This window comes from Aeromonas sp. 9A, assembly GCF_963900955.1.
GTDB classification, from domain to species: Bacteria; Pseudomonadota; Gammaproteobacteria; order Enterobacterales; family Aeromonadaceae; genus Aeromonas; species Aeromonas salmonicida.
This window is the reverse complement of the sequence record NZ_CAWRFG010000001.1, coordinates 3,613,987-3,844,672: the sequence shown is the minus strand read 5'-3', so window position 1 is coordinate 3,844,672 and position 230,686 is coordinate 3,613,987. Positions and strand designations below refer to the sequence as shown.

The 230,686-nt window shown below is 58.2% G+C and carries 192 protein-coding genes, 9 tRNA genes, 1 pseudogene and 1 riboswitch (2 of these 203 running past the window's edge); of the genes and pseudogenes, 103 read left to right on the top strand and 99 right to left on the bottom strand.

Going from position 1 to position 230,686, the window contains the following annotated elements:
* Positions 1–797, bottom strand: partial view of an AMP-dependent synthetase/ligase gene (locus tag AACX78_RS17695; protein ID WP_159166983.1) — the 5' portion only. Its footprint begins 700 nt before the window's first position; only the first 797 of its 1,497 coding nucleotides appear in the window; it begins with the start codon at positions 795–797; its stop codon lies beyond the left edge, outside the window.
* A complete protein-coding gene (locus tag AACX78_RS17690; RefSeq protein ID WP_159166982.1) occupies positions 794–1,438 on the bottom strand; it encodes a thermostable hemolysin in 645 nt (214 codons plus the stop codon). Before AACX78_RS17690 ends, AACX78_RS17695 begins: the two co-directional genes overlap by 4 nt.
* A 238-nt stretch (positions 1,439–1,676) precedes the next feature.
* Between AACX78_RS17690 and AACX78_RS17685 the strand changes: the two genes are divergently transcribed.
* The 3 genes from AACX78_RS17685 (at position 1,677) to AACX78_RS17675 (ending at position 4,445) form a co-directional block, all read left to right on the top strand.
* The gene (locus tag AACX78_RS17685) at positions 1,677–2,315 is read left to right on the top strand and encodes a class I SAM-dependent methyltransferase (protein WP_159166981.1); all 639 of its coding nucleotides are present in this window, start codon (positions 1,677–1,679) and stop codon (positions 2,313–2,315) included.
* A 74-nt stretch (positions 2,316–2,389) separates the two neighbouring features.
* Positions 2,390–3,619 (top strand): winged helix-turn-helix domain-containing protein, encoded by a 1,230-nt coding sequence (locus AACX78_RS17680; RefSeq protein WP_159166980.1) that lies wholly within the window; start codon positions 2,390–2,392, stop codon positions 3,617–3,619.
* Positions 3,620–3,668: 49 nt separating this feature from the next.
* Positions 3,669–4,445: a substrate-binding periplasmic protein gene (locus tag AACX78_RS17675; protein WP_159166979.1), complete on the top strand. Its 777-nt coding sequence runs from the start codon at positions 3,669–3,671 to the stop codon at positions 4,443–4,445.
* Positions 4,446–4,502: 57 nt separating this feature from the next.
* Here the strand turns inward: AACX78_RS17675 and frdD are convergent, their stop codons facing one another.
* The 7 genes from frdD to mscM form a co-directional block, all read right to left on the bottom strand.
* Positions 4,503–4,859: a fumarate reductase subunit FrdD gene (gene frdD / locus AACX78_RS17670; RefSeq protein WP_021138208.1), complete on the bottom strand. Its 357-nt coding sequence runs from the start codon at positions 4,857–4,859 to the stop codon at positions 4,503–4,505.
* A gap of 11 nt (positions 4,860–4,870) precedes the next feature.
* Positions 4,871–5,269: a fumarate reductase subunit C gene (locus tag AACX78_RS17665; protein ID WP_021138209.1), complete on the bottom strand. Its 399-nt coding sequence runs from the start codon at positions 5,267–5,269 to the stop codon at positions 4,871–4,873.
* 16 nt (positions 5,270–5,285) lie between these two features.
* Positions 5,286–6,020: a succinate dehydrogenase/fumarate reductase iron-sulfur subunit gene (locus AACX78_RS17660; RefSeq protein WP_021138210.1), complete on the bottom strand. Its 735-nt coding sequence runs from the start codon at positions 6,018–6,020 to the stop codon at positions 5,286–5,288.
* Positions 6,013–7,797 (bottom strand): fumarate reductase (quinol) flavoprotein subunit, encoded by a 1,785-nt coding sequence (frdA, locus tag AACX78_RS17655; RefSeq protein ID WP_059111472.1) that lies wholly within the window; start codon positions 7,795–7,797, stop codon positions 6,013–6,015. Before frdA ends, AACX78_RS17660 begins: the two co-directional genes overlap by 8 nt.
* A gap of 516 nt (positions 7,798–8,313) precedes the next feature.
* The gene (locus tag AACX78_RS17650) at positions 8,314–10,191 is read right to left on the bottom strand and encodes a methyl-accepting chemotaxis protein (RefSeq protein WP_159166978.1); all 1,878 of its coding nucleotides are present in this window, start codon (positions 10,189–10,191) and stop codon (positions 8,314–8,316) included.
* A gap of 117 nt (positions 10,192–10,308) precedes the next feature.
* Positions 10,309–11,034 carry a glycerophosphodiester phosphodiesterase gene (locus AACX78_RS17645; protein ID WP_159167558.1) on the bottom strand — a complete coding sequence of 242 codons (726 nt, stop codon included), beginning with the start codon at positions 11,032–11,034 and terminating at the stop codon, positions 10,309–10,311.
* A 24-nt stretch (positions 11,035–11,058) separates the two neighbouring features.
* Entirely contained in the window at positions 11,059–14,340 is a 3,282-nt protein-coding gene (mscM, locus tag AACX78_RS17640) for a miniconductance mechanosensitive channel MscM (protein ID WP_159166977.1), read from the bottom strand.
* Positions 14,341–14,495: 155 nt separating this feature from the next.
* On the opposite strand from mscM, the gene AACX78_RS17635 reads away from it, so the two are divergent.
* A complete protein-coding gene (locus tag AACX78_RS17635; protein WP_201302891.1) occupies positions 14,496–15,833 on the top strand; it encodes an MATE family efflux transporter in 1,338 nt (445 codons plus the stop codon).
* A 97-nt stretch (positions 15,834–15,930) separates the two neighbouring features.
* Here AACX78_RS17635 and AACX78_RS17630 read toward each other — a convergent pair whose 3' ends face one another.
* Both AACX78_RS17630 and AACX78_RS17625 read right to left on the bottom strand, forming a co-directional pair.
* Entirely contained in the window at positions 15,931–16,755 is an 825-nt protein-coding gene (locus tag AACX78_RS17630; RefSeq protein ID WP_159166975.1) for a peptidoglycan DD-metalloendopeptidase family protein, read from the bottom strand.
* Between the two features lie 47 nt (positions 16,756–16,802).
* Positions 16,803–17,657 (bottom strand): hypothetical protein, encoded by an 855-nt coding sequence (locus tag AACX78_RS17625; RefSeq protein ID WP_159166974.1) that lies wholly within the window; start codon positions 17,655–17,657, stop codon positions 16,803–16,805.
* A gap of 176 nt (positions 17,658–17,833) precedes the next feature.
* Between AACX78_RS17625 and AACX78_RS17620 the strand changes: the two genes are divergently transcribed.
* Positions 17,834–18,610: a BPSS1780 family membrane protein gene (locus AACX78_RS17620; RefSeq protein ID WP_159166973.1), complete on the top strand. Its 777-nt coding sequence runs from the start codon at positions 17,834–17,836 to the stop codon at positions 18,608–18,610.
* Positions 18,611–18,677: 67 nt separating this feature from the next.
* On the opposite strand, the gene AACX78_RS17615 is transcribed toward AACX78_RS17620, so the two are convergent.
* Positions 18,678–19,577, bottom strand: coding sequence for a LysR family transcriptional regulator (locus tag AACX78_RS17615; protein WP_059111480.1), 900 nt, complete (start codon positions 19,575–19,577; stop codon positions 18,678–18,680).
* A gap of 128 nt (positions 19,578–19,705) precedes the next feature.
* On the opposite strand from AACX78_RS17615, the gene AACX78_RS17610 reads away from it, so the two are divergent.
* From AACX78_RS17610 to oxyR, 4 genes are all read left to right on the top strand, one after another.
* Positions 19,706–20,566: a Vmh family MBL fold metallo-hydrolase gene (locus AACX78_RS17610; RefSeq protein ID WP_159166972.1), complete on the top strand. Its 861-nt coding sequence runs from the start codon at positions 19,706–19,708 to the stop codon at positions 20,564–20,566.
* Positions 20,567–20,648: 82 nt separating this feature from the next.
* Positions 20,649–21,284, top strand: coding sequence for a DsbA family protein (locus AACX78_RS17605; protein ID WP_159166971.1), 636 nt, complete (start codon positions 20,649–20,651; stop codon positions 21,282–21,284).
* A 224-nt stretch (positions 21,285–21,508) separates the two neighbouring features.
* Positions 21,509–23,149: a methyl-accepting chemotaxis protein gene (locus tag AACX78_RS17600; RefSeq protein ID WP_159166970.1), complete on the top strand. Its 1,641-nt coding sequence runs from the start codon at positions 21,509–21,511 to the stop codon at positions 23,147–23,149.
* 161 nt (positions 23,150–23,310) lie between these two features.
* The gene (gene oxyR, locus AACX78_RS17595; protein ID WP_201302890.1) at positions 23,311–24,207 is read left to right on the top strand and encodes a DNA-binding transcriptional regulator OxyR; all 897 of its coding nucleotides are present in this window, start codon (positions 23,311–23,313) and stop codon (positions 24,205–24,207) included.
* A gap of 61 nt (positions 24,208–24,268) precedes the next feature.
* On the opposite strand, the gene AACX78_RS17590 is transcribed toward oxyR, so the two are convergent.
* The gene (locus AACX78_RS17590) at positions 24,269–26,755 is read right to left on the bottom strand and encodes a penicillin-binding protein 1A (protein ID WP_159166969.1); all 2,487 of its coding nucleotides are present in this window, start codon (positions 26,753–26,755) and stop codon (positions 24,269–24,271) included.
* 285 nt (positions 26,756–27,040) lie between these two features.
* Here AACX78_RS17590 and tapM point away from each other — a divergent pair, with 285 nt between their 5' ends.
* The 18 genes from tapM to AACX78_RS17500 all read left to right on the top strand — a co-directional run bounded on the left by tapM (position 27,041) and on the right by AACX78_RS17500 (position 45,110).
* Positions 27,041–28,114: a PilM family type IVa pilus assembly protein TapM gene (tapM, locus tag AACX78_RS17585; RefSeq protein ID WP_159166968.1), complete on the top strand. Its 1,074-nt coding sequence runs from the start codon at positions 27,041–27,043 to the stop codon at positions 28,112–28,114.
* Entirely contained in the window at positions 28,102–28,680 is a 579-nt protein-coding gene (gene tapN, locus AACX78_RS17580; RefSeq protein ID WP_005317129.1) for a PilN family type IV pilus biogenesis protein TapN, read from the top strand. The genes tapM and tapN overlap by 13 nt, the downstream gene beginning before the upstream one ends.
* Positions 28,677–29,276 carry a PilO family type IV pilus biogenesis protein TapO gene (gene tapO, locus AACX78_RS17575; protein WP_059168389.1) on the top strand — a complete coding sequence of 200 codons (600 nt, stop codon included), beginning with the start codon at positions 28,677–28,679 and terminating at the stop codon, positions 29,274–29,276. The genes tapN and tapO overlap by 4 nt, the downstream gene beginning before the upstream one ends.
* Entirely contained in the window at positions 29,273–29,803 is a 531-nt protein-coding gene (locus AACX78_RS17570) for a pilus assembly protein PilP (RefSeq protein ID WP_011898454.1), read from the top strand. The genes tapO and AACX78_RS17570 overlap by 4 nt, the downstream gene beginning before the upstream one ends.
* Positions 29,804–29,819: 16 nt before the next feature.
* Positions 29,820–32,012: a type IV pilus secretin PilQ gene (locus tag AACX78_RS17565; protein ID WP_159166967.1), complete on the top strand. Its 2,193-nt coding sequence runs from the start codon at positions 29,820–29,822 to the stop codon at positions 32,010–32,012.
* A gap of 191 nt (positions 32,013–32,203) precedes the next feature.
* Complete coding sequence (aroK, locus tag AACX78_RS17560; RefSeq protein ID WP_005317117.1) at positions 32,204–32,722, top strand: shikimate kinase AroK; 519 nt, start codon at positions 32,204–32,206, stop codon at positions 32,720–32,722.
* 14 nt (positions 32,723–32,736) lie between these two features.
* A complete protein-coding gene (aroB, locus tag AACX78_RS17555) occupies positions 32,737–33,816 on the top strand; it encodes a 3-dehydroquinate synthase (RefSeq protein WP_159166966.1) in 1,080 nt (359 codons plus the stop codon).
* Entirely contained in the window at positions 33,809–35,404 is a 1,596-nt protein-coding gene (locus tag AACX78_RS17550) for an SPOR domain-containing protein (protein ID WP_159166965.1), read from the top strand. The genes aroB and AACX78_RS17550 overlap by 8 nt, the downstream gene beginning before the upstream one ends.
* Positions 35,405–35,474: 70 nt before the next feature.
* Positions 35,475–36,347, top strand: a complete 873-nt coding sequence (locus AACX78_RS17545) for a Dam family site-specific DNA-(adenine-N6)-methyltransferase (protein ID WP_017412038.1) — start codon at positions 35,475–35,477, stop codon at positions 36,345–36,347.
* A gap of 376 nt (positions 36,348–36,723) precedes the next feature.
* Complete coding sequence (rpe, locus tag AACX78_RS17540; protein ID WP_005317108.1) at positions 36,724–37,398, top strand: ribulose-phosphate 3-epimerase; 675 nt, start codon at positions 36,724–36,726, stop codon at positions 37,396–37,398.
* A complete protein-coding gene (locus AACX78_RS17535) occupies positions 37,385–38,053 on the top strand; it encodes a phosphoglycolate phosphatase (protein WP_159166964.1) in 669 nt (222 codons plus the stop codon). The genes rpe and AACX78_RS17535 overlap by 14 nt, the downstream gene beginning before the upstream one ends.
* A gap of 38 nt (positions 38,054–38,091) precedes the next feature.
* Positions 38,092–39,096, top strand: a complete 1,005-nt coding sequence (gene trpS, locus AACX78_RS17530; RefSeq protein WP_159166963.1) for a tryptophan--tRNA ligase — start codon at positions 38,092–38,094, stop codon at positions 39,094–39,096.
* Between the two features lie 123 nt (positions 39,097–39,219).
* Positions 39,220–39,435, top strand: a complete 216-nt coding sequence (locus tag AACX78_RS17525; protein ID WP_005317103.1) for a hypothetical protein — start codon at positions 39,220–39,222, stop codon at positions 39,433–39,435.
* Between the two features lie 21 nt (positions 39,436–39,456).
* Entirely contained in the window at positions 39,457–40,038 is a 582-nt protein-coding gene (locus AACX78_RS17520; protein ID WP_159166962.1) for an aminodeoxychorismate synthase component II, read from the top strand.
* A gap of 277 nt (positions 40,039–40,315) precedes the next feature.
* Positions 40,316–41,533 carry an aspartate aminotransferase family protein gene (locus tag AACX78_RS17515; RefSeq protein WP_159166961.1) on the top strand — a complete coding sequence of 406 codons (1,218 nt, stop codon included), beginning with the start codon at positions 40,316–40,318 and terminating at the stop codon, positions 41,531–41,533.
* A gap of 75 nt (positions 41,534–41,608) precedes the next feature.
* The gene (gene astA, locus AACX78_RS17510; protein WP_005317100.1) at positions 41,609–42,628 is read left to right on the top strand and encodes an arginine N-succinyltransferase; all 1,020 of its coding nucleotides are present in this window, start codon (positions 41,609–41,611) and stop codon (positions 42,626–42,628) included.
* An 84-nt stretch (positions 42,629–42,712) separates the two neighbouring features.
* A complete protein-coding gene (gene astD, locus AACX78_RS17505) occupies positions 42,713–44,182 on the top strand; it encodes a succinylglutamate-semialdehyde dehydrogenase (protein ID WP_159166960.1) in 1,470 nt (489 codons plus the stop codon).
* A 130-nt stretch (positions 44,183–44,312) separates the two neighbouring features.
* Complete coding sequence (locus tag AACX78_RS17500; RefSeq protein ID WP_005317093.1) at positions 44,313–45,110, top strand: DUF1338 domain-containing protein; 798 nt, start codon at positions 44,313–44,315, stop codon at positions 45,108–45,110.
* 177 nt (positions 45,111–45,287) lie between these two features.
* Here the strand turns inward: AACX78_RS17500 and AACX78_RS17495 are convergent, their stop codons facing one another.
* Complete coding sequence (locus AACX78_RS17495) at positions 45,288–45,884, bottom strand: HAD family hydrolase (RefSeq protein ID WP_159166959.1); 597 nt, start codon at positions 45,882–45,884, stop codon at positions 45,288–45,290.
* A gap of 185 nt (positions 45,885–46,069) precedes the next feature.
* On the opposite strand from AACX78_RS17495, the gene AACX78_RS17490 reads away from it, so the two are divergent.
* Entirely contained in the window at positions 46,070–47,434 is a 1,365-nt protein-coding gene (locus AACX78_RS17490; RefSeq protein WP_159166958.1) for an MDR family MFS transporter, read from the top strand.
* An 81-nt stretch (positions 47,435–47,515) separates the two neighbouring features.
* Here AACX78_RS17490 and nifJ read toward each other — a convergent pair whose 3' ends face one another.
* The 10 genes from nifJ to pnuC form a co-directional block, all read right to left on the bottom strand.
* Complete coding sequence (nifJ, locus tag AACX78_RS17485) at positions 47,516–51,046, bottom strand: pyruvate:ferredoxin (flavodoxin) oxidoreductase (RefSeq protein ID WP_159166957.1); 3,531 nt, start codon at positions 51,044–51,046, stop codon at positions 47,516–47,518.
* 383 nt (positions 51,047–51,429) lie between these two features.
* On the bottom strand, positions 51,430–52,584 hold the full coding sequence (locus AACX78_RS17480) for an MFS transporter (protein WP_159166956.1): 1,155 nt from the start codon (positions 52,582–52,584) through the stop codon (positions 51,430–51,432).
* A 10-nt stretch (positions 52,585–52,594) separates the two neighbouring features.
* A complete protein-coding gene (locus AACX78_RS17475) occupies positions 52,595–54,154 on the bottom strand; it encodes an ABC-F family ATP-binding cassette domain-containing protein (RefSeq protein WP_159166955.1) in 1,560 nt (519 codons plus the stop codon).
* 380 nt (positions 54,155–54,534) lie between these two features.
* Positions 54,535–56,325 (bottom strand): hypothetical protein, encoded by a 1,791-nt coding sequence (locus AACX78_RS17470; RefSeq protein ID WP_159166954.1) that lies wholly within the window; start codon positions 56,323–56,325, stop codon positions 54,535–54,537.
* Between the two features lie 483 nt (positions 56,326–56,808).
* On the bottom strand, positions 56,809–58,416 hold the full coding sequence (locus tag AACX78_RS17465; RefSeq protein WP_159166953.1) for an alpha-glucosidase: 1,608 nt from the start codon (positions 58,414–58,416) through the stop codon (positions 56,809–56,811).
* A gap of 193 nt (positions 58,417–58,609) precedes the next feature.
* Positions 58,610–58,981, bottom strand: a complete 372-nt coding sequence (locus AACX78_RS17460; protein ID WP_201302889.1) for a DUF1622 domain-containing protein — start codon at positions 58,979–58,981, stop codon at positions 58,610–58,612.
* 78 nt (positions 58,982–59,059) lie between these two features.
* Entirely contained in the window at positions 59,060–59,383 is a 324-nt protein-coding gene (gene yqfB, locus AACX78_RS17455) for a N(4)-acetylcytidine aminohydrolase (RefSeq protein WP_059168406.1), read from the bottom strand.
* A gap of 21 nt (positions 59,384–59,404) precedes the next feature.
* Positions 59,405–60,076, bottom strand: a complete 672-nt coding sequence (locus AACX78_RS17450) for a Crp/Fnr family transcriptional regulator (protein ID WP_159166952.1) — start codon at positions 60,074–60,076, stop codon at positions 59,405–59,407.
* Between the two features lie 147 nt (positions 60,077–60,223).
* Positions 60,224–60,949, bottom strand: coding sequence for a nucleoside phosphorylase (locus AACX78_RS17445; RefSeq protein WP_159166951.1), 726 nt, complete (start codon positions 60,947–60,949; stop codon positions 60,224–60,226).
* Entirely contained in the window at positions 60,946–61,668 is a 723-nt protein-coding gene (pnuC, locus tag AACX78_RS17440) for a nicotinamide riboside transporter PnuC (protein ID WP_159166950.1), read from the bottom strand. The genes AACX78_RS17445 and pnuC overlap by 4 nt, the downstream gene beginning before the upstream one ends.
* Positions 61,669–61,963: 295 nt before the next feature.
* Here pnuC and AACX78_RS17435 point away from each other — a divergent pair, with 295 nt between their 5' ends.
* Positions 61,964–63,796, top strand: a complete 1,833-nt coding sequence (locus AACX78_RS17435) for an SLC13 family permease (RefSeq protein ID WP_159166949.1) — start codon at positions 61,964–61,966, stop codon at positions 63,794–63,796.
* Positions 63,797–63,989: 193 nt separating this feature from the next.
* On the opposite strand, the gene AACX78_RS17430 is transcribed toward AACX78_RS17435, so the two are convergent.
* From AACX78_RS17430 to AACX78_RS17395, 8 genes are all read right to left on the bottom strand, one after another.
* A tRNA-Leu gene (locus tag AACX78_RS17430) sits at positions 63,990–64,074 on the bottom strand.
* Positions 64,075–64,082: 8 nt separating this feature from the next.
* Positions 64,083–64,159: transfer RNA gene (locus AACX78_RS17425), tRNA-Met, on the bottom strand.
* Positions 64,160–64,293: 134 nt separating this feature from the next.
* Positions 64,294–64,368, bottom strand: a tRNA-Gln gene (locus AACX78_RS17420).
* A gap of 13 nt (positions 64,369–64,381) precedes the next feature.
* Positions 64,382–64,458 (bottom strand) — tRNA-Met (locus AACX78_RS17415).
* Between the two features lie 134 nt (positions 64,459–64,592).
* Positions 64,593–64,667: transfer RNA gene (locus AACX78_RS17410), tRNA-Gln, on the bottom strand.
* 40 nt (positions 64,668–64,707) lie between these two features.
* A tRNA-Gln gene (locus AACX78_RS17405) sits at positions 64,708–64,782 on the bottom strand.
* A gap of 40 nt (positions 64,783–64,822) precedes the next feature.
* Positions 64,823–64,897: transfer RNA gene (locus AACX78_RS17400), tRNA-Gln, on the bottom strand.
* Positions 64,898–64,910: 13 nt separating this feature from the next.
* Positions 64,911–64,987, bottom strand: a tRNA-Met gene (locus tag AACX78_RS17395).
* Positions 64,988–65,432: 445 nt separating this feature from the next.
* On the opposite strand from AACX78_RS17395, the gene AACX78_RS17390 reads away from it, so the two are divergent.
* A complete protein-coding gene (locus tag AACX78_RS17390; RefSeq protein WP_159166948.1) occupies positions 65,433–66,707 on the top strand; it encodes a tyrosine-type recombinase/integrase in 1,275 nt (424 codons plus the stop codon).
* A gap of 352 nt (positions 66,708–67,059) precedes the next feature.
* Here the strand turns inward: AACX78_RS17390 and AACX78_RS17385 are convergent, their stop codons facing one another.
* The gene (locus AACX78_RS17385; RefSeq protein WP_159166947.1) at positions 67,060–68,034 is read right to left on the bottom strand and encodes a hypothetical protein; all 975 of its coding nucleotides are present in this window, start codon (positions 68,032–68,034) and stop codon (positions 67,060–67,062) included.
* 407 nt (positions 68,035–68,441) lie between these two features.
* Here AACX78_RS17385 and AACX78_RS17380 point away from each other — a divergent pair.
* From AACX78_RS17380 to AACX78_RS17340, 9 genes and pseudogenes are all read left to right on the top strand, one after another.
* Positions 68,442–68,628, top strand: a pseudogene (locus tag AACX78_RS17380) (IS630 family transposase); the annotation flags it as partial.
* Positions 68,629–68,732: 104 nt separating this feature from the next.
* Positions 68,733–68,909 carry a helix-turn-helix transcriptional regulator gene (locus AACX78_RS17375; protein WP_068982116.1) on the top strand — a complete coding sequence of 59 codons (177 nt, stop codon included), beginning with the start codon at positions 68,733–68,735 and terminating at the stop codon, positions 68,907–68,909.
* Positions 68,910–69,284: 375 nt separating this feature from the next.
* Positions 69,285–69,953 carry a YagK/YfjJ domain-containing protein gene (locus tag AACX78_RS17370; protein ID WP_159166946.1) on the top strand — a complete coding sequence of 223 codons (669 nt, stop codon included), beginning with the start codon at positions 69,285–69,287 and terminating at the stop codon, positions 69,951–69,953.
* Between the two features lie 371 nt (positions 69,954–70,324).
* Positions 70,325–70,843 carry a type VI secretion system effector Hcp1 gene (gene hcp1 / locus AACX78_RS17365; protein WP_021140316.1) on the top strand — a complete coding sequence of 173 codons (519 nt, stop codon included), beginning with the start codon at positions 70,325–70,327 and terminating at the stop codon, positions 70,841–70,843.
* A 197-nt stretch (positions 70,844–71,040) separates the two neighbouring features.
* On the top strand, positions 71,041–71,328 hold the full coding sequence (locus AACX78_RS17360) for a type VI secretion system PAAR protein (RefSeq protein WP_159166945.1): 288 nt from the start codon (positions 71,041–71,043) through the stop codon (positions 71,326–71,328).
* An 11-nt stretch (positions 71,329–71,339) separates the two neighbouring features.
* Positions 71,340–73,367 carry a type VI secretion system Vgr family protein gene (locus AACX78_RS17355; protein WP_159166944.1) on the top strand — a complete coding sequence of 676 codons (2,028 nt, stop codon included), beginning with the start codon at positions 71,340–71,342 and terminating at the stop codon, positions 73,365–73,367.
* Positions 73,364–74,158 carry a DUF4123 domain-containing protein gene (locus AACX78_RS17350; RefSeq protein WP_159166943.1) on the top strand — a complete coding sequence of 265 codons (795 nt, stop codon included), beginning with the start codon at positions 73,364–73,366 and terminating at the stop codon, positions 74,156–74,158. Before AACX78_RS17355 ends, AACX78_RS17350 begins: the two co-directional genes overlap by 4 nt.
* Positions 74,158–76,110: a T6SS phospholipase effector Tle1-like catalytic domain-containing protein gene (locus AACX78_RS17345; protein ID WP_159166942.1), complete on the top strand. Its 1,953-nt coding sequence runs from the start codon at positions 74,158–74,160 to the stop codon at positions 76,108–76,110. Before AACX78_RS17350 ends, AACX78_RS17345 begins: the two co-directional genes overlap by 1 nt.
* Positions 76,110–76,808: a DUF2931 family protein gene (locus AACX78_RS17340; protein WP_159166941.1), complete on the top strand. Its 699-nt coding sequence runs from the start codon at positions 76,110–76,112 to the stop codon at positions 76,806–76,808. Before AACX78_RS17345 ends, AACX78_RS17340 begins: the two co-directional genes overlap by 1 nt.
* A 245-nt stretch (positions 76,809–77,053) precedes the next feature.
* On the opposite strand, the gene gshB is transcribed toward AACX78_RS17340, so the two are convergent.
* From gshB to metK, 5 genes are all read right to left on the bottom strand, one after another.
* Positions 77,054–78,007 (bottom strand): glutathione synthase, encoded by a 954-nt coding sequence (gene gshB, locus AACX78_RS17335; RefSeq protein ID WP_159166940.1) that lies wholly within the window; start codon positions 78,005–78,007, stop codon positions 77,054–77,056.
* A 93-nt stretch (positions 78,008–78,100) separates the two neighbouring features.
* Positions 78,101–78,832: a 16S rRNA (uracil(1498)-N(3))-methyltransferase gene (gene rsmE / locus AACX78_RS17330; protein WP_159166939.1), complete on the bottom strand. Its 732-nt coding sequence runs from the start codon at positions 78,830–78,832 to the stop codon at positions 78,101–78,103.
* 130 nt (positions 78,833–78,962) lie between these two features.
* Positions 78,963–79,652: an endonuclease gene (locus AACX78_RS17325; protein ID WP_159166938.1), complete on the bottom strand. Its 690-nt coding sequence runs from the start codon at positions 79,650–79,652 to the stop codon at positions 78,963–78,965.
* Positions 79,653–79,725: 73 nt separating this feature from the next.
* Positions 79,726–80,259, bottom strand: a complete 534-nt coding sequence (locus tag AACX78_RS17320) for a SprT family zinc-dependent metalloprotease (protein WP_159166937.1) — start codon at positions 80,257–80,259, stop codon at positions 79,726–79,728.
* A gap of 68 nt (positions 80,260–80,327) precedes the next feature.
* Positions 80,328–81,479: a methionine adenosyltransferase gene (metK, locus tag AACX78_RS17315; RefSeq protein WP_021140072.1), complete on the bottom strand. Its 1,152-nt coding sequence runs from the start codon at positions 81,477–81,479 to the stop codon at positions 80,328–80,330.
* 342 nt (positions 81,480–81,821) lie between these two features.
* On the opposite strand from metK, the gene tkt reads away from it, so the two are divergent.
* Positions 81,822–83,813, top strand: coding sequence for a transketolase (gene tkt / locus AACX78_RS17310; RefSeq protein ID WP_159166936.1), 1,992 nt, complete (start codon positions 81,822–81,824; stop codon positions 83,811–83,813).
* 87 nt (positions 83,814–83,900) lie between these two features.
* A complete protein-coding gene (locus tag AACX78_RS17305; RefSeq protein WP_159166935.1) occupies positions 83,901–85,268 on the top strand; it encodes a tetratricopeptide repeat protein in 1,368 nt (455 codons plus the stop codon).
* A 425-nt stretch (positions 85,269–85,693) separates the two neighbouring features.
* Here the strand turns inward: AACX78_RS17305 and AACX78_RS17300 are convergent, their stop codons facing one another.
* A complete protein-coding gene (locus AACX78_RS17300) occupies positions 85,694–86,611 on the bottom strand; it encodes a WYL domain-containing protein (protein WP_159166934.1) in 918 nt (305 codons plus the stop codon).
* A gap of 381 nt (positions 86,612–86,992) precedes the next feature.
* On the opposite strand from AACX78_RS17300, the gene AACX78_RS17295 reads away from it, so the two are divergent.
* The 3 genes from AACX78_RS17295 to AACX78_RS17285 all read left to right on the top strand — a co-directional run bounded on the left by AACX78_RS17295 (position 86,993) and on the right by AACX78_RS17285 (position 96,208).
* The gene (locus AACX78_RS17295) at positions 86,993–88,237 is read left to right on the top strand and encodes a hypothetical protein (RefSeq protein ID WP_159166933.1); all 1,245 of its coding nucleotides are present in this window, start codon (positions 86,993–86,995) and stop codon (positions 88,235–88,237) included.
* A gap of 84 nt (positions 88,238–88,321) precedes the next feature.
* Entirely contained in the window at positions 88,322–92,803 is a 4,482-nt protein-coding gene (locus AACX78_RS17290) for an NACHT domain-containing protein (protein ID WP_201302888.1), read from the top strand.
* 723 nt (positions 92,804–93,526) lie between these two features.
* Entirely contained in the window at positions 93,527–96,208 is a 2,682-nt protein-coding gene (locus AACX78_RS17285; protein ID WP_159166932.1) for a hypothetical protein, read from the top strand.
* Positions 96,209–96,417: 209 nt separating this feature from the next.
* Here AACX78_RS17285 and AACX78_RS17280 read toward each other — a convergent pair whose 3' ends face one another.
* The 10 genes from AACX78_RS17280 to AACX78_RS17235 form a co-directional block, all read right to left on the bottom strand.
* Positions 96,418–100,221 (bottom strand): hypothetical protein, encoded by a 3,804-nt coding sequence (locus AACX78_RS17280; RefSeq protein ID WP_159166931.1) that lies wholly within the window; start codon positions 100,219–100,221, stop codon positions 96,418–96,420.
* Positions 100,222–100,835: 614 nt separating this feature from the next.
* Positions 100,836–102,725, bottom strand: coding sequence for a UvrD-helicase domain-containing protein (locus AACX78_RS17275; protein WP_159166930.1), 1,890 nt, complete (start codon positions 102,723–102,725; stop codon positions 100,836–100,838).
* On the bottom strand, positions 102,722–105,058 hold the full coding sequence (locus AACX78_RS17270; RefSeq protein WP_159166929.1) for an ATP-dependent nuclease: 2,337 nt from the start codon (positions 105,056–105,058) through the stop codon (positions 102,722–102,724). The genes AACX78_RS17275 and AACX78_RS17270 overlap by 4 nt, the downstream gene beginning before the upstream one ends.
* A 226-nt stretch (positions 105,059–105,284) precedes the next feature.
* Entirely contained in the window at positions 105,285–105,785 is a 501-nt protein-coding gene (locus AACX78_RS17265; RefSeq protein ID WP_236556353.1) for a JAB domain-containing protein, read from the bottom strand.
* A 168-nt stretch (positions 105,786–105,953) separates the two neighbouring features.
* Positions 105,954–106,127 (bottom strand): hypothetical protein, encoded by a 174-nt coding sequence (locus AACX78_RS17260; protein WP_236556352.1) that lies wholly within the window; start codon positions 106,125–106,127, stop codon positions 105,954–105,956.
* 4 nt (positions 106,128–106,131) lie between these two features.
* Positions 106,132–106,542 (bottom strand): hypothetical protein, encoded by a 411-nt coding sequence (locus AACX78_RS17255; protein WP_159166928.1) that lies wholly within the window; start codon positions 106,540–106,542, stop codon positions 106,132–106,134.
* 9 nt (positions 106,543–106,551) lie between these two features.
* On the bottom strand, positions 106,552–106,977 hold the full coding sequence (locus AACX78_RS17250; RefSeq protein WP_159166927.1) for a DUF2787 domain-containing protein: 426 nt from the start codon (positions 106,975–106,977) through the stop codon (positions 106,552–106,554).
* 61 nt (positions 106,978–107,038) lie between these two features.
* Positions 107,039–107,617, bottom strand: a complete 579-nt coding sequence (locus AACX78_RS17245; RefSeq protein WP_159166926.1) for a hypothetical protein — start codon at positions 107,615–107,617, stop codon at positions 107,039–107,041.
* A gap of 88 nt (positions 107,618–107,705) precedes the next feature.
* A complete protein-coding gene (locus tag AACX78_RS17240; RefSeq protein WP_159166925.1) occupies positions 107,706–108,161 on the bottom strand; it encodes an IrmA family protein in 456 nt (151 codons plus the stop codon).
* 3 nt (positions 108,162–108,164) lie between these two features.
* Entirely contained in the window at positions 108,165–108,998 is an 834-nt protein-coding gene (locus tag AACX78_RS17235; RefSeq protein ID WP_159166924.1) for a hypothetical protein, read from the bottom strand.
* Positions 108,999–109,159: 161 nt separating this feature from the next.
* On the opposite strand from AACX78_RS17235, the gene AACX78_RS17230 reads away from it, so the two are divergent.
* Positions 109,160–109,510, top strand: a complete 351-nt coding sequence (locus AACX78_RS17230) for a helix-turn-helix domain-containing protein (protein WP_042080705.1) — start codon at positions 109,160–109,162, stop codon at positions 109,508–109,510.
* 11 nt (positions 109,511–109,521) lie between these two features.
* Here AACX78_RS17230 and AACX78_RS17225 read toward each other — a convergent pair whose 3' ends face one another.
* From AACX78_RS17225 to lolB, 10 genes are all read right to left on the bottom strand, one after another.
* Positions 109,522–110,502 (bottom strand): recombination directionality factor, encoded by a 981-nt coding sequence (locus tag AACX78_RS17225; RefSeq protein ID WP_159166923.1) that lies wholly within the window; start codon positions 110,500–110,502, stop codon positions 109,522–109,524.
* On the bottom strand, positions 110,499–111,488 hold the full coding sequence (locus tag AACX78_RS17220) for a YqaJ viral recombinase family nuclease (protein WP_159166922.1): 990 nt from the start codon (positions 111,486–111,488) through the stop codon (positions 110,499–110,501). Before AACX78_RS17220 ends, AACX78_RS17225 begins: the two co-directional genes overlap by 4 nt.
* Before the next feature lie 94 nt (positions 111,489–111,582).
* On the bottom strand, positions 111,583–112,533 hold the full coding sequence (locus AACX78_RS17215; protein ID WP_159166921.1) for a DUF932 domain-containing protein: 951 nt from the start codon (positions 112,531–112,533) through the stop codon (positions 111,583–111,585).
* Between the two features lie 342 nt (positions 112,534–112,875).
* Positions 112,876–113,967: a redox-regulated ATPase YchF gene (ychF, locus tag AACX78_RS17210; protein WP_017412588.1), complete on the bottom strand. Its 1,092-nt coding sequence runs from the start codon at positions 113,965–113,967 to the stop codon at positions 112,876–112,878.
* Positions 113,968–114,138: 171 nt separating this feature from the next.
* Positions 114,139–114,735: an aminoacyl-tRNA hydrolase gene (gene pth, locus AACX78_RS17205; protein WP_021140052.1), complete on the bottom strand. Its 597-nt coding sequence runs from the start codon at positions 114,733–114,735 to the stop codon at positions 114,139–114,141.
* A gap of 195 nt (positions 114,736–114,930) precedes the next feature.
* On the bottom strand, positions 114,931–116,919 hold the full coding sequence (locus AACX78_RS17200; protein WP_159166920.1) for a bifunctional metallophosphatase/5'-nucleotidase: 1,989 nt from the start codon (positions 116,917–116,919) through the stop codon (positions 114,931–114,933).
* Positions 116,920–117,020: 101 nt separating this feature from the next.
* Complete coding sequence (locus AACX78_RS17195; RefSeq protein WP_005317019.1) at positions 117,021–117,968, bottom strand: ribose-phosphate pyrophosphokinase; 948 nt, start codon at positions 117,966–117,968, stop codon at positions 117,021–117,023.
* Between the two features lie 310 nt (positions 117,969–118,278).
* Positions 118,279–118,353, bottom strand: a tRNA-Gln gene (locus tag AACX78_RS17190).
* On the bottom strand, positions 118,333–119,202 hold the full coding sequence (gene ispE / locus AACX78_RS17185) for a 4-(cytidine 5'-diphospho)-2-C-methyl-D-erythritol kinase (protein WP_159166919.1): 870 nt from the start codon (positions 119,200–119,202) through the stop codon (positions 118,333–118,335). The genes AACX78_RS17190 and ispE overlap by 21 nt, the downstream gene beginning before the upstream one ends.
* Positions 119,203–119,228: 26 nt before the next feature.
* Positions 119,229–119,813: a lipoprotein insertase outer membrane protein LolB gene (gene lolB, locus AACX78_RS17180; RefSeq protein ID WP_159166918.1), complete on the bottom strand. Its 585-nt coding sequence runs from the start codon at positions 119,811–119,813 to the stop codon at positions 119,229–119,231.
* Between the two features lie 120 nt (positions 119,814–119,933).
* Here lolB and hemA point away from each other — a divergent pair, with 120 nt between their 5' ends.
* The 6 genes from hemA (at position 119,934) to kdsA (ending at position 125,502) form a co-directional block, all read left to right on the top strand.
* The gene (gene hemA / locus AACX78_RS17175) at positions 119,934–121,190 is read left to right on the top strand and encodes a glutamyl-tRNA reductase (RefSeq protein WP_005317012.1); all 1,257 of its coding nucleotides are present in this window, start codon (positions 119,934–119,936) and stop codon (positions 121,188–121,190) included.
* A 53-nt stretch (positions 121,191–121,243) separates the two neighbouring features.
* A complete protein-coding gene (gene prfA / locus AACX78_RS17170) occupies positions 121,244–122,332 on the top strand; it encodes a peptide chain release factor 1 (protein WP_005317010.1) in 1,089 nt (362 codons plus the stop codon).
* Between the two features lie 49 nt (positions 122,333–122,381).
* Positions 122,382–123,251 carry a peptide chain release factor N(5)-glutamine methyltransferase gene (prmC, locus tag AACX78_RS17165; protein WP_159166917.1) on the top strand — a complete coding sequence of 290 codons (870 nt, stop codon included), beginning with the start codon at positions 122,382–122,384 and terminating at the stop codon, positions 123,249–123,251.
* Between the two features lie 44 nt (positions 123,252–123,295).
* Complete coding sequence (locus AACX78_RS17160) at positions 123,296–123,679, top strand: SirB2 family protein (protein ID WP_021140057.1); 384 nt, start codon at positions 123,296–123,298, stop codon at positions 123,677–123,679.
* Between the two features lie 11 nt (positions 123,680–123,690).
* Positions 123,691–124,491, top strand: a complete 801-nt coding sequence (locus AACX78_RS17155; RefSeq protein ID WP_159166916.1) for a SirB1 family protein — start codon at positions 123,691–123,693, stop codon at positions 124,489–124,491.
* 156 nt (positions 124,492–124,647) lie between these two features.
* Positions 124,648–125,502, top strand: coding sequence for a 3-deoxy-8-phosphooctulonate synthase (gene kdsA / locus AACX78_RS17150; protein ID WP_005317003.1), 855 nt, complete (start codon positions 124,648–124,650; stop codon positions 125,500–125,502).
* A gap of 139 nt (positions 125,503–125,641) precedes the next feature.
* Here kdsA and grcA read toward each other — a convergent pair whose 3' ends face one another.
* Complete coding sequence (gene grcA, locus AACX78_RS17145) at positions 125,642–126,022, bottom strand: autonomous glycyl radical cofactor GrcA (RefSeq protein WP_005316999.1); 381 nt, start codon at positions 126,020–126,022, stop codon at positions 125,642–125,644.
* A 632-nt stretch (positions 126,023–126,654) separates the two neighbouring features.
* Here grcA and ung point away from each other — a divergent pair.
* Both ung and AACX78_RS17135 read left to right on the top strand, forming a co-directional pair.
* Positions 126,655–127,323, top strand: a complete 669-nt coding sequence (gene ung / locus AACX78_RS17140) for a uracil-DNA glycosylase (RefSeq protein ID WP_005316980.1) — start codon at positions 126,655–126,657, stop codon at positions 127,321–127,323.
* A 246-nt stretch (positions 127,324–127,569) separates the two neighbouring features.
* On the top strand, positions 127,570–128,118 hold the full coding sequence (locus AACX78_RS17135) for a hemerythrin domain-containing protein (protein WP_021140060.1): 549 nt from the start codon (positions 127,570–127,572) through the stop codon (positions 128,116–128,118).
* Positions 128,119–128,166: 48 nt separating this feature from the next.
* Here AACX78_RS17135 and AACX78_RS17130 read toward each other — a convergent pair whose 3' ends face one another.
* A complete protein-coding gene (locus AACX78_RS17130) occupies positions 128,167–128,349 on the bottom strand; it encodes a DUF3545 family protein (protein ID WP_005316976.1) in 183 nt (60 codons plus the stop codon).
* Positions 128,350–128,508: 159 nt separating this feature from the next.
* Complete coding sequence (gene tal, locus AACX78_RS17125; protein WP_159166915.1) at positions 128,509–129,459, bottom strand: transaldolase; 951 nt, start codon at positions 129,457–129,459, stop codon at positions 128,509–128,511.
* 742 nt (positions 129,460–130,201) lie between these two features.
* Between tal and AACX78_RS17120 the strand changes: the two genes are divergently transcribed.
* Positions 130,202–131,644 carry an alanine/glycine:cation symporter family protein gene (locus AACX78_RS17120; RefSeq protein WP_021140062.1) on the top strand — a complete coding sequence of 481 codons (1,443 nt, stop codon included), beginning with the start codon at positions 130,202–130,204 and terminating at the stop codon, positions 131,642–131,644.
* A 101-nt stretch (positions 131,645–131,745) separates the two neighbouring features.
* Here AACX78_RS17120 and AACX78_RS17115 read toward each other — a convergent pair whose 3' ends face one another.
* From AACX78_RS17115 to AACX78_RS17105, 3 genes are read right to left on the bottom strand one after another with little or no spacing between them, the layout of a single operon-like run.
* The gene (locus tag AACX78_RS17115; protein WP_159166914.1) at positions 131,746–133,719 is read right to left on the bottom strand and encodes a transglutaminase TgpA family protein; all 1,974 of its coding nucleotides are present in this window, start codon (positions 133,717–133,719) and stop codon (positions 131,746–131,748) included.
* Positions 133,706–134,710: a DUF58 domain-containing protein gene (locus tag AACX78_RS17110; RefSeq protein ID WP_159166913.1), complete on the bottom strand. Its 1,005-nt coding sequence runs from the start codon at positions 134,708–134,710 to the stop codon at positions 133,706–133,708. Before AACX78_RS17110 ends, AACX78_RS17115 begins: the two co-directional genes overlap by 14 nt.
* On the bottom strand, positions 134,710–135,630 hold the full coding sequence (locus AACX78_RS17105; protein ID WP_159166912.1) for an AAA family ATPase: 921 nt from the start codon (positions 135,628–135,630) through the stop codon (positions 134,710–134,712). Before AACX78_RS17105 ends, AACX78_RS17110 begins: the two co-directional genes overlap by 1 nt.
* Before the next feature lie 226 nt (positions 135,631–135,856).
* Between AACX78_RS17105 and ampC the strand changes: the two genes are divergently transcribed.
* Entirely contained in the window at positions 135,857–137,008 is a 1,152-nt protein-coding gene (gene ampC, locus AACX78_RS17100; protein ID WP_159166911.1) for an FOX/MOX family class C beta-lactamase, read from the top strand.
* Between the two features lie 256 nt (positions 137,009–137,264).
* Here the strand turns inward: ampC and ruvX are convergent, their stop codons facing one another.
* The gene (gene ruvX, locus AACX78_RS17095; protein ID WP_021140066.1) at positions 137,265–137,687 is read right to left on the bottom strand and encodes a Holliday junction resolvase RuvX; all 423 of its coding nucleotides are present in this window, start codon (positions 137,685–137,687) and stop codon (positions 137,265–137,267) included.
* 46 nt (positions 137,688–137,733) lie between these two features.
* Positions 137,734–138,288, bottom strand: a complete 555-nt coding sequence (locus tag AACX78_RS17090; protein ID WP_005316953.1) for a YqgE/AlgH family protein — start codon at positions 138,286–138,288, stop codon at positions 137,734–137,736.
* A gap of 117 nt (positions 138,289–138,405) precedes the next feature.
* Here AACX78_RS17090 and AACX78_RS17085 point away from each other — a divergent pair, with 117 nt between their 5' ends.
* Entirely contained in the window at positions 138,406–140,031 is a 1,626-nt protein-coding gene (locus AACX78_RS17085; protein WP_131729690.1) for a methyl-accepting chemotaxis protein, read from the top strand.
* Positions 140,032–140,272: 241 nt separating this feature from the next.
* Positions 140,273–140,803, top strand: a complete 531-nt coding sequence (locus AACX78_RS17080) for a hypothetical protein (protein WP_159166910.1) — start codon at positions 140,273–140,275, stop codon at positions 140,801–140,803.
* Positions 140,804–140,939: 136 nt separating this feature from the next.
* On the opposite strand, the gene AACX78_RS17075 is transcribed toward AACX78_RS17080, so the two are convergent.
* From AACX78_RS17075 to AACX78_RS17065, 3 genes are all read right to left on the bottom strand, one after another.
* Complete coding sequence (locus AACX78_RS17075) at positions 140,940–142,205, bottom strand: RidA family protein (protein ID WP_159166909.1); 1,266 nt, start codon at positions 142,203–142,205, stop codon at positions 140,940–140,942.
* A gap of 822 nt (positions 142,206–143,027) precedes the next feature.
* On the bottom strand, positions 143,028–144,140 hold the full coding sequence (locus tag AACX78_RS17070) for an anhydro-N-acetylmuramic acid kinase (protein WP_159166908.1): 1,113 nt from the start codon (positions 144,138–144,140) through the stop codon (positions 143,028–143,030).
* Between the two features lie 88 nt (positions 144,141–144,228).
* Positions 144,229–145,551: a peptidoglycan DD-metalloendopeptidase family protein gene (locus AACX78_RS17065; RefSeq protein WP_159166907.1), complete on the bottom strand. Its 1,323-nt coding sequence runs from the start codon at positions 145,549–145,551 to the stop codon at positions 144,229–144,231.
* A gap of 110 nt (positions 145,552–145,661) precedes the next feature.
* Here AACX78_RS17065 and tyrS point away from each other — a divergent pair, with 110 nt between their 5' ends.
* On the top strand, positions 145,662–146,861 hold the full coding sequence (gene tyrS, locus AACX78_RS17060) for a tyrosine--tRNA ligase (protein ID WP_159166906.1): 1,200 nt from the start codon (positions 145,662–145,664) through the stop codon (positions 146,859–146,861).
* A 351-nt stretch (positions 146,862–147,212) separates the two neighbouring features.
* Here the strand turns inward: tyrS and AACX78_RS17055 are convergent, their stop codons facing one another.
* Genes AACX78_RS17055 through AACX78_RS17040 form a run of 4 tightly spaced genes read right to left on the bottom strand, consistent with a single transcriptional unit; the run spans position 147,213 to position 150,391 of the window.
* Positions 147,213–148,388: a hypothetical protein gene (locus AACX78_RS17055; protein WP_159166905.1), complete on the bottom strand. Its 1,176-nt coding sequence runs from the start codon at positions 148,386–148,388 to the stop codon at positions 147,213–147,215.
* The gene (locus AACX78_RS17050; protein ID WP_005316930.1) at positions 148,388–148,759 is read right to left on the bottom strand and encodes a GtrA family protein; all 372 of its coding nucleotides are present in this window, start codon (positions 148,757–148,759) and stop codon (positions 148,388–148,390) included. Before AACX78_RS17050 ends, AACX78_RS17055 begins: the two co-directional genes overlap by 1 nt.
* Positions 148,756–149,790, bottom strand: coding sequence for a glycosyltransferase family 2 protein (locus AACX78_RS17045; protein ID WP_159166904.1), 1,035 nt, complete (start codon positions 149,788–149,790; stop codon positions 148,756–148,758). Before AACX78_RS17045 ends, AACX78_RS17050 begins: the two co-directional genes overlap by 4 nt.
* Positions 149,791–149,845: 55 nt before the next feature.
* Positions 149,846–150,391 carry a hypothetical protein gene (locus AACX78_RS17040; protein ID WP_021141071.1) on the bottom strand — a complete coding sequence of 182 codons (546 nt, stop codon included), beginning with the start codon at positions 150,389–150,391 and terminating at the stop codon, positions 149,846–149,848.
* 326 nt (positions 150,392–150,717) lie between these two features.
* Between AACX78_RS17040 and AACX78_RS17035 the strand changes: the two genes are divergently transcribed.
* The 4 genes from AACX78_RS17035 to AACX78_RS17020 all read left to right on the top strand — a co-directional run bounded on the left by AACX78_RS17035 (position 150,718) and on the right by AACX78_RS17020 (position 154,117).
* Positions 150,718–151,488 carry a substrate-binding periplasmic protein gene (locus AACX78_RS17035; RefSeq protein ID WP_021141070.1) on the top strand — a complete coding sequence of 257 codons (771 nt, stop codon included), beginning with the start codon at positions 150,718–150,720 and terminating at the stop codon, positions 151,486–151,488.
* 80 nt (positions 151,489–151,568) lie between these two features.
* Positions 151,569–153,053, top strand: coding sequence for a L,D-transpeptidase family protein (locus AACX78_RS17030; protein ID WP_159166903.1), 1,485 nt, complete (start codon positions 151,569–151,571; stop codon positions 153,051–153,053).
* A gap of 149 nt (positions 153,054–153,202) precedes the next feature.
* On the top strand, positions 153,203–153,748 hold the full coding sequence (locus AACX78_RS17025) for a DUF882 domain-containing protein (protein WP_159166902.1): 546 nt from the start codon (positions 153,203–153,205) through the stop codon (positions 153,746–153,748).
* A gap of 117 nt (positions 153,749–153,865) precedes the next feature.
* Positions 153,866–154,117 (top strand): DUF3862 domain-containing protein, encoded by a 252-nt coding sequence (locus tag AACX78_RS17020; RefSeq protein WP_096118078.1) that lies wholly within the window; start codon positions 153,866–153,868, stop codon positions 154,115–154,117.
* Between the two features lie 96 nt (positions 154,118–154,213).
* Here AACX78_RS17020 and AACX78_RS17015 read toward each other — a convergent pair whose 3' ends face one another.
* Both AACX78_RS17015 and cysZ read right to left on the bottom strand, forming a co-directional pair.
* Entirely contained in the window at positions 154,214–154,828 is a 615-nt protein-coding gene (locus tag AACX78_RS17015; protein ID WP_005316916.1) for a trimeric intracellular cation channel family protein, read from the bottom strand.
* Positions 154,829–154,968: 140 nt separating this feature from the next.
* Positions 154,969–155,733 carry a sulfate transporter CysZ gene (gene cysZ / locus AACX78_RS17010; RefSeq protein ID WP_059111529.1) on the bottom strand — a complete coding sequence of 255 codons (765 nt, stop codon included), beginning with the start codon at positions 155,731–155,733 and terminating at the stop codon, positions 154,969–154,971.
* Positions 155,734–155,841: 108 nt separating this feature from the next.
* Here cysZ and AACX78_RS17005 point away from each other — a divergent pair, with 108 nt between their 5' ends.
* The 3 genes from AACX78_RS17005 to ligA all read left to right on the top strand — a co-directional run bounded on the left by AACX78_RS17005 (position 155,842) and on the right by ligA (position 162,466).
* Positions 155,842–159,216, top strand: a complete 3,375-nt coding sequence (locus tag AACX78_RS17005) for an AAA family ATPase (protein ID WP_159166901.1) — start codon at positions 155,842–155,844, stop codon at positions 159,214–159,216.
* Positions 159,217–159,231: 15 nt separating this feature from the next.
* Positions 159,232–160,359 carry a cell division protein ZipA gene (gene zipA / locus AACX78_RS17000; protein WP_159166900.1) on the top strand — a complete coding sequence of 376 codons (1,128 nt, stop codon included), beginning with the start codon at positions 159,232–159,234 and terminating at the stop codon, positions 160,357–160,359.
* A 100-nt stretch (positions 160,360–160,459) separates the two neighbouring features.
* Entirely contained in the window at positions 160,460–162,466 is a 2,007-nt protein-coding gene (gene ligA, locus AACX78_RS16995) for an NAD-dependent DNA ligase LigA (RefSeq protein WP_159166899.1), read from the top strand.
* Between the two features lie 67 nt (positions 162,467–162,533).
* Here ligA and AACX78_RS16990 read toward each other — a convergent pair whose 3' ends face one another.
* Positions 162,534–163,505, bottom strand: coding sequence for an ABC transporter substrate-binding protein (locus tag AACX78_RS16990; protein ID WP_201302887.1), 972 nt, complete (start codon positions 163,503–163,505; stop codon positions 162,534–162,536).
* Positions 163,506–163,948: 443 nt separating this feature from the next.
* Between AACX78_RS16990 and nrdD the strand changes: the two genes are divergently transcribed.
* From nrdD to AACX78_RS16975, 3 genes are all read left to right on the top strand, one after another.
* The gene (gene nrdD, locus AACX78_RS16985; protein ID WP_159166897.1) at positions 163,949–166,066 is read left to right on the top strand and encodes an anaerobic ribonucleoside-triphosphate reductase; all 2,118 of its coding nucleotides are present in this window, start codon (positions 163,949–163,951) and stop codon (positions 166,064–166,066) included.
* A gap of 91 nt (positions 166,067–166,157) precedes the next feature.
* Complete coding sequence (gene nrdG / locus AACX78_RS16980) at positions 166,158–166,670, top strand: anaerobic ribonucleoside-triphosphate reductase-activating protein (RefSeq protein WP_021138765.1); 513 nt, start codon at positions 166,158–166,160, stop codon at positions 166,668–166,670.
* A 100-nt stretch (positions 166,671–166,770) separates the two neighbouring features.
* Positions 166,771–166,941 carry a YqaE/Pmp3 family membrane protein gene (locus AACX78_RS16975; protein ID WP_010673454.1) on the top strand — a complete coding sequence of 57 codons (171 nt, stop codon included), beginning with the start codon at positions 166,771–166,773 and terminating at the stop codon, positions 166,939–166,941.
* A gap of 103 nt (positions 166,942–167,044) precedes the next feature.
* Here the strand turns inward: AACX78_RS16975 and AACX78_RS16970 are convergent, their stop codons facing one another.
* The 5 genes from AACX78_RS16970 to slyA form a co-directional block, all read right to left on the bottom strand.
* Complete coding sequence (locus AACX78_RS16970) at positions 167,045–167,404, bottom strand: MliC family protein (RefSeq protein ID WP_005316896.1); 360 nt, start codon at positions 167,402–167,404, stop codon at positions 167,045–167,047.
* A 123-nt stretch (positions 167,405–167,527) separates the two neighbouring features.
* Positions 167,528–168,286, bottom strand: coding sequence for a substrate-binding periplasmic protein (locus AACX78_RS16965; RefSeq protein WP_159166896.1), 759 nt, complete (start codon positions 168,284–168,286; stop codon positions 167,528–167,530).
* Positions 168,287–168,441: 155 nt separating this feature from the next.
* Complete coding sequence (locus AACX78_RS16960; protein ID WP_087755158.1) at positions 168,442–169,470, bottom strand: DUF2955 domain-containing protein; 1,029 nt, start codon at positions 169,468–169,470, stop codon at positions 168,442–168,444.
* Between the two features lie 10 nt (positions 169,471–169,480).
* Complete coding sequence (locus AACX78_RS16955) at positions 169,481–170,536, bottom strand: HlyD family secretion protein (protein WP_021138770.1); 1,056 nt, start codon at positions 170,534–170,536, stop codon at positions 169,481–169,483.
* Position 170,537: 1 nt separating this feature from the next.
* Positions 170,538–171,011, bottom strand: coding sequence for a transcriptional regulator SlyA (gene slyA, locus AACX78_RS16950; protein WP_021138771.1), 474 nt, complete (start codon positions 171,009–171,011; stop codon positions 170,538–170,540).
* Positions 171,012–171,331: 320 nt separating this feature from the next.
* Between slyA and AACX78_RS16945 the strand changes: the two genes are divergently transcribed.
* The 5 genes from AACX78_RS16945 to AACX78_RS16925 all read left to right on the top strand — a co-directional run bounded on the left by AACX78_RS16945 (position 171,332) and on the right by AACX78_RS16925 (position 177,222).
* Positions 171,332–171,523, top strand: coding sequence for a hypothetical protein (locus AACX78_RS16945; protein ID WP_155603147.1), 192 nt, complete (start codon positions 171,332–171,334; stop codon positions 171,521–171,523).
* 554 nt (positions 171,524–172,077) lie between these two features.
* Positions 172,078–173,379 (top strand): 2-hydroxycarboxylate transporter family protein, encoded by a 1,302-nt coding sequence (locus AACX78_RS16940; protein ID WP_159166895.1) that lies wholly within the window; start codon positions 172,078–172,080, stop codon positions 173,377–173,379.
* Positions 173,380–173,389: 10 nt separating this feature from the next.
* Complete coding sequence (locus AACX78_RS16935; protein WP_111587420.1) at positions 173,390–174,940, top strand: NAD-dependent malic enzyme; 1,551 nt, start codon at positions 173,390–173,392, stop codon at positions 174,938–174,940.
* A 17-nt stretch (positions 174,941–174,957) separates the two neighbouring features.
* Positions 174,958–176,526, top strand: a complete 1,569-nt coding sequence (locus AACX78_RS16930) for an ATP-binding protein (protein ID WP_159166894.1) — start codon at positions 174,958–174,960, stop codon at positions 176,524–176,526.
* Between the two features lie 3 nt (positions 176,527–176,529).
* On the top strand, positions 176,530–177,222 hold the full coding sequence (locus tag AACX78_RS16925; RefSeq protein ID WP_159166893.1) for a response regulator: 693 nt from the start codon (positions 176,530–176,532) through the stop codon (positions 177,220–177,222).
* A gap of 105 nt (positions 177,223–177,327) precedes the next feature.
* On the opposite strand, the gene AACX78_RS16920 is transcribed toward AACX78_RS16925, so the two are convergent.
* Positions 177,328–178,236, bottom strand: a complete 909-nt coding sequence (locus tag AACX78_RS16920) for a LysR family transcriptional regulator (RefSeq protein ID WP_159166892.1) — start codon at positions 178,234–178,236, stop codon at positions 177,328–177,330.
* A 96-nt stretch (positions 178,237–178,332) separates the two neighbouring features.
* On the opposite strand from AACX78_RS16920, the gene AACX78_RS16915 reads away from it, so the two are divergent.
* Together AACX78_RS16915 and AACX78_RS16910 are read left to right on the top strand one after the other, a co-directional pair.
* Entirely contained in the window at positions 178,333–179,316 is a 984-nt protein-coding gene (locus AACX78_RS16915) for an aldo/keto reductase (protein ID WP_159166891.1), read from the top strand.
* Positions 179,313–179,738, top strand: coding sequence for a carboxymuconolactone decarboxylase family protein (locus tag AACX78_RS16910; protein WP_059111542.1), 426 nt, complete (start codon positions 179,313–179,315; stop codon positions 179,736–179,738). Before AACX78_RS16915 ends, AACX78_RS16910 begins: the two co-directional genes overlap by 4 nt.
* Before the next feature lie 135 nt (positions 179,739–179,873).
* Here AACX78_RS16910 and AACX78_RS16905 read toward each other — a convergent pair whose 3' ends face one another.
* Positions 179,874–180,773, bottom strand: a complete 900-nt coding sequence (locus AACX78_RS16905) for a DMT family transporter (RefSeq protein ID WP_159166890.1) — start codon at positions 180,771–180,773, stop codon at positions 179,874–179,876.
* A gap of 104 nt (positions 180,774–180,877) precedes the next feature.
* Between AACX78_RS16905 and AACX78_RS16900 the strand changes: the two genes are divergently transcribed.
* Positions 180,878–181,699 carry an AraC family transcriptional regulator gene (locus tag AACX78_RS16900; protein WP_159166889.1) on the top strand — a complete coding sequence of 274 codons (822 nt, stop codon included), beginning with the start codon at positions 180,878–180,880 and terminating at the stop codon, positions 181,697–181,699.
* A gap of 44 nt (positions 181,700–181,743) precedes the next feature.
* On the opposite strand, the gene exaC is transcribed toward AACX78_RS16900, so the two are convergent.
* Complete coding sequence (gene exaC / locus AACX78_RS16895) at positions 181,744–183,261, bottom strand: acetaldehyde dehydrogenase ExaC (protein ID WP_159166888.1); 1,518 nt, start codon at positions 183,259–183,261, stop codon at positions 181,744–181,746.
* 247 nt (positions 183,262–183,508) lie between these two features.
* On the opposite strand from exaC, the gene AACX78_RS16890 reads away from it, so the two are divergent.
* From AACX78_RS16890 to AACX78_RS16815, 14 genes are all read left to right on the top strand, one after another.
* Complete coding sequence (locus AACX78_RS16890) at positions 183,509–185,167, top strand: sigma-54-dependent Fis family transcriptional regulator (RefSeq protein ID WP_159166887.1); 1,659 nt, start codon at positions 183,509–183,511, stop codon at positions 185,165–185,167.
* A gap of 329 nt (positions 185,168–185,496) precedes the next feature.
* Positions 185,497–186,807 carry a GGDEF domain-containing protein gene (locus AACX78_RS16885; protein WP_201302886.1) on the top strand — a complete coding sequence of 437 codons (1,311 nt, stop codon included), beginning with the start codon at positions 185,497–185,499 and terminating at the stop codon, positions 186,805–186,807.
* Between the two features lie 147 nt (positions 186,808–186,954).
* On the top strand, positions 186,955–187,365 hold the full coding sequence (locus tag AACX78_RS16880; protein ID WP_201302885.1) for a VOC family protein: 411 nt from the start codon (positions 186,955–186,957) through the stop codon (positions 187,363–187,365).
* A 102-nt stretch (positions 187,366–187,467) separates the two neighbouring features.
* On the top strand, positions 187,468–188,157 hold the full coding sequence (gene phoB, locus AACX78_RS16875) for a phosphate regulon transcriptional regulator PhoB (protein ID WP_005316860.1): 690 nt from the start codon (positions 187,468–187,470) through the stop codon (positions 188,155–188,157).
* A gap of 8 nt (positions 188,158–188,165) precedes the next feature.
* Positions 188,166–189,461 carry a phosphate regulon sensor histidine kinase PhoR gene (gene phoR / locus AACX78_RS16870; protein ID WP_021138784.1) on the top strand — a complete coding sequence of 432 codons (1,296 nt, stop codon included), beginning with the start codon at positions 188,166–188,168 and terminating at the stop codon, positions 189,459–189,461.
* Between the two features lie 176 nt (positions 189,462–189,637).
* Entirely contained in the window at positions 189,638–190,612 is a 975-nt protein-coding gene (locus tag AACX78_RS16865; protein WP_159166885.1) for a PstS family phosphate ABC transporter substrate-binding protein, read from the top strand.
* A 168-nt stretch (positions 190,613–190,780) separates the two neighbouring features.
* Positions 190,781–191,587, top strand: coding sequence for a M48 family metallopeptidase (locus tag AACX78_RS16860; RefSeq protein ID WP_011898477.1), 807 nt, complete (start codon positions 190,781–190,783; stop codon positions 191,585–191,587).
* Positions 191,575–192,081, top strand: coding sequence for a GNAT family N-acetyltransferase (locus AACX78_RS16855; protein WP_059111548.1), 507 nt, complete (start codon positions 191,575–191,577; stop codon positions 192,079–192,081). Before AACX78_RS16860 ends, AACX78_RS16855 begins: the two co-directional genes overlap by 13 nt.
* Before the next feature lie 110 nt (positions 192,082–192,191).
* The gene (locus tag AACX78_RS16850) at positions 192,192–193,094 is read left to right on the top strand and encodes an ROK family protein (RefSeq protein ID WP_017411339.1); all 903 of its coding nucleotides are present in this window, start codon (positions 192,192–192,194) and stop codon (positions 193,092–193,094) included.
* A gap of 41 nt (positions 193,095–193,135) precedes the next feature.
* Positions 193,136–193,861, top strand: a complete 726-nt coding sequence (locus tag AACX78_RS16845; protein ID WP_159166884.1) for a copper homeostasis protein CutC — start codon at positions 193,136–193,138, stop codon at positions 193,859–193,861.
* 460 nt (positions 193,862–194,321) lie between these two features.
* Positions 194,322–194,933: an FKBP-type peptidyl-prolyl cis-trans isomerase gene (locus AACX78_RS16830; RefSeq protein WP_021138790.1), complete on the top strand. Its 612-nt coding sequence runs from the start codon at positions 194,322–194,324 to the stop codon at positions 194,931–194,933.
* Positions 194,934–195,074: 141 nt separating this feature from the next.
* A complete protein-coding gene (locus AACX78_RS16825; protein ID WP_096118102.1) occupies positions 195,075–195,956 on the top strand; it encodes an ABC transporter ATP-binding protein in 882 nt (293 codons plus the stop codon).
* Positions 195,957–196,050: 94 nt separating this feature from the next.
* Positions 196,051–197,064, top strand: coding sequence for an ABC transporter permease (locus tag AACX78_RS16820; protein ID WP_159166883.1), 1,014 nt, complete (start codon positions 196,051–196,053; stop codon positions 197,062–197,064).
* Positions 197,061–197,375, top strand: coding sequence for a DUF2845 domain-containing protein (locus tag AACX78_RS16815; protein WP_159166882.1), 315 nt, complete (start codon positions 197,061–197,063; stop codon positions 197,373–197,375). The genes AACX78_RS16820 and AACX78_RS16815 overlap by 4 nt, the downstream gene beginning before the upstream one ends.
* Before the next feature lie 55 nt (positions 197,376–197,430).
* Here AACX78_RS16815 and AACX78_RS16810 read toward each other — a convergent pair whose 3' ends face one another.
* Positions 197,431–197,646: a DUF1107 domain-containing protein gene (locus tag AACX78_RS16810; RefSeq protein WP_159166881.1), complete on the bottom strand. Its 216-nt coding sequence runs from the start codon at positions 197,644–197,646 to the stop codon at positions 197,431–197,433.
* 208 nt (positions 197,647–197,854) lie between these two features.
* Here AACX78_RS16810 and yfcD point away from each other — a divergent pair, with 208 nt between their 5' ends.
* Entirely contained in the window at positions 197,855–198,337 is a 483-nt protein-coding gene (yfcD, locus tag AACX78_RS16805) for an NUDIX hydrolase YfcD (protein ID WP_159166880.1), read from the top strand.
* Positions 198,338–198,416: 79 nt separating this feature from the next.
* On the opposite strand, the gene AACX78_RS16800 is transcribed toward yfcD, so the two are convergent.
* Complete coding sequence (locus tag AACX78_RS16800) at positions 198,417–199,343, bottom strand: phenylacetate--CoA ligase family protein (RefSeq protein WP_159166879.1); 927 nt, start codon at positions 199,341–199,343, stop codon at positions 198,417–198,419.
* Positions 199,344–199,468: 125 nt separating this feature from the next.
* On the opposite strand from AACX78_RS16800, the gene AACX78_RS16795 reads away from it, so the two are divergent.
* Both AACX78_RS16795 and AACX78_RS16790 read left to right on the top strand, forming a co-directional pair.
* Positions 199,469–199,942: a peroxiredoxin gene (locus AACX78_RS16795; RefSeq protein ID WP_159166878.1), complete on the top strand. Its 474-nt coding sequence runs from the start codon at positions 199,469–199,471 to the stop codon at positions 199,940–199,942.
* Positions 199,943–200,068: 126 nt separating this feature from the next.
* Positions 200,069–201,037: a calcium/sodium antiporter gene (locus AACX78_RS16790; protein WP_159166877.1), complete on the top strand. Its 969-nt coding sequence runs from the start codon at positions 200,069–200,071 to the stop codon at positions 201,035–201,037.
* A 113-nt stretch (positions 201,038–201,150) separates the two neighbouring features.
* Here the strand turns inward: AACX78_RS16790 and AACX78_RS16785 are convergent, their stop codons facing one another.
* Entirely contained in the window at positions 201,151–202,302 is a 1,152-nt protein-coding gene (locus AACX78_RS16785) for a type III PLP-dependent enzyme (protein WP_159166876.1), read from the bottom strand.
* Between the two features lie 507 nt (positions 202,303–202,809).
* Positions 202,810–202,925: riboswitch (glycine riboswitch) on the top strand.
* A gap of 106 nt (positions 202,926–203,031) precedes the next feature.
* On the opposite strand from AACX78_RS16785, the gene AACX78_RS16780 reads away from it, so the two are divergent.
* Positions 203,032–204,408, top strand: a complete 1,377-nt coding sequence (locus tag AACX78_RS16780; RefSeq protein ID WP_159166875.1) for an alanine/glycine:cation symporter family protein — start codon at positions 203,032–203,034, stop codon at positions 204,406–204,408.
* A gap of 191 nt (positions 204,409–204,599) precedes the next feature.
* Here the strand turns inward: AACX78_RS16780 and AACX78_RS16775 are convergent, their stop codons facing one another.
* Both AACX78_RS16775 and AACX78_RS16770 read right to left on the bottom strand, forming a co-directional pair.
* Positions 204,600–205,301, bottom strand: coding sequence for a lipoyl protein ligase domain-containing protein (locus AACX78_RS16775; protein ID WP_159166874.1), 702 nt, complete (start codon positions 205,299–205,301; stop codon positions 204,600–204,602).
* A 129-nt stretch (positions 205,302–205,430) separates the two neighbouring features.
* The gene (locus AACX78_RS16770) at positions 205,431–206,828 is read right to left on the bottom strand and encodes a nucleobase:cation symporter-2 family protein (RefSeq protein ID WP_159166873.1); all 1,398 of its coding nucleotides are present in this window, start codon (positions 206,826–206,828) and stop codon (positions 205,431–205,433) included.
* 246 nt (positions 206,829–207,074) lie between these two features.
* Here AACX78_RS16770 and AACX78_RS16765 point away from each other — a divergent pair, with 246 nt between their 5' ends.
* Positions 207,075–208,214: a GGDEF domain-containing protein gene (locus AACX78_RS16765; RefSeq protein ID WP_159166872.1), complete on the top strand. Its 1,140-nt coding sequence runs from the start codon at positions 207,075–207,077 to the stop codon at positions 208,212–208,214.
* A gap of 30 nt (positions 208,215–208,244) precedes the next feature.
* Here AACX78_RS16765 and AACX78_RS16760 read toward each other — a convergent pair whose 3' ends face one another.
* Both AACX78_RS16760 and AACX78_RS16755 read right to left on the bottom strand, forming a co-directional pair.
* Positions 208,245–208,493 (bottom strand): YciN family protein, encoded by a 249-nt coding sequence (locus tag AACX78_RS16760; protein ID WP_005316818.1) that lies wholly within the window; start codon positions 208,491–208,493, stop codon positions 208,245–208,247.
* A 144-nt stretch (positions 208,494–208,637) separates the two neighbouring features.
* A complete protein-coding gene (locus AACX78_RS16755; RefSeq protein ID WP_159166871.1) occupies positions 208,638–210,017 on the bottom strand; it encodes an MATE family efflux transporter in 1,380 nt (459 codons plus the stop codon).
* Positions 210,018–210,137: 120 nt separating this feature from the next.
* On the opposite strand from AACX78_RS16755, the gene AACX78_RS16750 reads away from it, so the two are divergent.
* The gene (locus AACX78_RS16750) at positions 210,138–210,995 is read left to right on the top strand and encodes a helix-turn-helix transcriptional regulator (protein WP_201302884.1); all 858 of its coding nucleotides are present in this window, start codon (positions 210,138–210,140) and stop codon (positions 210,993–210,995) included.
* 68 nt (positions 210,996–211,063) lie between these two features.
* Positions 211,064–212,758, top strand: coding sequence for an NAD-dependent malic enzyme (locus AACX78_RS16745; RefSeq protein ID WP_058393415.1), 1,695 nt, complete (start codon positions 211,064–211,066; stop codon positions 212,756–212,758).
* Positions 212,759–212,842: 84 nt separating this feature from the next.
* Here AACX78_RS16745 and AACX78_RS16740 read toward each other — a convergent pair whose 3' ends face one another.
* From AACX78_RS16740 to AACX78_RS16725, 4 genes are all read right to left on the bottom strand, one after another.
* Positions 212,843–213,901 carry an OmpA family protein gene (locus AACX78_RS16740; RefSeq protein ID WP_159166870.1) on the bottom strand — a complete coding sequence of 353 codons (1,059 nt, stop codon included), beginning with the start codon at positions 213,899–213,901 and terminating at the stop codon, positions 212,843–212,845.
* 197 nt (positions 213,902–214,098) lie between these two features.
* The gene (ompAII, locus tag AACX78_RS16735; protein WP_021138807.1) at positions 214,099–215,100 is read right to left on the bottom strand and encodes a porin OmpAII; all 1,002 of its coding nucleotides are present in this window, start codon (positions 215,098–215,100) and stop codon (positions 214,099–214,101) included.
* A 430-nt stretch (positions 215,101–215,530) separates the two neighbouring features.
* Complete coding sequence (gene ompAI, locus AACX78_RS16730) at positions 215,531–216,550, bottom strand: porin OmpAI (protein ID WP_159166869.1); 1,020 nt, start codon at positions 216,548–216,550, stop codon at positions 215,531–215,533.
* 308 nt (positions 216,551–216,858) lie between these two features.
* The gene (locus AACX78_RS16725; protein ID WP_159166868.1) at positions 216,859–217,455 is read right to left on the bottom strand and encodes a hypothetical protein; all 597 of its coding nucleotides are present in this window, start codon (positions 217,453–217,455) and stop codon (positions 216,859–216,861) included.
* A 259-nt stretch (positions 217,456–217,714) separates the two neighbouring features.
* Between AACX78_RS16725 and AACX78_RS16720 the strand changes: the two genes are divergently transcribed.
* A complete protein-coding gene (locus AACX78_RS16720; protein WP_005298604.1) occupies positions 217,715–217,981 on the top strand; it encodes a helix-turn-helix domain-containing protein in 267 nt (88 codons plus the stop codon).
* Between the two features lie 204 nt (positions 217,982–218,185).
* Positions 218,186–219,547, top strand: a complete 1,362-nt coding sequence (locus AACX78_RS16715) for a sodium-dependent transporter (protein ID WP_159166867.1) — start codon at positions 218,186–218,188, stop codon at positions 219,545–219,547.
* Positions 219,548–219,624: 77 nt separating this feature from the next.
* On the opposite strand, the gene rssA is transcribed toward AACX78_RS16715, so the two are convergent.
* Both rssA and AACX78_RS16705 read right to left on the bottom strand, forming a co-directional pair.
* The gene (gene rssA, locus AACX78_RS16710; protein ID WP_011898481.1) at positions 219,625–220,491 is read right to left on the bottom strand and encodes a patatin-like phospholipase RssA; all 867 of its coding nucleotides are present in this window, start codon (positions 220,489–220,491) and stop codon (positions 219,625–219,627) included.
* 33 nt (positions 220,492–220,524) lie between these two features.
* Entirely contained in the window at positions 220,525–222,078 is a 1,554-nt protein-coding gene (locus tag AACX78_RS16705) for a sensor domain-containing diguanylate cyclase (protein ID WP_159166866.1), read from the bottom strand.
* A gap of 209 nt (positions 222,079–222,287) precedes the next feature.
* Between AACX78_RS16705 and AACX78_RS16700 the strand changes: the two genes are divergently transcribed.
* From AACX78_RS16700 to AACX78_RS16685, 4 genes are all read left to right on the top strand, one after another.
* A complete protein-coding gene (locus AACX78_RS16700) occupies positions 222,288–223,337 on the top strand; it encodes an efflux RND transporter periplasmic adaptor subunit (RefSeq protein WP_236556351.1) in 1,050 nt (349 codons plus the stop codon).
* The gene (locus AACX78_RS16695; protein ID WP_159166864.1) at positions 223,337–226,456 is read left to right on the top strand and encodes an efflux RND transporter permease subunit; all 3,120 of its coding nucleotides are present in this window, start codon (positions 223,337–223,339) and stop codon (positions 226,454–226,456) included. Before AACX78_RS16700 ends, AACX78_RS16695 begins: the two co-directional genes overlap by 1 nt.
* 94 nt (positions 226,457–226,550) lie before the next feature.
* Positions 226,551–226,922: a hypothetical protein gene (locus tag AACX78_RS16690; protein ID WP_159166863.1), complete on the top strand. Its 372-nt coding sequence runs from the start codon at positions 226,551–226,553 to the stop codon at positions 226,920–226,922.
* A 138-nt stretch (positions 226,923–227,060) separates the two neighbouring features.
* A complete protein-coding gene (locus AACX78_RS16685) occupies positions 227,061–229,421 on the top strand; it encodes a YgiQ family radical SAM protein (protein ID WP_159166862.1) in 2,361 nt (786 codons plus the stop codon).
* A 106-nt stretch (positions 229,422–229,527) separates the two neighbouring features.
* On the opposite strand, the gene AACX78_RS16680 is transcribed toward AACX78_RS16685, so the two are convergent.
* Positions 229,528–230,686 carry the end of an NB-ARC domain-containing protein gene (locus AACX78_RS16680; protein WP_159166861.1) on the bottom strand. It continues 1,487 nt past the right edge of the window, so 1,159 of the gene's 2,646 nt are visible here — the last part of the coding sequence; the start codon falls outside the window, past its right edge; it ends in the stop codon at positions 229,528–229,530.

Here is a 230,686-nt window from a genome sequence, read left to right as displayed (position 1 = left end):
CGCAGGCTGGTGAGGCGTTCGGCCAGTGCCACATTGGCACTGCACAGGGCGATCAGCAGGCGCAGCAACTCGGGCACCAGCACCAGGCTGTGGGTAGGCCAGCGCAGCAGGGCCTGGGTCAGGGTGGCCGGATCCAGCTTGCTGGAGCCGGAAAATCCCAGCTCTCCCTGCGAGGGAATACGGCTGCAGGCGCCGGTGAGCAACGGCACGTAGAGGCCGGTCAGGTTCTCCAGCAGTGTGGTCAGCGGCAACAGGGTCAGGTGTTTCTCTACCTGCGCCGGGGCGACTCGCAGGGCCAGCGAATCACAGACCGCCATCATATGTTCAAGGGAGAGACAGACTCCCTTGGGTTGCCCCGTGCTGCCGGAGGTGTAGGTTATCTTGGCGGTACCAGCGGGCAGGGTGGGCACCCGTACCGGCTGGATGCGCCACAATGGCAATTCACCCACAGAGAGGAGCAGTGGCGCACTTGCCTGCCAGCCCTGATGATGAGGGCCGATCAGGGCATCTGCGCCGCTGCTCTCCAGTAGCCACTCCTGCTGCTCCGGGCTGAAAAAGTGCGGCACAGGAATGACCACTATGCCTGCCTTTGCACAGGCGAGATCGATCAGCGCCCAGGGCAGGCCGTTATCCAGTTGCAGTGCCAGCCGGGCAATGCCTGCCTGTTGCAGGCGATCGGCCAGGGCGGAGATCTGCAGCCACAACTGTTCGTAGCTGATCCTATGATTGCTGCCGCTCAGCGCCGTGCTGTGCGGATCACTGTGGGCGAAGTGGGCTATCCGGTCGAACAGCATCATAAGGCGCTCCGCTGCGGGCAGTTGAACAGGGATGGCATGGGGGCGAGCAAGGAGAGCAGCAAGCTGCCCTGGGCCAGGGCTTGCCGCCCCTGATTGAGGTCACCCACCATCACCTTGGGCTGGCAGTGGTAGTAGGCTCCCCAGGCATTGGCATCCTCTCCGACCTGGTCGGCCCTGGCGGGGGCCAGCTCGATCAGGTTGAGACTGAGGCGATGAAAACTGTTGCGCAGCTTGGCTGTGCTGGTGAAGACAACGTGATCGAGGGCGTTGTCGCACAGCAAACGACACAGCGCCGCAAACATCAGGCGGGCATTGCCCGGTTCGTTGCAGGCCAGATTGCCGACCTCGACGATGCGATCCCGCCGGGCACGCACACCCAGCCTGGTCTCGATAGCTGCCTCTATGGGCTGATCCAGATACTGTTCCAGATAGAGGCGCTCCTCGCTGGCCTGCTTGAGGCCACAGGCGCCGACCAGCAAGCCATCGGCCCGGTAGAGACCCAGCAAGCAGGGCAGGAAGTGGGGGATACGGGCATCGAATTCGTGGCTGTAGGCGGCCTGAATATAAGCCTGCAAGGCCATGACCTGTTCCGGTGTGTCGGCCAGGATCAGCCGGTAGGGGGCTTGAATGTCTGTGGTCATGGATGGCTCCTTCTTGTCTGTTAGGGTCAGACTAAAGGGGCAAACTTAAGAAACACTTAAGAGTGGGAAGAACAGCCTCATTTTTACCCAAAGGAACAGAAAACAGCCGCAACTAGCGGGGCTGCAGGCGGTTATTCCATGGGACAAAACCCCTTGTCAGCGGCCGCCGGGGCAGGCAAGCTGGCGCCCATTTCGAGCCCATCCCGGATTGGGCCTGTCACTCTCGTGAGGAAATCCCATGTGCCCGTCTCCTTGCCCGCTGTGCGGTGCAGTCGATTCCTATGCGCTGCCGGTGGCCGGCAAGCATTACCATCGTTGCCGGTCCTGCGAGCTGGTCTGGCTGGATGGTGCCGATCATCTGGGGCCGTCAGCGGAGAAGGCAGTGTATGACGGACACGACAATCAGGTGGACGATCCCCGCTACCGCCATTTTCTGATGCGCGCCTTCGGCGAGGTGCTGAGCCGGGTGCCGCCACCGGCCAGCGGCCTCGATTTTGGCTGTGGCCCCGGGCCTGCGCTCATCGCCATGGGGCGGGAGGCGGGCTACCAGATGGCGGGTTATGACAAGTTCTATGCCGATCTTCCCGACTTGCTCACCCGCCAGTATGACTTCATCACCAGCACTGAGGTAATCGAGCATATCGCCGACCCGCGTGCAGCACTGGACGCGCTCTGGGGCTGCCTCAAGCCCGGCGGCATCCTGGTGCTGCAGACCCAGCGGGTGCTGGACGATGACCGTTTCAAAACCTGGCGCTACCGCCACGACCCGACCCACATCGTCTTTTTTGCCGAGGCATCGTTTCGTGCTCTAGCTATTCGCTGGCAGGCCGACGTCCTGTTTCCCCATGGGGATGTGGTCGTCTTCACCAAACCCTGAGCAGGGCGTTTTCATTTGGTCATGAGTTGGGCATGCTGGTGGCCTTAAACCCCGGAACGGATGCCCCTATTTCCATGTCGATCCCTCATTTGTCACTGCAAGATGCCCGCCACCTGCAGCTCGCAGCCCAGGGGCTGCTGACCCCGCGTCGTGCCAAGGCCAAGCCTGCGGATCTGCTGGCGACCATTCGGCGTATGGCGCTGCTGCAGATAGATACCATTTCAGTGGTGGCGCGCAGCCCCTATCTGGTGCTGTTCAGCCGACTGGGGCAGTACGATCCTTGCTGGCTCGAACAACTGTTGGCCGAGGGGGACATCTTCGAGTATTGGGCCCATGAGGCCTGTTTCATTCCCCGCGAGGATTACCGGCTGCTGCGTCATCGCATGCTGGATCCTGCCGCCATGGGCTGGAAGTTTTCGGCCAACTGGCTAGCCACCCATCAGCAGGAGATAGGCCAGATTATCGAGCGTATTCGCCAGCATGGCCCGGTGCGGGCCGCCGACTTTGAGCGCAAGGGGGAGAAGGGCAACGGCTGGTGGGACTGGAAGCCGGAGAAACGCCATCTTGAGGTGCTCTTTACCGCAGGCCAGCTGATGGTGCGCGAGCGGCGCAATTTCCAGCGAGTCTATGATCTCGCCGAGCGGGTCATGCCCGACTGGTGTGACGAGCGGGATTTGCCGAGCCAGGAACAGGTCCTGCGGGAAATGGTGCAGGCAAGTTGCCGCGCCCTTGGGCTGGTCAAGACCGGCTGGGTCGCCGACTACTATCGGCTGCGCCGCGGTAAATACGATGCCCTGCTCCATCAGCTGGCGGACGAGGGGGAGCTGTTGCCGGTACGGGTGGAAGGGTGGCAGCACGGCGCCTTTGTTCATGCGTCCCTCGCCGATGAGTTGGCCATGGCCCGGGCCGGCACCCTCAAGGCGACCCACACCACGGTACTGTCGCCGTTTGATCCCCTGATCTGGGATCGCAAGCGGGTCAGCGAGCTGTTCAACTTTGACTATCGCATCGAGTGCTATACCCCGGCGCCAAAGCGCCAGTATGGCTACTTCGTGTTGCCGCTGCTGCACCGTGGCAAGCTGGTGGGGCGCATGGATGCCAAGGCCCATCGCCAGCAGGGGATCTTCGAGATCAAGAGCCTCTATCTGGAAGATGGGGTGAGAGTGACCCGTACCCTGGCGCAGGATTTGGCCAGAGCGCTGCAAAAGCTGGCCGACTGGCATCAGACGCCGGCTCTGCAATACGGCGTCATTCCCGCGCCCCTGTTGGCGCTGTGGCGTGACACAGGCAGGTCTGAGACATGAGGGGACTGGCCGACTGAACTAAGCTGCAAAGGTAGTCAAGGAGGGGGCAATGAACCGAACAATCTTGCTGTTGATGGGGCTGGGAGCCGGCAGTCTGGCTCAGGCGGCCGAACCGCAGGTGCAGATCTGCCTGGGGGAGGGGAACGAATGGGCTCCCTTTACCTATTGGGAGCGCAAGGATGGCGTACCCGATATCAGCCGACTCACTGGCTCGGCCACTACTCTGGTGCTCGAGTCCCTGAAAAAGCTGGGGATCTCATACCAGATCCGCTATCTGCCCTGGGCGCGGGTGCAGCAGGAGCTGGCGGACTATCGTCAGAACGGCCTGTGCGAGCTGACCTGGGATGCCAGCTACAAGCCGGAGCGGGCCGAATATGCCCTCTACAGCGTGCCGCTTTACTACACCCACCTCGGTTTTTTCTATCTCAAGCGCCGCTTCCCCGAGGCGCCGGATCTGCAAACGGTCAATCGCTCCCGTGTGTGCGGTGTGATTGGTTACAACTATGCCCCCTATGGCTTGACGCGGGAGCCCCATCTGGTCAAGCAGCTGCAGCAGGCGCTGGATATGCTGGGGCGGGATCGCTGTGATTTCTTGCCAAGTGAAATAGAACCGCTGGTGAGTGGAATTGGCCTTGGCATCTATCGGAGTGAGAGCGGCCTGCTCAACCTCTCCCTGCCCAGCCGCAAAGGCTTCTATCTGCTAGTGAGCAAGGGCTCCCCGCGCGGGTACGAACTGGTTACCCGCCTCAATCAGGTGCTGATCTCGTTTCAGGACAGCGGTTACAGCGACGAGGTGATGCGCAGCTTCCTGCCGCCGATGGAGTGAGATCCATAAAAAACCGGGCACTTGGCCCGGTTTGTCATTCAGTCAATCAATATGCGCTTACTGGAATACCAGCACCATCAGCAGACCGACGGTAATGGCAGACACCAGGAAGGCGAAGCCATAGAACACATAGTGGTGCAGCTTGGTTGTGTGGATCCCCAGATCATGCAGACCGTGGTAGATACGGTGCATGCCGTGCCAGATCGGCAGGGCGATGATCACCAGCAGTATGCAGGCACCCCACCAGGAGCTGGCGAATGCGTGGGCACGATCAAAGCTCATGGTCTCCACGTCCATGATGCCCATGGGCACCAGCAGACCTGTGATGAGGACAATCACCGGCAGCAGCATGGCAACCACCATGCCACCGGCACCAAACAATCCCCAGTAGATGGGCTCGTCAGAACGTCTCATTATTAATCTCCTCAAGCCACGATTATCAGGATCAGCAGGGATACCACCGCCAGCGCCACATACTGGGCGATAACGATCGGCTTCTCCGGCACCAGGTCTTCACCACGGAAGATGCGCATGGCCTTGGGCGCCAGGGCGAACCAGGTCTTGGCGTGAAACAGGCAGGCTGCCAGCGCAATGACGTGGAACAGGATGGCGATCGGGCTTTGCAGGGATTCCAACCAGCCGTTGAACGCTTCCTGACCCTGAACCAGACGCAGCAGACCCCACATCAGCACGACGGCATAGATGGAGACGAAGATGCTGGTGCCTTCGCGGATCATGTAACCGGTGTAGAAGGCATTCTTCAGCCACCAGTCTTTCTTCATTTCGCGGACGTAAGGCTTACGTTTGCTATTGGTGTTGTTCATGGTCTCATTCCTGATCTCAATCTGGCTTGAACATGGCGATCATGTAGTCCTTGGCACTCTCGACCTTGCCAAGCTGAATGGCTGCAGCCGGATCCACGCCCTTGGGGCAGACATCGGAGCAATAACCCACGAAAGTACAACCCCAGACGCCTTCGTCCTGGCTGATGATCTTCATCCGCTCTTTGGACGCGCTGTCACGGTTGTCGACGTTGTAGCGATAGGCCAGCGCCAGCGCCGCAGGACCGGTGAACTTCTTGTTGATGCCATACTGCGGGCAGGCGGCGTAGCACAGGCCACAGTTGATGCACATGGAGAACTGGTGATATTTCGCCATGTCGGCCGGGGTCTGGGTGTACTCGCCATCACACAGGCTGCGCGGTTCGCTCGGGATGATGTAGGGCTTGATGCTCTCCAGCTTCTCGATGAAATCGGACATGTCGACCACCAGATCGCGCTCGATCGGGAAGTTGTTGAGCGGCTCTATGGTCATCTTGCCTGGCAGATAATCGCGCAGGAAGGTCTTGCAACCCAGCTTGGGAATGCCGTTGACCATCATGCCGCAGGAGCCGCAGATCGCCATCCGGCAGGACCAGCGGAAGCTCAGGGTGGAGTCGAGCTGATCCTTGATGTATTGCAGGGCATCCAGCAGGGACATCTCTTTCAGGTAAGGCACCTGAAAGGTCTGCATCCAGGGCTCGTTGTCCTGCTCCGGGCGATAACGCAGGATTTCAATTTCGATCATCTCAGCCATTCTTCTTAGCCTCGTCTTGTTTCTCACCCTCGGAACCGTACACACGCTTGGCCGGTTGGGATTTAGTGATCTTCACATCGGAGTAATCGATGGTCGGGGCGCCTTCCTGGTTGTAGAAGGAGAGGGTGTGCTTGAGGAAGTTCACGTCATCACGCTCTTCGTAACCGTCCAGACGCTGGTGGGAACCGCGGGACTCTTTCCGGTTGAGAGCGGAGTGCGCCATGGCTTCGGCCACATCCAGCATGTAGCCCAGCTCGATGGCGTACAGCAGATCCGTGTTGAAGACAGAGGACTTGTCGTTGATCTTGACCTTTTTGTAGCGTGCCTTCAGCTCGTTGATCTTGTCGATGGTGCCTTGCATCAGCTCTTCGGTACGGTAGATACCGACACCGGCTTCCATGGACATGCCCAATTCGTTGCGGATATCGGCCGGGTTTTCGGTCCCGTCTATGTCCATCAGCGAGAGGTGCTGCTTGATCAGTTGCTCGGCCTTGGCGGCCAGCGCTTGCGTGTCGCCGTGGGCTTGGGTCTTGGCGAATTCGCCAGCGTGCTCACCCGCTACCTTGCCGAACACCACTATCTCGGACAGGGAGTTGGAGCCCAGGCGGTTAGCGCCGTGCAGACCGACGGAGGCACACTCGCCCAGGGCGTACAGACCCGGCATGCGGGTAGCACACTGACCGTTGGTCTCGATACCCCCCATGGTGTAGTGGGCAGTCGGACGTACCGGGATCGGCTCCTTGACCGGATCCACACCCACGTAGGCCTTGGCCAGCTCGCAGATGAAGGGCAGACGCTCTTTCAGATACTTCTCGCCGAGGTGGCGCAGGTCGAGGTGAACCACGTCGCCCATCGGGCCCTGGATCACGCGGCCTTTCTGCTGCTCTTGCCAGAATGCTTGGGAGAGACGGTCACGGGGACCCAGCTCCATGTGCTTGTTCTTCGGCTGGCCGACCGGGGTTTCCGGGCCCAGACCATAGTCTTGCAGATAGCGGTAGCCATCCTTGTTGACCAGAATGCCACCTTCACCGCGACAACCTTCGGTCATCAGTATGCCGGTGCCAGGCAGGCCGGTCGGGTGATATTGAACGAACTCCATGTCGCGCAATGGCACACCATGGCGGTATGCCAGGGCCATGCCGTCACCGGTGACTATGCCACCGTTGGTGTTGTAGCGGTAAACACGACCGGCGCCACCTGTAGCCAGAATGACAGACTTGGCTTGGATGAAGCGGGAGATGCCGTTCTGGATATCGAAGGTCAGGACGCCCTGCACGCGGCCATCTTCCACGATCAAGTCCATGCAGAAGTGCTCATCGAAGCGCTTGATGGTTGGATACTTGATGGAGGTCTGGAACAGGGTGTGCAGAATGTGGAAACCGGATTTGTCAGCCGCGAACCAGGTGCGGGGGATCTTCATCCCGCCGAAGCGACGTACGTTGGCTTTGCCGTCCGGCTTGCGGCTCCAGGGGCAACCCCAGTGCTCAAGTTGAACCATCTCTTTGGTGGCATTGTTGACGAAGTAGTCGACCACGTCTTGCTCACACAACCAGTCGCCACCGGATACGGTGTCGTTGAAGTGGTTTTCGAGGGAGTCATCATCACGGACAACACCGGCGGCACCGCCCTCTGCGGCCACTGTGTGGCTGCGCATCGGGTAGACCTTGGAGATCAGGGCGATCTCCAGCTCCGGGTGGGCTTCTGCTATGGCGATTGCGGCACGCAGGCCACCACCACCGGCACCGATGATGGCGACATCGGTCTTGATAATATCCACATCTGCCTCCTTAGGGATAGATTTGCTGGGCACGATTTTGCTCTATTAAAAAAATTCAGGCTTGATGCAAGTCAAACTGGTTTGTTTTAGTGCTTGGCAATGGTGAGTTTTATTAAAATCACCCCATTCCTTGGATGAAAACGCCGTAATTATCGCCATCCTTCAGTTATCGGTATCAGCCGCTGTCATTGCTATGGTTATTTTAAGCTCAGGATTATACGTAGTTTTCTTTCAAAAAAATGAGAAACACCTCTCTTTTTAGGTATTACCCATAAAGTTTTTAAGTTTTTTATCAAAAATATTTAATAAGAATTATTCACTGATTCGTGTTGGGTTGTTTGAGTTAAAAAAACTAATCCAAGTGCGGAGTGGGATTTGTCGTTTCATGACGGGGAACTGTGTCGGATGAGCATTTATTTCCGCATAGTCCAGACGGTTCATGTGGTAATAACTATTGAAACAAAAGCATTTTTTCATAAAAAAAGGGGCCTGCATGGCCCCTTTGGTTTGTGCTGATCAGATGCGGAACATGCCGACCTGATTGCTCAGTTCACCTGAAATATTTTTAAGTTGTTCAGAGAGGTTGCGTGAGCTGTCGGCATCGACTGCCAGCTCGTCGGAGACATCCTTGACCGCCTGGATGTTGCGACTGACCTCGTCGGTGACGGCACGCTGCTCCTCGGCGGCACTGGATATCTGGGTCGCCATGTCGGAGATCTGGTTGATGGAGGTGGTGATTTGCTCCAGTGCCTGAGTGGCATCGTTCGCATCTTCCACGCTGTTCTGGGCCAGCAACTGGCCTTCGTGCATGGTGCTGACAGCGCCCTGGGTATTGCGTTGCAGCGTCTCAATCATGCTGCGGATCTCGACGGTGGAGCTGTGAGTACGTTGTGACAGCACCCGCACCTCGTCGGCGACTACGGCAAAGCCACGACCCTGCTCACCCGCCCGTGCAGCCTCGATGGCGGCGTTGAGCGCCAGCAGGTTGGTCTGCTCGGCGATCCCCTGGATGGTAGAGAGGATGGTGTTGATCTCCTGGGCGTTCTTCTCCAGTTCCTGAATGATGCCGGAGGCCTGTTTGACCTGAGTGGCGAGATCCGTGATGGAACGCTGGTTGCGGGCGATGACTTGCTTGCCATGCTCACAACTGCTGGAGGAGCTGCGGGCCGCATCGGCGGTCTGCTCGGCGTTGTTGGCCACTTCCACCGCAGTAGCTGACATTTCGTGCACAGCCGTGGCGATCTGGGAGATCTCGTTTTGTTGACGTGCCAGACCCTGGTTGGCTTTCTCCGCCATGTTGTGGGAGGACTTGGCCTGATGGTTCAACTGGCCGGAGGAGTTGGAAATATCCTGCACCATCACGTGGATGCGATCGATGAAGGTGTTCACATGTTTTGCCACGACGCCCACCTCGTCTTCGCGCTCAATCTTGATGCGGCGAGTCAGGTCACCGTTGCCACGGGAGAGGTCGGCAATGGCTTCCCCCAGGGTTTTCAGCGGAGCCAGTGAACCGTTGATGGCCACATAGGAGAAACCGGCCACGATGAGAATGGTCAGCAAACCTTGCAGCAGGGCGGAGGTGACCATGCGGGAGACGGACTGATAGGCCACAGCTTCGTCCACCATCATGCCGTAATACCAGTTGGTATTCGGGATCGCGTTGAAGTCAAAGACCTCTTTCTTGCCGCTGATCACCAGCTCATTGATCATGCCATCGTGGGCCACCTGGTTGATGTAAGCCGCTGTCAACTCAGGCGCCAGACTGGTGGCGGGCTTCAGACTCAAGGAGGCATCGGGGTGGGCGATGATGGTGCCATTGCTGTCTACCAGAATGGCGTAGGTGCCTTCTGTGGTGACCGCCAGAATGTCAGAAACCAGCGAGCTGATGGAGAGGTCTCCGGCGATGACCCCCTGGGTATTGCCACGCTGGAAGGGTTCGGCAATGGTCACGATCAACTGGCCAGTGGTGACGTCTGCATAGGGTGAGGTGATGGCCAGTTTGCCCGCGGCCATTGCATCCTTGTACCAGGGGCGTTGGCGGGGATCGTAACCGGCCGGCAAGTCGGTCGGTTTACTCTGGATCATGCGCCCATCAGTGGTGCCGGCATAAACCAGGTCGAAGCCCCCCGCGTTCATGGATTGAGCCAGGTGGCTGATCGGCTCATCTTCTTTGGCGAAGGCCTCCTTGGTGGAGGTGACCATGTTGATCCTGGCATCGAGCCAGCGGGAGATCCCCTTGACGTTGGCCACCGAGCTTTCGTCAATGATATTCCATACCAGCCGCTGGGTTTCGCTGCGCAGTTGGGAGGTGTTGTACCAGACTTGCAGGCCTGTGATGACCAGGATAATGACCCCGATGGCGAGGACAAGTTTGTTCTTGATGGATAAGTTCATGTGTACATCCTTGTGAGCGTCAGTCTGCGATGTGAGGTGTTATTGTTATGAGCCAACTCTTATCGGCCAAAGTTGAACTTTTTGTATCCCGGTGCGCACTTAAATTTATAGCCTAAATCAGCGCTTAGGGATCTCCTGCCGAAGTAATGAGTCCCCTTGCTTCGAGGGCAGGAAGCGATCCGGCCGGTTGGTAAATATGCCGTCAACCCCCATGGCCGCCAGTGCGGTCAGATCGTCCCCATGATCGACCGTATAAACCAGTACTTTCAACCCGCGGTTGTGGGCATCCTGCACCAGCGCCTCATCGACGAAGTCCACATCACAGTTGAGTGACCAGGCTCCGAGCTCGGCAGCAAAGCGGGCCAGGGTGAGTGGTAGGGTAGCGGTCAGCGCCCCAAGCCGGATCTCGGGTCGCAAGGCGGCGAAACGGGCCAGTTCCGGGTGGTGGAAGGAGGAGACGACCCACTGAGCCGGTGTGAAACCCAGTTCGGCTTCGGCGCGCCGGGTCAGCAAGGCCACCTCGCTGGCAGTGTGCGCCCCTTTCAGCTCTATGTGCAGCTCGGCACGACCGGCGATGGTCGTCATCACCTGCCACAAGGTAGGGATCGACTCCCCTTGTCCGGCATCCAGACTGGCCAGATAGGCGCAAGATTGGGCTGTCAGCACGCCGCTTCCGTCAGTGCAGCGCTCGAGCCGCCGGTCGTGGAATACCCACAGCTCGCCATCGGCCTGCTGCACGTCTATTTCGATGGCTTGGGCCCCCAGTTCCAGCGCCAGCTGGATGGCCTTGAGGGTATTTTCCGGCGCCAGGCCACTGGCCCCGCGATGGGCGATGATCTGCATCATATAACTCCTTTTATGTCCCGATCAGGTGCGGCTCAGTCGAATATCGATCTGCTGGTGCGGCAGTCCCAGACCCTGCTGCTGCAGTTTCTCCAGCACCAGCGAGTGCACCTCGTGGGTGATGGGCATGCGGTGATCCATGCTGTTTACATAGAGCCGCATCTCGTAGATCAGCGCCGAATCGGTGAACTCGATCAGGAATACTTCGGGGGTGGGGGTCTCCAGCACTAGAGTGGAGGCCTTGATCGAATCTTCCAGTATGGTCTGTATCCGTTTGGGGTCCTGAGTCAGGCCGATGCGGATGCGCAGTTTGACCCGGGTGATGGAATCAGAGAGCGACCAGTTGATGAACTGCTCCGTGATAAAGGCCTTGTTGGGAACAATGATCTCCTTGCGATCCCAGTCCACTATGGTGGTGGCGCGGGTCTTGATCTTGGTCACTGTGCCGGTCAGCTCGCGGATGGTGACAGTGTCGCCGAGCCGGATCGGCTTCTCGAACAGTATGATGAGGCCGGAGACGAAGTTGGCGAAGATCTCCTGCAGGCCGAAACCCAGGCCGACGGAGAGGGCTGCCACCATCCACTGCGCCTTGGACCAGTCGATACCAAGAATGGAGAAGCCGCTGAGCGCCCCCACGACCAGCACTATGTACTTGGTGACAGTGGTGATGGCAAACCCTGTGCCCGGCGACAGGCTCAGGTGCTGGAGCAGGGTCAGCTCCATCAGGCCCGGCAGGTTGCGGGCAGTGACCACCGTCAGTATGAAAGTGAATGCCGTCAGCATCAGATCCTGCAGTGTGATGGGGGAGAGCTGCTCTATGCCGCCAATCTTGCTGGTGACCTGCCACACTTCGATGCTGCGCAGGAAGCTGAACGCCGAGTTGAGCTCGGACCACTGCACCACCAACAGCATGGTGAATCCCAGCATCAGCAGGGTGCGCACCAGCCCCAACGACTGGGCACTGATGGTGTCCAAATCCAGCTCGGTATCTTCCACCACGTCCGGTATCTCGGAGCTGAGCTCGTCGTTCCCCTCTTCCCGGCCGCGTTGGGCCAGTATCTCGGCCCGTTTGCTCTTGGCCCGATCGAAGGCGAGACGGCGGCGCTGGATCAGCATCCAGCGGTGGGCCAGATAGTAGATGAGCAGGCAGCCGAGCCCCATCAGCAGGCTGAGCTCCAGCTGACGCAGCAGGATGCGGGAGGTGTAGAAGTAGCCGAGCAGGGAGCCGATCACCGCCAGCAGGGGGGCCAGCATCAGGCTGTTCCAGATGAAGTGGTGCAGCAGGTGGGGCTTGCTCATGTCGGCCTGACCCCAGGTCAGCGGCAGTCGCTCCCGGTTGAGGCGGGCAAAGAACAGCAGCAACCAGAGGGCGCCAACGATGAACGCCATCCGGCCGAGGGAGTCATAGAAAGCGTGTTCCTGATAGCTGTTGGCCATGCCCTGCACGAAAAAGCTGGGAATGATCACCAGCAGCAGGGTGCGAAACTGGCTCCACACCTTTTGTACCCACTCCTTCTGCCAGCGAAAATGCAGGATCAGTATCCCTTTTTCCAGCGTCAGGTGGCGCGCCATCAAGAGTGCCAGCAGCAGGAACCAGATTTCACTCAGACCCCGGGCGACCGCCACCGCGAAAGGGTATTGCCAGGCGCCGTCGAGCAGGCCATGCACCATCAGCACCATGGCGGGCAGAGGCAGGGAAGCGAGCAAAGAGCGCACCAGCAGGCGGCTGGTGAGGCTGAACTTGTCCTGGGTCACCTTGCCGATGCGCGGTGCTATGTGCTGACTGTAATGCGTCAGGTGGCGGGCGAGCTTGAACCAGCACCAGGCCAGCACCAGTATGCCGATACCGGCCAGGGTGAGGGTGATGGGATTGTTCTCGGCGATGGCTTGCGGCAGTTGCAGCCAGTTGGTCGGGTTGAAGGCAAGGCCGAGGGCCGCCGGAATGCCGAGCAGCACGGTCGGGGTGAGCGGACGCACATCCGGCATCCAGAACAGGTGGCTGGCGCTGAGGTCGCGGATCTCGTCGATCTTGCTGTTCTGGCGGCTGTAGAGCAGCTTGAGGCGGGTCTGCTCCTGGATCAGGCTGTCGGACGCGTCATTGAGACGGGTCAGCAGTTGCCGTCTGGCCTTGAGCAGATTGTCGAGCACCGCCTGCTGGGAGCGATCGAGCGCCACCTCGTCGGTGGCCATCAGCCGCTCGCGCATCTGGCGCGGATCCTTGAGGGCATCCTGCTCGGTTTCGTACTGGTATTTGGCCATGCGGGCGTTGACGATGGCGGACTCCAGCTTGTCGAGCGGGAAGTAGGCGGGCAGGTCGGAGAGCTTGCTGCGCAGGTTCTCGCCGTAGGCGTTGCTGATCTGCAGCCATTCCAATTGCTCCCGCACCGAATTGACCAGGTCGTTCAGGGCCGACAGGTTCTGGTCGACGGCCCTTTGATCGTCCTGCACCCGCTCTATCTGATCTTCCAGCGCGCCTAGCTGGATGGAGAGGGCCTGGTTCTGCTGTTGCTGCTCCAGCAGCAGCGGCATGTCGGAGGTGAGCTGCTTGCGCAGCCGCTCGCTTTCGGCCAGCGCCTGCTCCGTCTTGTCGCGGCGCAACTGGTTTTGCTGGTTGAGCAGGCTGGCCTGCCACTCGTCTTCATCCGTGATGGCCAGATTGAGCTCCTGCAACTTCAGCTTGCCGAGGTCGTTGCGCTGCTGGGCGGAGAGCTGCTCCAGCTCCAGCATCTGGATCCGGTCGGAGAGGCTCTGCTCCTTGAGGCGGGTGACCAGCCGCTGGGCATCTTGCTGGCGATCCGACTCGCTGCTGAAGCTGAGCCGGTCGAGCAGGGTACGGGTTTGCTGCAACTGTTTGCGCAGCTCGTCGACCCTCAGGTGGTACTCCTGGCCCGTGCTCTCCAACTGGTTGAGGCTGTCCATCACAGCCTGACGCTCCTTGCGCAGGTTGAGTTGACGGTTGCTGCTCAGGCCGATGGCCTGGCGCAGGGCTTCCTCCTTCAGGGAGGAGAGGGACGGGCGGGACTGGGGCTGGTAGTTGTGCAGGCTCTCCTTGAGGCGGGCCGACTCCTTGGGGTAATCAATCAGGATCTGCTGATAGGCCTTGGCCTGCTCACGATAGCGCTGGGCTTCCCGGGCAAACTGCAGCGCCTGTTGATAACTCTCCCGCAATTTCTGGTTTTCCGGCGTGTCCGTCTTGGGGACGCTCTGCAGCAACTCCTCTACCTGGGTGATGGCGTCATCGGCCTGAACGAGCAGGGGAAAGAGAGAGAGGGAGAGCAGCAGCAGAGAGAGCAGGCGTTGCAACATGGCGCACGTTTCCGTTCATGAGAGGTCGCCCTAGCCTAAAGCAGGGGCCGGAGCGGGTAAAGTTTTCCATATTAATGATTTGTAACATAAATAACGGGCGATCCTGGCCTTGTTTGGCTATGATTCTGGCCGTTTCTCCCTCCTTTGAGCATCTTATGTCTGCAGTCGATCTGGGCACGGCCCCACTCTCTCGCCTGTTTTTGCGCTACGTCACGCCGACCGTGGCCGCCATGCTGGTCACCGGCATCTATGTCACCATAGACGGCATCTTCGTCGGCCATATCCTGGGTCAGGACGGACTGGCGGGCATGATGCTGGCGTATCCCATCTGCGCCGTGCTCTATGCGGTGGGGGCGCTGATCGGCATGGGCTCCTCGTCGCTCGCCTCCTTCTACCTCGGCAAGGGGGAGCAGGCAACCGCACGTCACATCGTCGGCAATGCGCTGGTGATGGTGCTGATGGCCTCGGCCGTGCTCACCTTTATCGGCATTCGCTATGGTGAGGCCATGCTCTCCTGGATGGGAGCCGAGGGGGAGATCTTCAACGCCGGCATGGCCTATCTGCGCTGGTATGCCTTGCTCGGGGTATTTGCCGTGCTCTCCATGGCATTTACCGCCTTGCTGCGCAACGACGGGCGACCGGGTCTCACCACCTGGATCCTGGTCGGCGGTGGCGTGCTCAACGTGCTGCTCGACTATCTGCTGATGGCAGTCATTCCCTGGGGACTGGCGGGGGCGGCCATTGCGACCATGCTCTCTCAAGCCGTGACCGGCGGACTCTGTCTGTGGCACTTTTTCACCCCTCGCAGCCAGTTGCGTATTCGCTGGGGTACCCTGACGCCGAACTGGCGGCTGATGGGAGAGACACTGCGCCTCGGGGTATCGAGCTTTCTGATGTATCTCTACCTGTCGGTGGTGCTGGCGATGCACAACAAGGCGCTGCTGGCGGTGGGCACCTCGCTGCACGTGGCAGCCTATGGCGTCATCAGCTATAGCGAAGCCTTCTTCTATCTCATCTTCGAGGGGATCGCCATGGGCATACAGCCCATCGCCAGCTTCAACGCGGGGGCGGGCAACTGGCAACGGGTGTTGCGGGTGCGCAACCTGGCGCTGGGGGTCACCCTGTTGGTGGCACTGTGTGGCATGATCCCGCTCTATCTGTGGCCTGAGGGGGTCGTCTACCTGTTTGCCGGCGACAATGCGGCCCTCCTGCCGGTGGCGAGCCTCGGCATCTGGCTCTACTTCTGGGGCCTGCCGATGGAGGGATTGCTGTTGGTGGGGGCAACCTACTTCCAGGCCATCAACCGGGCCCGCATCGCCTCCCTGCTCACCGGCGGCAAGCTGGTGCTGATCGGCGGCTTCCTGTGGGGCTTCTCCTCCCTGTGGGGGGTATCAGGTGTCTGGCTGGCGTTGCCGACTTGCAGCACTGTGCTGGTGCTGGTGATGTGGCGCGCCATGCGCAAAGAAGCGGGATTGCACGTCCCCGCCCATTGAGCGGTGTCCCCAAAACAGATAAAGGCAGCCTTGGCTGCCTTTTCTGTTTTATCCGGTCTGCTCATCACGGCTGATGCGCTGGATTGGCTGTCTCGAGTCAGGGCTTGAAGGCCCCGATAAAGATGGCGGGATCGACCCTGGCATCGTTGAGGCTGACGTTCCAGTGCATATGGGGGCCGGTGGCACGGCCGGTTGCGCCGACTCGACCAACAATACCTCCGCGGGGCAGGCTCTGGCCGAGCTTCACATCGATCTTCGACATGTGGCAGAACATGCTGATGAGCCCCTGACCGTGGTCGACAAACACTGTGTTGCCGTTGAAGAAGTAGTTGCCAATCAGGATCACCTTGCCGGCGGCCGGTGCCTTGATGGGGGTACCGGCACCGACCGCGAAGTCGAGTCCTGAGTGGGGGTTGCGCTCCTCGCCATTGAAGAAGCGGCGCAGACCAAACGGGCTGGAGAGGGGCCCCTTGACCGGTTTGTCGAACAGCAAATTGCTGGGTTGGGTGGGACTGAAGGTCTGATAGGCCCGGGTCTGCTCGGCCAGTTCGCGGTTGATGCGCACCATGTCTTCGGCCAGCGGATTGACCTGGCGGCTGTTCTTGAGCTTGATGTGCTGCTCGCGATAGTGCTTGGGCGTGACTGTGAAGCTGAGGGTGCGGCCATCATTGACCGTCAGCTGCTGGGTTCCCTGCGGGGTTTTGAGGGGAATGCCGACGATGGCAATCCAGCGTTGGCCATCCTCTTGCACTACCAGCACAGGCTTGTCCTGATAGCGGACTGTGGGGGCCTGCAGCCCATTCCCGAGTGGTACCACGGCCACACCGCCGGGTACAGGGTGATTGAGCAGACGGCTGATAAATCCCTCGGCGAGGGCGGACTGGCTGGCCAATAGCAACAACAGACAACAAACGACTCTCATGACAGATCCACGCTATGGGTTGGGTCAAACGAACAAGGTTAAGGGCATCAGGAGCCTGGCTGGAAGTGCTGGTAGATGGCCTCCATCTGGACCGAGACCTCCTGGCGCACCAGATCCAGCTCCAGCATCTCTTGCAGCACTTTCAGCTGGCTCGGGTTCAGGAAGGCACGGCTGCTCTCCAGCACGCGTTGGGTATAGGCCTTCTGGTTTTCCAGATAGGTATTGGCATCGCCACTCTCCTGCTGGGACAGTTGCTGGTTGGCATCACTGAGCAGACGCGTCAGGGATTGGCGTTGGTCGGGGGCCAGCAGCTCGCCGCGTTCCGCCAGCCGGCCCTGGATCTCCAGCAGCCGATTGATGTCACCCGAGTAGAGATCCTGTTCCAGCCGGATGCGGGTATCCTCACCCAGCAGGTTGCTGATATTGCTCCAGAGCCGCTGGCTCTCCTGCTCATAGGCATCGGGGTGATCGAAGCCGAGGCGGTAGAGCTCGCGCAACAGCTCCTGCACCTGACCGCGCACATCTTCCACTACGTCCAGCCGGTCGAATACCGTGGTGAGATGGCGGCCCTGCTCTGCATCGTAGAGGCGCTCGATCAGCACAGAGCCATCGCTGGACTGGCTCCACTGGCTGATGGCGGCCTCCAGCTCCGGATTGGGGGGAATGGCTTCCTGAGTGGTAGCTGGCTCCCCTTGCGTTTTTTTGCCGGGCAGCTTGGCCATCAGGTTCTGGCCCGTGCTCTGGCTGGCGTTCGGGTTTGCAGCCCCATCGCACTGCGCCGTCCGGGGGCCGGTATCGGGCTCGGGTTGGGAATGGTCTGCGGTGGCAGGCTGGGCCTGCCATTGCCAGAGATTGAGCAGCAGTGAGGCCAGCAGGATCAGTGCCAGATGAAGTTTACGCATCTTGGATTCTCTTGAATAAGTGAATGCCCCTGGTGCGGGGGTCTCTCATGATAACCGTAACGCCTGATACAAGCAGCCATGACATGCGAAGTGCTCACCTATGGTCACCGCCATTGAGTCAGCCGGCCCATGGCTCTAGAATCGGCAGCCAGCCCGTTATCATCTGAGGAAACGTTATGAATGGATTGTCCCCCCTGCGAGCCGAACCCGCCCGTCACCCCATCGGGCGTGGCTGGGTCTGGGTACGATCCGGCTTCGATATTTTCAACAAGGGCATGGGTGTCAGCGTCGCCATGGTCCTGATCTGGTTTGCGGTCGGTCTGCTGCTGGATAGCCTGCCGGCGGGCGGCCTCATCTCCCAGTTGCTTTATATGGTGTGGGGTGCTGGCTGGGTGGTCGTGGCCCATCGGGGCTATGAGGGAAATGAGCTCAAGTTTGCCGACTTCTTCGCCGGGTTTCGCAACAAGCTGACCCCGCTGATGCTGGGGGGCCTGCTGGTGCTGGCCCTGTTCACTCTGATCGGCCTCATTTGCCTGGGGCTGCTCTCCATGTGGGGGCTGACCTCCCTGCTGACCCAGGATCCCGAATCCATGGTGGTGAGCGTGGCTCAGGCGCAAGGGCTCTTGCTCTGTCTGTTGTTGGGACTGGCACTGCTGATCCCGGTGCTGATGGCCATCACCTTCGCACCCGCCCTTATCTATTTCCACAATATGGGCATATTGCAGGCAGCCAGATTGAGTTTCAGGGGCTGTCTCACCAACATGTGGCCTTTCCTCTGGTGGGGCCTGATCACGGCTGGTCTGATGCTGTTTGGCGCCGCCCTGATGTTGATTGGCCTGCTGGTGGTGATACCAGCCCTCAACTACTCCATCTATGTGGCGTATCGGGAGATCTATCTGGATGTGGCTCAGGAGGCTCAGTCCGAGGCGCCATTGACTGGTTTTGAAGCCTGATCCGGCTACAACTGACCGGGATATACAGTGAAAAGGGGCCTGCGGGCCCCTTTTGCATGGCGTCGCTTTACTCCTGCCACATGGGGTCGGCCCCCATTCTGACCACCAGAAAATCGAGGAAGCTGCGCAGCAGGGGAGACATCTGTTTGCGGGTACCATACACACCGTAGACGCCGAGCCGCTTGGGTTGCCACTGGCTCAGCAGGGGCACCAGAGCACCGCTTTCCAGATAAGGTTGCGCCGAGTAACGGGGCTGCATGCTGATGCCTGCCCCGCCCAGGGTGGCCTCCAGCAGCAGGTTGGAGATGTTGGCGCTGAGATTGCCGCTGACTGGCACAGATTCCGGTCCGGCCGGCCCCTGAAACTCCCACAGGCTCTTGCCAAAATAGGTGTAGGTGAGGCAGTTGTGCAGGGCGAGATCCTGCACTTTCTGTGGAGTCGGGTGTCTTGCCAGATAAGCCGGGCTGGCACAGACCACTGAGTGGCAGGTGCCGAGCCGGCGGGCCACCAGGTTGGGATCCAGATCATTGGTGATGCGAATGGCCAAGTCGATCCGCTCCTCCACCAGATTGACGGTGCGGTCCAGCAGCAGTATATCGATGGCGGTACCCGCATACTGGGCCAGGTAGTCATTGGCAGCCCCCACCAGCAGGGCTTCCGATAGGGAGTAGCTGCTGGTGATACGCAGTTGTCCCTTGGGAGCCTCATCGCCCCGGATGGCGATCTGCTCCATCTCTTCCCCCAGCGCCAGCATGGCTCTGGCCCGGTTCAGTGCTTCTTCCCCCGGGCCGGTCAGGCTCAGTCTGCGTGTGGTGCGATGCAGCAGACGAGCCCCCATCCACTGTTCCAGTTCCGCCAGATAGCGCGTCACCATGGCGCGCGACATCTCCAGCTTCTCCCCGGCGCCACTCAGGCTGCCCTGTTCGACTACGCTGACAAAGACCCGTAATGCGGTCAGTCGATCCATGTGCAGGTCCTCTATATGTTCGATTAATGCAACAGTGATGCGCTTATTATGCTGTATTTGTACCGTTAATGATCCAATAAACTGTGTCCATCTGATGAACCACCCGATGACTTGATAAGGAATACCCGATGAACAATACCCTGATCCGTAATTTGACCCTGGCTACCACCCTGTTGAGTGGCGCTGCCCTGGCAGGCCCCCTGACCGTGACTGTCTACAACCCGGGCGAGAAGGCGATCTTCCCGGTCTCTTCCTCCCTGGTGGCTGGCGACAAAGAGGCCATTCTGATCGACGCCCAGTTTGATGTGAAGAACGGTCAGGCCCTGGTCGACATGATCAAGAAAAGCGGCAAGCAGTTGACCACCGTTTATATCAGTGCGGGCGACCCCGATTTTTACTTCGGTCTGGAGCCCATCCTGGCTGCATTCCCGGGTGTCAAAGTACTGGCAGACCAACATGTGATCGACCACATCAACAAGACCAAAGATGACAAGCTGACCTATTGGGGACCTATTTTGGGCGACGGCTCACCGAAGAGCCTGACGGTACCTCAGGTACTGACAGCCAACCACCTGACCCTGGAAGGGGAAAAGATTGAAATCAAAGAGATGAACACACCGACCGCTTACCTCTGGGCGCCGTCCATCAAGACCGCATTCGGTGGCGTACCGGTTTATCACGGTGTTCACGTGTGGATGGCGGACAGCCAGACCAAGGAAGCCCGAGCTCACTGGGTGAAGACCCTCAACGAATTGCAGGCGATGAAGCCCGAGCGCGTCGTACCGGGCCACTTCCTGGGCACTGAGCCCAAGGGAACCGAAGCCGTGACCTTTACCCGTGACTACGTACAGCGTTTCGAGCAGGAGCTGGCCACATCCAAGAATTCTGGTGAGTTGATTGAAAGCATGAAGAAAGCCTTCCCGTCCCTGCCGGTCGATGACGGCCTGGCCATTGGTGCCAAGGTCAACACCGGCGAAATGAAGTGGTAAACCACTGAGCCTGCTTTCCCTGTGTTTTTTACCGGGCCCTGGGGCCCGGTTTTTTTTAGCCAGACAATCGAGAGTGAATCACATGAAAGAGACAAGCCTGCATTACGTATATGACCCCCTCTGCGGCTGGTGCTATGGCGCAGCCCCCTTGTTGCAAGCGGCTGCCGGAATAGCGGGCCTTCGCATTGAACTCCATGCCGGCGGCCTCTGGCTTGGCGAGCGTCGCCAGCCCATGGGCCTGGCCCTGCGCGATTACGTTCGCCCTCATGACGAGCGGATTCAGGCCCTGACCGGCCAGCCCTTCGGCGAGCGCTACTTCAACGACTTGCTGCTCAGTGATGGCCTCTTGCTCGATTCGGAACCGCCCATCCGTGCCATCCTGGCGATCACGGCGTTGGGTGGCAATGGCCTGGCCCTGCTTCATCGCATCCAGCAGTCCCATTATCGCGATGGCATTTGGGTCGGCTCCCTCGCACACCTGAGCAGCCTGGCGGTAGAGCAGGGCATTGACTCAGCTGCATTTACAGATGCCTATCAGAACGTGGATCTGACCACTCATCTGGTGGACAGTCAGGGCTGGATGCGCCGCCTCGGCGGTCAGGGCTATCCCACACTGGGTCTGGTGCAGGGTGATAAAGTGACGCCGGTGTCGGCCTCGTCCTTCTTGGGGGAACCGGATGCATTTGCTCGCAAGATCCAGGAGCTGATGGGACGTTGAATTCCTTACCCTGCTGTTGAGGCGCAGGATGAGCAGGGGGCTTGGTGGGGAGATGTCGCTTTTCATCTACCCGCCCTGCGCCGAGTCCTTGGCTGATATGACGATATATCGATTGACGGATAGTTTGAAAATCATCCGCTTGCACTCATCACGCTATGCTTTATGGGAAGTTGCTCGGGAGTGTGGCTCCACGGGTTTGCGTCCAGCTGCCAAGGATATCAATCATGTTCAAAAATATGTCTATCGGTCAGAAGTTGAGTACAGGGTTTGCGGTGCTGGCGCTGCTTGTGTTTGTGCTGGCTGGCTTCGGGATCTCCCGGCTCTCCTACCTGAACGGCAATACCCAGCTCATTACCGATAATCTGGTACCTTCCATTCGGTATGCAAGTCAGATGCAGGTAGCCTTGCTGGATGCACGCAGAGCCCAGTTGGCCATGGTGATCGCCCGTGCCAACAATGACAGCGCCGACATCACAAGACGCAACGACAGCGTCACTGAAGCAAAAGGGCGTTTTGCCAAGGCTGTGGCTGACTATGGGCGCCTGACATTCAATGCAACCGATGAAGAGCAGACATATGCAGCCTTGCAGCAAGCAGGGGAGGCATATTTCAGTGCCCATGATCAGCTCTATCAGGCTGTGATGCAGAACGACAGTGCCCGCATAGGGGATTATCGGGACGGCTTGACGCGCACAACCCTGGAGCAGGCGACCAAGCTCACCACGACTTTGCATGAGATTAATGATCGGATTGGGCGGACGATGGAGAAAAACAGCGATCAGACATACGAGTCCGCCAAGCAGCTAAGTATGGCCATCGGGCTGGTGACGCTGATCTTTGTGGTGCTGGTGGCCTGGTATCTGACCCAGCAGATCAAGCAACCGGTCAACAAATTGCTGGAGCTGGTGGGCAAGGTCGCAGCGGGGGACCTGGCGGCTCACCTCGACTTGAAGTGGTTCAATAACGACGAGTTGGGCAAGCTGGCCAAGGGGTTTGGCGAGATGCAGGGCAATTTGCGTAATCTGGTCAGCGAGGTGTCTGGCTCTGTGGTGCAACTCAGCTCAGCGGCGGAAGAGATAAGCGCCGTCGCCCGTCAATCCGCCAGCAACATGAACAATCAGCAGCATGAGCTGAACCAGCTGGCCACCGCCATGAACGAGATGCAGGCCACAGTGCAAGAGGTCTCCCGCAATACCAGTGACGCCGCCAGTGCAGCGACTCAGGTAAGCAGCTCCGCCGAGCTGGGAGCCAATACCGTCAACGACTCCATCAAACGCATTGAGCAGGTGGCTGGTGCCATCGAGAGCACGGCCGTGGTGATCCGCCAGCTCGGCGATGACAGCCGCAATATCGGCATGGTGCTGGAGGTCATTCGTGGCATAGCCGAGCAGACCAACTTGCTGGCGTTGAACGCCGCCATCGAAGCGGCACGGGCCGGTGAGCAGGGCCGTGGGTTTGCCGTGGTGGCCGATGAAGTGCGCACCCTGGCCAAACGCACTCAGGACTCCACTTCCCAGATCAACACCATCATCGCCGAGCTGCAGCAGCGGGCCGAGCAGGCTGGCACTACCATGCAGCAGAGCCAGGAGATGATGAACTCCACCGTGAGCACAGCCCGGGAGGCGGGACTGTCCATTTCGGAGATCAGCAATTCGGTAGAGAGCATCTCCCACATGAACATCCAGATTGCCACCGCAACCGAAGAGCAGGGGGCAGTGAGCGAAGAGCTCAACCGCAACGTGGTCAACATCAGCCACGCCTCGGAAGAGGTGGCGGCCGGTGCGACCCAGATGGCGCAAGCCTGTAACGACCTCAATCACCTGGCGAACCAGCTGCAGGAGATGGTGCGTCGCTTCCGGGTGTGATGACGGTTTGACACTCGCCGCTTGAGCGGGCCCGGATCCTGGATCCAGGCCCGTTTTGTTTTTCCATCCACTCCTCTTTTTCCATTCAGTCACCATCCCTTGTCCCTCCTGTCTTTCTTGGGCATGCTAATGGCCCATTTGGTTGGCAGGATTCTGGATGTATGAACCTTCGCGATCTCGAGTATTTGGTGGCACTGGAAGAGGAGAAACACTTTCGCAAGGCGGCGGAGCGCTGCTTTGTCAGCCAGCCTACCCTGAGCGGTCAGCTGCGCAAGCTGGAGGATGAGCTGGGGGTGATCCTGATCGAGCGTACCTCACGCAAGGTGCTGTTTACCCCGGCCGGTGATGCCATGGCCCATCAGGCGCGCAAGGTGCTGAAAGAGGTGCGTGAACTCAAGAACATAGGCCAGCACTTTGCCGAGCCCATGTCTGGCGAGATCCATATCGGCTTCATTCCCACCGTCGGTCCCTATCTGTTGCCCCACATCATTCAGGACCTGCGCGAGCATTTTCCCAAGCTGGAGTTCTACCTCTATGAGGAGCAGACCCAGTTGCTGCTCAAACGGCTGGAGGAGGGAGAGCTGGATTGCCTCATCCTCGCAGAGCTGGACGGCATGGAAGGGTTTGGCGCCATCCCCCTCTATCAGGAGCCCATGTGGCTGGCGGTGCCGCAGCACCACCCGGAAGCCAAGGCCAGGGCTGTGCCGCTCAGCAATCTCAAGGGCAAGAAACTGCTGATGCTGGCCGATGGTCACTGCTTGCGGGATCAGGCGATGGGATTCTGTTTCGCTGCAGGTATCGGTGAGGATCAACGCTTCAAGGGCACCAGTCTGGAGACGCTGCGCAACATGGTCGCTGCCGGCAGTGGCATGACCCTGGTGCCCAGGCTTGCCGTACCCGCCAATGCCGAGGAGGGCGGCGTCAGCTATCGGCCTGTGGTCGACCCAGTGCCGGGGCGTACCATCTCACTGCTCTATCGTCACTACTCGGTACGCAGGCCCTGCTTCAACGAGCTGGCCTCCCGCATTTCCAGCCTGATGAAGAGCCTGCTCGGCTGACATTGCAGGCGTAGAAAAAGAAAACCGGCGCCTTGGCGCCGGTTTTGTCATCTGGTGTTGCTTAGAAGATATCGTCGGTGGAGACGGGTCCGTCAGTGGGCGAGCCATCGCCGCCATACACCTGATTGCCGTCCGAGCTCTGGGTCGCAAAGCGGGTCGGTTCCGTGCCTTCCTTGAAGAACTCCTCGGTGCTGCCGTCTGCGCGGTTGGTCAGCAGACCGGTTTCACGGTCGATCCGCACCGTGATGATCCCCTCCGGTACCGGCATCTTGCGCTCAGGCACCTGCTTAAGTGCCGTCTTCATGAAGTCGATCCAGATGGGCTGCGCAGCACCACCGCCAAACTCGGCCCGGCCCAAACCACGCTGGTGGTTGTCAAAACCGATCCAGGAAGTGGCGACCAGATTCGGGGTATAGCCGGAGAACCAGGCATCACGGGATTCGTTGGTGGTACCCGTCTTGCCGGAGATATCGTGACGCTTGAGATCCCGCGCCGCGCGCCAGCCGGTGCCGCGCCAGCCATTGCCACCCCAGATGGCGGTGGTCAGGGTATCTGTGACCAGGAAGGCGCTCTGGGCACTGATGGTCTGCGGCGCCATGTTGTTGGGCACGACAGGATCGATCGGGCACTGGGCCTTCCAGTCAGGAGCTGTATTGGCATAGGCATCGGCACTGTTGAGGCCTGCCGCCGCCAGTACGCCGCAATCACGGCAGGCTGCAGCCGGATTGGCCTGATAAACGGGAACGCCAAAGCTGTCGACTACTTCCGTGATGAAGTAGGGGGTCACCTGGAAGCCGCCATTGGCAAGGACTGAATAGCCGCGCACCACTTCCAGAGGGGTGAATTCGGCGGCGCCCAGAGCCAGCGATTCGTTGGCAGAGATGGTATCGCGCGCGAAGCCGAAGCGGGTCAGACCGTCGATATAGGTGTCCAGACCGATGGCGCGCATCAGCCGCACCGACATCACGTTCTTGGACTTGGCAAGGCCGAGACGCAGTGAGGTGGGGCCTTCGTAGATGGCCGGGGAGTTCTTGGGCTGCCACATGGGGCCCTTGGAGGGATCCCACTGGTTGATGGGGGCATCGTTGATGAGGGAGGCCAGGGTATAACCCTGCTCAAGCGCTGTGGCATAGAGGAAAGGCTTGATGTTGGAACCTATCTGGCGGCGTGCCTGATCGACCCGGTTGAATTTGGACAGCTCGAAGCTGAAACCGCCAACCAGTCCCTCGATGGCACCATCCTGCGGATTCATGGCCACCAGAGCCGCATTGACCTCGGGGATCTGGGAGAGCAGCAAGGCTTCGCCCTTCTCCCGCACCCAGATTTGGGCGCCAACTTTCAGCACATCACGGGCGGAACGGGGGGCGTAGCCCTGTCGATCGTCTGTGATGAAGGCGCGAGCCCACTTGATGCCGTTCCAGCCAAGCTCAGCCTGCTTGCCATTTTTCAGCACCAGGGTCGCCCCCTTGTCATCCAGCTTGGTGACCACGGCCGCCATCAGGGGTTCATAAGTGGGTTGCTTGGCCAGATGGGCCATTATCTGCTCGTAATCCCAATCGGCTTCGCCTGATTTCCACAGCAGTGCTGTCACGCCACGGTAACCGTGACGAGTGTCATAGTCGAACACCCCATCCAGCAAGGCCTGACGGGCGGCGCGCTGGCGCTTGGCACTGACAGTGGTATAGACGTGCAGGCCCATGGTGTAGGCATCTTCACCGAACTGCTGCACCATCTTCTGGCGCACCATCTCTCCCAGATAGGGAGCATTGAGGGTGATCTCGGCACCGTGATAACGGGCCTTGATGGGCATCTTGGACGCCTCGTCATACTGGGCCTGGGTGATCTTGCCGGTTTCCAGCATACGACCCAGCACCACGTTGCGGCGGGCAAAGGCACGTTCCGGTGAACGGATCGGGTTCAGCATGGACGGTGCCTTGGGCAAGCCGGCTATGATGGCGATCTCGTCCAGGGTCAAATCCTTGACCTCTTTGCCGAAGTAGACCTGAGCGGCTGCGCCGACCCCGAAGGCACGGTAACCGAGGGGGATCTTGTTCAGATAGAGCTGCAGAATTTCGTCTTTGGAGAGATTCTGCTCGATGCGCCAGGCCAGAAACACCTCCTTGACCTTGCGCACTATGGTTTTTTCGTTGCTCAGGAAGAAGTTGCGGGCGACCTGCTGGGTGATGGTACTGGCACCCTGGCGAGCCTGGCCGGAAACAGCCCAGACAGTGGCAGCCCGAACGATACCGATCGGGTCGATACCTGGGTGCTCATAGAAGCGGGCATCCTCGGTCGCGAGCACGGCATCGATCATGGGTTGGGGAATTTCGTTCAGATGCAGAGGGATGCGACGAATTTCGCCAAATTGGGAGATCAATTCCCCATCCCGGCTGTACACCTTCATCGGGGTGGCCAGCTTGACGTCGCGCAGGGCGGTCACATCCGGCAATTGGGGCTTGATGTAGAAGTAGATACCAATGAGGCTGGCAACACCCAGCACTGCACCCAGTATCATGACAATAAACAGGCGTACGAGCCATTTCAGCATGGAAGAACTACCAATCGTCTTAAAATTAGCCAACGGGCGCAGAGTATAGCCCTTTTGCCTCCGTAAATTCGAGGTTTTCCTGTTCGTAGTCAGGGTCCTCGACAAGAGGCGGGAGGTTAGCATTCTGTGGCTCAATAACCAAGGGGAGGCGGGGCCAGCCAGAAAGCGAGATGCATCACTTTTCGGTACAAACTTTATGACATTGATAGATAGAGCATTTAGGATGAGTTAAGCCGTCACCTTGCTGTGAGCTGTCCTACAATCAATCCTAAAACCCAATAACGCATGGATGTGTATATGTTTGGGCTATTCAATAAAGGTTCCTTGCTTCCCTTGGCAGGTATTGATTTTGGGAGCCAGACCATCAAGGCCGTGACCATCACTGGTCGCCCCGGCAAACTGCATCTCGAATCGGTGGCGGAAGTCGTCACTCCCAAGGGCACCCTGGTCGATTACCAGTTGCAGGATATCGAACGGGTCAGCCAGTCTCTCAAGGCCCTCAAGCGCCTCATTTCAGGCAATAGCCAGTACGTGGCGACGGCTGTCACCGGTTCCAATGTGATCACCAAGGTCATTCAGGTTGATGCCAGCCTGGGTGAGAACGAGCTGGAAAATCAGGTCCAGCTGGAGGCCGAACAGCTCATCCCCTTCCCCCTCGATGAAGTGAGCCTGGATTTTGAGATCCTCGGCAAGGTCAACGATCAGGATCGCCAGGAGGTGCTGCTGAGTGCGGCCCGTACCGAAAGTGTGAGCGGTCGGGTTACCGCCCTGGCCGAAGCCGACATGATCACCAAGGTGGTGGATGTGGGAGCTCATGCTCTTGGGCGCGCTGTCCTCGCCTGCCAGCCCGAGCTGCTTGCCTGGGAAAAACCGGTTGGTGTGATCGATATCGGGGCCAGTGCCATGACGTTTGCGGCCTTGGTCAAAGGCCAGACGATTTATTCCAGACTGCAGAATTTTGGCGGGGATCAATACAGTCAGGCACTCTCCTCTTTTTACAGCATGAGCCTGGAGGAAGCCGAGCAGGCCAAGATCAAAGGCACTCTACCTGCTGACCATGATCTGGATGTGCTGTTACCCCATATCAATGCCCTGTTGCAGCAAGTCAGGCGCAACGTTCAGCTGTTTTGCAGCTCCTCTGGCTATCGGGAGTTGTCAAAGCTTGTCCTGACCGGAGGCGGGAGCCTGCTGCCCGGGCTTGTCAGTCAATTGCAAGATGAACTCAATTGTGAGGTGTTGCATCCCGATCCTTTCAGCTTGTTCGGCAAGCCTAAAGGAGAGGGCGGTGTGGTCCATGGTGCCAAGTACATGACGGCGCTGGGACTGGCATTGAGGAGCTTCACACCATGTCAAATATAAACCTCCTCCCCTGGCGCGAAGCCCGCGCCCTGCGCCAGAAGAAACAGTTCGGGGTCATGCTCGGGATTTTCCTGGCGATCACCGCCTCTCTCGGCTTTGCCGCCGACTGGCTGGTGAAGCAGCAGATCAGCCATCAGCAGCAACGCAATCAGCGTTTGTTGCAAGAAATGACCATACTCGATGCGCAACTTGGCGAGATCCGCTTGCTCAAGGAGCGACGCAAGGAGCTGATCGATCGCATGCAGTTGATTGAACAGCTGCAGATGCGTCGCAATCTGCCGGTTCGCCTGTTCAATCAGCTACCTTCGCTGGTGCCCAATGGGGTTTATCTGAATACGCTTGCTTTGCAAAGCAACCGCATTGATGTAAATGGCAAGACCGAAGCCTATGGCAGGGTCGCCAGTATGATGCGGCGCATCGATGGTTCCGGCTGGCTGAGCCAGTCACAGATCAGCACGATTTTTGCTGCAGATGTCGCACCAGTGTCGCTGAGTCAGTTCTCCATGATGTTTCTGGTCGCGACGACAGCTGGCGTCACCGTCGATGTGACTAAGGGGCAACAATGAACCTGCAACAACTCAATGAACTGGATCTCAACAGCATTGCCAGTTGGCCCAAGCTGGCCAAAGGGATTTTCATCCTGTTTTTCTGTGCGCTGCTGGGGGGGGCCATCTATTACTACGTGATAGCAAATTCGTTGACCTTGCTGACTCAGGAGACAAATAAAGAAGCGGAGCTGAAGGGGCAGTTTGAGAGCAAGGCGATGCTTGCGGCCAATCTGGGCGCATACAAGGCGCAAATGGTGCAGCTTGAACAACTGGTGGATGCCCAGCTCAAGCAGTTACCCAACACCCATGAGGTGGCGGGTTTGCTGGACGATATCAGTTTCATCGCGACCGACAATGGCCTCAAATTGAATCGCATCAATTGGGAGCCGGAGATCAAGCACGAGTTTTCCACCGAACTGCCCATGCGTATCGAAGTAGTGGGCACCTACAATCAGATTGGCAAGTTCACGGCGGACATGGCGGCTCTGCCGCGCATTGTCATCCTTGAGTCGTTCAACCTTGGCCAGAGCAAGGGAGAAGATGAGCTGATCGCCATGTCGATGCTGGCCAAGACCTACAAGTACAACGGCAAGTCAGTGGGGCAGCAAAAATGAGAATGATCTGCGTGCTGTTGCCGGTGTGTTTGCTGACCGCCTGCAGTGGTCAGGATGACATGGATAACTATGTGGCTCAGACCAAGGCCAGGAAGCCGGTCCCCATTGAGCCATTGCCTGAAATCAAACCCTTTTCTCCCATGGCTTATCGCCTCAGTGAGCAGCGTAGCCCCTTTATTACTCCCCAGCCGGAGACCAGCAGTGCCAAGGTCGATGCCAAGGTAAAGCCTGATTGTGCCCAGATAGTGGCCAACCGGGAGAAGGAGGTACTGGAGAGGTACTCTCTGGCCAACCTCATCATGCAGGGCTCCCTTGGCCAGCAAGGGCAGCTGTGGGCACTGGTCCGGACACCGGATGGTCAATCCATACGGGTTGGTCTCAATCAGCACATGGGATTGGATCAGGGGCGGGTGATCAGGATCACTGACACCAGCGTGGATTTGATTGAGACCGTACCGGATGGCAAAGGATGTTGGGTCACCAGAGAAACCCAGTTGAGCATGGCCAATCTTGAAGCAAAACGATAATCAGGGATGAACTGCGATGAGAGCAACAATAGGTAGTGTCACCAGAGTAGTCCTGCTGTTTTGCGCCGGAGTATGTGGCCAGGCCTGGGCCGTGGCCACATTGCAAGAGGTCAGGGTCAATCCGCTGATGGCCGATCAGCTGTTGCTGGAGCTGAGCTTCAGTGAACCCGTCAGCGGATTTACCGACCGCCTCTCCTATCAGCCTAACCAGCTGCTGTTGCATGTGCCTGGGGCAGTGGGGGCGCTCAATGTCAATCCGCTGCCGATCAAGCAACAGGGGGTCGACAACCTCAAGGTAGATGGTAAAGGGACAGGTCTCGACATCAAGATTGCCCTCGACCAATTGACCCCTTATCAGGTGCATCAGCAGGGCAACAAGCTGCTGGTGGCGCTGGGAGACAAGGCAAGCATGCCGTCCCCAGCCTCGTCTCAGTCATCCGGCATGGTATCGTCAGCACAGTCTGCGCCTGGCAATACACAAGCCGTCACCCAGTCAGCTTTGATTAATACCCAGATAGTTGCCCAGTCAGCCCAGGCCGCAGCCGCTGTTGCCAGCAAACCGGTTTTGCCCGTATCCCGCACCGAGGCGAGTGGCGCCTATTTCAATTCCGTCAAGGGTGTGGACTTCAGACGGGGCAAGGATGGGCAGGGGGAGTTTCTGGTGATGCTGGACAACAGCTCTGCGGCGGTGGATGTCAGCAGCCGAGGGCAGACAGTGCTGGCCAAATTTCATGGCACCCGGATACCGGATGAGCTGCTCAACCTGATCAATGTGCAGGACTTCGCCACCCCCGTCTCCCAGGTGGAGGTGTTCCGTCAGGGCAATGACACCCTGTTCGAGCTCTCCATCAACGGCCAGTTTGATTACCGTTACGATCAGGCTGACAAAATGTTCATCGTAGAAGTAAAGAAACGCATAGCGGCAACGGCTGGAAAACAGTATCAGGGCAAGCCTATCTCGCTCAACTTCCAGGATATCCCGGTGCGAACCGTGTTGCAGCTCATCGCTGATTTCAACAACCTCAATCTGGTCACCACGGACTCAGTGGCAGGTAACATCACCCTGCGGCTCGATGGCGTGCCCTGGGAGCAGGCGCTGGACATCATCCTCAAGGTGAGGGGGCTGGATAAACGGCTGGATAACAATATTTTGCTGGTGGCGCCTGCCGAAGAGATTGCGCTGCGTGAAAAGCAGCAACTGGAGAGTCGCAACCAGGTGGCCGAGTTGTCCCCTCTCTACACCGAATACCTGCATATCAACTATGCCAAGGCGACCGAGGTGGCCTCCCTGCTCTCCTCCGAGAACACCAAGCTGCTCTCTGCCAGAGGGGCGGTGAGCGTGGATGAGCGGACCAACGTGCTGGTGGTCAAGGACACTGCCGATGTGATCAGCAACATCAAGCGGATGCTGGATATCCTCGACATTCCGGTCAAGCAGGTGGTGATCGAAGCGCGCATGGTCACCATAGATGATGGTTTTGATGATGCGCTCGGGGTGCGCTGGGGGGTGACCAAGAACGACGGGCACGGTAACAGCACCTCAGGTAGAATCGAGGGCAACGATGGATCAGGCAACAACAACGGCGGTTCTGCCATCACTCGACCCGGGGTAGAAAACAGGATGAATGTCAATTTACCGGTGACAGGCGCGGCCGGTACTCTGGCCTTCCAGGTCGCCAGATTAGCTGATGGTACCCTTCTGGATCTTGAGCTGTCTGCGCTGGAGCGCGAGAACAAGGCGGAAATTATCGCAAGCCCCCGGGTGACCACCGCCAACCAGAAACCTGCACTGATCGAGCAAGGGACCGAGATCCCCTATGTGGAGTCCTCCTCCAGTGGGGCCACCTCGGTCACCTTCAAGAAGGCTGTCCTCAGCCTCAAGGTTACTCCCCAGATCACGCCGGATAACCGGGTTATTCTGGACTTGACCGTGACCCAGGATACCAAGGGAGAGACTGTCGATACGCCAACTGGCCCAGCTGTATCCATTAACGCCCAGTCCATCACCACTCAGGTGCTAGTCAACAATGGTGAGACCCTGGTGCTCGGCGGCATCTATCAGCAGACCATCAAGAGCGACGTCACCAAGGTGCCTCTGCTCGGCGATATCCCGGGCCTTGGCGTGCTGTTTCGTAAGACAGCACACGAGAATAAAAAGCGGGAATTGCTGATTTTCGTGACACCCAAGATAGTTACCGACGCTTTCTGAATGCTTTACATGTGAGGGTAAAACACATATAACCTTACGCCCCAATGATGCTGGGGCGTAAGGGCTGCGGTTGCCAGTCCTGATTTCTATTGAGATAATCCCCCTCCTGATCCATCGCAAGATAAGGTTCATAGGTACCCCGATCGAGTGTTTGTCGGGGTCGTACAGTTTGTAATTACTAACGAAAAGACATGGCTGAGAAACGCAATATTTTCCTGATAGGTCCCATGGGTGCGGGCAAGAGCACCATAGGTAGACATCTGGCAGAACAACTGCATATGGAGTTTTTCGACTCAGATCATGAGATTGAGCGCCGCAGTGGTGCCGATATCGGCTGGGTGTTCGATGTTGAAGGCGAAGAGGGTTTCCGGATCCGCGAAGAGAAGGTCATAGGCGACCTTTCAGAACAGCAGGGTATCGTGCTGGCGACGGGTGGCGGTGCTATCAAGAGCCGAGAAACACGGAACAAGCTCTCTGCTCGCGGTATCGTGGTATACCTCGAAACAACGATTGAGAAGCAGCTGGCGCGCACACAAAGAGACAAGCGTCGCCCACTGCTGCAAACCGAAGAGCCGCCGCGCGAAGTGCTCGAGCGTCTGGCACAAGAGCGTAATGCGCTGTATGAAGAAGTGGCTGACTTTGTCATCCAGACTGATGATCAGAGCGCTAAAATCGTTGCCAATCAAATTGTTAAGTTGATCGGCATGTAATCTAGAGGACGTCCATGGAAAGGTTGAAGGTCGAACTGGGTGAACGCAGTTATCCCATCGAGATAGCGGCGGGTCTGTTGCAGCATGCAGAAGTGCTGACACAAACCATCAAGGGCAAACGGGTCATGATAGTGACCAATACTGTTGTCGCTCCCTTGTATCTTGAGCGGATTATCCAGTTGCTGTCCGGTTTTCAGGTTGAACACCTGATACTGCCGGACGGTGAGGCTTACAAGACCCTGGCAACCTTCGAGCGGATCATGTCTGCTCTGCTGGAAACCAACCATGGTCGGGACACGACACTGATCGCCCTGGGGGGCGGTGTGATAGGAGATGTTGCCGGCTTTGCTGCGGCAAGCTATCAACGTGGCATTCCTTTTATTCAAGTGCCTACCACACTGCTCTCCCAGGTTGATTCCTCCGTCGGCGGCAAGACCGCCGTCAACCATCCCCTTGGCAAGAACATGATTGGAGCCTTCTATCAGCCCAAGCATGTGGTCATTGATACCGAGTGCCTCAAGACCCTGCCTGCCCGCGAATTTGCTGCCGGCATGGCCGAGGTCATCAAGTACGGCATCATCTGGGACGCCGAATTTTTCTCCTGGCTCGAAACCAACATGTCCCGTCTGCAGGCGCTGGAACCGGCTGCCCTGGCGTATGCCATCCGCCGTTGCTGCGAAATCAAGGCCGATGTGGTGACGCAGGATGAGACGGAGCACGGGGTTCGCGCTCTGCTCAATCTCGGTCACACCTTTGGTCACGCCATCGAGGCTGAAAAAGGGTATGGCAACTGGCTGCACGGTGAAGCGGTTGCCGCAGGCATGATGATGGCTGCCTCCACTGCCGAGGCCCGGGGCGATCTGGATGCAAGGCAGCTTGCTCGCATTCGCGATCTGCTGCTGGCGGCCAATCTGCCCATTCAGGCACCTGCCGATATGGATTTCGCTGCCTTCATTCGCCACATGCGCCGAGACAAGAAGGTATTGGAAGGCAAGTTGCGACTGGTGCTGCCGGTCGGTATCGGTCACGCTCAGGTCGTAGCCGATGTCTCCGATGATGAACTGCTGGCGGTGATTGAGTCTGGTCGTGAGTAACAATAAACTGCTTAAATTTCCTTCCCAGCGGCAGCTGGTTGATCGGCTGCTGCATCTGATTGAATTCAATCACCCTTTTATTTTTCTCTCCGGCAAACCCGGCAGTGGCCGCGGCACCCTGTGTGAATCCCTGCTCGGCAACTTGCCCGAAAAAGTGCGGGTAGTGAGCCTGATTGGCAGTGCAGCCATGAAGATGGCGGACGTGCGCCAGCTGCTGCTGCCCCAGGTGGTGGCAAGGCCGCTGTTCAATCCGCAGGATGCGCTGGCAGAGAGTTTCTTTCGCATGCTGGAGGGCAAGCCCTCCACCCTGTTACTGCTGATCGAGCGTGCAGACGAGCTGCCTGTCGAGCTGGTCGGCGAGCTGTGGAGTCTCTGTCGTCATAACGATACCCTGCCCATGCCACACCAGCTGGCGATCGTGCTCTCCGGGAGTGACGTCTGGTGTCGCACTCAGAAAAGCCTGCTAAAAGGGCGGGCCATGCCGGCTCTGGAGCTGGAGGTCGCGCCACTGAGCGCACCGGAGCAACGTATCTTCTTGTATGAGAAAGCCAAAGAGCTCAAGCTCCCGACAGCCCTCTTGCCCAAGCTGAAAGTGGAAGAGATCCTGAACGTGGCGAATGGACATCCGTCCACCATCATGCAGTTACTGGAGGATATCATGACCGACAGAAGGCCCAAGAAACGTCAGGCCGAGTTGCCCGTTAAAAAGATTGCCATAGTGCTGGCGCTGGTTGCCGGCGGTCTGCTGGCCCTGAGCTATCTGCTGCCAGCCCTGTTCAGCGAGGAAAGCAAGAGCACCGGGCTCGCCCCCTCACAAACCACTGCCTTGCCCATTCCCGTCTCAGGCGGAGATCCACTAACCGCAGGCGGTAGCAGCAATGACGGTCAGAGTGGCGGTCAAAGCAGCCCGAATGCCAGCGGTGATAACCCCGGCGGTGTGGTGCGTGATTGGCAGCCTGATGCCAAGGTATTGCCCAAAGCCGTCGAGAGTGAAACGCTGACCACTGAATCGACCAACTATGAGGGGCGCCGTGTGGTGATCTCCGACGAGGTGGTCCAGAAGTTGATGAAACAACCCAATGTCAGCGGTGCCTTGCCCACTGGTGTGGTGGATGAGCTGACCGGTGTCAGTTCCCGGGCTGCTTCGACCGAGAACCCATCGACCCAGGGACTGACAGCGCAAGCTCCCCAATCGGCCACTGAGCCCAAGGCCCGGAACACGGCCCCCGTTACCAAACCGGTCGCCAAGCCAGCCGTTGCCGAACCGGCGGCTGCACCTGCGCCCAAGGTCGCCCTGACGCCGACGGCGACCCTGAACAAGAAGCCCAGAAATCACTACAGCGTCCAGCTGATGGGGGCGAGCAACACTGCCGCGGTTGACAAGTTTGTGGCCGAACATGGTCTGACGGGCAATGTCTGGGTCTACAAAACCCAGTTCCGTGGCAGCCCCTGGTATGTGGTGCTGCAAGGGGATTACGCCAACACCACTCAGGCCAAGGCCGCCATTCGCAAGCTCTCGCCCGCCCTGCTCAAGGGGCAGCCCTGGCCCAAGTCGTTTGCTCAGGTACAAAAAGAGTTGAAGCAATAGCCATTCGGCCTGAGAAGGGGGTAGAATCGTCCCCCTTTTTGGGTCTATGCCTTCTTAACACCGGATTTCCATGAAAAAAACACGCGCTTTTTTAAAATGGGCCGGGGGAAAATACTCCCTGGTTGAAGAGATTGCCGAGCGTTTGCCTGCCGGGCGTGTGTTGTTGGAGCCCTTCGTCGGGGCCGGGTCTGTTTTTCTCAACACCGACTACGATGCCTATGTGCTCAACGATATCAATCCGGATCTGATCTGCCTGTACAACCATCTCAAGGTGATGCCGGATAATTTCATCACCGAAGCACGCAAGCTGTTCGTAGCGGAGCACAATCACAAGGCGGCCTACTACCGGCTGCGCACCCAGTTCAACCAGACTGAAACCACCTTTGAGCGGGCGATGCTGTTCCTGTTTCTCAACCGCCACGGTTTCAATGGCTTGTGCCGTTACAACAAGAAGGGCGGCTTCAACGTGCCGTTCGGTTCCTACAAGAAGCCCTACTTCCCTGAAAAAGAGCTGTGGGCCTTTGCCGAGAAGGCGCAGAAGGCGACCTTCATCTGTGAAAGCTACGCCGATGCCATCAAGCGTGCCGAGGAAGACTGGGTGATCTACTGCGATCCCCCCTATGCGCCACTCTCCAACACGGCGAGCTTCACCACTTATTCAGCCGGCGGCTTCACCCTGGACGATCAGGCCATACTGGCGCGGCTGGCACGTCATACCGCTGCCCGCAAGGGGGTGCCGGTACTAATCAGCAACCACGACATAGCGCTGACCCGTGAGCTCTATCGTGGCGCCCGACTGGACGAGATCCTGGTCAAGCGCACCATCAGTCGCAACGGTGGCAGTCGCAACAAGGTAGCCGAGCTGCTGGCGCTTTATCCGCCCGGTATAGAGCCGGAACAGGGCTACTACCCAAGCGACGCCGAACTTGTTTCGCTCGGCTGATCCTCTGGCGGCACTTTCGGGTGCCGCTGCTGTTTCTGCCTGTCGCCATCCTGGTGTTCGCCTCGTTTTCACCGGATATGGGTGATAAATCGGGTGGCGCGCTTTTTCCTGCCTGTGTTCGGGTCGTTTTCGCCGGATATGGGCGGTAAATCGGGTGGCCCGCTTTTTCCTCTCTGCGTTCGGGTCGTTTTCGCCGGATATGTGCGATAAATCGGGTGGCCTGCTTTTTCCTGTCTGCGCTAGGGTTCGTTTTCGCCGGATATGGGTGATAAATCGGGTGGCCCGCTTTTTCCTGCCTGTGTTCGGGTCGTTTTCATCTGATATTTGCGGTAAAATTGCGCCGCTTTTTCTGCCACGCTGCCAATGGATGACGCTGATGAAAGACTTTCTGATTGCCCCCTCAATCCTCTCCGCCGATTTCGCTCGTCTGGGTGACGATGTTGCTAGGGTGCTGACCGCCGGTGCTGACGTGGTGCATTTCGATGTGATGGACAACCACTATGTTCCCAACCTGACCATAGGCCCCATGGTCTGTCAGGCCCTGCGCGACTATGGCATCAAGGCGCTCATCGATGTGCACCTGATGGTCAAGCCGGTGGATCGCATCGTTCCGGACTTCGCCAAGGCGGGGGCCAACCTGATCACCTTCCACCCGGAAGCGTCCGATCATGTGGATCGTACCCTGGGTCTCATCAAGGAGCAGGGCTGTCAGGCCGGTCTGGTACTGAATCCGGCGACCTCGCTCTCCTGTCTGGAGTACGTGATGGACAAGCTGGATGTGATCCTGCTGATGTCGGTCAACCCTGGCTTCGGTGGCCAGAGCTTCATCCCCGGCACCCTCGACAAGCTGCGTCAGGTGCGTCGCCTGATTGACGAGAGCGGCCGTGACATTCGCCTCGAGATCGACGGCGGCGTCAAGGTAGACAATATCCGCGCCATCGCCGAAGCGGGTGCCGACATGTTCGTGGCGGGCTCTGCCATCTTCAGCCAGCCTGACTACAAGGCGGTGATCGACCAGATGCGTGCGGAGCTGAGCCATGTCCAGCGCTGAGCGTGATTTTGATCTGGTGCTGTTCGATCTGGATGGCACCCTGATCGACAGTGCCCCCCAGCTGGCGCTGGCGGTCAACCGTACCCTCACTGAACTGGGTCTGGCCGAGGCTGATGAAGCCGTGGTGCGTACCTGGGTCGGCAATGGCGCCGACAAGCTGATCCAGCGCGCCCTGGATTATCGTGAGGCTCCTGAACTGTTTGCCAGGGCCCGCCCCCTGTTCGATCAGCACTATCAGGCCTGCCTGCTGGAAGGGCTTGAAATGTATGATGGTGTGGAACAGAGCCTGCGCCGCTTGCAAAAGCTGGGTTACAAACAGGCCGTGGTGACCAACAAGCCGAGTCACTTCGTGCAGCCCATCCTGGATGCCCTTGGCATCAGCGACTGTTTCGCGCTCTGGCTGGGTGGCAACTGTGTGCCGGTCAAGAAGCCGAGCCCCGAGCCCCTGCTGCATGCCTGCCATGAGCTGGGCGTCAGTCCGTCCCGCACCCTGATGGTGGGCGACTCCGAAAATGACGTGCTGGCCGCTCAGGCCGCCGGCATGAAAGTAGTGGGGCTCACCTACGGCTACAACTATGGTCGTCCCATTGCAGATTCCCGCCCGGACTGGGTATATGAGCAGTTTGCCAAGCTCGATGCCCTGTTAGCCGAGTAAGGTGTCGGGTTGGCCGAATAACAAGGATTAACACTCTCATGACTAAACCAATCGTACTGAGCGGGGCCCAGCCGTCGGGTCAGCTGACCATAGGCAACTATATGGGCGCCCTGCGTCAGTGGGTCAACATGCAGGATGACTTCGACTGCCTCTACTGCATCGTCGATCTGCATGCCATCACCACCCGTCAGGAGCCAGCCGCCCTGCGCAAGGCGTGTCTCGATGCTGCCGCCCTCTATCTGGCGGTGGGGATAGATCCGGCCAAGAGCACTGTCTTCATCCAGTCCCACGTGCCGCAGCACGCCGAGCTGGGCTGGATCCTGAACTGCTACACCCAGATGGGCGAGCTGTCGCGCATGACCCAGTTCAAGGACAAGTCCGCCCGTTTCGAGAACAACGTCAACGTCGGCCTGTTCGGTTATCCGGTGCTGATGGCGGCAGATATCCTGCTCTATCAGGCCAACCAGGTACCGGTCGGCAACGATCAGAAACAGCATCTGGAGCTGACTCGCGACATCTGTACCCGTTTCAACAACCTGTACGGCGAAGTGTTCACCCTGCCGGAACCCTTCATTCCGACCGAAGGTGCCCGGGTGATGAGCCTGCAGGATCCGACCAAGAAGATGTCCAAGTCTGATGACAACGAGGCCAACTTCATCGGCCTGCTGGAAGATCCCAAGCAGATCGTCAAGAAGATCAAGCGTGCCGTGACTGACTCCGACGAGCCGGCAGTGGTGCGTTTTGATCCGGAGAACAAGCCGGGTGTCTCCAACCTGCTGACCCTGATGTCCGGGGTGACAAGCCGTTCCATCCCAGAATTGGAGCTGCACTTCGAAGGCAAGATGTATGGTCACCTCAAGACCGAGACTGCCGAGGCGGTCGTTGCCTTGCTGGAACCCATTCAGGCGCGCTTCCGCGAGTTGCGTCAGGATGAGGCTCATCTGCAAACAATTTTGGCGGCAGGCGCACAAAAGGCGCGTGAAAGGGCTGAAAAAACACTGACCAGCGTATATGATGTCGTCGGCTTCGTTCCTCGAGCCTGACATACTGGGAAGGTGTAGTAGAAGAGAGCTGGGTCTTTGCCTGGCTTTCTTTGTTTTACCCGACCTGCTATTCGTTAATTCATCTTCCAATTTCAAACGCGGGCTTCTGCCCCAAGAGTGAGCATGTCTGTCGAATTAAACACCACGATTGAAGAGTTGGGTGACAAGGGTCACTGGCTGCGTAAATTCCGCAAGGCCAAGAACCTCAATACCCTGCAACTGATGGTCTCCAACGCCATCGACAAATACCACAACACCCCCGCCATTGCCGCCGCCATCTATCTGGCAGAATGCCAGCGCGAGCGCGAAATGGAGCAGGGCCGCTATCTGGACCGTTAATTCTCTGCCTCTGGTTGCCCCATGCTGTTGTTGATCGATAACTACGACTCCTTTACCTGGAACCTGGTGCAGTATTTTGGCGCTCTGGGGCAAGAGGTGGTGGTAAAGCGCAATGACGAGCTGACGCTGGATACCATAGCGCAGCTAGCTCCCCGTTATTTGGTGATCTCTCCCGGCCCTTGCACGCCCAATGAGGCGGGCATCTCCCTGTCGGCCATCAACCGCTTTGCGGGTCAGCTCCCCATCCTTGGCGTCTGTCTCGGTCACCAATCCATGGCCCAGGCTTTCGGTGCCAGAGTGGTGCGCGCACGTCAGGTGATGCACGGCAAGACCTCCCTTATTCGCCATCAGGGCGAGGGAGTATTCAAGGCGCTCAACAACCCGCTGCGGGTCACCCGCTACCATTCGCTCATCGTGGAACGGGAAACTCTGCCCGACTGCTTCGAGGTTACCGCCTGGAGTGAACATGCCGATGGCTCTTTTGACGAGATCATGGGTCTGCGCCATAAGCAGTTGAATATAGAGGGAGTTCAGTTCCATCCGGAGAGCATTCTGAGCGAGCAGGGTCACCAATTGCTGGCCAATTTTCTAACCAGTTCCTGAATGGTTGTGATTGGCCTCACAGAATCGAGATGAGGCCAAAAATATTTTCCCTGACACTTTATTCACCCCCTTCCCTGTCCAAATTATCTCTTGCCAACACCCCCTGAGCCGTTATGCAATGCGGTTGCCTAAAATCTCACAGGCAATCGAACATTGTTCCCTGTAACTTGCTTTGTTGCAGACTTTTAGCTTTTTTTCTGTGACAATGCCGATGTGTTTACATGGATTTAACTTTTGGGCGGTGGATTATTCTGTCGCCAGATCGAAGGAGAGCAATATGTCAGAGTTGTTGGCAGTGACACGTGAAGTGTTTGATGAAGTGATGGTTCCCAACTATGCGCCCGCCAAGATAATCCCGGTGCGTGGTGAAGGGTCACGTGTCTGGGATCAGGAAGGCCGTGAGTATGTCGACTTTGCCGGCGGGATCGCCGTCAATGGCCTGGGTCATTGCCATCCCAAGCTGGTCGAAGCCCTGAAAACCCAGGGCGAGAAGCTGTGGCACCTCTCCAACGTGATGACCAACGAGCCGGCTCTGCGTCTGGCCAGGAAGCTGGTTGCCGCCACCTTCGCCGACAAGGTCTATTTCTGCAACTCGGGCGCCGAAGCCAACGAAGCGGCCCTCAAGCTGGCCCGTCGTTATGCCATCGAGAAATTCGGTGAGCACAAGACCCAGATCATCGCTTTCCATCAGGGTTTCCACGGTCGTACCTTCTTTACCGTCAGCGTGGGTGGCCAGGCTGCCTACTCGGATGGTTTCGGTCCCAAGCCGGCTGATATCACCCATGTGACTTACAACAATCTGGCGGAGCTGGCTGCCGTCATCTCCGACAATACCTGCGCCGTGGTGATGGAGCCGCTGCAAGGGGAGGGTGGCATCATTCGTCCGACCGACGAGTTTGCCAAAGGGGTGCGCGAACTCTGTACCAAGCACAATGCCCTGCTGGTCTATGACGAAGTGCAATCCGGGGTTGGCCGTACCGGCGATCTGTTTGCCTACATGGGTCTTGGCGTCACGCCTGACATCCTCACCAGCGCCAAGGCGCTTGGCGGCGGCTTCCCCATCGGTGCCATGCTGACCACCAATGAAATCGCGGCTCACCTGAAAGTGGGCACTCACGGCTCCACCTACGGCGGCAACCCGCTGGCGTGCGCGGTGGCCGAGGCGGTGATCGATGTGGTCAACACCCCGGAAGTGCTGAGCGGCATCAAGCAGCGTGAACAGCTGTTCCACGCCGGTCTCGACGCCATCAATGCCAAGTACCACTGCTTCAGTGAAGTGCGTGGCAAGGGCCTGTTACTCGGCGCCGTGCTGAACGATGACTACAAGGGCCGCTCCCGTGATTTCTTGCTGGCCTCCATCGACCAGGGGCTGATGGCACTGGTAGCAGGCACTAACGTGGTGCGCTTCGCACCGTCACTGGTTATTCCGGAAGCGGATATCAAGGAAGGGTTGGCACGGTTCGAGAAAGCGGTTGCCCAGGTGGTTAACGCCTGATCCTAATTGAGGTGGGGAGCCCTCCCGGCAGGAGCCGGGACCCCACCTGTCGTCAATGAAAGGGAGTTGTCATTTATGTTGGTTATCCGTCCTATCGAGCAAAAAGATTTTGCCGGTCTCAAGACCTGTGCCATTGAATCCGGCACCGGCATGACATCATTGCCTGTCAACGATGAACTGCTGCAGCGCAAGATAGATGCCTCGACCCAGACCTTCTCGGACAAACCGGCAGGTAAGGGTGATTGCCTCTACTTCTTCGTGGCTGAGGATCTGGAGACCGGCGAAATGGTCGGTACCTGCGCCATCGATGCGGCCGTGGGCCTGTCCCAGCCGTTCTACAACTATCACATCGGCAAGGTGGTGCACTCTTCCCCCAAACTCGGCATCTACAACGTGGTCGAGACGCTCACGCTGTCGAATGACTACACCGGCAATTCCGAGCTGTGCACCCTGTTTTTGCGCGAATGCGCCCGCGAGGGGCTCAATGGCCGCCTGCTCTCCAAGCACCGTTTCCTGTTCATGGCCGAGCACCCCGAGCTGTTTGACAAGACCGTCTTTGCCGAGATGCGTGGCGTCTCCGATGAAAAAGGTCACAGCCCCTTCTATGAGTGGCTGCAAAAGCATTTCTTCTCGATGGATTTTCCTACAGTCGACTATCTCACCGGCATCGGCAAGAAGCGCTTCATCGCCGAGTTGATGCCCAAGTACCCCATCTACGTCAACCTGCTGAGCAACGAGGCGCGCGCCGTCATCGGCCAGACCCACGAGAAGACCCGCCCGGCCATCAAGATGCTGCAGGATGAGGGGTTCGTGAACCGTGGCTACGTTGACATCTTCGATGCCGGCCCCACCGTCGAGTGTGACGTAAAGAACATTCGCAGCGTGCGCCGCAGCCAGAAGCTGCGGGTGCTGATTGGCGAGCCCATAGGTGGCAAGACCCATCTGATCTGCAACACCCGCTACGAACAGTATCGCGCCTGCCACGGCAATATCCGGGTCGATCTGGACAAGCACGAAGCCATCATTCCGCCCAAGATGGCGGCGGCACTCAAGGTGCAGGATGGCGACATGGTGCGTGTCGTCGATCTCGACTGAGTCGCCTTGTCTGGTGTTGAAGGCAGCAGAACCGCATATGAAACAGGTAGCCAAGGCTGCTTGTGAAACACAGGGAGTGAATTGATGAGCCATTTAGTACAACTTATCGACGGCCAGTGGCTGGCCGGTGAAGGCAAGCCGTTCGAGTCAATGGATCCGGCCAAGAATGAAGTCATCTGGCAAGGGGGCGCCGCCAGTGCCAGTCAGGTGGATGCTGCCGTCAAGGCAGCCCGCGCAGCCTTCTACCATTGGTCTGACATGAGCCTGGAAGCGCGTCTTGCCATAGTGCGTCGTTACGCCGATCTGCTCGGCGAGCACAAGGAGGCGCTGGCGCTCACCATAGCCCGGGAAACCGGCAAGCCCCTGTGGGAAACCCGCACCGAAGTGGCCGCCATGCAGGGCAAGATTGCCATCTCCATTCGCGCTCATGACGAGCGTACCGGCACTGTCGAGAACCCCATGCCGGGTGCCAAGGCATTCGTGCGCCACAAGCCCCACGGCGTGGTCGCCGTGTTCGGCCCCTACAATTTCCCTGGTCATCTGCCCAACGGTCACATAGTACCGGCGCTGATCGCGGGCAATACAGTGGTGTTCAAGCCCTCCGAGCTGACCCCCATGGTGGCTGAAGCCATGCTGAAGATCTGGCAGGAGGCGGGTCTGCCCAAGGGTGTCCTCAACCTGGTACAGGGTGAGGTAGAGACCGGCAAGGCGCTGGCAGGCAATCCGGATATCGACGGCCTCTTCTTTACCGGCTCGTCCCGTACCGGCCATTTCCTCCATCAGCAGTTTGCCGGTCAGCCCGGCAAGATCCTGGCGTTGGAGATGGGCGGCAACAACCCGCTGATCGTCAAAGATGTGAGCGATGTGGATGGCGCCGTCCATGCCATAGTCCAGTCAGCCTTCATCACTTCCGGCCAGCGCTGTACCTGCTCGCGCCGTCTGTTTGTCGAGCGCGGTGCCCGGGGCGATGCCCTGGTCAAGCGATTGGTGGAGGTGGTCGGCCAGATCAAGGTCGGTCTCTATGATGCCGCCGATCAGCCCTTCATGGGGGCCATGATCAGCGAGAAAGCGGCTCTCGGCATGGTAGCGGCGCAAGCCAACCTGCAACAACTGGGTGGCGAGAGTCTGCTTACCCTCAAGCACCTGGAAGCGGGCACCGGCTTCGTTTCGCCCGGCATCATAGATGTGACCGCAATCGGTGCGCTGCCGGACGAAGAGTACTTCGGCCCACTGCTGCAGCTCATTCGTTACGACGATTTCGATGCCGCCATCGATCAGGGCAACGCCACCAGCTTCGGCCTATCGGCCGGCCTGCTCGGTGACAGCGAGGCGGACTGGCACCACTTCTTCAAGCGCATCCGCGCCGGTATCGTCAACTGGAACAAGCCCATCACGGGCGCCTCCAGCGCCGCGCCGTTTGGCGGCATAGGTGCCTCCGGCAACCACAGGGCGAGCGCCTACTACGCCGCCGACTACTGTGCTTACCCGGTGGCTTCCGTCGAGGACAGCAAGGCAGCCATGCCGGATCAGTTGTCTCCGGGTTTGACCTTTTAACAAGGAAGAGGCCGGCAGCAAGGCCGCCACGGCTGACACTGTCCTCCTCTGCGCTGAGCGCTGATAACAAAAAGTAAAAGGGGCACTGAACAGGTGCCCTTGTCTGTACCCGCAATCAAAGGAAAGAGAGATGCAAAAGGATATCGACACCCTGTTCGGTCACTTGTGGGATAACTACATTCAAGTCACCCCGAGCGCCCTCAAGGTCCACACCCTGCTGGGTGGCGGCGAGCCCATCGTCAATGATCATGTGGCGTTTCGCACCTACAACCTACCCAAGCTGGGGCTGGAGAAGCTGGCCGCCCACTTCCTGGCGCTCGGTTACGAGCAGAAGGGTGAGTATGTGTTCAAGGCCAAGAAGCTCTATGCCAAGCACTTTGAGCATCAGGATCCGGATGCCCCCAAGGTGTTCATCAGCGAGCTGAAGGTAGAAGAGCTTTCTGAGGCGGCCCAGGCCATCATCCACAAGCTGGCTGAGCAGGTGCCTGATCACCTGACCGACACCCAGGCATTCCTCTACACGGGGGCGCCCTGGCAGGTATCCTGGGCCGATTACCAGACCCTGCTGGCAGAGAGCGAATACGCCGCCTGGATGGCGGCCTGGGGCTATCGCGCCAACCACTTCACGGTCAACATCAATCGCCTCAAGCAGTTCGATACCATCCAGCAGGTCAATGCCGCCCTCAAGGCGGCCGGCTTCGTGCTCAACGGCGTGGGTGGCGAGGTGAAAGGGGACCCGCAGGTGATGCTGGAACAATCCTCCACCATGGCCGACAAGGCGGATGTACCCTTCAGCGACGGCGTGCGCACCATTCCGAGCTGCTTCTACGAGTTTGCCCTGCGCTACCCGCAGGCCGACGGCGTGCTCTACCCGGGCTTCGTCGAAGCCTCGGCCGACAAGATCTTCGAATCCACCAACGCCATGTAACGGCGATGGTTGGCAAAAACGCCCCGAAAGGGGCGTTTTTTATGGCGTTTTGTGCCGGGCCCGTAGACCCCCGTTTGTCGCTGATATGCTCTCATCCAGGCCGCTGCGCGATATCTCAGCCGAGTCGGGGTTGAACGACCGAGCCCACCCGCAAGGGTGGGCCAGGATACTCGTCTGTCACACCTGCTGCAGCGTGCCTTCGGTGGCCAGCAAGGTGGTCATGCCGCCGGCCTTGCCTGCCTGAATGCCGATCTGGGTATCTTCAAACACCAGGCAGTTGGCGGGATTGGCGCCGAGCAGCTCGGCTACCTTCAGGAAGGTATCCGGATGGGGTTTGTGGTTGTGGATGTCGTCGGCACTGACCAGCACGGAGATATAGGCATCCAGGCCGGTGTTTTTCAAAATGCGCTCGGCATGATCCCGCGATGACCCAGTGCCTATGCCCATCGGCACCTTGCTGTGGCAGCGCCTGACCAGCTCCCACATGGAGGGGAAGACGCTGACCTTGTCGATATGCGCCAGATAGAGGGCCACCTTGCGGCGAGTGAAGGCATCCACATCGATATCCAGTCCGTGCTGTTCGGCCAGTATGCTCACTATCTTGCGGGTGGGAATGCCGCCATATTCATTGAGTTGCTCACGATTGAACGGCAGACCGAACTCTGCGCTGGTTGCCTCCCAGGCATCCAGATGCAGGGGCATGGAGTTCACCAGGGTGCCATCCATATCGAAAATCAGGGCGTCGTATTGATCAAACCGGAACTGCTCGGACATGGGTCTGCTTCCTCTTGGGCCAAAAGACCACACTACCAGATCCGGCGTTCGGATGCCGCGACGGCCGTCATGGTCAAGGGACTGGCCGCTGGATGGCAGTGGTTTTAGCCATCGGATAATGATTTATGAGACAATAATAAGTTCTTTGCCGCAGATTTTGGCATTTCACATTAGCGAGCCCCTATATGTCCCCAAAAACCATCTTCTCAAGCGTGGCCCTGGTGATCGCCCTGGGTTCACTGGAAAAGAGCATAGTCACCACCCCCTTGCCCATCATTGGCGCCGAGCTGAACGCTGGCGCGGCCCTCACCTGGGTGGTGACCGCCTATCTGTTGGCGGCCACCGCCGCTCTGCCCGTGTATGGCAAGTTGAGCGATATGTTCGGTCGGGTACGCATGCTCAATATCGGTATTGGTCTTTTTCTGGCGGGATCCGTGGCCTGCGCCTTGGCGCAGGATCTGCCGACCCTGCTGGCGGCTCGCGTGCTGCAAGGGCTGGGGGGCGGCGGCCTGATTGCACTTGCCTTTACCGTGATTGCCGACTGCATACCGCCACGGGAGGTGGGCAAGTATCAGGGTTACATCTCGGCCGTGTATGCGGTCTCCAGCATCGCCGGGCCTCTGCTCGGCGGCTACTTTACCGAGCAGTTGAGCTGGCGCTGGATCTTCTGGATCAACCTGCCTCTCGGGGCGCTCGCCATCTGGCTGGTGAACCGCAACCTCAAGCATCTCAATGTGCGTCGTCACAGCCGTTTCGACTGGAAGGGGGCGGCACTGCTCATCACAGTGACCACGCTGACCCTGTTGCTGTTATCACCCGAGACTGCGTTGCCCCCCATCTGGCTGGCGGCGGGTTTGGCGGTTGCCTTGCTGCTGCTGATCCTGGTGGAGCGACGTGCCCATGATCCTATCCTGCCTGTCCATCTGGTGCGGTTGCCCGGCTATCTGGTGAGCGTGCTGCTGGCACTGGTTTCGCAACTGCTGATGTTCGCTGTGCTGGTCTATTTGCCGTTGCAGATGCAGTGGCAGAAGGGAATGGGGGCCAGTGAGAGCGGCCTCTACATGGTGATCTTCATGGTCTGCATCACGGCGGGTGCTTTCGTCGGCGGCAAGCTGATCGGTCGCACCGGTTACTACAAGCGGTTCGTGGTGGTGGGCTTCGCACTGTCTGCGCTGGCTTTGTGGCAAATTCATTTCGATGTCTGGGCCAGTCTGGGGTTGGGCTTTGCCGGTCTGGGTCTGGGGCTGGTGCTGCCGGCCCTCGCGGTTGTGGTGCAAAATGCATTGCCGGCAGCGGATCGCGGCATCGGCATGTCCCTGTTCAACTTCGGCCGTGAGCTGGGGGGCGCGGTCGGGGTCGCCATCTGCTCCGTGCTGTTTCATGCCGCCCTGCCGGCGGGCACCAGCCACAATCTGGCCAGCCTGAGTCCGGTCGAGCTGGCTCCGGGGTTCAGCGCTACCTATATCGGCATGGCGCTGATCGCCAGTGCCGCCTTGCTCATCACACTATTGGCATTGAAGCGGCACGAGCTGGCTACCATGCCTGCCTGATGACGATCAGACTGGATGTGAAGAGGGCTCCCAACGGGAGCCCTCTTTGTTATCCGGTTTCACTGGTCGCCGGCAGGCCGATCACTCCTGCGGGGAAGCCTCCTTGCCAGCCAGCTGGCTGAGCCAGGCGAAGCGGCGGTTGGCGTCCAGTTCCGCTTCGCGATAGAGCAGGGTGGCGATCTCCGGCAGCTGACGTTCGAGGCGCTGGAAGCGGGGCTCCTGGCTCAGGGTCTCGGCCAGCGAGGCGTTCGGTGCCCGGGAGTCGAGCGCCAGCGGCAGCTTGCCCTCGTCGCTGCGGCGCGGATCGAAGCGGTAGAGCGGCCAGAAGCCGGTGGCGGTCAGCTGTTTCATCTGCTCGTGGCTCTGGGCCAGATCGTAGCCGTGCTCTTCGCAGGGGCTGTAGGCGATGATGAGCGACGGCCCCGGGTAGGCTTCCGCCTCCTGAATGGCCTTCACCGTCTGGTTCATCTGGGCGCCGAGGGAGATCTGCGCCACATAGACGTGGCCATACATCATGATGCTGGCACCAAGATCCTTGCGCCCCTTGCGCTTGCCCTGCTCGCCAAACTTGGTGATGGCACCGAGTGGCGTGGCCTTGGACTGCTGGCCGCCGGTGTTGGAGTAGCACTGGGTGTCGAGCACCAGCACATTGATGTTCTCCCCCAGGCTCAGCACATGGTCGAGCCCGCCAAAGCCGATGTCATAGGCCCAGCCATCGCCGCCGATGAGCCAGACCGACTTGTCCACCAGGTGATCCGCGTCCTTCGCCAACTCAGCGGCGCCCGGCTCGGTGCGACCCTGCAGCAGGCTGCGCAGTTGCTCAATGTGGGCCCGTTGCTCCGAGACCGGCAGGCCGGCGTCTTGCAGCCCCTGTTGCAGCTCGGCCGGAACGGCGTCCCCCAGACCGGCCAGCAGGCGGCGTACCCGATCGCGATGCTGATCGACGGTGAGCCTGAAGCCCAAGCCAAATTCGGCGTTGTCCTCGAACAAGGAGTTGGCCCAGGCCGGGCCACGGCCCTCTGCGTTGGTGGTGTAGGGGGTGGTGGGCAGGTTGCCGCCATAGATGGAGGAGCAGCCGGTGGCGTTGGCAATCAGCAGCCTGTCCCCGTAGAGCTGGGTCAGCAGCTTGATGTAGGGGGTCTCGCCGCAGCCTGAGCAGGCGCCCGAGTATTCGAACAGTGGCGAGACCAGCTGGGAGGTGCGGATGTCTATGCGTTCCAGCTGCTCGGCGGTGCGCTCGGGCAGCGCGAGGAAGAAGTCGTAGTTTGTCTTCTGGGCCTCTAGGTGATCCAGCCGGGAGGCCATGTTGATCGCCTTGCGGCTCGGATCTGTGCGGTCCTTGGCCGGGCAGACTTCGACGCAGAGGTTGCAGCCGGTGCAATCCTCAGGCGCTACCTGCAGCACGTATTGCTGGCCGCGCATGTCGCGGGCCTTCACATCCAGCGCATCCAGGGTCGCGGGGGCATCGGCCAGCGCGTCCTTGTCCACCACCTTGGCGCGAATGGCAGAGTGCGGGCAGGCCGCCACGCAGTAGTTGCACTGGGTACAGAGGTCCGCCTGCCAGATGGGCACCTCCTTGGCGATGTTGCGCTTCTCCCAGCGGGTTGTGCCCACCGGCCAGGTACCGTCCGGCGGGAAGGCTGAGACCGGCAGGCTGTCGCCCAGCCCCGCCAGCATGGCGGCGGTGACCGTCTGGACGAAGTCGGGGGCCTTGGCCGATACCACGGGGGGGCGTTGGTGGCTGGACTGATCGAGCACCTGCAGCGGCACCGGGATCAGTGCCTCGCAGGTGGTGGCCAGCGCCTGCCAGTTGCGCTCGACCAGCTCGGTGCTCTTGTTGCCGTAGCTCTTGGCGATGGCCTGCTTGAGCAACTCGGTGGCCTCTGCTGGCGGTATGATGGCGGTCAGCTGGAAGAAGGCCATCTGCATCACGGTATTGATGCGGTTGCCGAGCTGGCATTCCCGGGCGATCCTGGCGGCGTTGATGATGTAGAACCGCGCCTCTTTTGCACGCAGGACCTGTTGTACCTCCTGCGGCAATCGCTGCCAGATCTCTGTCGGGCCATAGGGGCTGTTGAGCAGGAAGATACCGCCGAACTTCAGCCGCTCTGCCATCTGGTACAGGTCGATGAACTGCCACTGGTGGCAGCCGATGAAGTCCGCCTCGTCCACCAGGTATGCCGATTGCACCGGCCGCTCATTCACCCTCAGGTGGGAGACGGTGAGGCCGCCCGCCTTCTTGGAGTCGTAGACGAAGTAGCCCTGCGGATAGAGCGGGGTGTGATTGCCGAAGATCTTGATGCTGTTCTTGGCCGCCGAAACGGTGCCATCGCTGCCAAGGCCGTAGAAGAGCGCCTCCAGCTTGCTTTGACCGGGATAGTCGAGCACCGGCAGCGGCAGGGAGAGGCCGGTGATGTCGTCGAAGATGCCGACGGTAAAGCGCGGCCTTGGGTTATCCAGCACCAGCTCGTCAAACACCGTCTGCACACAGGCCGGATTGAACTCCTTGGAGGAGAGACCGTAGCGACCGCCGATGACCCGCGGCAGGCTGGCCCGCTCGCCCCGGCTGACCGCCTCGGCCAGCGCCGTCATCACGTCCAGATAGAGGGGCTCGGCCTGGGCCCCCGGCTCCTTGGTGCGATCCAGCACCGCAATCTTGCGGGCGCTCTCGGGAATAACCGCCAGCAGATGCTCGGCACTGAAGGGGCGGTAGAGGCGCACCTTCACCAGCCCCACCTTCTCGCCCCTGGCCAGCAGCCGTTCGATCACCTCTTCGCAGGTGCCGATGGCGGAACCCATCAGCACCAGTACCCGCTCGGCCTGCGGGTGACCCACATATTCAAACGGCTGGTAGTAGCGGCCGGTTAGCGAGCCGAAGGCCGCCATCGCCTCGCTCACGTGGCGATAGCCCTCGTCATACCAGGGATTGCTCGCTTCCCGGCACTGGAAGTAGGTGTCCGGGTTGGCGGCGGTGCCGCGAATGACAGGCTTGTCGGGGGTGAGCGCTCGATCGCGATGGGCGCGGATCGCCGCCTCCGGCAGCAGGGCACGCAGTGTGTCATCCGCCAGCGGCACTATCTTGGCTATCTCGTGGGAGGTGCGAAAACCGTCGAAGAAGTGGATGAAGGGCAGCCGGCTGTTGAGGCTGGCCACCTGGGAAATCAGGGCGAAATCCTGTGCCTCCTGCACATTGCTGGCACAGAGCATGGCGCAGCCGGTCTGGCGCACCGCCATCACGTCCGAGTGATCGCCAAAGATGGACAAGGCATGGGTCGCGACGGTACGCGCTGCCACATGCAGCACGAAGGGGATGAGCTGACCCGCCAGCTTGTAGAGGTTGGGGATCATCAGCAGCAAGCCCTGCGACGAGGTAAACGAGGTTGCCAGCGCGCCTGTCTGCAGGGCGCCGTGGACGGTGGCGATGGCGCCTCCCTCCGATTGCATCTCCACCACGCGAGGTACATCCCCCCACAGATTTTTGCCCCGATCGCTCGACCAGGCCGACGCCAACTCCGCCATGGTGGAGCTGGGGGTGATGGGGTAGATGGCGATGACTTCGCTGGTGCGGTACGCCACTGAGGCGACTGCGTTATTACCGTCTGTGGTGATCATGAATTGTCCACTTGCTATGCCAGTTTGAAAGCCGGCGGTTGTCCACCGGCCATGGATAGGTCGCAGGCATAGTAAGAGGGTTGGAGAGAGCGCATCAAACGGGATAAATAATCAATTAATACATCGTCTATTCGCCATTTATACCCTTGAAAATAATCGGGTCTATTTGTCGGGATATATCTATCGATCCAGCGTGAATAATGGTGGCAGGGATGAGTCGGTACCGAAATCGTTGAATTAAATAAATCATGAAATTAAATAACTAGATGGAAGAGTCATGTTTGCTTGCACAGGCAGCCTGAGTTGGAAACCGGTTGCCGCTCATGGTGGATGGGCGACCTGTTGGGGGGCGTGCCTGGTTCACGCCCGTTTTCTGTCGGGGATCAGGCCGTGGCGTTGACCGGCCGCAAGACCACTATGGCACTGCCAAACAGCAGTATGGCCAGGGCTGCCAAGGCCACAGGCCCTGCGCTGTAGGCAAATCCGGCGACACCGGACCAGAGCGCCACGCCAAGGTGCATCATGGTCATCGCCAGTGACATCAGCATGCCTCTGTGAGCGCTGGAGAGCTGCGCAATATAGCCCTGCAGAGCGGGCGATCCTATGCCGCCTGCCAGTGCCCACAGCAGCAGCGGCACTATCGGCAGCAGAGGCAGCAGCATGGGTTGCCCGGCTGGATAGAGGTAAAACCAGACGCTGACCAGCAGGCAGACCACCAAGGCCATACGCATCAGGGGGCGCCCGCTCTCGACCCGGCCAGACAGGCGGGGCATCAGCAGGTTGCCGATGACGCTGATGATGCCAAGCAGAGCGTACAAGCCCCCCACGGACCCGATGGACCAGTCCTGGGTATCGCGCAAATGCTGACCGACGAGATTGAACAGGCCGATTCCGCCGCCAAGGCCCAGGCACATGGCGAGCAAGGCACCCACAGCACCCGGGATGGCCAGCAGGCGGGGGCCCTTGTCCTCCTGATGTCCCGCTGATACTTCTGCCGGCTCCTGGTCGGCTGGCAGCAACGCCAGCGCCGCCGCCACACACCAGGCGCATACGCCAAGCAGGATGAAGGCAGCCCGCCAGGAGAGCCATTGGGTCAGCAGAGCCCCGACGGCCGGGCTCGCTATCATGCCCAGGGTCAGGCCTGCCTGGACCCAGGCAATGCGTTTCATGGCATCTGTCCCTGCGCTGTCGGCAGCCATGGCAAAGGCGATGGGCAACATGCCGGCACTGGCCAGGCCGGTGAGCACCCGGCTTGCGAGCCCCCATTCAAAGTTCTCCACCAGGCCTGTTGCGACTGAGGCCGCCCCGAACAACAGGGCGGCGGGCAGCATCACCTTTATCCTGCCAAGGCGATCCGAGAGGCTACCCAGCAAGGGGGCGACCATCGCCAGCGCCACACTGTAAGCCGTGATAAAAAGGGTGATGCGCTCGGGTTGAACTCCCAGATCCTTGCCGATGGGAGCCAGTATGGGGCCCAGCATCAGCTCATCGGCGCCCACCAGAAACGCAATCAAGAACAGCAATATTTTCAAAAACATATCTTTGACCTCAAACGCAATACGTATGTTCAGCGGCAGTGAAGGCGTGAATATCCACCACCCGATCCGGCCAGTGGGCGACGAACTCCCGTTCGTGGGAGACCGCAACCACTGTGCCCGGGTAGTCATGCAAGGCTCGCTGCAAGGCGGCTTTGACAGTGGCATCCAGGTGTGTGGTCGGTTCGTCCAGTACCAGCAGATTGGTGGGTTGCAGGGTCAGCCTGCACAGTTTCACCCTGGTCTGCTCACCACCACTGAGGGAGGCAATCGGCCGCAATGCCAGTTTTCCCGTTATGCCGAAGCGTGCCAGATGTTGCCGGGCCACCTTGTCATCCACGCCCGGGCACACAGCTTTGACCAGATCCACCGGTGTTGCATACGGGTCGGCCCAGCGCAGCGCCTGCTCGAAATAACCCAGTTTGAGGGCAGGTGACAGGGCGAGCTGGCCAGATACCGGGGGCTGCTCGCCCACCAGGGTTTTCAGCAGGGTCGATTTGCCGATGCCGTTGAACCCGGCGATCACCACTTTTTCGCCCCGAGCAAGGGTCAGCGAGATGGGCGCCAACAGGGGGCGTCGATAGCCAATGATCAGCTCAGTGGCGGCAAGCAACTGCTGCCCATTGTGCGGGGCGGTACGAAACGAGAAGGCGACGGCCTTTTCCTGCTCCGGTGTTGCCAGCCTGTCTATACGGGCCAGCTGTTTCTTGCGGCCATTGGCGATGCTGGCATTGACCCCGGCTCCGTTTTTGGCAATGAAGTGCTCAAGCTTGTCGATATGTCGCTGCTGCGCCAGATAGTGTTTCCCATGGGCGGCATCTTCAGTGGCTTTCTGAGCCATGGCTTTGTCGACGTTACCCTTGAATTTGCGGATTTGTTGCCGGTCTATGTCGCAAATGGCCGTGGCAATCCGGTTTAGAAACGCCTTGTCGTGAGAGACCACCATAAAAGCTCCCTTGAAGCCGCTCAGGTAGTTCGCCAGCCAGTCAAGGTGAAGGGTATCCAGATAATTGGTCGGCTCGTCCAGCAGCAGGACATCCGGCGCGAGCAACAGCAGGCGGGCCAGCATGACCTTGTGCCTTTGTCCGCCGCTCAATTCCCCCAACCGGGTATGCATACCCAACTGAGTGATCCCCAGGCCATCCGCCACCGCATCTATCCGGCTGTCGATCTGATAAAACGACCGGCTCTCCAGGCTGGCCTGAAGGGTGGCGGCACGTGCCAGATGGCGGGCTTGGACACTTTTCACCGGGCAGGCGTAGATGGCCATCATCTCGGCCTCCTGCCGGTAGAGATCCGCAAAAGCGGTTTGCAGGTATTCGCGCACCCTTGTTTGCGCGTCCATCTCGGCATGCTGATCCAGATAACCGAGGCTCACAGCGGGCTGCCAGAGGATGTCGCCCCCGTCGGGCAACAGCTCCGCTTGCAGCAGTTTCAGCAAGGTGCTTTTCCCCGCGCCGTTTTTGCCCGTGACGCCGATATGCTCGCCAGCGAAGAGGGTGAAGTGGGCCTGCTGGTAGAGGGTCTTGTCACCCAGGTGACAAGTCAGATTTTGAATGGTGAGTAAACTCATGATGCTACATCCATAAAAAACGGGGGGCGGTACTTGGCGTACCGGCCCCCCGTTTCAAGCAATATTGAAACTTTGTCCTGAATATCAGAAACAAAAAGGCCGGCGATGAAGCATCTCGCCGGCCTGAGTCCCCTGTTTTCATCAGATGCGGGGCAGCCTCCCTGTGAGAGGGCATGCACGCAGCTGATGAAGATTCAGAAGAGGAATGGCTCCGGGCAACACTTCATCGTGTTAGTGCACGGAGCACAGCCTCCTGACAGAGCATTTGAACAGGATGTACAACATGGAAAAGCGGTCCAACAAAAATTCTGGTCGCAAAGTACACAGAACCCGCTTGCGAGTCAAATAACCATCGGTTGAACGCCTGGAGCAAGCACTCGCTACTCGTGGTGCAAGGTGATGCAATCCAGGCCGCCGTTGCCCTTGAGCAGAGCCTCCGCCTGGTTAAATCCCGCCCGCCTGCTGCTTGCTGTCTGACCCACGAAATAGGTGGTCAGCTCGGGCACCTCGCGTTTCAACCAGGCGCTGAAGGCCTGATTCAGGGGGGCTATGCTGGCGGCGTTGGTGATGTAGAAGGGTTGCTGCGCCGTGCCCATGATGCCGTTCATCCAGTTCACCGCCCGCTTGTTCACGCTGAAGGCGCCCGGGGTGGCGATGGGGGTCAGACCGGCGTCGGTCAGCTGCTGCCGGATGAGGGCATGGATCTTGTGCCAGCGTTCGGCCTGTTGTTTCAGGCTGGTGAGGGTCTCGGTGAGGCCCTGGCGCTCGCTGTCGTTCAGGCTGCCGTCGCTGGCCAGCACCTGCTGGATCAGCGCCTCGCTGGCCGCAGGGTCGTTGAACAGGATGCGGCCATCGGCCAGGGGGCGCATGGCCATGTCGAGGTGAAAACCGGGTTGGGCCAGGATCACCAGATCGCGCTCGGCCACCTTGAGCTCCTGTGCCATCAGGCGCTGGCTGATGACCATCATGGCGAGGAAACGGCGGGTCTGCTCATCCAGCTCGGCGCCGGCCAGCCCCTGGCGCTGGTAGCCGCCGGCCTGCAGCATGGGTCCTAGCCGGGTCAGGGTGGCGGCATCGGCCTGCAGCGTTTGCAGCTCCTTCTCTATCTGATCATCAGCAAAGTCGGAGTGGAGATCGGCGGTGACCACCAGGCTGGCGTAGTCCTGTTTCAGCCGGGCGAGCAGATCGAAGGAAGCAGGCAGCGTCTGGCCATGGAGCGCCCGATAGCGCTCGGCTATGAGGGCGCCCTGCTGCTGGCTCAGAAACATCCGCTGCTCCGCAGCCTGTCGGGTCTCCCAGTTCACCTCGTACTGCGCCAGCTCGGCCTTGGCGCGCGCTGTCCTGGCAAAGGCGTGGCGCTGCTCGGCGTTCAGATCCCGAGGCAGCAGGTTGGCGGCCTCCAGCAGTATGAGGTCCACCTCGGTGTCATGGCCCTTCTGGAAGGTATAGGGGCTGCCCAGCCACTCCTCTTCGTTCAGTTTCAGCCGAAAGTCACCGTCACGCTCCATGGCTTCCTGACGGGTGGCGATGCGCTCCCTATCCAGCCGGCTGTGGTGCAGAGTGGTCTGAAGCAGGGCATCGCGACCGATCAGGGCATAGGGGGTGCCGTCGGCCCGCTGGCCGGTCAGCATGTTGCCGCCATCTATGATGGAGAAGGTCGGGATCAGCTCCCGTCCCTGTTCGTTGGCAAAGGTGTCGGCCTGGGCCAGCATGCCATCCTCCAACCCCTGAGACTCCTGGTTGCCCAGGCTGTGGTGGCCCTCCTGCTCGGCCTGTGGGCTCAGTGCTGTCAGGGCTGTGATGAAGGCGTGGTAGTGACCCTTGTCGGCCAGTGGCGCCCTGGGGCGGAAGACGAGGGCGCCATCCCGTGACAGCCACATGTTGTCTTCGGTCCATTTGTACATGTCGCCATGGGTGTTGACCGAGAATCCCTGCTGCCTGCCGATCTGCTCCAGCTCAGCCACCAGCTCGGGTTCGGTCTGAATTGGCAGATGGAGCTGGTGGATCCGGTTGCCCAGATCGTCCTGCGCCAGCTGAAAGGTGCGAGCGAGGGCGGGCGTCTCTGGTCCATGGCTGGCCAGCGGGTCGTCCGGGAATATGATGGGGGTTGCCGTGGCCGAATTGAACCAGAAGAGAGTCGAGATGGCGAGTGCCACACCGGTTTTACGCATGATGATTACCTTTTTGTTATGGCGGGATAACTATCCCGCGAGCCTGAACTGCATGTTGGCGCAGAGCGAGGATCTCCTCGCGCCGGATGGAAACCATAAGGTTCAGGCTTGGAATAACAAGGCCGCAGATTTGAATTGACTTTTAACCCTGGCTAAACAGCACAAAATATATCCTGTAAATATCCATTCAATAGACTTTCATTCATTATTACTTCATTGGAAACAATGCATTGTGGTGTCTCTATTATCTATAAAGAGATCGGTTTATATATTTCCGGCTGGTCGCCACACGCCTGAAAATACGAAGTTTTTAAGTGATTAAAGATAAATGGTGCAGGCCAGTATGGAGGAGAACCATACAGGGAAATAACGGGACCAGGATCTGGTCATGTATTGGCGGCGATAAACGAGACGGATATTGGGAGCCAGCACAAGCGGGGAGGCCATGTGCCGGCCCCGAAGCGCCGCCTGTTACTCACCCACTTATGCCTGCATCAGCCAGACGGTAGCCTGATAGGGAGCAAAGTGAGTCGTGGGCGCGTCCGGGTAGTTGCCCATCAGTAGGGTGGCCCCCCTTTCCACCATGTCAAGATAGGGCATGGGCAAGGTGCCCGCGGTGAGATTGGCGAGCAGCAACAGGGTGTGGGTCTCTCCGGTGGCAGGATCCCGCCACCGGCGGCGGTAGCTGATGCGCTGTGGATCGTCACAATCGAGCAGCTCGAAGTCGCCATGACGAATGACGGGGTGGGCCTTGCGCAATGCAATCAGCTGGCGATAGTGGTGAAACAGGGAGTCGGGGCGGGCCAGCTGCCCGGCGGCATTGATGTCCATGTGGTTCTCGTTGACCGCGATCCAGGGGGCGGCCGTGCTGAAGCCCGCATGTCGGCTCGCATCCCACTGCATCGGGGTGCGGGCGTTGTCGCGGCCAATCGCATCGATACGGCGGCTCAGCTCGGCGGGATCCAGCTCCGCCTGGCTGGCACAGTAGTGGATGGCCTCCACGTCGCGCAGCTCATCGGTTTGCCAGTGGCGGTTGGTCATGCCGAGCTCCTCCCCCTGATAGATGAAGGGAGTGCCCTGCATCATGTGCAGCACCATGGCCCACAGCTTGCCACTCAGCTCGCGCCACTCGGGCCTGTCGTTGCCAAAGCGGGAGACGGCGCGGGGCAGGTCGTGATTGCCGAGAAACAAGCTGTTCCAGCCCCGGCCGTGCAGCCCCTGCTGGTGGCGGGCCATGGCCCGCTTGAAGGTGAGGGGGTCAAAATGCGACGACCACTTGTCCTGCCCCAGCCCCAGGTGTTCGAAGTTGAACACCATGCTGAATTCGCTGCCATTCGGGTTCGAATAGTGCTGCATATGAGCGAGATCCGCCCCCCAGGTTTCCCCGACCGTGATGATCCCCTTGTTGCCGAAGCTAGCGCCGTTGAGCTCGCGGATATGGTCGTGCAGGCGGGGGCCGTTGCTCATGGCAAGGGGCGACCACTCCTTGCTCACCATGTCGATCACATCGAAGCGGAACCCCTTTATGCCCTTGGCCAGCCAGAAGTTGATCACTTCAGCCATCTCGGCGCGCACCGCCGGGTTGTCCCAGTCGAGGTCGGCCTGGCTCACATCGAAGTTGTGTAGATAGTAGCTGTCGAGCGCTGGCACGTATTGCCAGCCGCTGCCGCCGAAGATGGACTCCACCGGATGGGCATCGACGAAGGCTTTATCCCGAAAAACGTAATAGGCCTGATAGCGGGCGTCCCCGGCCAGTGCCCGTACAAACCACTCATGTTCGGTGGAAGTATGGTTGGCGACTATGTCCATCATGATGCCCATGCCGCGTTCGGCAGCCTTCGCAATCAGCTGCTCCATGTCGGCCAGGGTGCCGAACGCCGGGTCTATGTGGCGATAATCAGCCACGTCATAGCCGTTGTCCCGTTTGGGGGAGCAATAGACAGGGGTAAGCCAGAGTATGTCGACCCCAAGCTCGGCCAGATAGTCGAGGCGCTGGCAAATGCCATTGATATCCCCCATGCCATCGCCGTTACTGTCCTGAAAGCTCATGGGGTAGATCTGGTAAATCACACAGTTATCGAGAGGGGTCATGGGTCAGGCCGGGCACAGAGAGATGACCCCATTCTAGGTGTTTGCAGATGCGTGGGGCAGGGCGTGGGAACGTCTGAAAAGGGTTCCATAGTTGACTGATTGTCAAAAATGAGGGGAGGGTCACAGCGCCGCCCTCCCTTGCCACATGCGTGGCAGGAATGGCGGCGCCTTCAATACCGATGATGAGAAAGGATTATCGGTTGGCCGTGACCTGTTCAGTCTGCTGGCGCTCAGCCTGTGCCTCCAGCTCCTTGCCGAGGAAGTAGTTGAGGAAGGTGCGGATCACCGCAATGATGGCGAGACGGATCAGCTCCTCCTTGCTCGGCGCGACAGTGGTGGCCAGGATGTCGGCGGCGAGCTGGAACTCCAGCGCCAGAATAAGCCAGCTGCCAAAACAGAGCCGGATCCGCGGAAAGCCGGGCTGGTGATCCCGTACCCGCGCCGCCAGCCAGAGGGTCTTGCCAAGGCCAATGACTACGCAGGCGATGGAGATGATCTCCAGCAGCAGCTGGAACAGCTCGACCCCGTGCATCATCGCCTCTTTCAGGCTCGCTATCTCAAACACGTTTGGCTCCTCCAGGATGCAAAGTGGACACTATTAGCATATTGCTCGGCCAAGGCCAAATCGGACTCGGGTCATCAATCAGGCAAGCAGTTTGAATTCAATTACATAGAGTGGCGGCAGGTCAGGGTAGATATCCCGGATCACCTGTTTTAGCTCCGCCAGGGTCATGTTCTCCTGGCGGGCGTGTTCGTCGTTGAGGGCATCGAAGGCGACCGACGTGACCGACAGTACCTCAATGGTGCCGAACGGCTGGTGCTCGGGGTTGGTAAAGAGTGCCAGTCGCTGGCCCGGTTGCCACCTGGCTTCGCTCTCGTCGCGAATGGTGATGGTCTTGCGGCCCGCCTGAATATCAGTCACGAAGCGGCTGAAGAAGGTGAACTCTGGGTAGGATTGGGAATGCATGGGATGTCTCTTTTATAGCAGTTAAAGGTTGAGGTAGGCGCGCAGTTTGGCGAGATCGGCGATGGCGAGGCCGTCAGCGCCTTCGCACACGATTCCCTGCTCGACCAGTTCCTTGAGGGCGCGGCGATAGACCCGCTCCGTGGTGCCAAAGCGCGCCGCTTCATGAGCCCGCTTGCGCGAACCCAGCATGGGAGTGCGCTGGCGCTCGCGCCATAGCTCATAAGCAATGTTGTAGGCGATGGGATGCAGCAAGCGGCTGGTGGTGATGTCCAGGGTATCGAGATAATCACTGGCCAGGGCCGCGGCGAAGAAGAGTACCAGGCCGGGTTCTGCCAGCAGCCGCCGGGCCAGCTTGTGCGCACAGATGACGCTGGCATCCAGCTCGGTCTCGGCCACCACGCTCCACTGCACCGGGGTGGCGCTAAAGAACTCCATCTCGCCGAAGATCTGGTTGTGGCAGGCTATTTCGCCGAGCTGAAAGATGCGCCCCGAGTGCACAGTGCTGTTGAGGGAGACCCGGCCCGTCTCCACCAGATAGAGGCACTCGCTCTGCTCCCCCTGCCGCATGATGGGTTCGCCCGGCAGGTAGCGGCGCAGGAACAGGCTGCACTCCTCGAGTGCCCTGGCAAATTCGGGTTCTTGCTGGCTGAGTTCGGCGTGAAAGCGGCCGAGAGGATAGGGTTGTTGCTGCATGAGAAGCCCGCGGGGGAAACGAGGGCCATGAGGCTAGCAAGAGCGCGGGCCGGATACCAGCGCCCGTGCCATTGAATGTGCCGGGCTTAACGTTTTGTCAGGGGCCGCTGCGGTGCCAGCCCCTGAAGGGGTCAGGATGAGCCTTGCTTACTGCACCAGGGCATGGAGCGCGGCGGCGATGGCCAGTCGCTCGCCGGTCATCATGGCCTGCTCGGCGCAGGCGTAGTCACCCACGCCCTGCTGCACGTCCTGCTCGAATGCCACCACGTTGCAGAGCACGGCGGCGACCCGCACCTTGCGCAGGCGACCCACTGTGAGCAGGGAGGCTGTCTCCATGTCAGCCCCCAGCAGGCCGCGCTCGTGCCAGTAGCGGCACACCGCCAGCTCGTCATCCCGGTAGAAGCTGTCGTGGGATCGCACCAGACCGTGCCAATGGGGCAGGCCGCTGGCGGCGATGTGGTCGAGCAGGGCTGCCTGCAGGCGAATGTCGGCGCAGGCAGGGTACTCGGGGGGCAGATAGGCTTGTGAGGCGCCATCGTGGCGCACGGCCCCTTCCACCACGATGAGATCTCCCAGTGCTATCTCATGTTGCAAGGCACCCGCCGAGCCGACCCTGACCAGTGCTCGGGCGCCGGCTTGCACCAGCTCCTCCAGCGCTATGATGGCCGACGCGCCGCCTATGCCTGTGCTGCAGACTGTGATTGGCAATCCCTGATAACGGCCGTTGATCAGGCGAAACTCCCGGTGCTGGCCCAGTACGTCACACGACGCCAGCTGGTTTGCGATGCGATCGACCCGGGCCGGGTCGCCGCACAGCACCACCCGCTCGGCAATCTGATCCGGGCGGCATTGCAGGTGGGGCAGCAGGCTCATGCGATCACTTCCTGCCGTTGGCGTTTGGCCGCCAGCATCCAGAGGCGGGTACCGTTGGCGGCGATAAACAGCAGGATCAGGTACTCCAGCGACATGGCATAGACGCCCTGGGCGGCATAGACACCGATACTGATGATGTTGATGACCACCCAGAGGATCCAGTTCTCCACGTATTTGCGGGTCATCAGGCTCTGGGCGACCACGGAGAGCACCGTCATGCTGGCATCCCAGAACGGGAAGGCATCGGGGGAGGGCTCAGGGGTCGCGAGATTAGCGCCCAGCAGGTTGAGCAGTGAGACGGAAGTGCGCGCCAGCGCGGCGAACACAGGGTCGATATAGCGGGTCAGCAGGGCAATGGCCAGCACGCTCAGGGCGGCGGTCACCATCAGCTTGGACTTGCTCAGCCAGCGGACTTGCAGTGTGTCCCCCTGATCGTTGGCGGGGCGAGTCCAAGCGTACCAGCCGTAGAGATTGGCACAGAAGAAAAAGAGCTGCAGCATCAGCAGGCCGTAAAGCTGGATCTGGAAGAAGATGATGGCAAACAGACTGACGTTGATAAGGCCGAACAGGTAGTTGATGGTCTTCTCCTGACTGGCAAACCAGATGCAGGCCAGGCCAAACAGGGTGCCGATGGCTTCAATCCACGACATGGCGTAACCGCCGCCCAGCGGTATGGTCACCAGGGTGTGATTGATGCTGAACCACTCGAATATGCTCATTTTCGTTTCCTTTGAAAATTTGAAAAAAGGGAGGTGATCGGAACGGACCTATTCTAGGGGCTGCGCGGAGTCGGCCGCAGGACTTTTGTCCGCCCCGGCCTGAGCCACATCAAAGAATGGGTCAAAGAAGTGTGACGACGAAGTACCCTTTTACGAACCGCGTGGGGGGAGGGATATGCGATGATGCTCCTCCCCTTTATTGATATGTAACAAATCGGGGCAGAATAAGCTGTGGTCTGATGGAGTCCGTGGTTGCACCCTGGTGCAATGGCGGAGATGAACGAAAGGAGCGAGTGTGAATGCCGAACTGATCTGGGTCCTCTGCATGCTGGTGGGGGCCATCTATCTGTTTATGACCAACAAGGTACGCATGGACGTGGTTGCCCTGTTGATCATCATACTGTTTGTGCTGAGTGGCACCCTGACCCTGCCGGAGGCGCTGGCGGGGTTCAGCGATCCCAACGTCATTCTGATCGCTGCCCTGTTCGTGGTAGGGGAGGGGCTGGTCCGTACCGGCATTGCCTATCAGGTGGGGGATATGCTGGTGAAGGTGGCGGGCAGCAGCGAGATCCGCATGCTGGTACTGCTGATGGTGGCTGTCTCCCTGCTGGGGGCCGTGATGAGCAGCACAGGGGTGGTGGCCATCTTCATCCCTGTGGTGCTGAGCGTGGCGAACCGCATGGGGATACCGGCGGGCAGGCTGATGATGCCACTCGCTTTTGCCGGCCTCATCAGCGGCATGATGACGCTGGTGGCGACCCCGCCCAACATGGTGGTCAACAGTGAACTGATGCGCCACGACATGCCTGGTTTCGGCTTCTTCGACTTCTCTCCCATGGGGGTCATAGTGCTGGCGATGGGGATCCTCTACATGCTGCTGATGCGGGGCTCCCTGGTGTGTGAAGGGGAGGAGGGCAAAGGCAAGCCGGCAGGGCGCAGTACCATGCGGGAGCTCATCCGTGATTACCGCCTGACCGGGCGGGCTCGCCGCCTGGCATTGCGCCCGGACTCCCCCCTGATTGGCCACACGCTGGACGAGTTGCAACTGCGCGCCCGTTACGGTGCCAACGTCATAGGGGTGGAGCGCTGGCGCAAGTTCCGGCGGGTAATGGTCACCGTCTCCGGCGTTACCGAGTTCCAGGCCAGGGATGTGCTGCTGATCGACATGTCCGATCCCGAGGTGGATATTCGCGAGTTTTGCCGCGAGGCTCGGCTCGAGCCCATGATACTGCGTGGTGAGTATTTCTCCGATCAGGCGCGGGAGGTCGGCATGGCCGAGGTGTCGCTCATTCCCGGCTCCCGCCTGCTGGGCAAAAGCATTCGTGAGGTGGCGTTTCGCTCCCACTATGGCCTGAGCGTGGTCGGGATCCGCCGCAACGGCGAGGCGCTGACCGGCAAGCTGGTGGACGATCCCCTGCTGATGGGGGACAGTCTGCTGGTGGTGGGGAACTGGAGCCTGATCCGCTTGCTGCACACCCACAACCGTGACTTCCTGCTGCTTGGGCTGCCCGCCGAGGTGGATGAGATGGCGCCAGCCCGCAGTCAGGCCATCCCTGCACTGATCTGCCTCGGGATCATGGTGGTGTTGATGGTGACCGACCCTGTGCCCAACGTCGTAGCGGCCTTGATTGCCTGCCTGCTGATGGGACAATTTCGCTGCATCGATATGGAGAGCGCCTACAAGGCCATCCACTGGCCAACCCTGATCCTCATCGTTGGCATGCTGCCCTTTGCCCTGGCACTGCAGAAGACCGGCGGGGTGGACTTGATTGTCGGCGGACTGATAGCCGCAGTGGGGGAGATGGGCCCAAGGGTGATGCTGGCCAGCCTGTTTGCCCTGTGCGCCCTGATTGGGCTGTTTATTTCCAACACTGCCACGGCAGTACTGATGGCGCCCATAGCACTCGGCACGGCCCAGCAGATGGGCGTGTCACCCTATCCATTTGCCATGACCATTGCCATCGCGGCCTCGGCGGCCTTCATGACGCCAGTCTCGTCGCCGGTCAATACCCTGGTGCTCGGGCCTGGCAATTACAAGTTCATGGATTTCGTGCGCATTGGCGTGCCCTTCACCCTGCTGGTGATGGTGGTGAGCGTCATCGCCATCCCCTGGTTCTTCCCGTTCTGACCTGTGGTTATCAGGGCAAAGAGACAAGCGGCCTGCGAGCCGCTTTTTATTGGGCTGTCGCGAGTACAGGGAGGGGCAACCGCGGTTGAGCAGGGCTGTGGTGTGAGCTGGGCAAGGGATGACAAGAGGCTGCCTGGTGAAAAACAGGTACAAAAAAACCAGCATGAGCTGGTTTGTTTGGTACTGCTATTAATGGTGCGGAAGGAGAGACTCGAACTCTCACACCTTGCGGCGCCAGAACCTAAATCTGGTGCGTCTACCAATTTCGCCACTTCCGCAGTATTAATGGTGGCTATGACGGGATTCGAACCTGTGACCCTCGCATTATGAGTGCGATGCTCTAACCAACTGAGCTACATAGCCGTCTTGTGCTCGACGTGAGTCAAATACAAGTAATAATGGCTGGGTACTAGGGTTTGGACCTAGGCACGTTGACGAGATCAAAGTCTCTCACGCTTACCACAGCAAATCATCGACAGGTCGATGACGGGTAAAAATGGCTGGGGTACTAGGATTCGAACCTAGGAATGGCGAGATCAAAACCCGCTGCCTTACCGCTTGGCGATACCCCAACAGAAAAATTAATGGTGGCTATGACGGGATTCGAACCTGTGACCCTCGCATTATGAGTGCGATGCTCTAACCAACTGAGCTACATAGCCGTCTTGTGCTCGACGCGAGTCAAATACAAGTAAAAATTGCTGGGTACTAGGGTTTGGACCTAGGCACGTTGACGAGATCAAAATCTCTCACGTTTACCACAGCAAATCATCGACAGGTCGATGACGGGTAAAAATGGCTGGGGTACTAGGATTCGAACCTAGGAATGGCGAGATCAAAACCCGCTGCCTTACCGCTTGGCGATACCCCAACAGTGATGTCTGACAAAGACTATCAAACACCTTTAAAAATGGCTGGGGTACTAGGATTCGAACCTAGGAATGGCGAGATCAAAACCCGCTGCCTTACCGCTTGGCGATACCCCAACAGTGATGCCTGACAAAGACTATCAAACACCTTTAAAAATGGCTGGGGTACTAGGATTCGAACCTAGGAATGGCGAGATCAAAACCCGCTGCCTTACCGCTTGGCGATACCCCAACTTCAGAAATAGTGGTGGCTATGACGGGATTCGAACCTGTGACCCTCGCATTATGAGTGCGATGCTCTAACCAACTGAGCTACATAGCCAACCGTGCTTCCAGTGAGTCGTTGCCTCGTCACTGTGCGGGCCGAATTATGCGTATCTGGCTCTGGGGCGTCAACCCTTTTTTTGTCAGAAAAACCGAATTTGGGTGCGTTTGGCGAGTTATTGGTCGCTGTCGTGCAAAAGCCCAACAATCTGGTTTTTTTTACGACATTTGCCGGAAGATACCTGACAAGTACAGATAGAAAAGAGGCCAGCAAATGCTGGCCTCTCATGGGATTAGACGTTGAACAGGAAGTTGGTCTTTAGTGAGTCTCCATGGGTGTCGTGAAGTCTCATTTTTTAATTTAAGATCTTTTTTATCAATGTATTAAAGATTTTTTTGTCTCACTGCGTTTCAGGTGAAATCACTGGTAGCCAGGTATTTTGTGTACGCAGTTGTGTACTCAAAATGCTATTGTGTACACAGCTTGAACAAAGGGGGCTAGGGTGGCGCTTAAGACAGATCGGGAAATCGCCAATTTGAAGGCGGAGGATGGCCAACGGCAGGTGATTGCTGTTGCTAGTGGTGCTGGTGGTGGGTTGTGTATCGAGGTTCGCAGTGGTGGGCGCTCTAAAACATGGCTTTACCGTTATCGTATCAATAATAAGGCCCGAAAACTCACATTGGGCTCTTACCCAGCTATGAGCTTGGCGACTGCGCGGGTTGAGCACGGTAAGGCTGTAGCTTTGGTTAAGGCAGGAGAAGATCCTGCTGCTGTTGCCAAAGCATCCAAAGTGAAGCGGTCTGCTATGCCGACATTTGATGCGTTTTTTGAAGAGTGGTTGGAGTGGAAGCAAGTTGCCAAGCCTGCCCGAGCATCTACCGTTGAAGCCTACCGTCATACTCACCGACTATATATAAGCAAAGCCATTGGTAGTCTGTTACTGAAGGATGTGACGCGAGCAGTGTTGTTTGCTCACTTATCTAAGGTACGAGGGCGCAGTATACAGGCTGCACGAAAGGCACTGACTATCTGTGCTCAGATGCTAGATCATGCTGTAAACCTTGAATTGCTCGAACTAAATCCAGCTCGAACCATTAAGCCATCAACAATTGGGGCTGAGGCGCCACCTCCTCGTCAACGCTGGCTTTGTCGTGAAGAGATTGCAGCCTTTTGGCTTGGGTTAAATGAGGGAGGCTATCATCCGGCGCAGGTTAACTGCTTGTGCTTGATCTTGTTGACAGGGGCGCGACGTGGAGAGGCGACATCCATGACGTGGGATCAGATTATTGGCAATAAGTGGGTCATTCCAGCCAGTAATGCTAAGAATGGCAAAGAGCATACAATAACTCTTCATCCATTGGCTCTTGATGTGATCGCCTCTCAGAGAGCTATCAGCAGAGGTAGTTCTTGGGTCTTCGAAGCCATTCGTGAACATGATGCGGGACAGGGCCATATTGATGGAAATGCCTTACGCTGGGTGCTTAATAAAGTGAGAGCACTCACTATGCCACAAAGTGAGGTATTTACCGTTCACGATTTACGCCGTACTTTTGCCAGTTGTTGTGCTGAATATTTAGATGCAAATGAAAGTGTTATTGAACTGGCACTCAATCATAGTAAACGTGATCGTCTTGTTGCTACTTACCAGGCAGGTAAAAGGGCAGAACAGGTAACTAGATTGTTTGAGCAGTGGGGGGACTTTGTCTGCACTTTAATAAAACCAGCGCAATACAATCCAGTTAACGTTATTTCAGTTGATTTTCGAAGTCGTAATTAATAGTTGCGAGTTAAGCGTCTGCTACATGCCACATTGATATTTTTTAACCTTATCCTTAGTGATGAATTTATTAAGGTGTTTGAATTTCTATTGTTAAAGTATACAGGTGAGTTAGATGTGTTCAATCCACATGATTTTTCCCTAAGAGTAACCCTCTGATGAGACAGAGAACTAAATACACCTGAATGACAGTTATGTTGCTACTAGATCATGTTTTCAAGAACTACCTTGTTCTGAGCTATCAGGTTGGAGAGTGGAAGGTAAATTGAACTCATCATTTTATCTTAAGAGGATGCATATCAAGTTCATGGTCGCTGTAAAGTTTAGTGTCTATAGATTTGAAAAAGGCGGACTAGTGTCCGCCTTTTTTTATTTGTTCATATTCTTCTTGTATCAATCTAATTATTACTTCATTTTTTCTTCTGTCATTTTTAATGCAAATTTCATCTAGCATGCTAATTGTTTTTTCTGGCAAAACAACACTAACTGATTTTTTCCCATTGTTCTTGTCACGAAATGATTTCTGTGACCAGGCCGATTTCATTTTCCTAAGCATCAGTTCTCTGGCTGTTGGTATTTCATTTAGTAGGTCAAAGAGCGTAATAATGCAGTCTTTGATTGTCGACGAATTATCTTTGTTGATGAACCATATCGGAGGTCTATTACTTCCTGTTTTTATATTTTCAAACAAATAACTCCATGCCCATTTATCATCACATTTATCCATCCATAACTTTGCATCACCCTTTTGACTTGCAATTTGCCATTTAGTTTTTAAATAATTAACATCTTTTATTTTTTGTTCGTTAGTCGTATTGAGTATATCAAAAAACGAAATTATGCAGTTTTTTTTGCTGATGTTATTAGTTGGGCAAGAGTCAAGATTCCAGATGTTATATGGATGCATACTGACAGTCACCTCAAATGCACCATCTATTCTGACGCCTACATCCATAGTCGAAGGTGACATAAAAGAGAGTGTAGTTAAAGAGCGTATATATGACCATGCATAATTGCACAAGCGATCATTTTTTGTATCTATCCAGCTGAAATTTGTTTCGTTTATACACTCAGATTTAATGCTGCTTATTATTAATTCTCGGGGGGTAACTTTCCCCTCAAAACTTATAAGGGGAGAGCCAAGTCCACAATTAGCTCTGTTTATAAGGATGTTGCTGTTATTGGATAGGTGGCTAATTATATCCTCATCACTTACTGATAAGGATATGTCTTTATTTAATAATCTGAGGGCGAACTCCCTTTCTCTTTTTGATAAAGTGACAGTTGGTTTTATTTCTAGACCATTCTCATCCAATTCTGTTGGCATAACATTATCAGCTCCAAAAAAAGTTAATTACTAAGTAATTTTAGTATTGTTTTAAGTTGTTTTCTGGTTGTTTTTTAACTTGTTTTTGTGTGATTTGCAATGTATTTCTGTCGTTTTTTTCCATTTCTTAGCACAGGGTTACTGTGCTTCTTCTCATCGTTAGCCCACTTTATTGTGCTCCATTGAAGGTCATTAAGGCCACACTATGTGGGGGATTTGCATGCGATCTCTATCAACGGACATGTTGATCGGCGTCTTTTGGTAATTACTGTAGTTTGGTAGAGGGGATCGCCACGATTTTAATCGGACGCTAATGATAGGCGCGCTGGACTTGCCTAAATAAAGCCGCTAGGTAATCAAATGTCTATACCAATAATTGGGCCACTTGATCCTCTGCGAGGATCATAAAGAGATGCCTTCAGCTGGTGAATGATATCTGGATCGCTAACGTTGAATACATAGCACAAGTTACATGAAACCATCACATGCAATCACCAATGCAGAGGAATGGCTAGCCTGCTGGTTCGAGTGAAACTCTTCATGTATACCGTGTCATCTCTCCCTGGGAATGTCTATGAAACAGTGAAGGTGTAGCACTATTAGGATCAGTTATTTAGCTTAGCTCCCCATGTTAGTGCCTCAACTCCGCTATATTTTTACACGAGCACCACGTCCTATGGACGACAAAGGAGCTCATCATGAAACTACTTAAGTTGAAAGATGTCATCGCAATGACATCACTTTCTAAGGCATCAGTTTACCGTCAGATGAATGATGGGAAATTTCCAGCATCAGTTAAGATCGGTCCAAGATCTGTTGCTTGGGTTAGCTCTGAAATAGAGTCATGGATTGAAGAGAAAAGAAATCTTCGTTAGGGATAATTTCTGGCGAGTAATTGAAATAAATTAGCTTGTTGCTCAGGCTACAAGTCTTGTCCTATCAGGGGCTAGAGTTATTAGGTTGGTTTTACATTCAATACTTTGGTGTCGGCAATAGTAATATATAAATAAGGAGTTAAAATAAATACCGAATAAAACTGCATACACAGTATGCAGATCGACAGTACAAACATATGGATGTCATAACTATCAGCATACCGAAATCCATAATCCATCATATCGCTAAGTTGATAGCACTGTTTCAAACCTTCAATGAAAGTGTGCTAGTGCACACTTGCAAACTGCTACCTTAATTTTAATGCAGGCATACATTCGCTGCATGTGGCCATGCTTTTATTTATGGAGTTTAATATGTTTAACACTCTTAATGAATATCGAGTGGCGGTTGAACGCCACTACCAGAACAGTGGGTATACTTTCGATAAGGATAACCTCAGTAAAATTGTTACTGTAATGAATGATGCTTTTGCTCAATACTCTAGGGTCTTTGCTTTTAGAGTCGACCTGCACTTCCCTGATAATGTTTTTACCAGGATGCTATCAGAAGATAGTTCACGTTATCATGGCGCTGTGCTGAAAGCATTCTTTACGGAAATTGAAAAACTATTTGTTCTGGATCAGATACGCCAAGCTACAAATGGGAAAAGAGTTCGCAAAACAGCAATCAGATATGTTTGGGCGAGGGAGCAAACAGCAGAGACTGTCGTTCCTCACTATCACTTGATGTTTTTCTTAAATGGGGATACCTATTACTCTCTGGGGAACTTTAAGTCTGAGAATATGAATCTGGCAAACAAGCTTAGAGTAGCTTGGCATCGAGCCGTCTTTGAAGCGGATGTATCAATTGATTTTTGTAGGAGGCGAGGGTTGGTTCAACTGTCAGAGGAGGGACAGCACGAAGTTTTCTCAGATGATCCTGTGGCTATAAAAAAAGTGCTGCTCCATGCAGCATACCTTGCCAAAAAGGAATCCAAGCGCCGTGGGCAGGGATATCAGTGTTTCGGGGGGAGTAACAATTGAGTGCGCAGTTTCCTTTCACCTCAAGCGTATCCTCGAGAGGCTGGGGGTAAGGGCCAGGCGATATCCTGGGTGCTCAAGCAGGGGCTGGTGCGGCTGAATATTGATGCTGCGTTAGTGGGAGATGTTGACGAGGGTGGCCAGTAGTTCTGTATCGCGCAATACATTGCGCAATGTATGGAATTTAACGCTAACAATGCAACCATTTATGGATTGATACCCTGTCTGGCGCAACATCTTGCTGCTGATTGAGGCTGTGTTGTGGCGGGTATTTGTAAGTTGTTGATAATTAACAGCTCAATAAAGTGGCATGGTCACTGCTAAAGGTTGGTCGAGTGCTAGCTCATTTCACCCATCCATTTAGGAGCATACACATGCCAACTCCATGTTATATCAGCATCGAAGGTAAAACCCAGGGCAACATCACCGCGAGTGCCTTCACCTCCGATTCCGTCGGTAACATCTTCGTGCAGGGCCACGAAGACGAGATGCTGGTACAAGAGTTCCAACACGTTGTGACCGTGCCGACTGACCCGCAATCCGGCCAGCCTGCCGGCCAGCGCGTCCACAAGCCGTTCAAATTCACCGTTGCCCTGAACAAGGCCGTACCCCTGATGTACAACGCCCTGGCCTCCGGCGAGATGCTGCCGAAAGTGACCCTGAAGTGGTATCGCACTTCCGTGGAAGGCAAACAGGAGCACTTCTTCTCTACCGTGTTGACTGATGCCACCATCGTCGATATCGACTGCCAGATGCCGCATTGCCAAGACCCTGCCAAGTCTGACTTCACCCAGCTTATCCAGGTCTCTCTTGCGTACCGCAAGATTGATTGGGAGCACACTGTTGCCGGCACCTCCGGTTCTGACGACTGGCGTGCCCCTAGCGAGGCGTAAGCCTCACGCTCGTACTTTGGTATTCCTTGTGTCCTGTGGCCGGTGTGCACCGGCCTTTATCCCGTGTTTTCTCCGGTCGGTCTTTGGCTGCCGGAGCTTTTATGTTTTGCCATCCCCCTGTCTGGTTGCTGATGTAATGGGGATTACCGTGGTAGCGAGTGCGGGGGGATGGCAAAGCACACAAGAGGTTTTACGTTATGTGTCCCTCCATTGCATTGCTCGGTGACATTGGCACCGACCACGATGGCTTTCCGCCGACCCCGGTGATAGCCGCCAGTCCCGATGTGTTCCTGAATGGTAAGCCAGTGGCCCGGAAGTCGGACCCGCTAGCACCTCACGACAAGCCCAACAATCCACCCCATCCGCGCAGCATTGCCGGTGGTGTGGGGTCGGTATTGGTGAACGGCAAGCCCATCGCCGTCACAGGCACCGCAGTGGATTGCGGTGGTGTGGTGATTGGTTCGGGCAGTGGGCAGGCAGGATAAGGAACAGAGTCATGGCACAGAGCACAGGATTACAATTCACCGTCAAGGTTGGCGCACTGGCTGACAACACCTTTGCGGTCGCGAGCTTCAAACTTGATGAGGGCTTGAATAGCCCGTTTAGCCTCAAGCTGGACGTCGCCAGCCACCAACCGGACATTGACTTCGGTGCTGTGCTGGACCAGCCCTGCGAGCTGCTGGTGTGGTACAACGGCGAGTTGCAACGCCGGGTATGCGGGGTGGTGAGTGAGTTTGCGCAAGGGGACAGCGGCTTTCGTCGTACCCGTTACAGCCTGGAGGTCAAACCGGCGCTGTGGCGATTGGGATTGCGCCAAAACTCCCGCATCTTTCAGGCACAGAAACCAGACGAAATCCTCTCCATCCTGCTGCAAGAACATGGCATCACCGACTACGCCTTTGCGCTCAAAAATGAGCATGCCCAGCGGGAGTATTGTGTGCAGTACCGGGAGACCGACCTCGATTTCGTTAACCGCCTCGCTGCCGAAGAAGGGCTGTTCTACTTCCACGAATTCGAGCAAAGCAAGCATCGCATCGTCTTTGCCGACGATGCAGCGGCGCTGACCGCAGGCCCCGAGCTGTTTTTCAACCTCGGCAACCGCTCGTTGGAACAAGGCCCCTACGTGCGCAAGTTCCACTACCGCGAATCAGTGCGCCCCGCAGAGGTAGAGCTCAAGGACTACAGCTTCAAGACCCCGGCTTACAGCCTCTCCCAGAAGAAGATGGGGAGTGGACTCGAGCATCAACGGGATACTTACCAGCACTTCGATTATCCGGGTCGCTTCAAGCAAGACCCGAGCGGCAAGGCCTTCACCCAACATCGCCTAGATGCCTTGCGCAATGACGCCATGATGAGCTCGGGGCAATCCAACTGCGCTGCCCTGCTACCCGGTCAAACCTTCACGCTCTCTGAGCACCGCAATGCTGCCCTCAACATAGCTTGGCAAATCGTCAGCATCACCCACACCGGTACCCAGCCGCAGGCGTTGGAAGAGGAAGGGGGCGATGGCCCCACCACCATCACCAATGCATTCTCGGTGGTGAAGACCCAACAGACTTGGCGCCCGAGGCTCGAGCGCAAACCTATGGTGGATGGCCCGCAAATCGCCAGCGTGGTCGGCCCTGAAGGGGAAGAGATTTACTGCGACGAGCATGGCCGGGTGAAGCTGCAATTTCCGTGGGACCGTTACGGTTCAAGCAACGACCAGAGTTCCTGCTGGGTTCGGGTATCGCAAGGTTGGGCAGGCGGTCAGTATGGCATGATGGCCATCCCGCGTATCGGCCACGAGGTCATCGTGAGCTTTTTGGAAGGAGACCCTGACCAGCCCATCGTCACCGGTCGCACTTATCACGCCACCAACCGGCCGCCGTATGAGCTACCAGCCAACAAGACCCGTACCGTGCTGCGCACCGAAACCCATCAGGGTGAGGGCTTTAACGAGCTACGTTTCGAAGACCAGGCGGGGCAGGAAGAGATTTATATTCACGGTCAAAAAGACCTGAACGTGCTCATCGAAAACGATGCAGCCTGGCACATCAAGCACGACGAGCACCGTGATATCGACAACGAGCGGGTGACCCGCATCAAGGCCAACGACCATCTGACGGTCGAGGGCGAGAAGCGCGACCACATCAAGGGCGACTACTCGCTGACCGTTGATGCATCCCTTCATCAGAAGATTGCACAGGCACTATTGGTGGAAGCTGGACAAGAAGTGCATTTCAAAGCAGGCAACAAGATAGTGCTGGAAGCGGGCTCCGAGTTGACGCTTAAGGTCGGCGGCAGCTTTTTGAAAGTCGACCCCAGTGGCGTCACCTTGGTTGGCCCCACCATCAAGATGAACTCCGGTGGTAGTCCCGGCGCGGGTTCCGGGTGGGCGGGTCAGATGCCCGGCTTGCCGGGCGGTGTTGAAGTCCCCCCTGCTCCCCCGGCTACCATCCCTGCGTTCTCGATTCAAAAGAGCATGGAGTCCATGGCCCCACTGGTAAAGCCTTGTCCCTTTGCACAAGGAGGTAAGGCATGACCTTTCAAGAGTGGCGTAGCCAACACCCCGGCCAACTGTTTGCCATCGTCGATGCTGCGCTCGATACCACTGCCGTTACGAGTTTCTGCGCCATGGGGGGCGAACATGCCTCTGCGTTATTTGCCGGTACCGCATTCGCAGACCAAGCCGAACAGGGCCCTTGGCTACTCCCCGGTCCTTCTCCCGAGTTTATCGCCGCTCATCCGCAACTGGGCGGCGTATACATCGTGAGTGATGCTGCTATCGATGCTCTGCAGCAGCACTGGCAAAGCCTGATAGAGGTGGCCTTTGAAGGCGAGGTCATGTGGCTGCGCTATGCCGATAATCGGATTTTTCCCAAGATGCTGGACACCATGAGTCAGCAGGAGATCGATGATGTACTGGGTCCCTGCTTGAGCCTCTGGGCCAACGACAGCGCTTGGCAGCGCACTCCTGAGGCCGAATTTACTCCTCGCCAAGCGCCCTGGTTTCGCATTCAGCCTCACCACCTGACACCCCTGTATGACGAGGGCCGTCACGCATACATCATCTCTCGACACCTTTGGCAGCGCATGGAGGATATGATGGTGCGTCATCCCAATCCGGAGTCCGCAATTACCATAGTCCTCAAGCAGGCCAATCAAGGTGGGTTAGAAGGCGACGTCCTTGATGGCGTTGTAGCTGGCGCTCTCACGTTGCAGGCAAGCATGGCGCTTGATGCCATCAGAGCGCCGCTGATGCTAACTGACGACGAAATGGCTCAGGTGAATAACTGGCTGAACAGACACCCTGAATTGATAGGAGCCAGCTAATGGCGATTTCTCCCTACTGCATCCCTTGTGAGCAAAGTAACTGCTGGATTGAGATAGACGTTCGGGATGAACAGAACCGCTCGTTCAAAGGGCAAAAAGCCACCCTGACCGACGCTGCAGGTAAAACCCAAACCGTAACCCTGAAAGACGGTCCGACCCTGGTGCAAGGTCTTGCGGTCGGTCCGGTGACGGTCAAGCTGGAAACCCAGCCTTGGCTCAAAGCAGCTCAGTCCCGTAAAGCTCTCAAGGAGGGCGAAACCAGCCAAGTTCCAGCTTATACCGACAAGCTCTTTGGGCACTGCGATGTGAAACGCGAGCACGTCAAAGTGACCACCGGCGACCTTTGCCTCACCGACCCCGAACAGCCGCTACCGAAAGGGCACAAAGCCGGACAGGCCCAACCGCCTCGCTTTATCACCAAGCACTCCTACGTGATTGAGGTGAAGGGCTATCAGCTCACGATACTGCGTATCGGGGTGTTCTTTGACGGCACAGCCAATAACACCTTCAAGCACAAAGGGGGGAAAAGCGCGCTGGAGGAGGCCTTGGCGCAATGCAGCCCGGAAGAGCAGCAGGTATTGCTGGAGCAGTGTTTTGAAGGGGCGTTGCCTGATGGTCTGAATAACAGTGAGAAGAACGATATCACCAATATCGGCAAGGCTCATGACTTGTATCTTCCCCCAAGTAAGCGCTCTCTTATCGTGAAGGTTTATGTTGAGGGAATAGGCACAACCCAAGGTGAGGATGACACCGGTATAGGTCTGGGGGCAGATAAGGGAGAGACCTCCAGCGCCTCCCGTGTCGAACAGGCTTGTCGTACCCAGATTGTTGCAGAGATAAAAGAGCAACTCGAGAGCATACTGCCTATCATCGAGTGCATTCATAAGGTCGAGTTCGATGTCTTTGGCTTTAGTCGAGGCGCCTCTGCCGCTCGCCAGTTTGTAAACCGTATTGACAAGAAGGGCGATCACCCTCTGGTGGAGGCCATGGCCGCTGACCCCGATATTCCCTTGAAAGCGGGCTTTGACTGGGCCAGTCGTGATGATGTGCGCATCCAGTTTGTCGGGCTGTTTGATACCGTGGTCAGCTCCTATCTGTGGGGTAAACGAAATGTGACGCTGACCCCTGACTGCGCCGAGCGGGTTGTACATGTCGTGGCGGCTGACGAGTGGCGCTATCACTTTGACTTGACCCGTATTACCGACGATGCCGCAGGTACCGCGATTGCGGAGAATTTTACCGAAGTGATTATTCCCGGCGCCCACTCCGATATCGGTGGGGGTTATTACAGCCGCTGGAGTTTGCGTGACCCCAACGTAGCCTCACCGCTCATCACTGAAAACTGCGTGATCGCGACCTTCAATACCGATGCGATGCCGCACGTTCATCCCATCGATGCCCAGGCATATCGGGATGCCAGTGCCTATGCCAAAATGCGGGTGGCGCAAGGGTGGGCCAAGGGCGTGGTGTCTCTGGCTAGCCATAGTGATGCCACTCAGCTTGGCTATCTGAATGTGCGCCCCAGGCCGCTGGCACCGATCACGGGCAGTCAATCTGGTGGTCATAGAAACATACGCGTCGATGTGGTGCTGCACCGGGTGGTGGAAGGGGAATATTCACGTATTCCGCTGCACATGATGGTGGAAGCGGCACGGGATGCTGGAGTGCCTTTTAAGAAGTGGGTATCACAAGGTGACAATGCCTACCGCCTAGATAGTGCGCTCTCGTATCCCACTGTGAACTTAGCCAAACTCGATGAGCTATGGGTTGATGTGGCCCAACGGCGCGGAGAGGTGATCAACTTGGCTCGTAGCTTACCTGATGAGGTGTACCAAAAGTTGCGGCTGAGTTATTTGCACTACAGCGCAGATACCGGGCTAGTCAACAAGCCTAACAGGGTTGCTGACAAAGAGATCCGCAAGCTGACGGGTAATCAAAAGGGAGGTTATTAATGCGCTGGATACTCTTCTTGCTGCTGTTGCCATTTGTCACAGCCTGCCAAGCTGCCCCCACAGGCCCCAAACAACTGGACTGGCGCCATATGGTGGGGTCCAATGCGGATGAGATATGGGTGACGGAGGTGCTCTTTTATCGTCAGGGCAAGTTGGTGGATGCCTCAACCAACGGAGCGTCTAGCCGAGTTGATGCAGAATCGCTTCGTGAAAGAGACTATCGCTGGTTGATCACTGCCGGTCGCCGAGACATTCACCCCGCCCCCGATAAGGTGGAAGTGGAGTGGATTTCATTTCATGACAAAAAGCGCTATCGCATTAGCTTGGCGTTGCCCGCAGAGCTAGAAAGCATGATTGCGCAACCTTATCGCATCAAGGTGAGGGATGAGTGGAGTGAAGTACGCCGCGATAACATTGGCTTAGGCATGGCCACCGGCGGCTATGTGGAAGCGTTTTTAACCAATGCCAAAGTGAAGCCTGATATCCTGCTGGCCAGGGGGATTGCGAAGGAAATTCAAACCTCGCAAGACAAGGAAAATCCCGTCATCAAAGTCTACAAAGAGTGGTTTGACGATTTTGATAAAGCATACGGCGATGCCTATCAACAGTACCCCACCCCCAGCGGCATGGCCTGGGCTCCGATAATGGACGCTTACCGCGCAGCACAGCCTAAGACGGATACCAATCCAGTCAATTAATTTGGATAGCGGTTTTAAGAGGTATCAATGAAGCAGTACCAAAACTGGTTGGCCCAGTATCTAATCTGTCGTCATTGCTGGCGTGAAGGAAGTCGAGGGCCTGTTCAATACGCATAAAAAATCCGAAACCAAATCAACAGGTTTCGGATTTTTACACATCAGCAGGATCGGTCAATGGATCCTTAACTGATCGGCATTAGGCCCCGGGGCCGCCTCTTCTTTTACTGCCGTTTGGCTGTGGCGATTCAGGCTTTCGCCAGCCGACGCTCGATGGCATCCATCAGCATGCCGGTGATGGAGACGTCAAAGGCGGCCTCGATCTCGTGGATGCAGGTCGGGCTGGTGACGTTAATCTCGGTCAGCCTATCGCCTATGATGTCGAGGCCGACGAAGATGAGGCCCTTCTCTTTCAGGGTCGGGCCGACGGCGCGGGCGATGGCCCAGTCCGCTTCGCTCAAGGGGCGCGCCTCGCCACGGCCACCGGCCGCCAGATTGCCACGGGTCTCCCCCTTCGCCGGAATGCGCGCCAGGCAGTAGGGTACGGGTTCACCGTCAACCACCAGCACCCGCTTGTCGCCATCCTTGATGGCGGGCAGATAGGTCTGCGCCATGCAGTACTGATTCCCGTGTGCAGTGAGAGTTTCGATGATGACACCGACGTTGGCATCATCTTCCTTCATGCGGAAGATGGAGGCGCCGCCCATGCCGTCCAGCGGTTTGAGGATCACGTCTTTGTGTTTGGCGTGGAAGGCCCGCAGTTTGTCTGCTCTGCGAGTGACGAGCGTGGTCGGGGTGTGTTCGGCAAACCAGGCGGTGTAGAGCTTCTCGTTGGCGTCGCGCAGGCTCTGGGGCTTGTTGACGATGAGGCAGCCCTCATCCTCGGCCCGCTCCAGCATGTAGGTGGCGTAGATAAATTCGGTGTCGAACGGCGGATCCTTGCGCATCAGGATCACATCCAGATTGGAGAGCGGCTGATCCACCACCTCGCCGAGCGTATACCAGTCGGCATAGTCATATTTGACGGTCAGCGGGCGCATGGTGCCAAAAGCGCGACCGGCTTCCATGTAGAGATCCGACATCTCCAGATAGAAGAGCTCATAGCCGCGCTTTTGCGCCTCTTCAAGCATGGCAAAGCTGGAATCTTTCTTGATGTTGATGGCCGAGATGGGGTCCATCACGATGCCGAGTTTAATGGTCATCCGCTGTTCCTTTTTAATGGCTCGATAGGGTTGTAGGGTCGATTAGCGCAGCGTAATCGGCCGCTTGAGGCTGCGTCGATGCAGCCTATGTTATCAAGCGAGATCGCCAAAGCGGCACTGCAGCGCGGTAATGGCGGTCAGGGCGGCGGTTTCGGTGCGCAGCACCCGCGGCCCCAGCAGCATCTCTTTGAAATCTTCCTGCACGGTACGGGCGATCTCGTCGCTGGACAAGCCCCCTTCCGGGCCGATCAGCAGGCGCACCCCGTGTTCCGGCACCGGCAGTGTGTTGATGCTGTAGGGGGCGCGCGGGTGCAGGTTGAGCTTGAGCTCTTGGGTCTCTTCCGCCAGCCAGGCATCGAGCTCCATCGGCATGCGAACTTCGGGCACCACATTGCGGCCGCACTGCTCGCAGGCGCTGATCACCACCTTCTGCCACTGCTCGCGTTTCTTCTCCAGCCTGTCGGCGGGCAGCTTGACGCCACAGCGCTCGGAGAAGAGCGGCGTGATGCAGGTGACACCCAGTTCGACGGATTTCTGGATGGTGAAGTCCATCTTGTCACCCCGGCTGATCACCTGGCCCAGATGGATGGCGAAGGGGGATTCCACCGAGCGCTGCTCGCAGCTGTCGATGGTCACTTCAACCGATTTCTTGCCGACCAGGGTGATGGTGGCGGCATATTGATTGCCGTCGCCATTGAACAGCTCGAGCTGCTGGCCCGGCTGCATGCGCAGTACCCGGCCGATGTGGTTGGCACCGTCTTCCGACAGGGCGAGGGGCTGGCCAACTTGCAGGGTGGCCGCTTCATAGATACGTGGAATGCGCATGGCTGATTATCAGTCTCTTGCTTGGAAACCCTTCAATATCCTACTGCGAGGCGCTGAGCAAGGCTCACGCGACAGAGGTTGAAGGGGTTCATGATGAGAGGGGGCGCTCCCCCTCCTTAGTCAAATGGGGTTATTGGCACTGCTTTTCAATGAAGGGATTGGTATTGCCCTGCAGCTTGCCGATGCGGCGGTTGCGCTCGCACTCCCAGCTATCAGCCGGGTACTGCCTGTCCCAGGCTTCGAACAGTTTACGTTGTTGCGCGGCGAGGCGCAGCCCGTGTTGCTGGCTCATATAGAGGTAGGCGCGGGCGATCTGGCCTCGTACCAGCCCTTTGGGTGGTTGCACCCGGCGCTCCTTGAAGTCCACCAGCATCTGGCACTGGCCGTACTGATCCGGGGTGCCATTCCAGTCGGAGAAGCGGTAGTTGGCCCGGTCGCCATTTACCTCGCCGATGGCGGGGAAGAGGTTGTGCATGTCCCCCTCCATCTTGTTGAACTCATCGCTCTTGCTGCAATTTTTGCGTCCACCCTGCTGCCAGCACTGCAGTTGATGGCCAAATTCCCAGGCGGGTACCACGTGTTCCCACTCGATACGGGCGGCTCGTTTGGGCTGCTTGCGCGGTTCATAACCGCAGCTGGCCAGATCAGGGCTCATTTTTTTGCCCTGATAGCGAATGTCGCAGCCGCAGTAGAAGGTGGTGACTGTGGGCTGGGTTTGATAGAGCTTGACCAGATCCTGCTTGGCGGTGCGAAAAGTCTGGGCATGAAGGGGCAGGCTGACCAACAGAGTCAGGGCGACAGAGAGCAGGGGACGAAACATGAAGATCCTTGGCAATGAAACGGTTGGATGAAAAGAGAAGGCACCCTAACACAGGGTTGCGACACGGGCTGGCTTACTGTGCAGGCACTGGCACCTGCTGTTCCCGCTCCAGGGGCTGCTTGCAACGGCGGCAGTGGTAGAGGGCGTCACCGCGCACCACCTTGTTGTGGCGGCGAACCGACAGCTGATGCTGCTGGCAGTGACAGCGATAAGGCACTGTGCGTTGGGCCAGCACCGTCAGATCGAAGCTGTGGGTGGTTCTGGGCTCAAGGCCGAACAGCTCCCGCATCAGCGACTGCCACTGCTTGCCGTGGGGCAATACCCTATGCTTGCCCCGACCCTCACCCCAGAGGGCATAGACCAGCAGATGGGCCACTTCATGGGGCACCACCTCGTCCAGAAACGCCTGCTGGTTGGCCTGATAGAGGGCAGGGTTGAAGCGCAGCTCCCAGGTCTGCAGCCGCGCCGAGCCTGCCGCCCGGCCCCGCATGTTGCAGTGGATACGCGGGCGGGCAAAGGTGCGACCGAGGCGCGCCTCGGCCTGCACGAAACAGGCGTCGACCCGTTGATGCAGCAGTTGTTCGAGATGAGCAGGGGTAGCAGACATGGGATTTCCGTCGGTCAGCAGATAAGCAAAAGGGGAGCCAGGCTCCCCTTTTATCACAACTGAGTGCCTTAGAGGCCAGCGGCGGAGCGCAACAGCTCGGCCTTGTCGGTCTGCTCCCACGGGAACTCTTCGCGACCGAAGTGACCGTAGGCAGCGGTAGCCTGGTAGATGGGGCGCTTCAGATCCAGCATCTCGATCAGGCCATACGGGCGCAGTTCGAAGTGCTCGCGTACCAGCTTGACCAGCAGATCTTCGGCCACCTTGGCGGTACCGAAGGTTTCGACGCTGATGGAGGTCGGCTCGGCTACGCCGATGGCGTAGGAGATCTGGATCTCGCAGCGATCCGCCAGACCGGCGGCGACAATGTTCTTGGCCACGTAGCGGGCAGCGTAGGCGGCGGAGCGGTCAACCTTGGACGGATCCTTGCCTGAGAAAGCGCCACCACCGTGACGGGCCATGCCGCCGTAGGTGTCGACGATGATCTTGCGACCGGTCAGACCGCAGTCACCCATGGGGCCGCCGATAACGAAACGGCCGGTCGGGTTGATGAAGTATTTGGTGTCCTTGGTGATCCACTCGGCCGGCAGCACAGGCTTGATGATCTCTTCGCGCACCGCTTCCACCAGATCCTTGTGGCTGATGGACTCGCTGTGCTGGGTAGAGAGCACAACGGCATCCACACCCAGGATCTTGCCTGCGTCGTCGTAGGCGAAGGTCAGCTGGCTTTTGGCATCCGGACGCAGCCACGGCAGGGTACCGTTCTTGCGTACTTCGGCCTGACGCTTCACCAGCAGGTGAGAGTAGGTGATGGGGGCGGGCATCAGCACGTCGGTTTCGTTGGTGGCGTAGCCAAACATCAGGCCCTGGTCACCAGCGCCCTGCTCCAGCGGATCGCTGCGGTCAACGCCTTGGTTGATGTCAGGGGACTGCTTGCCGATGGCGTTCAGCACGGCGCAAGAGTCAGCGTCGAAGCCCATGTCGGAGTGGGTGTAGCCGATGTCACGCACTGTATCGCGCACTATCTCTTCGATATCTACCCAGGCAGAGGTGGTTACTTCACCCGCTACCATGACCATGCCGGTCTTGACCAGGGTCTCACAGGCGACACGGGCCTTGGTATCTTGCTTTAGGATGGCGTCCAGTACCGCATCGGAGATCTGGTCCGCAATCTTGTCGGGATGGCCTTCGGAGACCGACTCGGAAGTAAACAGCTTTGCCATGATGGGATTCTCAGCTTGTCTGGGGTTATCGCCACAGCAATAACCGGGTGATGATAGGATGATTGTAGAGGTATCTACATCTGGACGTCCATTTTAGTTAGCGCCCTTCTCGATTGCCAGCACTATTTTGGTTTTGCCCCGTGCTGGCCGAACAAGATACGTGCTTTACCCCATTTGGGGTGCAAGTCGATGACAACTCAATCGTTTGCCCTGGCAAGAAAAGCGATTGAGCTCCCAAAGCCACTTTATTCGCCCAGATAATATTTGCACCGCACGCCCCCTGCTGGGACAATAACGCGCCTTAATCTTGGCCATCAAATGAAGCAATCGCAGGAGATACAGATGCCTTCTCGTAAAGAGCTTGCCAATGCCATTCGCGCATTGAGTATGGATGCCGTTCAAAAAGCCAACTCCGGTCACCCAGGCGCCCCCATGGGAATGGCGGATATCGCCGAAGTGTTGTGGCGCAGCCACCTCAAGCATAACCCGAACAACCCCAAGTGGGCCGACCGCGACCGTTTCATTCTGTCTAATGGCCACGGCTCCATGCTGCTGTACTCTCTGCTGCATCTCTCCGGTTATGACCTCTCCATCGACGATCTGAAAAACTTCCGCCAGCTGCACTCTCGCACCCCGGGTCACCCGGAGTACGGCTATGCACCGGGCATCGAAACCACCACTGGCCCGCTGGGTCAGGGCATCACCAATGCCGTGGGCATGGCGATCGCCGAAAAGGCCATGGCCGAGCAGTTCAACCAGCCGGGTCACGACATCGTTGACCACTACACCTACGCCTTCATGGGCGACGGTTGCCTGATGGAAGGCATCTCCCACGAGGCTTGCTCCCTGGCAGGTACCCTGCAACTGGGCAAGCTGATCGCATTCTGGGATGACAACGGTATCTCCATCGACGGTCACGTTGAAGGCTGGTTCACCGACGACACCCCCAAGCGTTTCGAAGCCTACGGCTGGCACGTCATCCCGGCCGTGGACGGTCACAGCCCGGAAGCCATCAATGCCGCCATTGAAGCGGCCAAGGCCGAGACCGGCAAGCCGACCCTGATCTGCTGCCGCACCATCATCGGTTACGGTTCACCGAACAAGTCCGGTTCTCACGATTGCCACGGCTCACCGCTGGGCAGCGACGAGATCGCCGCCGCTCGTGCCTTCCTGAAGTGGGACCACGCGCCGTTCGTCATTCCGTCCGACATCGCCGCCGAGTGGAACGGTCAGGAGAAGGGTACCAAGCTGGAAGCCGACTGGGCTGCCAAGTTTGCCGCCTATGAAGCCGCTCACCCGGCGCTGGCTGCCGAATTCAAGCGTCGCACCGCAGGCGAGCTGCCGGCCAACTGGGCCGCTGAATCTGCCAAGATCATCGAGACCCTGCAAGCCAACCCGGCCAAGATTGCGACCCGTAAAGCGTCCCAGAACTCTCTGGAAGCCTTCGGCAAGCTGCTGCCCGAGTTCATGGGTGGTTCCGCTGACCTGGCCCCGTCCAACCTGACCATGTGGTCCGGTTCCAAGTCGCTCACCCCAGAGAGCGCGGCAGGCAACTACATCCACTACGGTGTGCGCGAGTTCGCCATGTCCGCCATCATGAACGGTATCGCCCTGCACGGTGGTTTCATCCCCTACGGCGCCACCTTCCTGATGTTCATGGAGTACGCCCGCAACGCCCTGCGCATGGCCGCCCTGATGAAGCAGCGCGCCATCTTCGTTTACACTCACGACTCCATCGGTCTGGGTGAAGATGGCCCGACTCACCAGCCGGTCGAGCAGATCGCCTCCCTGCGTCTGACCCCGAACATGAGCACCTGGCGCCCATGTGACCAGGTTGAATCCGCCATCGCCTGGAAGCACGCCATCGAGCGTATGGACGGCCCGACTGCGCTGATCTTCTCCCGCCAGAACCTGCCCCAGATGGACCGTACCGCCCAGCAATTGGCCGATGTGGCCAAGGGTGGCTACGTGCTGAAGGATTGCGCCGGTACCCCGGAGCTGATCCTGATCGCCACCGGTTCCGAAGTGGAGCTGGCCGTGGCCGCCTATGAGCAGCTGACTGCCAAGGGCCGCGCCGTGCGCGTGGTTTCCCTGCCGGCCACCGACGTATTCGACGCCCAGTCTGCCGAGTACAAGGAGTCCGTCCTGCCGTCCGGCGTCACCAAGCGTGTCGCCATCGAAGCGGGCATCGCCGACTACTGGTACAAGTACGTCGGTTTCGGTGGCAAGATCATCGGCATGACCACCTTCGGTGAGTCTGCACCGGCCGAGCTGCTGTTCAAGGAATTTGGCTTTACCGTGGAAAACGTGGTTGCGACCGCTGAATCCCTGTAATAGCTGATTGCTTTGTATAGAACTGAAAAGCGCCTCCCTTGGGAGGCGCTTTTTTATAAATTAATAAAGCAGNCGTAGATTTTCCTCATGACATACCGTGCCTTATGGCTGGCACTGACAGCCATCATGCTTGCCGCCTGTACTTCCACTACGTCATTCACTGACGCCGAGTTATCCCAAGCAGCAACGCAGGGGGATGGCCGAGCCCAATATGAGCTGGCTAAACGTCTGGCAAACCAGCCCGATTACCCCAACGCCATGCACTGGATGCAGCAAGCTGCAGAGCAGTCAGGCCCCTTGACCGCCGATCAGCAGACCCGCGCGAACGCCGCATGGCAGGTAGGTGACTGGTATCAGGCTGGGCTCGGTGAGCCTAAAAATCCGGCACTTGCCAATCAGTGGTGGCAACGATCTGCGCGTCTTGGTAACACCCATGCCAGCTATCGGTTGGGGCTGATGTGCCAGGAGCAGCATCAAGGCAAACTGGTGAATGAATGCCTCGACTGGTTCGAGCAGGCTGCCAAGCGGGAGCATGCCGAGTCACAGTTAGTCCTGGCCCGGTGGTACAACAAACAACCGGGGGCTGATGCGGACGCTATCAAGTGGCTAGAGCGGGCAGCCGAACTGGGCAACCGTGATGCCCAGTTCCTGCTGGGTGAGCGATATGCGCAAGGTAAAGGGGTTGCTAAACGACCAGATCTCGCCCAAGGCTGGAATGACAAGGCTGCTGCCCAGCAGCAACCGGACGCTTTGTTACTGCAAGCCAAACAGGCCACCCCCGCCAATGCTTTCGCGGCCTATCAACGAGCAGCCAATGCGGGCTCTGCCGAAGCTGAACTCTGGCTAGGTATGGCTTATCTGGCAGGGAAACAGGTTCCCACAGATCCTGCCTTGGGACGTTACTGGCTGGAGCTTGCTGCTGGTCATGGTTCCCACGAAGCCGAGTACCAACTGAGCTTGCAGCAGGTAGACCAGGAGCAGCAGATCCACTGGTTAACGCTGGCCGCTGACGGTGGCGTAACCAAGGCGTGGTTTGAGCTGGCGGAGCTACAGCATAAGCAAGGGACACTGGAACAAGCGAGAGCCAGCTATGCCAAGGCTGCTCAGCAAGGACACATGGCAGCGCAATATACCTACGGTGAAATGTTGCGTTTGGGGCAAGGGGGCAAAGAGAATTACGCACTGGCCCTTAAGCAATATCGCTTGGCAGCCCAGCAAGGTGATCGCATGGCTCAATACCGAATGGGAACACTGCGAGAGGAAGGCTTGGGGGCCCCGCGTAACCGGATACATGCTTACGCCTGGTTGTCACTGGCCGCCACAGAAGCTATGTCTGAAGCAGTACAGGCTCGTGACGAGCTGGAGGCTGTAATGACCAAGCCAGAAGTCAAACAGGCTCAAAAACTGTCGGAGCACTGGTTTGGAACAATGTCATCAACCGTCAAGAAAAGCTAAAAAAAAGAACATAGAAGGAAGCGGCCAGATGGCCGCTTCCTTCTTATTCAGTTGGCAAATCACCAGCCACAAATTCAGCCCAAGCATCCATCATGGGTCAATTTTGAGCCAGTCCGTCCGGTGGTAAGCTGCTTCTGCCTTGTTCTGCATGAGATGCGTGAAGTATGCTCAGCCAAATTTCTGGGGGGCTTTGTTAGTTATACCGAGCCCGAAATCTGATACGAAAATTGTGGGTAGTTGTCAGAGGTCATAGGGCTGTATTGAGCGCTCCCAGCTACGTTGGCATTGCCTCTTCACTATGGACTCAGTCATCTGTTGTGATACAGCAGCGTAGAAAGAGCACTCCTCTAGGGGCTGGATACATACGGGGCTTCAATGCTGGAGAGGGTCATGCCGCTTTCCTGCATTCCCTTTCTTTAAATACCTTAACTCTCGCGTAAATCCGGGCTCCGGAGCTTGAAGATACAACCCTTGGCTACCAACTCGTCCCGGTTTGCCAGCACCAGCGGGTAGAGCAGCGGATGCTGTTCGTGATCGCCGTTATAGCTCACTTGCATGCGCTCCAGCGCGTAATGCATCAAAGGGATGCGCTGGTTGAGCAGCAGCTTGCCATCTGGCATGGCATAGTCACTGGCAATGATGGCCTGTTGTCCTGCGCTGAGGGTTGGATTGGGGATGACCACCGCAGTGACCTGGGTGTTCCACTCAAGATCCTGATCCCGGCCGTGAGGGGAGGTATCCAGTAGCTCAGATTCCCCACGAAACCGGCTCATCACAAAATCCAGATACACCCCTTTCTTCTCGCAGTAAGCGCGAACGTGCCAGCGGATCCCGTCATAGACCAGGGTATGGGGCACGATATTGCGGCCGCTCTGCTCCTCTGAGCTGAGGGATACGTAATCGACATCGACCCGCAACTGACCACGAGCCGCTTGCACCAGACCCCGCACAATCTTGGGGTCGATATGGCGGTTGGGTACATCCAAGATCTCGATATGGCCGTAGCGCAAATCCATCAGCGGCAGTGTCAGCAGGCCCGCTTCATGTTGGCGTTGGTGCTGTTTTTCACGGTGCAACAGCATCAGGTACTCATCTACTTTTCCTTCACTAAAGCGCGGCACAAACTGCTCGGTCGGTTTGTATCCCTTCAGGCTTCGGTCATAGACTAGCCCCTCTGGTGAGTGATTTGTCAGGTAGTGGTTGATATCCCGTGATGCTTGCTGGCGGCCGATATTGAAGGCAGTCATCAGGTGATTGGTGGTCAGCCGTCCTTCCCATTGCAACACGATCTCTAGCAGGCGAAAGCGCAGGGTCTGATCCCAAGTAAGCTCTTTGGGGGTCATATGTGCTCCAAAATGCGACATGTGTATGTAACCAGTATCGGCATGAGTATACAGGCGACATATACTGAGTTAATCACAGTGTGGTGAAAAAGATTGTGCTGTCTGTACCACGTTCTACCAGCATATTGCCGAAGTGCTGCTCAACTTCGGTTGCTCTCACAATCACAAGGTCATGTCTGGCTTTGCCGCCAGGCCCTATACATCAATGAATTCGGGATGGTGTAGCACGATTAGGTGCAGTTATTTAGTACAAAGGTACCAAGCTGATAAATGTGGTGGAGACTCAAAAGGATGCAGATGAAGGGATAAGGCAGAGGACATTGCCACTCTATTCTACGGCTTACCAGAAATGAAGGTTGAGCTTATTCAGGTGACTGCTTGATGGACTTTCAGAATAAAATACCCTTCGCAATCAAGATCGAGACCGGTGCAATTGTCTCGGTCGATGATGTTGAAAGAGGACTTGCCGCCGGTTGTCATTGCCCCAGTTGTAAAGGATTGCTTGTTGCCAGAAAAGGTGAGCACAACCGTCACTGCTTCGCGCATTACCGCGATAGCAAGGAAAAATGCCTTTACGCCTTTGAAACCAGTGTGCGGTTGATGCTGCTCTCTAAGCTGGAAAGTGTCGTTAAGCTCAATACCCCTGCCCATTACACCCAGTTTGATGGGGTCAAGGCACTGGTTGCTAAGGCCCATGCCGATATAGGCGTTCAATTTGTTCCGCAAGCTGAGACCCATGGTGTCCCGGCAGGGCTCTTTCAGCTGGTATCGCGGCCAGACTTCCGCCTTGCCTTACACTTTCCTGCCGCGCACGAGCCTGTAGGGTTGTACCCGCTGTGGCTTGGGCGATTCATTGCCAAACACCCTAAAACAGGCGTTTTGGCTATTCGTTATAGCCAGTTTGGCGACCGGATGTTCGATAAGTCTCGCCCTGCAGGGATGGACACGACGAGTTTGATGTTGACGATTCTCAGCGAAAATCCCAACTGCCTGTATTGGCTCTATCACCCACGCGAGGAGATGGAGCTGATCTCCCTGGAGCAGCTTGCCGAACAGCGACGGCAAGAGGCAGAGGAGAAAGCCAGACAGCAGCAACTAAAACAAGAACAACTGGAGGAAGCGCGGCGTCAGTATGAGGCAAAGCAAAGGATGCAACGCGAGCACCAAGCGGCGATTACGGCTCAGATGAAATTGGCTGAACAGGAGCGCACCGCCCAGAGAGCACGGGACTATGTCGCACGGGTAGCGCAAGACAGTGACAAGACCAGCAATGGGGGGCAGTATCCACGATCTACGCCGACCGCGTGCCGTAATTGCCAGCTACAGCACCAACGCCTTGATGCTGACGGCTACTGCTATCGCGAGGTTTGCATCAGATCTCGTGCGAAACGAATAGCAAGAACTGTAAAGGCAGAAGCGTCTACACGGTATTCCTACGCCAGCATGCGAGGTGGCACAAATGCAAGCAGCACAACCCAGAAACAGACCAGTCTGGTAGCCAGTCCGCAACCTGTGAGCGACACACAACGCCAGTGGTACTCCTCTATCAAACTGGGTTCTTGTCCTCACTGCGGGGGCGATAGAGGCAATGGCCCGAATGGCTGGTGGTGTGAGAAGTGTAAATAACCCTTTGAATGAATCGGCCCTAGTTCAATCGGTTGAACGTGATTGTCGGGACCCATTGGTTTATCTGGCCAACAGATAATTGTTTTGGGATATATTCATTCCCACAATTATGAAAATACTGCGATTGCACTGCGCAACGTAATTGATGGAACTGAAACGATGCCGCTTCCCGATATAGATTTCAATTTAATTCGCTCCCACCGGGGGAATCAGGCTAACGCCTTTGAAGAGTTGTGCTGCCAACTCGCAGGTGACGAACTATTGTCCCCTACTTGCGTCCGCTTTACTCGAAAGGGGCCTGGAGGCGATGGTGGCGTAGAATGCTTCGCTGTCCTGTCTGATAGGACCGAGACTGGTTGGCAGGTGAAATACTATTGGGACGTTGCAAACGCGATACGTTCGCTTGATGAATCCCTAAGCAAAGCGCTTATCAAGCATCCAAAGATGACACGGTTCATTGCGTGTCTTCCATTTGATCTATCCGACTCTCGCAAAACTGGCGCCATAACTGCGCAGAAACGATGGGATAACTGGAAAAACGAGAGCATCGCCACGGCTAGTGCGTCGGGCCGGAAGATCGAGATCGATCTTTGGGGCGCCTTTGAACTCAAAAAGCGCCTTACTGCATCAACTCCTACCGCTGCGGGCCGAGTTGCCTATTGGTTCAATCAGACTCTGTTAACTATCGAGTGGTTTCGCAAGAGTTTCGAACGTGCCCGCACGGAACTTGGTGAACGTTATAGCCCCGATAGCCACATCTATCTGCCGATTCGGCGTGTAATCGAGGCCACTACGAGGGATCCCTTCCTCTTTACTGAACTGGCTGCATTCGGTGAAGACATCAAGAAGAAACTGGCCGAGACCAATCAAGCTGATACCGCAGCAGTCACTGCTTGCAACGATGCAATCCAGGCCCTCGTTCAGATTGCCTCAATGCCAAGCGGGCCGATCCCGATAGTTAGATTACGTGAAACGCTTGAGATGGCCAGGGATGCGGTTATGCCTTGGTATAGCACGCAGAGGGACACAATTTCCTCGAGCCAGCCCAATGCGTTAGCGAACGCCATTTCGAACCTGTTATCAGCCATCAATAACGTATCCCATGCACTGGCAGAGCAGCACTGGAAACATGTCGATACCCGCGCGCTATTGGTTATTGGAGAGGCAGGCTCAGGCAAGTCACATCTCTTAGCCGATATCTGCGATCACGTCATTGAGACAGAGCAACCTGCCGTTATGGTTCTAGGTAAGAAGTTGCCGGATGGAGAACCTTGGGAAGAGATCATGAAGGATCTAGGTCTTCCACGAGATCTCCCAGCCGAGAGCTTCTTGGGGGCGCTCAATGCTGCTGGCCAGGCTATGGGTGTTCGTGCCTTGTTGATGATTGATGCTCTCAACGAAAAAAATGGTCAGGCTATCTGGCCTGAACGCTTGGCTGGGTTGGTGCATGACGTAGACCGGTTTGAGTGGATTAGCCTGATTCTATCTTGTCGCTCGACCTACGAGCGCTTAGTCATTCCTGATGAGCTTGATGAAACAACACTGCCGAGGGTCATGCATGAGGGGTTTTCGGTACGGCAGGCGCGGCTGTATCTCAAAAAACGGGGGATTTACTTGGCTGAAGAGCCCAACTCAATCGAGGAGTTTGAGATACCGTTATTCCTGCGTATATGCTGCGATACGCTTCAACTTGAAGACCAAGCAATTCTGACGAACAGACTCGGTGGCGTTACAGCGGTATTCAAGCTGTATACCGAAGCCGTTGTAAAACGGGTAACCAAACAGATAGACGTTGTGCCTCAGCGCCGCTTGGTAGAGCGCGCCATCAAGGCTCTCGCGCAGGAAATGGCAGACACAGGCCGTGAAGAAGTAGCCAGTAGCCGTGCTTACGACATCATGTCCGAGTTCTTTCCCCCCACGAATCCAGTTGGACAAGACCTTCTCTTTCAACTTCAAAACGAGGGCCTATTAACAGCACAACCGACTTATGAGGACGATGCAGAGGAGGAGTATAGTTTTACCTTTCAGCGTATGAGTGATCATGCCATTGCCAGCAGTCTCCTAGATCGCAGTGTTGTATGTGGTGATACAACAACAGCCTTTGCAGCAGATACGCCGCTTCGTAGAGCCGTCATGGACTTGTATTCGCCGATTACGCCCGGTTTACTCGAAGCTCTTGCCGTACAACTGCCAGAGCGATTTGGTGTTGAACTAACTGATATGCCGGACTTGCCTGAACCATGGGCTGTATCGGGGGCTTTTGAAGAAAGCCTGCTGAATCGCAGCAACAAAAGTTTCAATGAGCGTACTTGGACGTTGATTGAAGAGGTGGGTAGTGCTCGGCTGCGGTTTGAGACCATGATTGCGCTTTCGACTGACCCTGAACGAGATCACAATGCTGAATTCCTAGATAAGGAATTACGCGCTTTACCCATGCCTCAACGAGATGCTGTCTGGTCGACGCATTTGGCCGATCCCAGCAAACGTGCTGAGCGCCTCATCGATTGGATACACGAGGCTGATCAGGATGCGATTCGTCCCGAACGAGCAGCCTTGGCGGGTCTTCAACTTTGCTGGTTTCTGACCACCTCGGCACGGACGGTACGCGATACCGCCACCAAAGCCCTAGTGGTTCTCCTGGCCAGTCGTCCAGAGTTGGCAAGCGCCCTATGGCTGCGTTTTAAGAACCTCGATGATGCATATGTTACCGAGCGTCTGGTTGCTGCGATCTATGGTGCTGCCATGCAGGGGCGCTGGAGCGCGAATGGGCTTTTCTTCGTTGCCAAAGATCTTCATACAGACCTTTTCGCCAGTGTCGACTTTCCAGCCAATATCTTGACCCGCGATCACGCACGAGGCCTTGTTCGATATGCTGAAAGCCAGGGAGTTCTACCCGAAGATTTCGATTCCTATCTGATCAACCAGCCTTACGGGAGTGCTTGGCCTATAGAGTACGTCACAGAGGAAAAAATCGAGTCTTATGAGCGCGATGAGATCACAAGATCCACAGTCTTCGATGGAGACTTTGCTCGCTACCAACTCGACTATGCGGTCAATGATTGGAGTGCTGCCGCCAAGTGGTCGGGACCTATTCCTACAGCCAGGGATCTTGCGCAGCGCTGGTTTGATACTTTCCGTATAACGGCATCACCCGAAATGCTAGCTGCTCATAAGGCTCTCCTGGACGTAATGTTAGAAGCAAGCGATGACAACTATTGGAAGAGGCGTCCGTTCGTTGACAAAGCACTGGCGGTTTTCCGAGCGAGTGTTGGTGAGCAGATATTTGCACAATGGAGCGCAGAGGCATCAATTGGGTGCCGAGCGGGAATGTTTCAACGGGTTGTCCATCAACTTGATAAGCCTGCTCAGTTCAATCTCGCCTGGGCGAGGCGCTGGGTGTGCAAACGAGCCCATGACCTCGGGTGGTCCGAAGGACTGCACGGTGACTTTGATGCCTCCATTAGGAACGATCGCCATACTCATGCAGTTGAGCGCATTGGCAAAAAATATCAATGGATTGCGCTTTATGAGCTCTGCGCAAGGATGACCGATAATCTTCAGCCCTTGCCGGGTCGAGACGAAGCTGGCGATATTATGCGTCTGCGCAACATAGATCCATCTTTGCTGGTAACGCAGACAGAAGACGATGGTTGGCGCCGTTTCGAGGAAGCCAGCTTCTGGGTTCCGCCGGCGCCGGATTTAAAGTCTGTGACGGCGGATCAAGCCTTAGATTGGCTGAGCAACAATCAGGACATGTTTGATGGCCCGGATAACATTGAGGTTACCAACCCAGCGGATGCTGGACGGTGGCTAGTACTTAATGGATTTGAGGCTTGGCGTGGAGGTAGTGAGACCATAGAACGGGAAACTTGGCGTCGGCTTGCGTGCTTTGTAGTTAGAAAGGTCGATCTCAGAACTGCCTTGGCACTGGTAAAGTGCAACCATTTCCAGAGCGATGACGATGTGCCTTCGGCCCGCAGTGGCGGACTTCATTCCTATTTGGGTGAACATCCTTGGGCATGGCGTGCAGACGATGGCGAAGAGGGCCCCGATAATGAATGGATAAGAAGGTGGCACCCTTATGGTGCTATAAAGAAAGCAGTTAGTATTCTCCCGACAACAGCAAAGTATCTGGCAGAAGCCTCAGGCTACGACGCATCGATTAAACAAAGCATTAATCTTCATCTTCCCGCAAGTTGGTTGATGGATGGCCTTGGTCTGCGCCTCACCGATGGCGCGACAATCAAGTATGTTAGTGCGGATGGCGTCGTTCGCTTCATGGACCCTTCAGTTGGCATGACCGGACGGAGTGCTGCACTAATCGACCGCGAAGCTTTTTTAGCATTCCTGAAGCAAGAGAAGCTTGTTGCAATCTGGGCTCTGGCAGGTGAAAAAAGCGTGTATGGTGGAAACCATAACGATGGTTTTGGGGGCCGATGGACATTCACTCGCATTTTCCATTCTCATGGCGATGAGATAATCGCTTTGGATCGCTATCAAAGTTTCGATGCGCCCAGTCCAAGTCAACTTACCGCACTCAAACAAACACCAGAAAGCTATGCCTAAGTGCATTAAATTACAAAAAAATGAAGTGGTTAAAGCAACCTTTGCTGTGGTTTATACGACCACTTACGCAGAACAATTTACAATCTCCGTCATCCATTCAACAATAAAGGTCGTCAGGGAAAGAATTTGAGAGGTCAAGCCATTACTGTGCGGAATGCTTATCGAGAATTTCGAGCTCGTATCATCTTTGGCTTGAAGCTGCCTCAGTTGCGGAATTGCAGATATCCATTTGGGGGGGGTAGTCAAATTCAGCAGCTTCGGGGGCGTATCACTGCGTTTCGCGAGCATCTTGTGTTTCACGGTGAGCGAATGCTCAAGTGTGAGCCGGAAATTGAGCTGTTTTTGCGTATGGCACTGCGTATACCAAGTGGAATACCATTATTACCTACGAGGGCCGCAACGTCGGGGCAGTATTTGATGCTCTTTCTACCATCTAGGGTCAATGTACAGAGGGCGCGACTTCTGCTTCAACCGGTTGGTACATTCGAAGGAAGGTGCCTGATTTTTAGGTTGCAAATTAAACGGACAATTTTAAACCCAGATTACTTTAGCCCTTCCTTAGATTTCGCGCTTCGCAAGTTACAAACACCTCGAACTCGCGAGGTGTTTCACCGCATTGGTTTTGTAGATATCAGTCTGATGCAGGCCTGTTATCAATTGGGCGAGTACCGGATGGATGAGGTAAATCGCATAGCCCGTGAGGTGGATCAAAGGATCAACGGAATGATCGTTCTTACCCTAGTCAACTTAGGGGTAATTGATTCTACAGATGTCTTATCTCAGTTACCTAAGCGCAGTAATTCGCGCTACTACAGTGACGAGCAGTTGACCCTGAATGAGGTATCGCAATTTCGTCAGGTCATAAAAGTGCTACAGGATTCCGGTGTAGCACCGCAAGTTATTGTTCAGCTGGTCAGGCTAGATGTGAAGGATTTCGATCCGCAGCGGCTCAAGGCCACGGTGGAAATCCTTCAACTCAACAGTCCCGAGCTCTCTAAGCTGTTGCAGACGCTAGGCGAGCAGGTGATGCTAATACAGCCGGAACGCTGGGCATTCTTAGTTTATGTATTGGGTATTCACTCAGTAGTCGATATAGGGTTATTTAAGTGTCTGCTTGATTCTGGGCAGACACCAAGTAAAAAATTAGCATTGGAGTTGCGGGCGGCTGGTGCCGATGTCACAGCGCTAGCAGCCTGTCAGGCTCTCATTCTGGCAGCAGGTGTTCGAGAAGATAGAACGCCTGCTGCCACCACTAAGTTACAGCAGCTTTTAGCTGCGCCACATTTGTTCACCTTTGCCCAGTTGGCATTGGCTGAAGACTATCTTTTAGCAGAACGTGATTTGATTTCCTTTCTTCAAGTGTTGGTCAAGCATGGATATCGGGATGCACAGAGTGTCCTGGCCTTTCAGCACTGCTATAAGCAGCTCAGAGCGGATCAGCTTGATAGTTGGCTGAATATTGCCGGAGAGAGAGCTCATGATCAGCCTGTAGCAACGGTCGTGGAGTGGGTTGCTCGGGCTGGCAGGGGAGGCTATACAGATTCTTTCAACTACCTTTTGAAGGCGGGAGAGTTGCGTACCTTCACGCATCTGAAGCAGGCACTAAAGCTCGCTCCACTGGGCGCAACTCTGCTGCGTTATGTGCGAGAAGAGCGTGGACTATATGGCCTTTCAGCCTTGCTGAAGTGGTATCACAATGATGCGCCGGGTATCAAAGATATTCGACTCTGGAGTGGAGTGAATGCTGTAAGTAAGATTTTGTTGGACGATGCGTTTGAACGCAAAAACTTCAAATTACTGAAGAGTAATCTGGATTTTGTTGAGTCTGTTATCGACCAGCAAATTGGTGCTGTATTAGGCCCCTTTCCGGTTTTGGCTGACGACGAGATGAATGAAGCTTACCACCAGAAACGTCGTCGTATGCACGAAGAGTATAGGAGCGAAGTTGCTCCTAGACTGAAAGTCCTACTCACAGAAACTGGTGGCGTACTTGTGTTGAGTATACTCGATCTACTTGGATCTCCAGTGGAGGAGATACGTACCCGGATTGCTCAGTTTGCACCGGAGCTCAGCAAGCTTCTTACTGGTAATGGCCCCACGAGGGCGGAGCTGAGTGACCTAGAAGCTGATCTGATTGCTTTAGTATATCGGACCACATCGAGAACGGTTCGTGATAATTGGCATCGGGTGATTAGACGGGAACCAGACGTTAGTTGGCTTGCTACAGGCACCCCCTATTCTATGAGTTGGGGTCAAACGGAGCAGCAACTGGATGAGTTGATTGATCTACGTGGCCTCCACGCTCTGAAGGAGGCCACGCAGTTTGCAGTAAATTTCACAAGTAGTCGGCAAAAGGATATGTATACAGCATGTCGCTACCTGAGTCCGAAGAGGTTGCTCGATCCGGCTGCTGATGTCTGGTCGCTGACTTCGCATCTAGGCGTGCTGATGGCAATCGCTGGAGATGACTCGAATGTGTGTGTTTGGTTGGATCAAAGAGTCAAAGGGATCGAACAGATTGCCGATCCCGGCCTGCTCACTTCCCAACAGGTAGACTCCCTTCATAAGTTATTCGATGTTCAGTTGGGGGATGCTCTGGATGTATTTGAGATAGATTTCGTCGAAAGTTTGTTAGATACAGATGCATCGCTCTTGGCTTCCCGGCTAGGCATGCACTATACCGCTGACTCTCTTTCTGCTAAAGATGCTCTCAGGTTAACATTGACGAACACACGTGAAACAGTGTTACGCGTGTACCGCCGCTGGGCAGCAAAACAGAAGAAGCGTTTTGATCGGAAGAAGAATGTGAAAGAGGCCTACACGACAATGCAGGCATTTGTCTCGAAGTCTCCGGCAGCCTTCTTCGCTAAGGAGGCCGCTGGCATTTGTACGCGTGGAAATACTGCTATGTGGCAGGAATCGAGACATGCACACTTACTCGTTTTTGCTCCAGACCAGAAGTGTCTGGCTGGTATGGCCTTGCTCTATTTCGAGCGTGTACCTGCATTAGATGCTGACAGAGATACATTGATTATTCGAGCGATTAACCCGATGGAGGATTTCCTCGCATCGCACGGAGAGTCTTCGATCGTTGATAGTTATTTTGATGTAGCCATTAGTATTGCCCAGGAGCATGATTTGACGGCTGTAGCTTTTCCCTGCCCTATGGGAATGCATTTGATGTCGAACCATCAGAGCATTGAGAACGACATCAATGAGCGATTCATGAAGCGTGCACGGACTTTCATTGAGTGGAATATGGAGACATCGTCCACCATCTGGTTGACCCAACCGCGCAAGGTGGCTGCAGAGTTCTATGCCTACGAAGCGGGTGAGGTTCTTGTTGAAGAACTATTTGTGATCTGGCATGCCAAGGAACGCGAAATCGGGCTTGCTGTAGCCTAGCAATTTATAGGGATTGCATAATTCAAAAGCGAGACAGCCATATTTGTGACGGTCTCGTTAAATTGATCATTTATCGAAGAGATTGGAATAGTTACAAGTAAGAAAAAGTTTGTAACTGATGATAAATTGTTTTATGTCGGTTGTGATATTTTAATATTGTCATGGTTAATTTAGAGTTGTTAGTAATTGCAATGCTGAGATGAAAAATATTATTTAATACTCATATTTAGTAGTAGATGATAGAAAATTACTTCCTGATGATTACGGTAACGACGTTCCATACCCAGCCATAGGAGATCTGTGTTACGCTGGACTTCAACGTTATGACAAATTTCCAAGTCAATACTGAAGCCTTTGTAATCTTGATTGGTAATAAAATCACTATATCCGCCAATCAGTCCAGCAAAATTACTGACGTCACAATATGCTACTATAAAAATAGGACTGAGTGATTCGTTATCATATCCAGAAATTTTGTTAAGATGGTCGGCAATAACTGTTTTATCTATGGAAAAAAGCCTAAACGCTTCAAAGATTGCAATTCGCTTGTTTTTTGCATCGGTGATGTAACCATCAATTTCACCAGGGGTTTTACCGGATGCTGATTGACCTCCGCGTTTTTGATCCCTAAATCCAATACGAGCCTCGGCCATTCGTTTATCAAACAGCGACGTGAACCAGTCGTTGATTAAGTCCTCTTGGGTGACCCTGGCGTTTACCTTTCCGAGTGGAGTCACTGAATGCTGTTGTAGATTTTTCTTACGCAGTAATAATTCATTAGTTATTTCTAACACTATATTCTTTAAGTATTCATGCGTCGATTTACCATGACTTACGATGGCTACATAGTCTTCAAATTCTTTGGATACGATCTGACTATAATGTTTCGTAAGTTGAGCTGTGCTACGTTGTGACTCCTCGAACATTATCTGGATATACTGAGTTAGAGACTGTTCATGTGGTCTAATTTTGGCAAGTTCATTAATAAGCTCGTTGAGTCCTAGTTCCTCGAGTCCTAGTTCCTCGGATGCCTGCTGATTCAGTTCGAGATAACGATCAACTATTTGCTGTGCGATTAACGATTTTCCTTCCGCAATAAGTATCTTGCAGTATGGATGCAGAACTTCGACCCTGTCCTGCTGATCAGTGTTTAACTGCATCCAAAAGATGCCGGCTTTTGGAGCATCATGAAGCTGCTGATAAATATCTAAAATAGTCGCAATCCAAGGGGATGGCATATGCTCAGGTTCAATGCCGCCGAGGTTGCTCAGGAACTGTGATAAAGACTGCCGCAGTCCCAATTTATCTTTGTTTATTGCATAAAGACTCAAGCATCCTTTGAGCAACATAAAATTGTGGTGGTTGTTTTTAGTTTCTGGATACAGACCTTTCATGATACGTACACATTTTTCTGGATCTTTTTGGCAGTAAGCTGCAGCGATAATATACCGTCTAAAATACTCACATTCTTGCCAGTGAGCTTGATCATTTTCTTGGTAAGGCTGATTGCTGTGGTCGTGTGGTATTGGGAGTCTCCGAGCTTCTTCTGCAAATTTATCAGGAGGGAGCTGGGTCGCGAGAAGGTCCATTAATTGCCATTTGTACTCATAACTCGACCAGACTTTGCGGGCTCTAACAATGTGAGGGTTACTGGTTTTGGCAAAGCGTTCTTGGGCTAAAAAACCCTTTGCGGTAGTTATCAGCTTAGCTGCTAGGTCTTTATGGCCGGTATCACAGGCCGAGACGAAAGCCTTCTCAAGCTCAGAGAGTCCCAGGTCTTCCGTTTCAGGGTTTTGCCGAGTTGCAATAATGTTCTGTAATCGCTGAGCTCGCGCAATAACAGAGCAGCGTTCAAGCAGGACAAATAACTGATCCAAGGGGATAAGTGGTGTGACGCGCTCGACGAGATCGTCATACAGACTGTTCTGGAGCAAGTTGGTGTATGAACAAAATTGCGTCCACAGATCGTATTCCCTAGCATAAAATGTTTCGTTGAACAAATAAGTAGCTTGCTCGCGCGGACCGAAACCCAGAGTACGGACGATTTCAGCCACCCGGTTTGCAATGCGATCCCAATTATTGGAAGTTCTTTGCGGTCGCCCCACACACATCAATATCTGTAGATAGTGTCGAATGGTCGAGGCACACACGAAGTTGTTTTCGCTCGAGTAATTCAGTCTCCTCAGCCAGTCATTACAATTGTTCGATAGTGCGAGAAGTGGGGTCACATCCTCTTGCTCAATGAGCTTGTGCCAAGGAAGAGCCGAAAAAAATGCACTTGGTTCTAGACTACGTCGGTGCCCCTCCAAATTTTCCTCAAATTCTATTTTGTAGTATTTGAGAAGTCCTGTTCTCAACAAGCTGTTTAACGTACCTGTTGGATTGATACCGGTATCCTCAAGATGTTCCATTAACCAGAAACCCAGAAGATATCTATGGTGCTGCTGAGACTGGTTGATTTTAGTTGTTTCGCTTGTTGCCGAGAATTGAGCAAATGCTTGGCCGAGTTGAATGACATGCTGATGGTTTAAACTACCTAACAGGCAGAGTAGAAACTGATACTCAAAATTTTTAGAGAAATCCTTGGTATTCAAGTTGTTACATCTGTCGCCCAATAGGTCTACTACATTGAATAGGCGTTGGCCACTGTCGGACTCTTTCTCGATCGTGCGAAGGTATTCGTGGCAAACTAAATATTGATAGCCTTTGTCAAAGTCCTGAATAAATGGATTATTCTCTCGGCGTGAGTTGGCGGGTGAACGTTGTGAGAGATAAAATAAGGCAATGTCACAGGTAGCAATATTTGATAACAAAAAAATCTTGTAGGTGTTGTTTTCGTATTTTGGTAGTACATTTAACAGTAGATGTTTCAGTATCGGTCGGGAGGCAGCTAGGTCTAGCAGAGCGTCAGTGAAACCCGACGACTGGAGTGTAATTCCCTCTAGATAGATGCTATTTTCAATTGTATTGGATACTAATGCACTGTAGAACTCTACGGGTTCCCGCCAATGCCTAAAATGCTTTCCTTGACGGACAAATTGCAAATTATTTGTGTCATCTTTACAAGGTGATGAACCGTAGGCCGCACTTAGGGTATCCAATGTGGGTTTCTCGAGCTCAATTATGTCTTCATCCCTTGAATGTGTACTCTCATCAGCACCAATTGTGATACCAACATGAACTCTGGTGGGGGTGAGGATACTTGAGAAGTCGTGCTCATTGATGCATTGCTTCCACAAGGTATCTATGGAGAGACTGAGTGCGGCATCTTTATTTAAATAGGATATTAGTTGGTCGTGAAATATATTTTTATCTGAACTGTTAAGATAATCAAATAGCACGGGCATAGCCCAGCTACAATTAACGCGCAGACACAGGATCCATTGCTCGAATGCCTGTTCTGGCTCTAGTAACTCACATAGTTTTAGCCACAAATAGGTACTTACTAGTGAGCTGAAGTTTTGATTACCAGGCAGCAGTTTGAAGTTGCCATTTTCAAGGAGTAGTGCTGGAAGAAGCTCCACTCTAGGTATGTTACCAAAATGTGTCACCAGCAGCCTATCCAGCTCATTTTCGGGCATTGTATAATGTGGTTGGATATAGCCATTCTGGCCATAGCTGATGTCCTTTAGATGCTCAATGGTTTGGATCAATGGGATCAGACTTGGATCAACGTTGTGCACGTTTCCCATTCTCAGGCAGTGTATGGAGCACCAGTTTGTATAAAAAGCTACCAAGCCGTTTTCTTCAAGAAACGAAAGAGGTATATTCCCTCCCACAAATGGAGGCGCTGCACTAGTACATGGCCAAGTTGTCCGCCCAGTGAGAATAGCTTCTACTGTTGGTCTGTCCAACTTGGGAGTTGCTAGGGTGGCGTGGGCTAAAAAAATTGATAGTGCCTTCGCTTGGGTATGATCCGTATATGAATAAAGTCTAGAGCTTCGATTTGTCGTTGCATATCCAGTCAAGATAGATTTGAGGTGCTGCCAGTTTTCCGAATAGTTGCTGTTCATTCTACGTGTGGATTCCATTGCCATTAAATTGGTCTACTATACTGAGCCGTAGGGATTATGGTGTTCCTAAGTCGTCTGAACAAGACCCATATTGTAACGGAAGTGAACTTATTCATAACTTTAAGTGCAACATCTGCTAAAAATCTGGCTGCTTCCCTTGAGTAGTTCAAACACATTTACAATATGGATACGATATAAATAATATTGAGTATCCTGCGGTTGTAAAAAATAGTGAATCCTAATAGTCCGACAGAGGGCTGGTATCATGCCAGTTCTCTGTACTTTGATGCCCCCTGCCTTCGCTGGATTATCTTTACTAATCAGACTTATCTTTCTGATGGATATCCAAGTAGAGATAACCATGAACTGGTGCACAACCTTCTTCTCTATCGGCGAAGAGGCGGTACTATGGCCCTGCATCAAGTAGACGTATTATCCCATTCCTGTGGAATTGATGTCGTCAATCCTGTCTCGGTGAATAGAGATGACGGAACGCTCGGTCTTCGCTGCGGCCATCTCCCTCACGTCATTTTGAATATGAGAAACGCAGGGGTTCACTCGATGTCCTCCTTGAATATCCGCGGCCCTACCATCTTACCAGCGTGCAATCAGGCTCAATCGGTTGCCAGATTATGGACGTCTTCGGCCGGGAACAGCCCAAGGCCTGAGATAGCGGCATGCGCCGCCGCTGGATCATCTGCGAAGAAAATCACAGCCAGATCTTTTCCGGCACGCGAGCAGCAGACGTACAACAGACGTCGTGTGCGTTCGAAAGTTGTCTCTTTGCCCTCAAGACGGTTGGTTTCGTCCCTCTCGGACGGCGGTGTAAGACCGAAAAGTTTCCCGTATGAGAACTGGTTGTGGCGACCTTCCTCGTCATCGATAACTGCCAGGACGCGACTGAACTCGGCCCCTTTGACCCCCTGATGTGTCTCGAAAGGCGACAGATCCTCAATATAGGTCCGGTAGCCCCAGAGTTCCTTAATAGGAGTGTGAAGCAGCTTCTGCAAAGCTGCCACGTCACCTGAGTCCGCAGGGGGAACGGATGCGTTATATTCGGCCATCGCAGTCAGTAGGCGATCATCCAGTCTGAACATCATGCCATCCCGAAGATGCTTCAGTGCCTCGAATACAGCGATAGTTGAGGTCGCTCCGCATGCCTCGGTGAGGGACTTCACCCTTACGCCAAGATCCTTGAGGATCGTCGGCAGGGCATTCTTGCGCACGTGCTCACGCTGAAGAGACGGAGCGAAGCGGCGCAACAGATTCATTACCTCAAACTGATCGTCAGCTCTGCTGGCCATGATCAGCGGTATCAGACACTTCAGAAAGGGCTGTACTGACCAATGCGAGCCATCGTCGAACCCATCCTTGATCCCTGCAGTCGTCTCGTCATGGAACGCCTCGTAGAGACCACCAAAACCGAGACGACTGGCGGCCATGCGGTGCACGATCACTAATACCTTCACATCGGCCTCTCGTTCATCACTAAGCCAGAGGGGATCGGCATGTTGATTGGCTAGCCATTGGCGAGCGGCGGCCAACCGCCTACTCCGATCATCCTTGGGAACGACCAGAAGTTTTGCTGTACCTTGGACGGACTTTCGCTTTTCTCCAACAAGTTCAGTCTTGCCGCCCGTCTGGGTCAAACCGTCGCCGCCAGCCCTGATGTTATTGATGACGTTCAGAACTGCCACAGGACACCGGAAGTTCTCCGGCTTTTCGATGGTTTTCCATCCTGGGAGAGGCTCTATCGCGCCCGCGCCCATGGTGTAAATCTTCTGCATTGGGTCACCGATGAAGCCGAGGCAGAACTTCGAGCCCAGTGTCGCTGATACTGCCTTAAGCGCCTCGACAACATCCGGAGCCGTATCCTGGCTCTCATCTACGAAAACGAACGGGAACTTCTGACCGACGACCCTAGCGATGAGCGTTTGAGATCGGATGAGTTCAGTGGACAGTTTAATCACATCATCGTGCCCCAAAATCCCTTTAGGGTAATCACTGCCGACACCATATGTGTAACGGTCAACAGAGACGATTTTCAGCTTCTGCTCACGGTAACGTTCGATGTTGGCTACAGCCTGGGCCCGAGTGCTCTCCCGCGTCCGGTTCGTGAACGCTGCGATCCTCTCTTCAGTCTCTGCAATTTTCTGATCGAGCCGGCGATCCACCCAGTTCGCGATGTCTGCCTGAAAAGGCTTAAGGGCAGTCCAGAGAAAGCTGTGAATGGTCGAAACATGGAAAAGCAGATCGTTCCCGACATCTCCCCATATCTCGCCGACGGCGACCTCGGTGTAGGTGATACATGCAATCTTCTTTGCCCGTTGGTGAAGGTAGGGCCCGCGTGTTTTTCGTAGATGATCGAGTGCTTTGACGATCGAAGTGGTTTTCCCCGAGCCCGCGCCCGAGACCATGACGAAACCTGTCGAAGCATCATCATCAAGGAGAGCCCGAAGCTCGATATCAGCCGGGGTATCCGGCTTGCCAGCGCGGCTCGTCATTTCGCAGCCCCAGCAGTATTGAGTGCTAAGTCGAGAGCAGGTTCCAGCTTCGTGGCGGCGCTCTTGATCGTGTCGTCGCTGATCGCGACATGAGGGGTGAGCCAATCGAGGCCTTTTTGGATGTAGGCAGGGACAACCCAGCTAGCATCGTTGCTAGCAAGGAGTCCTAGCGCGAAGTTCGTCTTTTTGAAGCTTTCTCCCTTCACCCGTTTATGGATCTTTGCGGCAAGCTCTTCAAGCGACATCGTGGACGATTTGGCCCAGCGGAGTCCGACCTCGTGATGCTCCTTTTTTTGGCACCAGACGAGATTTTCATAGGCGAACGCCTCCTCAAGCGTACGACTCTTGAGCACAAGTGTATCCTTGCCCCATGTCGTATCCACGGGGCACTGATAGGTGACCATCACATGCGCGCCGCCATCCACTGTGGGAGCCTGAAGTCTGTCGTCGGCCGGCGCAGCCAGGAGCTCATTGATCAACGACTTTCCCGGAAGCCACTGGCGCAGGGTCTGGTTCGCCGTGATTGCACCGGGTGTGTCTGCGGGACATTTCGACCTTGGCTTGGGCTTTTTCTTACCTTCTGCATCTTGGCCCTCATCATCGTCATCATACTCTTCTTCCGCGTCTTCCTCCGTTTGCGCCGTTTCAGCGGCAGCGCCGTATCCTGCTGCCGCTTTTTCTTCCCTCTTCGTCGATCCTGGATGCACGCTGTCGAGGTCGGTTATGATCAGTGTTGGCAGACCGAGGAACTCGATCAACTTGCGGAATCGGTAGGCAAAAGCGCCACCCACTTCAAGAATACTCAGATAGGCCGCGCTGAGCTTCTTGGCGCCGTGCGCAATCATCAGTGGCAGGACGAGACGCTCAACATTTCCTTCAACCAGAATGGCCGCATCCGCAAAGAAGAGGTCGCAATGCGTCAGCTTCATGTAGCGCTGAAGGAAATCCCGGTCGGGCTCGTTCTGATCGTAAAAAACCGACAGGTTGAAAACGGCTGAGCTCTGCTTTGCACCGGTCTCCGATGAGCGTCTGAAGTAACGGAGCGGCTGGAAGCCGCGCTCATAGAGAATGTGCGGCGAATGTGTGGTGATCACAAATTGCGTCGCATAGCCGTCACCACCCGAGGGTGGAATCAGGTCGGTTAGTTTGCGTACGAATGCCTGCTGGAGCTGGGCATGCATGTGCGCCTCTGGTTCCTCGATGAAAATGAGGTGGATAGGCTGTCGCTTGTCTTCTTCGCCTTCCTCGGTGGTGGACCAAGCCGCATGGAGGTCTAGGAGTTCAACGCCCATATAGATGAGGTTTTTGAACCCAAGCCCGTTATAGCTGTCTGGGAGCGCGAGAGCTTCCATTTCGGCAGTCGCCTCTTCGAGGAGGTAGTGAACTTTCGCCTGTTGGTCGCCCATGAGGCGCTCTAGATTTAGTGCCGATCGGATCTCTAGTGTGGGGTTTGCCAGACCTGGGTAGCCGAGCTTGCGGAGCGATTTGAATGTGTCGCTGAATACGTCGGCAAAGTGCTTGGTGAGCTGATCCTCGGAGAGCGCGAGAGCTCTCAGCGCGTTGTGATCGTCATCCCGTTGTTTTTGATTGCGGGTGTAGAATCGGCTCAGGCGTTTCGAGAGGTCTTCGGTTCTTGTCTGAGCGTTCCCGTCGCTCAGGTGGCGTTGCGCGCTAAGGAGGTCGACTTTGATCAGCGAGTTGATGACGGTGTGTCCGGATCGCTCGGCACCACCGATTATCTCTTTGGGCTGATAAGCCACGTCGGCAGTTTCCGCCTTGAGCTGCGCCTCATCCAGAATGAAGTAGCGCAGAGCATATTCATTCTTCAGCTCCCGGGAGAGATAGTCGCGCATGTTGCGCGGCCATGGCTTGTAGTCCTGTCCGTCTTTTTCTTTGGTTTGCGCAAACTTGGCTGCATCAGACGCCTTCGTCCTGAAGTTTGCGAGTGTCTGTGCGGAATCCTTAGCGGAGAACTCGATCCGAAGGCCGACTAGCGATCCTTCCCAAGCGGCACGCGGGAGCAGTTCGACCACTCGATAGAGATTGTCTGCGTCTACGCTGATCCAGACATCAAGGGATATGGTCGGAAATTCGACCTTCGCGTCGGTTGTACCTTCAACTGGAAAGTTTTCGAAATCGGCCCAACAGCTCGCGCAAAAGTCGTGAACTGTAAACTTGTCCTTACCGCCCGAAAGGAAAAGCTCAATCGCATGAGTGGCAGAAGTCTTACCACTGTTATTGGCGCCGACGAAGATCGTCAGGTCATTGGCAAAATCAATACGTGCGTCCTTCAATCTCCGAAAATTTTTGAAGACGAGAGAATGTAGATGCATCTTGTTCGTTGCCTCCCAGCAGCGTGATTAAGCTTCGAGTGAACTATCGCATAAGCACCTTCAGCTTTTCCTAGCTCACGGTCATGATCTTGTCTCCACCTGAGACATGATTTCTACCTTGTCCTAGCTGACTGAGCTGATATATGAGTGTTCAGCCCAACTTAGACTGTCACTACACAGATACAAAGTGGGCTCGCACGAGAATGTGATGTGAACCTAAGGATATTTATTGGAAGAGCGACCAAGGGGGGCAATTGGATTCTTTTTTTGAAAAGATAGACTGGGATAATCCGGTCTGGCTAAAAATCATGGAAGCGATCTTCTTTCCGCAAACGAGGACAACTCCTGAAGCTCTCACCACGATATGATCCAGCAGGTGCTCGTCTACCAACTTCAAGGCCTCCTGGAGCAGTCTGGTAAGCTCGATATTGGCCTGACTGGTCTTGGCAAGACCGTATGGATGGGTGCCGAGGAACAGTCCCTCGTAGGCTAAGCTCCGGTGTTGGTTATCGAGGAACAGAGCTGCAAAAGCTTCGCGATCCCGTGTTTGCAGCAGTCCTTGCAGGGCCAAGTCTTTATCGGTGATGGCAATGCCCTTGGCGAGTTTCTGGCGTGCAACAGCTTGGGCGATGGTAAGCAGTTCGTCGTCGGTGACAAGATCAATCACCCGGTAGGTGCCGGGATCTCCCCGGCGATCAGTTTGTGATGCAACATGATTGTGCTCCATACGCCATCGCCCCACCGCGTCGGATGCGGCAGGGTTGGCGAGGTGTTTGGTTAATGGGTTGGTAAATGTGGTGGTTGCAGGATTGGCTGGCGGTGCTCAGGCCACAAGGGTGTGAGTGGTGTAGTCGTGCAGCGGAATGTAGTAACTGGTGGTTAGCAGGGTGCCGAACTATGTTAGCCAGCGGTGATCCGGGGGGTCGCACAGCCATTGCACCAGTGCGTCAGCCCGTTCGTTTTCATAGCGCAGATAGAGGGCATAACCATCCACCGGCTGGCCTTGGTCATGCACTGCTTCAATCTGGCCATTACGTTCAAGGTAAGCCTCCAGCTCGATGGCTAGCACAGCATTAATTATCTTCAGTCTCCTTGTCGGGGATGGGGTCGCTCTCCACTGCATAGCCGCGATGGATGCAGATGCGCTGCAAGTCGGTAAGAAAGCTTGCCAGCACGCGGGGTTGCTCGATGAGTGGCACGGGCCCTGCTTGGCAATGCCAAAAACAGCGGCGCTTGGGGTCGATACAGATTTCATCTCTCGGCTGGCTCATGGTGTGCCAGTCCTCGGCATTGCTGAGGGAGAGCAGTTGCCACTGCGCCCCAGACCAACGGACTTGCAGGGTGACGGCGCGAGCTTGTGGGCTATCCGGTGTCAGGTGCAGCAGCCAGCGCTGACCACTGCAGGTGGGGGTTAGCTTGGCGCTTGTGGCGACTCGTCCCAGCCACTGACGTGAGTAGTGGGAGAGCGCTAATTCTTGGCTCATAGTGTCCTCCTAATCTCCTGCAACCGTGACGCTGAAGCATTCCAACCGGCAGTAGGCAATGAAGTTGCTTTGCCAGATATCGAACAACTCCCGCACTTCGGCCAGTCGCAACGGTCCCCAGCCCAACATGGTGTGTTCCCCATCGAGGAAGTTGAAATCGAGCTCCTTGCAGAGCTCAGCATCCTGGCCAAGCCCCTGGTAGCTGAAGTCGGTGACGTAATCGAACAGCCAGCCATCGAGCCCACGGATCAGGCGGATCTCGACTGGGTGTACGCCGCCTTGCTCGGCGCTGTAGCCGGGATTGCGAAAGTTGAAGGTCAGTTGGGTTAAGCGCTCAAGATTGAGCTCGGTTTTAGCGACTTCTAGGTTAAGCTGAACCAGCAACGCGTGGGCAACGGGCAGGGCAAAGCCGTCCCGAAAAAAGGGAATGGTCATGGTGTTTCCTCATTGAGTTCAAGCAGGAGGGCCCTCCTGCTTTTTGCTTTGAAGTGCTGGGTCAGTCGTTTAACCAATCCCACAGTTTGCTGACGCCATAGGCAGCAACGGCGCCTACTGCAAGAGGAGCTAACAGTGGGGCTGAAGCAATGCCGGTGATCGACACTACCGTCGCAGCGGCACCACTACCGCCAGCAGTCGTGGCCAGAGTACTGGCAGCAAGCCCTGCGGTTGCACTGGTGGCCGCCTTGCCCAGTGTATGGCGAGCCACTTCGGCTGCCACCACCGTTGCTACAGCGGTCTGCAGCAGCTTGGGGGGATGCTGAACCCCTTCAATGCACCAGGTAACAAATTGCTCGCTAGTGGCAAATGGCTGGCCTTGTTCACCTTCGCTGAGTCGTGCGTAGGCCCGTGTCAGGCTCTCCTCTCGACAGAACAGGCGCATGGCATGGGGCCTGACCTCGATGGCGTTGTGCTGGCTGAATTCAGCCAGGGAGGTCAGCGCCAATTGCCCTGAGTGATCACCGGCAGGAGTTGGTAGACAGTGAATGACCTGGTCATGGCCAACAAAGATCCCGTGATGGTGGCCTTCAAACTGCGGTGTTACCAAGTGATCGCCGATAATGAAATGTCGTGTCATGGGGTGATGAACCTCATCAAGGGTTGGAAATGAAAAAGGGCGTCACCATCACGGTGACGCCCTTTGGCTTTATTTTTTTCTGAGCGGGCTACTTGCCGCCCACGGTGATCTTCAGTGGTTGATGAAACTCAGGGGTAAAGGTTGATATTGGTAGCCGGGTGACCTGGTTGTGAGCGAGCACCTCTGATGCCTGAATAATGGCGATGGACTTGGCCTGCTCTACCTGTCCGCAATCCACTTCAGTAAAGCCACCGCCATAGCGTGTGGCTGAGCTCCCGCCGAAAGGTTCCACTTCTAGTGTTGATTCGGCCAGCGATTTGCCCTTCTTATCATTGAATTGCAGCGTGATGTACAGCCTGCCAAACTCATCGGCCCCACCGCTATCGAGGGAGAAGTGGTACGCGCAGACGCCTTGGTTGGCGTAGACGGTGTCAGTGTGCTGGATAGCGAGGTAGCGCTGATCTTCTGCATGGCTGGCGTTTGCCCAGAGTAGTCCACAAGCCATCAGGGCAGCTATCGAGCATTTGGTTGAAGCGATGTTCATGATTCACCCGTTGTAATAGTCGCAAGTGGAGGTCAACTTTGTGGGCTTGACGGTCCATGTGGCTTTTTGATCCTGCCCACTGTAGATGCTCAGGGTTGAGGCGGAGAGGATAGCGTTGACGAGCTGAGTCCACTCAGCTTGGCTTTTGGCTTTACCGGACAGGCGCTGACCATCGACCTCGATCTCCTCGACGGTGCTTGAGGCATCGTAGGCTCTGGTGTATCTGAGCTCAGAGTGCAGTGGCCAGGTTGCCCCCGGCATCTGGTAGGCGCATTTGATTTCCAGTACGTACCGGGAGTAACCCTGGCCCTGTGTCAGGGCATAGCGAGGGCCATAACGCCCCTCTTCGGCCACCCACTGTGCAGGGGGGCCTTTTGGTGCATCCAGCATCTGAGGCTTCTTGGCATTCTCTTCTGCCTTGCTCCAGGACGCTCCTTTACCCGCTTTGCGTACTTCTCCCCACATCCAGGCATCTAGCGGATAACGCTTGATAAGCCGGTCACTGACCATGACATCGACATTGTTCAGCCGATTGTAGGTATTGACCTCGATACTGGCTGAGGCGCTGCAGGTGCCGGTATCCAGTTTCTTAAAGCTGCGACTGGCGTGTTCGGCAACCAGCAGATCGCCAGTGGCACAGCCCGTTTGGGAGCTGTTGTTGACGAGGGCAAGGTAGTGGCTGTTTTTGTAGATCAGATCACAGGTACGTTTGTTATTACACGCTTGAGCCAAGGTGGTGCCATCACTGTCTTGATAGGACCAGATGTCATGGGTGTTGCTGGCCATGATACTCGGTGCAGTGACTGCCAGGGTGAGCAATGGAACGAGTTGTTTCATGAGAACTCCTATTGGTAGTAAGTCGTAGAGAAGGGGATAACCCTAGTCCGGTGAGATAGGCAGAAAATGCCCAATAGCAACCTTTTGGGTTGATCCTCGCCTTTTGTGGTTCTTCATGTCAACGAGTCCACCCCCAACCATAGGGGTTGGTTGGAGGACTTATGACAGATATCAACTTTGAGCAGTTAGCCAAGAACGTGGGCAAGGCTATTGGGCGTCAGCGTAACCAGGCCGGGTTTACCCAGGAGCAGGTGGCTGAACACCTCAATATCGGGATGGAGGCCGTCTCCCGGATGGAGCGGGGGATTGTGGTGCCGACCGTGGTGCGGCTGGCAGAGCTTGCTCAGCTGTTTGGTTGTGAGCTGGCGGACTTCCTGCGAGAGACCAGTAACCGGCCCACCGAACAGGGGATTGTGCTGAGCCAGCAACTGGCCCGGCTCGATGATGCCGACCGAACCCTGTTGCTGGAAACAGTAGAACGGTTGGTGGAGCGGTTGGCGCGTCCAAGCTGATCATCCGCCATTCACTGGGGAGGGGATGTGTTCCCTTTCCCCAATTTATTGGTGAGCGGACTCCTTCTTGGTTGCGGCCTCTGCGGCGTTCTGGTTGCTTGGCTTTGCGGTGCGTTATGCGAGGCAGTTGACTCCACACTAGCGTTACCCTTCGTCGTTTCTTCGGTGTTGGCTTCGGGATAGAACTCCTCCAGCAGCATCGGCACCTCTTCATCGATATCCTCAAACTGGCCGTTACGCTGCAACTCGCGAGCAGCCTGCTCCATCTGCTCGATGGCCAAGCCTGCTTCTTGGTCACGCTGGGCTGCCTCCTGTGCCAGCCTGACTGCCTCAGTCAGGTTGGTTTCTTCCCGCAAGGTCAAATCCACGTAGTAGACCGGTGTGCGGTAGGACTGTGTAGTGCTCTTGGCTCGTAGCCGCAGGGTGAGCGGCAGATAGCGGGTATGGCCACCGCTCACTGCCTCCAGGTACCTGAGCCGGGCCGCCAGGGTGCGTACCGAGTTGTAGCCGGTGGTGCGGAAGATAAAGCTGCCCAGCTCATCCCCTTGCCCTTCCACAAACAGGTTCAGTCGCCCGTACAACTTACAGCCCTGTTGTCCAGCAAAGGTACAGCGCTCTGGTCCCGAGCAGCTGACCTCCTCCATGCCTTGCGCCCCCACGCGTCTTGCCACCTCCCCATTCCCGACACAGAGCGGCCTGCCGGTTTGCCGGTCAAATGCGCTGTATTCCGCCCGTAGATTCAAGTCGCTATCGTTGAACAGCACCCGCACCGGAATGGCGCGGATCTTGGTCTGCTCCTGTCCTTGGTTATTCTTTTGCGATGAGTAGTGTTGATGCAGGGGATGGAGCAACCATCCCCCCTCTTGCTGTATCTGGGTGGTGAGGGTGAAGCTGTCGTCCTTCTCCGGTACCCACTTATCCTGTTTTTGCACCAGCTTGCCGATGCAGATCCGCCCGATCACGGGCGGGGTTATCGCCAGTCCTTTGATCATGGTGTTTGCCTCAAGGGTTGAATGGTGAAACGGCGCACGCCGGGCACCGGTTTGACGTAACGGGTGAGCAGGTCGGGATGATCCTGACCGAGCTTATCCAGATCCGGTGCAAGCCTGTCTTTGCTGCGCTTCCAGGTGATCTTGCCATTGGCAAACAACCCGGCTGTCGCTTCACCCAAAGTGGCTTGCAGCCGTTGTTTGAGCTGCGACTCCTGCAGCTCGACGTCTTCCTTTTGCTGACGCAATCGCAGCAGCTCGCCAAACAGCTGGTTGAACTCGGGAGAATCGGAGAGATCCACCGTCTGACCATCATCGCGGGGGAAGAGCCAGCTCAGGGCATTGGCAGCATCACTGGAGCCGTCAGGCTCGGGCTGCTGGTCTTGTTGCACCATCTGCCAGAACTGCGCTTCCCGATCGGTGAGATCCTGGATCTTCTCTTCGTCACGCTCGATGCGGTAAATCCGAAAATCCTGGCCGCCGATCAGCACTGCCACCTCAGCCCAGGCATGGCCGGTGACAGCCAGCTGATGCAGCACCTGACACTGGTACGCCACCGGCACCCCTTCCTCCCACTGGGGGGCGCTGTGATAGCTGGCGGTCTTGATCTCCAGAATGCCCGGTCCATCGGAATGGCCGACCACCTCCCGATCGAGGTTGGCGAGCATGAAGGGTTGCTCGGGGTGTTGCAGCACCGCATTGACCCGGCGCACACGAAAGCCGGTGCGTTTGGCATAGACCTGCGCCAACACCGGCTCCAGCTCAATGCCCCACAGCACCGCTTCCTTGTGGGAGATATCCTCCGGCTCCTTGCGGCCGGTCTTCTCCAACCACAGGCTGAGCGGACATTTGTAGGGGGAGAGCCCCACTGCTACGGCGGCATCGGAGGAGCCAATGCCGAGTTTGCGGATAGCGAGCCACTGCTCACGGGTTAACTGGGTAGTGGAGGCCAGCCGCAGGGCTTGGCCGTATTTGGTTTTTGCTTTCATGACGACTCCTTGTTAACGGCATAAACACCAACGCCCGGATTGGCTTGCGCCAGTCCGGGTGAGGTCGTTATGCGGTCTAAATGGGAAAGAGGAATTACTGCAGCAGAGTGAGTGCCTGATTCAGCGCTTGGGATTTGAGTTGGGCGCCTTGACCAAACCAGGCGGAATCGAGCCGGTGGTCCTGACTACGAGCGCGGCGGTGGTGATCAACGTATTCGGTAACCGCATTGACCAGCCCCCAGGCGGTATTGCGGGAGCTGGCAAGCTCTGAGCCCATACCCGCGCCCTGATAGAGCTCATGCAGCCGTTGTACCGGCTTGGTGAGGATGATGTTCTCCTCATCCAGCGGTTGCGCCAACAGGTCGCTGAAAAAGCGCAGCGCCTCTTCGGGGGCGACTGGCCGCTGTGCCAGCGCCTTGGTCTGTGCCTTGAACTCATCCCAATGAGACAGCCCTAGCCCGAGCGACTCTTTGACGGTCGCCGCATCGAACTGAGTGGAGTGGGGCACCTTGATGGCACCGGTAGCGCCGCGCAGTGCCATCTGCAGGGTGTTGTTGCAGACCACTCGCAGCGAGGTGAACTGCGCCGTGGTGCAGAGCGTGCCGTCGCAGCTGGTTGCCAGCAGCAGATAGGACTTTACCAAGTCATTGCCTTTGAGTTTTAGATCCTGGCCGGTCTTAGCCAGTGCCCACAGCTTGCGGCCACCTTTGAGCGAACCTGCTGTTTCCAGCTCAAAGCCACCGGCTTGTACCAGGTCTTGATAGAAGTGCAGCACCTCGTGAGGCTGTACCACGTTGTAGCGGCTTGAGACCACCGACAGGGGGGCGAGGGTATCGGAGCGATAAAGCACCTTGCTGTCGCTGTAGGGGCGGATATGCAGTGCATCGGAGGCGACGTTAAACATCACGTCGCTCTGCTCGATGGTCCAATCCATCCCGGCTGCCTGTAGCCAGATATCGAGAGATTGTTGCGGGGGCAAGACATTGCCAAGGCCATGCCAAGGGGTTTGGCCAGTGTAGGCCATGGTGTCGATCAGGTGAGCCATGAGAAATCTCCAATGAAAAAGGGACTGCACAGAGCAGTCCCTTGGGTAGGTTCATGGAGATAATATATATCTGAAAATAATTGAAATGAGACTTACTTATCTGGTTTCTAGTTATGGAATGCGTGCTGTGGCTGCACTGTGGTGTACAAATTGAAAGGTGGGACTCAAAAGGAAGTAAGGTGGGATCAGGGAAAGAGAAGGGCCTATCAGATTTTAGATAGGCCCTTTTGATAACAATTATGCATGCCTAGCGTTGCCTAGTGTGTGCGCAAAAGTGTACTCAAACTAATAATGGCAGTGCATTGTGATTGCATGTCACTGAAAGTAATCTATAATTTTATTTTAGACGTTGAACAGGAAGTTCAGTACGTCGCCATCTTTGACGATGTAGTCTTTCCCTTCGGCGCGCATCTTGCCCGCTTCCTTGGCGCCTTGCTCACCCTTGTAGGTGATAAAGTCTTCGAAGGCGATGGTTTGAGCGCGAATAAAGCCTTTTTCAAAGTCGGTGTGGATCTTGCCAGCGGCTTGCGGTGCAGTGGCGCCAACCGGTATGGTCCAGGCACGCACCTCTTTTACCCCGGCGGTGAAGTAGGTCTGCAGCTTGAGCAGCTCGTAACCGGAGCGGATCACCCGGTTCAGGCCCGGCTCTTCGATGCCAAGATCTGCCATGAATTCGGCGCGGTCTTCGTCATCGAGCTCGGCGATGTCCGATTCGATGGCGCAGCAGACCACTACGACAACCGCGTTCTCGGCGGCGGCGATTTCACGCACCTTGTCGAGGTAGGGGTTGTTGTCAAAACCGTCTTCTGCCACGTTGGCGATGTACATGGTGGGCTTGAGGGTCAGGAAATTGAGGTGGCTCACGGCCTCCAGCTCATCCTTGTCCAGCTTCATGCCACGGATCATCTGACCGTTTTCCAGTGCGACCCGGATCTTCTCCAGGGTTTCCACTTCCAGCTTGGCATCCTTGTCACCGCCCTTGGCGCGCTTGGACTGGCGATGAATGGCACGCTCGCAGGCGTCCAGATCCGACAGGGCCAACTCTGTGTTGATCACTTCGATATCGTCGGCCGGGGAAACCTTGCCGGCAACGTGAACTATGTTGTCGTCATCGAAGCAGCGTACCACGTGGCCGATGGCTTCGGTTTCACGGATATTGGCCAGGAACTGGTTACCCAGACCTTCGCCCTTGGAGGCACCGGCAACCAGACCTGCGATGTCCACGAATTCCATGGTGGTCGGCACGACGCGCTGGGGATTGATGATGGCCGCCAGCTGGTCGAGACGGGGATCCGGCATGGGAACCACACCCGTGTTCGGCTCAATGGTGCAGAACGGGAAGTTGGCGGCTTCGATGCCGGCCTTGGTCAGCGCATTGAACAGGGTGGATTTACCTACATTGGGCAGGCCCACGATACCGCATTTAAAACCCATGGATTGTTACCTTACTTGATAGATGCTGTGAGGGACGCAGGCGCATCCAGTTATATACTTGCCGGCCTTGACGCTGTGCAAGCGGTTCATGGCCTTGGTCATAGCGTGTTTGAACAGTCTGTCGGTGGCGCTGGTGGACATTCACCCCTGACGTCACCCATCAAACCCTGTTCAGACTTTCTCGGCCTTGAAGCTGTGCAAGCGGTTCATGGCCTTGGTCATGTCTTGTTTGAACAGTATGTCGGTGGCGCGCAAGGACTCATCCAGTGCGGCGTCGATCAGGTTCTGTTCGCTGCTCGGGGCCTTGGTCAGCACGAACCCGGCCACCAGCTCCTTGGCGCCAGGGTGGCCAATCCCGAGACGCAGCCGGAAGAAATTATTGTTATTGCCCATCCTGGCAATGATGTCTTTCAGACCGTTGTGACCGCCGTGGCCGCCGCCCTGCTTGAACTTGGCGATGCCGGGGGGCAGGTCCAGTTCATCGTGGGCCACCAGCATGGCTTCCGGCTCTATCTGGTAGAAACGGGCCAGTGCGGCCACTGCCTTGCCGGAGAGATTCATGTAGGTGTTCGGGATGAGCAGACGCACATCCTGCCCTTCCACCTGAATGCGAGCCGTGTGGCCGAAGAACTTGGGTTCTTCGCGCAGGCTGACATTGTGCCAGCGAGCCAGTTGCTCCACATACCAGGCGCCCGCGTTGTGGCGGGTCTTGGCGTATTCAGGGCCGGGATTGCCCAGACCCACGATCAGTTTGATTTGGTTTGTCACGCTTGATGTCTTCACTCGCTACTTGCAATGGGCAGACCGCCCAAGGCAATGGGACGCGATATTCTAGCCGCCGACTGGCGATCACTCAACCAAAGCTCGGCAACCGTGAGGGAATAACCCTGGTTCGGGTCGCGAATGGCCGCCAAACGGGCCTCTTCTCGAGGCCCGTTCTGGTCAGTCTTACCCGGGGGAGCCTTATTCGGCCCGCAGTAGCGTGACGGTCGGTTCACTCAGTGCCGTCAGAGTCGGCCGCTGCTCTCGCACGTATTGCACGAAGGAAGCCGCATCCGTACCGCAATTGACGGCCCTGGCCTGGCAATCGAGCGTTTGACCACGGGCATAACGGGCGTTCAACTGATTGCCGCTTTGCTCCACTTTCTCGACGGGGAAACCGGTCAGCTTGCCATCCACCCAGGCGAGATCCAGTCGCTCGGCCTGCAGGGACTGGGCGCGAGCCAGCGCCTGCCAGCCGTCGTTGCCGTTGGCGCTGTAGGCGTTCATCACCACTTGATAGCGCTGGTTGTCGGCCAAGTCCTGCCACTGCCCTTCGGTCGTCTGCCATTGCAGCTGGGTCAGGTCGCCACGCTTGCCCGGCACGGTTTCGGTGAAGGTGTAGCGAAGATGGCCGCCGTAGGGGAACTTGCCGGCATGGGCGCTGGCAGGCAGGGTGGCCGTGATGGTCTCGGTCAGCAGGGCGCGCACGTCCGCGCCGCTCAGGGTCAACACGGATAACTGGTTTTTGAATGGCAGCAGGGTGAGCGCCGCATCCCCTTCGCGCAGTTCTCCTGCGGGAAGATCGGCGCGCACGCCGCCCACTGCCAGCAACGCAAAGTGAACCGGGCCACCGGTCAGGGCCTGCACCGCCTGGGTGTTGGCCCAGTAGTATTGGCCTTCGGCCACCAGGGGGGCGACGTCTGAGCCGTGGCTGTCGCTGCCATTGTCACCGGGGCGGCGGGCATTTTGCAGCGGTGCCGGCACAGTGGCGATAACGGGGCCAAAGGCCTGCTCCAGTGCCGGCTTGTAGTGACTGTCGATGATGCCGCGCAGGCGCGGGTCTTCATCCACCGTCACCAGGTTGGGTTGGGCATCGACAAACTTGCTTGCCTGTTTGCCACTCGCCTTGTCCAGCGCCTGCCGGCGGGCAGGGTCGGCGAAGAAGTTGCGGCTGGCCAGCAGCTTGTTTTGACCCTTGCAACTAATGACCCGACCCTGGCCGTCGAAGCTGACCCGTGCCAGGCCGATGGCCTGGGCGTAGGAGCCAGCCTGCACCACGCAGGTCAGGCCAACGCCGTCCGGATTGGTCACCAGCTGGGCGTATTCGCCGGTCTTGCCCCAACCTATGTTGGTAAAATCGCCGAGCAGGCTGTGGGAGTGGCCGCCGACGATGGCATCGATGCCATTCACTCTGGACGCCAGCGCCAGATCCCGCTCATTGCCGATGTGGGTCAGGGCGATGACGTGATGGATACCCTTCTTGCGCAGCATGTCCACTGTGCTCTGGGCCGATTCAACCTCCTTGCCAAAACGCAGTTTGCCGACGTTGGGGGAGATATTGGCCATGTCCTCCAGCACCAGTCCCATCACGGCCACCAGTTGCTTGCCCTGGGGCAGCTTGTTGAGATCGGTAACCGGACTCTTCTGGTTGCCATCGAAGGCATAGACCACGAACGGCTTGAGGTTGGTCGCGTGGCGCAGCGCCGGATCGTCACGGGTGTCCAGGTTGGCGGCCAGCAGAGGGAAGTTGACCCCCTCGATGAAGCGGGCCAGCTTCTGGTTGTCGAGATCGAACTCGTGGTTGCCCAGCGCCATGGCATCGAGACCGAACTGGCTCAGCAGCTCGGCGTTGGCCATCCCCTCGTTGAGTTTGAAGTAGCCGCTGCCCTGCCAGGCATCGCCGCCGTGCAGCAGCAACAGTGGCTGATTCTTGGCGAGCGCCTCGGCCTGATAGGATTTCACCATGGTGAGCAGGCGCGGATAGCCGCCGAAGCGGGTGTAGAGGGTGTCGGTTTCCCCCTGCTTGCCAAAGATGGGGCCCTTCAGCTCGGCGTTGACCGGGTCAAACTGGGAGTGAGTGTCGTTCATGTGCGCCAGAGTCAGTGCGAAGGGCTGGTTTTCTTTGGCGGGCTGACAGGCGAACAGGAAGCTGCAGCAGGCAAGGAGCAGCAGCGGGCGCAAGCGATTCATGGATCAATCCTTAACCTGCGGTGGGGCAGGGCAATACCGGGTGTGACAGGGCTAGAAAGACAAAAACCGCCAGCTGGCGGTTTTTGTCACAACAGTGTCTATCAATGCTCAAACATGGCAGAGATGGACTCTTCGTTGCTGATACGACGAATGGCTTCGGCCAGCACGGTTGACAGAGTCAGCTGCTTGACCTTGTCCACCGCCTTCATCTCGGCTGTGAGCGGGATGGAGTCGGTGATGATCAGCTCGTCGATCACTGAGTTCTTGATGTTTTCAACGGCAGAACCGGAGAAGACAGGGTGAGTGGCGTAGGCGAATACACGCTTGGCACCGCGCTCTTTCAGGGCTTCTGCGGCTTTGCACAGAGTGCCGCCGGTGTCGATCATGTCATCGACGATAATGCAGTCGCGGCCGGCGACGTCACCGATCAGGTGCATGACTTGGGAGACGTTCGGGCGGGGACGACGCTTGTCGATGATGGCGATGTCGGTATCGTCCAGCAGCTTGGCGATGGCACGAGCGCGCACCACACCACCGATGTCCGGCGATACGACGACAGGGGATTCGAGGTTTTTGGACTTCATGTCTTCCAGCAGCACAGGGCTGCCGAACACGTTGTCGACCGGGACGTCGAAGAAGCCCTGGATCTGCTCGGCATGCAGGTCAACGGTCAGCACACGGTCCACACCCACGCTGGAGAGGAAGTCGGCGACAACCTTGGCGGTGATGGGAACACGGGCGGAGCGGACGCGGCGGTCCTGACGGGCATAACCAAAGTAGGGGATAACGGCAGTGATACGGCCAGCTGAAGCACGACGCAGAGCATCCACCATGACGATCAATTCCATCAAATTGTCGTTGGTCGGGGCACAGGTGGATTGAATGATGAAGATATCGCCACCACGTACATTCTCATTGATCTGTACGCTGATCTCGCCGTCGCTAAAGCGACCTACGGCAGCATTGCCGAGTTTGATAAACAGGCGATCTGCGATCTTCTGGGCTAGTTCCGGCGTTGCGTTACCAGCAAACAGCTTCATGTCAGGCACGGTTTGAAACCTCGGGGTTGCATCCAGTATGTGGGGAGTCTGATTCAGACCCGTATCGTTTTGGGGCAAACGATTTATCAAGTTGACGGGTCAGGCCACTATAGGCCGCTTTCAGGCTAGGTGCATATCGTTACATGTTTCAAATCGGATGGCTGTCGCGTTTGGACAGCCCGTCATCAACGAGGCCGATGACCTCTTCGCGATTAACCCGGGGCACCCTGTTGGCGGCAGATCAGCTTGACGAGATTGCGCTCTTTCAAGTTTCGCTGCGGCCAGTCAATCAATGCACCCGTATCAATCACCAAGAGAATGGCTGGGGTACTAGGATTCGAACCTAGGAATGGCGAGATCAAAACCCGCTGCCTTACCGCTTGGCGATACCCCAATCACTGATTTGTTGCAATGTCACGAATAGTGGTGATATGTTCTCGCCCTTGGCGACAAACCCATCCCATCTTTCCGGCACCTTTGCCAACACTTCCCGAGCAGCCTTTTCGTCTTCAAATTGAGCAAAGACGCAGGCTCCTGTGCCCGTCATTCTTGACGGCGCGTATTCTAGCAACCAGCCGAGCGCATTGGCAACCTCGGGGTGGCGCTTTTTCACCAGCAATTCGCAATCGTTTTTCCACTCCCCCTCCAGCAAGTTGTGAAATGCCATTTTCGGGGTCGCTCTGGGCAGGTCCGGATCCTGGAACACGGCGGCCGTTGCCACGTGGCAATCGGGCTTGAGCACCAGATACCAGGCGCTTGGCAATTCGACCGGTTGCAGTCGCTCGCCCACCCCTTCTGCAAAGGCGGCACGTCCGCGCACAAACACCGGCACATCGGCCCCCAGCTGAACGCCAAGTTCCGCCAGTTCATCTTCGCCCAAGCCTGCCTGCCAGAGGTGATTGAGCGCCACGAGCGTGGTGGCTGCATCCGAGGATCCACCGCCGATACCACCGCCCATGGGCAGCAGCTTCTCCAGCCGGATATGGGCCCCCTGTGGACTCGGCAGCCTGGCCTGCAGCAGGCGGGCGGCGCGGATGATGAGGTTCTGCTCATCGGGCACGCCGGGAATGGCCGGGCTCAAGGTGAGCTGGTCCGTGTCCGGCAGCGGCTCGAATTCGAGCCAGTCGCCGTGGTCCAGAAAGATGAATAGGGTCTGCAGCTCGTGATAGCCGTCCGGACGACGGCCATTGACATGCAGGAAGAGGTTGAGTTTGGCCGGTGCCGGCCAGCGAATGGCTGTCATTCTTGGCTCCTTGTCAGTCGCAGTCATCAGCGTGCAAGCGTCCATTGGTTGATCTGCAACTTGAGGCGACTGCCCTGGCCCGTCATGGTCAGCAGGTGGGGCAGGCGATAGCCGTCCTGATCCCGATAGTCGCCATAGACAATCCGCCACTGGCCGTCACGCACACTGGCCAGGCTGCTGTCGGAATTGAGCTCGAATTCAGCCTTGCCCGGCAGTCCCTTGATCCACTCCGGCAGCCCCTGCACCGGAATGTTCCAGCCAGTGAGCTGATAGATGAGCGCCTCGGCATCCTGGCTTTGGTGCGGGTTGCCCTCGTTGTCGATCAGGGTGATCTCGCCCTTGCTGCGGGAGAGCTCCAGAATGTGGGTACCGATCAGGCTGGTTAGGTTGAGGCGATAGTCGTCGCCATTTTGCTGCCAGTTGACCCGGGCGCTGCCCTTCTGCTGGGCTGTGATGATGGCCATCTTGCCAGACAGCTGCCAGTGGCTGAGCTGCTCGAGACGAGTCCGCTCTTTCTGCCAGTTGACCTGATCCCGCTGGGGCTGGATGGTGGTACAGCCGGCCAGCAACAGCAGGCAGCCAAAGGTGAAAATACGCAAGAACAAGGTCATGCTCCAGATGAGGGGATTTGCCACAGTATACGGGGCGGCCGTATTGCTTTTAAAGACTTACCCTTTCTCGTACAATTGGCAGCCTTTGCACCCAGTGTATGAAATGATCGTCGCCCACTCATGAGTTTGCTTGCCCTCGGAATCAACCACAACACCGCCAGTGTCGCCTTGCGGGAGCGGGTCGCGTTCGGCCCGGACTGCATCGATCGCGCCTTGCGTGAGCTGGTCACCCAACCCGGCGTAAGCGAGGCGGTGATCGTCTCGACCTGCAACCGCACCGAGCTTTACTGCAGCCTGGAAAAGGGGCAGGGAGAGCAGGTGCTGCACTGGCTGCAACGTTTCCACGGCCTGGATGCGGCCGAAGTGGTATCCGCCATTTACCAGCATCAGGACGAAGAGGCGGTGCGTCACCTGATGCGGGTGGCCTGCGGCCTCGACTCTCTGGTGCTGGGTGAGCCGCAGATCCTGGGGCAGATCAAGCAATCCTATGCCCATGCCCAGCAGTCCGAAGCGGTGAAAGGCTCGCTGGAGCGTCTGTTCCAGAAGTCTTTCTCCGTGGCCAAGCGGGTGCGCACCGATACCGAGATTGGCGCCAGCGCCGTCTCGGTGGCCTTTGCTGCCGTCAGTCTTGGGCGACGCATCTTCTCCGATCTCTCCCAGACCAAGGTGCTGCTGGTCGGTGCCGGCGAGACCATAGAACTGGTGGCCCGCCATCTGCGCGAGCAGAACGTCACCCGCATGATGGTGGCGAACCGCACCCTGCAGCGGGCTCAATTGCTGGCCGAGGAGTTCGGTGCCCAGGTGATGACGCTCGAAGAGATCCCGGATTACCTGCACGAGGCTGACATTGTCATCAGCTCCACCGCCAGCCCCTTGCCCATCATCGGCAAGGGCATGGTGGAGCGCGCCCTCAAGGCCCGTCGCTTCAAGCCCATGTTTCTGGTGGATATCGCCGTGCCGCGGGATATCGAGGCCGAGGTGGACGAGCTCTCCGATGCCTATCTCTACACGGTTGATGACCTGCAGGGCATCATAGAGCAGAACCTGGAGACCCGTAAAAGGGCCGCCGCCGAGGCGGAGATTATCGTGCTGGAAGAGCGCGATGAGTTCATGGGCTGGTATCGCAGCCAGCATTCGGTGGATCTGATCCGCGATTATCGTCATCAGGCCCAGCAGGTGGCCGATGAGGAATTGCAGCGCGCCTTGCTGTCCCTGCAACAGGGCGAGAATGCCGAACAGGCCCTCAAGGCCATGGCACACCGCCTCACCAACAAGTTGATCCACGCACCGACCCAGGCCTTGCGCCAGGCGGCGGCCCAGGGGGATCACCATCAGTTGTCCCGCCTGCGCCAGGTGCTGGGATTGCCACAAGAGTAATTGTTCGGGGTGGCCAGCTGGCGGCCCCTTCCTCCATCGAGAAAACAAGATTTATGAATCCGTCACTGATCAGAAAGCTGGAAGGCCTCATCGAGCGCCACGAAGAAGTACAGGCCATGCTCGGCGAGCCCGGGGTGGCCTCGGATCAGGATCGCTACCGCGCCCTGACCCGGGAATATGCCCAGCTGGAAGATATCGTTCATGCCTTCCAGCGCTTCCGCCAGGCCGAAGAGAATCTGGAAGCCACCAAGCTGATGCTGGAAGAGGATGACGCCGACCTGCGCGAGATGGCGCAGGAGGAGTTGCCGCTGGCCAAGAGCACGCTGGAGGAGCAGGAGCAGGCGCTGCAGGTGATGCTGCTGCCCCGGGATCCCAAGGATGACAACAACTGCTACCTGGAGATCCGTGCCGGTGCCGGTGGTGACGAGGCGGCCATTTTTGCCGGTGACCTGTTTCGCATGTATTCGCGCTACGCCGAGCGTCAGGGCTGGCGTATCTCCATCGTCAGCTGCAACGACGGCGAGCACGGTGGCTACAAGGAGGTAATCGCCAAGGTGGACGGCGAGCACGTCTACGGCCGCCTCAAGTTTGAATCCGGCGGTCACAGGGTGCAGAGGGTGCCCGAGACCGAATCCCAGGGCCGGGTGCACACCTCCGCCTGTACCGTCGCCGTGCTGCCGGAAGTGCCGGAAGCCGAGCAGATCGAGATCAATGCGAACGACCTGAAAATAGATACCTTCCGCGCCTCCGGGGCCGGTGGTCAGCACGTCAACAAGACGGATTCCGCCATCCGCATCACCCACCTGCCGACCGGCCTGGTGGTGGAGTGTCAGGATGAGCGTTCCCAGCACAAGAACCGCGCCAAGGCGATGTCCGTGCTGTCTGCCCGTCTGCAGGCGGCAGAGGATGAGCGCCACCGCGCGGCCGAGCAGAGCACCCGTCGCAACCTGGTGGGTTCCGGTGATCGCTCCGAGCGTATCCGCACCTACAACTACCCGCAGGGTCGCCTCTCGGAGCACCGCATCAACCTCACCCTCTATCGCCTTGGCGAGATCATGGAGGGGGATCTGGACTGCATCATCAGTCCCATGATCCAGGAATATCAGGCCGATCAGCTCGCCTCCCTGGCGGAAAACAGCTGATGCAGCCCGTTTGTGCAGATATCGCCGTCACGGCGATGGCGCGCCGTTGATGCAGATCCAGCAGGCCCGCGCCCACATAATGGCGACCCTGGCCGGGGGGGAGTCTCCCCGCGCCGACGCCGACGTGCTGCTCTGCCATCTGCTCGATTGCCGGCGCAGTTATCTGATGACCTGGCCGGAGCGCGAGCTGGATGCGGCCCAGCAAGACATGCTGCAAGGGTGGCTCACTCGTCGGCTGGCAGGCGAACCCATCGCCCATCTGGTGGGGGAACGGGAGTTCTGGTCGCTGCCGCTCAAGGTGAGCCCGGCTACCCTGATCCCGCGCCCCGATACCGAGGTGCTGGTGGAACAGGCGCTGGCACGGCTGCCCCCCAGGCCAGCCTCGCCGGATCAGGCGCCCTGCGCCCTGCTGGATCTGGGCACTGGCACTGGGGCCATCGCATTGGCGCTCAAGTCAGAGCGACCAGATGCCGATGTATGGGCGGTGGATCGGATGCCGGAGGCGGCCGCACTGGCGCGCGACAACAGCGCCGCGCTGGGTTTGCCCATCACGGTGCGCGATGGCAGCTGGTTTGAGCCGCTTTGCGATCCGCTCCTGAGTCAGGCCCCACGCTTTGAGATGATTGTTTCCAATCCGCCCTACATAGACGGTGCCGACCCTCATCTGAATGAAGGGGATGTGCGGTTCGAACCTCGTTCAGCCCTGGTCGCCGACGAGCAGGGGCTGGCGGATATCCGCCTCATCGTCGCCGGTGCGCCTGCTCATCTGTGTCCTGGTGGCTGGCTTTTGCTGGAGCATGGCTGGCAGCAGGGCGAGGCGGTGCGTCAACTCCTGCTGCAACAGGGGTTCAGCCGGGTGGAAACCGTGCGCGATTACGGGGATAACGAGCGGGTAACGCTGGGATGCCTGGCTCATTGATGGTGAATGGCGGGCCTGAGCCTGCCTTTGTTCAAGGACACGTTATGTATTTTGCTCTCAAACATCTGCATCTGGTGCTGATCGCCTCGGCAGTGCTGATGTTTATGCTGCGTTTTTACTGGGTGCAGACTGGTTCCGGCCGTGCCTACAGCGGCCAAATCATGAAGGTGAGCGGCTGGCTGAACGGGCTGGTGGTGCTCTCCGGTGTGCTGCTGTGCATGGTGCTTGATCTCAATCCACTCAACAACGGCACCCCCTGGCTCAGTGAGAAGCTGACCGCCATCCTGGTAGTTGCGTTTTTGGCCATGATGGCACTGCGACTGGCTCGCAATAACGGTATCCGCTGGTTTGCCTTCCTCGGCGCCATCGGTTGGGTCTTCTTTATCGCCAAACTGGCCGTATACAAGCAGGCCAGTCTGTTCGGTTAAGGATGATGACGATGATACGTGTAGACGAATGGACCGATTTCGAGGCCCACGACATCGCCGAGCTGGCGCTGTCGGTAAGTGACGAGATCCATGGCATCAGTGGCCGTGGTGAGGCCGAGCTGGCCCGTCTCGATGCCTGGCTGGACGAAGCAATTGCCGAGGGCAGTTGTGACGAGGTACGCCGCCAGCTGTTGCAGGGGTTCTACCAGACCCTGGGTTTTCACGGTGACTGGCAGGATTATTTTTCTGCCGCCAACTCCGATCTCGCCCAGGTCCTTGCCACCAAGCGTGGCATACCGGTTAGCCTCGGCATTCTCATCATACAACTGGGCCGCAAGCTCGGGCTGGATGTGGAGGGGATCTGCTTCCCCGGTCACTTTCTGGTGAGCTTTGCCGGCAGCGAAGGCGAGGTCTATGTGGACCCCTTCACCGGTGACGAGTTGAGCCTGCAGCACATGGAGTTGTTGCTGCGCGGTGCCCTTGGCAATCTGGCCACCCTGACCCCTGAACACCTGCAACCCTCGGGCCAGTGGGAGATAATCGAACGGCTGCTCAACGTCAGCAAAGGTGCTCTGCTGCGGGAGGATCGCATGACCGAAGCCCTGCGTTGCAGTGAGCTGTTGCTGCGGATGAAGCCGGGCGATCCCCTTGAGACGCGGGATCGGGGGTTCATCTATGAACAGCTCGACTGCCCGCGTTTCGCCGCCGACGATTTTGAATACTTTATTGAACAATGCCCGGACGATCCGGTGGCCGATGTGCTCAAGGTACAACTGGCCGCGCTGGATCTTAGCCCCAAGCCCCTCCATTAAGGATGCCCGGGAACTGAAATATCATGCCCCCCCAGCCTCTTCACTTTGAGTGATGCCTGGGAACTGAAACAGAAGAATATCAAGGCCGGTGTGCCCAGGCGCAACGGACCGACTTGGATGCAAGCCCCCAGCCTCTTCACTTTAAGGATGCCAGAGATGGAACAGAAGAATATCAAGATCAATGACATCGATGTAGCCAACGACAAACCGTTCGTGCTGTTCGGTGGCATGAACGTGCTGGAATCCCGCGACATGGCGATGGCGGTGTGCGAGAAGTACGTGGAAGTGACCAGCAAGCTTGGCATCCCCTTTGTGTTCAAGGCGAGCTGGGACAAGGCCAACCGCTCCTCCATCCACTCCTACCGGGGGCCTGGCCTGGAAGAGGGGATGAAGATCTTCCAGGAGCTCAAGGCGACCTTCGGCATGCCGGTGATTTCCGATCTGCATGAAGTGCATCAGGCCAAGCCGGTGGCCGAAGTGGTTGACGTCATTCAGCTGCCCGCCTTCCTGGCGCGCCAGACCGATCTGGTGGAGGCCATGGCCCGCACCGGCAACGTTATCAATATAAAGAAACCGCAGTTCCTGAGCCCGAGCCAGATGAAGAACATCACCGACAAGTTCGAGGAGTGCGGCAACGATCAGCTGATCCTGTGCGAGCGCGGTGCCAACTTTGGCTATGACAACCTGGTGGTGGACATGCTGGGTCTGGGCGTGATGAAGAAGAGCACGGGTGGCTATCCGGTGATCTTCGACGTGACCCACTCATTGCAGTGCCGCGATCCGCTGGGGGCCGCTTCGGGTGGTCGTCGGGATCAGGTGACCGAGCTGGCCCGTGCTGGCATGGCGGTTGGTCTGGCGGGTCTGTTTATCGAATCCCATCCGGACCCGAAAGTGGCCCGTTGTGATGGCCCGAGTGCCCTGCCGCTGGACAAGCTGGAAGGCTTCCTCAAGCAGATGAAGGCGATCGACGACCTCATCAAGGGCTTCGAGCCACTCGATACTTCCGCCTGATAGCGGCACCCGCCAGTCAGAAAATATGGAAAAGGCCTCGCGATGCGAGGCCTTTTTGTTACTGGCAACAGGTGATGGCGTACCAACAAAAACGGCCCGCGTGGGCCGTTTGTCAGTGTGCAGATTCACGCAGAGGGAATTACAGGCTCTGGGTAAAGGTGCGGGTCACAACGTCACGCTGCTGTTCCGGAGTCAGTGCATTGAAGCGCACGGCATAGCCGGAAACACGAATGGTCAGCTGCGGATATTTTTCCGGATTGGCGATGGCGTCTTCCAGGGTTTCACGGCGCAGTACGTTGACGTTCAGGTGCTGGCCACCTTCTACGGCAGGTTCAGCTTGAACCGGCAGTTCACGGTATTCGAACTGACCCAGATCAGAGAGTTTGACTTCCTGATCGGCGGCGAAGGTGTCGCCCTTGGCGCAGATGCAACGCGCTTGTTGCTTCTCTTCGTCCAGCAGCCAGAAAGAGTTCAGCAAAGCTGTGTTGGCAGACTGGGTGATTTGGATGCCCTTGATCATGGTATGACTCCTCATAGGAAAGCGGATTCAACTGTAAGGAAATTACCCTGATGTATTTAAACCACCGGGATGACTTAAAGGGCCCTTGCCTTACACCTTTACTTCGTTGGGTCATATATACCACGATGGTAATATTACGAAAATTGATCTAAATCAAGAAATATGCGTTTTGCGCAGGAGTGAAGGGATTAATTCATTGAGATTAATCAAAAATAGATCATTTTTCTGATTATGTAAGATATCCAAATTATGCATCTTTCATTAATTTAATCTAGTAATTTAACTACATCTTATTGGGTGTTCCTCCATGATTAAGGTGCTGGGCTCTCTCTTGAAGGGATAGATATTTTGGTTCATCGGCAGTATGGGTCAGGGAGCCATGACGCTGGCAAGGAGGCCTGTAGCCATTGATCTTCTCTTCCATATAGAAGGGCTGTACAGCCCGCTGGGAGGAAGCGTGACCGAGTGTGCCCGCTGACCTGCGATACCGGGGCCGGGAGATGCCCTCTGCTGCGTGTTATCACTCAAGGATGCGGCCTTGCTTGGTGGGCTCAGACGATGGCGCTACGGTTGCGTCTTGTTGTCTGGCCCCCTATCCTGAGCCCCTTGCCGTATTAATTGAGGATATTGGGGTGCGGACCTGGACAGATGTGATTGGATCAGAAAAAGAGCAGGACTATTTCAAGGCGACCCTGGCGACGGTCAGGAGCGAGCGGGAAGCGGGCAAGGTGATCTATCCTCCCGCAACCGAGGTGTTCAACGCCTTCAAGCTGACCGAGCTGGATCAGGTCAAGGTGGTGATCCTGGGTCAAGACCCGTATCACGGCCCAAATCAGGCCCATGGCCTCTGCTTCTCCGTGCTGCCCGGTGTGCGTACACCTCCCTCTCTGGTCAATATCTACAAGGAGATGCAGCGGGATCTGCCGGACTTTGTCACACCCAACCACGGTTTTCTTGAATCCTGGGCCCAGCAAGGGGTCTTGCTGCTCAATACAGTGCTGACGGTACAGGCGGGCATGGCCCACTCCCACGCCCATCTGGGTTGGGAGACCTTCACGGACAGGGTTATCGAGCAGATCAATGCCAGCTGTCAGGGAGTGGTCTTTTTGCTGTGGGGGGCCCATGCCCAGAAGAAGGGACGCTTCATTGACCGGAGCCGACACCATGTGCTGAGTGCGCCTCACCCCAGTCCGCTCTCGGCTCATCGCGGTTTTATCGGTTGCGGCCACTTCTCCGAGACCAATCGTCTGCTGTCCCAACAGGGAATGAGCCCCATCAACTGGCATTCGGTCTGCGGGTAACGGCCATAAGTGTCGCGGGCAAGCCTGCTCTGGCCACGTCATGAACGGATATTGGTGAGGGCGGCTTGCTGTCTGCATATGGGCTGAGGAACCGAATTGGCGGGTCTTGACGAGCGTAAATGGGAGGTCTGAGGCCTTGCTTGCTTGTCGCCTTCTCTGCTGTTGACTTGATTGAGTGCAAAGTTAGCGCGATAAATGACCGTATACTTCAATAAGTATCTTTCTATCTCAGCGCAAGGAGTGCTTATGTTATCCAGTCTGCACAAGGACCATCTCAATATCGCCAGGTTGCTGGAGCTGCTTAAACACAAGCTCGCCGCCATTCGCAATGAACAGCCAGTCAGCTACTTCCTGATCCGGGACGCGGTGGACTACTTGCGGGAGGTCTCTGACAAGTACCACCATCCGAAAGAGGACATGATCTACGACTACTACCTGAAATACCGGGTGGTGGAAGGGGAGGTGGCCAACAGGCTGCAGGAGGAGCACGCCAGATTATTGGGTGCCGGTGCCGAGCTCAAGGAGATGGTGGAGATGATACTGATGGATTCGGTCATTCCGCTGGATCAGTTCACCGCCAGGCTGGAGCAGTTTGTGGCGCTGCAAGAGGCGCACATGAACTATGAAGAGGCGGTCATCTTCCCTCATCTGCGTGATTCACTGACCGAGGATGACTGGCGTCACCTGGAGCAGCTCTGGCAGAATCGCGCTATCGGGGATCCCCTGTTTGGCGCCGAGATCAGCCAGCACTTTCAGGAGTTGGCCCAACGGCTCTCGCTGCCTCCCTCATCCTGAGGGCAAGGTACTCAAAAACAAGGCCCCGGTTGAACCGGGGCCTTGTTTTTACAGTTCGATCTCGTCTGAGAGACCTTCATAAGCGATGTCGATGGATTGCAGCTCCTTCTGCAGGCGATGTTTATCTTTCAACGCCTCAATCTCACGCCATTTACGTTTTTTTCCCGTTGTCCCGCGGCTACGCGAACCGAGCTCAACTACATCGTCATAATCGAAGTTGAACATTTCCATGGCTCCCTCCTTGGTTATTCTCGTTTTCATCACCCGTATAACATAACGCCATTGAAAATAAAACGTTTTCGTGACGAACTCATGACAAGGGATCAAGCGCTCATAAAAAAACCGGGCTCCCTCGCGGGAGCCCGGTTTTTGTCTGGTCCTGACGCCTTATCAGAGGCGGCTGGCCAGCATGGTTTCCAGCTTGCCCTGATCGATGGCAAACATGCGGATGCCTTCACCCAGCTTCTCGTGAGCCATGGCGTCCTGGTTCAGTTCCCAGCGGAATTCGGCCTCGGACATCGGAGTCGGTTTTGCCTTGCGCTCGCCGGTGTAGTTCAGCTTGCGCACCACGGCGCCTTCGGTTTTGCTCAGCTCTTCCAGCAGGGCAGGGCCTATGGTCAGACGGTCACAACCGGCCAGTTCCAGGATTTCGCCGGTGTTGCGGAAGCTTGCGCCCATGACCACTGTCGGGTAGTCGTGCTGCTTGTAGTAGTCATAGATGGCGGTGACGGAGACCACGCCCGGATCTTCGCTAGCGGTGTAGTCACGGTTGTGCTTGGCTTTGTACCAGTCGAGGATGCGGCCCACGAACGGGGAGATCAGGAAAGCACCGGCTTCGGCGCAGGCGCGGGCCTGAGCGAAGGAGAACAGCAGGGTCAGGTTGCACTGGATACCCTCTTTCTCCAGTACCTCGGCGGCACGAATGCCTTCCCAGGTGGAGGCCAGCTTGATCAGGATGCGATCGTTGGCGATGCCCGCTTCGTTATAGAGACGGATCAGTTTGCGGGCCTTGGCGATGCTGGCTTCGGTATCGAAGGAGAGACGGGCATCCACCTCGGTTGAGATGCGACCCGGAACGATTTTCAGCACTTCCAGGCCTATGTTGACCGCCAGCTTGTCGCCCGCGTCGATGATTTGCTGTGCCTTGTCCTGGCTCTGGGATTTGGCCCAGCTGATGGCGTCTTCGATCAGTGCCGCATATTCGGGGATCTCGGATGCCTTCAACACCAGGGACGGGTTGGTGGTGGCATCGATGGGCTGGTAGCGCTTGATGGCTTCGATATCACCGGTATCGGCGACAACTGTGGTCAGGGCTTTCAGCTGGGTTAATTTATCGGCCATGGCAAATATCATCTCTTTATGAGGGCGCACTCTCTTGGTGAGGGCGCAGGCTCTGGGGTGGCGGGCGTGAGACGACCATTCTGAAATAAAATTACAAAATCACGGCGACTCAGGCTCAGAAAAGCACGATGGGGGAGGCCCATCGCCACTGCCTGCCTAATTAATACGGATGTGGCTCATCCTGCAATAGGGTGGCTTGTATGCTTATCATCCAATGGTCGCCAGCGGTGGGAAGTAGTGGGTGAAAGTAGTTGATTAAAAACGACTTTTATCCATTTTTCGTGAGCGGTTTTATCCCCTGATAAAAACAACTTTTTTAGTTGATTATCGGTTTTGTGTAGTCGATCACATAAATTGTGTGGTTAGCTACTTGAAATTTTATTACGTGTAAAACGTTTGGCGAAGCAGCCCCATTTTGAAAGCCATTTTAGGTAAACGCTTGCGCAATAGTTTGCCTCCTGGTGAGCACGGCTACCTCTATGTGGATAATTGCCAAAATATGCTCTTTTGGGTCTAATTTGTCGCCTGATAAATTTGACTCTCAGTTTTGTTGAAACTTTGCGTGTTAAATGAAGCTTTATTGCGTTGAAACGCTCGTTTTTTGTTTCTGTAGTGATCGGGATCACTATTCTGAACTCCCTCGCTATGCTAGATTCCGCCCCTTTAGTGAAACGCTAATTCAGAAATAGACAGAAAGGGGTCAGCGCAGACTGGCCATGGATGTGATAACAACGAGAGAAATATGGACACCTTGATCGCAATGCTAAACGACCTGATGTGGGGAGCTGTGCTCATCTACCTGCTGATAGGGGTCGGCATCTTCTTTACCTTCCGCCTGGGTTTTATTCAGGTTCGCCACTTCGGCCACATGTTCTCCGTCTTGCGCAATAGCCGCAAATCAGACAAGGCCGGCATCTCCTCCTTCCAGGCACTCTGTACCAGCCTTGCCGCCCGTGTGGGCACCGGCAACCTGGCCGGTGTGGCCGTTGCCATCTATCTGGGTGGCCCGGGCGCCATTTTCTGGATGTGGCTGATCGCCTTCATTGGCATGGCGACGGCGTTCGTAGAGAGCACCCTGGCCCAGCTGTACAAGGTGAAGGATGAAGATGGCAACTATCGTGGTGGCCCTGCTTACTACATGGAGCGCGGTCTCGGCATGCGCTGGATGGGGGTGCTGTTCTCACTCTGTCTGATCCTGGCGTTCGGTCTGGTGTTCAATGCGGTGCAGGCCAACTCCATCAGTCTGGCGATGAAGGTAGCGTTCGGCATTCCTGACTGGGTCAGCGGTTTGACGCTGGTGGTGCTCTCCGGCCTCATCATTTTTGGCGGCATTCGAGGCATAGCCCGCTTCGCCGAACTGGTGGTGCCCTTCATGGCACTGGCCTACATACTGCTGGCATTGTTCATAGTGGCGATGAATATCAGCGAATTGCCCGGTGTGTTCTCCCTGATCATCAAGTCTGCTCTGGGTATCGAGCAGGTGGGTTCCGGTGCCATGGGTTATGCCATCTCCCAGGCGATGATCAACGGCATCAAGCGTGGTCTCTTCTCCAACGAAGCCGGTATGGGCTCAGCCCCGAACGCCGCCGCGACTGCGACGCCCTATCCGCCGCACCCGGCCTCGCAAGGGTATGTGCAGATGCTGGGGGTCTTCATGGACACCATCGTCATTTGTACCTGTACTGCCGCCATCATACTGATGTCCGGTCAGTTCGAACCCGGCTCGGGTATAACCGGTGTCGAGCTGACCCAGCGTGCGCTCTCCTCCCAGATTGGCAGTAGCGGCAACATCTTTATCGCGGCAGCCATCTTCTTCTTCGCCTTTACCTCCATAGTGGCGAACTACTCTTACGCCGAGACCAATCTGGTGTTCCTGGAGCATAACCACAAGGGCGGCCTGATGCTGTTCCGGATGTTCGTGCTGGGCATGGTGATGTTCGGTTCAGTGGGTGAACTGCCGACCGTATGGGCCATGGCGGATGTCTCCATGGGATTGATGGCCATCGTCAACCTGGTGGCTATCCTGCTGCTCTCCGGCGTGGCCATCAAGCTGGCCAAGGATTACAACGATCAGCTCAAGCTGGGCAAACTACCCACCTTCGATGCCAACAAATACCCCGAGATCCGCAGCCAGCTGGAAGAAGGGATCTGGGACAACCCGGCCCAGCACGGCAAGCAGCTTTAAACCCTGCGCAGGTCAGTATGGGATGATAAAGAAGGGGAGCCATTGGCTCCCCTTCTGTTTTGGTGGATCCTTGTCTGCATATCATGCTGGCTGGCTTGTCACTATCGGCGCTTGTCCCATAGCTGGCAGGTTTGGCGTAGCCGTCGTTGCAGTTGTCGCAGGGTTTGTTGCTGCCGTTGTTCGGAGAGGGGGGCATAGCGCCAGCGCCGATAGAGCCAGGCGCAGCGCTGCAGTGGCCGTGCCAGCTCGGGGTCAAGGGTGATGAGCCGCTCGCACCAGCTGGCCAGACTCTCCCCTGCGTGGGGTTGCCACCCCTGGCGGGCAGCCCGTCTGAGCAGGGGTTGCCATACCTTCAAGTGTGGCAGAGCCCGTCCCGGCCACAGTAGCAGGGTGCCGATCAGGGTGGCGACTCCCAGCAAGCAGGTCAGGATCAACCAGGGGGTATGACTGGCAAGGGCCGGCCAGCGCAACCCCACCTGTTGCCACAGCCGAGCCGCATCGTAGTTGAGCACCCGCCGCGTCCATTGATAGTCGAGGTTGGCTCCCCACCAGCGCAGCTGGTTGAGCAGGGCCCACTGGCGATAGCGTTGGAGGGAGAGGGGATCGGCGGCGGTGAACTCTTCGCTCAAGGCTGCCGTCATGCCGCCCTCGACCCGCTGCGGTGCCACCACCGCCGTGGGGTCCAGTCGCTGCCAGTTGCCACTGTCATCCAGGTACTCCACCCAGGCATGGGCATCGAACTGATGCACCTCCAGATACTGGCCCTGAGGATTCCATTCCCCGCCGAGATAACCGGTCACCAGCCGCGCCGGGATCCCGGCTGCCCGCAGCACGAAGGCACTTGCCATGGCATAGTGACCACAAAAACCACGCCGGCTGTTGAACAGGAAGTCATCCACCCCGTCAGGCCCCAGCAGGGGGGGCTGCAGTGTGTAGTAGAAGGGCTCGTGCCGAAAGCCGTCGAGCAGGGCTGCAACGAGCTCTGCTCGCACGGGATGACGGGCCTTCAGCGCCTGGGCATGGGCGTGGGCCCTTGGGTTGCCGACGACGGGCAGTTGCAGGTTGCGCCGCAGGGTGGCGGTGTCGGCAGGCAGCGCCGTCGGCGCTGTGGTGACCCGGTAGCTGATCCTTTGATCCCCCCGATCGCGGCGATACAGGGTAGACAGCGGGCTGACCAGCACGGGGCCGAGCAAGACGCTGGGCTGGGAGAGCGCCAGCGTCCAGCGGTGGCGCTGGGGTTCGGCGATCACCTCGTAGCTGGCGGGGGGCAGGGGACCTGCGCCGGTTTGCACTTGTATTGTTTGCATGGGTTGGGATTGCTGCCACTGCCGGGTCTCGGCACTCAGCAGCCAGCGGCGGCCATCGAACTGTTCCTGGCGCATCACCGGAAAATAGCGCTCGCTGGCGGGGGGCAGGCCATCGGCAAAGGTGACGCGAAAGGCCAGCTCGGAGGAGTTGACCAGCTCGCTGATGTCGCCGGGGGCCACCTCTTCCGAGAGCCCCGACAGGGCGCGGCTGGTGGTCGGCATCTGCCAGAGCGGGGGCAGTCTTGGCAGCACCAGAAACAGGGTCAGCAGCAGGGGGAGAGCCAGCAGCAGGGAGGCGCCGGCGCTGCGCCACGGCTGTCTCTGCTCCGGTGCCACGGCCGTCACCAGTGTGCTCACCGTCAGCCAGAGTGTGGCCGCCATGGTAAGTGCCCAGCCCATGCTCTGACGTTGCACCAGCGCCAGCGCGATGAGAAAGAAGGCGAGCAGCAGCACCTGTTCTATATCCCGCTCCCGCCGCACCTCTATCATCTTCAGGCTGTAGCCGAGCCAGAGCAGGTTGATGAGGACTGGCAGCGTGCCCAGCGCCCGCCATTGCCAGGCCAACAGCAGAACCCCCGTGATGGCCAGCAGCGCCAGTGCGCGAGCGGGGGGCGAACGCCACTCCTGCCACAGCATCATGGCCCGCACGCCCAGGGTGATGGCGCCGACTGCGACGACCCAGAACTGCAGCTGGGGCCAGAGTGCCAGTACCAGCACGCCTTGTTGCAAGGCGATGAGGGGCAGCAGACGGCGATTATCGAGCAGCATTGGGAGAGCTCTCGTTTACAGATCCGGCTCTGTCATCGAAGCGGGCCAATGCCAGCTGACAGTGCCGAAGAAAGGCGGGGCCGCTCTCCGGGCCCAGGGTCTGGCCTGTCAGGGTCAGGGTGAAAGGGATGCCCCGCTTGCCATAATCGGCGCACCACCAGGCCAGGGCTGACAGTCGCTGCTCAAGATCCGTGCCTGTGACGCCTTGCAGGCTGAGGTGAGTGTCATCTTGTTCGGGTTCCTGGAACTGCTTGACCAGCAGGCCGCGCCCCTGAGCGAACTGCTTCCAGGCAATCCGGCCGAAGGGTTCCCCGGCTTGGTGTGCCCGCAACATGTCGAAATCGCCGAGGGGGGTCGGGCCAGCTTGACCCTGGGTACCTTTCTGCCCTGACGGCGAACGGCCCCGCAGTGGCCCATAGAGAGGCTTGGGTGAAAGCCAGGCTTCCAGTTGCAGATCCAGCAGCGACCAGCAGCGAAACAGACCGAGTGGGTAGCGGCTCTCTACCCGAAGGCGGCCCAGTGGCAAGCGGCCGCGTTGCATGCCGCGCACTGGCAGGGTCAGGCTCCGGGGTGTCGAGTTTGCCTGCGCCAGCCAGAGGGAGCCTTCATTGAGGGCAAAGTGCAGCGCCTGACACGGGCGCATGCTTCGTACCGTCACCTGGATGGGGACCTGGCTGCCCACCTCCCCCAGCACGGTCGAACCGCCCAGCAGTTCCAGCCCCAGCAGGTTGCGATGGGTGAGCCACATGGCGGCCATGAAGAGGCTGCCGAGGCAATAAGAGACCAGCAGCACCAGGTTGTTCTGGTAGTTGGTACCGAGCAGGTAGATGGCGATCATCACCAGCAGATAGAGCAGCCCCATGCGGGTGGGCAGGATAAACAGGCTGCGCGGCCCCAGTGCCATCTGGCGGGCGGGGGGGATGCGGCGGGTCAGCCAGCGTTGCTGCCACTGCTCCCTGAACCGGCGCCAGCCCGGTAGGGGGCGTTTCATCAAGGATTGTCCGGACTGACGCTGGCCAGCAGGCGCTGGCTCAGGGGGCTGGCCTCACCGCGCTGTACCCCGAAGCTGCCTCTGAGCCTGTGCTCGGCCACGTAGGGGAAGACGGCCTGCACATCCTCCACAGTGACGAAACGGCGCCCCGCCACCAATGACCAGGCCCGGCTCACCGCCAGCAGGGTCTGGGCCGCTCTGGGGGAGAGGGGTTGGGGCAGCTCTGCATCGAAACGGCTCTGGTGTACCAGCGCCAGCAGGTAGTCGAGGGTGGCATCGGAGACATGAATGGCATCCACCTCGGCCTGCAGGGTGGTCAGCCCGGCAGCATCCAGTTGCCGGGTCAGGGGGCTGGTCTGGTTACCGCTTCGCAGCAGCTGGCGTTCGGCCTCCCGTGGTGGAAAGCCGAGCGACAGGCGCACGGCGAAGCGATCGAGCTGGGACTCGGGCAAGGGATAGGTGCCCGCCTGATCCGCCGGATTCTGGGTAGCGATGACGAAGAAGGGGGAGGGGAGCGGGTGAGTGTGGCCTTCGATGCTCACTCGCCCCTCGGCCATGGCCTCCAGCAGGGCACTTTGCACCTTGGGGCTGGCACGGTTGATCTCGTCCGCCAGCAGCACCTGGGTAAAGACGGGGCCGGGGTGAAAACGAAACTGCTGCTGGTGGGTGTCAAAGATCTGCAGCCCCAGCAGGTCGGCGGGCAGCAGATCGGCGGTGAACTGTACCCGTCGGCAGTCGAGCCCCAGCACCTGTGCCAGCCCGTGGGCCAGGGTGGTTTTGCCCATGCCGGGCAGATCCTCGATCAGCAGGTGGCCACGAGCCAGCAGGGTGACCAGGGCTATCTTGAGTTGCAAGGGCTTACCCAAAATCACCTGCTCCAGTGCCGCCAGCAGCCCTGCTATCTGTTCTTGTGCTTTCACTCATGCTTCCCCTTGTGTCTCATTGCCCCTACAGCTTATACGTCAGCGGTGGAGGAGGGGGGGCAACGAAAGGGCAAGCCATTGAGCCGGGTCATTTTTGGGGCGACTTCACACAGACTTCACTCTGGTTCACAGTGGGCACATGGAGCTCATCTATGCTTGCGCACGGATTGACTGTGCCAGCCATGGGGTTGGCGTTACCTACATTCATCATGAGACTCATCAAATGGAAAAAGCTACAACCCGGTCGCTGCTGGTACTGAGTACCCTGCTGCTCTCCCCCTTATCCTATGCAAACGAAGCCGAGCCCCTGACGGCCGTGGTGGATGGCGCCATCCAGCCTTTGCTCAAGGAGCACAGGGTTCCGGGCATGGCGGTCGCCGTGCTCAAAGAAGGCAAGGCGCACTACTTCAACTACGGGGTAGCGGATCGGGAGAGCGGAGCTCGCGTCAGCGAGCAGACCCTGTTCGAAATTGGTTCAGTCAGCAAGACTCTTACGGCAATGATTGGGGCCTATGCCGCGGTCAAGGGTGGTTTTCAGCTGGAGGACAAGGCGAGCCAGCATGCGCCCTGGCTGAAAGGCTCCGCCTTCGACAGCATCACCATGGCCGAACTCGCCACCTACAGTGCGGGCGGCCTGCCGTTGCAATTCCCCGACGAGGTGGATTCCACCGACAAGATGCGTGCCTACTATCGCCAGTGGACGCCAGCCTACCCGGCGGGTACCCATCGCCAGTATTCCAACCCCAGCATAGGTCTGTTTGGTCACCTGGCCGCGAATAGTCTGGGCCAGCCGTTTGAGCAACTGATGAGCCAGACCCTGCTGCCCAAGCTGGGCTTGCATCACACCTATATCCAGGTGCTGGAGTCGGCCATGGCGAATTATGCCTTCGGTTACTCGAAGGAAGACAAGCCCGTCAGGGTCAATCCGGGCGTGCTGGCGGCCGAGGCCTATGGCATCAAGACTGGCTCTGCGGATCTGCTGAAGTTTGTCGAGGCGAACATGGGGTATCAGGGAGATGCCGCGGTAAAAAGCGCGATCGCGCTGACCCACACAGGTTTCTACTCTGTGGGGGAAATGACCCAGGGACTGGGCTGGGAGAGTTACGCCTATCCGGTGACCGAGCAGACATTGCTGGCGGGCAACTCACCGGCGGTGAGCTTCCAGGCCAATCCGGTCACGCGCTTTGCGGTGCCCAAAGCGATGGGCGAGCAGCGGCTCTATAACAAGACGGGCTCGACCAGCGGCTTTGGGGCCTATGTGGCGTTCGTGCCCGCCAGGGGGATAGGCATCGTCATGCTGGCCAATCGCAATTATCCCAACGAGGCGCGCATCAAGGCGGCTCACGCCATTCTGGAGGCGCTGGCGGCAGAATGATACCGGGCTGCTCGTTCGTCAATCTGGCGGGTTAAAGCAATTCGCCGAGCATCAGAATGGAAAACAGGCTTCCGGCAAGAATGAGCCAGCCTTCAAACTTCTCTCTGTTCATGATGACCCCAATGGGTGGAATCCGGGCAAGATGCCACCACGCTAACGGGCCTACATGACGAAGAGATGACGGCAGTATGACAAGGACGAGAGGGCCAGAGAGAGGCCCTCTCGTGAGGGGGATAACAGGGGGCAGGGATTTGCCTCAGTCGTATTGCTGTTCCATCCAGGCCTCGACGATGAGCTGGGCGGAGACGCCATCCACACTCCCTTTGTCCAGGGCCTTGTAGCCACCCCGTTCAAACAGGCGGGCACGGGCATCCGTGGTGGTGAGTCGCTCGTCCTTGAACTCCACCTGCTTGCCGAAGCGGCCGTGCAGGCGATTGCCGAATTTGCGAGCCCGTACCGTGATCTCCTGCTCTGTGCCATCCATGTTCAGCGGCAATCCCACCACCAGCAGATCCGGTTGCCACTCCTTGAGCAGTTTTTCGATGTCGTCCCAGTTGGGGACACCGTCGTTGGCCTTGATGGCGCGCAGGGGCTGGGCCGTGCCGGTGAGCTCCTGTCCGATGGCGACCCCTATGCTCTTGGTGCCGTAGTCGAAGCCCATGATACTGCGTGATGACATTGAATGTTTTCCTCAAAACGCATCGCAAAATGCGTGGCAAACGGCATCAGCTATGGCCGATGTCGCTGGATAGATGAATGGGATTGACCCCTATGCTGGCGGCCGCTTGCTGCCAGCGTTGATGAATGGGGGTTTTGAACACCAGATCCGGGTTGGGTGGTATCACCAGCCAGGCCCCGTCCACCAGTTCCTGTTCCAGTTGACCCGCACTCCAGCCGGCGTAGCCGAGCGCCACCAACCAGTGATCCGGTGCCTGTTCGGTGCCTAGGGTTTCCAGTATGTCCTTGGAGGTGGTGACCATGAGTTCATCCCCCACCTGCAGGGTGGAGTTGAACCCGGGACGGAAGCTGTGCAGCACGAAGCCGCGATCGGCATGCACAGGGCCCCCTTGCAGCACCGGCTGTTTGAGTTCCGGGCTGGGCGGTGGGGCGAGCTTGAGCTGGGTCAGCATGGCGTCCAGTGACATGTCCACCGGGATATTGACCACCAACCCCATGGCACCCTCTTCATTGTGCTCGCACAGGTAGACCAGCGAACGTTCGAAATAGGGATCTGAGAGGCTCGGCATGGCGAGCAGAAAATGATTTTGCAGTGTTTGCATATGGGCCAAATATTGCAAAGGTATTTGAAGCAATTATGGCAGCTCGCCTCGTTGGGCAAAACTGCTTTTTACCAGCAGGGTCTAGGCTATCAGTATATTTCGAGTGGAGAGAAAGCCATGGAAGGTATTTCGATCAGACAGAAGTTGATCCTGGGTTGCGTTGTGCCCCTGTTGGCACTGTTGGCCTTGCTGGTCGGTGCAACCCAGGCGATGTCCCAGTTGATGGCGGGAATGAACGCCATGTATCAGGGAGAGGTGGTACAGCTCAAGGAGCTCAAGCAGATTGCCGATCTCTACGCGGTCAAGGTGATCGATGCGGCCAACAAGGCCAATGTGGGGGGCATAGCACCGTCCAACGCCAAGGCTGACATGCAGCAGGCGCAGCGGGAGATAGCGCAGATCTGGCAGCAATACCGGAGTCGGGAGATGAGCTCGGCCGAACAGCAGGAGGCCGCCAGTGTGCAGGCCTTGTTTGGTGCCGCCGATCAGCAGATTGCTGCCGTGGTGGCTGTGCTGGATCAGATGCAGGGGGAGGCGCGGGATTTGCTGGCTGCCCGCATCATGCCCCTCTACGGGGTGATAGATCCGGTGAGCGACGGTGTGAGCGCGCTGGTGGAGTTCCAGCTCAAGGAGGCTGAGCAAAATATCGGCGAACTCAATGATCTCCGGCAGCAACTATTCCAGCTCTTTATCCTGATGTTTGTGGTGGGGGGGGCCTGCATTCTGTTCTTCGGTGTGTGGGCAGGGCGTAGCGTCAGTCAACCTTTGGTCGCCATGGGCGGGATCTTGCGCGGCATGCAGACCGATCTCGACTTGAGCAAGCTGGTACCCGTGCTGCGCAAAGATGAGATGGGTGGGCTGGCTCATTCACTCAACGAGGTGATCTGCCATTTTCGTGAGCTCATCACCCAGATCAACGGCATGGCGGAGCAGCTTGCCACAGCGTCGGCCCATCTGGCCCACATCGGCATGCAAAGCCGGGGGCGCTTCGCTGAGCAACAGGCAGAAACGGATCAGACCGCGACTGCCATGAACCAGATGAGTGCAACTGTGGCTGAGGTGGCGAACAGTTCCAACAGCGCTGCCGATGCGGCGCACCATGCCCACGAGAGTGCCCGTCACGGCCACCATATCGTTGAAGATGCCATCTTGCGCATGTCCGGCCTCTCCGCCCAGATCCAGAACACGGCCGCCATGATCACCCAGCTGGCGGATGACAGCCGCAACATCAGCAGCGTGATGGATGCCATTCGTGGCATTGCCGAGCAGACCAACCTGCTGGCGCTCAATGCGGCCATCGAAGCGGCGCGGGCCGGCGATCAGGGTCGCGGCTTTGCCGTGGTGGCCGATGAGGTGCGCACCTTGGCCCAGCGCACCCAGCGCTCCACCGAAGAGATCGGCAAGACCATCGTCAAGTTGCAGCAGGGGGCCAGCGAGGCTGCCTCCAGCATGGAACTGGGGCTGAGTCAGGTTGAGGAGTCCAATCGCACCGTGCTGGCCTGTGGTCAGGCCCTCGGCGAGATAGTGAGTTCGGTCAATGTGATCAACGAGATGAACACCCATATCGCCACGGCGGCTGAGGAGCAGAGCAAGGTAGCCGAGGAGATCACCCGCAACGTGGTCAACATAGCCCACATAGCGACAGAGTCGACCAAGGCCGCTTCCGAGTTGAACCAGAGTTGTCATGAGCTGGAGCAGCTGTCGAGCGATCTCAAAGTGAAGGTAGGACAGTTCCGCTGCTAAAGGGGGCCGGGATAAATGAGGTAACAGGATGAAAAAGAAGAGGCGGCCCCTGGGCCTAATGCCAGTCAGTTAAGCCTGACTGGCATTGTTTTTATTGGCTTTTTTTACACTGTATTTCTGTGGCCTTGGCTTCACGCAGCGGGGGTAGCTTCGTTCCCTTCGTGCCGGCAGCACAAACTGCCCGTACCGCCTCTGTATATATAATAACTTTAATATGAGGTGTTCATATGATGGAAGTTATATGACCAAGAATACTTATGATTATGAACGGTTGGAAATACCAAACCTTATGGTTCTTGATTCGGCTGATCAGTTTTATGATGGCGCTAAAATTCTGAATGAATTACCTCCTGGGTCTGGAGTGTTGTTGCCAATCATTACCAATGCAGCTTTGGCGCTTGAATTATATATAAAAGCATTGAATGTTCGCTCGGTAATTGAAGACTACAGGCCATATAATAACGGGGGGTATGGTGGTAGGGTAAAAGAGATTCCATTTAAGGGAACTCATGTTTTGAGCACTCTTTTAAATAGTGTTATTGACGAAATTAAAAGGGATGTGGATGGCTTATTTAATGATGGCGTGATAACACATTCATTTTGTGACCTTGTCGATCTAGTTAGGCCGTATGACTCCTTGTTTGTTCAGGTTAGATACTCTTATGAAAATGATGTTCTTTCCAATTTTAATATCACAGAGTTGTTTGAGTGTATTGAAATTGTTCATGATGTGATTACGAAAATCACACCTATCCACAGAGTTATCAAATAATTTCGTAGGTTCAATTAGCGAAGCGTAATTGGACGTTCGTGTTTTTTAAGTCGGTACCATAAAAATAATTACCATTCGTGTTACCTAAAAAGAGACCGGCCATCAGCCGGTCTCTTTTTATTATTTGGTGTACCCCTTACGCCTGCGGCGGGGTGCTTTCGGCGTTGGACATCACCGCATCAATTTGCACCAGGGCACCGGCGGGCAGCTCGCTCACGCCAATGACGGTGCGGGCCGGCAGATAGCTAGGGAAGTATTGGGTGTAGATGGCGTTGACCGCATCCAGATCCGCGATGTTCTTCAGCTGGATATTGACCTTGACGATATCGTCCATCACATGGTCGATGCTCTCGACAATAGCCTTGATATGGCTCAGGCACTGGGCTGTCTGCTCTTTGACACAGCCGGTCAGGATCTTGCCGGTGGTGATATCCAGCGGCAGTTGAGCGGCCAGATGGTTGTAGTGGGAGAAGGCGACTGTCTGGCAATGGAGCGGGCTGTGTGGTGCCTTGTCAGTATTGCGGGCGCTGATCACCAGGTTGTGTCTGTCTTCTACCAGCTGCGGCGGTGTGCCGTCACCGTGGGAGATGACCGCATCCATCTGCACCCGGGCACCCAGCGGCAGGGCCGTTGCGCTGATCACGGAGCGGGCCGGCAGATAGGCAACGGCGCGGGCAATGGCGGAGTCCGGGAAGAAGGTGGTGTAGACCTCGTTGACGGCGTCCAGATCGGCGAGGCTGGTCAGATAGATATTCACTTTGACGATATCGTCAAACGGCACGTCGATGCTTTCCAGCACGGTTTTGATGTTGCGCAGACACTGACCTGCCTGATCCTTGATGCCACCGGCGACCAGCTTGCCCGAGGCCGCATCGACCGGCAGTTGCGCGCCTATGTTGTTGTAGTGAGAGAAGGCGACTGTATGGGTCGAGAGCGGGTTGTGCGGTGCCTTGTCGCTGTTGCGGGCCAGTTTCACCAGGGCGCAGGGCGCCTGCGGGAAGGTGCCTTCGCCATTGGAGATGATGGCGTCGATCTGCACCTGGGCATCCAGCGGCAGGGCGGCCACAGCGAGTGTGGTACGGGTCGGCAGATAGCCCGGGAAGAATTCGTGATAGACGGCGTCGACCGCCTCCAGATCTGCCATGTCTTTCAGGAAGATAGTGGCTTTGACCATATCGTCCATCACGTGGCCAATGCTCTCTATGATCGCCTTGAGGTTATTCAGGCACTGTCTGGCCTGTACCTTGACGTCGCCACTCACCATCTTGCCGGTCTTGGGATCGACCGGCAGCTGGGCAGAAATATTGTTGTAATGAGAGAACGCCACCGTCTGGGTGTAGGGGCCCAGATCCTGGGGGGCATTGGTGGTATTTCTTGCAGCCTTGATGATGGTGCCACTCATAGATATTCCTCTTTTTAGTATTCGTTGTTAACTCAGGTACAGGTTCGTCCCATCCGAGTGCGCCAGCAGGTGCATCCCCGGTTATATATTTAATCCACTCAATAGCTGAATGGGATAAGAGAGGAAGGGACAGGGTTGATTATTTCAGACGAGGCGATTCTATGAGTGGCCATCAGGGGATGCAAACCGGTGATTGCGTTTCTATGAGATGGCTCAACGCTTGGAAATATAGCTGTTTTGCTATTCAATTCAGGGTGAATACGATTCCTGGGTGGATCAAACAGGTCTGGTGTCGCAGGCGAGCCCGTGTGGACTGGGTTCTTCCCCTGGCGGAGGAGGGGGCTGTGCTGTGAACGAGGCGTTAAAAATATGCGTCCTCTTGCGGTTAATCGATTTTATTATGCATAGATATGTATTTTTAAGAGTTTGGAGTATCTATCCTGCTCGCTAAAAATATGCTAGCCCAAGGTCATACAAAGACTAATAAAGATGTGGCTGGAATATAATTCAATATATTGCATAGGCGATGTTTTTATTGCATTTGAATAGCCGCTTGTACGCTGATCCTGATGATATTTACCGTGTCAAATAGAGAGATAAATATGCCGCAAGGGGGCAGGCATCCTGTTAGTAGATCGTGATGATGGAGCGAAAGGGTGGGACCAGCGGGTGGCTGGCCGCCTGGGGGACGCCGGTCGGGCAGCCAGTGTCACTTATCCGGCGGGGTAGAGGGTTGTGCGATTGGCGACCGTGTATGGGAGGGCAGCTTGCCCTCCCTTGCTGGCAGTGATCGGGGTAATAGGTGGTGCTCCCAGTTGGCGATCAGGCGGGATAGAGGGCACCCAGCACGGCAAGACGGCTGGCACCGGTAACGGCGGGCAGGTTGCCGGGTTTGCGGTGGATAAAGCGCTGTGCCAGCCAGGCAAATGCCGCTCCCTCCATCCAGTCGGGGGCAATCCCCAGCTCGGTCGTGCTGGCGATGCGCCAGCCAGGCAGCAGGCTGGCCAGTTCGCTCAGCAGGGGGGCGTTATGGGCGCCGCCGCCGCAGACAAACAGCTCGGGCTGGCTTTGCGCCTCGTCCAGTGCAGGCAACTGGCGGGCGATACTGTGGCAGGTGAGCGCCTGCAGGGTGCGCTGCACATCCACGGGGGCGTATGCACTGCCCGCCAGCTCGCCATCGAGCCAAGCTAGGGCGAACATCTCTCGACCGGTACTCTTGGGGGCGGGGGCGGCGAAGTAGGGGTGAGTCAGCAGCTTTTCCAGCAGTGCCGGGATCAGCCGGCCGCTGGCGGCCCATTGTCCACCGGCATCGTAGTTGCCGCCGCCGGGTTGATGACGGCGATACCAGCCATCGAGCAGGGTGTTGGCGGGGCCGGTATCAAAGCCATACACCCCGCCCGCGTTGCCCGGCAGTACCGAGATATTGGCGATGCCGCCGAGGTTCAGCACCACCCGCAGGGCGCCGGGTTTGGCAAACCGCGCCTGATGGAAGGCGGGTACCAGGGGCGCCCCCTGACCACCGAGGGCCATGTCCATGGTGCGGAAATCGGCGATGACGTCGATGCCGGTCAGCGCCGCCAGCAGGGCCGCGTTGCCGATCTGCAGGGTAAAGCCGAGCTGGGGGCGGTGGCGAATGGTCTGGCCGTGGCTGCCGATGGCGCGAATAGCGGCAGGGGTAAGGCCCGCCTTGGCCAGCAGCGCGTGAGTGGCTGTGGCAAACTCGCGGGCCACCAGATTATCGGCCACCCCCATGCGATCGATTTCATTATCGCTCGGGGTGCAGAGCTCGTGCAGCTCGTGCAGCTCGCGGGCGGTGGGCCAGGGGTGGCTGATGGCCGCTTCGACCCGCAGTTCATCCCCGTCCATCATCACCAGCACGGCGTCGATCCCGTCTATGCTGGTGCCGGACATCAGCCCAATGTAGCGCTCAATCATGAGATGTCCTTATTTATCGAGATAAAGATGTGGAACAAGGGTTCAGCGTTCGCCTTTTTCTGCGGCGTGGTCAGAGGCTGATGACGCATTAACTGCCGTTGCTATCTCGTTTGTTCTGGGCCAGCTGCAGCTCGGGCTTGTCGAGTTGGTCGAGTTTGGCCAGTTGCGGCGTTGCCAGCAGTTTGAAGTTGGCCAGCTCCCGCCCTGTGAGGGTCTCGGCCTGCGGCAGATTGAGGGTGCGCGGGTTCTTGTGAATGCCACCCACTACAAATTCATAGTGCAGGTGCGGGCCTGTTACCCGGCCTGTGCCCCCTAGGGTGCCAATGGTCTGCCCCTGTTTCACCCGCTGCCCTTTATTGACGGTGCGTTTGGAGAGGTGCAGGTATTTGGTCACATAGTTGCCGGCGTGCTTGATGAAGACATAGTTGCCGTTGAACTGGTTGTAACCTGCCGCCACCACGCTGCCGCCGCCCGCCGCCATGATCGGGGTGCCCACCGGTGCCACATAGTCTATGCCATTGTGGGGACGCACCTTGCCGGTGACCGGGTGCAGGCGGCGCGGATTGAAGTTGGAGCTGATGTATTTGAAGTTGACCGGCGCGCGCAGGAAGCTCTTGCGCATCGCCTTGCCTTCCGGTGTGTAGTAGTTGCCATCGTCGTTCAGCACGGCGCGATAGATGGCGCCCTGGTTGATGAACTCGGCGGCCAGAATGTCGCCGGAGGCCACCCGCTCGTCATCCTGGAATTTTTCCTGATAGACAACCCGAAAGCTGTCCCCGGGTTGCAGGTCCTGTGCGAAGTCGATATCCCAGCCGAAAATGGCGGCGAGATCCATGATCTGATCTTCGGTCATCCCCGCCTCGACGGCGGCCCCCCAGAAGCTGGAGCGTATCTCGCCTCGGGTAACCTGCTCGCGGGTATCGAGTTCCAGCTTGACCGGTTTGGCCACGAAGCTCTCGGCCTTGCGGCTTACTTTCAACGCCTGTTCCAGGCTGTGGGGGTAATAAAGGCTGTGCAGATCGCCATTTTTGGTGAGCTTGAAGGTGAGTTCTTGCCCGGGACGCAACATGCGCAGAGGGTCGCTGCCGTCGAGTTGATCGATCAGGTGCAGATCCGTGGTGCTGAGCCCCAGCCGCTGGAAGATGACGCCCATGTTGTCGCCACGGCGCACTTTCACCTGTTTGGTGACATAGCTCGGCTTGGGCGGAATGGCCGCTTGCCCGGCTTGTGCCAACAGATCGTCGCCGTCCGGTTGCGGCTCGGCGGCTAGCTCGTTGCTGTTGTCATCGACCCGGGTGGCGACGGCCCGTTCGCTTGGCCAGGCCGCCAGCATCATCACCATGATGCTCAAAATCAGCACCATCTTGCGGTGCCAGGTGGGAAGAGAGTTGAAGGCGTTCCAAATGACCATGAGAAGCTGACGAAGTCGGGCAGAATGAGCGGATTTTACAGCCTTTCCAATTAGCTCGCCATTCCAGTAATATGTTTGGCCCTGTGGAATCGTGATTGGAGTGTCAAAAAATGTCCCAGCTCGAGGTGGCGCTAGCCGAGATCAAGCGCGGAGCGGAAGAAATTCTGGTTGAAGAAGAACTGGTTGCCAAGTTGAAGGAAGGGCGCCCGCTGCGCATCAAGCTGGGGATGGACCCGACGGCTCCCGACATTCACCTGGGTCATACCGTGATCCTCAACAAGCTGAAGACCTTCCAGGATCTGGGCCACGAGATCATTCTGCTGATCGGCGATTTCACCGCCATGGTGGGTGATCCCTCCGGCAAGAACAGCACTCGTCCGCCGCTCTCCGAAGAGGCCATCAAGCACAACGCCCTCACCTATGCGGAGCAGGCGTTCAAGATCCTCGATCCCGCCAAGACTCGCATCGAGTACAACTCCAGCTGGCTGGGCGAGCTGGGCGCGACCGGCATGATCAAGCTGGCGGCCAAGCAGACCGTGGCCCGCATGATGGAGCGCGACGACTTCAAGAAGCGCTACACCGGCGGCCAGTCCATCGCGATTCACGAATTCCTCTATCCGCTACTGCAAGGCTATGACTCGGTTGCGCTCAAAGCGGACGTCGAGCTCGGCGGTACCGATCAGAAGTTCAACCTGCTGATGGGCCGCGAGCTGCAAAAAGATGCCGGCATGGCCGCCCAGTGCGTGCTGATGATGCCGCTGCTGGTGGGTCTGGACGGCGTCAAGAAGATGTCCAAGTCCGCTGCCAACTACATAGGCGTGCACGATGCCCCGGGTGAGATGTTTGGCAAGATCATGTCCATCACAGATGACCTGATGTGGAACTACTACGAGCTGCTCTCCTCTCGTCCCTTGGCCGAGATTGAAGCGTTCAAGGCCGGTATCGCCGCGAACACCCTGAATCCCCGTGACGTGAAGATCTGGCTGGCGAAAGAGATCATCGCTCGCTATCACGACGAAGCGGCAGCGGAAGCGGCCCATGAAGATTTCACCCAGCGTTTCTCCAAGAACGCCATTCCGGACGAGATGCCGGAAGTCGAACTGGTGCTGGAAGGTGACGGTCTGGCCATCGCCAACCTGCTCAAAGACGCCGATCTGGTGGCCACCACCTCCGAAGCGCTGCGCATGATCAAGCAGGGCGCGGTCAAGCGTGACGGCGAGAAGCTGGAAGATGGCAAGGCACTGGTAGGTGCCGGTACCGCCGTCTATCAGGTCGGCAAGCGCAAGTTTGCCAGGGTCACCGTCAAGTAAGCCAGCCTCTCTACGAGACTGGCTTTGTGGCTGTCTCCCGAGCACTGCTTGTGTTCGGGAGACAGCACTTGCAAGCCGTCCCATCGCGATGGTTGGCAAGATAACTCCTCCCTTCTTGCTCCCTCTCTCGCCTCTTCCTGCCTGATTCGCCTTGTCCGTTTGTTCTTATGCCCTCTTGTGCGTTGACCGAGCGTCGGAGAACGCTGTGCTGTTTCACCATAGGAACAGGGTGGTTGATGTCTTGTTTACTCGTCTTCAGTCAAGACCCACCTATCCCGTAGATTTACGAAGACCATAAAAAATGCCGGTCAAGTGACCGGCATTTTTGGACATGGCGTTGGGGGCGTCACATCAAACGGTAAAGAACTTGGCGTTGACGAAGGCCACTGCGATGAAGGAGGCCACCATGCCGCTGATGCAGAGCACGGCAGGTCGCATGGCTGGCCAGCGATGGGTCAGCAGGATAATGGCCAGCAGGGTCGGGTAGAGGCCGAACATGTAGCGTGGCATGGCGTTGAGGCCCGTCATCAGCGGTATGGTGCAGCAGATGAACATCAGTGTGGCTTCGGCCCAGCGCTTCTGGCTGAACAGATAGAGGTTCAGACACCAGCCGAAGATCACCATGATGGAGAGGTAAGCCTTGCGCCCCCCCAGCTCGAAGCCGCTCAGCCACCAGTCGAGCGGGCTGTCCATGTAACGGCCCCAGGCCACCTGGATATGCTTGAAGGCCAGCGCATCACCTGTGAGGTGATAGAGATAGACCATGTAGGCAAACAGGCCGAAGGGGATGAGCCAGAGGGTGAATACCACCTTGAAGGCGCGTTCGGTGAAGCGGAAAAACTCCCGCCAGCCGTAGGCCTGCAGCGCCAGGATCAGCACAGGGAAGACCATCATCACACCCAGATTGCGGGTACCGGAGATGCAGACGCCGAGCACTGCGACCATCAGCCACTGTTCCCGATAGGCAAACAGGAACATCCCCAGCATCAAGGCCATGAACATCGATTCGGTATAACCGGAGACGAAATAGGCGGAGAAGGGGGAGAAGGCAAGCAGCCAGACGCCGAAGCGGGCTGTCTCGTCACCCAGCTTGAGCTGACGCAGCACCAGCAGCATCAGCGGCAGGCTGGCAAAGAAGGCAAGGTTGGCCACCAGCATCAGGCCGATCAGACTCTCGACATTGAGCAGGTTTGACAGCGAACCTGACAACATCGGATAGAGCGGCATGAAGGCCCAGTTGGCCGCATTGCCCTTGCTGAGCCAGCGCGGGTAGAGATCGTAGCCGTTTTCTATGATGCGCTGGAACCAGACGCAGTCGAATTGGCAATAGGCTTGCAGCGGGCCTATGTCGGTGGTGCCGTAAAGCTGGACGCCGAAATAACCCATGCCATAGAGGGCAACCCGGCTCAGCAGGAAGGCGGCGATGATGATCAGCCAGTCACGGCTGCTGATGGCCAGTGACGGGCGATAGGGAGCCTGACAGCCGGGAGTCGAGCTGTCGGGAGTCAATGTTGTAATGTCATTCATCAGGCAAATACCCAGACGCGAGAGAGGATATAGGTGAGCACTGTGACTGTCAGGGTGGCGATCACCACAGGCAGCAGACCAGAAAGACCCGCAAACAGCAGACCGCTCAATATCAGGTTTCTCACCGCCAGCGAGAAGAGGGCAACCAGCAAGAACTTGCCGATGGCACCCTGTTTCTGGAAGGTGATGTAACGATGGCCAAAGAATGAGAACCAGAAGGCAATCATGAAGGCGATGGTGGTGACCCAGTGTTCAGAGATGGCGGGCCAGGTATGAAACAGCGCGATAGAGGTACCAAGGTCGACGAGGGTTGCCCCCCCGCCGACCAGACCGAACCGGAACAGGCGCCAGAATTCCTCGCGGGAGATCATTGAGGCGCTTGCTCCTTCTTGTCTTGTTGCTGTTCTGTCTCTTGCTGTGTGTCAGCGTCCTGCTGCTTGTCTGCCGCCGGCTTGGCATACTGGCCGTAGACCCCTTCGATGAGATAGACGGGGCGCTGTTTCACTTCCACAAACATGCGGCCTATGTACTCGCCAATGATGCCAAGGGACAGCAGCTGGATGCCACCAAGGAACAGCACCACTGACATCAGGGAAGCATAACCGGGTACATCGATCCCGAAGAAGACCACCTGGGTGACGATCTTGAGGATGTAGAGGAAGGCAACGAAGGAGACACCGACCCCCACATAGCTCCACACCCGCAGCGGCCAGCTGGAGAAACTCATCAGGCCATCGAGGGCGAAGTTCCACAGCTTCCAGTAGTTGAACTTGGTTTCACCGGCGTGACGGGCCGGACGCTCGTAAGGAACGCCCACGGCACGAAAACCAGCCCAGGCAAACAGACCCTTCATGAAGCGGTTGCGCTCTGGCAGTTGCTTGATAGCTTCCACCACCCGGCGGTCGATCAGACGGAAGTCACCTGCGTTTTCCGGCAGCTTGGTGCTGGTGGAGAGAGCGTTGAAAAAACGGTAGAAGCCACCGGCAGTGACCCGCTTCATCGGGGTATCGGCACTGCGATCCACCCGTATGCCGTAGACGGTGTCATAGTTACCGGTCTGCCACAGCTTGACGAACTCGAGGATCAGGGCAGGGGGATCTTGCAGATCCACGTCCATCGGCACTATGGCATCGCCTTTGGCATGATGCAGACCGGCGGTCATGGCCGCTTCCTTGCCGAAGTTGCGCGCCAGGTTGACCAGGGTCACCCTGGGATCGCGGGTGATGGCTTGCTCGATCACTGCGCGGGTGCTGTCACGGCTGCCGTCGTTGACGAACACTATCTCCAGATGATCCTTGATGGGCGCCAGTTCGTTATCTATCGCGTTGATGAAGGCATCTATGCTCTCTTCCTCGTTGTACACGGGCACGATCAGAGAGAGTCGAAAATCGGCATGCGACATGGAAATTTCCTTATTTGGAAAATTATTTATTAAACCGCGTATCGGGTAATACGTCTTACTGGGCGACGGTCAGTCGTACCGACTGAACATTGAGGGGAGTCGGTGCGGACAGCGCCAGGAAGTTAGGCCGTTTCGGGTCCGACGTCAGAGAGTCGCCCGGCAGATTGAGCCGGATTTCGTTGATGCCAGCCTTGGCCAGGCGGACTGTCGTGGTGAAGTCATGACCCAGCGCCACCTTGAGCAGGGTGCCGGCCTGCGGGCTGTTGACCCGGGCCTGTATGGTCAGCTGTTCAGGCTGAGCTTGCTGTTTGGGCAGAACGAAATAGAGGCCGCCCTGGCCGCTGAGTTCGGTACCCTTGGTACTTGGCTTGGTAGCCCAGCCTGCGCTGGAGAGGAAGCGGCTCGGCCTGGTCAGGTTGAGCTCGTTGCCCGGCTGATAAGTCATGCTGGAGTTGTGCTCCCAGAAGCGGGTCTTGCCTTCCAGGTAATAGAGTTTGTAGGCCAGGCTCACATTGGGGTGGGCAGCCAGATAGAGGGTGTAAAGGTAGAAACCACTCAGTGCCATGATGGCAGTCAGAAAACCGAACTTTTTGTACGTCATATCACTCTCTACGCCTCACGATTAGTAGGCTGATTTCGCGCATATGCTAATCCAATTGCAAAAAAAGCATAGTGGATCACAAAAATATATTTGGTCACATATTAACCCCTTTCGAGTCAGTGCTCCAAATGCCCCCATTTTGACCCGGTTGTGACCTGACCAAGCCTTGTGCCGCGCGGGGTATGGGCTCATTTCATGGCCGAGTCCCTATGGGAAGAAATACCCCCCTCTATACAGTGTCGATGCAGGTGATTGCTGTGGCAGGATCTGTCGCCATTTGGCCAAGGCCGATTTATGATGAGGCATCGCGTTGTCAAGGATGACCCATGAAGCTGATACTCTTCTGCTGTGCGCTCTGGTTGCTCTCTCCGGCTGCATCCGCCAACAGCTTTTGCCCCTCTCCGCTGCGGGTCGGTTTTGACCATTGGCCGCCCTATCACTATTACGACAGTGCGACGACGGATGACAAGGTGCTGAAAGGTTTTGCCGTGGAAACACTCAATGCCATGCTCACGCGACTGGGTTGTCAGGTCACCTATGTGGAGCGGCCCTGGAAGCGGATACTGCACGATCTGGCGCGGGGCTCGCTCGATATCGCCATGGAGGCATACTCCAACGAGGAGCGTGGCCGCTATGCCTGGTTTTCCGATGGCTATAATCCGGGGCGCAGTGTGCTCTGGGTCCGCAAGTCTTCTTCCTATCCTGAAACCGATTTGGCGAGCTGGCTGGCCAGTGGTCATATTCTCGGTGTGACCAAGGATTACTACTATGGGGCCGAGACAGCCGACTTGTTGCGCCGTTATGCGGCTCAGGTAAGCGTGGTCAATGATCATCAAAATTACGGCAAGCTGGTGCTCGGCCGGATCGACGGTTTTCTCGGGGATATTCTGGCCACGCCCTGGGGTCTGAAAGAAGAGGGGTTAAACGATCTGATCGTGCCTCACGGCATGGCCGTATATGAAGCACCCACTTTTTTCATGTTCAGCAAACAGCGGCTTTCACCGGCGTTTGTCAGGGCGTTCAATCGGGAGTTGGCTGAATTTAAAGCAACCAATGAGTATGACGTTATCTGGCGGCGCTACGCCCCCGCCAGCTAGTAAAGTCACTGGCATTCACGCATCATGAGCGCCTTGACCGCCGGGTCTGGCAGTTGAAGTGAACCGATCTTGAGGTAAGCATGGGGAAGAAGTATTGGCTGGCGTTGGCAAACCTGATCTGGCTGGGCTGCTTGCCAGCGGCAATGGCGCAGGCAAGCGAAGGACAGGTGTTGGTAACCAATGCTGCAGTGCAGCATGACTGGTATCAGAACAGTACCGCAGAGCAGGCTCGCCTTGAGTTGGAGCACCAGTTGCAGGAGGCCGTACTGGCCCAGTTGCACCCTGACTTCTTCAGTCTCTGGAAGAAGCTGCAGGCCAAACCGGCCGATCAGCGTGGGGCCATTTACGATGAAGTTTTTGGCAAGCTGGCCCGCTTTCAGCAGGCTTGGCGTGCCATGGATCTGGTCGCTCGCGAGCAGATGCGAACTCTCAAGCTCAATTTGAACCAGCCGTTGGCCCACGAGCCTGTTGGCGACAATCTGCTGGATCAGGTCAAGCAGCTCAGACCCCAGGTCGCCGAGTATGAGGCGGTGCGCGAGGAAGTGCGCAAACTGCTCGCCATGCCCATGGCAAAGCAGTGGCCGACCCTGACCATGCCGACCCTGCGGGCGGGTGAGGCATCCCCTGAACTGGGGCAGATCCGTACCATCCTCAACGAGCTGGGGGATGGCGCCCCCCGTCATGACGACGCCACCTATGACGTCGACACCCAGCAGGCCATCAAGCAGTTCCAGCGCCGCCACGGTCTGACCGCCGATGGCATCATTGGTCGCCAGACTCGTACCTGGCTCAACACCGGGCCGCAAGTGCGTGCCAGCCTGCTGCTGCGCAACCTGTGGCGTCGGGATCTGGTGGATCATCTCTCCGGTGCCCGTTATGTGCTGGTCAATATTCCTGACTACCGTCTGAGCGTGGTGGAGTCCGGCAACGAGGTGTTTACCAGTCGGGTCATCGTTGGCAAGGAGCAGCGGGCAACCCCCATACTCGCCAGCGAGATCCGCTCTATAGTGCTCAACCCGCCCTGGCATGTGCCGCGCTCCATCCTGAGCAAGGATATTCTGCCCAAGCTGGGTCGGGATCCTGCCTATTTGAATCGCGAGCAGTTCGAAGTGATCGACGGCGAAGGCAACCCTGTGCAGTTCACTGAAGAGGGCTGGTATCAGGCGTTGGCCGCCGGTTTCCCTTATCGCCTGCGGCAAAAGCCCGGTGATCACAATGCCCTGGGGCGCTACAAGTTCTACCTGCCCAACAACGACGCCATTTACCTGCACTCCACTCCGCGCAAGGCGCTGTTCGAGCAAGGGGCTCGGGCCTTCAGCTCCGGTTGCATCCGGGTGGAGCACGCCGACGATCTGGCCGAGTTGCTGCTGGCGGACTCCCGCTACCAGCCGGACAAGGTGGCCAGCATACTGAAAAATACCCAGACAAAGTGGTTGCCGCTGACCACCCCCATCCCGGTATTTACCGTCTACTGGAGCAGCTGGATCGACGAAGAGGGTCGCCAGCAACTGCGCAATGACATCTATGGATTTGATCGAGTCAGCTTCCAAAGTCGCCTGCTGTGATCCTTGCCACAGAGTGAAAAGCCCGGCCCTTGCCGGGCTTTTTCATTGGTGCTGGCGGTTTGACATGAGAGGGTTCGAAAGGTAGTTTCAAGCACCTGTATCAAATTCACTCAACAGTGTCGCTTACATCTGCGATGGACGAACTCCTTATGCTGGAACAAGAGATAAGTCGACGTCGCCTGCTGCTGGGGGCTGGGTGCCTGCTGGGGGGAGCCATGCTCTCATTCCCTGCCATGGCGAGCCGCAGTACCTCGGGACGTGAACTCAGTTTTTTCAATCTCAATACCGGCGAGCGAGTGCAGGCCAGTTATTGGGAGAATGGTCGCTACCTGCAAGACGGGCTGGCCGAGCTCAATCATATTTTCCGCGACTATCGTCGCAACGAAGTGTTCAACATCGACAAGAAGCTGTTCGATCAGCTCTATCTGTTGCAGCACAATCTGGGCCGCAACGGCGAGATCCAGCTTATTTCCGGCTACCGTTCACCGGCGACCAATCGCCAGAAGCGCAGCAAGAGCCGCGGCGTGGCCAAGCACAGCTATCACACCCTGGGTCAGGCGGTGGATGTGCGGATCCCGGGTGTTCAGCTGGCCCATCTGCGCAAGGCTGCGCTCAATCTCAAGGTGGGTGGGGTTGGCTACTACCCGAGCGACAACTTCGTTCATCTGGATACCGGGCCCGTCCGCAGCTGGTAGTCGTTGGCGGCATCCGGCGAGCGAGACCTCGCCTCTATGGCGGGCTGCAGCGCCTGGTCACTGGCAAAGAGGGGGGCCGAGCTGTTAGGCTCCGGACACTATCCAGAGGAGAACCAGATGAAACATATTTTGCTCGGGGGCTTGATTGCCCTGCTGCTGACCGGTTGTGGCAAGCTCAATCGCGAGAATTACGACAAGTTGAAGATGGGGATCAGCTACACGGAAGCGAGCACTATACTCGGCAAGGCAGAGCGCTGCGACGATGCCTTGGGCACCACCAGCTGCATCTGGGGAGAGGAGGGCAAGAACATCAAGATCCGCTTCATCGCCGACAAGGCAACCTTCTTCAGCTCGGAAGGGATTAACTGAGTCGCGTACGCACTCAGTGTCTCCATACAAAAAAGCGCCTGTCAGGCGCTTTTTTGTTGTCTGCAATCCGAACTGTTTCGCCAGAAACTGGCGCGCTCAGTGGGTTGCGTACTGATAGTGGAAGGTGGGCAATCCCCACTTGAATCGTACCGCCAGCAAGCGCAACACGAAGCCGATCCCGATGGCACCAAAGGCGGCCCAGTCGTTGGGCAGGCCCTGATCCAGCGCCAGGCAGTAGATGGCGGCGGTGATCAGCGAGATGGCAGCATAGAGCTCCCGGCGAAACACCAGGGGAATGCGCTGGCAGAGCAGGTCTCGCAGTACACCGCCAAAGGCGCCGGTGACCACCGCCATGATGCAGGCAATGCCGATGCCATGGCCCATCTCCAGGGCCCTGGCGGCGCCGAAGATGGAGAAGACCACCAGTCCCAGCGCATCGAGTGCCAGGAACAGCTTGCCGAGGTAGCGCATCAGCGGTGCCGATATGACGGCGGCCATGGCCGCGCCTGCCACCAGCAGCACATATTCCGGATGTTCAACCCAGAGCAGGGGATAGTGCCCAAGCAACACATCCCGGATGGTACCGCCACCGATGGCCGTTGCCGAGGCGATGATCACCACGCCAAACAGATCCATCCGTCGCCGACCCGCAGCCAGTGCGCCAGTCATTCCTTCGGCCACCAGGCCCAGCAAGAAGAGTGTATGTAACATGAGATATCCCAGGGTGTGAGAAAGGCCCGCATCCTATCAATTCAAGCTATATGGGACAAGGAATGAAGGCTATTCATTATTTTTTATAATGCAAAAAGTAAAAGGCACCGATGAGGTGCCTTTTTTCATTGGGGCAGGGATCAGCGTTTGAGCTGTTCGGCGCGGTAGTGATCCACCCACATGGCGGTGGCACCACAGATGGCGACCGGCATCACAAAGAGGTTCACCACCGGAATGGCGGAGAAGAGGGTGACCAGGGCACCGAAGCTCAGGCACTTGCCGCGGCGCTGCTTCAAGGCATCGCGCATTGTGATGAAGCTTATCTTGTGGTTGTCGAACGGATAGTCGATGTACTGAATTGCCATCATCCAGGCGCTGAACAGGAACCAGAGCACGGGGGCCAGGGTCTGCCCGACCACGGGGATGAGGAACAGGATCAGGCAGCCGATGGCCTTGGGCAGGTAGTACTTCAGCTTGGTCCATTCACGGCCGAAGGTGCGGGGTACATCCCGGACTATGTCGAGCATGCCGGTGTCGCTGACCACCTCGCCGGTGAGGGTCTGTTCCACCTTCTCCGCAAGCAGGCCATTGAAGGGGGCCGCTATCCAGTTCGCGACCGAGCTGAACAGGAAGGAGAAGACCACCAGTATGGTCACCAGAGCGATGGGCCAGAGCAGATAGTCCAACCAGCTGAGCCAGCTGGGGATCTGCTGGTGCAGCCAGCCGAACAGACCATCGAGCTGCAACAAGAGGGCGTAGAAGGCCCCGGCAAACAGCACGAAGTTGACCAGCAACGGGATCAGCACAAAGGTACGTATGCCCGGTTGGCGAATGAGGGAGAAACCGCGCAGGAAGTAGTCTGCGCCGCTGATTGAGTCTTTGACCATAGGGGGTGATTGGCTCATCTGAGCTCCATCTGTTCATGGGAAAGTGCCAGCATATTACAAACAAGGTTTGGATTTGGTAAAGTCGCCTGCCCGCCTTCTCTTTATTTCGTTACCCAATAGGCCTCCATGCGTCTGAAATTGATCAAACTCGCCGGTTTCAAGTCGTTTGTCGAGCCAACCCGCATCGAGTTCTCGGCCGACATGACCGCCGTGGTGGGGCCCAATGGCTGCGGCAAGTCCAACGTGATCGACGCCGTGCGCTGGGTGCTGGGGGAGAGTTCGGCCCGCCATCTGCGCGGCGAGAACATGACGGACGTCATCTTCAACGGCTCCATCAACCGCAGTCCTCACGGTCGCGCCTCGGTGGAGCTGGTGTTCGACAACCCCCACAACCGGGTACCCGGTGAATTTGGCCGCTTTACCGAAATCTCGGTGCGCCGCGAGGTGCTGCGCGACGGCTCCAACCATTACCAGATCAACGGCCAGAAGTGCCGCCGCAAGGATGTCACCGACCTCTTCCTCGGTACCGGCCTTGGGCCGCGCAGCTACGCCATCATAGAGCAGGGCACCGTCAGTCGGCTGGTGGAGTCGCGCCCCGCCGATCTCAAGCTGTTCATGGAGGAGGCGGCGGGTGTCTCCCGTTACAAGGAGCGGCGACGCGAAACCGAGCAGCGCATTCGCCATACCCAGGAGAATCTGGAGCGGCTCGGCGACATTCGCGGTGAGCTGGGCTCCCGCCTCGAACATCTCAAGGCCCAGGCCGAGACGGCCGAACGTTACAAGCAACTCAAGAGCCGTTCGCGCGCCGCACGGGCCGAGCTTATCGGTTCCGAACTGTGGGTGCTGGAAACTCGCCTGGGTGAGGCCAAGGCCGAGCTGGCCCAGGCCGAACAGGCGCTGGCGGCGCTGGATGCCAAGCGTACCCAGGATGAGGGGCGTCACGTCACCCTGTCGGTGGCCCGCCAGGAGGCCCAGGCCGAGCAAGCGAGCCGCCAGCAACAAATTTTTCTCGGTGGCCAGGCCATCGCCCGCCTCGAACAGCAGCAACTTCATCAAACCGAGCTCGGTCGCGACTGGCAGGTCAGGCGTCAGGCGCTTGGCGAGCGGATAGAGGGCATCAGGGCACAACTGGCGAGCCAGCAGGAACAGCTGACCGAAGGCACCCTCAAGGGGGAGCAGGAGTCGGCGCTACTCGAACAGTGTGAGCAGTTGCTCACCGATCAGCAGGGGTTGCGTCTTGCCGCCGGCGAGCAGCTGGAGCAGGCGCGTCAACGTCAGCAGCAGTGGCAACAACAACTCGGCCAGTTGCAGGGGCAGCTCAACCAGACTCGCGCGCAAGTGAACGGCCTGCAGGAGCTGCAAGCCAAGACCCGGTTGGCACGGCTCAAGCTGGAGGATGAACGCGCAGGTCCCCTCGGCGGGGAAGGGGAGTCGTTGCAGCCCGGGCTCGACGCCCTGGCGTCCGAGCTGGAATGCTCCCGGGCTCGCCACGCCGAGCTGGAGCAGCAGTGGCAGGCCAGCGTGGCCCGCCATGAAGAGTGCAAATCGCAGCAAAGCCAGCAGAGCAGCCTGCTGCGGGAACTTGAAGCCCGTCTCACCACTCTTAATCAGATGCTGGGGGAGCAGATGGTGGGGGCCACCCTGGCGGATCGACTGCAGGTGGCGCCCGAGTGGGCACAGGCGCTGGACAAGGTGCTCGGCCGCTGGCTCACCGCCCAGCCCAGCGACGAGTGCAATCTGGCGCAGAACGGGCTCTGGATTGGTCCATCCAGACCTGCGGTGGCGGGTACCCTGGCGGCCCGGCTTGAGGGGGCGCATATTCCCGCCTTCCTCAACGCCATCTGGCTGGTTGAAGATAGAGACGCTGCGCTGGCCCGCCAGCCTGGCCTCCTGGCCGGTGAGTCGGTACTGACCCCGACCGGAGATTGGTTTGGCCCTAACTGGGCCGATCTCGGCCAGGGCGGGGCACTCGGTACTCTGGCCCTGCTCGGTGAACGTGAGCGGTTACACACAGAACTGGCGGCAGGCCAGCAGGTGCTTGGCCTGTTGAATGACCAACTGGGAACTGCCGATGCCGCGCGCGCCCAGCTGCACAGTGCCTTTGAGCTGAGCCAGCGTACAGTGCGCGAGCAGGAACAGCAGTGGCAGCAACTGCGTGAAGCCTGGAGCCTGCGGGAAGGCAAGCGCCAGGAGCGGTTGCAACGGCTCGGTCAGCTTGGCGAAGAGCTGACTAGGTTGGACAAGGAGCAGGCCGACGAGGCGCAGCGGCTGGCAGCGGCTTTGCAGCAGCTTGAGCTCGATGAGGAGCGGCTTGGCGAATTGCAGGAACAGGGTGAGCCCTTGACCGAGTCGCTGCAGCTTGCTCAGGAGCGAGTCACCCATGCCGAGCGGGCGGTGGAAGAGGCGCGTCTGCGCCGTGAGCAGCAACAAGCCAGCTGCCAGCGCTGGCAGCTGGAGCAGCAGAATCAGAGCCAGCTCATCAGCCTGCGGGAGCAGGAACTGGCCCGACTCGGGCTGGAATTGGCCGAACTCAAGGAGCCGGGGGCCACGCCGGGTCAGGATCTGTCGCCCCTGCTGGTCGAGCAACGCAACCTCGAAGCATTGCAACTTGCCTGCCATCAAAGGCTGGTAGAGTTGGAGCGACAACTGACCGAACTGGAACAGGCACGCAGCGTTGATCACAAGCAGCTGCTGACCTTGCAGGAGAAGCTGGCGACCCTGAGGCTGGAGCGCGAGCGCAACCTGACCCGCCGTCAGGGGTTGCATGAGCAGTTCGAGGAGCTGGGGGTACGGCTGGTGGATCTCGATCAGGCTGTCTTGATCGCCGCCGATCGCGGCAAGTTGCGTCAGGAGATCCAGACGCTGGAGGCACAAGTGGAGGCACTTGGCGCCATCAACCTGGCGGCGCTGGAGGAGTACGAAGAGGCGAAAACCCGCTCAACCTACCTGGAAAACCAGTGTCAGGATCTCGAGCAAGCGCTGGAAACCTTGAGCCAAGCCATTAAAAGAATTGATAAAGAAACACAAATACGCTTCCGTGACACTTTCGATAAGGTCAACGAAGATTTAAAATCCCTCTTTCCAAAAGTGTTTGGGGGAGGCAGTGCCTGGCTTGAGCTGACCTCGGATGATCTTTTGGAGGCCGGAGTGAGCATCATGGCAAGACCTCCGGGTAAGAAGAATGCTACCATTGCCCTGCTTTCCGGGGGGGAGAAGGCGTTAACCGCACTTGCGCTGGTTTTTGCCATCTTCAGACTCAACCCAGCACCATTTTGTCTGCTGGATGAGGTGGATGCACCGCTCGATGAAGTGAACGTCGGTCGCTTCTGTTCTCTTGTCAAAGAGATGTCGAGCACAGTACAGTTCGTTTACATCAGTCATAATAAGGTCTCCATGGAGATGGCTGAGCAGCTGGTTGGCGTTACGATGCAAGAGCCCGGGGTTTCTCGCATTGTGTCGGTCGATATCGGTGAAGCCGTCGCTTTGGCTGAGCAAAACTAGAAAGAGAAGCAGCTAATGCAGGAATTGCGTTACATCTTGGTTGCCCTGGGCGGTATTGCTATTGCGGCATTGCTCATTCACGGGTTGTGGAGCAACAGAAAGAATCGTCAGGCACCGATCAAAGAGAAACCTCTGGGCCGGATGGAATCCAAATCACGTGGTCGTGACAATGACGCCTTCGACAACGATGGTGTCGGTCAGGTGCGTGTGGTCAGCGGTAGCCGTCGTGCCGAGCCCAAGCTCCACAGCGAGGAGGCTCGCCAGCCGGATGTCAGCCGCCGTGCGCCCGTCACCGCTTTCGATGACGAGGATGACGAGGTCGAGCTGCCAACCCCTGTGGTGCGCAAGCCTGCCGCTCGACCGGTTGCCCCGCCCCCCGTCTACGAAGAGGACGAGGAGGAGTTCGAGGAGCACATCGCCGAGACAGTAGAGGAAGTGCCTGCCGCCCCGGTGCGCAAGCCCGCCCAGGTGATCCGTCGTACCCCGGTACACCGTTCTCGTTCCCAGCGCGAGCCGCTGCTGCAACAGCTGGATGATGAACCTCTGGTCGAGCCGGCCTACGCGACCGCACCTACCTTCGGTGCCCGCGAACCTGCTCATGTGCCAGCGCCTGAGTACAAGCCGCAGCCCCGTTATGTGGCCCCCGAGCCTGCCTACGAGGAGCCTGTGTATGAGGAGCCCGTTGGTGAGCCGCTGATGGATACCCAGCCGGTCGAGAAGATTTGGCAGGATGTCTATGTCATCAACCTGATGGCGCGCCCCGGTCACGATCTGGAAGGGGCGACTCTGCTGGCTTCCCTGATGGCGCTGGGCTTCAAGTTTGGTGAAATGGATATTTTCCATCGACACGAGGATCTCAACGGCAAGGGTGAAGTGCTCTTCTCCATGATCAACATGGTCAAGCCGGGCACTTTCAATCCGTACCGGATGGAGCAGTTCAATACCCCGGGTGTCTCCCTGTTCATGCAGCTGCCGCTGCGCAGCAATGCAGCCTTTGCCTTCGAGCACATGCTGCAGGCTGCCGACCAGCTGGCCAGCGATCTCGATGCCATGTTGACTGACATGGATCGCAGCCCGCTGAGCGACGAGACCATAGCCCGTTACCGGCACGAACTGGCCGCCTACGAGGCCAATCGAGACTAAGACTCCAAGGGGTCGAGTACATCAAAAGTGCGGTACCCAGGTGCCGCATTTTTGTTTGTGCGGTTAACTTATTATTCCAACCACAGTCCGAGACTTTTCCATGAGCGAAACCCTCTCCCGCCACCGTCAACTGTGTGATCTGCTGACCGAATACGGTCATCAGTACTATGTGCTGGATAACCCCACCGTCCCTGACGCCGAATACGATCGCCTGATGCGGGAACTGATCGCGATCGAGAACGAGCACCCAGAACTGAAAACCCCTGCCTCCCCCAGTGTTCGGGTTGGTGGTCAACCCTTGACTGCCTTCAGGCAGGTACGTCACGAGATCCCCATGCTGAGCCTGGACAACGTCTTCAGCAGCGAAGAGTTGCAGGCGTTCGAGCAGCGCATGAAGGATCGCCTGAAGCGGGAGGTGAGCTTCACCTTCTGCTGTGAGCCCAAGCTGGATGGTCTGGCGGTGAGCCTGCTCTATGTGAATGGCCAGCTGGTGCAGGCCGCTACCCGGGGCGATGGTGCGACCGGTGAGGAGATCACCGAGAACGTGCGCACCATCAAGGCGATCCCGCTCTCCCTGCGCGGCAGCGACTGGCCCGCCCGGCTGGAAGTCCGTGGCGAGGTGTTTATGCCCAAGGCCGGTTTCGAGGCGATGAATGCCAAAGCACTGGCCGCTGGCGAGAAGGTGTTCGTCAATCCGCGCAATGCCGCGGCCGGCAGCCTGCGTCAGCTCGATTCCCGCATTACCGCCAGTCGCCCGCTGAACTTCTACGCCTATGGCGTCGGGGTGGGCGGCGATCAGCTGGGGGATTCCCATTTCGGCCGCTTGTGTCAGCTCAAAGCCTGGGGCCTGCCCATGAGCCCGGAGGTGAAACTCAAGGAAGGCGCGGCCGGATGCCAGGCCTTCCACGACGATATTCTGGCCCGCCGCGGCGAGCTGGCCTACGAGATAGACGGCGTGGTTTACAAGGTCGATGCCATCCCCGTGCAAGAAGAGCTGGGCTTTGTGGCCCGCGCTCCCCGTTGGGCCACTGCCCATAAGTTTCCGGCGCAGGAGGAGATGACACTGCTCGAGAATGTCGAGTTTCAGGTGGGTCGTACCGGCGCCGTGACCCCGGTTGCCAAGCTTAAGCCCGTGTTTGTCGGTGGCGTCACCGTCTCCAACGCGACTCTCCACAATGCCGACGAGATTGAACGCCTTGGTGTCATGATCGGCGATACCGTGATCGTGCGCCGGGCAGGGGATGTGATCCCGCAAATCGTTGCCGTGGTGGAGGCCCAGCGCCCTGCGGATGCCCGCGAGATCCTCTTTCCTACCCAATGTCCGGTTTGTGGCTCGGCGCTGGAGCGGCTGGAAGGGGAAGTGGTCACCCGCTGCTCAGGCGGCCTGTTCTGCGAGGCGCAGCGCAAGGAGGCGATCAAGCACTTCGCGGCGCGGCGAGCCATGGATGTGGATGGCCTCGGCGACAAAATTGTCGAGCAACTGGTCGACAAGGGGCTGGTGAAGACACCGGCAGACCTGTTCAGCCTCAACGCCATCCAGCTCGCCGGCCTTGAGCGGATGGGGCAGAAATCCGCGCTCAATCTGGTGGCGGCCATCGATGCGGCGCGCAGCACTACCCTGCCGCGTTTCCTGTTTGCCCTGGGTATTCGCGAGGTGGGGGAGGCGACAGCGCTGAACCTGGCCAACCATTTCCTCACCCTGGATGCCCTGCGTGCCGCCACAGTGGATCAGTTGCTGGCGGTGGCGGATGTGGGAGAGGTGGTGGCCAAGCACGTCTATTACTTCCTGCGTCAACCCCATAACGTCGAGGTACTGGAAGCCTTGCTGGCCGCCGGTATCCACTGGCCTGTCATCGAGAAGAAGGAAGCAAGCGAGCAGCCCTTTGCCGGCAAGACCTTTGTGCTGACCGGCACCCTAAACCTGTTCTCTCGCAACGATGCCAAGGCGGCGCTGCAGGCGCTGGGGGCCAAGGTAGCCGGGTCTGTGTCGGCCAAGACAGATGTGCTGGTGGCGGGGGAAGCGGCCGGTTCCAAGCTGGCCAAGGCTCAGGAGCTCGGCATCACCATCTGGACCGAAGAGCAGTTACAGGCAGCCCTTCAGTCATGATCTGGCGATGACGATACGCTGAAAACAACAAACCCGGCCATCCAGCCGGGTTTGTTGTTTCAGGGCGTTAGTCGCGCCACTGGGTTTTGCCTTGCCACTTCTCTGGCACCGTCAGCTGCCAGCGGGCCAGCTCCTGCTTGCTGAACACATACTCGCCCCGCACGGCGGCACGGGGTGCCAGCATTCTGGGCTGGGTGCCCGCCAGTATGGCGTTGACGAGCTCTGCTGCTTTCGCTCCCTGATCGCGGCCATCCAGCACCAGGCCACCTATGGCCTTGCCCGTACCCACCGAAAACTCCCAGAAGCAGAACAGGGGCACAGGGCTATGCACACTGGCCCAGGCCAGGACTGTCTGTTCGCTCACATGTTTGCCTGTATCGTCCACCAGCGTGTGGTAGAGACCGATGAAGATGGCGTCGTAGCCATTTTTTTTGGCGTTGAGCACAGCCTCCTGCCAGAGGCTGTAATCGCCGATGAGCTGGCTGTTGACCCGGGTCTGGCCGACCCGCAGGTCGGTCTGGGTCTTGAATTCATCTTCAATGGCGGTGAGCGCCACGTTGCTGGAATCAAACAGCACCAGCGCCTTCTTGATGCCTCCCATCAGCTGACTCATTTCGCTGATGTTGCGTTTGAGCAGGGGGCGCTCCAGCACGCCCGTGATCTTGGGATGGCCGACTAGTCCCTTGTGGCGCGGGTTTTCATTCATGCCGAGAAACACCACGGGCGTACCGAGGGAGGCGATCTCGGTGGCCAGGTAATTGATGGCGTTGTCGTCGCCGAGCACCACCAGATCGGGCTTGAGCTGCCGGTAGAAGGCCAGTGCCTGCTCGGCCATCAGGTCGAACTCGTCATGGGGGCGGCGCTTGGTATCCATGTAGAAGTGGCTGATGTGGTGCTTGCCGTTCAGATGGGTTTGCAGGCTGGCGTTGTAACTCTGATCCCACAGGTATTCGGCGTGATAGCTGCTGATCACCAGGATCTCGGCCGCCCACAACCGGCAGGGCAAGAGGCACAGCAGCAGTAGCAGGGTCTTGGCCATATCGGGTCCCGTCGATAGCAATGACATTCCACTCATTATGCCTGTTTTGCGCCAGACGTGCCCTTGTCAGCCACTGTCGCAGGAGGGGATTTTTTTCTGTCACGGTCCCGTCGAACGCCAGCCCGCACCAGGCTTGAGAATAGCCTTGTATGGGGCTGTTTTTCACTGGTCGGGAACTGCGCCACTCGCCTCAAAACCTGTTCTGGATCAAGAAATGAGGCTGCGCTTTGGTGCCTAATAGACACCACATATAGGGACGCATTCATATAAAACACCTATATGTTGTGTTATTAAGCTGTGTACAAGCTGTTCTCTTCTCATCGTCAGCCTTGGCTTGTCAAGCCTCGGCTGAATTTATTTGCGCCCAGGACGAGGCGTGGAGAAGGGCACCAAACAAGGGTAAGCCGAAGGCGATAGCCTGGCCTTTTAAACGGGGAAAACGCATGAAACCGGTTGTGATCAAACGTGATGGATGTCGCGCACCATTCAATGCCCAGCTGATTGCCGAGGCAGTGGGCCGAGCGGCAGAGGCGGTCAGTCAGGCCAATCCGACCCTGGGTGAGCGCGTTGCCGCCGCCGTTACTCAGGAGCTGGAAGGGCGTGGCGAGGTGGATATCCACGAGATCCAGAACCGGGTCGAGAACCATCTGATGGCTTCCGACGACAAGGCCATCGCCCGTGCCTATATCGAGTATCGTCACGACCGGGATCAGGCTCGCGAGGCCCGCGGCCGGTTGGCTCAGGAGATCCGTGGCCTGGTGGAGCAGACCAACGCGGCCCTGCTCAACGAGAACGCCAACAAGGATTCCAAGGTGATCCCGACCCAGCGCGATCTGCTGGCCGGTATCGTCGCCAAGCATTACGCCACCAGCCACATGCTGCCCCGCGACGTGGTGCAGGCTCATGAGAGCGGCGATCTGCACTTCCACGATCTCGACTACTCTCCCTTCTTTCCCATGTTCAACTGCATGCTGATAGATCTGAAGGGGATGCTGACCCACGGCTTCAAGATGGGCAATGCGGAGATAGATACCCCCAAATCCATCAGCACGGCCACCGCCGTGACCGCCCAGATCATCGCCCAGGTGGCGAGCCACATCTATGGCGGCACCACCATCAATCGCATCGATGAGGTGCTTGCCCCCTATGTAACCATCAGTTGGCAGAAACACAGGGAAGTGGCCGAGGAGTGGGGGATCAAGGATGCGGACGCCTATGCCATGGCCCGTACCGAGAAGGAGTGTTACGACGCCTTCCAGTCGCTGGAGTACGAGGTCAATACCCTGCACACCGCCAACGGCCAGACTCCCTTCGTTACTTTCGGCTTCGGCCTTGGCGACAGCTGGGAGTCCCGCATGATCCAGGGCGCCATCCTTAGCAACCGCATCGCCGGCCTTGGCAAGAACAGAAAGACCGCCGTGTTCCCGAAACTGGTGTTCGCCATCAAGGATGGCCTCAACCACAAACAGGGGGATCCGAACTACGACATCAAGCAGCTGGCGCTGGAGTGTGCCTCCAAGCGCATGTATCCGGACATCCTCAACTACGACCAGGTGGTCAAGGTGACCGGCTCCTTCAAGACCCCCATGGGCTGTCGCTCCTTCCTCGGGGCTTATGAGGAAAATGGTGAACTGATCCATGAAGGGCGCAACAACCTGGGGGTAGTCAGCCTCAACTTGCCGCGCATCGCCCTGAAATCCCGCGACGAGGCGGATTTCTGGGACAAGCTGGATGCCGCCCTGCGCGTGGCCAAGACGGCACTCATGTACCGCATCAGCCGCCTCGACGGCGTCAAGGCGCGGGTCGCCCCCATCCTCTATATGGAAGGGGCCTGTGGCGTGCGTCTGAAGGCCGACGACAACGTCAGCGAGATCTTCAAGCACGGTCGCGCCTCCATCTCGCTCGGCTATATCGGGGTACACGAGACCATCAATGCCCTGTTTGGCACCGATGTCCATCTGTTCGACAGCGACACCCTGCGCCAGAAGGCCGTCGCCATCATAGCGCGGCTCAAGGCGGCGACCGACGAGTGGAAAGAGGAGACCGGCTACGGCTTCAGCCTCTACTCCACCCCGAGCGAGAACCTCTGTACCCGTTTCTGCCGCATCGATGCCAAGGAGTTTGGCGTGGTGGCTGGTGTGACCGACAAGGGTTACTACACCAACAGCTTTCACCTCGACGTGGAGAAGCAGGTCAACCCGTACGACAAGCTGGACTTTGAGGCGCCCTATCCGCCCATCGCCAGCGGCGGCTTCATCTGCTACGGCGAGTACCCCAATATCCAGCACAACCTCGAAGCGCTCGAAAACGTCTGGGACTACAGCTATGACAAGGTGCCCTACTACGGTACCAACACGCCCATTGACGAGTGCTACGACTGCGGCTTTACCGGCGAGTTCGAGTGCACCTCCAAGGGCTTCACCTGCCCGCGCTGCGGTAACCACGATCCGGCCAAGGTATCGGTGACCCGTCGGGTGTGCGGTTACCTCGGCAGCCCGGATGCGCGCCCCTTCAACGCGGGCAAGCAGGAAGAGGTGAAGCGCCGCGTCAAACATATGTAAGCCGGGCGGCTGAGCGGCGAGATGGCTCCCGATGATGAGGGAGCCATTTTTATTGGCGAACCCGGCCCATGACGGGTTGAGGAGAGACGAGATGCACTACCACCAATACTACCCGGTCGATGTGATCAACGGGCCCGGCACCCGCGCTACCCTGTTTGTGTCGGGTTGCGAGCATCAGTGTCCGGGTTGTTACAACCAGAGCACCTGGCGGCTCGATGGCGGCAAGCCGTTTGATGAGGCCATGTGCGATCGCATCATCCAGGATCTCAACGACACCCGCATCAAACGGCGTGGTCTGTCGCTCTCCGGTGGCGATCCGCTCCACCCCGCCAACGTGCCCCAGGTGCTGGCGCTGGTGAAACGGGTGCGGGCCGAGTGCCCCGGCAAGGACATCTGGTGCTGGACCGGCTATCTGCTTGGCGAACTGTCAGAGGCCCAGCGCGAGCTGGTCGCCCTGCTGGACGTGCTGGTGGATGGCAAGTTCGAGAAGGCGCTGGCAGATCCCGGTCTGCTCTGGCGTGGTAGCAGCAACCAGCAGATCCACGACCTCAAGGCCTGGCGCGAGCAGTTGGGGGAACGGATCCCCTGTTTGACTCAGGTGTGAGAGCCGCGAGTGGGCCCTTGTTTCGTTTGCAGTTGAGGTCAAGGCTGTTTATGGTGAGCGCATCCCGAACCGTGAAACATCTTTGACGAGGAAGTGCGAGATGAACAATCTGCTCAAGATACTGCTGGCCATCTTTTTGCCTCCGGTATGCGCCTTTATCCAGGTAGGCTTCAGCCTGCACTTTTTGATCAACATAGTACTGACCCTGCTCGGCGGTCTGCCAGGTATGGTGCATGCGCTCTGGCTGGTGGTGAGCGACAAGCGCGCCTGAATGAGGCAAGCGAACACAGGTTGCACGCCATCGCTGTGCAGATGGTCGCTTGTCTGGATACAGAGGTTAAATAGCAAAATCCCGGCCAGGCCGGGATTTTTCATTACTGCTGTTTGCAGTCGTTGTAGACGCTCTGCCACTCGCCGTTCTTGTCGCGCATTTCGACGAAGCCTTCATTTCCCTTGTTCCACCAGACGGCCTCATGCTCATCGGTATAGCGGGCGCCGGAGGCTGAAATGGTTTGTGGCAGTGTGTAATCCTTGCCATCTGGCAGTGCCAGTTTGATGAAATTCAGGCTCTGGTCGGAAAGGGCAAAGTAGCTCACTTGCACCTTCTTGTTCTGCTCGCACTGATAGGTGATGGGCTCGCCGCCGGTCACGCTCAATGTGGAGGCTCCGCGTTCGCAACCGCTCAGCAGAGCCAGGGTCGTGATACCCAGCAAGAATATATTGGCGTGTTTCATCTTGAATTCTCCATCGGTGTCATCCGGGCTCGAGCCTAACAGGTTGAGGAGAAGGTTCAATGCTCAATTGTCTCTATTGCGTCTATATGCGTCCCGAGGCGGCGCACAGGGGGCGAAATGCATTCAATGCAGGCCCAGGCTGTGTTCGAAGTCGCGTACCAACGTCTCATAGGTGCCGTTGTTCTTGATCTTCTGCAGCCCTTCCTCGAAGCGTTTTGCCATGGCTTCTCCCTGGGGATGGACACGGGAGAAGGCGAGCCAGAAGCCATCGGTGGAGATCTTGCCTACCTTGACGACCCGGCCAGTCAGTGCTTTCTGCTGGATCTTGAGATAGCCAGGCATCTCGTTCATCAGTATGTAGTCGACCCGTCCGCGTACCAGCATCTCTATGATCTGGGCATCCGATTTGGCCTGAAAGCGGGTGATCCTGGGGTTATCCATGAAATCGGTGGGATAGGTGTAACCCAGGGTAATGCCCACCGTCTTGCCCTCCAGGGCGGTGAGTTTGAGGTCATGGTGCCCGCCGCCTGCGAGGGCGAAGATGGCGAGATCCTCCTCGAACATGGGGGTCTCGTGCCAGTGGTACTGATAGCGGTTCTCCTCTGTGATGGTGGCATTGAAACACGCCAGCACCTTGTCGCTCTTGGCTTCGTGCATGCAGCGGGCGAAGGGAATGGTACGAAACTCAAGCGCTATGCCCTCGATGGCGAACACCGCTTTTACCAAGGCCGGTGCCAACCCCTGTGGCTGGCCGCTCTCCTTGTCCAGCGCGCAATAGGGGGCCCAGTCATCTTCGGCAGCGACAAGCACTGGATTGGCCCAGACGCTGCTCATCCCGAGCAAAAGACCAAACGCCAGCCAGCGTCCGTGTACTCGTGCCATTGTGTCTCTCCTGCTGCTATTGCGAACGGCTCTTGCAAGCATAGTGGCTGCAGTCACAAGACCCGCTGTGCCAGCTTGCAAAATACAGACAAAAAAACGCCCCGGTAGGCATAACGGGGCGAAAAGCAGCACATCCTTGAGCTAACAACAGGGGGTCAATAGCCGAAACGAGTGGCCTCGAAACGGTTAAGCAGTCGGTGAATGAGATAGCAGGCCAGCAGGGTGGCAACGATGGCAAACAGTATGCTGCTGACTCGATAGAGTGCGCTGAATACCAGATCGTTGCCCGGCGTCAGGTACTGGCCAAACAGGATGCCGAGGGTGGTGAGGGCGCCAAAGCCGACACCTGAGCCGCTGGCCTCCTTCACATGGGCGTAGCTGAACAGCATGGCACCGAGCCAGAGCATGGGGGCGACCAGCAACAGCAAACCTGACCAGTCGTAGAGTACCAGCTGGCTGACGAGACCAAAGCTCACGCCGAGCAGTGTGCCCATGGCCCGTTTGCGGGCATAGCTCAAGGCCCCGTTCCAGTGCATGGGAAACAGCAGCAGCAGTGTGGTGGCCTGAGCAGACATGGAGTCACGCAAGTCGAAGATTTGGAACACCATGAAGGAGAGGGTGGCTATGCTGGCACCGAGCAGGGCCTCGTGTCGCATCCGGTGCGGTGCCTTGGGGGCCGCCGCAGGCTTGGGCCGCTCCTCTACATCCGGGATCAGCGCAGTCATCAGGTAGGCGATGAGTACCGACAGTATGCTGGCCCACAGGTTGCTGAAGATGAGATCGTTCAGATCGGTCTGCGGGTAGCTGGCAAAGTGCAGCATTATGCTCAGACTCAGCACACCGTTGGCCCCGAACAGAAACAGGCTGCCCCGGGACATGGCGGCGAAACGGTAGAGAAACAGCAAAAAGGCGATGGGGATCATCAGGCCGGGATGACTGCCAAACAGCCCGCCCAGCAGACCGACTTCCACCCCGCAGATGACGGCGGCAGCGATCAGCTGGCGTGCCGCATGGCCGTTCATCACTGGCACCATGCCCAGCAGCAATACCGGTGTCACTGTGTAGAAGACGCCGTAGTTCCAGCCAAACAACTTGCAGAGCAAAAAGCCGGTGGTGCTGCCAAAGGCGATGCGCAGACATTGACGCAGTTCGTTGGCAGTGAGGGGCCTGTGCCACAGATTCATCGCTGCCACCTTAGTAGATATAGTGCAACAGGCTGAGCAGACGGATCTGGCCGCGGGCAAACAGCGCGCTTAGCGCGTTGTCCGGCAGCAGTTGCACTGTGGCGCGGGCGCCAGCCGGCAAATGGGCCGGCAACTGCTCAAGGGTCAGATGCAGGCGCAGGCGCTGGGCATCCCGGACCCAGCGATCCGATTCTGTGGGGCTGGCCAGCAGGCCGTTGGCATCGAACTGGCCGGCGCTGACGCCGGCATCCAGGCTGGTGACCCGTGCTGGATAGAGCTTGCCCGGCTCGCCATCGAAGGCGACCAGTGCCTGGCTGTCCGTGTTGACGTGGCGCAGACTCTTCTCGCGAAAATCGGCGATGATGTCTACTTGCTCGGAGACCAGCGCCAGCAGCGGTGCACCCGCCGCGGCGAAGCTGCCCGGCTTGAGTTGCAGGTTGGTGATGATGCCATCCTGGCTGGCGTGCACCTGGCTGTAGGCGAGGTTGAGCTCGGCCTGGGCCAGGTGATTGCGAGCCTGGCGCAGCAGCAGGTTGTCATCACCGTGCAGGCCGCGGTTCACCTGGGCCTGAGTCATGCGGGCCTTGCTGGCCAACAAGTTGGCCTGGGCGGTGCGAAATGCGCTGTCGGCGTCGTCTTTTTGCTGCTCAGAGACCATGTGGCGACGATAGAGGGCGTCGATACGCTCCGCTTCCCGCAGCTTCAGGGAGGCCTGGGTTTGCAGCGAGCTGAAATCGGCGGCGGCGGCGTTGAGAGTGGCGTCGAGCTGGCGGTTCTGCTGCTCGGCCTGAGCCAGCGCGAGGCGGGCCTGTTCGACGGCCAGTTCAAACGGGGCGGGGTCGAGTGAGAACAGCAGATCCCCCTGTTTGACATGCTGGTTGTTGCCAACGGCAACCTGTATCACCTTGCCACTGACCTGGGGTGCCATCTTGGTCACTACACGGGTAGCCATGGCTTGCGGGGTGAGCGGCATCTTGATGTCAGCCAACAGGAAGTAGCCAAAGACCAGAATAAAGGCGCCCATGGCCCATTTTATCCAGCGTTTGAATTGTTGATCCGGGGTCATCTTATTCTCTCTCTTCACTCTGTGAACCTATCTTGCCGAGGGCGTTGGCACAGATGCGGTGCACTATGTCTTCAAATTGTTCCAGCTCCCGCTGGCTGATGCCGGCGAGCAGGTCACGGCGTATATCCATGATGCGATCCTCTATCTTGTCGAGCAGCGCCTTGCCAGCCGGAGTCAGGGTGACGATGCGGGCCCGTTTGTCCTGGCTGCAGCAATGGCGTTCGACCAGTCCGTGCTCCTCCAGCTGACCCAGAGTGCGCATCAGGGACGGCAGCTCTATCTCCAGCGCTTCGGCAAGGGCCTTCTGGCTGAGATGACCACCGAGGCGGCTGAGTTTCCAGAGCGCTGTCCAGCGTGGATGGGTCAGACCCAGGGGCGCCAGTTCCAGGTCTGCCACTGTGCGCCACAGCCGATGCAGTCGTCCGACCCGCTCGGCGAGGGACAACTCGCGCAACATTTCCAGATCCTTCATCATGAGGTGCTCTCCATTTACTTAGCCTGCTAAGCATTGTAGTTATTTAGCAGGCTAAGTAAATAGTGTGATCAAGATCTTGTTTATGAAAATGATGGGGGAGCTTCTTATGAGGCTTTACTTGGTCAGTGAAGGGGGTCGTAAGGGGCTGTCTGTGTCTGAAATACGCACAGGGTGTGCCAAATCGGGTGAAATACTCTGGCTGGAGAAATAAACACCGGCCTGCTGGGGAGGCAAAAATAAGGAGGGGATCCCGTTTACTATTATTTTCTGGTCAGCAAGGTGTCATATAAATTCGGCAGTCTGTTTTTTATCCACTAATATTGATGGGTCAGCTAAACAGGGAGACGATAGCTGTGGAACGATATGAATCGGGTGACGCCCATTTCTCAATCGAGAGTCTGCTGGTCGATGTCGAATATAGTGCCGAAATCAATTATGGCTTCAGCCGGGAAGGAAGCGATATCTGTCATGAATTTGACCCTGCCAATATTCCATTATTATTAGCAGAATAGGCCAACCGAACAGGTTTAAATGAGGTGCTGGCTGTCAAGGTGTGACTGACAGGTGGGCACTCTTTGCCCGTCTGCACAGTCTTGTCAGTTGAAAATACACGTTATGGCGCTGTGTTGATAGTGCATCCCCGGCATGACATACAAGTTGCCAGTCATCCTTGCCTGCCCTGTTATCCACCTGCATACGGGCAGGTCATGTCAGTTGTGCGATCGTCAGGATCATGGCCTCTCTGATATGAATGATCAGCATGAATATGACGCGACCGTCATCAGCCTGCTGCCCGTTTACTCCCTCTCTTTCCATGGATAACACTTAATCTGAGCCTCACCATTGCCAGCCAAGTGAGGGTCAAACTTTGTCCGCATTCGTGTATTTCTGTGTGTACCCAATCTTTCAGATGCTGTAAATGGAGAGGCTGTCTTGTATTGAATCACAGCATCCTCGCCATAGTGTTTAAGATTTTAATGTTTTTATATGTCTTTGTAGCGGGGATAACCGACAGGCGAGGGGAGGATCACTAGAGTAGCGCCACCTCACACGCTGGAGCATAACAATGAAAAACCTCTCTACCCCGAAAGCCGCCCCCTGGGGCAGTCAACAAATAGCCGGCATGCCCATGATGATCTTCCTCGGGCTTGCCACCTGCGTGCTTTTCTCCGGCTGGAACGGCTCACTGCCGCTCGGCATGGTCGGGGCATTGGCACTGATGTTCGTGCTGGGCACCCTGCTCTGCGAGCTGGGCGAGCGCATCACCCCCGTACGTGAATACCTGGGGGGCGGTACCATACTCGCCATCTTCGGCGGTGCTGCTCTGTTTGAATACAGGATCCTGCCGGTCGAGGCGGGTCAGGTGATCATCGGCTTCATGAAGGAGGGAGGCTTTCTCAACTTCTTCATCGCCAGCCTGGTGACGGGCTCAGTGCTGGGCATGAGCAGTGCTCTGTTGAAAAATGCCGCCATGCGTTACCTGCCGGTGATCCTGGGCGGTGTTGCAGTGGCGCTGCTGAGTGTCGGTCTGGTCGGCTCCCTGATGGGTTATGGTTTCAAGAATGCCGTGCTGCTCATCGGCCTGCCCATCATGGGTGGCGGCATGGGGGCCGGTGCCGTGCCTCTGGTGGAGATCCTCTCTGGCCCGATGCAGATGTCCAGCGCCGACCTGCTGTCACGCATGGTGCCTGCCGTTGTGATCGCCAATACCCTGGCCATTCTGGTGGGCACTCTGCTGGTACGCCTGGGCCGCCGCTACCCTTCCCTGACTGGCAACGGCCAGCTGATGATCAATCAGAGCAGCCAGAATGTGGCCGAAGAGCAGGTCCAAGCGCCGACGCTGGAGAGTCTCGGCATGGGGCTCTTCATCAGCTCCAGCATGTTCGTGCTGGGTTCACTGCTGGGCAACTTCATCCCCATGCATCCCTTCGCGCTCATGATACTGGCGGTGGCCTTCATCAAGGTGAGTGGCGTGCTGCCACGTCGCTACGAGCAGGCGGCGGCCGACTGGTACCAGTTCGTCGTGACCAATCTGACGCCCTCCCTGCTGGTGGGCATAGGGGTCGCCTATACCAGCATCCCGGAACTCATCAGCGCCTTTTCCGTCAGTTACTTCGTGTTGGTGCTGGTGACTGTGGTCGGCGGCGCCCTGGGGGCGGCCCTGGTGGGGCGCATGATAGGTTTCTATCCCATAGAGGCGGCCATCACAGGCGGTCTGTGCATGGCCAACATGGGGGGCACGGGTGACGTGGCCGTACTGTCGGCGGCCCAGCGCATGAAGCTGATGCCGTTTGCCCAGATTTCTTCCCGTCTCGGGGGGGCCGTCATGTTGATCCTGGCCACCCTGCTCATCTCGCTGCTGGCATAAGGAATCGACAATGAACGACATCATGATGGGCACCAGCCTGCCCTATGCCGAACGCAAGCGACAAGGCCTGATGGGGCGCATGCCTCACAAGGAGGAGTCCCTGGCCCAGCAACGGCGCCGCATTTACCGTCTGGTCTCTGCCATGCAGAGCCCGTTCGACCAGCACCTGCTGCTGCGCCAGCTGCAAGAAGACAACCCTGTGCTGTTTTACGATCTGGTGCGCCACCACCTGCCGGAGCTCTTGCCCATCATTTACACCCCGGTAGTAGGGGAGGCATGCCAGCGCCACAGCGACCTCTATCTGCGCAGCCACGGGCTTTATCTTTCCTGGCATGACAGAGACGATCTGGACGCCATCTTCGCCGCGGTGGAGCAGGAGGTGGACGTCATCGTCATCTCCGACGGTGAACGGGTGCTGGGGCTCGGCGATCTTGGTATCGGCGGCATGGGGATCTGCATCGGCAAACTGGCGCTCTATTCCGCTGCTGGCGGCATCAACCCGGCGCGCACCCTGCCGCTGTGCGTCGATGTGGGCACCAACAATCCCGAACTGCTGGAGGATGACTCCTATCTCGGCTGGCAGGCCAACCGGGTGGATGGTGAATCCTATTACCACTTCATGGACAAGGTGGTGGCAGCCATTCGCACGCGCTGGCCCCAGGTGGTGTTGCAGTTTGAAGACTTCGCCGGCAAGCATGCCGCCAATCTGCTGGCCCGTTATAGAGATGAGCTGTGCATGTTCAACGACGACATCCAGGGAACGGCTGCGGTGGCTTCGGCCTGCGTGCTGGCGGGCTTGCAGCAGGCGGGCACTACCCTGGCCGACACCCCCGTGCTCATCGTCGGCGCCGGCTCTGCGGGGTGCGGCATCGCCGCCATGCTGGCCCAGCTGGCGGGCAGCCCTGATCGGGTGCAACTGTTTGATCAAGATGGGCTGGTCTGCCTGGATCGCGCCAATCTGACCCAATCCCAACGACCTTTTGCCCGTCCGGCGCAAGAGGCTTGCGCCACCCTGCCCGAGCTCATTGAGCGGCTGCGCCCCGGGGTGCTAATTGGGGTGAGTGGCCAGGGCGGGCTCTTTACCGAGGCCGTGCTCGGGGCCATGGGGGGGGTATGCGAGCGCCCTGTGATCCTGCCGCTTTCCAACCCGACCCGCAGTGCCGAAGCGACGCCGGAGCAGGTGTGGCAGGCCACCGACGGGCGCGCCCTGCTCGCCACTGGCAGCCCCTTTGCCCCAGTCACTGTGGCGGGGGAGGCAAGGGTGGTCTCCCAGTGCAACAACGTCTATGTCTTCCCCGGCATTGGCCTGGGGGCCTGCGCCGTCAAGGCGCGCCGCATCAGTGACGGCATGCTGCAGGCGGCGGTGCGGGCCGTGGGCGCCTATCCGCTGGCCGAGGGGCGATTGTTGCCTCCCATCGAGCAGGTGGGGGAAGTGGCCCGCGCGGTCGCCAGGGCGGTGGCGCTGACTGCCCGTGACGAAGGGCTGGCGGATTTTGACGGCGATCCCGCGCCACTGATTGACCAGACCTGGTGGCGCCCGCACTATTGGTCCGCTTCCTGATGTTGCAAGGCTAATCGATGAAACTGCGCCACCAACTGGTCACCCTCTCTCTGGGGCTGTCACTGCTGCTGATCGTGATCCTGGGCAGTCTGCTCGCCCTCTTTATCCGCCACCTGCTGGAGAGCAATCTGCAGGAGAATGGCGCCGATCTGGCGCGGGTGCTGGCGGCGGACAGCCGGGTGGTGCAGGCCTTGCAGCAGGGCAGCGACCCCGGTTTGCGCGACTATGTGGAGGGGATCAGCAATCGCACCGACGCTGCCTACATGGTGGTGACCGACGAACACGCCCGCCGCCTCAGTCACCCCTCGCCCGAACTCATCGGCGGTCTCTTCCGTGGTGAAGATATCTGGCCGGCCCTCCATGACCGGCTCAGCTACTGCTCAGAGGACGAGGGCACCCTCGGCCCGGCCATCCGCTGCTTTGCGCCCGTGCTCGGGCCCGATGGCCGTGCCATGGGGGCCGTGGTGGTGGGTTACCTGATGAAAACGGTGGAGGGCATCTATCTGGAGCGGATCGCCCTGCTGGTCAGCGCCATCCTTGCCGTGCTGGGGTGTGGTCTCTTGCTGGCGCTCTGGGTGCAACACCTGTTGCGCCGTACACTGCTGGACCTGGAGCCCGAGGCCATCGTCAATCGCTTCGTGCTGCAAGAGCTGGTGCTTGAGCATATCTCAGAGGGGGTGATAGCGCTCGACAACAGGGGCAACATCCGCATGCTCAACAGCGCCGCCTTCTATCAGTTGCGTCTGCCGGGCACAGGGCGTCATGCCCTGCTGGGGCAGCCGCTCGCCGAGTTGTCGCCGCCGCTGGCACCGGCCCTGACCCAGGTCGAGACCGAGCTCGGCTTTACCGTGCACGGGGAATCCTTCGTGGGCCGCTGGCAGGCGGTGGAGGGCAAGGTGCCAGGGCGCCTGCTGATCTTCAGTCGCCCCGAGGTAACTGGCAGCCTTGGCATGCAGGTGACTCATCTGCGCCAGTATGCCGAGATGCTGCGGATGCAGACCCACGAGTTCGCCAACAAGCTGAGCAGCCTCTCCGGCCTGTTGCAGCTCGGCCATGTGGATCAAGCGGTGGAGCTCATTCAGCAGGAGAGCGAGGCTTGCCAGACCATGTTGCAGGGGCTGCTGCGAGCCATCGAGGACAAGCCGGTGGCCGGGCTCATCCTCGGCAAGTTCAGTAGGGCGAGGGAGCTGGGGGTGGAGCTGGTGCTGGATCCCGACTCTGCGCTGGCGGAGTATCCAGCGGCGGTGTCGGCGGATCTCATCACCCTCATCGGCAACCTGCTGGACAACGGCATTCGCGCCGCCTGGGCGCGGCGCAAGGTCTGTCCGCCGCGGGTGCTGATTTCCCTCAACGATTTTGGTCGCCGGCTGGTGATAGAGGTGGAGGACAGTGGCGAGGGGGTGGACGAGGCGCTGGCGGATCATCTGTTTGATTACGGCATCAGCCGCCAGACCGGGGATCACGGGGTTGGCCTCTTCCTGGTCAAGGAGACGGTGGCCAGGCGAGGGGGTGTGATAGAATGGCGCCGCACCGCCGAACAGACAACCTTGTTCGGTATCTACTTGAATAAAAACCAATTGGTGTGATCTATGGAGCCCATTTTCACTCTGGTGATCGAGGATGACGAACGGATAGGATCCATTCTGGCCGAGCTGGTCTCCTCCACCCCCGGATTTTCCCTGCTGGGTCGGGCCGAAAGCCTGACCCAGGCTGATCTCATGATGCGTGCGACCGAACCACAACTGCTGCTGGTGGATATCTCATTGCCTGACGGCTCGGGCCTCGAGTGGGTGAACCGGCTGCGCAGCCACAACCGCGAGGCTTACGTCATCATGGTGACCGCCTCCTGCGACGTTGAGACCATACAGCAGGCCCTCAACCTGGGGGTGCAGGATTACATCATCAAGCCGCTGCGGCTGTTTCGCATCCAGCAGAGCCTGGACGAGACCCTTACCCTGCACAGGCGCATCTGCGAGCGTGGCTCCCTGGAGCAGAGCGATCTGGATCGGCTGATGGGCAAGGGGCGCCCCCAGGCCAGGGAGGTGCGCGATACCCCCAAGGGGATCGACGCCATCACCTTGCGCCAGGTGCTGGAGCTGCTGGCCGGCGAGCCGGATACCGCATTTTCCACCGATACGGTGGCGCTGCGGCTGTCGCTCAGCCGCACCACGGCGCGCCGTTATCTGGAGTATCTGGAGTCCGAAGACAGGGTCGATGTGGATCTCAACTACGGTCAGCGTGGCCGGCCAGAGCGGCGTTACCACTGGCGCCGGGGCAACTGAGCCCGCGTTTTTTGCGCGCAGATGCAATGCAAGAAGGGAGCCTGGGCTCCCTTCTTGCTGTTTGCCCGTTGCCACATGGATTGCAGCCTTTTCCATCCTCCCGGTTCACAGTGCGCCCAGAGGGAAAGGGTGGAGGGCTGACTCGGCCTCTTCAAACAGCTGGATCAGGTGATCCGCGACGGCCCGCACCCGTCTGGAGTGGGCGAGATCTGTGTGGATCACCAGCCAGATCGGCTGATCTACTCCCAGCTCGGGCAGGAGGCAGACGAGGTCCGTCTCTTTGGCCAGATAATGGGGCAGCACCGCCAGCCCGAGACCGGCGGTGGCGGCGGCCAGCTGGGCCGACAGGGTATTGGTCTCCACCCTGCAGGGGCGCCCACGCAGCATGCGCGCCATCCATTTGGCGGCGGGCAAATGGCTGTGGGATTCCCCCCAGCCGATAAAGGCATCCTCATCGAAGCTGGCGGCATCTGTGCCCGGATGACGGCTATCGACATAGCTGCTGGCCCCATAGAGGCCGAAGCCCAGGGTGCCCAGCCGCTTGATGGTGACGTTGCCGGCGTCAGGCTTGACCATGCGCACGGCCAGATCGGCATCGCGCCTGTGCAGGTTCACCGTTTGCACGCCTGTGACCAGCTCCACCCTCAGATCGGGATGAATGGCAAACAGCTTGGCCAGGGAGGGAATAATGAGCGGATTGGCCAGATTGTCTGCGGTGGCAAGGCGCACGCATCCGGCCACTTGTCCCTGCTGCTGCCCGGCTTCGCCAAAGGCATGCCCGGCATGTTCCAGCGCCTCGGCCCGCGCCAGCAGGGCCTCACCATCGTCGGTCAGCCGATAGCCGTGCTGATGACGACTGAACAGCGGCAGACCCAGTGCCGACTCCAGGCGATCCAGCCGGCGAGAGACAGTGGCAATGCCCATGTCAAGGGCGAGGGCGGCGCCACTCAAGGTGCCGCTGCGGGCGATGGCCAGAAAGACCCGGGCGTCATCCCATAGCAAGAGAGCGTTCATGTATCTTCCAAAATCGGAAAGCCGACTGCCAATCCAGTCTATACCTGAATCATATTCGGAAGACCATACTGACCTCCATCTTGTAAGGAGAAATGTATGCAGCGACGAACACTGGGCACTGATCTGGACGTATCCGCCATGGGCCTCGGCTGCATGGGCATGAGTGAGTTTTATGGTCCGCGGGATGATGAGCAGGCGCTGCGGGTGCTGGCCCGGGCTGTCGAGATGGGGATCGATTTTCTCGACACCGCCGACATGTATGGCCCGTACCACAATGAAGCCCTGATAGGCCGCTTCCTGGCGACCCACGGAGCCGGGGTCAAGGTCGCCACCAAGTTCGGCATAGTGCGTCAGAACGGCGAGTACAGGCGCACCCTGGACAACAGCGTCCAGTATGCACGGCAGAGCTGTGAAGCCTCGCTGCGCCGGCTCGGGGTCGAGCAGATAGACCTCTACTATGTGCATCGCATCGATCCGGCGCACCCCATCGAAGAGACGATGGCAGGGCTGGCGCAGCTGGTGCAGGAGGGCAAGATTGCCCGTATCGGCCTGTGCGAGGTCAGTGCGGCCACCTTGAGGCGCGCCCATGCCGTGCATCCGGTGGCGGTGGTGCAGACGGAGTATTCCCTCTGGACGCGGGATGTCGAAGCCCAGGTGCTGCCAACCTGCCGCGAGCTGGGTATAGGGCTGGTGGCGTACTCCCCCTTGGGGCGCGGCTTTCTGACCGGACGTTTCCAGCAGGATACGGCGTTTGAAGAGGGTGACTTTCGGGCCAACCTGCCCCGCTTTCAACAGGAAAACATCGCCACTAACCGCTCGCTGGTGGAGGTGATCATGGCCCTGGCGGCACGCAAGCAGTGCACGACGGCGCAGATCGCCCTGGCCTGGCTGCTGGCGCAGGGGGATGACATAGTGCCCATCCCCGGCACAAGGCGGATCCCCCATCTGCAGGACAACCTGGGCGCCCTGTCGGTGCGTCTGGAGGCCGGGGATCTCGCCGCGCTGGACAGTGCCATCAGGGCCTTGCCAGTGGCAGGGGATCGCTATACCCGAGAAGGCATGAAGGGGGTGAACGCATGAGCGGCTTATCGTCCGAGCGGCGTGAACAGGCCTTTGCGCTGCTGGCCCGGCTCGACCCGCAGGCGCCGGATCAGGTCGCGGCGAATCTGGATGCCCTGTCGCCAGATTTTGCCGAACTGGTGTTGGGATTTGCCTTTGCCGATGTGCTCTCCCGTCCCGGTATTGATCTCTGCACCCGTGAGATGCTCACCGTTGCTGCGCTGATGGCGATGGGCAATGCACCCGGACAGCTCGAATTTCATATCCGGGCCGCGTTGAATGTAGGCGTCAGCCGGGAAACCATCATCGAAATCCTGCTCCAGATCGCCGTCTATGCCGGTGTCCCTGCCTGCATGAATGGCATCAGCGCGGCCCGAAAAGCCTTTGCTGCTCATGACAAGGCCCGGCGCGACCCGCACAAGGCGCACCACGAGCAAACCTGAATCACAGTCGTGTCGGGAGGAGCTGACCATTGGCGCCGGGATAACCGAGCCTGTGGTTTTTAGCGAGAAGATGCAAACAAGAAGGGAGCCGAGGCTCCCTTCTTGTGTTGTGCTGCAGCGGCTTGTCTCGCCGGTTTATGCCTCTTCCACAAGGGTGGGGCGTACCCTGGGCTTGAACTGGGAGAGCATGACGCCGCTCAGGATCAGGCCGCCACCCAGCAGGTGATAGCCGTGAATGGGCTCCCCCAGGGTGATGACGGCGATCAGCGCCGTGCACAGCGGCATCAGGTTCATGAACACAGAGGTGCGCTCCGCCCCCATGCAGGCGAGACCGCGCATCCAGCAGTAGGCCGCCAGCAGGGAGGAGGCGATGCCGGCAAACAGCACCAGACCCCAGCCCTCGGCGGGTACCGCCAGGGAGTCGGCGCTGAGGGCGACCGGGATCAACAGCAACACAGCCAGCAGGATCTGCATGTAGAGGTTGAGCCAGGGGCCAAACGGCAGTTGCCAGCGGCGGATCAGCAGGCCATAGAGGGCGTAGCTGGCGGAGCCGAGCAGCATGAGCCCGTCCCCGGGGGTGATGCCGTCGTGCAGCAGGGCCAGCGGCTGGCCCTGGCTCAGCAGCCAGAACACCCCGAACAGGGAGATGCTCATGCCGAGCAGCGCCTGCTTGCCGGGGCGCTGGCCGAAGAAGAGGGCGCTCTGCAGCAGGGTCAGCAGCGGAATGAGCGAACCTATGACCCCCATGTTGGTGGCCGAGGTGGTGTGGGCAGCGTAGTAGGCGAGGCACTGGTAAAGCACCATGCCAAGGGCTGCCAGCACCAGCAGCTTGCCGAGCCAGGGGCGGATGTCGTGACGGCGGCGCCACAGTTGCGGCAGGCAGAAGGGGGTCAGCGCCAAGGCGGCGATCACCCAGCGGTAAAAGGAGATGGCGGCGGGATCCAGCACATCGGCGGCGGCCTTGGACACCACTGTATTGGTGGCCCAGATCAGTACGGCCATCAGCGGGAACATAAGCGGGAAGAAGATACGCATCAAAGGCTCCTTGTTATCGAGATGGCCAGTCTACCCTTGTCTTTCTGTTATCAAGTAACGTAGAACTGACAATTCATCCCGCAGAAAGGACAAGTTGCCCTGATATGGCACTACATCACTATCACTCGATGGACATAGCCCTGCCCGAGCCCAATCCCCTCTATCTGCGCTATCAGCAGATCCAGGCCGAGAGTGCCTGCGCGCCCCACAGCCACCCCTGGGGCCAGCTCAGCCTGATAAGCCTGGGGGTGATGGAGATAGTGCTGGACCAGCACCGGCTGGTGGCTCCCGCCGACTACCTCATCTGGGTGCCGGCGGATCTGGAGCACGCCTCCTACAACCAGCAGGCCCTCGATTATACCTCCATCTATGTCAATCACGCCCTGGCGGCCAGGCTGCCTGCCGAGTCCTGCCTGCTGGAGATGACGCCGCTCATCCGGGCCATGCTGGCGGATTTTTGCGAGCGCAAGCTGGGCCACATGCAGGATGAATGGGATGTGCGACAGGCCGAGCTGCTGGTGGAGAAGCTGACCCGCACCCGCTGCCAGGACAGCTACCTGCCCATGAGCCAGGACAAGCTGCTGGCCCCCATGCTGGCGGCGCTGCGCAGCGACCCTGCCGATCCACGCACCCTGGCCCAGTGGGCCGAGCAGTTGCACAGCACGGAGCGCACCCTGGCCCGGCGCTGCGTGCGTGAACTTGGCATGAACTTCGGCCAGTGGCGGGCCCGGCTCAAGCTGCTCAAGGCGCTGGCCTGGCTCAAGGGGGAATTGCCGGTGCAGGAAATTGGCTGGCGGCTCGGTTACGGCTCCACCTCGGCCTTTATCGCCATGTTCAACCGTGAGCTGGGCTGCTCACCCCAGCGCTATCGCCAGCAGCTGGGAGGCATGGGGATAGAGCGGGAAGGGTCGCCTGGCGAACAATAACAACAAGGGCGCCCGCAGGCGCCCTTCTCATGAGTGTGATCGGCCTAGAAGAAGCCGAGGGGGTTGATGTCGTGGCTCACCAGCAGGTTCTTGGTGTTCTGGTAGTGATCCAGCATCATCTTGTGGGTCTCACGGCCTATCCCCGACTTCTTGTAGCCGCCAAATGCCGCGTGGGCCGGATAGGCGTGGTAGCAGTTGACCCAGACCCGGCCGGCCTGAATGCCGCGCCCCATGCGCCAGGCCAGGTTGCTGTCGCGGGTCCACAGGCCCGCCCCCAGGCCGTATTGGGTGTCGTTGGCAATGGCCAGCGCATCCGCCTCGTCCTTGAAGGTGGTGACCCCGAGCGCCGGCCCGAAGATCTCCTCCTGGAACACCCGCATCTTGTTCTGGCCCGAGAAGATGGTGGGCTGGATGTAGAAGCCCCCCTCCAGGCCGCTCACCTTGGCCGGGCCGCCGCCGATCAGCATCTTGGCCCCCTCGCCGCGGCCTATCTCCATGTAGCTCAGGATCTTGTCGAACTGCTCGCGGGACGCCTGGGCACCGACCTGGGTAGCGGTGTCGAGGGGGTTGCCCTGCACGATTGTGCGGGCCCGAGCCAGCACCCTGTCCATAAACTCGTCGTAGATCTTCTCGTGTACCAGTGCGCGGGAGGGGCAGGTGCACACCTCGCCCTGGTTGAAGAAGGTCATCAGCATGCCTTCCACCGCCTTGTCGATGTACTGGCTCTCATGCTGCATCACATCGGCAAAATAGATGTTGGGGGACTTGCCGCCCAGCTCGACGGTGGAGGGGATCAGCTTGTCGGCGGCGCAGCGCAGTATATGGGCGCCGACTTCAGTCGAACCGGTAAACGCCAGCTTCTGGATCCTGTCGCTGGTAGCCAGCGCCTGACCGGCCTCGGCGCCGAAGCCATTGACCACGTTGACCACGCCGGGAGGCAGTATGTCCTTGATGAGATCCATCATCAGCATGATGGTGACCGGGGTCTGCTCGGCGGGCTTGAGCACGCTGCAGCAGCCTGCCGCCAGCACCGGAGCCAGCTTCCAGGCAGCCATCAGCAGCGGGAAGTTCCAGGGGATGATCTGGCCGACCACACCGATGGGCTCCTTGAAGTGGTAGCTGACGGTGTGCTGGTCCAGCTCGGCGGCCGAGCCCTCCTGGGCACGGATGCAGCCAGCGAAGTAGCGGAAGTGATCCACCACCAGTGGCAGGTCGGCGGCCAGGGTCTCGCGCACCGCCTTGCCGTTCTCCCAGGTCTCGGCGATGGCGAGCACTTCGATGTTCTGCTCAATGCGATCGGCGATGCGTAGCAGCAGGTTGCTGCGCTCGGTGACGCTGGTCTTGCTCCAACTGGCAAACGCCTTGTGGGCGGCATCCAGCGCCAGCTCAATGTCGGCGGCGTCGGATCGGGCCACCTCACAGAACACCTTGCCATCCACCGGCGAGATGTTCTCGAAATAGCGGCCGGCGCGGGGGGCTACCCAGTCGCCCCCGATGAAGTTGTCGTAACGGGACTTGAAGCTGACCAGGGCGCCTGCCTGACCGGGAGCGGTATAAATCATCTCATCATCCTTATGTGTGTGAAGGTCCTGCCCGGCTGCACGCGCTGGCTGACCGGGGTGGTACGCAGGGGTTATCGCAAGGGCCATGCCAAAGGGTCTGACCAGCACACAAAAGGTTACAAAAACGTTATCAAACTGGGTGCGGCAGCGTATCTTGGTTAACCAATGACCAAGGCTGTGGCGATAAAACTGTGCCGTTTCTGGACAGTGGCCGCGACAGTCGTGCCGTTTTTGAACAGGAGGCGTGATGAGCGAGTTACCGCAGCACAGTTCCAGCCCCAGTCCGATCCAGCGTTCCTGGCAGCGCTGCCTGCATCAGGGCCTGCATCGCCAGCAGAGCGCCGATCTGGACTTGCTTCCCCAGGGGGAGCTGTCGGCCCGCCAGGAGCAGCACAAGACGCTGATTGCCTGCTTCCAGCGCTTCGTGCTGCCGCTGTTTTCCCAGTTGCTGGCGGGCAGGCCCTGTCGCCTGCTGCTGTGTGACGGTGAAGGGGCCATACTGGCCGCCAGCGGTGACGATGGCTTCGCCCGCCACGCCGAGCGGATCTTCTTGCGCAGCGGCGCCCGCTGGGGGGAGGCGAGCAAGGGCACCAACGCCATAGGTACCGCGCTGGCCGAGCAGAGCGAGGTGCAGGTGCTGGGGGCGCAGCATTTCTTCGCCCAGCACAGCTTCCTCAGTTGCAGCGCCTGCCCCCTGCTCGGGCCGGACGGGCAATTGCTCGGGGTGCTCGACATTTCCACCGATGCGGCCCACCACGATGGCGACATGCTGGGCACGGTTCGGCTCCTGGCCATGACCCTCGAAAACGCGCTGCTGGCGCGCCAGCCAGGCTGGCTGGTGGATCTCGATCCCCAGAGTCTCTGGTCCGCCCGTTTGCTGCTGGGGGAGGGGGGCGAGCTGCTCGGCGCCAACCGGGCAGGACGACTCTGGCTCGGCCAGCACAGGTTCGATGGCCAGCAGTTGCTGCGCGAACACCGTGGCCTGCGGCTGGTGTCAGAGCCGGTTGTGGCGCCCCGGCAAACAGCGCAACAAGGGGCGGCACAGGTGCCGCTCAAGATGCTGGAGCGCGGTATCTCGCTGCTCATCGAGGGGGAGACCGGCAGCGGCAAGGAGCACCTGGTGCGTGCCCTGCATCGGGCGTCGAGCCGGCAGGACAAGCCCCTGGTGTGTGTCAACTGCGGCGCCCTGCCGGCAGATCTGGTGGAGGCCGAGCTGTTTGGCTATGTGGGCGGGGCCTTCAGTGGCGCCCGCAGCCAGGGCAGTCAGGGTTATCTGCGCGCCGCCCACGGCGGCATCCTGATGCTGGATGAAATCGGCGAGCTGCCGCTGCTGGCCCAGACCCGGTTGCTGCGGGTGCTGCAGGAGCGCACCGTTACCCCGGTCGGCAGCCACAAGCCCGAAGCGGTGGATTTCTGGCTGGTCAGCGCCAGCCACCGGGATCTGGCGGCCATGGTGCAGGCAGGGACGTTTCGCGAGGACCTCTATTACCGGATCTGCGGCTGGCGCCAGCAGCTGACACCGCTGCGGGCATGGCCACAGGGCGAGCGCCAGGGATTGATCCAGCGCCTGCTCTCGGAGATGGACCCGGCCCTGCAGTTGACGCCGGAGGCGGAGCAGCAACTGCTGGCCCATCCCTTGCCCGGCAACGTGCGCCAGCTCAAGCAGGCGTTGGAGGTGGCCTGCGTGCTGGCGGAAGGGTTGGGCTGGATTGAGCCCGCTCACCTGCATCTGCCCGCTGCATCGGCAGCGGCCTCGTCGCAGGCGAGTACTTCCACCTTGCGTGAACAGAACCGGCTGCGGGTGCAGCAGACCCTGGCGGCGTGCGGGGGCAATGTGAGCGAGGCGGCGCGCCAGCTCGGCATCAGTCGCACCACCCTCTACCGGGTGCTGCGTGAGAGACCCTGAGGGCTTTGTTGCCCGCCATTCCCCTTGTGCAAGATGAGCCATCAGGGTCCTTTTTATTGATTTCTCTTTATTTTTCATGGCATGGCGTGTTCTATCCTGAGATTCACAATCTGATTGGCAAGTGCGTGGCTTTCCGGGACGCCAACCTGGCGCCTCCCGTTCGGTGCAGTACGGCTGCGCCTGATCCCGGGGTTGGTCCGGGTCTGTCTGCCGGTACCCGGCTGAACAAATACGGTATGGCGCCGGTGTCGGCGCGTGTAATAACCACGGGATCCGGGCGTGCGGATCTCGGGGTATGGAGTCAGAGCACCTAGTCGGGTGGAGCCTATATGACCTTTTCCTATTCTCGTCTGGCCAATGTGTTGTTCTGGGTGTTGTTGGGGTTGAGCCTGCTGGCGATCCTGCTGTTTGAATTCGGGCCGGATCGGCGGCTCGACATGCTGGCCAATGCCCGCCTGTCGGTGGCGGTACAGGATGACAGGATCCATGGTGGCGCCTCTGTCACTACCTTGCTGTCGGCCGCCGGCCAGCAAAGCGGTTATCCTTTGCCGACGGACAAGCCAGCCATCGACTGCCAGTTGCGCGAAGGCTATGAGTACCCCTTCTGTGAACTGATCCTGACACTGAGTCTGCCGGAGCAGGGCATTGATCTCTCCCGCTTCGAGGGGGCGCGCATCCAGCTGCAGGTCGAGGGGCCAGAGCCCCAGTTCTGGCGCCTCTATCTGCGCAACTACCACCCGATTTACTCTCGGGCGAGTGATGCCACCTCCCACAAGTTCAACGAGGTGATCTTTCGTCCCGACGATTACGGGCGGCTGCAGGACGTGCCGCTGCGGGTCTTCACGCCGGCCACTTGGTGGATCCAGCAGTACCGCATTCCGCTGGCCCAGCAAGGGGAGGACCTGCGCCATGTCTACGCAGTGGAAATCGCCTCCGGCGTCGGCATGCAGCCTGGTCACTACCGGCTGGTGCTGGAGCGGATGGAGTTCTATGGTCGCTGGGTGCAACCGGGAGCCTTCTATCGTCCCCTACTGCTGAGTTGGCTGGTTTACGGCCTGCTGCTGTTTATGGTGCAGCACCTGCTGATGCGGGATCGATTGCGCAAGGCCCGTGAGGCCAGACAGGTGGCGGAGGCGCGCAGCCAGAGCCTCTGCGAGCAGACCCGGCGCACCGAGGAGGAGGCCAGGTACGATCCCCTGACCGGCGCCCTCAACCGGTTCGGTGGCAACAAGCTGCTGGCCGAGCTCGGCGATATGCCCCTCTCTTTCATCTATATCGACATAGATCACTTCAAGCTTGTCAACGATGGCCATGGTCACCCGGTTGGGGACGCGGTGCTCAAGCACATGGTGAGCAAAGTCCTGCGCCACTGCGATAGCTTGTGCCGGCTGGTGCGCTGGGGCAGGGAGGAGTTCGTGCTGGTCTGCCTGCACTACGAACAGGCCCGTGCCAAGGCGCTGGCGGAGCGGCTGCGAGCCGCCCTGGTGGCTTATCCGCACTGGCCATTGGCGCTGTCCATCACGGCCTCGTTCGGGGTGGCGGAGCGGCGTGGGGATCCCCTTGAGCAGGTTCTCAAGCGGGCTGATGAGGCGCTCTATCAGGCCAAAAAGCGGGGTCGAAACCGGGTCGAGGTGGAATAGGAGGTGGAATAGAACGCAGGTCTGGCGGCCGGGGAAGGGCTGCTCCTTCGAGCGGGGCATTGCTGCTGGAGCCCAAGACGCCAAGCCGCTATGATGCGCGCCAGCCGGGGCGTTAGCCCCCTTCATTCATCTGATGAGGTATTCCCCATGGCACAACACATTGGCGCTTTGGCCCTGCTGGTGGCCGACTATGACGAGGCCATCGCCTTCTTTAACTTGGGGTTGGGTTTTACATTGCTGGAAGACACTCCCCTCGATGAACCGGGTAAACCGGGCAAGCGCTGGGTGCGGGTTGCGCCTGCCGGCGCGCCCGGCTCGGCGCTCTTGTTGGCTCGCGCCGCCACGCCAGAGCAGCAGGCCGCCATCGGTCAACAGGGCGGTGGCCGGGTATTTCTGTTCCTCGAAACCGATGATTTCTGGGCTGATTACCAGCGCATGCTGGACTACGGTGTTCATTTTTGTGAACAGCCACGTAGCGAGCCATACGGCATGGTGGTGGTGTTCGAGGATATCAGTGGCAACCGCTGGGACCTGCTGCAACTCACTGCTGCCAACTGAATCTGAAAACGTTTATCATCCCGCCTGTCATAAAGTCATAAAAGTGTCACAGAAAATTCTAATAATTGGCGCACCCATCTTCACACAGGAGAGAGAAGGGATATGGCTAAGCGAATTCTGGTGGTCGAGGACGAAGCACCGATCCGCGAAATGCTCTGCTTCGTGCTTGAGCAAAAGGGATACGAAACAATCGAGGCGGAAGATTACGCCGATGGACTGGCGAAGGTGTGTGAACCCTACCCCGAACTCATAGTGCTGGACTGGATGATGCCCGGTGGCAGTGGCATTCAGTTCATCAAGCAACTCAAGCAGGATGAGGTGACCCGCCAGATCCCTGTGGTGATGCTGACCGCCCGTGGTGAGGAAGAGGACAAGGTACGCGGCCTGGAGGCCGGCGCCGATGACTACATCACCAAGCCCTTCTCCCCCAAGGAGTTGACCGCCCGCCTGCACGCTGTGATGCGCCGCGTTTCCCCCACCTCGGTGGACGAGGTGATCGAGGTGCAGGGGCTCAAGCTGGATCCGGTTTCCCATAGAGTCAGTGCCGAAGAGAGGGCGCTGGACATGGGACCGACCGAGTTCAAGTTGCTGCACTTCTTCATGACTCACCCCGAGCGGGTGTACAGCCGCGAGCAGTTGCTCAACAATGTCTGGGGTACCAATGTGTATGTCGAGGACAGAACCGTGGATGTGCATATTCGTCGCTTGCGCAAGGCCATTGAAGAGACGGGTCACGATCGATTGATTCAGACGGTGCGCGGCGCAGGCTATCGCTTCTCAACCCGTCTGTAGAGGAAGTTATGTTGCAACCTTATGCCTGGCGGCGACAGTTGTGGCGGATGGCGTTCTTCTATGCGCCCTTCGTTCTGGTCGGCTGGTTGACGAATACCCTCGCTCTTTGCCTGCTGGCAGCCACTGTGCTGCATCTGGGCTGGCACTATCGCTTCCTGAAGCGGCTGTCGGACTGGCTGTGGCACGATCGCAGCCTGGTTCCCCCCAATGGCAGCGGCAGCTGGGAGTATATTTTCAACGGCATCTACAAGTTGCAGCAGCGTCACCGGGCCCGTCGCCGCGAGCTGGCGGGTCTTATCCGCCGCTTTCGGGAAGGTGCCGAGGCACTGCCCGATGCCGCAGTGGTGTTTCGCACCGACGGCAGCATCCTCTGGTGCAATCGGCTGGCGGAGCAACTGCTTGGTTTTCGCTGGCCGGAAGATGCCGGTCAGCACATAGGCAACCTCATTCGCAGTCCGGCCTTTGGCGCCTATCTGGGCAAGGGGCAGTATGACGAACCGTTCGAGATGAACTCTCCCATCAATGAGGAGAAGTTTCTCGAGTTTCGCATCATGCCCTACGCCGAGGATCAGGCCATGCTGGTGGTGCGGGATGTCACCCGGCTGCGCAGCCTGGAGAAGACCCGCAAGCACTTCGTTTCCAACGTCTCCCATGAACTGCGTACCCCGCTCACCGTGCTCAAGGGCTATCTGGAGATGACGGAGGAGCCGCCGCCGCCCGCCATGTGGGCCAAGGCACACAAGGTGATGATGGAACAGACCATCCGCATGGATAATCTGGTGAATCAGCTGCTTACCTTGTCCCGTATCGAGGCGGCTCCGACCGTGGATCTCTCCCATCTGGTGGACATGCCCGCCATGCTGGGACTGCTGGAGCAGGAGGCACGGGCGCTGTCGGGGGAGCGGGCACACCAGATTGAATTTTTGGTGCAACCGAACCTTTTCGTGCGAGGAGATAATGATCAACTGCGCAGCGCCGTCTCCAACCTGGTCTACAACGCCATTCACTACACACCGGCGGGTCGCAAGATCAGCGTGGCGTGGCGCAAGCAGGGCGCCATGGCGCTGTTTGCGGTGGAGGATGAGGGGGAGGGGATCCCGGCCGAGCATCTGGCGCGGCTGACCGAACGTTTCTATCGGGTCGACAAGGCTCGCTCACGGCATACCGGTGGCTCCGGACTGGGGCTCGCCATCGTCAAGCACGCCTTGAGCCATCACGACTGTCAGCTCGATATCGAGAGTCGGATCGGTGCTGGCAGCCGTTTCAGCTTTCTCATCCCTGCCCGTATGGTAGTGGTTAAATAGTCTTTACTGGCAATAAGTTAGCGAACGAGAGGGCAGCAGACGCTGCCCTCTCTTCATTTGGTCAAAAGTCTTGTCATGTCATTAAAGTGTCACATTAAATCCATAAATTTGTCACTGCCAGGTCAGATACTGGCGCCGTCTTAAGAACGGACCTTCTGTAACTTTGGAGAGATTGGATGAAACTCAACAAACTGGCTGGTGTAATCGGATTTACCGCAGCAACCCTGTTTTCTGTCAGCGCCCTGGCTGCCGGTGTGGATAAAGACCTGCCGGATTACACTCCGACCAGCGGCATCTCGGGCAACCTGTCCTCTGTCGGCTCTGACACCCTGGCCAACATGATGACCTTGTGGGCCGAAGAATTTAAGCGGGTTTATCCCAATGTCAACGTGCAGATCCAGGCTGCCGGTTCCTCAACCGCGCCGACCGCGCTGACCGAGGGTATTGCCCAGTTCGGCCCCATGAGCCGCGCCATGAAGTCAGGTGAAGAAGAGGCCTTCGAAAAGCGTTATGGCTACAAGCCAACCGCCATCCGCGTCGCGGTCGATGCCCTGGCCGTGTTCGTCAACAAGGACAACCCCATCAAGGGGCTGACCATGCAGCAAGTTGACTCTGTCTTCTCCAGCACCCTCAAGTGCGGCGAAGCCAAGGCTGCCACCAAGTGGTCTGATCTGGGTCTGGATGGCAACTGGTCGTCCAAGGATCTGCAACTGTTCGGTCGCAACTCCGTATCCGGTACTTACGGTTACTTCAAGGAGCACGCCCTGTGTGATGGCGACTTCAAGAGCAGTGTGAACGAGCAGCCTGGTTCCGCTTCCGTGGTGCAGTCCGTTTCTGCGTCCCTCAACAGCATCGGCTACTCAGGTATCGGTTATGTCACCTCGGGTGTACGCGCCGTGCCGCTGTCCAAAGATGGCAAGACCTTCATCGAAGCGACCGCTGATAACGCCATCACCGGCAAGTATCCGCTGTCCCGCTTCCTGTACGTTTACGTGAACAAGCACCCGAACAAGCCGCTGGCCCCGATGGAGCAGGAGTTCGTGAAGATGATGCTCTCCAAGGCGGGTCAAAGCATAGTCGCCAAAGATGGCTACGTGCCTGTTCCGGCCAAAGTGGTCGAAGCTGACCTGAAGAAACTGGGCATTATGTAAGCCGGTTTTCTTCCTCTCACAGGCGGGCCCCAGCGGGGCCCGTTTTCTTTTTGCGCAAGCCGGTAATGAGGGGATGTGACCGCTTTCGCCGAACCGGGCGATTTGTCGACTTGCGCCGGACGCCTGCATTTCCGAAAATAGGGCATCTTTATGGTGAAGGACACCTCCATGACATCTCCCCTGTTCAAGCTCGGCCTGGCGGCGCTCTGCTCTACCCTGCTGGCCAGCTGTGCCCAGTCTCCTACCGGTCGTAGCCAGATGCTGCTGTTTTCTCCCCAACAGATGAGCAAGCTGGGTGCCGACTCCTTCGAACAGATGAAAAAGCAGGAGAAGGTGAGCAAGGATGCCAAGCTCAATGCCTATGTCTCCTGTGTTGCCAAGGCGGTCACCGCCCAGGTGCCCGCCAGTTATGGCATCACCAGTTGGGAAGTGGTGGTGTTTGACTCCAAGCAGGTCAACGCCTTCGCCCTGCCCGGTGGCAAGATAGGGGTCTATAGCGGCCTGCTCAAGGTCGCCAAGAATCAGGATCAGCTCGCCACCGTCATCGGTCACGAGCTGACCCACGTGCTTGCCCAGCACTCCAACGAGCGACTCTCCCGCAGCCAGCTGACCGGTCTTGGTCTGGCGGCGGCGGATATCGCCATGGGCAGCAGCGAATATCGCGGTGCCACCATGACGGCGCTGGGGCTCGGGGTCGAGGTGGGCGTCATGCTGCCCTATGGCCGCGAGCAGGAGAGCGAAGCGGACAGGCTGGGCCTGGACTTGATGGCTCGTGCCGGTTTCAATCCTGCTGAAGCCGTTCCCCTGTGGCAGAACATGAGCGCCGCCGCCGGTGGCAAGGCGCCGCCGCAGCTGCTCTCCACCCACCCCAGCAACGAAAACCGGATCGCCGAGTTGCAGGCCCAGCAGGCCGAGGCCCGGCCACTCTATGAGCAGGCGCGCGCCTCCGGTCTGGTACCCCAATGCAAGGCATAAGCCTGCGCATGGCGCGGCTTGATGATGCCCCCGCCATGACGGTGATGCAGCGGGCCAGCTGGCTCGCTGCCTACGGTGAGGTGCTTGGCAACGACATGCTGGCCCAGCTGGCGGTGACCGAACATCTGCAAATCTGGCGCAGCCGGCTCGCCGAGCCGGGCCCAAGACCCATGCTGATCTGCCTGGATGAGGTGGTCATCGGCCTGCTCTACTGGCAGCTGGCGCAAGAGGGTGAATATCCCACCGCCTGGATCCGGGCGTTTTACCTCCACCCCGATCATTGGCGCCTGGGTTATGGCAAACGGCTGTGGCAGGCGGTAGCCATGCAGATGCGGCGCGCCGGTTGTGAAGGCGTCAGATTGTGGCTGCTCGATGGCAATCGGGTCGGCGAGGGTTTTTACCTGCGTCGTGGCTTCGCCTTCGATGGCCAGGAGCGCACCCTGATGAGCCTTGGCCAGGCTTGCCTGCAACGGCAAATGTTCCGTTTGCTTTGATCCGGCTCCCGTTTTTCGCCCTCGGTCACTTTATTTTTTTTGCGAATTAATACAATGTGCCCCTCTGGACAGGCTGAGGTGAGGCAACTCGCCGACAAGGGAGTGTGAGCATGTATTACGGCTTTGATATCGGTGGCACCAAGATAGCGTTCGCTGTGTATGACGGCGGTTTGAATCTCTGTCATGAGGAGCGCATGAGCACTCCCGGCAATGATTACGAGGGGCTGCAGCAGCTGATCTGCCAGCGGGTACTCGAGGCTGACGCCCGCTTCAGTGCAAGAGGCGCCGTGGGCATCGGCTTTCCCGGTATCCTCAATCGGCACGATCACAGCATAGTGGCGGCGAACCTGCCCTCCATCAATGGTCGCCATCTGGGCGCCGATCTGGCCGAGCGTTTGGGTCGTATGGTCAAGGTGGACAACGATGCCAACTGCTTTCTCTGGTCGGAGGTGCACCAGGGCGCGGCGGCAGGGGCCGACAGCGCGTTGGGGGTCACCATAGGCACCGGCATAGGTGGTGCCGTCTACCTTGCTGGCAAACTCATTCAGGGCCGTAACTGGCTGGCGGGGGAGATAGGTCACTATCCCTTGCCTGCGACCATGCTGATGAAGTATCCCGACCTGCCTCGTCCCCGTTGCGGCTGTGGCCGCCTGGTCTGTTTTGAAACCTATGCGTCCGGCAGCGGGCTGGAGCGGCTCTACCATCATTTTCACGGTCAGCGTGCCAGCGGCCACCAGATAGTGGAACGCTTCGAGGCTCATGAGCCTGATGCGGTGGCCACGGTCGACTGCTGGCTCGAGATCATGGCTGCCGGACTCGCTACCGCCATCTCTGTGGTTGATCCCGAGGTGGTCGTGCTGGGGGGCGGCTTGAGCGGTCTGCCCGCCCTGTACCAACAGTTGCCGCTGCGTCTGCCCGGCCACCTGCTGCCCGGTGTCGCTCTGCCCGAGATCCGCCAGGCCCGCTTCGGCGGTGCCGGTGGGGTGCGGGGTGCGGCCCTGCTCAATTTATGAGGTCAGATGTGCTGTCTGATCTCTCCAATAAAGGAGTCATCATGACCCGTCTTGAAATTTGTATCGACAACCTGGAATCCCTGTTCACCGCCCAGCAAGCCGGCGCGGATCGCATCGAGCTTTGCTCTGCGCTGGGGCTGGGTGGTTTGACCCCCTCCTATGGTTTCATGCAGCTGGCCGCACGGCACGCCAGCGTTCCTGTCTATGCCATGATCCGCCCCCGTGCCGGGGATTTCTGCTTCAGCGAAGGGGAGTTCGAGATGATGCTGCAGGATATCGCCGCCGCTCGCGCCGCCGGGTTGCAAGGTGTGGTGGTGGGGCTGCTGGATGAAGAGGGGCGGGTGCCTGCTGCCCAGCTCAGGCAACTGGTCGCGGCAGCCGGTCCCCTTGGCGTCACCTTCCATCGTGCCATCGATCTCTGCTCCGACTGGCGTGCTGATCTGGAGGTCATCATAGCGGCCGGTTGTGAGCGGATCCTCACGTCAGGCCATGCACCGACCGCGCTGGCGGGGCTAGAGACCTTGCAGGCCATGCAACAGGCGCTGGCAGGCCGGGCCACCCTGATGCCAGGTGCCGGCATCAATGCCGACAACGTGCGCACCATCATCGAATTTACCGGGGTGAACGAGGTGCACATGTCCGGTATGGGCTGGCGCGGCGGCATGGTGCCCCATGGCGTCAACATGGGTACTTCTGATGACGGCCGGGTCAATATCACCGACGGCGCCAAGGTGGCGGCTGTGCGGGCTCTGCTGGACAAGGCCTGATACGGGCCGCGCGGCTGCATGGTGTCTCTCCATACGTGGCGTCAACATGGGCACCTCGGACGACGGCCGGGTCAATATCACCGACGGCGCCAAGGTGGCTGCTGTGCTGGCTCTGCTGGACAAGGCCTGATCCGGGCCGCGCGGCTGCATGGTGTCTCTCCATATGGGGTCAACATGGGCACCTCTGATGACGGCCGGGTCAATATCACCGATGGCGCCAAGGTGGCTGCTGTGCGGGTTTTGCTGGATCGCGCTGATGTCGCAGAAAGTGAGGTTTGAGTCCAAAGGCCCACAGCGCCATTGTGGCTGACAAGATCGCCGCCGATGGGCGGCGTTCGCACCTGACTGGTGTGAACTCGCTCCCACGGGCGGGGAAATCAGGGCGACCGGCGGCAGCACCTGGCCAAAAAGTCTGATATTATCCCGCCTCTTTATTACTTGGATCTGGAGCAACATCTCAATGTCCCAATACGACTCTATCGAACAGAAGGCCAGCTATGGCATCGGCCGCAACATGGGCGAGCAACTGGCGCAGCAAGCCTTCGCCGGTCTGGATATCCCGGCCCTGCAACAAGGTCTGGCAGATGCCCTGAATGGTCTGGAGTTCGCGGTCAGCCGTGACGATATCAATGATGCCTTCCAGGTTATCACTGCACGCATGCAGGAAGAGCAGGAAGCCGTTGCCAAGGCGGCCGCCGCCGATGGCGAAGCCTTCCTGGCTGACAACGCCAAGCGTGCCGACGTCAAGGTGACCGACTCGGGTCTGCAATATGAAGTCATGGTAGAAGGCGATGGCGCCGTGCCGGTGGCCGGTCAGTCCGTGCGCGTGCACTACCACGGTACCTTCACCCACGGTGGCGTGTTTGACAGCTCGGTCGCCCGTGGCGAGCCGGCTGAATTCCCGGTGACTGGCGTCATCGCCGGTTGGGTTGAAGCCCTGCAACTGATGCCGGTTGGCTCCAAGTGGAAGCTCTATATTCCGCAGGATCTGGCCTATGGTGCTCGTGGTGCCGGTTCCATCCCGCCCTACTCTGCCCTGGTATTCGAAGTGGAGCTGCTGGACATTCTGTGATCCGGCTGGCTTGATGCAAACGGCGACTTACAAGTCGCCGTTTCTTTTTGATGCACCTCTGCCTGGCGGGCCCTTGTCGATAGACAATGTGCCTTTGCAAAAGATTTGGATATAGTCAGGGCTTCTCCTGGGAGACAAGTCATGGCAGCCATCATCGAAGTCGTCGATCTCATCAAGCACTTTCCCGGCGTCAAGGCGGTGGACGGGCTCAGCTTTGCCATTCCAGCCGGTTGCTGTTTCGGTCTGCTCGGCCCGAACGGGGCAGGCAAGACCACCACCATAGAGTTGCTGGAGGGGGTCCTCACCCCGGATAGTGGCCAGATCCTGTTCCATGGCGCCCCTCGCGGCCCCGATTACCGTTCCCGCATCGGCATCCAGTTCCAGCATACTGCGCTGCAGGATTTTCTGACTGTGCGCGATACCCTGCGCCTGTTTGCCAGCCTCTACCCCCATCCTTTGCCCCAGGAGCGGCTCATCGAGCTGTGTGCCCTGGGCGAATTCATCGACCGTGACAGCCGCAAGCTCTCCGGCGGTCAGCGTCAGCGCCTGCTGCTGGCGCTCGCCCTGCTCGGTGACCCCGAGTTGCTGTTTCTGGATGAACCCACTACCGGGCTGGATCCCCAGGCCCGCCACCACTTCTGGCAGCGCATCGAAGCGATCAAGGCCCAGGGCAAGACGGTGGTGCTCACTACCCACTACATGGATGAGGCGCAGCAGTTGTGCGATCTCATCGCCATCGTCGATCACGGCCACTTGCTCAGCCTGGATACCCCCACGGCCTTGCTGGCCCAGCATTTTGACGGTGTGCTGGTGCGATTGCCGGATCACCCGGCCCTCGCCGGCCTGGGCTATCCGCTCCTGCCCCACGGCGATCAGGTTGAGCTGACCTGTCCCGACGTGGCACTCCTGCTGCCGCAGTTGCTCAGCCTTGGCGTCCCGCTGACCGGCATGCAGGTACGCTCTCCCAATCTGGAGGATCTCTTTTTGCACCTGACCGGCCATAGCCTGAGGAGTGGCGCATGAGCAGCATCACAAGATACCGTGTTGGCACCCACCTCCATCCGCGAGACTTGCGGTGGTCGCGCCGCTCGTCAGCTTGGTGCACAAGGAGCGGAGCATGAAAAGCGCCATAAAACGGATCGGTGCGCTTTTTTATGCCCGCAATCTGGAGTTTGTGCGGGACAGGGCGGCCCTGGTGTGGAATCTGGCCTTCCCGCTGTTGCTGGTGATAGGTTTCTCCCTCATCTTCTCCGGCCCGCCCAAGCCGCTGGTGCAGATGGGGGTAGTGGGGGACTTGCCTGCTGCCTATGCGCCCCTGAACGCCATTCCGCTGCTCAAACTCATCCCCTATGACGATGAGCAAAAGGGGCGACTCAAGGTACGCCACCATCAGCTGGATCTGCTGCTCTCGCCCGGTTCGGGTCGCTACTGGGTCAACCCGGATGCCGCCCAGGGGGCGCTGGCCGAATACCTGCTGCGTCAGGCGATTTTTCAGCCACTGGTGAAAGAGACTCTGAGCGGTCAGGCGATCCGTTATGGTGACTGGCTGCTGCCCGGGGTGATCGGCATGAACCTGATGTTTTCCGGCTTGTTCGGGGTCGGCTTCGTCATAGTCCGTTACCGCAAGAACGGTGTGCTCAAGCGATTGAGGGCAACGCCGCTCTCCGCCGCCGAGTTTCTCTGTGCCCAGTTGCTGTCGCGGATCCTGATTACCCTGGTGGTGAGCCTGCTGGTGTTTCTGGTGGCCTACGGCCTGCTTGGTGTGCCCCTGCTCGGCTCAGGCTGGTTGCTGCTTCTTATCGCCCTGGTGGGCGGGGCCGCCATGGCGTCACTGGGTCTGCTCATCGCCGCCCGCATTCAGAACGAGGAGCTGGCAAGCGGCCTGCTCAACGTCATCAGCATGCCAATGATGTTTCTCTCCGGGGTCTGGTTCTCGCTGGAAGGGGCGCCGGTCTGGCTGCAACAGCTGGCGGCCTGGCTACCGCTCAGCCAGATCATCACGGCGGCCCGTGCCGTCATGCTGGAAGGGGCTGGCTGGGCCGAGGTGGCCGCACCGCTGGGCTGGGTTGTGCTGTTTACCCTCTGTTGTCTCACCCTGGGCAGTGCCCTGTTTAAATGGAATAGCCAATGAAGCGACCTCTGGATCTGGGGGCCGTCCTGGCCCTGCTGTTACTGAGCATACCGGCCAGCGCCGATGCGATGCGTTGCAAGAATGCCCTCATCACAGAGGGGGACAGTACCGCCGAGATGCTGCTCAAGTGTGGTGAGCCCATGCTGCGTGAAACCTTGACCCGCAACGAGGAGAACCAGTTTGGCAATCTGGTGCAGGTCACATACGGCGAGCGCTGGACCTACAACTTCGGCAAGAACGCCTTCATGCGCTTCGTCACGGTGCGCAACGGTGTGGTCACCGACATAGAAAATGGCCCGCGCGGCGACTAGCCGGCGGGCAAAAACCAGTATGGAAGCAGACTACAAACAGAAAGGACTATGGAAGTTACCCCAACAGCAGGCTGGTGTGACGCAGGCCGCGAACTTCCAGATTGATCTGCCGGGCCAGACTCTGGGTCTGACGGCAGGTCAGGCTCTGCAGATTGATCTCTCCGCCACTGAATTCGAATCGCCCCAGCGCCTCCACCATGAAGCTGCCGCGATGGAAGCTCTTGATGTAGCGGGCAATCTGGCGGGGAGACAAGTTCTTGAACACCTTCATCACAAAACACCTGTTGCTTGGACAGGGCACACTATGCCGTCCATGGGTGACACTAATGTGACATTTAATAAAGGTTTGTATGAATCCGTGTGACGGCGGGTATCCGGGGAGAGTGTCTGTACCCATGAGGTGAAAAAGTGCTGCCCTGACCCCTCCTTGCCCCGATATACTGCGGGCAGTTGAACGACATGAGCGAAAGGGCCTGCGCGTGGAATGGGTGGATGTGGTTGATGCGGATAACCGGGTGATCGGGGTGGCCGAACGGGCCAGGGTGCGGCGGGAGAACCTGTGCCATCGCGCCAGTTATATTCTGGTGCTCGACCAGACGGATCGGATCCTGGTGCAGCGGCGCACCCTCAGCAAGGATTTCTGCCCCGGCATGCTGGATGCCTGCGCCGGTGGTGTGGTGACCACGGGCGAACAGATGGAGCCCTCTGCCCGCCGCGAGCTGGCCGAAGAGCTTGGGATAGTTGACGTTCCCCTTGAAGCTTTGGGTCACTTCTATGCCGAGGGGGAGGGATACCGGGTCTGGGGCGGTCTCTTCAGTTGCCGTTATCAGGGCCCGCTGCAGCTGCAGGCCGAGGAGGTGAGCGAGGTGCACTGGATGAGTCAGGCCGAGATTGCCGCCCGCGCTGGTGAGTTTACCCCGGATTCCCTGCTTGCCATCGCCACCTGGCAGGCGAGGCGGTAAAGCTCTTCTTCAGATATTCTCCTCGCCGGAGACAAGACGGGCAGCCTGATGGCTGCCCGTTTGCATTTTTTTGCATTGGTTACACCAGCCTGAGGCGCCGGTTGGTGCGCCCGCACGGACTGGCCCCCGCCAGCCAGTGACCCTGCCATTCGGTGACCAGCCGCAACAGGGGATATTCCAGGTCTAGCCGGGTCACCACCAGCTGACCGACCGCATCGCCGATGACCGGCTCCGAGGTGGCGAGATCGATGATCTCGACGATGCAGCTTTCGTTGACGATAAAGCCCTGACCGGGCTGACTCTCGTAGGCGAGCACTCCCAGATCCTGCAACACCAGGCAGTTGAGTGCACGGATACCGTGGACCGCCTGCAGTGGCGCCGTGTCGGGGTGGGAGGTTTCGCACAACAGGGCAGAGCGCAGGCTGTCGCTCGGGATCCCGGCCAGCTCCGCCGCTTCCAGCAGATCCAGCAGCACCGCCAGTGGCCCGACAAATCCTGTCGGCTCGTAGCGTCGCAGGGCCTCCAATTGACGGCGGGTATCGTGAGGGCCACAAGGCACCACGGGGGCTCCCAGCTGACGAGCGCCATTGTCGAAAATGAAGGCGGTGGGGCTGATGTGGTAATCGTGGCCGTTGAGCAGCACTTCCCCTGCCTTGAAACCGGCGGCAAACAGGGCCCGCGCCGCGCCCCACCAGTCCGCGCCCGCATATTCGGGAATGGCCAGCTGACCGGGACAGGCGAAGACCCGCAGCGCCTGACTGGCCGGCCGACCCGTGAGGCCGGCGAAGGGCGGGTGGGCCTGCTGGGCGGCAAACAGGTCGGCGGCGTCGAGCAGGGGCAGTGTGGCCAGCTCGCCCAACGCCTGCAAACGGCGCTGGCGATAGGTGCTGGAGTAGCCTGCGCAATACTGGCCGACATGGGTGAGCAGCTGATTGAGCTGCTCCAGTTGTTGTTGCTCTCGCAAGGGGGAGGGGCGAATTTCCAGTCCGTTGTAATAGTGCTGCATGAGGCCTCCTTGGTCGGCTGAACCTGCTCAAGGTTAGTTCAAATGGCGATGCAGATGGGGGTGTGTTGCCGGCTCACTGGCTGGGGTAGACTGTGGTTCCTTATCTTCATCACGGACGAGATATCATGATTGCCATTGGCCAGACCCTGCCTGCGGGCGAATTTACCTTTATCGCCGCCGAGGGCAAGCAGGTGCAGGATAGCCAGGCCCTGTTTGCCGGCAAGACGGTGGTACTGTTTGCGGTGCCCGGCGCTTTTACCCCCACCTGTTCCAATGCCCACCTGCCCGGTTACGTGGTAGTGGCCGACCAGTTCAAGGCCAAAGGGGTGGATGCCATCTATTGCCTGTCGGTGAACGATGCCTTTGTGATGAAGGCGTGGCAGGTGGCCCAGAACGCCGACGCCATCACCATGCTGGCGGACGGCGACGGCAGCTGGACGCAAGCCTTGGGCCTTGCCAAGGACACTGGCGCCTTCGGCGGCTTGCGGGCCCAGCGCTTTGCCCTGATCGCCGTGAATGGTGTGGTCACCCGCCTGTTTGTTGAGGCGCCCGGCAAGTTCGAGGTCTCCGATGCCTCCAGTCTGCTGGCTGCACTTTGAAATCATCAATCGACGTTTGATTTCCCCTTGAAAAGGCAAGTCGGACCGTTACACTGTGCCCAACTTGGAAGGGAGTCAGGTTCAAAACCTGGCTCCTGTTTTTTCATCTGATGAGATAGAGAAATTATGACTCTGGCTGTTGTTGCCCTGATTGCCGGACTGGCGCTGCTGGTCTGGAGTGCAGACAAGTTTGTGGACGGCGCTGCCGCGACCGCCCGTTATGCCGGCATGCCGCCGTTGCTTATCGGTATGGTGATCATAGGTTTTGGTACTTCGGCCCCTGAAATGGTGGTCTCGGCCTTGGCCTCCATGCAGGGTAATCCGGGTCTGGCCCTGGGCAATGCCTATGGCTCCAACATCACCAATATCGCCTTGATCCTGGGACTTACCGCCCTCATCAGCCCCATCGCCGTCTCTTCCCAGGTGGTGCGCAAGGAGATCCCGATCCTGCTCGGCATTACCCTGCTCTCCGGTGCCCTGCTGATTGACGGCCATCTGGGGCGCACCGATGCCTTGATCCTGGGGCTGGTGTTTGTGGTGCTGATGGGCTGGTCCATCTGGGCCGGGATCACCGGTAAAGGTGACGCCCTTGACGCCGAAGTCAATGAAGATATTGACAGTGAGGCTATGCCGCTGAAGAAAGCCATCTTCTGGCTCATCGTCGGACTGGTGCTGCTGGTGGGGGCTTCCCGTTTGCTGGTGTGGGGCGCCGTCACCATAGCCCAGGCCTTTGGCATCAGCGATCTGGTGATTGGTTTGACCATAGTCGCCATAGGTACCTCCTTGCCCGAGCTCGCCTCCTCCTTGATGGCCATCAAGAAGAAGGAGCACGACCTGGCCCTTGGCAACGTGCTTGGCTCCAACCTGTTCAATACCCTGGCGGTGGTGGGGATTGCGGCGGGCATCCACCCGCTCGACGTGGCGCCGGAAGTGCTCTCCCGCGACTGGAGCCTGATGATGGGGCTGACCCTGCTGCTGCTGGTGATGTGCCTGGGTCGCAAGGGACAGGGGCGGATCAACAGGTTGGAAGGGGGCATACTGCTCGCCATCTTTGTGGCTTACACCGGCTGGTTGCTGACCAGTCAATTTATCTAGCCAGTCTGGATAAAGCGCAATGAGAGAGGGGGAAGCATCGGCTTCCCCCTCTTGTTTTTGACAGGTGCAGGCTCAACAAGCACCCGCTTCCGTTGTTTTCCTCAGGTGCAGGCTCAGGCAGCTGCCACCAGCTTCTGACCTTGCAGGGCGCTGTCCAGGATCAGGATGCTCGCCTTGGGGAAGAAGTTGAAGGTCGAGGCCGACGCCCAGGTGTAGGCACCCATGACCCGGCCTACCACCAGTTCGCCGATCGCCAGATCCGGCAGCATGATCCCCTCGCGGATCACGTCCACGCTGTCACAAGTCGGGCCGGAGAGCACAGAGTTGTGCTGCTCGCCACGGGCATAGGGGGTCGAGACCGGATAGGTGACGTGATCATAGAGTTGACCGTTGTAGCTGCCGTAGAGGCCGTCATCCAGGTAGTACCAGATCTTGTCGCCGCGGTGGGCCTTGCCCATCACGCTGGAGATTGAAGTCATGGCTGGCGCACTGATGAAGCGGCCCGGCTCGGCAATCTTCTGCACAGTGGCGGGCAGCTTGGCAAGCGCCTCGCGGATCGGGGCGCAGAAGCCGTCGATGTCGAACTCGCCGCCATCATAATCCACCGGGAAACCACCGCCGATATCCAGCACCCATGGTTTGAGCCCCAGCTCCCAGGCCTGCTCCATGATCTCGCGGCAGGCGTCGATGGCCTGTACGTGGCGACGGGCGTGGGGCACCTGGGAGCCGACGTGGAACGACAGTCCCATCACCTTGATCCCCTTGGCGTGGGCCAGTTGCAGCAGCGGCAGCGCCTGCTCCGGGGTGCAGCCGAACTTTTTGGAAAGGTCGACTTTGGTCTCGGGGTTCGGGAAGCTGACCCGTAGCAGCAGCTTCACTTCGTCCTTGTAGGGAATGAACTTCTCCAGCTCCAGCGGATTGTCATAGACAAACACTGTGCAGCCGTACTCCAGCGCATAGCGGATATCGCTGTCGCGCTTGATGGGGTGGGTATGAATACAGCGTCCCGGGCGAACCCCCTGGCTGCGCACCAGATCCACTTCGCCATTGGTTGCGAGATCGAAACAGGCTCCCTCTTCCTTCAATACAGAGACCACAGCTTCATGGGGCAATGGCTTGAGTGCATAGTGCAATCGCACATCGGGCAGGGCGGCAACCAGGGCCCGATACTGTTTGCGAACGGCTTCCTTGTCGAGCAGCAGCAGGGGAGAGCCGAATTGTTCAACCAGTTGACGGTAATCTTGTGCGATCAGGGTCTCGTTCATTCTCTTTTGAAAGTCCTTAGGGGGCAGATTTGCCCTAGCCTTGGTTTGTTGAGACGGCAGCGGCCGGCTCAGGCGAGTGGTCCGGAGGGACCAACCAAACACTGTGCATAACTCCATCGCAAAGCGCTTAGTTATGCGCGGGATTATCGACTTATTGCGTTTCTGTGCAAGCATTTTGATTGGATATGTCGGCAAGTTTTTCTGGTCGAGACGAAAGATCATCTTGATACGCGAGCCGGTCAATGATGTTGATCAGATTGATCCAGCATAGTGCGCGTTAAGCTATTGATAGTTAACGAACAAGTAACATTTATCCCGGAGATGGACTGAACGGAAAAAAAGCCGGGGCCAGGATGGCCGGGTGCGAGACAGCTCACATTTTTTGGATTAACATGCCCGCTTCCTAATCCAAACTAGTTCGGATGAAGGTAGCAGGAGAGCGATGGGGGACCATCCACCGAAGAAGTGAATCTTTCAGGTACCGGGCAACCGGTGTGGACTGCTACTGGACGATACTCTGGAGAGACCCGTTGAATCGGGCGCCGAAGGAGCAAGGCACCATGACTGCACGAAAGCGCAGGCTGGCGCCGGAAACTCTCAGGCAAAAGGACAGAGGGGATGGGATGGTTGTACCTGGGCTTGGCCCGCATCCGATCACCCTCTGGTGATCGCGACTATTTGGGAAGATCATCCTTCTCCTCCTTAATTTTTGTTTTTTAAGGAGGATGCATGTCATCAATTCAATCGGCGTTAACCGCCATCGATAGTTTTATCTGGGGTCCGCCTCTGCTGATCCTGCTGGTCGGGACCGGTGTCTATCTCACCCTGCGTCTGGGTCTGCTTCAGGTGGTGCGTTTGCCGCTCGCCTTGCGGCTGGTGTTTGGTCGCGATCAGGGTCAGGGCAAGCAGGGGGACGTCTCCAGCTTCGGCGCTCTCTGTACCGCACTCTCCGCCACTATTGGCACAGGCAACATAGTCGGCGTCGCTACCGCCATCAAGCTCGGCGGCCCGGGGGCCCTGTTCTGGATGTGGATGGCGGCCCTGTTCGGCATGGCGACCAAGTACGCCGAGTGTCTGCTGGCAGTGAAATATCGCCAGCAGGATGCCAACGGCCAGATGGCGGGCGGCCCCATGTACTACCTGGAAAAGGGGCTCGGCTCCAAACTCCTCGCCAAGCTGTTTGCCCTGTTCGGCATTGGCGTTGCCTTCTTCGGCATCGGTACTTTCCCCCAGGTCAACGCCATCTCAGACGCCATGAGTCTCTCCTTCTCGGTGCCCCGTGAAGCGACCGCCGTTGTGCTGACCCTGACAGTGGCGCTGGTGACACTGGGAGGGATCAAGTCCATCTCCAGCGTGTCGAGCAAGGTGGTACCCTTCATGGCGATCTTTTACATCGTCGCCTGCCTCGGTGTGCTGGTGAACAACGCCGGGGCCTTGCCCGAGGCGATTGGTCTGGTGATAAGCAGCGCCTTTACCGGCCATGCGGCCACCGGCGGTTTCGTCGGCGCCAGCATCATGCTGGCGATCCAGTCCGGTGTGGCGCGGGGGGTCTTTTCCAATGAATCAGGCCTGGGCTCGGCTCCCATAGCGGCGGCGGCGGCCAAGACCAACTCCTGCGTGGAGCAGGGGCTGGTCTCCATGACGGGGACTTTCATCGACACCATCATCATCTGCACCATGACAGGTCTGACCCTGGTAGTGACGGGGGTGTGGAGCGGCGATCTCAGCGGCGCCGCCATGACCAGTGCCGCTTTTGCACAAGGATTGGATGCCCACATCGGCCAGTATCTGGTGAGCATTGGCCTGCTGTTCTTCGCCTTTACCACCATCCTCGGCTGGAATTACTACGGCGAGCGCTGCACCGAGTATCTGTTCGGGGTCAAGGCGATCAAGCCCTATCGCCTCATCTATCTGGTGCTGGTGGCGAGCGGTGCCTTTCTCCATCTGGACATGATTTGGCTGTTGGCCGACATCGTCAACGGCCTGATGGCGGTGCCCAACCTCATCGGCCTCATCGGCCTGCGCCACGTGGTGATCGCCGAAACCCGCGCCTACTTCAGCCGGGATCGCGACACGGAGTCCGAGCCCGAGCCGCAGACGGCCTGACTTTCTGTGGGGCACAATGGCTTGATCGCCGAGTCCCGTGTCCATTGCTTCAGCCGGGACCAGGACAACGAAGCCTAGCCAGCGTTGTAGATGGCCTGATTTCATCTGTACCGAAAAAAACAAAGCCACGACCCGGGTCGTGGCTTTGTTTTTGGGGCCCTAGTCGTTCTCAGCCTTGGTGAGTGAGATGCTTATTGCTCGGTCAGCAGGGTCTCCAGCCGTCCTCGCACCTTCTCCACCAACGCCTCATCGCTCCCCTGCCATGCAATGCAGCGGGCCAGGGTCGTCGAGGTACCGGCCATAAAACGCAGCTCCCCGCCCGCCAGCTCGTAGAAACGGCTCGCCATCCGGGTGCCCTCATCAACATCTCCTGCCACCAGCAGCATGGCTTGCGCCAGCACGGCGCCGTTGTGATCCTGGCCCGGTGCCAGCCAGCGCTGGGCAGTGCCGGTGATCTTGCGACCCCCGATCACCAGATTGTACTGGCCATCGCAAAAGGAACCGGGCACGAAGTCGTAGCCGCCACTCAGGCCATGGTCGGCCAGCAGGGTCAACAGAGGTGCGCCCAGCAGCCGGTAGTAGTGGCCAAGATCCGTGGTGGTGCGGGGCAGCAGCAGTGACAGGTTGAGGATGCCTGCACCGTGGGGCACGGCGGTGCCACCGCTGTCGCGCACATGGACGGGCCAGCCTTCGCGAGCGAGCTGTTCGCAGGCGGCCTGATAGCGGGGGAGTCGCGTGTCCTTGCGGGTGACAATCAGGCATTGGGGGGCCTGCCAGAGGTGGGCTCGGGCTTGGCCGTCACGGGCACAGTCGCGCAGCCAGCGTTGCTCTTGCGCCAAAATCAGGTCGGGAGTGTGGGCATCAGCGTGAGGAGGAAGCAGGGCATAGGGCATGACGGCATCCTTGGAAAAAGGCTGCCCAGCACACTACCTGCGGGAACCGGCAAGGTAAAGCCCCGCAGTGCGGGGCCTGGATCATCTACCTGGGTCAGGCAATGTGCAGCGTTATCAGCGAGAGGCCACTCATGGATGAGCGATGCCGCGTTTGGGCAGCAGCAGGTTCATGATGATGGCGGTGAGGCCACCGGTGGCGACGCCATAGGAGAGCACGCTTTTGGCCAGCTCAGGCAGATGTTGCAGCACTTCAGGCACCTGAGCCACGCCCAGTCCCATGGCCAGCGACACCGCCAGTATCATGAGGGCGCGCCTGTCCAGCTCCTCACGGGAGATGATGCGCACCCCGGCGGCGGCTATGGTGCCGAACATGACGATGGTGGCACCGCCCAGCACGGGTTCCGGGATCTGCTGCACCAGACTGGCGACAGCCGGGAACAGGCCGAGCAGGGCCAGCATGGCGGCGATGAAGAGGCCGACATGGCGACTGGCCACCCCGGTCAGCTGGATGACGCCGTTGTTCTGGCTGAAGGTAGACATGGGAAAGGTAGCAAACAGGGCAGCCAGCATTGAGTTGCAGCCATCGGCCAGTACCCCGCCCTTGATACGTTCCAGATAGACAGGGCCACTGACAGGCTCACCCGAAATGTCCGAGGTGGCCGTCATATCGCCGATGGCTTCAAGCGCCGTTACCACGAAGATGATGGCCAGCGGCACAAACAATTGCCAGTCAAAGCCGAGGCCGTAGTGCAGGGGGATGGGCACCATCACCAGGGGACCGTCGAAGGTGGGGGCCGTGACCTTGCCCAGCAGCAGGGCTGCCGCATAGCCCACCAGCATGGCGATCATGATGGCTGAGAGGCGCAGCCAGGGGTTGCGGCTACGCTGCAGCAGCACGATGAGACCCAGCACCAGCAGGGAGAGGAAGAGATTGCTGTGGCTGGCGAAGCTGCCGTCAGAGAGGGCGGCATAACCGCCACCCATGCTGATCAGACCCACCTTGATCAGGGTCAGACCGATCAGCAGTACCACAATGCCGGTCACCAGCGGGGTGATCACCCGCTTGACCAGATGGAGGAAGCGGCTCATCACCACCATGGTGAGGGCGGCCACCAGCATGGTGCCAAACAGGGTACCCAGCAGATCCTCGGTGGGCATGGCTGCCTGTTTGAGGGCGAGGCCACTGGCGATGATGGGGCCGAGGAAGTTGAAGCTGGTGCCCTGTACCGAGAGCAGGCCGGAACCGATGGGGCCGAAGCGGCGGGTCTGGATGAAGGAGGCGATGCCGGACATGACCAGCGACATGGAGACGATATAGCGGGTGTCGGCGGCAGGGAGGCCGAGGGCATTGGCGATGATGAGGGGCGGGGTAATGATGGCGACAAACATGGCGAGCATATGCTGCAGGGCGGCGAACAGGGTCTGGGGCAGGGGCGGGACATCGTCTATGCCATAGACCAGTTCGCTGTGGGCACGTCTGGGGGGATGTGCCTCTCGGGTTGCGCGCGCGGCGGCAGCCTGTTCCATAAATACCTCGAATGTGTGGGGGAGGGGGGAGAAAATTGGGCGCTATTTTAGTGATTGAAATCAGACTGACCAGCGCTAATTCGGGCTGAAACCGGTTTATTTCCCCATGGGTTGAAACGTTTGCGCATGGCGTTTATGATCCGCCGGTTTGTGTGACGGTGCTCGCCCTGAAATGGCGTCTGTTACATAGGATTTTGTACTTTCACGGCGTAGAATGAGCCCTCTCTCGTGATTTGGAGGCTCTGGATGCTGAAGCTGTCGGAGTTCTGGAGTGCCCGTGCCCACTCCGAAGATTTTACCCTGACCCGCATGGGCTTTATGACGGTGCGTCTGCGTCTGCTCACCTGTTTACTGATGGTGGGGTTGCCCGCCTGGGCATTGGTTGACTGGCTGACCCTGCCAGCTGCCCAGTTTGATGCGCTGCTTCAGGCCCGGATTTTCTGCCTGCTGGCCCTCTCTCCGCTCATTCCTTTCTCCTATCTCATCCATTTCCAGCGCGAGCGCATGAAGTGGGCGCTGGGCTATCTGATGACGGTGATGCTGCTGTTTGCCCTCATCTGCCTGCACAGCTTTGGCGCGGATCAGGAGCTGCAAGCGGGCTACATGGCCTTTCCCTATCTGCTCATCAGCCTGTTTGCCATCTTCCCCATTCCGCTCTCCCTCAGTTTGCAGCTGACAGGGGGCATTATGGTGACCACGCTGGTGGGGAACTGGCTGCTGGTGGGGCAGCCGCTGTGGAGCATGCAGACCCTCAATCAGGTCTGGTTGCTGGGGTTGTTTGCCCTGGCCAGCGCCTGGGTGCAGTGTGGCCAGCTCAACATGCTGCTACAGCTCTACCGGGAGTCCACCACGGACGAACTGACCGGCATGATGAACCGCCGCCTGCTGATGAAGCAGCTCGACAAAGCCAGGGTGACCATGGATCACAAGCACTCCCCCTTTGCCGTCATGCTGCTGGATCTGGACAGGTTCAAGCGAATCAATGACACCTTCGGCCATCTGGCGGGGGATGCGGTGCTGAAAGAGGTGGCGGCGACCCTGGCAGAACAGCTGGAGCCCGGCATGGTGCTGGGCCGCTATGGTGGCGAGGAGTTTGCCATCCTGTTGCCCCGTTGCGGCGAGCTGGCTCAGGCAAAGCGGGTGGCGGAGCGGCTGCGGGTGGCGGTAGAGGCGCGACTGGTAAAGAGCCCCACCTCGGATGAGCTGCTGGAGGTAACGGTGAGTATCGGTCTGACCCTGGCCCAGCGCGGCGAGAGCGTCGAAGATCTGCTCAATCGGGCTGACGAATGCCTCTACATGGCCAAGATGGCGGGGCGCAACTGCGTGGTCGGGGAGCTGGCGGGTGAGCCTGGTCTGCACCCGCCCGCAAAGACAGATGCCGCCTGAGGGCGGCATCTTGCCGGCAGCCTTGTTATCTCAGCTCAGCTGATATTTGCCAGAGAGCTGCTGGGCAAGCAGCTTGAACATGTTGAACACCGCCATTGTCTTGCCGGTTGGCGTGCCATCTTCGGCCAGGAAGAATTCCCCCTTGAACACCAGAATATCCCCTTTCTGTTCCACCGAATCGGCGCGCATGCCGTGGATGAAGTCTTCGTGGCTCTTGATGATGCCGTTGGCCATCTCCAGCAGGGCAGTCTCGGTGATCAGCTCTTTTTGTGGTTGCATGCTCGTCTCCTTAAACGACTACTGGACAGGGCATTGCACCACTTCACACAGTGGCGCCCTGTCTCTGATTGAAGAGGTGGAAAGCATACTGCAAACAGGGTTTTTCTGTCATTGATATGACCCCGTGTTTTGCCCCTTCCCGCTTTACCCCAGCACCAGATTTCTGAGCCAGTGACGCTGGCGGATCCTGCGCAGTACCAGAAACACCTTGCACAGCTCCTCCAGCAGCACCACGGCCACCACCCAGGAGAGGGGCCAGCCGAGCAGGCTGACTGCCACCCAGGCCAGCGGCAGGCCGATGCACCACATGGCGATGATGTCGATGAAGATGCTGTAGTTCACATCGCCGCCTGAGCGCAGCACGCCTATGATGCCCACCATGTTGAACACCTTGAGCAGCATGCCCAGACACATGACGGCGAGCACCTGACTCGCTTCTCCCATCAGGGAGCCCGGCAGGTTGCCGACCCATTGCAGCAGATTGGTTTGCAGCAGCCAGACAGCTATCCCCACCAACAGAGCGCCTATGGGAGCCAGCAGCAGGAACAGCTGGGAGTGCTGCCAGGCGGCTTCGTACTCTTCCGCCCCGAGCCGGTGGCCGAGCAGGGTGGAGCAGGCCACCGCCAGCCCGAAGAAGAGGGAGATGAGGATGCTCTCCAGCGTCCCCAGCGTGGTCATGATGGCGAGCGAATCCGTGCCAAGATGAGCATAGAGAAAGCCGTAGATCAGCATGCCGAAGGCCCAGAGCCCGTCGTGGAACAGCAGTGGCAGGGCGATCAGGGTGAAGCGCACCACCTCCTTGCGCCGAAAGGCGGCCCGCCAGTCGGTTTTACGCGGGATCAGGCGGGGCTCTTGGCGCACCAGATAGAAGAGCAGCAGTGCTGTCTGCAGCAGGCGGGAAATCGTGGTGCCCCAGGCAGAGCCTGCCACGCCCATGGCCTCGAAGCCAAAATGGCCGAAGATGAGGGCATAGTTGAGGATGACGTTGGCAATGATGGCCATGATGCCGATCCGGGTCGGCGCCGCCGCGTTGCCCACGGATCGCAGGGCCGCCTCCAGCGGCACTACGATGGCGGTGCAGAGTATGGTGGCGCCTGTGATCATCAGAAACTCATCGGCCAGCAGGCGCAGCTCGGGGTCCTGGCTGGCAAAGCCCAGTACGCTGCCCGGCGCGAGTACATAGATGAGCGCAAACGGCAGGCTCACCAGCAGGGCACCGACCAGCGCCAGCGCCAGGGAGCGGCGCACCCCGGCCAGCTCGCCGCGACCGTAATATTGGGCTGCCAATACAGAGACTCCCCCCGAGAGCCCCGCTATCACCAGCAGATTGAAGAAGAAGACCCGGTTACCCAAGCCGACCGCCGCCACTGCCGTGGTGCCAAGCTGGCTCACCATCATGATGTCGATGAGACCCAGCAGGGAGAACATCATGGACTGCAGTGACACTGGCAGGGCCAGTCGCCACAGTCGGGCCATGAAGTCGCGATCAGTGGTTTGTTTTAAAATCGCTTGCCAATAATTCATTTATGTTAACCGGGTATGTGAAAAGCAAGGTTTGTCATGGGTATGATAGGGGCTGGTGAGAGAGGGTTCACTGTGAGCATCTCTCGGCTTTATTGTGCAAAACTATCATGTTGAGGCGTTATGGCATTTGTCAGCGAGTGTCTGGAAATTGCCCCCGGTTGCGAGGAGCGGATGTTGGGGCGCGAAGGGCTGCCCCTGCTCGGTGAGGCGGGGATCTTCCTCAGCGGTCTCTCCCGGCTCAGGGATCACTACCTCATTCGCCGCAACCGGCCCGAGTTCCACATCCTGATGGTGAGCCACGACGAGGGAGGCGCCCTGCTCACCGACGCGGGGGAGCAAGCCATTCCGGCCGGGTCGCTGATTTTCCTGCCCGCCGCCGTGCCCGGTGGCCTCAAGCTGATTGGGGAGCGCTGGCAGATCAGCTGGATTCTGCTCGATGACGTGCCGCGCTGGCAGCACCTGCATCGGCTTGGTCACCGTATCTGGCAAGGGGATGAGGGGGAGCAGCTCTACCATCTGCTCAGTCTGATGCAGGGGGAGGGAGTCCGTTCACCCCTGCAACCCCAGTTGCTTAGCCTGTTGTTGGCGCTGTTGGAACGCACTCTGCAAGGTGAGGTGCGCGGCACCCCAGAGCTGAGGTTGCAGGCGCTGTTTCGCCGGGTGGAGGCGCGCCTTGACGAGCCCTGGAGCGTGGCCTTGCTCGCTGGCCAGATGGCCTGCTCTGTGCCCCATCTACATCGCCTCTGCCAGCAGGTGTTCGGCATGGGGCCCATGGCCTGGCTTACCCGACTGCGAATGAACAAGGCGCGCCAGTTGCTGCTCTACACCAACTGGCCCCTTGGCGAGCTGGCGGCCCGGGTCGGTTACAGCGATGGCGCCAACTTTGCGAACCGCTTTCGCCAGCTGACTGGTCAGACCCCTGGTGCCTTTCGTCGCCTGGGTCGCAAACCTTTTGCAACGAATGTGCAAACTCTTTGAAATTCGTGGCGCAAGCTCATAGGATCGGCAGGTTCCTTCGTCCAGGCCATCGTTTAGGTACCAGAAACATGTTTGAAGATAATAATCAGAAACGTCCCCTCTACATCCCCTATGCCGGTCCCGCCCTGCTGGAGACACCGCTGCTCAACAAGGGCAGCGCCTTCACCAGCGAGGAGCGCAGCAGCTTCAATTTGGAAGGGCTGCTGCCCCAGAATATCGAGACCATCGAAGAGCAGGCCGAGCGTGCCTACCGCCAGTTCATGGCGTTTGGCAACGATCTGGACAAGCACATCTATCTGCGCAATATCCAGGACACCAACGAGACGCTCTTTTACCGTCTGTTGCACAACCACCTGACCGAGATGCTGCCCGTCATCTACACCCCGACCGTGGGCAAGGCGTGCGAGGAGTTCTCCAACATCTATCGCCGCGCCCGCGGTCTCTTCATCTCCTATCCGGACAAGGACAGGATCGATGACATGCTGCAAAACGCCACCAAGCAGAACGTCAAGGTAATCGTGGTCACCGATGGCGAGCGGATCCTGGGGCTGGGTGATCAGGGGATCGGCGGCATGGGCATTCCCATCGGCAAGCTGTCGCTCTACACCGCCTGTGGCGGCATCTCGCCTGCTTACTGCCTGCCTGTGGTGCTGGACGTGGGTACCAACAACCAGCAACTGCTCAGCGACCCCTTCTACATGGGCTGGCGCAATCCGCGCATCTCGGGGGAAGAGTATGCCGAGTTCGTCGATGCCTTCATCCAGGCGGTCAAGCGTCGCTGGCCCGATATCCTGCTGCAATTCGAGGATTTCGCCCAGAACAATGCCATGCCGTTGCTCAACCGCTACAAGAACGAGCTCTGCTGCTTCAACGACGATATTCAGGGCACGGCCGCCGTGACGCTCGGCAGCCTGATCGCCGCCTGCAAGGCCTCCGGCGCCAAGCTCTCCGAGAAGCGGGTCGCCTTCCTCGGTGCGGGCAGCGCAGGTTGCGGCATTGCCGAGCAGATAGTGGCGCAGATGAAGGCCGAGGGGCTGACGGATGCCCAGGCCCGTGGCCGGGTCTTCATGGTGGATCGTTTTGGTCTCATCACCGACAAGATCCCCAACCAGCTCGATTTCCAGCGCCGCCTCTCCCAGCCGGTGGATCGCATCGCTGACTGGCCGGTGGGGGACAATATCTCCCTGCTGGAGGTGATGGAGCATGGTCGTCCGGATATCCTGATCGGGGTTTCCGGTCAGCCGGGCCTGTTCACCGAAGAGGTGGTCAAGACGATGCACAAGCACTGCACCCGTCCCATCATATTCCCGCTCTCCAACCCCACCTCACGGGTGGAAGCGACGCCGGCGGATCTCATTCGCTGGACTGACGGTCAGGCGCTGGTCGCCACCGGCAGCCCATTCGCCCCCGTGGAGTACAAGGGCAAGCGTTACGTCATCGCCCAGTGCAACAACTCCTTCATCTTCCCGGGGATAGGGCTTGGCGTCATCGCCTCCGGTGCCACCCGGGTGACCGATGCCATGCTGATGTCGGCCAGCCGCGCCCTGGCGGAGTGCTCACCGCTGGTGAAGGGGGCTGAAGGTTCCTTGCTGCCGGATCTGGCAGACATCCATCAGGTCTCCCGCTACATCGCCAAGATGGTGGCCAAGACCGCCATGCTGCAGGGCAAGGCGGTACAGACCCCGGACGAGGTGATCGATCAGGCCATCGAAGCCAACTTCTGGCGGCCCGAGTACCGGCGCTATCGCCGTACCTCCTTCTGATCCTCTCGCTGCGTGCAACAAGCGAAAATGCAAAAGGGATGCTTCGGCATCCCTTTTTTGTGCACGGCTGACGAGTCTGGCCTGTTACATCTCGGCTTCTGCCACCGGTGCTTCGGGAGTACCTTGCACCCCTGTCACCCTGACTTCGACTCGGCGATCCGGCCCCAGGCAATCGATGAGGGCCGCTTTTGCCTTGATGGCATCACACTGACTGCCGGTGACCGGATTGCTCTCGCCATTGCCCTGGATGCTCACCTTGTCGGCGGGCAAACCTTTGACGATCAGGAAGTTGGCCACAGTGCTTGCTCGGGCTTCCGACAGCGCCAGATTGTTGATATCCGAGCCGATGCGATCCGTGTAACCCATCACAAGGGCACTGCCATCCTTGGGCTGAACATCCACTATCTGCTGGTAGAGTGCATCCAGTGCCTGCATCCCTTCCGGTTTCAACTCTGCCTTGCCGAACGCGAACAGCACATCCGAGCTCAGGTTGAAGGTCTGATCCACAGGTTCCGGGACTGGGGGCGGCGGTGGTGGAACCAGGACGGGGGCGGGAGCTGGTGCGACCGTCTTGCTGCGGTTGGGATGGATCACCAGCTCCAGCGTGGCGGTGCTGATGTTGCTCACCCAGCGCTGGGTGCCGCTGCCTACCTTGTCGTTGTCCGAGTCATCACCGACCCGGACCAGATAGCGGTAGCGCGCCTGGATATCGACCCAGTCGTGCAGTTTGGCCGTCAGCCCAAGGCCCGCCAGCGGAGCCAGGTTGTCATCACCACCGTTGATGGATTTGACGTGGTAAAGGTAACCGCCACCCTCGGCAAACACCGAGAAGACGTCACCCAGTGGCAGCCTGCCTATCACAGACAGGGTGGCCCCCTGGCTGCTGAAGTCGGTGCCTTGCACATCCCAGTCACCGGTCGACAGATAGCCGAGCTCCGCCCCCAGATTTTCGGTGAAGTTGTAGCCGCCAAACAAGGTGAGCGCTGTGGCGTCCTTGCTCGCATCCTTGCCAAAATCGCCCAGATCGTGGGCGATGGCCCAGCCTCCACCAGCCCCGACGTACCAGTCGTTGACCGGTGCCGCCAGCGCCCCCGTGCTCGCCAGTGCTAAAGCAATCCAAACAGGTTTCAGTTTTATGTTCATCGCGTATCCTCGTCGATGCATGGTGTCGTAGGGCTCCTGCCCTGTTATGTACAACCACCACTATTTATAGGCGATAAAGGGTGTTTGACCATGTTGGGCGGCAAGGATGGGGAGAGGATCACGAAATGGTGCTGAATGCAGTAAAAAACAAGAAAAAAGGAGGCCGTCCGGCCTCCTTCATATGCCTTGAGGGCTTGTTACTGAGTCACTTCCTGAATGCCGGTGACGCGCACTTCGACACGACGATCCGGGGCCAGGCAGGCGATCAGCTGAGCCTTGGCCTTGATGCCGTCACATTGGGTGCCGGTGACGGGCTCGGCCTTGCCACGACCATCGATGGATACCTTGCCAGCTGGCAGACCCTTGCCGACCAGGAAGTCCGCCACAGTACGGGCACGAGCTTCTGACAGCTTCAGGTTGTAACCATCAGAACCGATGCGGTCGGTGTAACCGACGACAACGGCGCTGCCATCTTTGGGCTGCACGTCGACGATTTGCTGATACAGGGTGTTCAGCGATGCAACCCCTTCCGGCTTCAGAGTGGATTTGCCAAAGGCAAACAGCACGTCCGAGCTCAGGGAGAAGCTCTTGTCGACCACGACAGGCTCAGGTACCGGCTCGGGCGCTGGCGCAGCGACAGGGGCCACATAGGAGGTGCGATTCGGGTGCATCACCAGTTCCAGGGTGGCCACACTCATGTCGGTTTCCCAGGTCTTCTGCTCATCACCCAGGTTCCACATGTAGCGGTAGCGGGCTTGTACGTCGATGAGGTCGGAAAGCTTGGCAGTCAGACCAACACCCGCCAGCGGCGCTGTGCCGTTGTCGCTGTTACCGTTGCCGTTGACGTGGTTGAAGTAGGCACCGCCTTCAGCAAACACGGAGAATATGTCGCCGAGGGGCAGACGGGCAAGGCCGGACAGGGTGGCACCCTGGGTCTTGAAGTCGACACCGTCGACACCCGCTTTACCGGTATAGAGATAACCCAGCTCGGCAGCGTAGTAATCATTGAAGTTGTAGCCACCAAACAGGGAGAGCGCAGTGGCGTCCTTGTCGGCGTCTTTGCCAAAGTCGTTCAGGTCGTGGCCATAAGCCCAACCTGCACCGATACCTGTGTACCAATCGTCGGCTGCCTGAGCGGTAGAAGTTCCCATGGCCGCGATGGCCAGAGCAATCAGGGCGGGTGCCATTTTCATTTTCATCGTTTTATCCTCGTTGAGTTTGCCGTGCTAGGGCGTACTGCGCACTCTTCAGTTATACCGGTCGCAAGTGACATTTCAGCGGCGACCTCCGTGGCTGACCACGGGTGGTACGAAGTAAAAAATGGATGGTTCCTGGATACTCATGAAGCCTTGGCTTCATGGACAACTAACCGGGCAAGAAGCACTTTTAATAGTTCATCCAATGCCTTACAAGCGGGGTTACTGTATTCCTTTGACTCGGGTTGATCAAGTTTCTGTACAGATATCCAGCGCTGGTGCGGGCTTGCACGAACAGGCGGGCAATGTGATGGGGGAAATGGTTTGACAGAAGGTGACGCGAATTGCTGCGTTCTTAATCAGACTGCGGAAAGTGGATAGACAAAGGGGATGCCGTGGCATCCCCTTTTCGCATTATCTGAACGGTGTCAGATTATTGCTGAACTACTTGTACACCGGATACGCGGATTTCAACGCGACGGTCCGGGGCCAGGCAGGAGATCAGCTGAGCTTTGGCTTTCACGCCATCACACTTGTTGCCGGTGACCGGGTTGGCTTCGCCACGACCTTCAACAGCAACTTTGCTGGCAGCCATACCTTTGCTGACCAGGAAGTTGGCAACGGTACGGGCACGGGCTTCAGACAGCTTCTGGTTGTAAGCGTCGGAACCGATGCGGTCGGTGTAACCAACAACAACGGCGCTGCCGTCTTTCGGCTGGAAGTCAACGATCTGTTGGTACAGGGAGTTGAGTGCTTCGATGCCTTCTGCCTTCAGGCTGTCTTTGCCAAAGGCAAACAGCACGTCGGAGTTCAGGGCAAAGTTCTTCTCAACAACCTGCGGAGCAGGAGCCGGCGCTTCTTCAACAACCGGTGCCGGAGCAGGAGCTACGTAGGAAGAGCGGAACGGGTGGTAAACGGCTTCCAGGGTCGCAACGCTCTGGTTGGACTTGTAGCGTACATTGTCGGCGTGCAGATCAGCCACGTCCCACATGTAGCGGTAGCGAGCTTGCAGATCCAGCGCGTCGTTTACCTGATAGGTCACGCCCAGGCCGGCCAGCGGGGATACTTTGGTATCGCTGGTGCCCATGCCGTCGGTGTGAGCCCAGTAGGCACCGCCTTCAGCGAAGGCAGAGAAGTCGCCGCCCAGCGGCAGACGAGCGATACCGGACAAGGTAGCGCCCTGGTTCTCGTAACGGTTGCCATCGGTGTTACCACGGCCAGCGTACTGGTAGCCCAGCTCGGAACCGAAGTACTCGTTGAAGTTGTAACCTACGAAGGCGTTGGCCGCCGCAGCGTTTTCTTCACCATTTTTCACGCCTTCGATCTTGTTCAGACCGTTGAAGTGAGCAGCACCGGCACCGGCACCGAAGTAGATATCATCAGCGGCGTGAGCTGCAGTTGCACCCATGGCAGCCATGGCGATGGCGATCAGGGAAGGAGCCATTTTCATCATAAAAAAATCCTCGTTGAGATGGCACGTTGGTTACGTGCTTCGCACTTTTTAATTTATGTAAGCTGCAGGCTCTGCCGAACAACAGTGTTGAAGCGGGCAGGGATCCCGGTTCCATCCGAGAGGCACTCATTCCTGGTGCACAAGCGAGCGGTTGGCATCACATGGGATGCAATCAACCCTTCACGAACAGCCAATGTCATTCCGATGACGAGGCGCACTCTATGCCGATTTCAAAACATGATCAAGCTCACAAATAACCCATATGGCAAATTGTGTCGTGTGGATAACTGGCTGTTTATCCAAATTAATTAGTGATCCAAATAGGCTCTGTGCAGCTTCTTTTCGAGTTTCATATAGGCCTGAACCCAGTCAGATTGTGCCATGGCGGTACATTCGCGCGCCTGGAACACCGCCAGATAGTCGGCGTCGGTTGCTTCGCACAGCAAGGGAGTAAAACTGAGCAGGAAATGACGAGCCAGATAGGGGTCGAGTGGCCAGATGTTGAGGATGGCCCGTGCTACGGGCTGCACCGCGGCTGAACAGCGAAAGTGCAGGTGACCCGACTCCAGCCATTGCCCCATTTCGGCGAGCCCGGAGGCGGGCACCAGGCCTCCATCTCCCGGCACCTTGGCAAGGGCGATGCAGTTGCCGTTGCCAAGCAGCAGAGTGTGCGCTTCTTGCACCATGCCATCGTGACTGCGCAGGGGGAGGTCTGCAACGGGCTGCTCAAGAAACAGACTGCATTTGTCATCGAGCGCAGTCAAAACCGCTGCCGCCTGTTCATGCATGCTGGCGGGTAACCAGAACGCTTCGGCGCGTGTCTGCTGGCCTTGCATCAGCTGGCGGGTGAGAGCTTCAGGATCTGAAACTGGGTGTAAACAGGAGATTATGCCGGGAAGCGCCATGAGTTCTTACTCTTTAGGGATAGCTGGCGGATTATACGAGTTATTCTGGCGGCAACAATAAAGGTTTCTTTTCGAGACTGTTTACCTGAGGCGGTTGAGCGATTACCATCCCCGAGGTTTACAAGGGTTGTCGTCGAAAGACGCTGATTAAAGATAGAGGCTCGACCATAACGAGTCCGTTCAAAACTGATACACTTGACTACGAGTCGTCGCGAAAAATAAAGGTGGAGTCAATCCGCCGTACGGAGTATGGAACAATATGAATTCAAATATCGTAACTGTTGGTAAGAAGATCCGTCAGATCCGTGAAGCGGTCGGTTTGAGCCGTCCTAAATTTGCCGATCTGCTGGGCGTTCCCCCCACCACCCTGAAGAACTATGAACTGGGTTATCGTGAAGTAGGTGGCGCCTTCCTGGTGGCACTGGCTCATCACCCGGAACTGCACAAGTTCACCCTCTGGCTGCTGGCTGACAAAAAAGTCGCCGAAATCGGCCAGATCGGTCCGGACGATATTGCCAAGGCTTGATTTAATTGGGCTTTGACAAAAATGCCGCCATTGAGGCGGCATTTTTTTATCCATCAAATAATGACATCAATTAATTAAATTTGGCTAATTGTGCTCTCGTCCGGGATTTTAACGAAAATATCTTGGCAAGCCGGATTAATCCTCAGAAAATTCTGACCCTGAAATTAGGGGTATCCCTTGCATGATGCGCACAGTGAGACAAGCATGAGTCAAATCCTTCCCAAGGCCAGAGATGGCTTTACCAGCAAATTCGGTGTCCTTGCCGCTACCCTGGGCTCTGCCGTCGGGCTAGGCAATATCTGGAAATTTCCCTACCTGACCGGTGAAAACGGCGGCGCCAGCTTCCTGCTGGTGTATGTCATTGCCACCCTGCTGGTGGGTCTGCCGGTGATGATTTCCGAGATCATGCTGGGCCGCAAGGGCAAAGCCGATGCGGTGACGACCTTGAGCAAGCTGGCACCCAGGGGCCAGCCCTGGTGGCTGATTGCCCTGATGGGGGTGGTTGCGGCCTTCCTCATCATGTCTTTCTATTCCGAGGTCGCGGCCTGGGTGTTTGCCTATATCTTCAAGGCGGCCAGCGGCGAGATACTGTCAACCGATCCTGCGGTCACGGGGGCAGCCTTCAATGCGCTTATCACCAATCCGCTACAGAGTCTGCTCTGGCAGTGGCTGGTGCTGGCGCTGATGGGGGGCATACTGCTGATGGGGGTCTCCAGAGGGATCGAGGCTGTTACCAAGAAGCTGATGCCCGTGCTCTTCATCCTGCTGCTGGTGATCGGCATTCGTAGTCTGACCCTGCCAGGGGCGAGTCAGGGGCTGCATTTTCTGTTCTCGCCGGACTTTTCCAAGATCACCGCCGGTGTGGTGCTGACCGCCATGGGGCTGGCGTTTTTCAAGCTTTCCATCGGCATGGGCTGCATGATGACCTATGGCAGCTATTTTCGGGATGATCAGAACATACCGCTGACTACCGTCCGGGTGATGTGCGCCGATCTGTTCGTCTCCATGCTGGCGGGGATCGCCATCTTCCCGGCTGTGTTTGCGTTCGGCTTCGAGCCAACGGCGGGTCCCTCCCTGCTGTTCATCACTATTCCAGCCGTGTTCGCCAGCATACCCTTCGGTCACCTGTTCATGGTGCTGTTCTTCGTGCTTTCCGCCATTGCGGCCACGGGCGCCATGCTCTCCATTCTGGAAGTCCCTGTGTCCGTTGTGTCCGAGCGTTTTCACATGAGCCGTCCCAAGGCGACCCTGCTCAACTTGCTGGTGCTAGGGGCGGTCGGGTCAACCTGCGCGCTCTCCAACAGCTCGCTGGCAGAGGTGCAGATCGCTGGCAAGACCTTCTTCGATCTGTTCGACTTCGTCTCATCCAATGTGTTGATGCCCCTTGGCGGTATCTTCCTCTGCCTGTTCGTGGGCTGGGTATGGGGTTTCGAGCGGATGAAGGCGGCGTTGACCAACGAGGGCGAACTGGAGCTGGCCATCCTCAAGCCGCTGTTTTTCATCATCCGTTATGTGTCACCGCTGCTGATCCTGATCGTGATGTTAAAGGGGCTGGGGTTGTTCTGATGGCTTGCCCGCCGCAAGAAAGCAAAAGAGCGCCGCTGGCGCTCTTTTTGATGGGCTCGTCAGGTTGGCACCTGGCGTCAAATCAAGCCGAGACGGGAAAGCTCATCCTTGAGTTGCTCCATGTTGCGTTCGACACAGGCTTCCCCTTCGTTGATGGCATCGGAGGCCCGGTGGAAGTCCATGATGGAGAAGCTGCCAAGGCGCGGGCAGAGCTGGATTTCGGGCGGATCCCCCGCCATACGGGCGCGGGTGATGCGTTCCTGCATTATGTTGATGGAACCTGTCATTACGCTCCACATCCCCGGGGTATTGGGGCCATCGCCCCGGTTCAGCCACTGACTGAAGCGGTTGCCGGTGACGGGCTCGTCCGGTTCATCTGTCCAGGGCTGGTGCATGTCGGCGTTGAGGTTGACGGCGATCACCACCTCGGCCCCCATGGCGCGGGCCAGCGAAATGGGCACGGGATTGACCACGGCGCCATCTACCAGCCAGCGATCCTCGACCAGGGTAGGGGTGAGTATGCCAGGCATGCCGCAGGAGGCGCGTACACACTGGCGCAGCGGCCCCTCTTTCAGCCAGATCTCGCGGCCGGTATCGAGCTCGGTGGCAACGCAGGCGAAGGGAAGGGGCAGGCTCTCGATGACGGGGTCGCCCAAGTGATTGGCGGCGATGCCAAACACCTTTTCCCCGCGAAACAGCCCGCCGGAGAGGGCGGGGTCGAGCAGGCTGACCACCTGCAACCGGCTGAAGCCGCGCACCCAGGACTCCAGCTTGTCCAGCTCTCCAGCAGCATAGGCGGCACCGACAAAGCTGCCGATGGAGCAACCCGCCACCAGATCCGGTTTGACGCCCAGGCGCTCCAGCGCCCGTATGATGCCGATATGGGCCCATCCTCGGGCAGCACCACTGCCCAGAGCCAATCCCACGCGGGGTTTTCGTGACACTTTGTCTCTCCTGAGGTGAGTGAGGATCCCAGCTTACCCCGTGTTTTTGGCGCCGTCATCCTGCCAGCCTTCGCTTCGATTGCGTCCATTGGCTTTGGCTTGATAGAGGGCGAGATCCGCCCGGTGGATAGCCTCCTTCAGTGGCGTCCCGGCACGGCAATGGTGATAGCCCAGACTGATGGTGACCGCAAGGTCTGGCGCTATCTCCTCCCATGGATGTTCTGCTATTTGCAGGCGCAGCCGCTCGGCCAGTTGTTCGAGGGGCTCGCGCCCTCTGGCGAGCAGCAGAAATTCCTCGCCACCCCAGCGGATCAGGGCATCCTCTTTCTTCAGCAGAGGCTGGCAGAGTGTGACCAGCCGGATCAGCACCTGATCGCCAACTTCGTGACCAAAGCGGTCGTTGACTTGTTTGAAGTGATCGCAATCGAACATAACAACTCCGACGTCACGGGCTTTGGCTCGCAGATGAAGGCGCTCGAATTCGTCGAAATAGTGGCGATTGTAGGCGCCGGTCAGGGCATCGTGACTGGAGAGGTAGTCGAGCTGCCGGTTCAGACGACGGGCTTTGAGGCTGGAGAGCGCCGCCCACATCATGAAGAGGATGGTGATCAGGGAAGGGAGTGAATGCCAGAACAGGGCCTGGGTGAGGGCGGTCAGCGGGATGTGATGGATCAGGCTGAGTTGCGTATCAGGAATAGCCTGGACCAGTTGGAGGGCTCCTTGCTGCCACTGGTAACCATGCCTGTCAGTCTGGAACTTTGGGACAAAGTCGGCCCCCTGCGCGCTGCTGGCCAGGCGCTGCAGATCCTGATTGACCAAAAAAAGGTCGCCGATCTCGGGAGGAAATTCATGCAGCAGCCGATCGAGTCGCGTGAGCAGTACATCTATGCTGATGACCCCCACCAGCGTTTGATCCTTCACTATGGGTTGTGACAGGGAGATCATCTGCCCCTTGCCGGCAAAATCTTCGTAGGGGCGCGATACGATGGCGCGCTGGCTGGGGTTTTGCTGTTTCAGGGCATCCTGCCAGTAAGATTTGAGATAGATGGCGCGATGAAAGCGAAATTTGCTGGAGGGGATCCAGGGGTAGAGATAGATAAAGTCATCTACCCCGGTGAAGTAGAGCCAGGCAACCTTGTCCCCCAGCAGTTTGCTGGCGGTGAAGAGCAGGGGGGACAGACTGAGCGCCAGATGCAGTCTGGCTTCCCGCTCACTGCCCGGGGCGGGCAGTCGGCCCAGCCCGGTCAGATTGCCGCTGAGCCCGGCGGGTAGGTTGGCGGGCACCTTGTCGAGCGAGAATCCCAGCTCGGGATCTACGCGCAGGGCTTGATAAAGCTGGCGCGTCAGGGCCGACTGCGGATTGCTGCGCAGCCGCTCCTCGGCCTGGCCCCGCATGGCCTCAAGTACTGTTTCCATCTGCTGGAATTGGGATCCCAAGCGCGAAGCCATGTTATGGGTATCGCGCTCGTTGAGTTCGGTGACCTGTTTCAGAGTCTGATGGAAGGTGAGGGCAAGCAGCAGCATGACGAGGGTACCAAGCAGCCAGTGTTGGCTGCGTGTGACGATATGAATGCGTTTTTCTGGCATAGGCGGCCGGGCCTGATCTGGACTGGTTCGGTTCATCAGTTTAGGGCAGAACCATCAAGAACGTCTCCTGTGGCGACGATTTCGGTGATCTTCCACCGCTTCTGTTACGTTTTGTCACATTTATACATAGTCACGGCATAGTCAGGGGGTAACATGATGCCCATCATTGATGAAGTGCCTCCTTTTTCCCTAATTTCATGGATTGCTTGATGAAAATGCGTATGTGGCTGTCGATCGCCTGTCTCTCCCTGCTGATGCTGGGTGTCTGGTATTACCGTAACGGTGAAGCTGTCAGCAAACCCCAGCCCAAGCAGGTCAATATCAGGGCGCAAACGGTCAAGCAGAGTCTGGCTGAACCCTCCATCAGGCTGGTGAGCAAGCTGGCCGCCAATCGCTCCGTGGTGATAAGCCCCGAGGTGACAGGGCGTATCGTCAAGATAGCGGTGCGCTCCGGTCAGCAGGTCAAGCAGGGCGATACCCTGATAGCGCTGGATGCGGGCAAGCAGCAGGCGGAGCTCGCCGAGCAGAGTGCCAGTGCGCGCGATGAGGCTCGCAAGCTGCGGGACATGCGCCGGCTGGTGGCGCGCGGCGCCGTGACCCAGTCTGAGCTGGAGGGGCAGGAGGCTGTGGTTGCACAGGTACAGGCAAGGGTGGATGCCGCACGTTACGAGCTCTCCTTGCGCACCCTGCAAGCGCCGTTTGACGGCGCCGTCAGCCTCATCGACTTGAGTGAAGGGGCCCTGGTCAACAGTGGTGACACCCTGCTCCATCTCGATGAGCTTGCCAGGCTGCGGCTCGATCTGGCGGTGCCCGAGCGCTACCTCTCCCTGCTGCGCCCCGGCATGGCGGTGACAGCCACCAGCTCGGCTTGGCCGGAACAATCATTTCATGGCGTGCTGGAGACCCTCGACAGCCGGGTGTCCAACGATACCCAGAACATCAAGGCCCGAGTCATCATTCCCAATCCTGACGGTCAGTTGCGGCCCGGCATGCTGCTCAATGTGGAGCTCTCCCTGCCGCCCCAGAAGATGACCCTGATCCCCGCCCAGTCGGTGGAGTACGCCGGTGAACAGCGCTTCGTTTATCGCCTCGAGCCCGATGGTCGGGTCAAGCGGGTGGCCGTGGTGCTGGGGGATACCCATGGTGAAGAGGTGTGGGTCACCGAGGGCTTGAAGGTCGGCGATCGCATAGTAGTAGAGGGGTTGGTCAATCTGCGTGACGGCATCAGTGTGCATGATCTGGCGGAGGTCAAAGGCTGATGTGGCTCTCCGATATATCTGTTCGTCGCCCCTTGGTGGCTGTGGTATTGAGTGCCCTCTTGACCGTGTTTGGTCTGGTGGCTTTCAGCAAATTGACGGTGCGCGAGATGCCGGATGTGCAGACGCCATCCGTCTCCATCACCACCATGTACGAGGGGGCGGCCCCCGCCGTCATGGAGAGCCAGGTCACCAAGCCCATCGAGGATCAGCTCTCCGGCATCAGCGGCATCAAGAACATCAACTCGGTGACCCGCAAGGGGCGCTCAGTCATCACGGTGGAGTTCAAGCTTGGCTGGAACATGGTGGAGGGCACCTCGGATGTGCGCGATGCCCTCTCCCGTGCCCGGCCCAGGCTGCCGGACGACGTGGATGAACCCATGGTCACCAAGGACAACGGCAACGGCGATGTCGCTGTCTGGTTGAACTTCAGCAGCACCCAGATGGACCGTACCGCCATGACCGACTACGCCAACCGCGTGCTGGTCGACCCCTTGAGTCTGGTGGACGGGGTGAGCGAGGTGGCCCTCTCCGGCGATCTGACCCAGGTGATGTACGTGCGGCTGCGCCCGGCGGACATGGCGGCCCGTGGCATCACGGTGGCGGACGTGCAGGATGCCCTCAAGCGGGAGAATATCGAGCTGCCCGGGGGGGAGATCCGCAACAACAGCATGACGATGGCGGTGCAGATTGCCCGCCTCTACCACACAGCTGCCGATTTCCAGGCCTTGCAGGTGCGCAGTGCCGACAACGGTCAGAGCATCTATCTGGCGGACATCGCCGATGTGGAGGTGGGCGCCAAGAACGAAGACAGCGCCTATCAGCGCAATGGTCGCGAGAGTCTGGGGATCGGCATAGTCGCGCAGTCCACCGCCAACCCCCTGGCGGTGGCCCAGGGCATCGAGCTGAAGGTCGCCGAGATGCAGCGCTTCCTGCCGGAAGGGGCCAAGCTCGAGGTCGACTATGACTCCACCATCTTCATCAAGCAGGCCATCGACGAGGTGTACGAGACGCTGGCCATCAGCGCCGTGCTGGTGGTGGCCGTGCTCTATCTGTTTCTGGGGCAGGGGCGTACCACACTGATCCCGGCGATTACGGTCCCTGTGTCGCTGATCTCCGCCTTTATCGGTGCCTGGTATCTTGGTTTTTCCATCAACCTCATTACCCTGTTGGCACTGATCCTCGCCATCGGTCTGGTGGTGGATGACGCCATAGTGGTGGTGGAGAACATTCACCACCACCTGCAACGGGGTGAGCCACCGCTGATGGCGGCCTGGCACGGCACCCGCGAGGTGGGTTTTGCCGTGGTGGCGACCACGGCCGTGCTGGTGATGGTGTTTGTGCCCATCGCCTTCATGGATGGCATGGTGGGGCGGCTATTCACCGAGTTCGCCATCCTGCTCTCCCTGGCCGTGCTCTTCTCCTCCCTGGTGGCACTGACCCTGACGCCGGCCATGGGTTCCTGGCTGATGCGCTCCGTCGACAAACCCAATGTGCTGACGGCGGCGCTCGATCGCGGCCTCGGTTGGGCAGAAAAACACTACCGACGCCTGCTTGGCTGGGTGCTGCGCCGTTCGGCCTGGACGCCGCTGGTGCTCTTGCTCTGTCTTGGCGGCATCGGCGCCCTGTTTGGTCAGCTGCCTACCAGCCTGACCCCTACCGAAGACAGGGGCGTGCTCTATGTGTTTGTGAAGGGGGCCGAGGGCACCAGCATAGAGCGAATGAAGCGCAACATGCAGCAGGTGGAGGCCGCCATCATGCCGCTGCTGGGCAAGGGCGTGGTGCAGGCCATGAGCTTCAGCACCCCGGCCTTTGGCCGTGGCGGCGATCAGACCGGGATGGCGATCATTCAGCTCACCGACTGGGCCGAGCGGGACGAAACCGCCACCCAGTTTGCCCAGTCCCTGAGTGGACGACTGGCGGGGATCCCTGATGTGATGATCCGCACCTTCCAGCCGGGCTTTCGGGGCGGCTCGACCGCTGCCGTCCAGTTCGTGCTGCAGGGCTCCGACTATGCCGAGCTCTACCAGCAGGGGCTGGCTTTGAAAGAGGCGGCGGTCCAGAGCGGCCTGATGTCGATGCCGGATCTCGACTACGCCGAGAAGACCCCCGAGCTGCAAGTGACCATAGAGCGGGACAGGGCCAGCCAGCTCGGCATTCCGGTGTCGACCGTGGCCAGCTCGTTGCAGGCCCTGCTCGGCGGCGTGAGCCAGACCACCTATGTGGACAGGGGCGAGGAGTACGACGTCTATCTGCGCGCCAATCAGCACGATTTCAACGGTGTATCCGATCTCAGCCGCATCTACCTCAAGGCTGCCAGTGGCGAGATGGTGAGTCTCTCCACCCTGGCCACCGTCAAACAGGTGGCGAGCCCGCAACGGCTCAACCACTACCAGCGGCAGAAGGCAGTGACCCTCACCGCCGATCTGGCGCCGGATCGCACCCTCGGGGAGGCGCTGGACTTCCTCGATGGCTGGGCCAATGCCAATCTGCCGAGCGGCATGACGGTGGATTACGCCGGTGAGTCCAAGGATTATCGCGACAACCAGGGCGAGATGGTGATGGTGTTCGGTCTGGCACTGCTGGTGGTCTATCTGGTGCTGGTGGCCCAGTTCGAGAGCATGCTGACCCCGGCTGTGGTCATGGTGACGGTTCCCCTTGGCATCTTCGGTGGCCTGCTCGGCCTCTGGCTGACGGGACAGGAGCTGAGCATCTACAGCCAGATCGGCATGATCATGCTGATCGGCATGGTGACCAAGAACGGCATCTTGATCGTGGAGTTCATCAACCAGCTGCGTCAGCGTGGGGAAGCGTTTGATGAGGCCATCATTGCCGGCTCGGTGCGCCGCCTGCGGCCCATTCTGATGACGTCGCTGACCGCCATTATTGGTGCGGTGCCGCTGATGCTCTCCATGGGAGCGGGTTACGAGAGCCGGATGGCGGTGGGGACAGTGGTGTTCTTCGGGCTGTCTCTCGCGACTCTGGTGACCCTGCTGATGGTGCCTGCCATCTATCATCTGCTGGCCAAACGGGCGGGAATGACAGGGGCGCGGGATCTGCTGGTGGACGAGGCGCTGGCAGCCGAGTTGGCGGTGAAAGCCGAGGATAAACCGGCGGCCTGATGCCTACACCCATATAGGTGCAAGCCTCAGAAAGCGGATGGCATCACGGCAGTCGGCGGTTAATATGTAGCCAGTTTTAACCTTGAGGTGAGCTATGTTGCCATCTGCTATCTATGAGCCGCTGCCTTTTGCCTATATGGGCAGCGGTTTGCTGCTGCTGGGGGTTGCCGAGCAACCGGGTCTGCTGCTGGCCGGACTGGCGTTCTATCTGGCCGGTTCCCTGGCCTGGTTCAGGCGCAGTGCCTATCGACGCATCGACAAGCCACTCCCTGCCCGCAAGCAGGGCTGGCCGCTGTGGCTCTACGAGAGCCGTCCGTTTGCGCTGATCCTGCTGGGTTTGCTGATGCTGCGCCTCGCGACTCATCCCATCTTCCTGGCGCCAGCCCTGGTCTGGTGTCTGCTCGGTGGTTATCAGCTGCTGCAGCGCCATTACAGCCGCATAGTGCTGGCCCGCGTCCTGGCCTGATCCCGTTCAACCCCGCGTTATTGAGGCGAGCCAGTCACTGGCTCGCTTTTCCCCCTTGCTCTGTAGGGGCAAAAAGCCATCGCTCCCGCTCTGCTCTGCCGGTATAATGCGCGACCCGAATTGTTCCAGGTGTTCAAAATGCAGCCGGTTACCCACCTTTTCTCCTATCCCCGCTACTGGGCCGAGTGCTACGGCACTGCGCCCTTCCTGCCCATGTCCAGAGCGGAGATGGACAAACTCGGCTGGGACAGCTGTGACATAGTCCTGGTGACCGGTGACGCTTATGTGGATCACCCGAGTTTCGGCATGGCGGTCATAGGCCGCATGCTGGAATCCCAGGGCTTTCGGGTCGGCATCATAGCCCAGCCGGACTGGTCATCGAAGGATGACTTCATGCGTCTGGGCAAACCCAACCTCTTCTATGGGGTGACCGCGGGCAACATGGACTCCATGATCAACCGCTACACCTCCGACAAGAAGCTGCGCCACGACGATGCCTACACACCGGGAGACATAGGCGGCAAGCGGCCCGACCGCGCCACCCTGGTCTATACCCAGCGCTGTAAAGAAGCTTTCAAAGAGGTGCCGGTGGTCATAGGTGGCATAGAGGCATCGCTGCGCCGCATTGCCCACTACGACTACTGGTCCGAGACCATACGTCGCTCCATCCTGCTGGATGCCAAGGCCGACATCCTCATTTATGGCAACGCCGAGCGGCCGCTGATCGAGGTGGCGCACCGCATCGCCAATGGCGAAACCATCGACACCATGCAGGACATTCGCGGCACCGCCGTGATCCGCAAGGAGCCGCTGCCCGAGTGGCGCGGGGTGGATTCGAGCAAGCTGGATCAGATCGGCCGCATCGATCCCATCATGAACCCCTACATGGAAGGGGCGCCCTGCTCGGATGACGCCACCGAGGTGGCGCAGGAGGCCAAGCCGATATTGGTGCAGCCGCCCAAGCAGAAGCCATGGGAAAAAACCTATGTGAAGCTGCCGGCGTTCGAGCGAGTGAAAGAGGACAAGGTGCTCTACGCCCACGCGTCGCGCATCCTGCACCACGAGACCAACCCGGGCTGCGCCCGAGCGCTCTCCCAGGCCCACGGCGATCGCATCGTCTGGGTCAACCCGCCCGCCTTCCCGCTGGAAACCGACGAGATGGACGGCGTGTTCGGCCTGCCGTACCAGCGGGTACCGCACCCGGCCTATGGCAAGGAGAAGATCCCGGCCTACGAGATGATCAAGACCTCGGTCAACATCATGCGTGGCTGCTTTGGCGGCTGCTCCTTCTGCTCCATCACAGAGCACGAGGGGCGCATCATCCAGAGCCGCTCGGAAGAGTCGATCATCAAAGAGATCGAAGAGATCCGCGACAAGGTGCCGGGCTTCACCGGTGTCATCTCGGATCTCGGCGGCCCCACCGCCAACATGTACAAGCTGCGCTGCAAGAGCCCCAGGGCCGAGCAGACCTGTCGCCGCGCCTCCTGCGTCTGGCCTACTATCTGCCCGCACATGGACACCGACCATACCCCGACCATCAACCTCTATCGCAAGGCGCGGGATGTGAAGGGGATCAAGAAGATACTGATCGCCTCCGGGGTGCGTTACGACATAGCGGTGGAAGATCCGCGCTACATCAAGGAGCTGGCCAAGTACCACGTCGGCGGCTACCTGAAGATTGCCCCCGAGCACACGGAAGAGGGCCCGCTCTCCAAGATGATGAAGCCGGGTATGGGCAGCTACTACAGCTTCAAGGAGCTGTTCGACAAGTATTCCAAAGAGGCGGGCAAGCAGCAGTACCTGATCCCCTACTTCATCTCGGCCCACCCGGGCACCACGGATGAAGACATGGTGAACATGGCGCTCTGGGTCAAGACCAACAACTTCAAGCTCGATCAGGTGCAGAACTTCTACCCGTCGCCGCTCGCCAACGCCACCACCATGTATTACACCGAGAAAAATCCGCTCAACAAGGTGAGTCGCCAGGGCGGGGACGTGTTCGTGGTCAAGGGTGAGCGCCGTCGCCGCCTGCACAAGGCGCTGCTGCGCTACCACGATCCGGCCGGCTGGCCCATGATCCGCGAGGCCCTGCTGGAAATGGGCAAGGGTCATCTGATCGGCAACGGCCCCAACTGCCTGGTGCCGCCGGAAGGTCGCGGCGAGGCAAAGGCCGAGCGCAGCATCAACAAGGGGCTGAAACCGGCCCTGACCCGCCACAGCAACATAGTCCATCAGCGTGGCAATGGGGCTGGCAACAAGGCGACTGGTGGCAAGGCAGGCAATGGCAAACCGGCTGGTTCTCAGTTGCAGAAAGGCGCTGGTAATGGCAAGCCTGCTGCCCAAGGTGCAGGTCAGGACAAACCAGCAGGGCAGGGGAAACCCGTGCACAAGGGTAAAGCCCCGACCCGCGCCGGCACCGCCAACCCAAGCGCCAAAGCGGCAGCCCAGGGCGGCAAGCCTGCCGCAAAAGGCAACGGCGCCAAGCGATCGGCTCGGTGATATTTCCCTGATAGGAAAGCGATAGAAAAAAAGGCGACCGGATGGTCGCCTTTTTATTTAGTTATTAATGCGTTAGCTTTATATTTCATGTGTATATTCAGTATTTTTATGAGTTTGTTTCTTCATGATGGATATCATTATTGATTTTTAGTCTTTGTGATAGTTTTATTAGATGCAAGTTTTCAGGCTCCATATCGAGACCTTCTTTGACATATTTTATAGCTGCAGATTCTTGTCCTGATTTTATAGCTAGCCAAGCCATTCTTGACAAATCTGTCCCTTCGGCTTCTGATACTCTATTATCCATCATTTGTAATATTTTATTTGCCATTGCATTGTTTTGAATTCTGTCAGACTCTGCAGAATCTTTTATAAATGAGAAAAATCTGTTGGCTGTATTTGATAAATCATAGAAAGGGACATGAGAAAACTCAGCTCTTTCAGTAAAGGCATGTACCTCACCCAAAGTATCACCTGTCTGGTAACAGCAATGACCTAGAAGACGCCAACCCTCAGATATTTCTAAAGTATCATTACTATTCTCTAACAAGCGATTCAGTGCTTGCTTTGCTAATTCATATCCATTTTGATTTCTGAGTTCCATTTTCCATCTAGCAACGATAAGCCATCCTGAAGGATAGGCTCTACACATTATTTCTATTATCGGTTGGTATTTGGCATATTCATCACCAGACTCTACCTTTATTGCAATGTTTTTTATTAAATTTTCAATTTTCTTTGCTAACCCTAAAGTCATATCATCTTTACGACTTGGTCCCATCATCTGAAGAATTTCCACATCAGAAAGTATAGACTGCTTTGCTGGGCTTATATTTAATTTTTTCTTACCAAAAACACTAGCTACAAGAGGTAGTCTTACGAATTCTTGTTGATCACTTGGGGTGATATAGACTTCAGCCATAGAATATTGAAGTAATGCCTCAACCCCTTTTTCAACCTCTAGACGCTCATTTGTAGACCGATAGAGTACAGCCTCTAAGGCAAGTTTTGGTACAGGTGAATTCCACGCGGATAAAGTGAGGAAAGCTCGTTGTGAACATGGACTGAGTGACGAATAAGTCCTCTCGAATAAAGCAGTCAAGATATCTTCAGTACCAGCGACGAGTCGGGTTATGCTTCCTGCAGATCTATTTTTTGCTACTTCACCGAGTAAAACTTTTATGACATATGGATGGCCTTCAGATTTTTCAATTAGCTCTCTTGTATATTTTCCATCGATGTATCTATCAACGCCTAATTTTATT

What these genes read in the sequence shown, in the direction of transcription:
- AACX78_RS17690 (WP_159166982.1), bottom strand. Translation starts at nt 1,438, where the DNA reads ATGACCACAGACATTCAAGCCCCCTACCGGCTGATCCTGGCCGACACA.
- AACX78_RS17685 (WP_159166981.1), top strand. Translation starts at nt 1,677, where the DNA reads ATGTGCCCGTCTCCTTGCCCGCTGTGCGGTGCAGTCGATTCCTATGCG.
- AACX78_RS17680 (WP_159166980.1), top strand. Translation starts at nt 2,390, where the DNA reads ATGTCGATCCCTCATTTGTCACTGCAAGATGCCCGCCACCTGCAGCTC.
- AACX78_RS17675 (WP_159166979.1), top strand. Translation starts at nt 3,669, where the DNA reads ATGAACCGAACAATCTTGCTGTTGATGGGGCTGGGAGCCGGCAGTCTG.
- frdD (WP_021138208.1), bottom strand. Translation starts at nt 4,859, where the DNA reads ATGAGACGTTCTGACGAGCCCATCTACTGGGGATTGTTTGGTGCCGGT.
- AACX78_RS17665 (WP_021138209.1), bottom strand. Translation starts at nt 5,269, where the DNA reads ATGAACAACACCAATAGCAAACGTAAGCCTTACGTCCGCGAAATGAAG.
- AACX78_RS17660 (WP_021138210.1), bottom strand. Translation starts at nt 6,020, where the DNA reads ATGGCTGAGATGATCGAAATTGAAATCCTGCGTTATCGCCCGGAGCAG.
- AACX78_RS17650 (WP_159166978.1), bottom strand. Translation starts at nt 10,191, where the DNA reads ATGAACTTATCCATCAAGAACAAACTTGTCCTCGCCATCGGGGTCATT.
- AACX78_RS17645 (WP_159167558.1), bottom strand. Translation starts at nt 11,034, where the DNA reads ATGCAGATCATCGCCCATCGCGGGGCCAGTGGCCTGGCGCCGGAAAAT.
- mscM (WP_159166977.1), bottom strand. Translation starts at nt 14,340, where the DNA reads ATGTTGCAACGCCTGCTCTCTCTGCTGCTGCTCTCCCTCTCTCTCTTT.
- AACX78_RS17635 (WP_201302891.1), top strand. Translation starts at nt 14,496, where the DNA reads ATGTCTGCAGTCGATCTGGGCACGGCCCCACTCTCTCGCCTGTTTTTG.
- AACX78_RS17630 (WP_159166975.1), bottom strand. Translation starts at nt 16,755, where the DNA reads ATGAGAGTCGTTTGTTGTCTGTTGTTGCTATTGGCCAGCCAGTCCGCC.
- AACX78_RS17625 (WP_159166974.1), bottom strand. Translation starts at nt 17,657, where the DNA reads ATGCGTAAACTTCATCTGGCACTGATCCTGCTGGCCTCACTGCTGCTC.
- AACX78_RS17620 (WP_159166973.1), top strand. Translation starts at nt 17,834, where the DNA reads ATGAATGGATTGTCCCCCCTGCGAGCCGAACCCGCCCGTCACCCCATC.
- AACX78_RS17615 (WP_059111480.1), bottom strand. Translation starts at nt 19,577, where the DNA reads ATGGATCGACTGACCGCATTACGGGTCTTTGTCAGCGTAGTCGAACAG.
- AACX78_RS17610 (WP_159166972.1), top strand. Translation starts at nt 19,706, where the DNA reads ATGAACAATACCCTGATCCGTAATTTGACCCTGGCTACCACCCTGTTG.
- AACX78_RS17605 (WP_159166971.1), top strand. Translation starts at nt 20,649, where the DNA reads ATGAAAGAGACAAGCCTGCATTACGTATATGACCCCCTCTGCGGCTGG.
- AACX78_RS17600 (WP_159166970.1), top strand. Translation starts at nt 21,509, where the DNA reads ATGTTCAAAAATATGTCTATCGGTCAGAAGTTGAGTACAGGGTTTGCG.
- oxyR (WP_201302890.1), top strand. Translation starts at nt 23,311, where the DNA reads ATGAACCTTCGCGATCTCGAGTATTTGGTGGCACTGGAAGAGGAGAAA.
- AACX78_RS17590 (WP_159166969.1), bottom strand. Translation starts at nt 26,755, where the DNA reads ATGCTGAAATGGCTCGTACGCCTGTTTATTGTCATGATACTGGGTGCA.
- tapM (WP_159166968.1), top strand. Translation starts at nt 27,041, where the DNA reads ATGGATGTGTATATGTTTGGGCTATTCAATAAAGGTTCCTTGCTTCCC.
- tapN (WP_005317129.1), top strand. Translation starts at nt 28,102, where the DNA reads ATGTCAAATATAAACCTCCTCCCCTGGCGCGAAGCCCGCGCCCTGCGC.
- tapO (WP_059168389.1), top strand. Translation starts at nt 28,677, where the DNA reads ATGAACCTGCAACAACTCAATGAACTGGATCTCAACAGCATTGCCAGT.
- AACX78_RS17570 (WP_011898454.1), top strand. Translation starts at nt 29,273, where the DNA reads ATGAGAATGATCTGCGTGCTGTTGCCGGTGTGTTTGCTGACCGCCTGC.
- AACX78_RS17565 (WP_159166967.1), top strand. Translation starts at nt 29,820, where the DNA reads ATGAGAGCAACAATAGGTAGTGTCACCAGAGTAGTCCTGCTGTTTTGC.
- aroK (WP_005317117.1), top strand. Translation starts at nt 32,204, where the DNA reads ATGGCTGAGAAACGCAATATTTTCCTGATAGGTCCCATGGGTGCGGGC.
- aroB (WP_159166966.1), top strand. Translation starts at nt 32,737, where the DNA reads ATGGAAAGGTTGAAGGTCGAACTGGGTGAACGCAGTTATCCCATCGAG.
- AACX78_RS17545 (WP_017412038.1), top strand. Translation starts at nt 35,475, where the DNA reads ATGAAAAAAACACGCGCTTTTTTAAAATGGGCCGGGGGAAAATACTCC.
- rpe (WP_005317108.1), top strand. Translation starts at nt 36,724, where the DNA reads ATGAAAGACTTTCTGATTGCCCCCTCAATCCTCTCCGCCGATTTCGCT.
- AACX78_RS17535 (WP_159166964.1), top strand. Translation starts at nt 37,385, where the DNA reads ATGTCCAGCGCTGAGCGTGATTTTGATCTGGTGCTGTTCGATCTGGAT.
- trpS (WP_159166963.1), top strand. Translation starts at nt 38,092, where the DNA reads ATGACTAAACCAATCGTACTGAGCGGGGCCCAGCCGTCGGGTCAGCTG.
- AACX78_RS17525 (WP_005317103.1), top strand. Translation starts at nt 39,220, where the DNA reads ATGTCTGTCGAATTAAACACCACGATTGAAGAGTTGGGTGACAAGGGT.
- AACX78_RS17520 (WP_159166962.1), top strand. Translation starts at nt 39,457, where the DNA reads ATGCTGTTGTTGATCGATAACTACGACTCCTTTACCTGGAACCTGGTG.
- AACX78_RS17515 (WP_159166961.1), top strand. Translation starts at nt 40,316, where the DNA reads ATGTCAGAGTTGTTGGCAGTGACACGTGAAGTGTTTGATGAAGTGATG.
- astA (WP_005317100.1), top strand. Translation starts at nt 41,609, where the DNA reads ATGTTGGTTATCCGTCCTATCGAGCAAAAAGATTTTGCCGGTCTCAAG.
- astD (WP_159166960.1), top strand. Translation starts at nt 42,713, where the DNA reads ATGAGCCATTTAGTACAACTTATCGACGGCCAGTGGCTGGCCGGTGAA.
- AACX78_RS17500 (WP_005317093.1), top strand. Translation starts at nt 44,313, where the DNA reads ATGCAAAAGGATATCGACACCCTGTTCGGTCACTTGTGGGATAACTAC.
- AACX78_RS17495 (WP_159166959.1), bottom strand. Translation starts at nt 45,884, where the DNA reads ATGTCCGAGCAGTTCCGGTTTGATCAATACGACGCCCTGATTTTCGAT.
- AACX78_RS17490 (WP_159166958.1), top strand. Translation starts at nt 46,070, where the DNA reads ATGTCCCCAAAAACCATCTTCTCAAGCGTGGCCCTGGTGATCGCCCTG.
- nifJ (WP_159166957.1), bottom strand. Translation starts at nt 51,046, where the DNA reads ATGATCACCACAGACGGTAATAACGCAGTCGCCTCAGTGGCGTACCGC.
- AACX78_RS17480 (WP_159166956.1), bottom strand. Translation starts at nt 52,584, where the DNA reads ATGTTTTTGAAAATATTGCTGTTCTTGATTGCGTTTCTGGTGGGCGCC.
- AACX78_RS17475 (WP_159166955.1), bottom strand. Translation starts at nt 54,154, where the DNA reads ATGAGTTTACTCACCATTCAAAATCTGACTTGTCACCTGGGTGACAAG.
- AACX78_RS17470 (WP_159166954.1), bottom strand. Translation starts at nt 56,325, where the DNA reads ATGCGTAAAACCGGTGTGGCACTCGCCATCTCGACTCTCTTCTGGTTC.
- AACX78_RS17465 (WP_159166953.1), bottom strand. Translation starts at nt 58,416, where the DNA reads ATGACCCCTCTCGATAACTGTGTGATTTACCAGATCTACCCCATGAGC.
- yqfB (WP_059168406.1), bottom strand. Translation starts at nt 59,383, where the DNA reads ATGCATTCCCAATCCTACCCAGAGTTCACCTTCTTCAGCCGCTTCGTG.
- AACX78_RS17450 (WP_159166952.1), bottom strand. Translation starts at nt 60,076, where the DNA reads ATGCAGCAACAACCCTATCCTCTCGGCCGCTTTCACGCCGAACTCAGC.
- AACX78_RS17445 (WP_159166951.1), bottom strand. Translation starts at nt 60,949, where the DNA reads ATGAGCCTGCTGCCCCACCTGCAATGCCGCCCGGATCAGATTGCCGAG.
- pnuC (WP_159166950.1), bottom strand. Translation starts at nt 61,668, where the DNA reads ATGAGCATATTCGAGTGGTTCAGCATCAATCACACCCTGGTGACCATA.
- AACX78_RS17385 (WP_159166947.1), bottom strand. Translation starts at nt 68,034, where the DNA reads ATGCCAACAGAATTGGATGAGAATGGTCTAGAAATAAAACCAACTGTC.
- AACX78_RS17375 (WP_068982116.1), top strand. Translation starts at nt 68,733, where the DNA reads ATGAAACTACTTAAGTTGAAAGATGTCATCGCAATGACATCACTTTCT.
- AACX78_RS17370 (WP_159166946.1), top strand. Translation starts at nt 69,285, where the DNA reads ATGTTTAACACTCTTAATGAATATCGAGTGGCGGTTGAACGCCACTAC.
- hcp1 (WP_021140316.1), top strand. Translation starts at nt 70,325, where the DNA reads ATGCCAACTCCATGTTATATCAGCATCGAAGGTAAAACCCAGGGCAAC.
- AACX78_RS17360 (WP_159166945.1), top strand. Translation starts at nt 71,041, where the DNA reads ATGTGTCCCTCCATTGCATTGCTCGGTGACATTGGCACCGACCACGAT.
- AACX78_RS17355 (WP_159166944.1), top strand. Translation starts at nt 71,340, where the DNA reads ATGGCACAGAGCACAGGATTACAATTCACCGTCAAGGTTGGCGCACTG.
- AACX78_RS17350 (WP_159166943.1), top strand. Translation starts at nt 73,364, where the DNA reads ATGACCTTTCAAGAGTGGCGTAGCCAACACCCCGGCCAACTGTTTGCC.
- AACX78_RS17345 (WP_159166942.1), top strand. Translation starts at nt 74,158, where the DNA reads ATGGCGATTTCTCCCTACTGCATCCCTTGTGAGCAAAGTAACTGCTGG.
- AACX78_RS17340 (WP_159166941.1), top strand. Translation starts at nt 76,110, where the DNA reads ATGCGCTGGATACTCTTCTTGCTGCTGTTGCCATTTGTCACAGCCTGC.
- gshB (WP_159166940.1), bottom strand. Translation starts at nt 78,007, where the DNA reads ATGACCATTAAACTCGGCATCGTGATGGACCCCATCTCGGCCATCAAC.
- rsmE (WP_159166939.1), bottom strand. Translation starts at nt 78,832, where the DNA reads ATGCGCATTCCACGTATCTATGAAGCGGCCACCCTGCAAGTTGGCCAG.
- AACX78_RS17325 (WP_159166938.1), bottom strand. Translation starts at nt 79,652, where the DNA reads ATGTTTCGTCCCCTGCTCTCTGTCGCCCTGACTCTGTTGGTCAGCCTG.
- AACX78_RS17320 (WP_159166937.1), bottom strand. Translation starts at nt 80,259, where the DNA reads ATGTCTGCTACCCCTGCTCATCTCGAACAACTGCTGCATCAACGGGTC.
- metK (WP_021140072.1), bottom strand. Translation starts at nt 81,479, where the DNA reads ATGGCAAAGCTGTTTACTTCCGAGTCGGTCTCCGAAGGCCATCCCGAC.
- tkt (WP_159166936.1), top strand. Translation starts at nt 81,822, where the DNA reads ATGCCTTCTCGTAAAGAGCTTGCCAATGCCATTCGCGCATTGAGTATG.
- AACX78_RS17305 (WP_159166935.1), top strand. Translation starts at nt 83,901, where the DNA reads ATGACATACCGTGCCTTATGGCTGGCACTGACAGCCATCATGCTTGCC.
- AACX78_RS17300 (WP_159166934.1), bottom strand. Translation starts at nt 86,611, where the DNA reads ATGACCCCCAAAGAGCTTACTTGGGATCAGACCCTGCGCTTTCGCCTG.
- AACX78_RS17295 (WP_159166933.1), top strand. Translation starts at nt 86,993, where the DNA reads ATGGACTTTCAGAATAAAATACCCTTCGCAATCAAGATCGAGACCGGT.
- AACX78_RS17285 (WP_159166932.1), top strand. Translation starts at nt 93,527, where the DNA reads ATGATCGTTCTTACCCTAGTCAACTTAGGGGTAATTGATTCTACAGAT.
- AACX78_RS17280 (WP_159166931.1), bottom strand. Translation starts at nt 100,221, where the DNA reads ATGAACAGCAACTATTCGGAAAACTGGCAGCACCTCAAATCTATCTTG.
- AACX78_RS17275 (WP_159166930.1), bottom strand. Translation starts at nt 102,725, where the DNA reads ATGACGAGCCGCGCTGGCAAGCCGGATACCCCGGCTGATATCGAGCTT.
- AACX78_RS17270 (WP_159166929.1), bottom strand. Translation starts at nt 105,058, where the DNA reads ATGCATCTACATTCTCTCGTCTTCAAAAATTTTCGGAGATTGAAGGAC.
- AACX78_RS17265 (WP_236556353.1), bottom strand. Translation starts at nt 105,785, where the DNA reads ATGGAGCACAATCATGTTGCATCACAAACTGATCGCCGGGGAGATCCC.
- AACX78_RS17255 (WP_159166928.1), bottom strand. Translation starts at nt 106,542, where the DNA reads ATGAGCCAAGAATTAGCGCTCTCCCACTACTCACGTCAGTGGCTGGGA.
- AACX78_RS17250 (WP_159166927.1), bottom strand. Translation starts at nt 106,977, where the DNA reads ATGACCATTCCCTTTTTTCGGGACGGCTTTGCCCTGCCCGTTGCCCAC.
- AACX78_RS17245 (WP_159166926.1), bottom strand. Translation starts at nt 107,617, where the DNA reads ATGACACGACATTTCATTATCGGCGATCACTTGGTAACACCGCAGTTT.
- AACX78_RS17240 (WP_159166925.1), bottom strand. Translation starts at nt 108,161, where the DNA reads ATGAACATCGCTTCAACCAAATGCTCGATAGCTGCCCTGATGGCTTGT.
- AACX78_RS17235 (WP_159166924.1), bottom strand. Translation starts at nt 108,998, where the DNA reads ATGAAACAACTCGTTCCATTGCTCACCCTGGCAGTCACTGCACCGAGT.
- AACX78_RS17230 (WP_042080705.1), top strand. Translation starts at nt 109,160, where the DNA reads ATGACAGATATCAACTTTGAGCAGTTAGCCAAGAACGTGGGCAAGGCT.
- AACX78_RS17225 (WP_159166923.1), bottom strand. Translation starts at nt 110,502, where the DNA reads ATGATCAAAGGACTGGCGATAACCCCGCCCGTGATCGGGCGGATCTGC.
- AACX78_RS17220 (WP_159166922.1), bottom strand. Translation starts at nt 111,488, where the DNA reads ATGAAAGCAAAAACCAAATACGGCCAAGCCCTGCGGCTGGCCTCCACT.
- AACX78_RS17215 (WP_159166921.1), bottom strand. Translation starts at nt 112,533, where the DNA reads ATGGCTCACCTGATCGACACCATGGCCTACACTGGCCAAACCCCTTGG.
- ychF (WP_017412588.1), bottom strand. Translation starts at nt 113,967, where the DNA reads ATGGGTTTTAAATGCGGTATCGTGGGCCTGCCCAATGTAGGTAAATCC.
- AACX78_RS17200 (WP_159166920.1), bottom strand. Translation starts at nt 116,919, where the DNA reads ATGAATCGCTTGCGCCCGCTGCTGCTCCTTGCCTGCTGCAGCTTCCTG.
- ispE (WP_159166919.1), bottom strand. Translation starts at nt 119,202, where the DNA reads ATGACAGCCATTCGCTGGCCGGCACCGGCCAAACTCAACCTCTTCCTG.
- lolB (WP_159166918.1), bottom strand. Translation starts at nt 119,813, where the DNA reads ATGACCTTGTTCTTGCGTATTTTCACCTTTGGCTGCCTGCTGTTGCTG.
- hemA (WP_005317012.1), top strand. Translation starts at nt 119,934, where the DNA reads ATGAGTTTGCTTGCCCTCGGAATCAACCACAACACCGCCAGTGTCGCC.
- prfA (WP_005317010.1), top strand. Translation starts at nt 121,244, where the DNA reads ATGAATCCGTCACTGATCAGAAAGCTGGAAGGCCTCATCGAGCGCCAC.
- prmC (WP_159166917.1), top strand. Translation starts at nt 122,382, where the DNA reads ATGCAGATCCAGCAGGCCCGCGCCCACATAATGGCGACCCTGGCCGGG.
- AACX78_RS17160 (WP_021140057.1), top strand. Translation starts at nt 123,296, where the DNA reads ATGTATTTTGCTCTCAAACATCTGCATCTGGTGCTGATCGCCTCGGCA.
- AACX78_RS17155 (WP_159166916.1), top strand. Translation starts at nt 123,691, where the DNA reads ATGATACGTGTAGACGAATGGACCGATTTCGAGGCCCACGACATCGCC.
- kdsA (WP_005317003.1), top strand. Translation starts at nt 124,648, where the DNA reads ATGGAACAGAAGAATATCAAGATCAATGACATCGATGTAGCCAACGAC.
- grcA (WP_005316999.1), bottom strand. Translation starts at nt 126,022, where the DNA reads ATGATCAAGGGCATCCAAATCACCCAGTCTGCCAACACAGCTTTGCTG.
- AACX78_RS17135 (WP_021140060.1), top strand. Translation starts at nt 127,570, where the DNA reads ATGTTATCCAGTCTGCACAAGGACCATCTCAATATCGCCAGGTTGCTG.
- AACX78_RS17130 (WP_005316976.1), bottom strand. Translation starts at nt 128,349, where the DNA reads ATGGAAATGTTCAACTTCGATTATGACGATGTAGTTGAGCTCGGTTCG.
- tal (WP_159166915.1), bottom strand. Translation starts at nt 129,459, where the DNA reads ATGGCCGATAAATTAACCCAGCTGAAAGCCCTGACCACAGTTGTCGCC.
- AACX78_RS17120 (WP_021140062.1), top strand. Translation starts at nt 130,202, where the DNA reads ATGGACACCTTGATCGCAATGCTAAACGACCTGATGTGGGGAGCTGTG.
- AACX78_RS17115 (WP_159166914.1), bottom strand. Translation starts at nt 133,719, where the DNA reads ATGCTGCTCGATAATCGCCGTCTGCTGCCCCTCATCGCCTTGCAACAA.
- AACX78_RS17110 (WP_159166913.1), bottom strand. Translation starts at nt 134,710, where the DNA reads ATGAAACGCCCCCTACCGGGCTGGCGCCGGTTCAGGGAGCAGTGGCAG.
- ampC (WP_159166911.1), top strand. Translation starts at nt 135,857, where the DNA reads ATGGAAAAAGCTACAACCCGGTCGCTGCTGGTACTGAGTACCCTGCTG.
- ruvX (WP_021140066.1), bottom strand. Translation starts at nt 137,687, where the DNA reads ATGTCATCACGCAGTATCATGGGCTTCGACTACGGCACCAAGAGCATA.
- AACX78_RS17090 (WP_005316953.1), bottom strand. Translation starts at nt 138,288, where the DNA reads ATGCAAACACTGCAAAATCATTTTCTGCTCGCCATGCCGAGCCTCTCA.
- AACX78_RS17085 (WP_131729690.1), top strand. Translation starts at nt 138,406, where the DNA reads ATGGAAGGTATTTCGATCAGACAGAAGTTGATCCTGGGTTGCGTTGTG.
- AACX78_RS17080 (WP_159166910.1), top strand. Translation starts at nt 140,273, where the DNA reads ATGACCAAGAATACTTATGATTATGAACGGTTGGAAATACCAAACCTT.
- AACX78_RS17075 (WP_159166909.1), bottom strand. Translation starts at nt 142,205, where the DNA reads ATGAGTGGCACCATCATCAAGGCTGCAAGAAATACCACCAATGCCCCC.
- AACX78_RS17070 (WP_159166908.1), bottom strand. Translation starts at nt 144,140, where the DNA reads ATGATTGAGCGCTACATTGGGCTGATGTCCGGCACCAGCATAGACGGG.
- AACX78_RS17065 (WP_159166907.1), bottom strand. Translation starts at nt 145,551, where the DNA reads ATGGTCATTTGGAACGCCTTCAACTCTCTTCCCACCTGGCACCGCAAG.
- tyrS (WP_159166906.1), top strand. Translation starts at nt 145,662, where the DNA reads ATGTCCCAGCTCGAGGTGGCGCTAGCCGAGATCAAGCGCGGAGCGGAA.
- AACX78_RS17055 (WP_159166905.1), bottom strand. Translation starts at nt 148,388, where the DNA reads ATGAATGACATTACAACATTGACTCCCGACAGCTCGACTCCCGGCTGT.
- AACX78_RS17050 (WP_005316930.1), bottom strand. Translation starts at nt 148,759, where the DNA reads ATGATCTCCCGCGAGGAATTCTGGCGCCTGTTCCGGTTCGGTCTGGTC.
- AACX78_RS17045 (WP_159166904.1), bottom strand. Translation starts at nt 149,790, where the DNA reads ATGTCGCATGCCGATTTTCGACTCTCTCTGATCGTGCCCGTGTACAAC.
- AACX78_RS17040 (WP_021141071.1), bottom strand. Translation starts at nt 150,391, where the DNA reads ATGACGTACAAAAAGTTCGGTTTTCTGACTGCCATCATGGCACTGAGT.
- AACX78_RS17035 (WP_021141070.1), top strand. Translation starts at nt 150,718, where the DNA reads ATGAAGCTGATACTCTTCTGCTGTGCGCTCTGGTTGCTCTCTCCGGCT.
- AACX78_RS17030 (WP_159166903.1), top strand. Translation starts at nt 151,569, where the DNA reads ATGGGGAAGAAGTATTGGCTGGCGTTGGCAAACCTGATCTGGCTGGGC.
- AACX78_RS17025 (WP_159166902.1), top strand. Translation starts at nt 153,203, where the DNA reads ATGCTGGAACAAGAGATAAGTCGACGTCGCCTGCTGCTGGGGGCTGGG.
- AACX78_RS17020 (WP_096118078.1), top strand. Translation starts at nt 153,866, where the DNA reads ATGAAACATATTTTGCTCGGGGGCTTGATTGCCCTGCTGCTGACCGGT.
- AACX78_RS17015 (WP_005316916.1), bottom strand. Translation starts at nt 154,828, where the DNA reads ATGTTACATACACTCTTCTTGCTGGGCCTGGTGGCCGAAGGAATGACT.
- cysZ (WP_059111529.1), bottom strand. Translation starts at nt 155,733, where the DNA reads ATGAGCCAATCACCCCCTATGGTCAAAGACTCAATCAGCGGCGCAGAC.
- AACX78_RS17005 (WP_159166901.1), top strand. Translation starts at nt 155,842, where the DNA reads ATGCGTCTGAAATTGATCAAACTCGCCGGTTTCAAGTCGTTTGTCGAG.
- zipA (WP_159166900.1), top strand. Translation starts at nt 159,232, where the DNA reads ATGCAGGAATTGCGTTACATCTTGGTTGCCCTGGGCGGTATTGCTATT.
- ligA (WP_159166899.1), top strand. Translation starts at nt 160,460, where the DNA reads ATGAGCGAAACCCTCTCCCGCCACCGTCAACTGTGTGATCTGCTGACC.
- AACX78_RS16990 (WP_201302887.1), bottom strand. Translation starts at nt 163,505, where the DNA reads ATGGCCAAGACCCTGCTACTGCTGCTGTGCCTCTTGCCCTGCCGGTTG.
- nrdD (WP_159166897.1), top strand. Translation starts at nt 163,949, where the DNA reads ATGAAACCGGTTGTGATCAAACGTGATGGATGTCGCGCACCATTCAAT.
- nrdG (WP_021138765.1), top strand. Translation starts at nt 166,158, where the DNA reads ATGCACTACCACCAATACTACCCGGTCGATGTGATCAACGGGCCCGGC.
- AACX78_RS16975 (WP_010673454.1), top strand. Translation starts at nt 166,771, where the DNA reads ATGAACAATCTGCTCAAGATACTGCTGGCCATCTTTTTGCCTCCGGTA.
- AACX78_RS16970 (WP_005316896.1), bottom strand. Translation starts at nt 167,404, where the DNA reads ATGAAACACGCCAATATATTCTTGCTGGGTATCACGACCCTGGCTCTG.
- AACX78_RS16965 (WP_159166896.1), bottom strand. Translation starts at nt 168,286, where the DNA reads ATGGCACGAGTACACGGACGCTGGCTGGCGTTTGGTCTTTTGCTCGGG.
- AACX78_RS16960 (WP_087755158.1), bottom strand. Translation starts at nt 169,470, where the DNA reads ATGAATCTGTGGCACAGGCCCCTCACTGCCAACGAACTGCGTCAATGT.
- AACX78_RS16955 (WP_021138770.1), bottom strand. Translation starts at nt 170,536, where the DNA reads ATGACCCCGGATCAACAATTCAAACGCTGGATAAAATGGGCCATGGGC.
- slyA (WP_021138771.1), bottom strand. Translation starts at nt 171,011, where the DNA reads ATGATGAAGGATCTGGAAATGTTGCGCGAGTTGTCCCTCGCCGAGCGG.
- AACX78_RS16940 (WP_159166895.1), top strand. Translation starts at nt 172,078, where the DNA reads ATGAAAAACCTCTCTACCCCGAAAGCCGCCCCCTGGGGCAGTCAACAA.
- AACX78_RS16935 (WP_111587420.1), top strand. Translation starts at nt 173,390, where the DNA reads ATGAACGACATCATGATGGGCACCAGCCTGCCCTATGCCGAACGCAAG.
- AACX78_RS16930 (WP_159166894.1), top strand. Translation starts at nt 174,958, where the DNA reads ATGAAACTGCGCCACCAACTGGTCACCCTCTCTCTGGGGCTGTCACTG.
- AACX78_RS16925 (WP_159166893.1), top strand. Translation starts at nt 176,530, where the DNA reads ATGGAGCCCATTTTCACTCTGGTGATCGAGGATGACGAACGGATAGGA.
- AACX78_RS16920 (WP_159166892.1), bottom strand. Translation starts at nt 178,236, where the DNA reads ATGAACGCTCTCTTGCTATGGGATGACGCCCGGGTCTTTCTGGCCATC.
- AACX78_RS16915 (WP_159166891.1), top strand. Translation starts at nt 178,333, where the DNA reads ATGCAGCGACGAACACTGGGCACTGATCTGGACGTATCCGCCATGGGC.
- AACX78_RS16910 (WP_059111542.1), top strand. Translation starts at nt 179,313, where the DNA reads ATGAGCGGCTTATCGTCCGAGCGGCGTGAACAGGCCTTTGCGCTGCTG.
- AACX78_RS16905 (WP_159166890.1), bottom strand. Translation starts at nt 180,773, where the DNA reads ATGCGTATCTTCTTCCCGCTTATGTTCCCGCTGATGGCCGTACTGATC.
- AACX78_RS16900 (WP_159166889.1), top strand. Translation starts at nt 180,878, where the DNA reads ATGGCACTACATCACTATCACTCGATGGACATAGCCCTGCCCGAGCCC.
- exaC (WP_159166888.1), bottom strand. Translation starts at nt 183,261, where the DNA reads ATGATTTATACCGCTCCCGGTCAGGCAGGCGCCCTGGTCAGCTTCAAG.
- AACX78_RS16890 (WP_159166887.1), top strand. Translation starts at nt 183,509, where the DNA reads ATGAGCGAGTTACCGCAGCACAGTTCCAGCCCCAGTCCGATCCAGCGT.
- AACX78_RS16885 (WP_201302886.1), top strand. Translation starts at nt 185,497, where the DNA reads ATGACCTTTTCCTATTCTCGTCTGGCCAATGTGTTGTTCTGGGTGTTG.
- AACX78_RS16880 (WP_201302885.1), top strand. Translation starts at nt 186,955, where the DNA reads ATGGCACAACACATTGGCGCTTTGGCCCTGCTGGTGGCCGACTATGAC.
- phoB (WP_005316860.1), top strand. Translation starts at nt 187,468, where the DNA reads ATGGCTAAGCGAATTCTGGTGGTCGAGGACGAAGCACCGATCCGCGAA.
- phoR (WP_021138784.1), top strand. Translation starts at nt 188,166, where the DNA reads ATGTTGCAACCTTATGCCTGGCGGCGACAGTTGTGGCGGATGGCGTTC.
- AACX78_RS16865 (WP_159166885.1), top strand. Translation starts at nt 189,638, where the DNA reads ATGAAACTCAACAAACTGGCTGGTGTAATCGGATTTACCGCAGCAACC.
- AACX78_RS16860 (WP_011898477.1), top strand. Translation starts at nt 190,781, where the DNA reads ATGACATCTCCCCTGTTCAAGCTCGGCCTGGCGGCGCTCTGCTCTACC.
- AACX78_RS16855 (WP_059111548.1), top strand. Translation starts at nt 191,575, where the DNA reads ATGCAAGGCATAAGCCTGCGCATGGCGCGGCTTGATGATGCCCCCGCC.
- AACX78_RS16850 (WP_017411339.1), top strand. Translation starts at nt 192,192, where the DNA reads ATGTATTACGGCTTTGATATCGGTGGCACCAAGATAGCGTTCGCTGTG.
- AACX78_RS16845 (WP_159166884.1), top strand. Translation starts at nt 193,136, where the DNA reads ATGACCCGTCTTGAAATTTGTATCGACAACCTGGAATCCCTGTTCACC.
- AACX78_RS16830 (WP_021138790.1), top strand. Translation starts at nt 194,322, where the DNA reads ATGTCCCAATACGACTCTATCGAACAGAAGGCCAGCTATGGCATCGGC.
- AACX78_RS16825 (WP_096118102.1), top strand. Translation starts at nt 195,075, where the DNA reads ATGGCAGCCATCATCGAAGTCGTCGATCTCATCAAGCACTTTCCCGGC.
- AACX78_RS16820 (WP_159166883.1), top strand. Translation starts at nt 196,051, where the DNA reads ATGAAAAGCGCCATAAAACGGATCGGTGCGCTTTTTTATGCCCGCAAT.
- AACX78_RS16815 (WP_159166882.1), top strand. Translation starts at nt 197,061, where the DNA reads ATGAAGCGACCTCTGGATCTGGGGGCCGTCCTGGCCCTGCTGTTACTG.
- AACX78_RS16810 (WP_159166881.1), bottom strand. Translation starts at nt 197,646, where the DNA reads ATGAAGGTGTTCAAGAACTTGTCTCCCCGCCAGATTGCCCGCTACATC.
- AACX78_RS16800 (WP_159166879.1), bottom strand. Translation starts at nt 199,343, where the DNA reads ATGCAGCACTATTACAACGGACTGGAAATTCGCCCCTCCCCCTTGCGA.
- AACX78_RS16795 (WP_159166878.1), top strand. Translation starts at nt 199,469, where the DNA reads ATGATTGCCATTGGCCAGACCCTGCCTGCGGGCGAATTTACCTTTATC.
- AACX78_RS16790 (WP_159166877.1), top strand. Translation starts at nt 200,069, where the DNA reads ATGACTCTGGCTGTTGTTGCCCTGATTGCCGGACTGGCGCTGCTGGTC.
- AACX78_RS16785 (WP_159166876.1), bottom strand. Translation starts at nt 202,302, where the DNA reads ATGAACGAGACCCTGATCGCACAAGATTACCGTCAACTGGTTGAACAA.
- AACX78_RS16780 (WP_159166875.1), top strand. Translation starts at nt 203,032, where the DNA reads ATGTCATCAATTCAATCGGCGTTAACCGCCATCGATAGTTTTATCTGG.
- AACX78_RS16775 (WP_159166874.1), bottom strand. Translation starts at nt 205,301, where the DNA reads ATGCCCTATGCCCTGCTTCCTCCTCACGCTGATGCCCACACTCCCGAC.
- AACX78_RS16770 (WP_159166873.1), bottom strand. Translation starts at nt 206,828, where the DNA reads ATGGAACAGGCTGCCGCCGCGCGCGCAACCCGAGAGGCACATCCCCCC.
- AACX78_RS16765 (WP_159166872.1), top strand. Translation starts at nt 207,075, where the DNA reads ATGCTGAAGCTGTCGGAGTTCTGGAGTGCCCGTGCCCACTCCGAAGAT.
- AACX78_RS16760 (WP_005316818.1), bottom strand. Translation starts at nt 208,493, where the DNA reads ATGCAACCACAAAAAGAGCTGATCACCGAGACTGCCCTGCTGGAGATG.
- AACX78_RS16755 (WP_159166871.1), bottom strand. Translation starts at nt 210,017, where the DNA reads ATGAATTATTGGCAAGCGATTTTAAAACAAACCACTGATCGCGACTTC.
- AACX78_RS16750 (WP_201302884.1), top strand. Translation starts at nt 210,138, where the DNA reads ATGGCATTTGTCAGCGAGTGTCTGGAAATTGCCCCCGGTTGCGAGGAG.
- AACX78_RS16745 (WP_058393415.1), top strand. Translation starts at nt 211,064, where the DNA reads ATGTTTGAAGATAATAATCAGAAACGTCCCCTCTACATCCCCTATGCC.
- AACX78_RS16740 (WP_159166870.1), bottom strand. Translation starts at nt 213,901, where the DNA reads ATGAACATAAAACTGAAACCTGTTTGGATTGCTTTAGCACTGGCGAGC.
- ompAII (WP_021138807.1), bottom strand. Translation starts at nt 215,100, where the DNA reads ATGAAAATGAAAATGGCACCCGCCCTGATTGCTCTGGCCATCGCGGCC.
- ompAI (WP_159166869.1), bottom strand. Translation starts at nt 216,550, where the DNA reads ATGATGAAAATGGCTCCTTCCCTGATCGCCATCGCCATGGCTGCCATG.
- AACX78_RS16725 (WP_159166868.1), bottom strand. Translation starts at nt 217,455, where the DNA reads ATGGCGCTTCCCGGCATAATCTCCTGTTTACACCCAGTTTCAGATCCT.
- AACX78_RS16720 (WP_005298604.1), top strand. Translation starts at nt 217,715, where the DNA reads ATGAATTCAAATATCGTAACTGTTGGTAAGAAGATCCGTCAGATCCGT.
- AACX78_RS16715 (WP_159166867.1), top strand. Translation starts at nt 218,186, where the DNA reads ATGAGTCAAATCCTTCCCAAGGCCAGAGATGGCTTTACCAGCAAATTC.
- AACX78_RS16705 (WP_159166866.1), bottom strand. Translation starts at nt 222,078, where the DNA reads ATGCCAGAAAAACGCATTCATATCGTCACACGCAGCCAACACTGGCTG.
- AACX78_RS16700 (WP_236556351.1), top strand. Translation starts at nt 222,288, where the DNA reads ATGAAAATGCGTATGTGGCTGTCGATCGCCTGTCTCTCCCTGCTGATG.
- AACX78_RS16695 (WP_159166864.1), top strand. Translation starts at nt 223,337, where the DNA reads ATGTGGCTCTCCGATATATCTGTTCGTCGCCCCTTGGTGGCTGTGGTA.
- AACX78_RS16690 (WP_159166863.1), top strand. Translation starts at nt 226,551, where the DNA reads ATGTTGCCATCTGCTATCTATGAGCCGCTGCCTTTTGCCTATATGGGC.
- AACX78_RS16685 (WP_159166862.1), top strand. Translation starts at nt 227,061, where the DNA reads ATGCAGCCGGTTACCCACCTTTTCTCCTATCCCCGCTACTGGGCCGAG.